Annotated in this window: 205 protein-coding genes, 1 tRNA gene, 1 pseudogene and 1 riboswitch (1 of these 208 only partly in view); of the genes and pseudogenes, 99 read left to right on the plus strand and 108 right to left on the minus strand. The window is 58.1% G+C overall.

Translation table 11 applies throughout. The annotated features are described in order from the left end of the window. Nucleotides 1-273: 273 nt before the first annotated feature. Both dusA and JM93_RS08315 read left to right on the plus strand, forming a co-directional pair. A complete protein-coding gene (gene dusA / locus JM93_RS08310; RefSeq protein WP_145342196.1) occupies nucleotides 274-1344 on the plus strand; it encodes a tRNA dihydrouridine(20/20a) synthase DusA in 1071 nt (356 codons plus the stop codon). 45 nt (nucleotides 1345-1389) lie between these two features. Continuing rightward, nucleotides 1390-2220 carry a sulfite exporter TauE/SafE family protein gene (locus JM93_RS08315; protein ID WP_145342198.1) on the plus strand — a complete coding sequence of 277 codons (831 nt, stop codon included), beginning with the start codon at nucleotides 1390-1392 and terminating at the stop codon, nucleotides 2218-2220. A 7-nt stretch (nucleotides 2221-2227) separates the two neighbouring features. On the opposite strand, the gene JM93_RS08320 is transcribed toward JM93_RS08315, so the two are convergent. From JM93_RS08320 to JM93_RS08335, 4 genes are all read right to left on the minus strand, one after another. Then, nucleotides 2228-2941, minus strand: coding sequence for a retropepsin-like aspartic protease family protein (locus JM93_RS08320; RefSeq protein ID WP_145342200.1), 714 nt, complete (start codon nucleotides 2939-2941; stop codon nucleotides 2228-2230). Nucleotides 2942-2943: 2 nt separating this feature from the next. Further along, entirely contained in the window at nucleotides 2944-3114 is a 171-nt protein-coding gene (locus JM93_RS08325; RefSeq protein WP_145342202.1) for a DUF1289 domain-containing protein, read from the minus strand. A 78-nt stretch (nucleotides 3115-3192) separates the two neighbouring features. Continuing rightward, a complete protein-coding gene (locus tag JM93_RS08330) occupies nucleotides 3193-4389 on the minus strand; it encodes an alpha/beta hydrolase (RefSeq protein ID WP_208995034.1) in 1197 nt (398 codons plus the stop codon). Between the two features lie 120 nt (nucleotides 4390-4509). Continuing rightward, on the minus strand, nucleotides 4510-5349 hold the full coding sequence (locus tag JM93_RS08335; RefSeq protein WP_145342204.1) for an adenosylcobinamide-GDP ribazoletransferase: 840 nt from the start codon (nucleotides 5347-5349) through the stop codon (nucleotides 4510-4512). 92 nt (nucleotides 5350-5441) lie between these two features. Between JM93_RS08335 and cobT the strand changes: the two genes are divergently transcribed. Beyond that, nucleotides 5442-6467, plus strand: coding sequence for a nicotinate-nucleotide--dimethylbenzimidazole phosphoribosyltransferase (gene cobT, locus JM93_RS08340; RefSeq protein ID WP_145342206.1), 1026 nt, complete (start codon nucleotides 5442-5444; stop codon nucleotides 6465-6467). 9 nt (nucleotides 6468-6476) lie between these two features. Here the strand turns inward: cobT and JM93_RS08345 are convergent, their stop codons facing one another. Then, complete coding sequence (locus JM93_RS08345; protein ID WP_145342209.1) at nucleotides 6477-8063, minus strand: sensor histidine kinase; 1587 nt, start codon at nucleotides 8061-8063, stop codon at nucleotides 6477-6479. 114 nt (nucleotides 8064-8177) lie between these two features. Here JM93_RS08345 and JM93_RS08350 point away from each other — a divergent pair, with 114 nt between their 5' ends. Then, complete coding sequence (locus tag JM93_RS08350) at nucleotides 8178-8834, plus strand: uracil-DNA glycosylase family protein (protein WP_145342211.1); 657 nt, start codon at nucleotides 8178-8180, stop codon at nucleotides 8832-8834. Nucleotides 8835-8859: 25 nt separating this feature from the next. Here JM93_RS08350 and JM93_RS08355 read toward each other — a convergent pair whose 3' ends face one another. Continuing rightward, entirely contained in the window at nucleotides 8860-9825 is a 966-nt protein-coding gene (locus JM93_RS08355) for a sulfurtransferase (RefSeq protein ID WP_145342213.1), read from the minus strand. 237 nt (nucleotides 9826-10062) lie between these two features. On the opposite strand from JM93_RS08355, the gene JM93_RS08360 reads away from it, so the two are divergent. Next, on the plus strand, nucleotides 10063-10554 hold the full coding sequence (locus tag JM93_RS08360; protein ID WP_145342215.1) for an Lrp/AsnC family transcriptional regulator: 492 nt from the start codon (nucleotides 10063-10065) through the stop codon (nucleotides 10552-10554). A gap of 442 nt (nucleotides 10555-10996) precedes the next feature. Further along, nucleotides 10997-11530 (plus strand): hypothetical protein, encoded by a 534-nt coding sequence (locus tag JM93_RS08365; protein WP_145342217.1) that lies wholly within the window; start codon nucleotides 10997-10999, stop codon nucleotides 11528-11530. Between the two features lie 285 nt (nucleotides 11531-11815). Here the strand turns inward: JM93_RS08365 and JM93_RS08370 are convergent, their stop codons facing one another. Both JM93_RS08370 and JM93_RS21705 read right to left on the minus strand, forming a co-directional pair. Next, nucleotides 11816-12697, minus strand: a complete 882-nt coding sequence (locus JM93_RS08370; protein ID WP_145342219.1) for an NAD(P)-dependent oxidoreductase — start codon at nucleotides 12695-12697, stop codon at nucleotides 11816-11818. Nucleotides 12698-13267: 570 nt separating this feature from the next. Further along, nucleotides 13268-13423: a hypothetical protein gene (locus tag JM93_RS21705; RefSeq protein WP_155197327.1), complete on the minus strand. Its 156-nt coding sequence runs from the start codon at nucleotides 13421-13423 to the stop codon at nucleotides 13268-13270. 120 nt (nucleotides 13424-13543) lie between these two features. On the opposite strand from JM93_RS21705, the gene JM93_RS08375 reads away from it, so the two are divergent. Further along, complete coding sequence (locus JM93_RS08375; RefSeq protein WP_208995036.1) at nucleotides 13544-14410, plus strand: LysR family transcriptional regulator; 867 nt, start codon at nucleotides 13544-13546, stop codon at nucleotides 14408-14410. Between the two features lie 123 nt (nucleotides 14411-14533). Next, a complete protein-coding gene (locus JM93_RS08380; protein WP_145342222.1) occupies nucleotides 14534-15790 on the plus strand; it encodes a M24 family metallopeptidase in 1257 nt (418 codons plus the stop codon). Between the two features lie 79 nt (nucleotides 15791-15869). Here the strand turns inward: JM93_RS08380 and JM93_RS08385 are convergent, their stop codons facing one another. The 5 genes from JM93_RS08385 to JM93_RS08405 form a co-directional block, all read right to left on the minus strand. Next, complete coding sequence (locus tag JM93_RS08385) at nucleotides 15870-17033, minus strand: trans-sulfuration enzyme family protein (RefSeq protein ID WP_145342224.1); 1164 nt, start codon at nucleotides 17031-17033, stop codon at nucleotides 15870-15872. 61 nt (nucleotides 17034-17094) lie between these two features. After that, nucleotides 17095-17922: an ABC transporter permease gene (locus JM93_RS08390; protein WP_145342226.1), complete on the minus strand. Its 828-nt coding sequence runs from the start codon at nucleotides 17920-17922 to the stop codon at nucleotides 17095-17097. Then, nucleotides 17919-18632 carry an ABC transporter permease gene (locus JM93_RS08395; protein WP_145342228.1) on the minus strand — a complete coding sequence of 238 codons (714 nt, stop codon included), beginning with the start codon at nucleotides 18630-18632 and terminating at the stop codon, nucleotides 17919-17921. Before JM93_RS08395 ends, JM93_RS08390 begins: the two co-directional genes overlap by 4 nt. A gap of 124 nt (nucleotides 18633-18756) precedes the next feature. Next, nucleotides 18757-19527 (minus strand): ABC transporter substrate-binding protein, encoded by a 771-nt coding sequence (locus tag JM93_RS08400; protein WP_145342230.1) that lies wholly within the window; start codon nucleotides 19525-19527, stop codon nucleotides 18757-18759. Between the two features lie 244 nt (nucleotides 19528-19771). Continuing rightward, on the minus strand, nucleotides 19772-20743 hold the full coding sequence (locus tag JM93_RS08405; RefSeq protein WP_145342232.1) for a LysR family transcriptional regulator: 972 nt from the start codon (nucleotides 20741-20743) through the stop codon (nucleotides 19772-19774). 186 nt (nucleotides 20744-20929) lie between these two features. Between JM93_RS08405 and JM93_RS08410 the strand changes: the two genes are divergently transcribed. After that, nucleotides 20930-21928, plus strand: coding sequence for an MBL fold metallo-hydrolase (locus JM93_RS08410; RefSeq protein ID WP_145342234.1), 999 nt, complete (start codon nucleotides 20930-20932; stop codon nucleotides 21926-21928). Between the two features lie 72 nt (nucleotides 21929-22000). Here the strand turns inward: JM93_RS08410 and JM93_RS08415 are convergent, their stop codons facing one another. The 7 genes from JM93_RS08415 to JM93_RS08445 all read right to left on the minus strand — a co-directional run bounded on the left by JM93_RS08415 (nucleotide 22001) and on the right by JM93_RS08445 (nucleotide 27393). Next, the gene (locus JM93_RS08415; protein ID WP_145342236.1) at nucleotides 22001-23278 is read right to left on the minus strand and encodes a molybdopterin molybdotransferase MoeA; all 1278 of its coding nucleotides are present in this window, start codon (nucleotides 23276-23278) and stop codon (nucleotides 22001-22003) included. After that, nucleotides 23275-23808 carry a molybdopterin-guanine dinucleotide biosynthesis protein B gene (mobB, locus tag JM93_RS08420; protein ID WP_145342238.1) on the minus strand — a complete coding sequence of 178 codons (534 nt, stop codon included), beginning with the start codon at nucleotides 23806-23808 and terminating at the stop codon, nucleotides 23275-23277. Before mobB ends, JM93_RS08415 begins: the two co-directional genes overlap by 4 nt. Continuing rightward, nucleotides 23805-24449 carry a molybdenum cofactor guanylyltransferase MobA gene (mobA, locus tag JM93_RS08425; RefSeq protein WP_145342240.1) on the minus strand — a complete coding sequence of 215 codons (645 nt, stop codon included), beginning with the start codon at nucleotides 24447-24449 and terminating at the stop codon, nucleotides 23805-23807. The genes mobB and mobA overlap by 4 nt, the downstream gene beginning before the upstream one ends. Then, entirely contained in the window at nucleotides 24446-25321 is an 876-nt protein-coding gene (locus JM93_RS08430; protein ID WP_170230589.1) for a formate dehydrogenase accessory sulfurtransferase FdhD, read from the minus strand. The genes mobA and JM93_RS08430 overlap by 4 nt, the downstream gene beginning before the upstream one ends. Nucleotides 25322-25407: 86 nt before the next feature. Continuing rightward, on the minus strand, nucleotides 25408-25869 hold the full coding sequence (locus JM93_RS08435; protein WP_145342242.1) for a BLUF domain-containing protein: 462 nt from the start codon (nucleotides 25867-25869) through the stop codon (nucleotides 25408-25410). Between the two features lie 141 nt (nucleotides 25870-26010). Then, entirely contained in the window at nucleotides 26011-26604 is a 594-nt protein-coding gene (locus JM93_RS08440; protein WP_145342244.1) for a GNAT family N-acetyltransferase, read from the minus strand. Between the two features lie 105 nt (nucleotides 26605-26709). Next, nucleotides 26710-27393, minus strand: a complete 684-nt coding sequence (locus tag JM93_RS08445) for an SDR family oxidoreductase (RefSeq protein WP_145342246.1) — start codon at nucleotides 27391-27393, stop codon at nucleotides 26710-26712. 290 nt (nucleotides 27394-27683) lie between these two features. Between JM93_RS08445 and JM93_RS08450 the strand changes: the two genes are divergently transcribed. Then, nucleotides 27684-29132 (plus strand): hypothetical protein, encoded by a 1449-nt coding sequence (locus JM93_RS08450; RefSeq protein ID WP_145342248.1) that lies wholly within the window; start codon nucleotides 27684-27686, stop codon nucleotides 29130-29132. Nucleotides 29133-29241: 109 nt separating this feature from the next. On the opposite strand, the gene JM93_RS08455 is transcribed toward JM93_RS08450, so the two are convergent. Continuing rightward, nucleotides 29242-29994: a substrate-binding periplasmic protein gene (locus tag JM93_RS08455; protein ID WP_145342250.1), complete on the minus strand. Its 753-nt coding sequence runs from the start codon at nucleotides 29992-29994 to the stop codon at nucleotides 29242-29244. Between the two features lie 301 nt (nucleotides 29995-30295). Here JM93_RS08455 and JM93_RS08460 point away from each other — a divergent pair, with 301 nt between their 5' ends. The 15 genes from JM93_RS08460 (at nucleotide 30296) to JM93_RS08525 (ending at nucleotide 44701) form a co-directional block, all read left to right on the plus strand. Continuing rightward, on the plus strand, nucleotides 30296-31477 hold the full coding sequence (locus tag JM93_RS08460; protein WP_145342251.1) for an Mrp/NBP35 family ATP-binding protein: 1182 nt from the start codon (nucleotides 30296-30298) through the stop codon (nucleotides 31475-31477). Between the two features lie 567 nt (nucleotides 31478-32044). Next, on the plus strand, nucleotides 32045-32659 hold the full coding sequence (locus JM93_RS08465) for a TorD/DmsD family molecular chaperone (RefSeq protein WP_145342253.1): 615 nt from the start codon (nucleotides 32045-32047) through the stop codon (nucleotides 32657-32659). A gap of 67 nt (nucleotides 32660-32726) precedes the next feature. After that, entirely contained in the window at nucleotides 32727-32918 is a 192-nt protein-coding gene (locus JM93_RS08470) for a twin-arginine translocation signal domain-containing protein (protein WP_145342255.1), read from the plus strand. 95 nt (nucleotides 32919-33013) lie between these two features. Next, entirely contained in the window at nucleotides 33014-35911 is a 2898-nt protein-coding gene (locus JM93_RS08475) for a formate dehydrogenase subunit alpha (RefSeq protein WP_145342257.1), read from the plus strand. A gap of 14 nt (nucleotides 35912-35925) precedes the next feature. Beyond that, nucleotides 35926-36525, plus strand: coding sequence for a formate dehydrogenase FDH3 subunit beta (fdh3B, locus tag JM93_RS08480; protein WP_145342259.1), 600 nt, complete (start codon nucleotides 35926-35928; stop codon nucleotides 36523-36525). Between the two features lie 161 nt (nucleotides 36526-36686). After that, nucleotides 36687-36884 (plus strand): hypothetical protein, encoded by a 198-nt coding sequence (locus JM93_RS08485; protein WP_145342262.1) that lies wholly within the window; start codon nucleotides 36687-36689, stop codon nucleotides 36882-36884. A gap of 94 nt (nucleotides 36885-36978) precedes the next feature. Next, the gene (locus JM93_RS08490) at nucleotides 36979-38133 is read left to right on the plus strand and encodes a formate dehydrogenase subunit gamma (protein WP_145342264.1); all 1155 of its coding nucleotides are present in this window, start codon (nucleotides 36979-36981) and stop codon (nucleotides 38131-38133) included. Nucleotides 38134-38142: 9 nt separating this feature from the next. Continuing rightward, a complete protein-coding gene (locus JM93_RS08495; protein WP_208995038.1) occupies nucleotides 38143-39546 on the plus strand; it encodes a c-type cytochrome in 1404 nt (467 codons plus the stop codon). A gap of 18 nt (nucleotides 39547-39564) precedes the next feature. Beyond that, on the plus strand, nucleotides 39565-39699 hold the full coding sequence (locus JM93_RS22255) for a hypothetical protein (RefSeq protein ID WP_280114413.1): 135 nt from the start codon (nucleotides 39565-39567) through the stop codon (nucleotides 39697-39699). A 207-nt stretch (nucleotides 39700-39906) separates the two neighbouring features. Next, a complete protein-coding gene (locus tag JM93_RS08500; protein WP_145342266.1) occupies nucleotides 39907-40098 on the plus strand; it encodes a DUF6494 family protein in 192 nt (63 codons plus the stop codon). An 8-nt stretch (nucleotides 40099-40106) separates the two neighbouring features. Further along, complete coding sequence (locus tag JM93_RS08505; protein ID WP_145342268.1) at nucleotides 40107-40886, plus strand: biotin/lipoate--protein ligase family protein; 780 nt, start codon at nucleotides 40107-40109, stop codon at nucleotides 40884-40886. A gap of 1 nt (nucleotide 40887) precedes the next feature. Beyond that, nucleotides 40888-41382, plus strand: a complete 495-nt coding sequence (locus JM93_RS08510; protein ID WP_145342270.1) for a DUF6505 family protein — start codon at nucleotides 40888-40890, stop codon at nucleotides 41380-41382. After that, on the plus strand, nucleotides 41382-42395 hold the full coding sequence (locus JM93_RS08515; RefSeq protein WP_145342272.1) for a DUF6352 family protein: 1014 nt from the start codon (nucleotides 41382-41384) through the stop codon (nucleotides 42393-42395). Before JM93_RS08510 ends, JM93_RS08515 begins: the two co-directional genes overlap by 1 nt. Nucleotides 42396-42471: 76 nt before the next feature. Next, nucleotides 42472-43371: a DMT family transporter gene (locus JM93_RS08520; RefSeq protein ID WP_145342274.1), complete on the plus strand. Its 900-nt coding sequence runs from the start codon at nucleotides 42472-42474 to the stop codon at nucleotides 43369-43371. A gap of 82 nt (nucleotides 43372-43453) precedes the next feature. Beyond that, nucleotides 43454-44701, plus strand: a complete 1248-nt coding sequence (locus JM93_RS08525) for a multidrug effflux MFS transporter (RefSeq protein ID WP_145342276.1) — start codon at nucleotides 43454-43456, stop codon at nucleotides 44699-44701. Nucleotides 44702-44720: 19 nt separating this feature from the next. On the opposite strand, the gene JM93_RS08530 is transcribed toward JM93_RS08525, so the two are convergent. Further along, entirely contained in the window at nucleotides 44721-46763 is a 2043-nt protein-coding gene (locus tag JM93_RS08530) for a 4Fe-4S dicluster domain-containing protein (protein ID WP_145342278.1), read from the minus strand. Nucleotides 46764-46935: 172 nt separating this feature from the next. On the opposite strand from JM93_RS08530, the gene JM93_RS08535 reads away from it, so the two are divergent. Then, nucleotides 46936-47475, plus strand: a complete 540-nt coding sequence (locus tag JM93_RS08535) for a DUF3305 domain-containing protein (RefSeq protein ID WP_170230591.1) — start codon at nucleotides 46936-46938, stop codon at nucleotides 47473-47475. Continuing rightward, complete coding sequence (locus JM93_RS08540) at nucleotides 47472-48185, plus strand: DUF3306 domain-containing protein (RefSeq protein WP_145342282.1); 714 nt, start codon at nucleotides 47472-47474, stop codon at nucleotides 48183-48185. The genes JM93_RS08535 and JM93_RS08540 overlap by 4 nt, the downstream gene beginning before the upstream one ends. A gap of 76 nt (nucleotides 48186-48261) precedes the next feature. Here JM93_RS08540 and JM93_RS08545 read toward each other — a convergent pair whose 3' ends face one another. The 5 genes from JM93_RS08545 to JM93_RS08565 all read right to left on the minus strand — a co-directional run bounded on the left by JM93_RS08545 (nucleotide 48262) and on the right by JM93_RS08565 (nucleotide 52096). Further along, nucleotides 48262-48846 (minus strand): hypothetical protein, encoded by a 585-nt coding sequence (locus JM93_RS08545; protein WP_208995040.1) that lies wholly within the window; start codon nucleotides 48844-48846, stop codon nucleotides 48262-48264. A 161-nt stretch (nucleotides 48847-49007) separates the two neighbouring features. Then, complete coding sequence (locus JM93_RS08550; protein WP_145342284.1) at nucleotides 49008-49304, minus strand: hypothetical protein; 297 nt, start codon at nucleotides 49302-49304, stop codon at nucleotides 49008-49010. 7 nt (nucleotides 49305-49311) lie between these two features. Beyond that, complete coding sequence (gene moaA / locus JM93_RS08555; protein WP_145342624.1) at nucleotides 49312-50322, minus strand: GTP 3',8-cyclase MoaA; 1011 nt, start codon at nucleotides 50320-50322, stop codon at nucleotides 49312-49314. A gap of 213 nt (nucleotides 50323-50535) precedes the next feature. Beyond that, nucleotides 50536-50997, minus strand: a complete 462-nt coding sequence (locus tag JM93_RS08560; protein ID WP_145342286.1) for a MarR family winged helix-turn-helix transcriptional regulator — start codon at nucleotides 50995-50997, stop codon at nucleotides 50536-50538. Beyond that, the gene (locus tag JM93_RS08565; RefSeq protein WP_145342287.1) at nucleotides 50990-52096 is read right to left on the minus strand and encodes an Acg family FMN-binding oxidoreductase; all 1107 of its coding nucleotides are present in this window, start codon (nucleotides 52094-52096) and stop codon (nucleotides 50990-50992) included. The genes JM93_RS08560 and JM93_RS08565 overlap by 8 nt, the downstream gene beginning before the upstream one ends. Before the next feature lie 159 nt (nucleotides 52097-52255). Between JM93_RS08565 and JM93_RS08570 the strand changes: the two genes are divergently transcribed. Next, on the plus strand, nucleotides 52256-53680 hold the full coding sequence (locus JM93_RS08570; protein ID WP_145342289.1) for a cryptochrome/photolyase family protein: 1425 nt from the start codon (nucleotides 52256-52258) through the stop codon (nucleotides 53678-53680). A gap of 110 nt (nucleotides 53681-53790) precedes the next feature. Next, nucleotides 53791-54159 (plus strand): gamma-butyrobetaine hydroxylase family protein, encoded by a 369-nt coding sequence (locus JM93_RS08575; RefSeq protein ID WP_145342291.1) that lies wholly within the window; start codon nucleotides 53791-53793, stop codon nucleotides 54157-54159. A gap of 40 nt (nucleotides 54160-54199) precedes the next feature. Here JM93_RS08575 and thiC read toward each other — a convergent pair whose 3' ends face one another. The 4 genes from thiC to JM93_RS08595 all read right to left on the minus strand — a co-directional run bounded on the left by thiC (nucleotide 54200) and on the right by JM93_RS08595 (nucleotide 58874). Then, on the minus strand, nucleotides 54200-56011 hold the full coding sequence (gene thiC, locus JM93_RS08580; RefSeq protein WP_145342293.1) for a phosphomethylpyrimidine synthase ThiC: 1812 nt from the start codon (nucleotides 56009-56011) through the stop codon (nucleotides 54200-54202). A 280-nt stretch (nucleotides 56012-56291) separates the two neighbouring features. Then, a complete protein-coding gene (locus JM93_RS08585; protein WP_145342295.1) occupies nucleotides 56292-57047 on the minus strand; it encodes a type 2 periplasmic-binding domain-containing protein in 756 nt (251 codons plus the stop codon). 158 nt (nucleotides 57048-57205) lie between these two features. Beyond that, nucleotides 57206-58189 carry an alpha/beta fold hydrolase gene (locus JM93_RS08590; RefSeq protein ID WP_145342297.1) on the minus strand — a complete coding sequence of 328 codons (984 nt, stop codon included), beginning with the start codon at nucleotides 58187-58189 and terminating at the stop codon, nucleotides 57206-57208. Between the two features lie 55 nt (nucleotides 58190-58244). Continuing rightward, the gene (locus JM93_RS08595) at nucleotides 58245-58874 is read right to left on the minus strand and encodes a pyridoxamine 5'-phosphate oxidase family protein (protein ID WP_145342300.1); all 630 of its coding nucleotides are present in this window, start codon (nucleotides 58872-58874) and stop codon (nucleotides 58245-58247) included. A gap of 251 nt (nucleotides 58875-59125) precedes the next feature. Here JM93_RS08595 and JM93_RS08600 point away from each other — a divergent pair, with 251 nt between their 5' ends. Continuing rightward, a complete protein-coding gene (locus JM93_RS08600; RefSeq protein WP_145342312.1) occupies nucleotides 59126-59683 on the plus strand; it encodes a TetR/AcrR family transcriptional regulator in 558 nt (185 codons plus the stop codon). A gap of 33 nt (nucleotides 59684-59716) precedes the next feature. Here the strand turns inward: JM93_RS08600 and JM93_RS08605 are convergent, their stop codons facing one another. The 3 genes from JM93_RS08605 to JM93_RS08615 form a co-directional block, all read right to left on the minus strand. Beyond that, a complete protein-coding gene (locus JM93_RS08605) occupies nucleotides 59717-60142 on the minus strand; it encodes a hypothetical protein (RefSeq protein ID WP_145342314.1) in 426 nt (141 codons plus the stop codon). A gap of 140 nt (nucleotides 60143-60282) precedes the next feature. Further along, a complete protein-coding gene (locus JM93_RS08610) occupies nucleotides 60283-60876 on the minus strand; it encodes a L,D-transpeptidase (RefSeq protein ID WP_145342316.1) in 594 nt (197 codons plus the stop codon). Between the two features lie 216 nt (nucleotides 60877-61092). Then, complete coding sequence (locus JM93_RS08615; RefSeq protein ID WP_145342318.1) at nucleotides 61093-62058, minus strand: class I SAM-dependent methyltransferase; 966 nt, start codon at nucleotides 62056-62058, stop codon at nucleotides 61093-61095. Between the two features lie 86 nt (nucleotides 62059-62144). Between JM93_RS08615 and JM93_RS08620 the strand changes: the two genes are divergently transcribed. Together JM93_RS08620 and JM93_RS08625 are read left to right on the plus strand one after the other, a co-directional pair. Continuing rightward, complete coding sequence (locus tag JM93_RS08620) at nucleotides 62145-64112, plus strand: hypothetical protein (RefSeq protein WP_145342320.1); 1968 nt, start codon at nucleotides 62145-62147, stop codon at nucleotides 64110-64112. 381 nt (nucleotides 64113-64493) lie between these two features. Then, nucleotides 64494-64937 carry a hypothetical protein gene (locus tag JM93_RS08625; RefSeq protein ID WP_145342322.1) on the plus strand — a complete coding sequence of 148 codons (444 nt, stop codon included), beginning with the start codon at nucleotides 64494-64496 and terminating at the stop codon, nucleotides 64935-64937. A 91-nt stretch (nucleotides 64938-65028) separates the two neighbouring features. On the opposite strand, the gene dctP is transcribed toward JM93_RS08625, so the two are convergent. Both dctP and JM93_RS08635 read right to left on the minus strand, forming a co-directional pair. Then, nucleotides 65029-66012: a TRAP transporter substrate-binding protein DctP gene (gene dctP / locus JM93_RS08630; protein WP_145342324.1), complete on the minus strand. Its 984-nt coding sequence runs from the start codon at nucleotides 66010-66012 to the stop codon at nucleotides 65029-65031. A gap of 58 nt (nucleotides 66013-66070) precedes the next feature. After that, entirely contained in the window at nucleotides 66071-66913 is an 843-nt protein-coding gene (locus JM93_RS08635; RefSeq protein ID WP_145342326.1) for an urea carboxylase-associated family protein, read from the minus strand. Nucleotides 66914-67182: 269 nt separating this feature from the next. Between JM93_RS08635 and JM93_RS08640 the strand changes: the two genes are divergently transcribed. Beyond that, a complete protein-coding gene (locus JM93_RS08640; RefSeq protein WP_145342328.1) occupies nucleotides 67183-67392 on the plus strand; it encodes a cold-shock protein in 210 nt (69 codons plus the stop codon). Nucleotides 67393-67490: 98 nt separating this feature from the next. Here the strand turns inward: JM93_RS08640 and JM93_RS08645 are convergent, their stop codons facing one another. Together JM93_RS08645 and JM93_RS08650 are read right to left on the minus strand one after the other, a co-directional pair. Continuing rightward, nucleotides 67491-68345, minus strand: coding sequence for a DMT family transporter (locus JM93_RS08645; protein WP_244300787.1), 855 nt, complete (start codon nucleotides 68343-68345; stop codon nucleotides 67491-67493). A gap of 62 nt (nucleotides 68346-68407) precedes the next feature. After that, complete coding sequence (locus tag JM93_RS08650; protein WP_145342332.1) at nucleotides 68408-69283, minus strand: alpha/beta fold hydrolase; 876 nt, start codon at nucleotides 69281-69283, stop codon at nucleotides 68408-68410. Between the two features lie 110 nt (nucleotides 69284-69393). On the opposite strand from JM93_RS08650, the gene JM93_RS08655 reads away from it, so the two are divergent. Continuing rightward, entirely contained in the window at nucleotides 69394-70272 is an 879-nt protein-coding gene (locus JM93_RS08655) for a LysR family transcriptional regulator (RefSeq protein ID WP_145342334.1), read from the plus strand. A gap of 533 nt (nucleotides 70273-70805) precedes the next feature. On the opposite strand, the gene JM93_RS08660 is transcribed toward JM93_RS08655, so the two are convergent. From JM93_RS08660 to JM93_RS08685, 6 genes are all read right to left on the minus strand, one after another. Then, nucleotides 70806-72341: a DUF1254 domain-containing protein gene (locus tag JM93_RS08660; RefSeq protein WP_145342336.1), complete on the minus strand. Its 1536-nt coding sequence runs from the start codon at nucleotides 72339-72341 to the stop codon at nucleotides 70806-70808. A 48-nt stretch (nucleotides 72342-72389) separates the two neighbouring features. Next, entirely contained in the window at nucleotides 72390-73808 is a 1419-nt protein-coding gene (locus JM93_RS08665) for a DUF1254 domain-containing protein (protein WP_170230594.1), read from the minus strand. A 380-nt stretch (nucleotides 73809-74188) separates the two neighbouring features. Further along, nucleotides 74189-75826 carry a fumarate hydratase gene (locus JM93_RS08670; RefSeq protein ID WP_145342339.1) on the minus strand — a complete coding sequence of 546 codons (1638 nt, stop codon included), beginning with the start codon at nucleotides 75824-75826 and terminating at the stop codon, nucleotides 74189-74191. 138 nt (nucleotides 75827-75964) lie between these two features. After that, nucleotides 75965-76522 carry a YceI family protein gene (locus JM93_RS08675; RefSeq protein ID WP_208995046.1) on the minus strand — a complete coding sequence of 186 codons (558 nt, stop codon included), beginning with the start codon at nucleotides 76520-76522 and terminating at the stop codon, nucleotides 75965-75967. A gap of 40 nt (nucleotides 76523-76562) precedes the next feature. Beyond that, on the minus strand, nucleotides 76563-77147 hold the full coding sequence (locus JM93_RS08680) for a cytochrome b (protein WP_145342341.1): 585 nt from the start codon (nucleotides 77145-77147) through the stop codon (nucleotides 76563-76565). 64 nt (nucleotides 77148-77211) lie between these two features. After that, on the minus strand, nucleotides 77212-77799 hold the full coding sequence (locus JM93_RS08685; RefSeq protein WP_145342343.1) for a YceI family protein: 588 nt from the start codon (nucleotides 77797-77799) through the stop codon (nucleotides 77212-77214). 374 nt (nucleotides 77800-78173) lie between these two features. Between JM93_RS08685 and JM93_RS08690 the strand changes: the two genes are divergently transcribed. Next, nucleotides 78174-78917 carry a glycerophosphodiester phosphodiesterase gene (locus JM93_RS08690; RefSeq protein ID WP_280114414.1) on the plus strand — a complete coding sequence of 248 codons (744 nt, stop codon included), beginning with the start codon at nucleotides 78174-78176 and terminating at the stop codon, nucleotides 78915-78917. Nucleotides 78918-78983: 66 nt separating this feature from the next. Here JM93_RS08690 and JM93_RS08695 read toward each other — a convergent pair whose 3' ends face one another. The 7 genes from JM93_RS08695 to JM93_RS08725 all read right to left on the minus strand — a co-directional run bounded on the left by JM93_RS08695 (nucleotide 78984) and on the right by JM93_RS08725 (nucleotide 92035). After that, complete coding sequence (locus tag JM93_RS08695; protein WP_145342347.1) at nucleotides 78984-80441, minus strand: NAD-dependent succinate-semialdehyde dehydrogenase; 1458 nt, start codon at nucleotides 80439-80441, stop codon at nucleotides 78984-78986. 193 nt (nucleotides 80442-80634) lie between these two features. Beyond that, nucleotides 80635-81027: a helix-turn-helix domain-containing protein gene (locus JM93_RS08700; protein ID WP_244300788.1), complete on the minus strand. Its 393-nt coding sequence runs from the start codon at nucleotides 81025-81027 to the stop codon at nucleotides 80635-80637. Between the two features lie 175 nt (nucleotides 81028-81202). Beyond that, nucleotides 81203-85567: a translocation/assembly module TamB domain-containing protein gene (locus tag JM93_RS08705; RefSeq protein WP_145342349.1), complete on the minus strand. Its 4365-nt coding sequence runs from the start codon at nucleotides 85565-85567 to the stop codon at nucleotides 81203-81205. A 5-nt stretch (nucleotides 85568-85572) separates the two neighbouring features. Next, nucleotides 85573-87579, minus strand: a complete 2007-nt coding sequence (locus tag JM93_RS08710; RefSeq protein ID WP_208995050.1) for an autotransporter assembly complex protein TamA — start codon at nucleotides 87577-87579, stop codon at nucleotides 85573-85575. 242 nt (nucleotides 87580-87821) lie between these two features. Continuing rightward, the gene (locus JM93_RS08715) at nucleotides 87822-89534 is read right to left on the minus strand and encodes a methyl-accepting chemotaxis protein (RefSeq protein ID WP_145342351.1); all 1713 of its coding nucleotides are present in this window, start codon (nucleotides 89532-89534) and stop codon (nucleotides 87822-87824) included. A 254-nt stretch (nucleotides 89535-89788) separates the two neighbouring features. Continuing rightward, the gene (gene folD, locus JM93_RS08720) at nucleotides 89789-90700 is read right to left on the minus strand and encodes a bifunctional methylenetetrahydrofolate dehydrogenase/methenyltetrahydrofolate cyclohydrolase FolD (protein WP_145342353.1); all 912 of its coding nucleotides are present in this window, start codon (nucleotides 90698-90700) and stop codon (nucleotides 89789-89791) included. A 132-nt stretch (nucleotides 90701-90832) separates the two neighbouring features. Beyond that, nucleotides 90833-92035 carry an AGE family epimerase/isomerase gene (locus JM93_RS08725; protein ID WP_145342355.1) on the minus strand — a complete coding sequence of 401 codons (1203 nt, stop codon included), beginning with the start codon at nucleotides 92033-92035 and terminating at the stop codon, nucleotides 90833-90835. Between the two features lie 255 nt (nucleotides 92036-92290). On the opposite strand from JM93_RS08725, the gene JM93_RS08730 reads away from it, so the two are divergent. The 5 genes from JM93_RS08730 to JM93_RS08750 all read left to right on the plus strand — a co-directional run bounded on the left by JM93_RS08730 (nucleotide 92291) and on the right by JM93_RS08750 (nucleotide 98749). Further along, nucleotides 92291-93421, plus strand: a complete 1131-nt coding sequence (locus tag JM93_RS08730; RefSeq protein WP_145342357.1) for a polysaccharide biosynthesis/export family protein — start codon at nucleotides 92291-92293, stop codon at nucleotides 93419-93421. A gap of 92 nt (nucleotides 93422-93513) precedes the next feature. Then, on the plus strand, nucleotides 93514-94869 hold the full coding sequence (locus JM93_RS08735; protein WP_208995052.1) for a capsule biosynthesis protein: 1356 nt from the start codon (nucleotides 93514-93516) through the stop codon (nucleotides 94867-94869). Next, nucleotides 94853-96160, plus strand: coding sequence for a capsule biosynthesis protein (locus JM93_RS08740; protein ID WP_145342361.1), 1308 nt, complete (start codon nucleotides 94853-94855; stop codon nucleotides 96158-96160). Before JM93_RS08735 ends, JM93_RS08740 begins: the two co-directional genes overlap by 17 nt. After that, nucleotides 96160-97902, plus strand: coding sequence for a capsular polysaccharide export protein, LipB/KpsS family (locus JM93_RS08745; protein WP_145342363.1), 1743 nt, complete (start codon nucleotides 96160-96162; stop codon nucleotides 97900-97902). The genes JM93_RS08740 and JM93_RS08745 overlap by 1 nt, the downstream gene beginning before the upstream one ends. A gap of 31 nt (nucleotides 97903-97933) precedes the next feature. Further along, nucleotides 97934-98749, plus strand: coding sequence for an SDR family NAD(P)-dependent oxidoreductase (locus JM93_RS08750; protein WP_145342365.1), 816 nt, complete (start codon nucleotides 97934-97936; stop codon nucleotides 98747-98749). A 29-nt stretch (nucleotides 98750-98778) separates the two neighbouring features. Here JM93_RS08750 and JM93_RS08755 read toward each other — a convergent pair whose 3' ends face one another. From JM93_RS08755 to JM93_RS08765, 3 genes are all read right to left on the minus strand, one after another. Next, nucleotides 98779-100110 (minus strand): aminotransferase class I/II-fold pyridoxal phosphate-dependent enzyme, encoded by a 1332-nt coding sequence (locus tag JM93_RS08755; RefSeq protein WP_145342367.1) that lies wholly within the window; start codon nucleotides 100108-100110, stop codon nucleotides 98779-98781. Between the two features lie 53 nt (nucleotides 100111-100163). Further along, nucleotides 100164-107762: a type I polyketide synthase gene (locus tag JM93_RS08760; protein ID WP_208995053.1), complete on the minus strand. Its 7599-nt coding sequence runs from the start codon at nucleotides 107760-107762 to the stop codon at nucleotides 100164-100166. A gap of 401 nt (nucleotides 107763-108163) precedes the next feature. Continuing rightward, nucleotides 108164-109705: a trimethylamine methyltransferase family protein gene (locus tag JM93_RS08765; RefSeq protein WP_145342369.1), complete on the minus strand. Its 1542-nt coding sequence runs from the start codon at nucleotides 109703-109705 to the stop codon at nucleotides 108164-108166. 390 nt (nucleotides 109706-110095) lie between these two features. Here JM93_RS08765 and JM93_RS08770 point away from each other — a divergent pair, with 390 nt between their 5' ends. From JM93_RS08770 to JM93_RS08785, 4 genes are all read left to right on the plus strand, one after another. Then, the gene (locus tag JM93_RS08770; RefSeq protein WP_145342371.1) at nucleotides 110096-112657 is read left to right on the plus strand and encodes a GcvT family protein; all 2562 of its coding nucleotides are present in this window, start codon (nucleotides 110096-110098) and stop codon (nucleotides 112655-112657) included. A gap of 303 nt (nucleotides 112658-112960) precedes the next feature. Continuing rightward, nucleotides 112961-113995, plus strand: a complete 1035-nt coding sequence (bmt, locus tag JM93_RS08775; protein WP_145342635.1) for a betaine--homocysteine S-methyltransferase — start codon at nucleotides 112961-112963, stop codon at nucleotides 113993-113995. A 163-nt stretch (nucleotides 113996-114158) separates the two neighbouring features. After that, nucleotides 114159-115502, plus strand: coding sequence for a ferredoxin reductase family protein (locus tag JM93_RS08780; protein WP_145342373.1), 1344 nt, complete (start codon nucleotides 114159-114161; stop codon nucleotides 115500-115502). A gap of 128 nt (nucleotides 115503-115630) precedes the next feature. After that, a complete protein-coding gene (locus JM93_RS08785) occupies nucleotides 115631-116434 on the plus strand; it encodes a DUF1194 domain-containing protein (RefSeq protein ID WP_244300789.1) in 804 nt (267 codons plus the stop codon). Between the two features lie 18 nt (nucleotides 116435-116452). Here JM93_RS08785 and JM93_RS08790 read toward each other — a convergent pair whose 3' ends face one another. From JM93_RS08790 to JM93_RS08800, 3 genes are all read right to left on the minus strand, one after another. Next, nucleotides 116453-116791, minus strand: coding sequence for a hypothetical protein (locus tag JM93_RS08790; RefSeq protein ID WP_145342377.1), 339 nt, complete (start codon nucleotides 116789-116791; stop codon nucleotides 116453-116455). Between the two features lie 223 nt (nucleotides 116792-117014). Next, a complete protein-coding gene (locus tag JM93_RS08795) occupies nucleotides 117015-117656 on the minus strand; it encodes a ferric reductase-like transmembrane domain-containing protein (RefSeq protein WP_244300790.1) in 642 nt (213 codons plus the stop codon). Nucleotides 117657-117662: 6 nt separating this feature from the next. Next, nucleotides 117663-118166, minus strand: a complete 504-nt coding sequence (locus tag JM93_RS08800) for a peptidase associated/transthyretin-like domain-containing protein (RefSeq protein ID WP_145342379.1) — start codon at nucleotides 118164-118166, stop codon at nucleotides 117663-117665. 274 nt (nucleotides 118167-118440) lie between these two features. Here JM93_RS08800 and JM93_RS08805 point away from each other — a divergent pair, with 274 nt between their 5' ends. The 3 genes from JM93_RS08805 (at nucleotide 118441) to JM93_RS08815 (ending at nucleotide 120530) form a co-directional block, all read left to right on the plus strand. Continuing rightward, nucleotides 118441-119331 (plus strand): NAD-dependent epimerase/dehydratase family protein, encoded by an 891-nt coding sequence (locus JM93_RS08805; protein ID WP_145342381.1) that lies wholly within the window; start codon nucleotides 118441-118443, stop codon nucleotides 119329-119331. Nucleotides 119332-119397: 66 nt separating this feature from the next. Continuing rightward, nucleotides 119398-119808, plus strand: coding sequence for a DUF1499 domain-containing protein (locus tag JM93_RS08810; protein WP_145342383.1), 411 nt, complete (start codon nucleotides 119398-119400; stop codon nucleotides 119806-119808). Between the two features lie 83 nt (nucleotides 119809-119891). Further along, entirely contained in the window at nucleotides 119892-120530 is a 639-nt protein-coding gene (locus tag JM93_RS08815; RefSeq protein WP_170230596.1) for a class I SAM-dependent DNA methyltransferase, read from the plus strand. Between the two features lie 43 nt (nucleotides 120531-120573). On the opposite strand, the gene JM93_RS08820 is transcribed toward JM93_RS08815, so the two are convergent. From JM93_RS08820 to JM93_RS08855, 8 genes are all read right to left on the minus strand, one after another. Then, the gene (locus JM93_RS08820) at nucleotides 120574-120978 is read right to left on the minus strand and encodes a hypothetical protein (protein WP_145342387.1); all 405 of its coding nucleotides are present in this window, start codon (nucleotides 120976-120978) and stop codon (nucleotides 120574-120576) included. A gap of 93 nt (nucleotides 120979-121071) precedes the next feature. Further along, a complete protein-coding gene (locus tag JM93_RS08825) occupies nucleotides 121072-122409 on the minus strand; it encodes an MFS transporter (RefSeq protein WP_145342389.1) in 1338 nt (445 codons plus the stop codon). Between the two features lie 112 nt (nucleotides 122410-122521). Beyond that, nucleotides 122522-124594, minus strand: coding sequence for an ASKHA domain-containing protein (locus JM93_RS08830; protein ID WP_425280815.1), 2073 nt, complete (start codon nucleotides 124592-124594; stop codon nucleotides 122522-122524). A gap of 93 nt (nucleotides 124595-124687) precedes the next feature. Further along, the gene (locus JM93_RS08835) at nucleotides 124688-125641 is read right to left on the minus strand and encodes a methyltetrahydrofolate cobalamin methyltransferase (RefSeq protein ID WP_145342391.1); all 954 of its coding nucleotides are present in this window, start codon (nucleotides 125639-125641) and stop codon (nucleotides 124688-124690) included. Continuing rightward, nucleotides 125638-126537, minus strand: a complete 900-nt coding sequence (locus JM93_RS08840) for a methylenetetrahydrofolate reductase (RefSeq protein WP_145342393.1) — start codon at nucleotides 126535-126537, stop codon at nucleotides 125638-125640. Before JM93_RS08840 ends, JM93_RS08835 begins: the two co-directional genes overlap by 4 nt. After that, entirely contained in the window at nucleotides 126530-126832 is a 303-nt protein-coding gene (locus tag JM93_RS08845) for a virulence factor (protein ID WP_145342395.1), read from the minus strand. Before JM93_RS08845 ends, JM93_RS08840 begins: the two co-directional genes overlap by 8 nt. 139 nt (nucleotides 126833-126971) lie before the next feature. Continuing rightward, nucleotides 126972-127619 carry a DUF1638 domain-containing protein gene (locus JM93_RS08850; protein ID WP_145342397.1) on the minus strand — a complete coding sequence of 216 codons (648 nt, stop codon included), beginning with the start codon at nucleotides 127617-127619 and terminating at the stop codon, nucleotides 126972-126974. Nucleotides 127620-127643: 24 nt separating this feature from the next. Continuing rightward, a complete protein-coding gene (locus JM93_RS08855) occupies nucleotides 127644-128348 on the minus strand; it encodes a corrinoid protein (protein ID WP_145342399.1) in 705 nt (234 codons plus the stop codon). Between the two features lie 278 nt (nucleotides 128349-128626). Next, nucleotides 128627-128818: riboswitch (cobalamin riboswitch) on the plus strand. A 136-nt stretch (nucleotides 128819-128954) separates the two neighbouring features. On the opposite strand from JM93_RS08855, the gene JM93_RS08860 reads away from it, so the two are divergent. Together JM93_RS08860 and JM93_RS08865 are read left to right on the plus strand one after the other, a co-directional pair. After that, the gene (locus JM93_RS08860) at nucleotides 128955-130187 is read left to right on the plus strand and encodes an aromatic ring-hydroxylating oxygenase subunit alpha (RefSeq protein ID WP_145342401.1); all 1233 of its coding nucleotides are present in this window, start codon (nucleotides 128955-128957) and stop codon (nucleotides 130185-130187) included. A 7-nt stretch (nucleotides 130188-130194) separates the two neighbouring features. Then, nucleotides 130195-131277 (plus strand): FAD-binding oxidoreductase, encoded by a 1083-nt coding sequence (locus JM93_RS08865; RefSeq protein WP_145342403.1) that lies wholly within the window; start codon nucleotides 130195-130197, stop codon nucleotides 131275-131277. Between the two features lie 10 nt (nucleotides 131278-131287). On the opposite strand, the gene JM93_RS08870 is transcribed toward JM93_RS08865, so the two are convergent. Both JM93_RS08870 and JM93_RS08875 read right to left on the minus strand, forming a co-directional pair. Then, a complete protein-coding gene (locus tag JM93_RS08870) occupies nucleotides 131288-132373 on the minus strand; it encodes an HD-GYP domain-containing protein (RefSeq protein ID WP_145342404.1) in 1086 nt (361 codons plus the stop codon). Between the two features lie 263 nt (nucleotides 132374-132636). Continuing rightward, nucleotides 132637-134307: a formate--tetrahydrofolate ligase gene (locus JM93_RS08875; protein ID WP_145342406.1), complete on the minus strand. Its 1671-nt coding sequence runs from the start codon at nucleotides 134305-134307 to the stop codon at nucleotides 132637-132639. Between the two features lie 226 nt (nucleotides 134308-134533). Here JM93_RS08875 and JM93_RS08880 point away from each other — a divergent pair, with 226 nt between their 5' ends. Further along, the gene (locus JM93_RS08880; protein WP_145342408.1) at nucleotides 134534-135094 is read left to right on the plus strand and encodes a helix-turn-helix domain-containing protein; all 561 of its coding nucleotides are present in this window, start codon (nucleotides 134534-134536) and stop codon (nucleotides 135092-135094) included. 120 nt (nucleotides 135095-135214) lie between these two features. On the opposite strand, the gene JM93_RS08885 is transcribed toward JM93_RS08880, so the two are convergent. Continuing rightward, complete coding sequence (locus JM93_RS08885) at nucleotides 135215-135586, minus strand: VOC family protein (RefSeq protein WP_145342410.1); 372 nt, start codon at nucleotides 135584-135586, stop codon at nucleotides 135215-135217. 40 nt (nucleotides 135587-135626) lie between these two features. On the opposite strand from JM93_RS08885, the gene JM93_RS08890 reads away from it, so the two are divergent. The 3 genes from JM93_RS08890 (at nucleotide 135627) to tdh (ending at nucleotide 138635) form a co-directional block, all read left to right on the plus strand. Further along, nucleotides 135627-136160 (plus strand): transcriptional regulator, encoded by a 534-nt coding sequence (locus JM93_RS08890; protein ID WP_145342412.1) that lies wholly within the window; start codon nucleotides 135627-135629, stop codon nucleotides 136158-136160. Between the two features lie 253 nt (nucleotides 136161-136413). Then, nucleotides 136414-137601, plus strand: a complete 1188-nt coding sequence (locus tag JM93_RS08895; RefSeq protein ID WP_145342414.1) for a glycine C-acetyltransferase — start codon at nucleotides 136414-136416, stop codon at nucleotides 137599-137601. After that, entirely contained in the window at nucleotides 137598-138635 is a 1038-nt protein-coding gene (gene tdh, locus JM93_RS08900) for an L-threonine 3-dehydrogenase (protein WP_145342416.1), read from the plus strand. The genes JM93_RS08895 and tdh overlap by 4 nt, the downstream gene beginning before the upstream one ends. Before the next feature lie 47 nt (nucleotides 138636-138682). Here the strand turns inward: tdh and JM93_RS08905 are convergent, their stop codons facing one another. Beyond that, nucleotides 138683-138886 (minus strand): YgaP family membrane protein, encoded by a 204-nt coding sequence (locus JM93_RS08905; RefSeq protein WP_145342418.1) that lies wholly within the window; start codon nucleotides 138884-138886, stop codon nucleotides 138683-138685. A 334-nt stretch (nucleotides 138887-139220) separates the two neighbouring features. Between JM93_RS08905 and JM93_RS08910 the strand changes: the two genes are divergently transcribed. Continuing rightward, complete coding sequence (locus JM93_RS08910; RefSeq protein WP_145342420.1) at nucleotides 139221-141773, plus strand: beta strand repeat-containing protein; 2553 nt, start codon at nucleotides 139221-139223, stop codon at nucleotides 141771-141773. A gap of 113 nt (nucleotides 141774-141886) precedes the next feature. Here JM93_RS08910 and JM93_RS08915 read toward each other — a convergent pair whose 3' ends face one another. After that, nucleotides 141887-143110 (minus strand): winged helix-turn-helix domain-containing protein, encoded by a 1224-nt coding sequence (locus JM93_RS08915; protein WP_145342422.1) that lies wholly within the window; start codon nucleotides 143108-143110, stop codon nucleotides 141887-141889. 94 nt (nucleotides 143111-143204) lie between these two features. On the opposite strand from JM93_RS08915, the gene JM93_RS08920 reads away from it, so the two are divergent. The 5 genes from JM93_RS08920 to JM93_RS08940 all read left to right on the plus strand — a co-directional run bounded on the left by JM93_RS08920 (nucleotide 143205) and on the right by JM93_RS08940 (nucleotide 146985). Beyond that, nucleotides 143205-143960 carry a sulfite exporter TauE/SafE family protein gene (locus tag JM93_RS08920; protein WP_145342424.1) on the plus strand — a complete coding sequence of 252 codons (756 nt, stop codon included), beginning with the start codon at nucleotides 143205-143207 and terminating at the stop codon, nucleotides 143958-143960. A 119-nt stretch (nucleotides 143961-144079) separates the two neighbouring features. Then, a complete protein-coding gene (locus tag JM93_RS08925; protein ID WP_145342426.1) occupies nucleotides 144080-144436 on the plus strand; it encodes a PepSY domain-containing protein in 357 nt (118 codons plus the stop codon). Nucleotides 144437-144606: 170 nt separating this feature from the next. Further along, nucleotides 144607-145287 carry a winged helix-turn-helix domain-containing protein gene (locus tag JM93_RS08930; RefSeq protein WP_145342428.1) on the plus strand — a complete coding sequence of 227 codons (681 nt, stop codon included), beginning with the start codon at nucleotides 144607-144609 and terminating at the stop codon, nucleotides 145285-145287. Further along, nucleotides 145271-146707 (plus strand): sensor histidine kinase, encoded by a 1437-nt coding sequence (locus JM93_RS08935; protein ID WP_145342430.1) that lies wholly within the window; start codon nucleotides 145271-145273, stop codon nucleotides 146705-146707. The genes JM93_RS08930 and JM93_RS08935 overlap by 17 nt, the downstream gene beginning before the upstream one ends. Nucleotides 146708-146778: 71 nt before the next feature. Continuing rightward, complete coding sequence (locus tag JM93_RS08940) at nucleotides 146779-146985, plus strand: hypothetical protein (RefSeq protein WP_145342432.1); 207 nt, start codon at nucleotides 146779-146781, stop codon at nucleotides 146983-146985. A gap of 106 nt (nucleotides 146986-147091) precedes the next feature. On the opposite strand, the gene JM93_RS08945 is transcribed toward JM93_RS08940, so the two are convergent. Further along, nucleotides 147092-148126, minus strand: coding sequence for a GlxA family transcriptional regulator (locus JM93_RS08945; protein WP_145342434.1), 1035 nt, complete (start codon nucleotides 148124-148126; stop codon nucleotides 147092-147094). Between the two features lie 447 nt (nucleotides 148127-148573). Between JM93_RS08945 and JM93_RS08950 the strand changes: the two genes are divergently transcribed. Next, on the plus strand, nucleotides 148574-149386 hold the full coding sequence (locus tag JM93_RS08950; protein ID WP_145342641.1) for a ferredoxin--NADP reductase: 813 nt from the start codon (nucleotides 148574-148576) through the stop codon (nucleotides 149384-149386). Between the two features lie 173 nt (nucleotides 149387-149559). On the opposite strand, the gene JM93_RS08955 is transcribed toward JM93_RS08950, so the two are convergent. The 3 genes from JM93_RS08955 to JM93_RS08965 all read right to left on the minus strand — a co-directional run bounded on the left by JM93_RS08955 (nucleotide 149560) and on the right by JM93_RS08965 (nucleotide 153214). Continuing rightward, on the minus strand, nucleotides 149560-150228 hold the full coding sequence (locus JM93_RS08955) for a TylF/MycF/NovP-related O-methyltransferase (protein ID WP_145342436.1): 669 nt from the start codon (nucleotides 150226-150228) through the stop codon (nucleotides 149560-149562). Nucleotides 150229-150239: 11 nt separating this feature from the next. Next, the gene (locus tag JM93_RS08960) at nucleotides 150240-150755 is read right to left on the minus strand and encodes a phytanoyl-CoA dioxygenase family protein (RefSeq protein ID WP_145342438.1); all 516 of its coding nucleotides are present in this window, start codon (nucleotides 150753-150755) and stop codon (nucleotides 150240-150242) included. A 161-nt stretch (nucleotides 150756-150916) separates the two neighbouring features. Further along, entirely contained in the window at nucleotides 150917-153214 is a 2298-nt protein-coding gene (locus JM93_RS08965) for an N-acetylneuraminate synthase family protein (RefSeq protein ID WP_145342440.1), read from the minus strand. Nucleotides 153215-153936: 722 nt separating this feature from the next. Here JM93_RS08965 and JM93_RS08970 point away from each other — a divergent pair. The 3 genes from JM93_RS08970 (at nucleotide 153937) to JM93_RS08980 (ending at nucleotide 157772) form a co-directional block, all read left to right on the plus strand. Then, the gene (locus JM93_RS08970; RefSeq protein ID WP_145342442.1) at nucleotides 153937-155688 is read left to right on the plus strand and encodes a B12-binding domain-containing radical SAM protein; all 1752 of its coding nucleotides are present in this window, start codon (nucleotides 153937-153939) and stop codon (nucleotides 155686-155688) included. Between the two features lie 572 nt (nucleotides 155689-156260). Then, nucleotides 156261-156788 carry a class I SAM-dependent methyltransferase gene (locus tag JM93_RS08975; RefSeq protein ID WP_170230598.1) on the plus strand — a complete coding sequence of 176 codons (528 nt, stop codon included), beginning with the start codon at nucleotides 156261-156263 and terminating at the stop codon, nucleotides 156786-156788. 279 nt (nucleotides 156789-157067) lie between these two features. Next, nucleotides 157068-157772 (plus strand): acylneuraminate cytidylyltransferase family protein, encoded by a 705-nt coding sequence (locus JM93_RS08980; RefSeq protein ID WP_145342446.1) that lies wholly within the window; start codon nucleotides 157068-157070, stop codon nucleotides 157770-157772. A 133-nt stretch (nucleotides 157773-157905) separates the two neighbouring features. Here JM93_RS08980 and JM93_RS08985 read toward each other — a convergent pair whose 3' ends face one another. The 5 genes from JM93_RS08985 to JM93_RS09005 all read right to left on the minus strand — a co-directional run bounded on the left by JM93_RS08985 (nucleotide 157906) and on the right by JM93_RS09005 (nucleotide 163236). Then, on the minus strand, nucleotides 157906-159771 hold the full coding sequence (locus JM93_RS08985) for a tetratricopeptide repeat protein (RefSeq protein ID WP_145342448.1): 1866 nt from the start codon (nucleotides 159769-159771) through the stop codon (nucleotides 157906-157908). 150 nt (nucleotides 159772-159921) lie between these two features. Continuing rightward, nucleotides 159922-159996 (minus strand) — tRNA-Val (locus JM93_RS08990). A gap of 105 nt (nucleotides 159997-160101) precedes the next feature. After that, the gene (locus JM93_RS08995) at nucleotides 160102-160485 is read right to left on the minus strand and encodes a VOC family protein (RefSeq protein WP_145342450.1); all 384 of its coding nucleotides are present in this window, start codon (nucleotides 160483-160485) and stop codon (nucleotides 160102-160104) included. A gap of 215 nt (nucleotides 160486-160700) precedes the next feature. Further along, nucleotides 160701-161390, minus strand: coding sequence for an HAD-IA family hydrolase (locus tag JM93_RS09000; protein ID WP_244300791.1), 690 nt, complete (start codon nucleotides 161388-161390; stop codon nucleotides 160701-160703). Nucleotides 161391-161481: 91 nt separating this feature from the next. After that, nucleotides 161482-163236, minus strand: a complete 1755-nt coding sequence (locus JM93_RS09005) for a methyl-accepting chemotaxis protein (RefSeq protein WP_170230600.1) — start codon at nucleotides 163234-163236, stop codon at nucleotides 161482-161484. A 208-nt stretch (nucleotides 163237-163444) separates the two neighbouring features. Between JM93_RS09005 and rpiA the strand changes: the two genes are divergently transcribed. The 3 genes from rpiA (at nucleotide 163445) to gor (ending at nucleotide 166297) form a co-directional block, all read left to right on the plus strand. Continuing rightward, the gene (gene rpiA, locus JM93_RS09010) at nucleotides 163445-164140 is read left to right on the plus strand and encodes a ribose-5-phosphate isomerase RpiA (RefSeq protein ID WP_145342456.1); all 696 of its coding nucleotides are present in this window, start codon (nucleotides 163445-163447) and stop codon (nucleotides 164138-164140) included. 58 nt (nucleotides 164141-164198) lie between these two features. Then, the gene (locus tag JM93_RS09015) at nucleotides 164199-164726 is read left to right on the plus strand and encodes a DUF2059 domain-containing protein (protein WP_145342457.1); all 528 of its coding nucleotides are present in this window, start codon (nucleotides 164199-164201) and stop codon (nucleotides 164724-164726) included. 194 nt (nucleotides 164727-164920) lie between these two features. Continuing rightward, on the plus strand, nucleotides 164921-166297 hold the full coding sequence (gene gor, locus JM93_RS09020; protein WP_145342459.1) for a glutathione-disulfide reductase: 1377 nt from the start codon (nucleotides 164921-164923) through the stop codon (nucleotides 166295-166297). A gap of 55 nt (nucleotides 166298-166352) precedes the next feature. Here gor and JM93_RS09025 read toward each other — a convergent pair whose 3' ends face one another. From JM93_RS09025 to JM93_RS09035, 3 genes are all read right to left on the minus strand, one after another. Then, on the minus strand, nucleotides 166353-167825 hold the full coding sequence (locus JM93_RS09025; protein WP_208995054.1) for a sensor domain-containing diguanylate cyclase: 1473 nt from the start codon (nucleotides 167823-167825) through the stop codon (nucleotides 166353-166355). Nucleotides 167826-168150: 325 nt separating this feature from the next. Continuing rightward, on the minus strand, nucleotides 168151-169632 hold the full coding sequence (locus tag JM93_RS09030; protein WP_145342461.1) for a diguanylate cyclase domain-containing protein: 1482 nt from the start codon (nucleotides 169630-169632) through the stop codon (nucleotides 168151-168153). A gap of 112 nt (nucleotides 169633-169744) precedes the next feature. After that, on the minus strand, nucleotides 169745-170965 hold the full coding sequence (locus JM93_RS09035; protein WP_145342463.1) for an aminotransferase class V-fold PLP-dependent enzyme: 1221 nt from the start codon (nucleotides 170963-170965) through the stop codon (nucleotides 169745-169747). 59 nt (nucleotides 170966-171024) lie between these two features. On the opposite strand from JM93_RS09035, the gene JM93_RS09040 reads away from it, so the two are divergent. Continuing rightward, the gene (locus JM93_RS09040; RefSeq protein WP_145342465.1) at nucleotides 171025-171633 is read left to right on the plus strand and encodes a gamma-glutamylcyclotransferase; all 609 of its coding nucleotides are present in this window, start codon (nucleotides 171025-171027) and stop codon (nucleotides 171631-171633) included. Here the strand turns inward: JM93_RS09040 and JM93_RS09045 are convergent. Next, nucleotides 171628-172368 (minus strand): VIT1/CCC1 transporter family protein, encoded by a 741-nt coding sequence (locus JM93_RS09045; protein ID WP_145342467.1) that lies wholly within the window; start codon nucleotides 172366-172368, stop codon nucleotides 171628-171630. The two genes, JM93_RS09040 and JM93_RS09045, sit on opposite strands and share 6 nt — an antisense overlap. Before the next feature lie 177 nt (nucleotides 172369-172545). Between JM93_RS09045 and JM93_RS09050 the strand changes: the two genes are divergently transcribed. The 6 genes from JM93_RS09050 (at nucleotide 172546) to gltX (ending at nucleotide 180789) form a co-directional block, all read left to right on the plus strand. Next, nucleotides 172546-174003, plus strand: coding sequence for a M10 family metallopeptidase C-terminal domain-containing protein (locus tag JM93_RS09050; RefSeq protein ID WP_145342469.1), 1458 nt, complete (start codon nucleotides 172546-172548; stop codon nucleotides 174001-174003). Nucleotides 174004-174249: 246 nt separating this feature from the next. After that, entirely contained in the window at nucleotides 174250-175629 is a 1380-nt protein-coding gene (locus JM93_RS09055; RefSeq protein WP_145342471.1) for a class II 3-deoxy-7-phosphoheptulonate synthase, read from the plus strand. A gap of 163 nt (nucleotides 175630-175792) precedes the next feature. Next, complete coding sequence (locus JM93_RS09060) at nucleotides 175793-176326, plus strand: response regulator (protein ID WP_145342473.1); 534 nt, start codon at nucleotides 175793-175795, stop codon at nucleotides 176324-176326. A 41-nt stretch (nucleotides 176327-176367) separates the two neighbouring features. Next, complete coding sequence (locus JM93_RS09065) at nucleotides 176368-178083, plus strand: NAD+ synthase (RefSeq protein WP_145342475.1); 1716 nt, start codon at nucleotides 176368-176370, stop codon at nucleotides 178081-178083. 67 nt (nucleotides 178084-178150) lie between these two features. Beyond that, nucleotides 178151-179380 carry an MFS transporter gene (locus tag JM93_RS09070; protein ID WP_155197540.1) on the plus strand — a complete coding sequence of 410 codons (1230 nt, stop codon included), beginning with the start codon at nucleotides 178151-178153 and terminating at the stop codon, nucleotides 179378-179380. A 47-nt stretch (nucleotides 179381-179427) separates the two neighbouring features. Then, the gene (gltX, locus tag JM93_RS09075) at nucleotides 179428-180789 is read left to right on the plus strand and encodes a glutamate--tRNA ligase (RefSeq protein WP_145342479.1); all 1362 of its coding nucleotides are present in this window, start codon (nucleotides 179428-179430) and stop codon (nucleotides 180787-180789) included. On the opposite strand, the gene JM93_RS09080 is transcribed toward gltX, so the two are convergent. Both JM93_RS09080 and JM93_RS09085 read right to left on the minus strand, forming a co-directional pair. Then, a complete protein-coding gene (locus JM93_RS09080) occupies nucleotides 180752-182122 on the minus strand; it encodes a DUF2865 domain-containing protein (protein ID WP_170230604.1) in 1371 nt (456 codons plus the stop codon). The two genes, gltX and JM93_RS09080, sit on opposite strands and share 38 nt — an antisense overlap. A gap of 171 nt (nucleotides 182123-182293) precedes the next feature. Continuing rightward, nucleotides 182294-182809 carry a MarR family winged helix-turn-helix transcriptional regulator gene (locus JM93_RS09085; RefSeq protein WP_208995055.1) on the minus strand — a complete coding sequence of 172 codons (516 nt, stop codon included), beginning with the start codon at nucleotides 182807-182809 and terminating at the stop codon, nucleotides 182294-182296. A 377-nt stretch (nucleotides 182810-183186) separates the two neighbouring features. Between JM93_RS09085 and JM93_RS09090 the strand changes: the two are divergent. After that, nucleotides 183187-184134, plus strand: a pseudogene (locus tag JM93_RS09090) (MBL fold metallo-hydrolase); the annotation flags it as partial. A gap of 551 nt (nucleotides 184135-184685) precedes the next feature. Then, nucleotides 184686-185189: a CreA family protein gene (locus JM93_RS09095; protein WP_244300796.1), complete on the plus strand. Its 504-nt coding sequence runs from the start codon at nucleotides 184686-184688 to the stop codon at nucleotides 185187-185189. A gap of 53 nt (nucleotides 185190-185242) precedes the next feature. On the opposite strand, the gene JM93_RS22395 is transcribed toward JM93_RS09095, so the two are convergent. The 4 genes from JM93_RS22395 to JM93_RS09115 form a co-directional block, all read right to left on the minus strand. Continuing rightward, a complete protein-coding gene (locus JM93_RS22395; RefSeq protein ID WP_145342489.1) occupies nucleotides 185243-185797 on the minus strand; it encodes an SH3 domain-containing protein in 555 nt (184 codons plus the stop codon). 337 nt (nucleotides 185798-186134) lie between these two features. Beyond that, nucleotides 186135-186482, minus strand: coding sequence for an ArsR/SmtB family transcription factor (locus JM93_RS09105; RefSeq protein ID WP_244300792.1), 348 nt, complete (start codon nucleotides 186480-186482; stop codon nucleotides 186135-186137). Nucleotides 186483-186628: 146 nt separating this feature from the next. After that, nucleotides 186629-186817, minus strand: a complete 189-nt coding sequence (locus tag JM93_RS09110; RefSeq protein WP_145342491.1) for a sugar transporter — start codon at nucleotides 186815-186817, stop codon at nucleotides 186629-186631. 147 nt (nucleotides 186818-186964) lie between these two features. Beyond that, entirely contained in the window at nucleotides 186965-188632 is a 1668-nt protein-coding gene (locus JM93_RS09115) for a L,D-transpeptidase family protein (RefSeq protein WP_208995056.1), read from the minus strand. A gap of 262 nt (nucleotides 188633-188894) precedes the next feature. Here JM93_RS09115 and cysS point away from each other — a divergent pair, with 262 nt between their 5' ends. From cysS to rarD, 4 genes are read left to right on the plus strand one after another with little or no spacing between them, the layout of a single operon-like run. Then, on the plus strand, nucleotides 188895-190367 hold the full coding sequence (cysS, locus tag JM93_RS09120) for a cysteine--tRNA ligase (protein ID WP_145342493.1): 1473 nt from the start codon (nucleotides 188895-188897) through the stop codon (nucleotides 190365-190367). Continuing rightward, entirely contained in the window at nucleotides 190364-190867 is a 504-nt protein-coding gene (locus tag JM93_RS09125) for a GFA family protein (protein WP_244300793.1), read from the plus strand. Before cysS ends, JM93_RS09125 begins: the two co-directional genes overlap by 4 nt. 3 nt (nucleotides 190868-190870) lie before the next feature. Further along, the gene (gene cimA, locus JM93_RS09130; RefSeq protein WP_145342495.1) at nucleotides 190871-192475 is read left to right on the plus strand and encodes a citramalate synthase; all 1605 of its coding nucleotides are present in this window, start codon (nucleotides 190871-190873) and stop codon (nucleotides 192473-192475) included. 26 nt (nucleotides 192476-192501) lie between these two features. Continuing rightward, on the plus strand, nucleotides 192502-193452 hold the full coding sequence (gene rarD / locus JM93_RS09135; protein ID WP_145342497.1) for an EamA family transporter RarD: 951 nt from the start codon (nucleotides 192502-192504) through the stop codon (nucleotides 193450-193452). A gap of 28 nt (nucleotides 193453-193480) precedes the next feature. Here the strand turns inward: rarD and JM93_RS09140 are convergent, their stop codons facing one another. Continuing rightward, nucleotides 193481-194728, minus strand: a complete 1248-nt coding sequence (locus tag JM93_RS09140; RefSeq protein ID WP_145342499.1) for a diguanylate cyclase — start codon at nucleotides 194726-194728, stop codon at nucleotides 193481-193483. Nucleotides 194729-194895: 167 nt separating this feature from the next. Beyond that, nucleotides 194896-195519: an LOG family protein gene (locus tag JM93_RS09145; RefSeq protein WP_145342501.1), complete on the minus strand. Its 624-nt coding sequence runs from the start codon at nucleotides 195517-195519 to the stop codon at nucleotides 194896-194898. A 215-nt stretch (nucleotides 195520-195734) separates the two neighbouring features. Here JM93_RS09145 and JM93_RS09150 point away from each other — a divergent pair, with 215 nt between their 5' ends. From JM93_RS09150 to JM93_RS09160, 3 genes are all read left to right on the plus strand, one after another. After that, nucleotides 195735-197603, plus strand: coding sequence for a LysM peptidoglycan-binding domain-containing protein (locus JM93_RS09150; protein WP_170230606.1), 1869 nt, complete (start codon nucleotides 195735-195737; stop codon nucleotides 197601-197603). Nucleotides 197604-197732: 129 nt separating this feature from the next. Beyond that, entirely contained in the window at nucleotides 197733-198125 is a 393-nt protein-coding gene (locus JM93_RS09155) for an ArsR/SmtB family transcription factor (RefSeq protein WP_145342506.1), read from the plus strand. 178 nt (nucleotides 198126-198303) lie between these two features. Next, a complete protein-coding gene (locus JM93_RS09160) occupies nucleotides 198304-200139 on the plus strand; it encodes an ABCB family ABC transporter ATP-binding protein/permease (RefSeq protein WP_244300797.1) in 1836 nt (611 codons plus the stop codon). A 53-nt stretch (nucleotides 200140-200192) separates the two neighbouring features. On the opposite strand, the gene JM93_RS09165 is transcribed toward JM93_RS09160, so the two are convergent. Further along, a complete protein-coding gene (locus JM93_RS09165) occupies nucleotides 200193-200381 on the minus strand; it encodes a hypothetical protein (RefSeq protein ID WP_145342510.1) in 189 nt (62 codons plus the stop codon). A 97-nt stretch (nucleotides 200382-200478) separates the two neighbouring features. On the opposite strand from JM93_RS09165, the gene JM93_RS09170 reads away from it, so the two are divergent. The 4 genes from JM93_RS09170 (at nucleotide 200479) to JM93_RS09185 (ending at nucleotide 203746) form a co-directional block, all read left to right on the plus strand. Beyond that, nucleotides 200479-201432: a LysR family transcriptional regulator gene (locus JM93_RS09170; protein WP_145342512.1), complete on the plus strand. Its 954-nt coding sequence runs from the start codon at nucleotides 200479-200481 to the stop codon at nucleotides 201430-201432. Nucleotides 201433-201563: 131 nt separating this feature from the next. Continuing rightward, on the plus strand, nucleotides 201564-202268 hold the full coding sequence (locus JM93_RS09175; protein ID WP_145342514.1) for a phosphatidylserine decarboxylase: 705 nt from the start codon (nucleotides 201564-201566) through the stop codon (nucleotides 202266-202268). 9 nt (nucleotides 202269-202277) lie between these two features. Further along, complete coding sequence (locus tag JM93_RS09180) at nucleotides 202278-203159, plus strand: CDP-alcohol phosphatidyltransferase family protein (protein WP_145342516.1); 882 nt, start codon at nucleotides 202278-202280, stop codon at nucleotides 203157-203159. A gap of 59 nt (nucleotides 203160-203218) precedes the next feature. Then, nucleotides 203219-203746 (plus strand): GNAT family N-acetyltransferase, encoded by a 528-nt coding sequence (locus JM93_RS09185; protein WP_145342518.1) that lies wholly within the window; start codon nucleotides 203219-203221, stop codon nucleotides 203744-203746. A 4-nt stretch (nucleotides 203747-203750) separates the two neighbouring features. Here the strand turns inward: JM93_RS09185 and JM93_RS09190 are convergent, their stop codons facing one another. The 4 genes from JM93_RS09190 to JM93_RS09205 all read right to left on the minus strand — a co-directional run bounded on the left by JM93_RS09190 (nucleotide 203751) and on the right by JM93_RS09205 (nucleotide 210071). Beyond that, complete coding sequence (locus JM93_RS09190; protein ID WP_145342520.1) at nucleotides 203751-204704, minus strand: helix-turn-helix domain-containing GNAT family N-acetyltransferase; 954 nt, start codon at nucleotides 204702-204704, stop codon at nucleotides 203751-203753. Nucleotides 204705-204817: 113 nt separating this feature from the next. After that, on the minus strand, nucleotides 204818-208396 hold the full coding sequence (locus tag JM93_RS22120; RefSeq protein ID WP_145342522.1) for an efflux RND transporter permease subunit: 3579 nt from the start codon (nucleotides 208394-208396) through the stop codon (nucleotides 204818-204820). Next, nucleotides 208396-209496: an efflux RND transporter periplasmic adaptor subunit gene (locus tag JM93_RS09200; RefSeq protein ID WP_145342524.1), complete on the minus strand. Its 1101-nt coding sequence runs from the start codon at nucleotides 209494-209496 to the stop codon at nucleotides 208396-208398. The genes JM93_RS22120 and JM93_RS09200 overlap by 1 nt, the downstream gene beginning before the upstream one ends. Nucleotides 209497-209516: 20 nt before the next feature. Next, nucleotides 209517-210071, minus strand: coding sequence for a PadR family transcriptional regulator (locus tag JM93_RS09205; protein ID WP_145342526.1), 555 nt, complete (start codon nucleotides 210069-210071; stop codon nucleotides 209517-209519). Between the two features lie 284 nt (nucleotides 210072-210355). Here JM93_RS09205 and JM93_RS09210 point away from each other — a divergent pair, with 284 nt between their 5' ends. Further along, nucleotides 210356-210730 (plus strand): hypothetical protein, encoded by a 375-nt coding sequence (locus JM93_RS09210; RefSeq protein WP_145342528.1) that lies wholly within the window; start codon nucleotides 210356-210358, stop codon nucleotides 210728-210730. Between the two features lie 8 nt (nucleotides 210731-210738). On the opposite strand, the gene JM93_RS21710 is transcribed toward JM93_RS09210, so the two are convergent. Further along, a complete protein-coding gene (locus JM93_RS21710) occupies nucleotides 210739-210879 on the minus strand; it encodes a hypothetical protein (RefSeq protein WP_155197539.1) in 141 nt (46 codons plus the stop codon). A gap of 196 nt (nucleotides 210880-211075) precedes the next feature. Here JM93_RS21710 and puuE point away from each other — a divergent pair, with 196 nt between their 5' ends. The 3 genes from puuE to JM93_RS09225 all read left to right on the plus strand — a co-directional run bounded on the left by puuE (nucleotide 211076) and on the right by JM93_RS09225 (nucleotide 213497). Continuing rightward, entirely contained in the window at nucleotides 211076-211993 is a 918-nt protein-coding gene (gene puuE, locus JM93_RS09215) for an allantoinase PuuE (RefSeq protein WP_145342529.1), read from the plus strand. Nucleotides 211994-212075: 82 nt separating this feature from the next. Continuing rightward, nucleotides 212076-212954 carry a helix-turn-helix domain-containing protein gene (locus JM93_RS09220; protein WP_145342531.1) on the plus strand — a complete coding sequence of 293 codons (879 nt, stop codon included), beginning with the start codon at nucleotides 212076-212078 and terminating at the stop codon, nucleotides 212952-212954. Nucleotides 212955-213092: 138 nt separating this feature from the next. After that, nucleotides 213093-213497: a hypothetical protein gene (locus tag JM93_RS09225; protein ID WP_145342533.1), complete on the plus strand. Its 405-nt coding sequence runs from the start codon at nucleotides 213093-213095 to the stop codon at nucleotides 213495-213497. Here the strand turns inward: JM93_RS09225 and pobA are convergent. The 9 genes from pobA to pcaD all read right to left on the minus strand — a co-directional run bounded on the left by pobA (nucleotide 213494) and on the right by pcaD (nucleotide 221683). Then, on the minus strand, nucleotides 213494-214666 hold the full coding sequence (pobA, locus tag JM93_RS09230) for a 4-hydroxybenzoate 3-monooxygenase (RefSeq protein ID WP_145342535.1): 1173 nt from the start codon (nucleotides 214664-214666) through the stop codon (nucleotides 213494-213496). The two genes, JM93_RS09225 and pobA, sit on opposite strands and share 4 nt — an antisense overlap. Before the next feature lie 154 nt (nucleotides 214667-214820). Next, entirely contained in the window at nucleotides 214821-216176 is a 1356-nt protein-coding gene (locus JM93_RS09235; RefSeq protein ID WP_145342537.1) for a class-II fumarase/aspartase family protein, read from the minus strand. Between the two features lie 3 nt (nucleotides 216177-216179). After that, nucleotides 216180-217385, minus strand: coding sequence for a 3-oxoadipyl-CoA thiolase (gene pcaF / locus JM93_RS09240; RefSeq protein WP_145342539.1), 1206 nt, complete (start codon nucleotides 217383-217385; stop codon nucleotides 216180-216182). Nucleotide 217386: 1 nt separating this feature from the next. Continuing rightward, entirely contained in the window at nucleotides 217387-218157 is a 771-nt protein-coding gene (locus JM93_RS09245; protein ID WP_145342541.1) for a CoA-transferase subunit beta, read from the minus strand. Beyond that, nucleotides 218154-219020, minus strand: coding sequence for a CoA transferase subunit A (locus JM93_RS09250; RefSeq protein ID WP_145342543.1), 867 nt, complete (start codon nucleotides 219018-219020; stop codon nucleotides 218154-218156). Before JM93_RS09250 ends, JM93_RS09245 begins: the two co-directional genes overlap by 4 nt. 40 nt (nucleotides 219021-219060) lie before the next feature. Continuing rightward, complete coding sequence (gene pcaG / locus JM93_RS09255) at nucleotides 219061-219687, minus strand: protocatechuate 3,4-dioxygenase subunit alpha (protein WP_145342545.1); 627 nt, start codon at nucleotides 219685-219687, stop codon at nucleotides 219061-219063. Between the two features lie 3 nt (nucleotides 219688-219690). Continuing rightward, nucleotides 219691-220437: a protocatechuate 3,4-dioxygenase subunit beta gene (gene pcaH / locus JM93_RS09260; RefSeq protein ID WP_145342547.1), complete on the minus strand. Its 747-nt coding sequence runs from the start codon at nucleotides 220435-220437 to the stop codon at nucleotides 219691-219693. Nucleotides 220438-220476: 39 nt separating this feature from the next. Beyond that, nucleotides 220477-220896, minus strand: coding sequence for a 4-carboxymuconolactone decarboxylase (gene pcaC, locus JM93_RS09265; RefSeq protein WP_280114415.1), 420 nt, complete (start codon nucleotides 220894-220896; stop codon nucleotides 220477-220479). Further along, nucleotides 220889-221683, minus strand: coding sequence for a 3-oxoadipate enol-lactonase (pcaD, locus tag JM93_RS09270; protein WP_145342549.1), 795 nt, complete (start codon nucleotides 221681-221683; stop codon nucleotides 220889-220891). Before pcaD ends, pcaC begins: the two co-directional genes overlap by 8 nt. Before the next feature lie 119 nt (nucleotides 221684-221802). Here pcaD and pcaQ point away from each other — a divergent pair, with 119 nt between their 5' ends. The 7 genes from pcaQ (at nucleotide 221803) to JM93_RS09305 (ending at nucleotide 228164) form a co-directional block, all read left to right on the plus strand. Continuing rightward, nucleotides 221803-222732 (plus strand): pca operon transcription factor PcaQ, encoded by a 930-nt coding sequence (gene pcaQ, locus JM93_RS09275; RefSeq protein ID WP_145342551.1) that lies wholly within the window; start codon nucleotides 221803-221805, stop codon nucleotides 222730-222732. A gap of 186 nt (nucleotides 222733-222918) precedes the next feature. Further along, nucleotides 222919-223947: a TRAP transporter substrate-binding protein gene (locus JM93_RS09280; protein ID WP_145342553.1), complete on the plus strand. Its 1029-nt coding sequence runs from the start codon at nucleotides 222919-222921 to the stop codon at nucleotides 223945-223947. Nucleotides 223948-224048: 101 nt separating this feature from the next. Next, nucleotides 224049-224546: a TRAP transporter small permease gene (locus JM93_RS09285; protein WP_145342555.1), complete on the plus strand. Its 498-nt coding sequence runs from the start codon at nucleotides 224049-224051 to the stop codon at nucleotides 224544-224546. Next, nucleotides 224539-225930, plus strand: a complete 1392-nt coding sequence (locus JM93_RS09290; protein ID WP_145342558.1) for a TRAP transporter large permease — start codon at nucleotides 224539-224541, stop codon at nucleotides 225928-225930. The genes JM93_RS09285 and JM93_RS09290 overlap by 8 nt, the downstream gene beginning before the upstream one ends. Nucleotides 225931-226076: 146 nt before the next feature. After that, nucleotides 226077-226937 carry an ATP-binding cassette domain-containing protein gene (locus tag JM93_RS09295; RefSeq protein ID WP_145342560.1) on the plus strand — a complete coding sequence of 287 codons (861 nt, stop codon included), beginning with the start codon at nucleotides 226077-226079 and terminating at the stop codon, nucleotides 226935-226937. Then, complete coding sequence (locus JM93_RS09300; RefSeq protein ID WP_145342562.1) at nucleotides 226927-227742, plus strand: metal ABC transporter permease; 816 nt, start codon at nucleotides 226927-226929, stop codon at nucleotides 227740-227742. Before JM93_RS09295 ends, JM93_RS09300 begins: the two co-directional genes overlap by 11 nt. Nucleotides 227743-227750: 8 nt before the next feature. Further along, nucleotides 227751-228164, plus strand: coding sequence for a Fur family transcriptional regulator (locus JM93_RS09305; RefSeq protein WP_145342564.1), 414 nt, complete (start codon nucleotides 227751-227753; stop codon nucleotides 228162-228164). 15 nt (nucleotides 228165-228179) lie between these two features. Here JM93_RS09305 and JM93_RS09310 read toward each other — a convergent pair whose 3' ends face one another. Beyond that, a complete protein-coding gene (locus JM93_RS09310; protein WP_170230608.1) occupies nucleotides 228180-228677 on the minus strand; it encodes a DUF3429 domain-containing protein in 498 nt (165 codons plus the stop codon). A 13-nt stretch (nucleotides 228678-228690) separates the two neighbouring features. After that, entirely contained in the window at nucleotides 228691-229299 is a 609-nt protein-coding gene (locus tag JM93_RS09315; protein ID WP_145342568.1) for a glutathione peroxidase, read from the minus strand. 109 nt (nucleotides 229300-229408) lie between these two features. Between JM93_RS09315 and JM93_RS09320 the strand changes: the two genes are divergently transcribed. Together JM93_RS09320 and JM93_RS09325 are read left to right on the plus strand one after the other, a co-directional pair. After that, nucleotides 229409-230389 carry an NAD(P)/FAD-dependent oxidoreductase gene (locus tag JM93_RS09320; protein WP_145342570.1) on the plus strand — a complete coding sequence of 327 codons (981 nt, stop codon included), beginning with the start codon at nucleotides 229409-229411 and terminating at the stop codon, nucleotides 230387-230389. A gap of 115 nt (nucleotides 230390-230504) precedes the next feature. After that, nucleotides 230505-230686, plus strand: partial view of a glycosyltransferase family 87 protein gene (locus JM93_RS09325; protein ID WP_170230610.1) — the 5' portion only. The gene runs 1042 nt beyond the window's last position; the window shows 182 of its 1224 coding nt (coding positions 1-182); it begins with the start codon at nucleotides 230505-230507; the stop codon falls past the right edge of the window.

Consider the following 230686-nt stretch of genomic DNA (forward strand, 5'->3'; position numbering starts at 1 on the left):
CTTAATAAAAGAGGTGTATTTATTAAGCGGCAAACGCTTGTCCCTGCGGCAGCTACGGCTTGTTCGGCCTAACATGCAGCGGAGCCGGGAATTGCGTGCACTGCCCTGGCGTCCTATAACCGCAACGCATTTGGACTGGGCGCGAAGGTGGCCCGGTGGCCCGGTGGCCCGGTTGCATGGGGCAATGGACGGGTTGCCGACATAGTCCCGACCGGCACGACAGTGTTTTCGGCTTGCAAGTGGGCAGCGGCCGGCGAAATTTGAATGAAAACTATGACCAGAACCAAAGTTGCTTTGAGCTACAGCGATCCGGCAAAACATCCCCGTTTTGCAGTTGCGCCGATGATGGATTGGACGGACCGGCACTGCCGGGCCTTTCATCGTCAGCTCAGCACACATGCCTTGCTGTACACCGAGATGGTGACCAGCGGGGCGGTCATCCATGGTGACCGGGACAAACTGCTCGGATTTGATGAAATCGAACATCCGGTTGCCTGCCAGCTCGGCGGGTCGGACCCAAGGGACATGGCCCAGTCTGCGCGCATTGTCGAGGCGTACGGATATGACGAGGTGAACATCAATGTCGGCTGTCCGTCGGACCGGGTCCAGTCCGGCAGCTTCGGAGCATGCTTGATGCAGCAGCCGGACGTCGTCGCGGCGTGCGTTGAGGAGATGAAGGCTTCAGTGTCGATCCCCGTGACGGTCAAATGCCGGATCGGCGTGGACGAACAGGATCCGGAGCCGGCGCTTGATGCGATGGCCGATGCCGTTTTCGCAGCCGGTGCCGATGCGCTGTGGGTGCATGCCCGCAAAGCCTGGCTGCAAGGGTTGAGCCCGAAGGAGAACCGCGACATCCCGCCGCTCGACTACGGCCGGGTGCTGCGGTTAAAGCAGCGGTACCCGGACCGATTCATCGGCTTGAATGGCGGGCTTGCCGATCTTGACCAGTCGGTCCCGTTTCTAGCCGACCTGAACGGCGTCATGCTCGGGCGCGCGGCCTACCACACGCCCCAAATCATGGGGCAGGTCGACCAGCGCCTTTACGGGCAGGATACCGGTGATGTCTCGCCCTGGCAGGCGGTTGAAGCCTACTTCCCCTATATCGAAGACAAGCTTCAAAAGGGCGTGCGTCTGGCGCATATGACCCGGCACATGCTCGGATTGTTCCACGGCCGGCCGGGCGCCCGTTCCTGGCGGCGGATCCTGACTGTCGAAGCCATCAAGCCCGGCGCAGGTTTGGAGGTGGTTGAAAAGGCGTTGTCGGCCGTGCGTCCGCACGATGTGCGTGAAAACCACATTGATGCCGATGCAGGCGCGGATATCGCCTCTGGCCATGCAGCCTAGAGCAGGTTAACAGACACTGCACTTCCTCGTTTCCGACAGGACCTCATGGACATATCCTTGCTTTCAAACGAGGCCATCGGCCTCGGACTCGCGCTCCTGGCGTCAGGGGCGGTGGCCGGGTTCATGGCGGGGCTGTTCGGGATTGGGGGCGGCGCGGTTCTGGTCCCGGTTCTCTACCAGTTTCTGACGGTGCTGGGTGTTGACGAAAGTGTGCGCATGCACGTCGCCGTTGCAACATCACTGGGCATCATTGTTCCCACATCCTATCGCTCGTTCATGTCCCACAAGAAACGCGGGGCGGTTGATCTTCAACTTCTGAAATCCTGGCTGATTCCGCTGCCGGTTGGCGTTGTGGCAGCGGCTTTTGTGGCCGCTTATGTGTCTGGAGATGCGCTGAAAGGGATCTTTGCCTTTTGTGCATTCGTCCTTGGCCTGCGCATGCTGGCGAACAAGTCGCATTGGCGGCTTGGAGCCGACATTCCGGGCGAGCCAATCCGGTCGGTCTGCGGCGCCATGATCGGGTTTTTCTCAACGCTCATGGGCATTGGCGGCGGCGTCATGAACAACACATTCATGACCCTTTACGGGCGGTCGATCCATCAGGCTGTCGCAACCTCTTCCGGAACGGGCTTGATGATCTCCGTTCCCGGCACGATCGGGCTCATTTGGGCCGGGTGGGGCGATCCCGCCTTGCCAGCGTTTTCGGCAGGCTATGTCAATTTGCTGGGCGTTGCGCTGATTATCCCGGTCACAACGTTTGCGGCGCCCTTTGGGGTAAAGGTTGCGCACGCCATGCCGCGCCGGCGCATGGAAGTGTTATTCGGCCTGTTTTTGTTGGTGGTCGCAGCCCGTTTCTGCCTCAGCCTGTATGAGTGATGGCGCTTTACGGCGTCATGATCAGGCGGTCACCTTCAATGCGCCAGCTGCGCAAGCGATCCAGCCCGGTCATGCCCAAAAGGCTTGTTTCAAGTGCGCCTTCACGGGCAACGAAACCGCGAATATCTGAGAACCGGGCATCGGCGATCTGAAGCGTATCCAGCCGGATCGGGGCAACCAGCGCCCGTCCATTTGCGGTCGAAACCGGAACCGTGAATGACAATTCCGAGGGATGAAATCCCGCCCGTTGTGCATCGGCACTCGTCAACACCACCGCACTTGCGCCGGTATCCAGCAGAAAGTCGATCGGTGCCCCGTCAACCAGGGCATTCACCCGGAAATGACCACTGGCGTCGCGCACGACCATGATTGATCCATCCGGTTGTTCGACGGCGAGCCCCGGGGCCAGGGCGCCAAGCACCCGGTATCCGCCGTTGACGAGATCGTGCCGATACGCATAGCCGGCAACGAGCAGCAGCATGATGCCGCCCCAAACAAATATCCCTTTGAAAATATCCTTCACGCTTGCCGGTCCAAATACGAGACTTGCCACAAATATGGCTGCAAGCGCAGTGAGCGCGACAAGACGCGGACCGGTTTCATCGAAGTCCAGGTTTTCCGGCTTCATCTCAAAGCCGGACAGGAACTGGATGACCGCCCAAACGCAGACCAGAATCAGCAGTCCGACGACAAGTCCGCGGAACGCATTTTTCCAACCCATGCTCAGCTCGCAACCAAGGTCTGCCGCCGCCGTTCGAGATCCGCCATAACCTGATCGCGTTGTGTGTCGTTCATCCGGCTCCACGCCGCGATCTCGTCCAGGGTCCGGAAACAGCCGAAGCAGGTCTGGCTTGCCTGATCGATTTTGCAAATTTTGATACAGGGCGACTTCATGAGCGGATGTAGGGTCTGTTCACTGTGGTTGCTAGGCTGGTCGAGGTTTGAATGTATTAAAGCTTGGTCAACTGATTCTCACCGCGCGCCAGCCCCAAGGGTAAACGGTGCGGTGATGATCGTCACGGGCAGAGTTACGGCAGTTTGTGCTGTCGATGCGACAAGGCTACCAAGGTCCTGGCTGGCCGTTGTCAGTGCGTCATCCTTGTTCGGGTTCAAGTCACCAAGTTGTCCTTGTGACAATAGCGAACGGATTTCGGGTGCAAATTCAGCAAGTTGGGCAAATTTCGAGTGATGCGCACTGTCTTCGGATTCAACCTCGGTCAAGTCCACGACGATCGCACCTAGTTCTGCCAGTTCCTGATCGTCGGAATAGGCTCCGACCCGTTCTTTTCCTCCGGCAATTGCTCGTGACAGCCGCAAGGCCCGGTCGTCTTTTGACACGATGACGATGTAGGGCTTGGGTGGTTTGCCCAAACGCCGCAATTGGGCCTTGAAGAGATCAATATCGATGTCCGGTGCAGCCAGGACGACCTGCTGGATCCTCTGGTTGATCACCCTGCGATCAGCGGCCGATACGCGCGCCGCAGTTTCAAGCAGCAGCCAGTTGCCCATCGAATGCGCCAGGATGACAATTTCGTCGGCATTGGATTGAGCGAGGTTTCTAATGGTCTTTTCCAGCGCATCCCGGGCGATAGCTGCGCTGTTCAGGTCATAGACGTAGTCCTGAAGGTTGCCGCGTGAGGCCCAGGTAAAGAATACCGGGACGCCGGGGAATTTTGAATCATCTACAAACTGGGCAAACCGGTAAAGCCCTTCGGCAAAGCGCGTATTGTAGCCGTGAATGAACAGAAAAACGGTTCTCTTGTCCTTCGGCAGCTGCGCCAAACGCCGGTTCAAACGCTGTTTGAAGGCTGCCTCGCCATCGATGTAGCCGGCCTTTCGGGTCACGAAATCTGTATTCGGGTCCCCGGGAAACTTGCTCGGCCACTCAATCTGGCCCGGGACGTGTGTTGGCGGGACTGAAATGGTCACCTCGGCAAAGTCAACGCCCTGTTCCCGGCGTTCGCCGTTGAAATACGTGTCGGGGCGGTCATCGCGCTGGCGCGTCGTCACAACCATGATGTCATGCGGCCGTGCGCCTGGCGCAGGATCTGCCGAGATAGCCAGCACACCCGCGTCTGGACGCGTGCTGCACGCCGCAAGCAACAGGCATGCAGCCAGCGCGAGAAGCCAGCTTGGTGTCTTTAGGGTGTCTCTTCGGATTAAGGTCACGCAGATCTCAACGGCCGGGGCTTGTTTCACTTGATGGTCGGGCGCCCCGTGTGCGGTGCGTCATGGATGTTTGCCAATCTTTGATCAGGCATGCAAACACAAATGTGGAACTTTTTTCCTCTACGGCAAAAGCAGGATCCCGAAAAGAAAGCCCAGGCCGGATATTTGCTGAATGCCGCCAAGAACATCGCCGGTCTGGCCTCCGATTTTCGCACGGGCCAAACCGGCCAGGGCCCAGGCCGCCAAACCTGCGCACAAGGTGCCTGTAGCCAGCGGAACAGCCGGCAGCATCGCACTGGCCAAAGCCACGCATGCAAATCCGGTCACCGCCGCCTGCACTGTGGCGCCTGCATTTGGCGTCCCGAACCGGGCGCCCAGACCTTCCGGACGCGCGGGCGGGAGGCGGTGCCATTGCCAGACAAGCAGGCTGCGGCTGAAAATTTCGCAAGTCATCAGGGCCGCAGCAGCGGCGGCAGGCCCATAGCGTTCCAAGAGACCGGCCAAAAGCACCGCACGCAGGCCGATTGCGATCACCAGCGCCAGCGCGCCAAACGCTCCGATGCGGCTGTCTTTCATGATGTCCAGCCGGCGTTCGCGCGCGGCGCCGCCAAAGAAGCCGTCCGCGATGTCGGACAGGCCGTCTTCATGCAGTGCGCCGGTCACCATGGCCAACGCGGCGCAGGTCATGATCCCGGTCGCAAGCGGGGGCAGGGCGCTCAATCCCAGAAGGAACAGCAAGAGGGCAGCTGGCAGGGCCACCACGAGCCCGGCAAGTGGTGCCGCGCGTGCCATTGTTGTGAAGTCGGGAAGTGCGGTTGGATCGTCAAAGCCGCCCAGACGCGGTACGGAAAGACGGGAGAAAAAACGGACGCACGCAGCAGTGTCAGCGACAATGCGCGTGACCGGATTGCCGCCCTGGGAAGACGAAATGCCGTTTTTTGACGTGGATTGCTCGCTCATGGTGACCAGTGTAACGGTTGTTTTTCTCTGAGTCGCCGTTATAGATCGGCGGCTTGAACGCGGCAATTCCAATCCCCAGGGGCCACGACCACATGTCCTTATCCGACACCGCTCTTCCTTTTGACGATATTCGCAATCTGATCCGATCCCTGCCTGGGCCGGACGAAGAGGCGATCAAGGCGGTGCAGGCGCGGGACGCGCAATTGACCAAACCGGCTGGTGCGCTTGGCAAACTGGAGGATCTGGCGGAATGGCTCGCGGCCTGGTCAGGCAAGCCCTCTCCCACAGTGACCCGTCCGCTTGTCGCAATTTTTGCAACGGCGCACGGCGTTGCGGACAAGGGTGTTTCTGCCTTTCCAAGCGAAGTGAACCGTCAGATGGTCGAAAACTTCGCCGCGGGCGGGGCTGCGATCAACCAGATCTGCCGGATCAACGATATCGGCCTGAAAGTCTTCGATCTTGCGGTGGATATCCCGACCCCGAGCATCACCGAGGAAGACGCGCTGGACGAAGCCAATTGCGCAGCAACCATGGCCTACGGCATGGAAGCCCTGGCAGGCGGCATCGATCTGATCTGCCTCGGCGAAATGGGCATCGGCAACACCACCGTCGCGGCGGCTGTGTTGAACGCCTTGTTCGGCGGATCCGCTGACGAGTGGATAGGCCGGGGCACAGGCGTCGACGATGAGGGCCTGGCGCGCAAGCGTGCGGCTGTCGAGGCAGCGGTTGCCCGTCTTGGGAGCGAAAAAGACCCGCTGGAAATCCTCCGCCGCACAGGCGGGCGGGAGATTGCGGCCATGGCCGGACTGATCATTGCCGCCAGGCTGCAGCGGGTGCCGGTGATTGTCGATGGTTTCGTCACAACGGCCGCGGCCGCGGTTGTTTATGCGCTTGATCCGGACGGGCTGGATCACTGCGTGTTCTCCCATGTTTCGGCCGAAGCAGGGCACAAGACAGCGCTTGCAAAAATGGGCAAGACGGCCTTGTTCGACTTCGGCATGCGGCTGGGAGAGGGAACAGGTGCCGCCCTGGCTGCGGGGATTGTCAAGGCGGCGGCCGAAACGCATACCGGTATGGCCACCTTCGCCGATGCCGGGGTGTCCGGCAAGGAGGCCTAGGGCTGCCCGTCAGCCGCCGGCAACGATCTTTGTGTCCTGCGACCCCGAAAGCGCCTCATCGGATGGCTCCGGCTTTGATTTCGGCCGCATCGCTTCTTCAAGCTGATCTTCGGAATAGTCCATCACCCGCGACTTGGGCAGGGTGAACAGGGCATCCGTACCTTCGCGCAATTTGGATTTCAGGGTGAACCGCCCGCCATGCATGGCAACGAGGGCCTGAACGATGGACAGGCCGAGACCGGTGCCTTGCTCTGCGCTCTTGATGGCGAGCGAGCCCTGACCGAAGGCCTCCATGACCACCGGGATCTCTTCCTCTGGAATCCCTGGGCCGCTGTCCTTGACCGATACATATTGGCCGCCGCCGGAAGTCCAGCCCACGGTGATTTTCACGTCACCGCCCTTCGGCGTGAATTTCACGGCGTTGGAAATCAGGTTGAGCACCACCTGCCGCAGGGCGCGTTCGTCCGCCCACACTTTCGGCAAGGTCCCCTCGTGTTTTTCAGAGATGGTGATTTCTTTGGCCTTGGCGCGGATCTGCATCATGCCGATGCATTCCTCGACAACATCGCCGAGGAGGAGCGCTTCTTCATGCAGTTCGTGACGTCCGGCCTCGATGCGCGACAGATCGAGGATCTCGTTAATAAGGTTCAAGAGATGCTGGCCTGATCCATGGATGTCCGCCGAATAGGACTTGTAATTCGCATTGGCGATAGGCCCCAGAACCTCGTCCTTCATGATTTCCGAAAAACCGAGAATGGCGTTGAGCGGCGTGCGCAGTTCATGGCTCATGGTTGCCAAAAAGCGGGATTTTGCCATGTTCGCCGCTTCCGCGCGGCGCCGGGATTCGTCTGACAACGCGTTTGCCGTCTCAAGCTCGGCGATCAGGTGGTCCTTTTCGGCGCGGTATTCCAGCATCGTGTTGGCGTTCTTGATAAGCTGGTTGCCGAGGATCAGGAAAAAGCCCTGTGCGCCGATGGCCATGGCCGCGAGCGTGTAGTGGATCGGGGAGGCTTGCTGAAGGAACGCGAAAGTCACGGTCAGCGTGATCGGCAAGGTGCTGGCCAGCAAGGCCCGGGGCAGGGTCGCCGACTGCATGGTGTTCATCGCAATCACGATCAGCATGGCCGCAAACTGAAACACCAGATGGCCTTCATTGGTCGGTTTCTGCGTTGGCAGGAGGAAAAACAGCGACCAGGCCGCGCCGTATAAAAAATCGCCGAGCGAGAACCAGTTCAACCAGTATTTTCGTGCCCGCACCTCCGACGAGCTGCGCTCATAGGCCGCGCACATCGCCACCATCATGAAGTGGGTGGCAAAAGCGAACAGCACCCACGCGCCGACCATCACGTAAGGAACCCACAAGATCGAGATCGCGGCAACGATCAGTGCCAGCATCGGCACCGCGTAGGCTGCGCTCAGCCGCGTGTCTGCAAAAAGATGCTGGCGTTCTTGTTCAAAATTGCTGCGTTTTGGATCGAGATTGGCAATCGAACCCCGCATATCCTTGATCGTCCGCGCCATTTCCCGCCGGCGTTCGGCTCGCTGGCGGTTGATGGTGCTTTTGCGATCACCGATGTTGTGCGCATTGGAGTCCATTCAGCAATTAAAACCGGTTTTCGAAGTGTTGATTGTCATCCCTGTTATTAGATGTTGTGACTCATCATTCCTTAAGATCACCCTCAAACACGTGGTAAACAGAAGGTAAGCAGGATCACTAAATTGCAGGATAAACCGCACTTAACGCCTGACGCTCTGGCCGACAGGATCCGCGCTTGCCGGATCTGCCGGGACACTCCGGAAAAGGATCCGCTGCCGCATGAGCCGCGCCCGGTCCTTCAGGTTTCGGCCACTGCGCGTGTGTGCATTTGCGGGCAGGCGCCAGGAACACGTGTACATGCCAGTGGGCGGCCGTTCACAGATCCCTCGGGGGATCGGTTGCGCGCCTGGATGGGTGTTGATGAGGCCGCATTCTACGACCGGGACAAGCTGGCCATCGTGCCGATGGGCTTTTGCTTTCCCGGTCTCGATGCCAAGGGCGGTGATCTGCCGCCGCGCCCCGAATGCCGCAAAGCCTGGCATGATGACTTGTTCGCCGCGATGCCGCAGCTCGAGCTCATTGTTCTGATCGGCCAATACGCGCAGGCCTATCACCTGGGTCCGCACCGCCGAAAATCGCTGACCGAGACGGTAGCGGCCTGGCAGACCTATCTGGAGGCTGATCGCGCCCCGGGAGCACCCGCTTTTGTGCCGCTGCCGCACCCGTCCTGGCGCAACAATGCGTGGTTGAAGAAGAACCCGTGGTTCGAGACGAACCTCTTACCGGTCCTGCGCAAAAAAATAGCCCGGCTGTTAGCGCCGGGCTTTTGAAGTTTGGGGAGTAGAGGAGGGCCCGTCAGTTGGCAACATCCGCAGGAGCAGCGGTTGCGTTGACTGGCAAGTCCTGGCGCTGGCTCCAGCCGACCATGCTGTCATCGTAGAGCGTCACGTTCTTCCGGCCGAGCACTTCGTTCAGGACGAACCAGTTGGTTGCCGCCCAATGGCCCGTGTTGCAGTAGGAAATGACCGGTTGTTCGTCACTGCCGAAGTTGGCGGGTATGAGCTTTTCAAGAGCGCTGCCGTTTTTCAGCCGGTTGGTCTCCGGGTCATACAAACCGGCTTGGTCGATGTTCACTGCTCCCGGCAGGTGACCGTAGCGCACGGCCTTTTTGTGCTTGGCCTTGCCCTTGAATTGGTCTTGCGGCCGGCCGTCCAGCAACACGATGTTGCTGTCCAGGGCCTCGGCGACCTGGTCGGTCGATACCAGAAGATCCTCATTCACCTCCGCAACAAACAGGTCGCCTGTTGGTGTGACGTCACCCGTCTGCAGCGGGCGGCCTTCCGAAGCCCAGGCTTGATGACCGCCATCCAGGATCGCAACGGCCTCATGGCCAAGATACTTGAATGTCCAGTAAATTCGGGTCGCGGCGCCGAATTCCAGGCTGGACGTGCCGGCCGGAACGATCACCACTGCCTTGTCCCCAGATACTCCGAGATCCGACAGGGCTGCCTCAAGTTTGTCGACCGACGGCACGACACCGGCGACGCCGTTGCGCTCGGTACGCCAATATCCTGGATATTCACTCCATAGGGCGCCGGGAATATGCGCCTTGAGGTAGTCATCACGGCCGGCCTCGGCGATTGGCGAGCGTATGTCGAGGACAATGAGATTGTCGTTTTCAAGATTGTTGGCAAGCCACTGGGTGGACACAAGCGGGGTGACGGCCGGCGCACTCGCCTGGGCGGTCGCGACTGAGCCTATTGCACTGGCCAAGACCACGGCAGCAAACCGGCTGACGGAGGTCGCTATCGCTGTCAGCATGAAAACGCTCCTTCTCTGCGGATGGGAAAAATTTTCTCTATCATGCCGGTAATTGACATTCGCCATGGAATTCGGCAAGGAAAACACCGCACTTCAGAAGAAGAAAAATCTAATATTCCGCCTAAAGTCCCGGCCTTTGGAAATGCGTTCTAGGAACTGCGCCGTTTTTGGAAACTATGACTGTCTGCCACCGGGGGCGTTTGGGCCGGGAACACCTTTTGAGCGAAAGGACGCTTGATGATTGACCGTATTGACCGCCGGATCCTGTCCATTTTGCAGGAAGACTGCACGGTGCCGGTCGCGGAAATCGGGCGCCGGGTCGGGTTGTCCACGACGCCATGCTGGCGGCGTATCCAGAAAATGGAAGAGGAAGGTGTCATCACCGGGCGGGTGGCGATCCTCGATCCGAAAAAGGTCAATGCCAAGGTGACCGCCTTCGTCTCGATCACCACCAACCAGCACTCTGAGGATTGGTTGAAGAAATTCGCCGATGTCATTCGGGAGTTCCCGGAAGTTGTCGAGTTCTACCGGATGGCGGGGCAGGTGGATTATCTCTTGCGGGTCGCTGTGCCGGACATCGAGGCTTACGACAGCTTCTACAAGCGCCTGATCGCGAAGATCGATATCGGCGATGTGTCGACCACCTTTGCCATGGAGCAGATCAAGAACACTTCAGCCTTGCCGCTGCAATATGTGGCCGCTGAAAAGCCGCGCGCTGAAGAGCGCTGACATCAGATTTGGGTGGAGGCGCGATTTATCCGTCGTTGGGGGATTTTCGAACCCGCCTCCGCAAGACGCAGGCGGGTTCGTATTTAGTGGCCCTGCCGCCTGTCTTTTCATGGTTTGATCATGGCATTTATACAGCCACAGTCGTCCACGAATAACGGTCAATCACCATATACTGTTGCGCCATGTTTGCGCCTTAGTATCGACTGTTTCGCGATTGCGGCTCAGGATGAAACAGAATTTCAACAGTATGCGTATGTCTTTATTGTCTATTCATGTTGTTGGTGTTTTCGTTGGTAAGTAAATTTTTGACTAATTGGAAAAAATTAGGACAACATGGCTGTGTTTCATATAATAAAAACGGTTTAGATGTTAATGTATTTAAATAATGCGATTTCGGGAGTGGGCTATGTGATTCATAGAATTAGTTCTATGGAGATTTTATATGGCTTATGCACTTTCACTTAACAATAAATACGCTTCCCTTGCCCTTTCAAAAAAGCCGTTGGACGAAAACGATGCTGCTTCCGACAAGGCGGTCTTGTCACCTGCGCCAAACAAACCGAAGTTGACTGTGTCGGCGCAGCAAAAGTCCAATTTTAAAAGGAAGATAAAGCCTGACATCGCAGATCCGCAAATACTTTTGAATATGGTGTCAGAAAAAATCACGAAAATCGGAAATTCGATAACGGCAAATCAAAGAATGGGGCTTGAGAGCCACAAGAAAATACTCAACGAATACATCAAGTCTGGAATCAAAATTACACCCAATGACTCACAGGCTATCATCCAAAATGTAAACGAACACATAGGCAGTCTCCTTAACAATGAAGCTCCGGTTGCAAGACTAACTGACTACAGTGGTCAAAGGGCGTTCATTAGAAATGAGGTGCGGCAGAACAAGTTTGCAGCCGAGGACCTCCCCATGATCCAGTTGGATGTAGTGCAGGAATTGTGGCCAAGTGGACCGCTATTTTGAGCTGACTGGCATCGTCGTCCCGGATCATCCTCACCGGTTTAGGCAAACCTTATTCGATGATTTGACCATGGGGTCGATCGTATAACTGTTTTGCCGGAGCGCTGGTATATGCTGCCAAGTCTGGATCCAGGATATCGAAAAACCGTGGACCACACTGTCCATCGGCAACAGGAGAAGAGCAGATGTGTCCGCAAAATAGCCCAATGCCGTGCCGTACCAGACATGGTAGTTGAGTGTTTGCGAACCCGGTGCCCGGCCGTGCCCGGACACCGGCTCAGCAAACCGTTACTTTTTCTCGGCGTTCTCCAGGCGAGCGATCAGGCTGGACGTGTCCCAACGGTTGCCGCCCATGGCCTGGACTTCCGCGTAGAACTGGTCGACCAGTGCCGTTACGGGCAGGCGCGCGCCAGTGTCATTGGCGGTCTTGAGGCAGATGCCCAAATCCTTGCGCATCCAGTCGACCGCGAAGCCGAAGTCAAACTTGCCGTCGGTCATTGTTTCCCAGCGGTTTTCCATCTGCCAGGATTGGGCGGCGCCGCCTTTGATCGCTGAGATGACCTTGGGCACATCCAGGTCCGCCTTCTTGGCAAAATGGATCGCCTCGGACAGGCCCTGAACGAGCCCAGCAATACAGATCTGGTTGACCATCTTGGTCAGTTGGCCGGCGCCGCTTTCGCCCATCAAGCCGGCAAATTTGGCAAAGCACTCAATCGCCGGTTTCGCCTGATCGAACACGTCCTGGTCGCCGCCGCACATTACCGTCAGAACACCGTTTTCCGCACCCGCCTGGCCCCCGGAGACTGGAGCGTCGATGAAGCCACAACCTTTTTCCTTGGCTGCCTGATAAAGTTCGCGCGCGACTTCGGCGGACGCCGTCGTGTGATCCACGAAGATCGCTCCGGATTTGAGGCCATGGAAGGCTCCGTCCGGGCCGGTTGTCACCGAGCGCAGGTCATCATCATTGCCGACGCAAGCAAATACGATGTCACAGCCTTCTGCAGCAGCTTTCGGTGTCGGTGCATGGGCGCCGCCATATTCGGTAACCCATTTTTCCGCCTTTGCAGCCGTGCGGTTATACACCGTGACGTCATGGCCACCCTTGGTTTTCAAAAAACCTGCCATTGGGTAGCCCATGACACCCAAACCGATGAATGCAACCTTTGCCATGAAAACCTCCCGCGCAAAGAAAGACCCGGATCACACCGGGCCAGAAAGTCAATAATACCAGCTGGCTTGTTCTAGGGCATCGGCGCGGTTCTGTCAGGCCCATTCGCGGCGCCGGACCTTTGCCAAAAAAGAAACGGTCCGGCGGGGTGACCGGACCGTTTTAAAGAATGCAACGCCGCGCTGTGGGGCTGGGGGGAGGGTGCGCGCGGGATCACATCCAGTAGTGGGGATGCCAGTAGAGTGAATTCTCTTGTGGCGTCTCCGGTATTTTTTCCTTCCCGCGTGCGGGGCGCATGTCCTGCGACCGGGCGGAGAAGCGGGAAAACAGGGAGGCGGCAAAGCTCAGAATGTGTTTGGAGGACATGACTTTATCTGTTTCTTTGCCGTTTTGCTTTCCTGATTAATATATAGATGACGGTTAGAATGGTTTAAACTTAAAAAATTTTCATTTTTTGCTTATTATTACTTCATGAATATTTTGTAATGTAGTGAAGTGAAACGTCCGCGCCGGACGGTGGACGGCGCGGGCGCTCAACACACCTTTGGCAAGCAAGCCGGCGGACGGGCCGCTTACAGCCAGTACGGGCTTCGGTGCCACAGCCGGGAATGGCGCAGGCGTTTCTCGCTGGCCGCATCCAGATGATGCTGTGTGCGGGGGTCCGGGCGTGTGAATGTGGTAAAGCGGTTTGCCAGTTGGTGTGCATATGTATTAGCCTGATAGTTCATCTTACAGTCTCCTGCGCTGTGTATGCTCTTAAAGTGGATTATTTATCGGATGAATGCGACTCAAGAAGATTTCTCAAATGTAAGGTCAAATTACATATGAAGTGGCGGGACCTGCCATCGTTGGCCAGCCTACGTGCCTTTGGTGCGGTGGCTCAAACCAAAAGCCTGTCTGCGGCGGGGCGGGAGCTGAACGTCACCCATGCGGCCATCAGCCAGCAGATCAAAAGCCTGGAGGCGCATCTGGGCTTGCTGCTGGTGCAAAGGGAGGGCCGGGGTGTCGCTCTGACACCGGAGGGTCTAAAGCTCAGCGAGGGGTTGAACGAGGGCTTTTCAAGGATCGCAGAAACAATTGAAGCGCTTTCAAAGGCCAATGCGAACCGGCCGCTGAGCATCACCATGACGCCGACCTTTGCCGTCAGCTGGCTGATGCCGCGCATTTCTGACTTTCGCGAAAAACACCCGGACATAGAGTTGATGCTCAACCCGACGGCCAGCCTGGTGACGCTGGAGCCCGGCGGGGTGGATCTCGCGATCCGCTACGGCGATGGCGACTGGCCGGGCCTGGAGGCCGAGCTGCTTCTGCCGAGCAACTACGTTGTTGTAGGAGCAACTTGTCTTGTTGGCGATGCGCCTGCGTTTAAGCCGCAGGATCTGTTGCAGTTTCCCTGGCTGCAGGAGCTGGGCATCAATGAGTTGTCTTTGTGGCTCCAGCAAAATGGTGTTGTGGCCGAAACCCGCCCGAATGTAACCGAGCTGCCCGGATACATGATCCTGGACGGGGTGCGGCGCGGACATGGCATCACGGTAATGCCGAAAGTCTTTGTTTTATCGGAAGTCGAGGCTGGAACCTTGCGGGTCTTGTTCGAGGACATCCGGAGCGAAGGATCGGGGTATTACATTGTCAGCCGGCCTGGTGTGATCCGTCCCCCCGCAAAGACATTCATCTCCTGGCTGCGGGCGCATTGCTGCGCCCCGGCTATGGGTTAAATCACCGCGAGATGTGAAAAAAAACGCCGGATACGGAACGGAAAACGTCCAATCCGGCCTCGTCACCAAATGGCGCGATCCTGTACAGTACCGGAAAGTACGGTTCTTGAGGAGACGACGCACATGGCCAATTTTGACTGGCACGCGGAGCGCAGCGATTTGTCGGGCATTGCCTTGCTCGACCGGGCGCCGGAAAGCGAAGGCATTGATCTGGCGGCCGTGCGGCTGTACCGGCGCCAACGGGTGCGGGACAAAATGGCGGAATATGGTGTGGACGCCGTGATCCTATCCGATCCGGTCAATATCCGCTACGCCACCGGCACACGCAACATGCAGGTCTTTTCCCAGCGCAACGCGCCGGCGCGCTACCTGCTTTTGACGCAGGACCGGTCGATCCTGTTCGAGTTTACCGGCGCCCTGCATCTTGCGAACGGCTACGAGACGGTGGACGAGGTACGCCCTGCTGCGACTGCGAGCTTTGTTGCCGCCGGGCCGGACATTGCCGCGCGTGAGCGGCGCTGGGCGATCGAGATGGCGGACACGGTCACCGGCCTTGTCGGCAAGGGCGCCACGCTGGGGCTGGAGCGGCTGAATGCCGGGGTCGCAATCGCGCTCAAGGACTGCGGGCTGACCATTGTCGATGCCCAGCAGCCCGTCGAGATGGCGCGGGCGATCAAGTCGCCGGAAGAAATGAAATGCGTGATCGCCTCGCTGCGCGCGACCGAGGTCGGCGTCGGCAAGCTGCGGGCCGCAATCCGGCCCGGCATGACAGAAAACGAGTTGTGGTCCGTGCTGCATCAGTCGGTGATTTCCCAAAATGCCGACTATTGCGAAACCCGGCTGTTGAATGCTGGCGCGCGCACCAATCCGTGGTTTCAGGAAACTTCGTCCAACATCATTGGCGAAAACGAGCTGATTGCGCTGGATACCGATGTGGTCGGCTGCCATGGATATTATTCGGACTTTTCGCGCACGTTCCATTCGGGCCCGGACAAGCCGAGCCCGGTGCAGCGCGAGCTTTACAAGACGGCCCATGAGCAGGTGCACCACAATATGGGCATCCTGAAGCCGGGCATGAGTTTTCGCGATTATGCGGACCGCGCCTGGAACATTCCCGAAAAATACTACGAGAACCGCTATTACCTGTCGGCCCATGGCTGCGGCATGACCGGTGAATATCCGTATCTCTATCACCACGGCGATTTTCCCGACGCGGGCTATGACGGCATTGTCGAACCGGGCATGACCTTGTGCGTTGAAAGCTTCATTGGCGAGGCGGACGGCAAGGAAGGCGTCAAGCTGGAGCAGCAGGTGCTGGTGACCGACACCGGAATCGAGCTCTTGTCGCAGTTTCCGTTTGAAGACGAGCTGCTGCGTTAGGACGCGGTGGCGCATGTGAGCCTCCCCGCCGTGGGGCGGTGAGGCTTTGAACCTGCTATGCGTGGTGCCCCAGCCGACGTCAGATTTCGGCGAGGGCCTGATCCAGGTCGGCTTTCAGATCACCCAAATGCTCAATGCCGACCGACAGGCGCAGCATGTTGCCGGGGATGCCGGACTCTTCGCCTTCAATCGTGTACCGGTGTTCGACCAGGCTTTCGACGCCGCCCAAAGACGTCGCGCGCTGAAACACGTTGAGGTCGCCGACCGCTTTCAGGGCCTCCTCCTTGCTGCCTTTCACCAATATGGACATCAACGAGCCGTATCCGCCGCTCATCTGGCCGGCGGCCAGGGTATGGGCCTTATGGCTGGCAAGGCCCGGATAAAGCACTTTTTCGATTTTTGGATGTGTTTCCAGAAACTCCGCCAGGGCGAGAGCATTCGCGTTCATGCGCTCTACCCGGAGGCCGAGCGTGCGCAGGCCGCGCAGAAGCAGCCAGGCCTCAAACGAGCCCATCACAGCCCCGGCCAGCTTGCGCTCCTCGCGAATGAACGTCCAGGCATCGCTGTCCTTGTCGCGGGTGGTGACAACACCGCCTAAAAGATCGGAATGGCCATTGAGGGCTTTGGTGGCCGAATGCATGACAAGATCTGCACCCAAATCGAGCGGCTTGAGGACCAGCGGAGTGGCGGCTGTTGCGTCTACCGCCAGAACCGCGCCCACTGGCTTGCAGTGCTCAGAGATGCCGCGGATGTCAGCAACTTTCAGATACGGGTTGCTCGGCACTTCGATCCACACCAGATCCGGTTGAGAGACGGTGATGTCGTCGGCGAAGCTTTGAAGGTCGGCGGCGTCACTTTCGACCAGCGCGATGCCGTTGCGCTCACAATGCTTGCGCAAGAACAACGTGGTGCCCCAATAAATCCCCGATTGCAGCAAAATGGTTCCGCCGGGTTTGACAATCCGGGCAACGGCAGCAACGGCAGCCATGCCCGACGCGAAAAGGCGGCTTTCCTGGCCGTTTTCCAATGTGGCGATCAGATCCTCGGTCTTGCGGAACAGGGTGTTGTCGTCGCGGCTGTAAAGATGCGACGGACTGATCAGCTCATAGGCTTCGTCTCGCACGAAAGTGGTGGCTGTTGGAACCGGTGGTGTGACTGCGCCGGTGGCCGGGTCGAAGCCGCCGCCGCCATGGGCAAGCAGTGTTTCGGGGTGAAGCCGCGAATTGCGGGTGTCCTGAGCCATGGTTGGCCTCCACTGAAAATGACAAATAAACGGATGAAAAACGGGCAGGTCCTGAAGCGCCTCAGCGCTTCAGGTGCCGGGTGAGGCGGGCCTCGAATTTGTCCCAGATACGGCGCAGCGTTTCAACGATAAGGAGATAGAGCACCGCTGCCCAGATATAGGCCTGGAAGTCGTAGGACCGGGAAAACGCCCGCCGGGTCTCGCCCATCAGGTCGTAAATTGTCACGATCGAGGCAATCGCAGATCCCTTGATCATCAGAATGATCTCATTGCCGTAAGGCCGCAAAGCCACCATCAGGGCTTGTGGCAGGATGACCTTCACAAAGATGACTGCCTTGGAAAGTCCAAGCGCCTGTCCGCCTTCCCATTGGCCTCTCGAGACATTTTGAATTGCCCCGCGCAGGATCTCGGCCTGATAGGCGGCCGTGTTCAGCGAAAACGCGAAGATCACGCAATTGAACGCATCGCGGAAAAAGCTCCAAAGCCCGATGGATTGCAGCTCTGGCCGGAAGGTCCCGGCACCGTAATAGATCAGGAAGGTCTGGGCGAGCAAAGGTGTGCCGCGGAAGAAGTAGACATAACCATAAGCCGGCCAGCGGAAGATCCCCAGTTTCGACGACCGGGCCAGGGCGATCGGGATCGACAGCGCGGCGCCGATGGCCAGTGAAATGGCGACGATCTGGACGGTGATGAAAAACCCATCGACATATTCGCCCCAGTATCTTTGGACGAAAGGGCTGCCGATGTTGAGGGCGAGGTAATAGACCAGATAGGCGCCGGAAACGATCCACAAGGCCATCAACACATGGCCGGTAATCCGTCCCCCCGTCCATTTGCGGGCCTTGGGGGGAGGGGCGCTCATGCCGGTCGCCGGATCAGCAGCTGTCATCGTGCCGTGTCTCCCCGTTTCGACCAGGCCTCAATGCGCGTCAACCCGGCGGAGGAAATCATGGCAAGGACCAGATAGATAAGGCAGGCAATGCCGAAAAACAGGAACGGCTCCTTGGTGACACGCGCCGCGATCCCCGCCTGGCGGACCAGATCGGACAGCCCGATCACGGAGACAAGCGCAGTTTCTTTCAAAAGGATCAGCCACAAGTTTCCGAGTGCGGGCAGAGCCAGGCGGATCAGTTGCGGCAAGACCACGAGCCGAAGTGTCTTGAACCGCGAAAGACCAAGCGCATAGCCGCCCTCATATTGGCCTTGCGGGATGCCGCGAAAAGCCGACAGGAAAGCCTCCGATGCATAGGACGAGAACACCAGCGCCAGGGCCACCATACCGGCAGCGAACGAGTTGACCTCGATATATACGTCCAAACCCATGAGCTTGGTCAGCTCTTGAATGCCGATCTGCACCCCGTAATAGACCAGAAACAGGGTCAGAAGTTCCGGCAATCCGCGGAAAATCGTGGTGTAGATATTAGCCGCCATGCGCACCGACGGTTCATCCGATTTCTTGGCAAGAGCGATGATGAACCCGAGCACAAGCCCGAAGGGAAGCGTTGCAATGGCGAGCGATATCGTCACCAAAACGCCTTCAGCGATCTCGTCGCCCCAGCCCTGATCCCCGAAGGAAATGAGCGTCAGAACCTCGTCCATGGGTTTGCGCTGCTTTCTTGTCGTTGTCCGATTGTTCTTTGCACCCGCTTGTTATTCTCAAGCGGCTATAAAAAGAGCGCGGCGGTGTTGCGCGCCGCGCTCCTGCTTGGAAGGTCTGAGATACTCAGCCGCCATACACGTCGAACGTGAAGTACTTGTCGTTGATTTCCTTGTACTTGCCGTTCTCAAGAATGGCAGCAATCGCTTCGTTGAACTTGTCGCGAAGAGCCGTGTCTTCCTTGCGGATCGCAATGCCTGCGCCTTCGCCGTTGATCACCGGATCCGGTGTCAGTGTGCCCAAGAGCTTGCAGCATGCGCCATCGTCGGTGTCCAGCCACTCGGACAGGACCACAACATCATCAATCACAGCGTCGATGCGGCCGTTTGCGATGTCGAGCTTGTACTCGTCCGGTGTCGGGTAGAGCTTAAGTTCGGCGCCGGAGATTTTTTCTTCCGCATAGTTCGAGTGCGTTGTGGAAGATTGCGCGCCAAGCAGAACGCCGTCCATCTCTTCAACGCTGGTGATGCTGCTGTCCTTCGGAACGGCGATCGCCGGCGGCGTGTTGTAGTATTTGTTGGTGAAGTCGACTTTCTGCTTACGCTCTTCGGTGATCGACATGGACGCAATGACCGCGTCGAATTTGCCTGCTTGCAGCGCCGGGATCATTCCATCCCAGTCCTGGGTGACGAATTCACACTCGGCATTCATCTGTTCGCAGAGCGCTTTGGCAACGTCGATATCAAAGCCGACCAGCTGGCCGTCAGCAGTGAGGGTGTTGAATGGAGGGTAGGCGCCTTCGGTCCCGATCCGGATCTTGTTCCAGTCATCAGCCTGAGCGGCGCCGACACCGGCTAGGACAACGGCAGCTGCTGCAGCCAAACGCAGAATACGCATGTTTTATTCCCCTGAGATTTGTCATTTGGGGCCTTGAGGACGGTGTTCGTCCAAAACGCCCAAGCGTCATATTCCCAACACTTTTTCCGAAATTTCAACCGTATTCAGCAAAAATTTAAAGTTGACACCGTCCTTGCCAGACATCCTGCGCTGATCATATGATGAGCTTGGCTAAGAAATAGGCGGTCACTTCAATTGAACGCAGCGTCACTCTGCGCGTTTTGCGGAAGCGGCAGAAGAGGGCTCAACCTGTCGATGCGTCCATCAATACCGGCCGTGCTTGTGAAAAAATCTTGTCTGATGAAACGGGAGGCGCGCAGAAAGCGCCTGCGGCGTTGAAAAACGCGGTCATATCCGACACGAACCGGCGGACTTTCAGCGGGATATAGCGGTTCGACGGATAAACGGCATGAATCGGGTGAGCCGGGTACATCCAGTCGGGCAGGATGACTTCGAGCGCGCCGCTGTCCAGATGCGGTTTGGCCAGCCAGGACACCGCCGGGCTGATGCCAAGGCCCGACAACGCCGCATGGCGCAGCGTTGCCGAATTGTTGATGACCATCACCGGGGAGACGGGAATGCTGGTGCGTTTGCCGCATGTGCCCTGCAGGGCCAGTTGCCCATCGGCAGCGGTGCGCGGATAAAGCAGAAAATCGTGGTGCTTGAGATCGGCGGGCGTTGCCGGACGCCCGCGCCGGTCCAGATAGTCGGGTGACGCCACAAAACAGCGGTGGGCTTCGCCCAGTTTCTTCACAATCAGCCGTTCATCGCGGATGTCACCCATGCGGATCGCCACATCCACCCGCTCTTTTTGCAGATCGACAAAATCGTCGGTGAGCTGGATGTCCAGAAAAATATCCGGGTGCGCCTTCTTGAACCCGACAACAAACTCGGCCAGGACGGTTTCGGCAAAACCGACCGGAAGACTGACGGCCAGCCGGCCGCTCATCTGCGCTTCTGCGCTTTGAACCGAACGGTCCGCCTCGGCAATTTGTTCAAGGATATCGCAAGCATAGGCAAAATACCGCTCGCCGGCCTCTGTCATAGACAACCGTCGGGTGGTCCGGGTGATCAGCCGGGTGCCAAGGGTTTCCTCCAGCGTACGAACCTGTTGGCTTACCGCTGGTTGGGAAATGCCCAGATGGGCGGCTGCTGCGGAAAAACTGCCCAGTTTGACCGCATGAACGAAACTTGTCAGGGCACTGATCTTGTCCATGGTGACCGCCGTTTTGCTCGAAATCGCACATTATTCATAAGTCTGTCTTTGAGTTCTTATAAAAATTTGACCGCTTTAAAATCCAGAAAAATAAATCAATTGACGGGCATCGCTTGCGTAGCCAAGCATATTCCATCCGGGCGAAGGCCAAAAAAGGGTGGAACGCAAAACGGCAAGGAGACTGTCATGAACGAAGGAACAATTTCACTTAACCGCCGCGGATTGCTCGCCGGCGCACTGACCGGCGGCGCGGCGGTTGCGGCGGCTGGCGGTCTTAGCCTGACTGCAGGCAGTGCCGAGGCTGCAGCCCCCCTTGCGGGCGCACCCATGGCAGGAGCCTTGCGCCGGAAGGTCGGCGCGTTTGAAGTCACAGCATTGCTGGACGGGTATCTGCAGCTCGGTCCTGAGTTGATCATCGGTCTGGACGATGCGGAAGCTGCTAAATTGCGCAAGGCAGCTTTTGTCGAAGGCACGGCCCTGACCGGGCCGGTCTCTGCATATCTGGTCAACACTGGCGACAAACTAGTGCTCATTGATGCGGGCACCTCCGACAAGATGGGGCCAACGCTGGGCCATCTTGGCAAGGCGCTTGAGGCGGCTGGCGTGACGCCGGACCAGATTGATGCGGTTTTGATCACTCACATGCACCCGGATCATCTGTTCGGGGTTTTGACGCCTGCGGGCGGCAAGGCGTTTCAAAATGCCGAATTGATCCTGCCGGAGACCGACAACACGTTTTGGTATGATGATGCCAATATGAATGCAGCGCCCGAACAGTTTAAACCGTTTTTCCTGGGTGCGCGCGCCGCGGCAGATGCCTACAAATCGGCCCAGTCCATGTTCACCGGTGCAAAAGAAATTGTTCCCGGCATCACCGCAAAGCCGATGCCCGGGCATACACCAGGCCACACAGGCTATGTCATTGAGAGCGGCGGGGAACGCCTCATCATCGCGGCCGATGTGGTGCACGCGTCGGTTTATCAATTCGCAAAACCGGACTGGGCGATTGGATTTGACATTGATCCCGCAATGGCCGTTTCAGCGCGGAAAGCCTTCTTCGACGAAGCCGCTGCCGACCGGGTGATGTTCGCCGGCATGCACATTCCGTTCCCGGGCTTTGGCCATGTGGTCAAGGACGGTGAGGGGTATAGGTTTGTCTCGGCCGATTGGCCCTACACATTCTGACACCACTTGGCTGACACCATTTGGAAAACCGGCATGCGCGGCAAAGACGCGCCGCGCGTGCCGAAAGCCGCTTCAGGCGATGCCCATGCCCGAAAAAGGCAGGAAGGTGACCATCTGGCCATCTTCTACCGACGTAGCTTCTTCGGGAATTTCGATCAGGCCATTCGCCTCGCGGAGACCGGTGATCAGGCCGGAGCCGTCACGGTCAAACTTGCGCACGACAGTGTTGCCCAATCCATCGGTTTCCAGAACGCCGCGGTAAAATTCGCGCCGGTCCGGTTTTTTCTTCGGCACCTCGAAATCTGCAGGGACCTGAAACTTCTGTGGCTCCAGAAAACCGCCGCCACCAAGCACCGATATGACAGGCCGGGCGTAAAGCAGGAAACACACCATCGCGGCTACAGGGTTTCCGGGCAGGCCGAGAAACACGCAACTGCCGATCTGGCCAAACATCATCGGGCGGCCCGGTTTGATCGCAAGCTGCCACATGTGACGTTGTCCAAGCCGGTCCAGCGCCCACAGGATGTGGTCTTCCTCACCCCGGCTCGCCCCCCCGGTGGTCAGCAGGATGTCCGCCCGGCTTGCAGCCGCTTTCAGCGTTTCTTCCACCCGGTCGGCCGTATCAGGTAAAACGCCGAGATCTGCGATGGACACATGCATGGTCTCGCAAAGAGCACGCAATAAAAAGTGGTTCGAATCGTAGACTTCGCCGGTCTTCAGATCGGCGCCGGGCCTCCGGATTTCGTCTCCGGTCGAAATCAGGGCAACCCGGATTTTTCGGTAAACGGACACGGACGGTTTTCCGGTCGAGGCAATTGCGGCAAGGTCCTGCGGGCGCAGGCGAATGCCGGGTTCCAGCAAAACCGTGCCTTGCTTGACGTCTTCCCCGGCACGGCGTCGGTTTGCTCCGCGCTTCAGGCCCTGCGGAATGATGACAAAATGCTGGCCGTCCTGATCGTGCCGCTCACAGTCCTCCTGCATGGCAACGGTATCGGTGCCCGTTGGCATGACCGCTCCGGTGAAAATGCGTGCAGCGGCCCACGGACCGATCTCCGCATCGCTTGGGCGGCCTGCGGCGATGCGCTGTTCAAGCCGCAAGAACCCGCCTGCCGGGTCGTGGTCCGAGTGGCGGAATGCGTACCCGTCGACTGCTGCATTGTCGGACAGCGGAATGTCGCGCGGTGCCACAATCTGTTCGGCCAGAATGCGCCCGTTCGCTTCTTCCAAGGGCACGCTCTCCGTTCCGGCGACTGGTCCGAGCCGTTCCTTGAGGATCGCCAGCGCCTCGTCGTGCCTCAGGCGGTCCTTGTCGTGCAGAAAACAATCGTCAATCAAGGCGTTTGCGGTCACGTGGCGGCTCCTTCAACCGGTGCCGGCAGGCCAACTGTGCCGGCGATGAAATCGGCCATGCCCGGAATATCGTTGAGGTCGAACACAGGCAGCGTTTCACCGGAAATAGCGTGATCGGCAGCGATTGCGAGGATGTGCGGATCGCCGGGCGCGAGCGGCTCCTGTTTGCGGGCCTCCAGCCTGCGGGCTTCAATCTTGGGGTGGCCTTCGCGCTTGTAGCCTTCGATGATCACAAGGTCGCACGGAGCGAGCCGGGCGAGTATGGCATCGAGCGGCGGCTCGTCTTCTTCGCGCAGTTCGTGCATCAAGGCCCAGCGGCGGCCGGACACGAGCGCAACTTCGCTGGCGCCCGCTTCCCTGTGCCGGTAGCTGTCGGCACCCGGACGGTCGATATCGAAATTGTGGTGCGCATGTTTGACCGTGGACACCTTGAAGCCGCGCCGTGTGAACTCGGCCACAAGTTCGGTGACAAGCTGGGTCTTGCCGGAATTCTTCCAGCCGGTGATTCCGAAAACCTTGTTGCTGGTCATGAAGAAAGAGCTTCCATCGCCGCGCGGGCCTTTTCGAGATCGTCCGGGCGGTTTGCATTGAAAAACGGATCAAGGCCGGTTTCGGTCGGTTCGTCAAAGGCGACTTCAACGCTGTCGTGCCGATCAACGAAGGCCAATACCTTGCCGCTTTGCCCGGTCGAGAGCCAGGTGTGAAGGTCATCGGCCAGCGCAACGGGCCAAAGTCCGAACACCGGGTGCAACTTGTCATGGGAACTGGCGAGCGCGATCACGGGTTTGTCCAGCGGCACCGATGCCGACAGGCGGCCGACCAGGTCCTTGGGAAAAAACGGTGTGTCACCCGCCACCGACACGACATGGGAAAACTGGCTGCCAAGGGTTTTTGCGTGCGACAGCCCGGCAAAGATCCCTGCGAGCGGGCCGGCAAATTCTCCTACCGGATCGGGAAGTACGGTCAGCCCATAGGCGGCAAACCGGCTGCTGTCGCCATTGGCATTCAACACGATGTGCCGGGCCTGCGGCTTCAGCCGCTCAAGGATCAGGTCCAGCATGGATTTCGCGCCGAGCGGCAACAACGTCTTGTCGCCGCCGCCCATGCGCCGGGACTGGCCGCCTGCCAGGACACAGGTCAAGATGTTGGATTGGCTGATACCGGCCTTCATTCCGCTGCGATGCTCCCCTTTCGCGACGCGCGTTTCGGCTCGTCTTCCACGGAAGCGGGATCCGTGTCAAACACGATCCGGTCCGCACCGGACAAGGCCACGAAGCGCTTGCCGCGGGCCCGGCCGATTAAGGTGAGGCCTGCCTGCCGGGCAAGATCAACACCCCAGGCGGTGAAGCCGGACCGGGACACCAGGATCGGGATCCCCATCATCACGGTCTTGATCACCATTTCCGACGTCAGCCGGCCGGTCGTATAGAAAATCTTGTCGTCTGGTGAAATGCTGTTGAGCGTCATCCAGCCTGCGATCTTGTCGACCGCGTTGTGCCGCCCGACGTCCTCCATGTAAACCAGTGGCCTGTGCCCTTGGCACAGCACACAGCCGTGGATGGCACCGGCTTCCAGATAAAGCGACGGCGTCGTGTTGATGGCTCTGGTCAGCTCGTAAAGCCAGGATGTGCGCAACTCGGCCCGCGGCAGCTGAATGTCTTCAAAACTGTCCATCACGTCACCGAAGACGGTGCCCTGCGCACAGCCGGAGGTCCGCACCTTTTTCTTCAGCTTTTCCTCGTAGTTGGTTTCGCGCTCCGTGCGCACGACCACCACTTCCAGATCGTCGTCATAGTCGATCCCGGTGATGACATCATCATCCTGCAGCATGTTCTGGTTTTTCAGGTACCCGACGGCCAGCAGGTCCGGGTGGTCGCCGATGGTCATCATGGTGACGACTTCCTGCGCGTTCAAAAACAGCGTCAGCGCCTTTTCGCTCACCACTTTGGTGTCGACCGGATGTCCGTTCTGGTCAATGCCTTCAACGGAACTCGACAGACGCGGATCATTTGGATCCGGTTTCAGGATATAGTCTTCAGTCACAAGCTGCTCCGCACCACAAGATCCCGAATTATGGGAGCTGGTGCAGCCGAGGCAAGCCCGGAATCAGGTCAAGAGGGCCGGCCGTGTCACGCCAGCATCAACATGCCGTTGGTCAGGCTGCTTTGTACCACGTCGCCTGCAAAGGTGTGCAGTGCTGAAAGGCCTTCATCCCGGGTCAGTTTTTCCGGCCGGTCGATCAGCGGCCTGAGCTGCGGATACCGGCTTGCGGCAACACTGCCGGTCAGATCGCGGAAGAACATTAAACTGTTTGGAAACAGGCGCTCGCGCGCCGGTTCGTGGAAGATCGCTTCCATATCGTAGAGCCGCTCATCGCTCATTGCACAATAAACGGTTTCCAGTACCGGGCCAGTGCTCCCCTCCAGGAACTGGATCATGTGTTCGTCGGCCAACAACAACGCGCCGGTCACACCCGCACGCCGGTTCATCTGCCGGATGCGGTTCAGTGAGTGATCGATTTCGTCAGGCAAAGCGTGTTTGAGGCGTGTCCAGTTGATCCTGGCCCGGTAACAAATGCGGTAGGTCTGCATTCTTGCACCTCATCGAGTTTGAGTCCCGATCAGATCAGCCTGCGCCTCAAATGCTCACAATTGATTAAAATTTTACCGTTTTCCACCTGAACACACGCCTGTGTTCCGGAACAAAAATGCGCCTGTCTGACACCTCGCGCGTCAGGGTGTGCGGCCCAGCTTAAACAGCAGGCCGGATTTCACCGCCGGCCATTCGCAGGCGATGATCGAATAGACTGCGGTGTCGCGAAGTGAGCCATTCGGCATGGTCTGATGGGACCGCAAGATACCGTCGAGCTTGGCGCCAAGCCGCTCAATCGCCGCGCGGCTTTGCCGGTTGAGGAAATGGGTTCTGAATTCAACGGCAATGCAGTCGAGCGTCTCGAACGCGTGGCCGAGCAGGAGCAGTTTGGCTTCCGTGTTCAGCTGTGTGCGCTGCACGGATGAGCGGTACCAGGTGGAGCCGATTTCAAGCCGTTTGTTGGCCGCATCGACGTTCATGTAGGTGGTCATGCCGACCGCCGAACCCGCGACCGGATCAATGACCGCAAAGGGCAGCATGGACCCTTTTGACTGCAGATCAAGCCGCCGGTCGATTTCCGCTGGAACGCCCTCCGGCGACGGGACGCTGGTGTACCAGAGAGCGGAAAGATTGCCATCCGCGCTGGCCTCGGAGAGGTCGGCGGCATGGGTTTGCGACAAGGGTTCAAGCTGCACATGCGTGCCGGAAAGCGTTATCGGGGCTGGCCAGGTCATGGAACGGTGTCTTTCTTCGTCGTGGCGCGGACTACATTTCTTATTCGGGCGGATGCGTCCAATTCAAACCTTGAAAGCCAGACATCACCAAAACGAATGCAAGGCTCAATAGGCCCGTTCTTCACCCGCCCAGTTGAAAAACTTTCCGCTGTCCTCAAGCGTCAACCGGTCGGCGAGCGCGAGAATGCCGCGTGCCACGTCCTGCGGGTGGTTGTCGGCTTCGGCGCCGCCCATATCCGTGCGCACCCAGCCCGGATCGACCGGTATGGCAACGATTCCCTCGTTTTTGAGATCGGTTGCCAGGCCTTGCATCACTTTGTTGACGGCAGCCTTGGACGCCCGGTAGGCGATGCGGTCGGATTTCTGGTAGCCCATCCAGGACATCTGGCTGGACATGGTCACGATCCGGCCACGCGGCGATTTTTTCAGGTGCGGCAGAAAAATCTGCGAGACAGCGAGCGGGGCAAGGGTGTTGATTTCCAGCGTCTGCGCAAAGCCGCCAAAGTCCATGTCGAGCGTCTTTTGTCGGTCCGGTCCGATAATCCCGGCATTGTTGATCAGAATGTCGATCGGAGCTTCGATCCCGGCGGCAGCGGCTTCAACAGCTTTGTGGTCGGTCACATCGAATACCAGTGGCCGATAACGATTGTTGTCTAAAAGCTCCTGCGTCTTTGCGGCATTTTCCGGGGTTCGGGCCGAGCCGTAGACTGTCCAGCCGCGGCTCAGGGCATCACGGGCAAGCTCAAGGCCAATGCCACGATTTGTGGCGGTGATCAGAACGCGGGTCATTGAAATATCCAGATTGGGAAATGGGGTGCGGGGTCCACAGCTACCGCGAGTTGCGGCTGCCTGTCCAATGCGAATTGCTGAGCATGGCGGCGAAGGCAAGTCTTCTGCTGTCATCTGAAAATACTTTGGCTTCAAAGTTAAAAAAATTTAATATTTCGATTTTAGCCGAGTGATTAAAACAAGTTCCGAATAGTACGCAGTTATGGCAAGATATATGAATGTTATTTAAATGGTTTTACTCGAAAGCATAACTTAGGTTGGAGCATGTTTAGCAGCCAACGGAGCCAACAATGTCGTCTACCCCGAGCCCAAAATTCACATCTGCCGCTGCCCCCAAGGCGCCAAATGACCAAACAGGTACAGGCCAGACGCCGCCGCCTATGAATTTGGATGATAATCTGCCGAAGAAAAACACGCTTAAAAAATTTGGTGCCATGAACAAGAAGCTCGCCCAAGGCTTGAGCGTCCAACAGGATAACGATGAAAGCACTGTAAGTACAAAAACGGGAAAAACAGCATCATCGTCTAACAACGATAACAATGATCCGGTCTCTCCGAAAATTGGCAAAATCAATCTCAAAATGAATCAGGCCAAGAAGTCGGAGTCAGCTAACAACAAAAACGATGTTTTACTTGAAACTAAGGAAGATCCAGTTGTATCGGAAATCGGCAAGAACAGTGGGCTGACACAGCCGCGATCCAAAGGCGAAACCAATCTTTCTGAACACGTTCCCAAAGCAAAAGATATTGGCGGAAAAAATCAAAAAGTTGAGGTGGATCAGAAAATCTTCAATGGCGATTTGGAGTATAAGGGAACCGGGGCCAATGTAGAATTTAAAAAAAATGCACTGAATATGTTGAATCGGCTAATGTATGATTGTGTGCTAATTCCCGACAACCACGATGTTTTTCCGCATGCTGCGATCCAAAATGCGATGCTGGAATGGTCGATCAAGAATGAACTCAAGAGGCCGCTCTTGCCTTGCATCGAGTCTGGAGTGGACCAAAGCACTGCGCGCGAAGCTGCGGCGAATGTCGGGGCGCAAGTAAAATCGAAGCAGGACTCCGTGGACAAGCAGCAAGATATTGCAAGCGTTTATCCCCAGAAGGGAAGCACAGCACGTACCAAAATCATGACCAGCGATTTCGATGACAAGCTTGACTACAAGAACTCAAAAAGCGTCGGTGGCGCTGGGTTTGAGCGACTCGACGGTCTTGCGCATCCCACGGATGAGTTGAGCCAAAAGGACATGCATGCGGCACGCCAGTCGAACACACAAGTATGTTATGACAGCGAATGCGATCTGGTGAAAACCTGCCTTGAAAACCAAAGGCCATTTATCCTGAACCCCTGTCACGATTCCAACTCTGCTTGGCAACTGGATAAACATGGTGGCCAGAAGTCGCACCGCGATGTGGACGGAACCATCAAGGCTGCAAAAGAAAAAGGCTATATGCCGGTCGTATCAATTGGCGGGGATCATATTTTCAAGGCGGATTTCGTGGCGAACAGCGTTGCCGACCCAGTCAGTACCGCAACTCAAATGGGCAAAAAGAACGCTCATGGGAACAAGCCTCTCGTAATTTCTGCTGAATACATGATGAATGGCAGATATGCGGACGAAAAGAAAAACTACATACCTTTCGAATTAGGAACGATGAAATATAATATTACCGGTGACAATGGAAAGAAAATCGACTGTAGTACCAAAATATTCGCCTACATTCCAAAAAACTAATTACATAAAAATCCGGCCAGCGGATAACTCATATGTTTGGTGTTTCGCTGGTCGTGAGGGCAAATATTTGTCTGGCTGAGCAAGATCGCCGCTGTGCCAGAGGCGGTTCCTAGCGATATTTCTCGTGGATGGCGTCATACGTGCCATCAGTCTTAACATCGCTGAGCGCTCGGTTGAATTTCTCCGCAATCTCGCGCCCGCCCGGATAGGCTTTTGAAAAGCAGAAGTGAAATGGGCGCTTGTCGACGGGAACGAAGTGAAAGGAACCGGTATGGCCCAGTTGCCTGATTTGAAAGTCGGTTGTTTCTTTTCCGGCGTAAAAATAGTCGAACCGGCCGGTCATCAGCATTTTGATGGCTTGGGTTGTGGTTTGGACCTCAGTGGGATTCGCGCCGAGTTTTTGCAGCTCCTTGAAGCTCTCGTAGCCGGACACGGATGCAACCCGGCGTCCGGTGATGTCGTCCACATCCCTGATGGGTGCACTGTCAAAGCCTTGCCTGTAATAAAAGCCGCTGGTGAATGAGCTGATCGGGTCGGAAAACAGAATGAAGCTCTCTCGTTCCGGACGGTGCGCGCACGTCAATATTCCGAGGGTTTCGCCGTTTTCTGTCTCCACAAGTGCCCGTTTCCACGGCAGAAACACAATCTCCACCGGTATGTCGAGACGCTGGAAAACCTCAATGGCAACCTCGTAGTCAAAGCCTTGAAGGCCGTCGACGGGCATCTTCATTTCGTAGGGCGGATAGTGTTCGGCCACAATGCGCAGCGGCCCGGCACTTCGGGTGGGAGTGTGACCGGCCACGGCGAGAAACACCGCAGCAGAGGCGTATATCATAAGGTGCTTGAAAAAAGCTCGGAACAATATGACTTCCCTTAGTGTCCGGTGTTCATGTTTAAGAAATGCATGAACAACTTGTGCATGACGTTTAAGGAAACAGACTGCATTATACTAGTATATATTACATTGTTTGCGCAAATTTGCAGCAGGCTTGCGTCGTTCAGTGTGAACGCCGCACAGTCGATGTGTTTTGGCGGTGATTGTTGCCGGGTGCTCGTGCAGCCTGCAGATGCCGGCCTGCACAGAAATGCGGGCCTCCGGTGATTGACGATCCGTTCGCTGTGATTAGGTTAGGCGCAGCAAAACAAGCATCGGAATGGGGCGCATGAGCGACACGATCAAACAGGCTGTGATGGAGCGGTTGTCAAAGGTCAAGGGACCTGATCTGGAAGGCGATATCGTGTCGCTTGGCCTTGTGTCGGACGTGTTCGTCTCCGATGGGCGCGTCGCGTTTTCCATAACCGTGCCAGCCGACCGGGCTAAGGAGTTGGAGCCGCTTCGCCAGGCTGCGGAGAAGGTTGTCAGGGAAGTCGAGGGGGTCGAGACCGCGATGGTCGCACTGACCGCCGAGCGCGCGGCCGGATCCAGCACCGGACAGGGGGCGCCCGCGCGCCCGGCCCCTAGCAAGGCCCAGATGGGCAATGTTCCGCCGCCAATGGCTGCGCGGGCAAAGGCCGCCGAAGAGCAGCCGGCCCAAAAGCCGGGAGTCCCCGGCGTGAAGCGGATTATCGCGGTTGCGTCTGGCAAAGGTGGTGTCGGCAAATCGACCACCACAGCCAATCTGGCACTTGGCTTTCAGGCCAACGGGCTGAAGGTTGGCGTTCTGGACGCGGATATTTATGGGCCGTCCATACCACGCCTGTTCAAGGTTTCGGGCCGTCCCGAGCCTGTGTCCGGCCGCATTTTGAAGCCCCTGGAAGGCTATGGCGTGAAGGTCATGTCCATGGGATTCATGGTGGAAGAAGAAACGCCGATGATCTGGCGCGGGCCGATGGTAATCTCCGCGTTGACCCAAATGTTGCGCGAAGTGGCCTGGGGTGAGCTTGATGTTCTGGTGGTCGACATGCCGCCAGGTACCGGGGATGCCCAGCTGACCATGGCGCAGCAGGTGCCTCTGGCGGGATCGGTGATTGTGTCGACCCCGCAGGACCTTGCGCTGATCGATGCGCGCAAGGGCCTCAACATGTTCCGGCGTGTCGATGTGCCGGTGCTCGGCATTGTCGAGAACATGAGCTATTTCCTGTGTCCCGACTGTGGCGGGCGGCATGACATCTTCGGTCACGGCGGCGCACGGGCAGAGGCGGAAAAGCTGGGTGTGCCGTTCCTCGGCGAAGTTCCACTGAATATGCAGATCCGCGAAACCTCGGACGCCGGAACGCCAGTGGTCGTTTCCGATCCGGAGGGGGCGCACGCCAAGGTTTATCGCGATATTGCCGCAAAAGCGATCGCTGAAGCGGACCGCTATGAAGCCAGCAGCCGTCAGGCGCCGGCGATTGTGTACGAATAATTCTGCCGGTGCGCACCGGTGTTGCAGAGCGTTTGAAAAGCCGGCATTTATTGCCGGCTTTTTTTATGAGTATTTGGGCCAGTTTTTTGCCAGGCGATATAATTCGGCGCGGTTTTCTCGTGCTGCGGTGCGGTATCGTCATGTTTGACATTGGCGGAAACGTGCTTTGGCCCAGGGCTGGCCAAGCGTGAATGCGCCTGAATTAAGTGCGGCCGGAAGTGTAAGCTCCGGCTTACGAGGCTGAAACAAATGGGTTTTCAGGCTCTTAAATGTAAATCCCCCGTTATGCAGCCGATATTGAAAGCGCAGGGACTGCGCAGGAGGGACACTCCAGTGACCGGATGGCCGGCCACCCATAAGACTTTCGCATAATCTGTCCAGCCGCTGCATTGACACAGAGAGTCGCAAATTTGTGACGCAAAAATATGCGCTATTATGTTTTTTCTTCGTTATTTCAGAGAAATAGGAACTAACAATTGAAATCATGGAGACGCGTGCGCTGCAGCGTTAATTTCATTTGCGACTAAATTTAAACAGCGCGATATTCTTCCCCTAGGAGAGGAAATTATGACAAATACAGCGCCGCGCGCGGAAAAACCTGCGCCGGAGGATGCCGACAGGGCGGCTCTTTATGGATTTTTGGGCGGTGTCTTGCAGTCCGCGCCGAATGCGATCGGGCTTGAGCAGATCAGCCGGATATCCGGTGACGACACCCCAATTGGTGCCTGCCTTTCCGAAATCGCGCGCGAGGCTGGTGAGGTGTCTGAAAAGCAGCTCGCACAGGAATATATGGACCTTTTCATCGGTGTTGGCCGCGGCGAACTCGTGCCTTTCGGGTCTTACTACCTGACCGGCTTTTTGAATGAGAAACCGCTTGCTGACCTGCGTGCATCCATGGCGCAGCTGGGAATTGAGCGCACCGCCGACACGAAAGAGCCTGAAGACCACATCGCGGCTTTGATGCAGATGATGGATGGCCTCATCCGCGGCGACTTGTGGGCCAAGGGGCCTTTGCCGCTTGAGGCCCAGCAGGCGTTCTTCGCCGGACATATCGGCAATTGGGCGCCGCATTTTTTCAAGGATTTGAAGAAGACCAAGACGAGCCGGTTTTACGCCGCTGTTGGAGAGCTGGGGGAAGCTTTCATCGGCGTGGAGGCGGATGCATTTGATATGGCCGCATAAGTGACCGGCCGGGGCGGCGGTCATGGTCCGTTTGGACGCGAGCGGACCCCTGATGGAGGAGAATGAAATGGCTGAAGACAAAACCAAAGACACTGCCGGACGGCGGGACTTTTTGAAGTTGGCCGGGCTCGGCACGTTGGCGAGCGGTGCGACACTGGTTGCAGGTTCGGCCCAGGCGGCGGACGTGGCTGATCCGTCTGGAAACGGATATCGCGAAACGGATCACGTGAAAAAAGTCTACGAGACCGCGCGTTTCTAATTGAAGGCTTGGCGTCTGGTGCCGCCACACGGCGAACCGGACCCCGGGAACTGGCTTGGGGGATCCTGCGCAGTTCCGAATGAGGGAGAGACAATATGCTCAGGAAAAAGACCAGCGGCGCCGCCCGGCGTGGCCGTCTTTCGGCAACATTCGCTGAAATTGGTGCGTCCACGATGGACCGCCGGACCTTTTTGCGCCGGTCCGGCGTCGTGGCAGGTGGGGTTGCTGCCTTCGCAGCTGCCAACGGTGCCATGGTCCAAAAAGCAAAGGCCGCTTCCCCGGCCGGTCCAGGTAAGGTCGACATCAAGAAAACGGTCTGCACGCACTGTTCGGTGGGCTGCACGGTGTTGGCTGAAGTCAAAGACGGCGTTTGGGTCGGGCAGGAACCCGGCTTCGACAGCCCGTTCAACCTTGGAGCCCACTGTGCGAAAGGCGCGGCAGTGCGCGAGCACGCCCACGGCGAGCGCCGTTTGAAGTATCCGACCAAGCTTGTCGACGGCAAATGGGAACGGATTTCCTGGGAACAGGCGATCGACGAACTCGGCGACAAGATGCTTGAGGTCCAGAAGACCGAAGGACCGGACAGCGTCTATTGGCTCGGCTCTGCCAAGCATAACAACGAGCAGGCGTATCTTTTGCGCAAGTTCGCGGCCTTCTTCGGCACGAACAACATCGATCACCAGGCCCGGATTTGTCACTCCACCACAGTTGCAGGTGTTGCCAACACCTGGGGCTACGGTGCGATGACGAACTCTTACAACGACATTCACAATTCCAAGGCCATCTTCATCATCGGCGGCAATCCGGCTGAAGCGCACCCTGTGTCTTTGCTTCATGTCCTGAAAGCCAAGGAAGAAAACAACGCACCGCTGATCGTATGCGATCCGCGCTTTACGCGAACAGCAGCCCATGCTTCCGAGTATGTCCGCTTCCGTCCGGGCTCGGATGTCGCTCTGGTGTGGGGCATTCTCTGGCATATTTTCGAAAACGGCTGGGAAGACAAAGAGTTCATCCGTCAGCGCGTGTGGGGCATGGACCAGATCAAGTCCGAAGTTGCCAAGTGGACGCCGGAAGAGGTCGAAAACGTTACCGGCGTGCCGGGCTCGCAGCTCAAGCGCGTGGCACGGACCCTGGCCAACAACCGCCCGGGCACCGTGATCTGGTGCATGGGCGGAACCCAGCACACCAACGGAAACAACAACACCCGGGCCTACTGCGTCCTGCAGCTGGCGCTCGGCAATATGGGCAAGGCCGGCGGCGGAACCAACATATTCCGCGGCCATGACAATGTGCAGGGTGCAACCGATCTTGGCGTTCTCGCCGACACGCTGCCTGGTTATTATGGTCTGTCCGACGGGTCGTGGGCACACTGGGCGCGGGTCTGGGACGTCGATGTCAACTATCTGCGCGACCGTTTCGCCACCATGAACAAGAATGGCGAAGAAGTGAAAATGATCAACGAGAAGGGTATTCCCGTTTCTCGCTGGATCGACGGTGTATTGGAAGATGAAGAGAACCTGCAGCAACCCAAGAACACCAAGGTCATGGTGTTTTGGGGGCATGCGCCGAACTCGCAAACCCGCCTGACCGACATGAAAACGGCTATGGAAAAACTCGATACCCTGGTGGTGATCGATCCTTTCCCGACCGTGTCTGCGGTTTTGTCGGACCGCAAGGACGGCGTCTACTTGCTTCCGGCGACCACCCAGTTCGAGACCCACGGCTCGGTCACCGCTTCAAACCGGTCGATCCAGTGGCGCGAGAAGGTCATCGAGCCGTTGTTCGAGAGCAAGACCGATCACGAGATCATGTATCTCCTGGCCAAAAAGCTCGGCTTTGCCGACGAGTTGTTCAAGAACATCGCCGTCAATGGCAACGAGCCCCAGATCGAGGACATCACCCGCGAATTCAACAGCGGCATGTGGACCATCGGCTATACCGGGCAATCTCCGGAGCGCATGAAGCTTCACATGGCCAATCAGCACACGTTTGACCGTACCACGCTGCGCGCGAATGGCGGCCCGTGCGACGGCGAGTTCTACGGAATGCCGTGGCCGTGCTGGGGCACTGCCGAGATGAAGCATCCCGGATCGGCGAACCTTTATGATACGTCGATCCCGGTCGCTGAAGGCGGCATGGGATTCCGTGCCCGGTTCGGCGTGGAGCGGGACGGCGACAATCTGCTTGCGGAAGGCGCTTTCCCGGAGGGATCGGAAATTCAGGACGGTTATCCTGAATTCACGATGGCGACGCTCAAGTCCCTGGGTTGGGACGCCGACCTGACCGACGAGGAGCGTGCTGCGATCGAGGCTGTGGCCGGTGACAAGACCAACTGGAAAACCGACCTGTCCGGCGGCATTCAACGGGTTGCCATCAAACACGGCTGCGCACCTTACGGAAACGCCAAGGCGCGCGCAGTGGTCTGGACATTCCCGGATCCTGTGCCCGTGCACCGCGAGCCGCTCTACACCAACCGTCGCGATCTGCTCGACAAATATGCGACCTATGAGGACAAGACCTTCTGGCGCGTCCCGACCGCCTATGCGTCGATCCAGCAGAACGACTTCTCCAAGGACTTCCCGATGATCCTGACCTCGGGCCGCCTTGTGGAATACGAAGGGGGCGGCGATGAGACCCGTTCGAACCCGTGGCTCGCGGAACTGCAACAGGACATGTTCGTGGAAGTGAACCCCGGCGATGCCAACGATCTGGGTATCCGGGACGGCGAAATGGTCTGGGTGCACGGTCCGGAGGGCGGCAAGGTCAAAGTGATGGCCATGCTGACCGAACGGGTCGGCCGTGGTGTGGCATTCATGCCGTTCCACTTCGGCGGGCACTTCCAGGGTGAGGATCTCAGGTCCAAATACCCGGCGGGCGCCGATCCATATGTGCTCGGGGAATCCTGTAACACTGCCCAGACCTATGGGTATGACAGTGTGACCCAGATGCAAGAAACAAAAGCAACACTGTGCCGCATTGAGCGTGCGGCGTAAGGGAGGGGCTGATTATGGCACGTATGAAATTCCTCTGTGACGCCGAACGCTGCATCGAATGCAACGCTTGCGTCACCGCGTGTAAGAACGAAAACGAGGTGCCGTGGGGCATTAACCGGCGGCGCGTGGTCACCATCAACGATGGCAAGCCTGGTGAGCGGTCGATTTCGGTCGCCTGCATGCATTGCTCGGATGCGCCGTGCACGGCTGTCTGCCCGGTTGATTGCTTTTATGAAAGCGAAGAGGGCGTTGTCTTGCACTCCAAGGATCTGTGCATCGGCTGCGGATATTGCTTCTACGCATGTCCGTTTGGCGCACCGCAGTATCCGCAAGTCGGCAATTTCGGCTCCCGGGGCAAGATGGACAAATGCACCTTCTGTGCCGGCGGTCCGGAAGAAGACATGTCCGCCGCCGAGTTCCAGAAATATGGACGCAACCGCCTGGCGGAAGGCAAGCTGCCGCTCTGTGCAGAAATGTGCTCGACCAAGGCGCTTCTGGCGGGTGACGGCGACGTTGTTTCGGCAATCTACCGTGAACGCGTTGTTGCCCGTGGTTTCGGGTCCGGAGCTTGGGGCTGGGGCACTGCCTACCAGCAAAAGGCCGGATCGCTGTAAGCCATCCTGCCAGATCACTTTCCTGTTCGGAGGCGGCACTATGCTGCCTCCGTTCGCGCCTGAGGAGCGGGATTTTTGAGTGGAGAACCACTTGAGAGCCCATGCAAGCTTTCCTTTCGCAAAGCGCCCAAAAACAAGAATCGTGACCAAGGATCGCGTCGATGCCCGAAGTGTTTAAAGTCTTTGCCAAAGCATTTTTTTTGATCGCGGCGCTGAGTGCCTTGAGCGCCTGCCGCGAGTCGGAAGAGAACAGGCCGATCAAGCTTGATAAGGGCAATTATGAAGGACCGGCAGATACGGAATTAACCGAAGAACAGCTCAGGGAACTGCGCGCACGGGGAGCCAAGCAGGGCTTTTAAAACCGGAAACGGGGACGGGCCGGGCAGGACCTGCATCACATGCAAGCGCTCCGGCCGCAAAAAGATGGTTTTGACTGGCAAGGAGGAGGCCGTCATGGTCAAGGGATTGGCAACGGACCTGAACAAGGTGGCAAGGGCAATCGCAGGCATCATGCTGGTGCTGGCCGTAGCAATCTGCATAAACGGCTTCGAACCGGGCCCGGCGTGGGCGCAACAGGGTGTTGACAGCGCTGAAGTGCCGCTCGGCAATCCGACCGGCGGAACGGTGCCCGGCGAAGTCATGGGGTCGAGCTCCGATTCGGACTTCTGGCGCGCAGTCCGGGGCGGGTCAGCCGGCAACATCTCGATTCCCGATCAAAACGCGGCAACACTCGTGCAGTCCGAAGGCGAGGCCTGGCGGTCGTTCCGCAATGGCCCGCTTACGCTTTATGCCAGCTGGGCATTGCTCGGCATGATCGTGCTGCTTGGCATTTTTTATGCCATCCGCGGCCGCATCAAGATTGCTCATGGACGGTCCGGCCAGACCATCACCCGCTTTGCCGCTGTGGAACGGTTCGGCCATTGGATGCTGGCTTCGTCCTTTGTCGTGCTCGCATTGACAGGTTTGAACATTCTTTATGGCCGTTACACGCTCAAGCACGTGATTGGAAATGAAGCCTTCGCCTTTGTCACCCAGGTCGGCAAGTACATGCACAATTACCTGGCTTTTGCCTTCATGGCCGGGCTTGTGATGATTTTTGTGATGTGGGTGCGCCACAACCTCCCGGACAAGACGGACATCAAATGGATCTTGCAGGGCGGCGGGATTTTCTCCTCCAAGCTCCATCCGCCCGCCAAGAAGTTCAATGCGGGTCAGAAGGTGATTTTCTGGCTGACCATTCTCGGCGGTATTTCCCTGTCGCTGTCCGGCTGGCAGCTCCTCTTCCCTTACACAACCCATTTCTTCGGGGAAACCTTTGCCAAGGTTAACCTGGTATTCGGAACCGACTTGCCGGTCGCCCTGAGCGTGTTGCAGGAACAGCAGCTTGCGACCTTGTGGCATTCGATCATGTCCGTCTTCATGATCTGCGTGATCATTGCGCATATCTACATCGGGTCTGTCGGCATGGAAGGCGCATTTGATGCCATGGGATCGGGTGAGGTTGATCTGAATTGGGCGAAGGAGCACCACTCTTTGTGGGTGGAAGAGCATATGCAGGACGTCCACGACCGCGCACCGGATAAAAACGCGCCTCAGCCCGCCGAATAGGATGAGGCCGTGACCACGCTGACTGAAGGCGCCATGGCGCATATCGTGCGGGCAGCCGGCGTGTGCGTTCTCGCGGCTGCAGCGGGATGCGCCTGGTTGCAGGCTGCCGAAGCCGAATGGCCCAAGCAGCTTGCCGGCCATGGCGGGCCGGTAAAGTCCGTCACGCTCGATCCGGACACCCGGCGCCTGTTGAGCACCTCTTTCGACTACGCCGCGATCGTTTGGCCGAAAGATGGTGGCACACCCTTGCGGCTGATTGGCCATGACGCCGCCGTCAACGATGCGGTTTTTCTTCCCGGCAACCGCGCCGCCACGGTCGGCGACGACGGCGCCGTGATCCTGTGGGATCTCCAATCCGGGCTTCTGCTGCACCATGTGCCGGGCAAGGGCGAAAAAGTGCTGGCCATTGACGCCTCGGCGGACGGCACGCTCGTCGCAGTGGCTTCATGGGAAAACGAGGCGCGGCTTTATGATGTAGCCGCTGACCCGCCAAGGCTGGTCGCAAATCTGGACCAGCACCGCGGCAACGTAAACGCCGTCGCGTTTTCCGGCGATGGCAAGCATCTTTACACCGCGTCTTACGATGGCGGGATCCGGCAGTTCGATGCCCGTTCGGGAGCGCTTCTGCGCGAGATCGTCAATCTTGGGTGGGGTGTCAATGTGCTGGCGGTTCTGCCTGGAGACAAGCAACTGGTTTATGGTGTGACCGATGGCAAGGTGGCCGTGCTTGACATTGAAACCGGGGAAGATGCCAAGCTGCTGCCGCCGCACACCCGGCCGGTTCTCTCGCTTGCGCTGTCCCCCGATGCGGACCGGCTCGCGACCGGCGGCGGCGATGGCGTGATCCGGGTGATGGACGCCGAAACATTCGAGCTCCTGGAAGAGTTTGAAAACCCGTATGGTCCGGTCTGGGGCCTCACCTTTACAGGCGACGGCGACCGCCTGTTCTACGCCGGGCTGGACGATGTCATTCACACCTGGCAGGTCGCGCCGCGCAAACCGTTCGAGCCGCTCGACGTTGCCTTCCCGCGGCGGTTCCAAGTGTCGGACACGGATGATCCCGGCGAGCTGCAATTCGCCCGCAAATGCTCCGTGTGTCATACTCTGACACCAGATGGTGCAAACCGCGCGGGGCCGACGCTCTACGGTATTTTCGGCCGCAAGGCGGGGACGTTGCCGGGTTATCCGTTTTCAAAAGCGCTGCGCGATTCGGACATCGTCTGGAGCGAGCAAACGATTTCAGACCTGTTTGACCATGGTCCGGATGTCGTAACGCCCGGCTCGAAAATGCCGATCCAGCGCTTGAAAACCGTCGAGGACCGGGATGCTCTTGTCGCCTATCTCAAACGGGCGACCGGCCCAACCCTGCCTGCGCCGGACGAAAGCGCACCCGGGCAGGCACCGAACCAGTAGATAAAAAGGATAACCGCCATGAAAGCGTTTGTTTCGGGAGTGCTTGCCTGCTGTGTGATCAGCGTCGGTGCGTGGATCGTGCTGACCCAGCAGCTTGACTATTCGGCTGAAACCCTCAAGACAAGCCCGAACGACACCGTCCGGCTCGATTGAGAAAAAATTCAATATTAACAAAAACTTGTCTGGAAAATCTGATTCAAACTACAAAGCACTTGAATCAGATTTTGAGCAAGGTGACCCGCACTGTTTTCCATGCTGGGAAAGCACTTGAAACCGTTTCAAAATCAAGGCTGGTAAAACAATTGGGCATAGGGTCCTATGCCCTCGTATCAGCAATTCAAACAGATCGGAGGCCCGCCCATGAATGACGAAAACTTCAATATGTCCATGCGCAAATTCCTGAAACAGGTCGGCGTGACCTCGCAACAGGCCATCGAAAACTACGTCCGTGAAAGCGGTGCCGAAAGCGGCCAGCTCGATGCGAAAGTGGTCCTGACAATCGAGGGAACCGACTTCGTGCATGAGGTCAAAGGCAAGATCGAACTGGACTGAGCGGCCGCATGTCTGAGACGCAGCTGATTGCCGGTTTTGACGTCGAGCTGCCTCCGCTGCTCAATGGCCGGGCGGTCGTCCCGCCGCAGGATCCGTTTGCCACCGCCGTTGACGCTGCAGGGGCGGGCGATGGGGAAGCGGGCGACGTGTTTTGGGCGGTTGCACCGGAACGGGTACATCTGGCCATCCTTTTGGAGCCTGAAGTCGAACAAGCCCGGGTCCAGGAGATGATTTTCACTTTGATGGTGGCCAGTGCCGATGCAATCGGTGCGCTCGGACCGCCCGAGCTGGCCTACACTTGGAACTGGCCGAGAGACGTATGCGCAAATGATGCCAAGCTTGGTTCGGTTCAGTTTCAGGTGCTCGAGGCTGCGGAGGGCGGGGTGCCAGACTTTGCTGTTGTCGGCTTGAACCTTCGCCTGCAGCCTTATCTCGGCGAAGAGCCGGGTAACGCACCGGACCGTACGAGCCTGTTCGATGAAGGGGCCGTGGAGTTGACGGCAGACGCGGCTATCGGCGCCATTTGCCGGCATTTCCTCTCCTGGCTGCACCGGTGGGAGACCGACGGGTTCAAACCGATCCATGACGCCTGGCTGTTCCGGTGCAACGGTTATCGCAAAGCGGTGGTGTCAAAGGGGCTTGGCAAGGCCGGCACTTTTTCCGGGATCGATGAGACCGGCAATTTGCTGCTGACTGATCCGGACACTGGATCCGTCGAGATGATCTCGGTCAGCGAGGGCTTGAAACCCGGCGGGGGTTTTGTGCCGGCCAGGTCAGGAGCGGAATGACATGGCGCGCCTGCTCAGGGCAATCCGGTTTGATGCCTCCGACGCCCACGTCTTTCCCAAAGTGGCCGGTGAAAACGAATGGGCGCTGCCGGGCAGCTTTGTCTTTACGGCCGCACCCGGTGCCGATCCCGCGGCCCTGACGGGAAAGGACCGGCAGGCCTTTGTCAGCGGGTTCCTGGCGCTTGGATCGTTCGGCTTCACCACGATCGTGTCTGTTGCGGACGCGGACGAGACCGACATACGGACCTGTGAAACCGTGCTTTCGGAGTTTCTTCTGTCCCGGTTCGGTGCGCCGTCCGAAGGGGCCGCGTTATCAGCAGCGCGGCAGGAACTGGCATTTGCCCGTGACCTTGCAGAAGGCGCGCCTGTGAATACCTTGCTTGCACTGAAGCGTGAGATCGACGAGGAAGGGCAGGTGCGGGAACAGTTTCACATCGTAACCCCGCCCGGCGACAAGCCGCACGCGCGCATCTGGGACGTGGTAGAGGACACTTAATGCCGGAATTTTGGAAATCCGCGGGCTATCACCTTGTAAACCGGGACAAGAATGGGTGGCTCAGCGTCACACCGGATTTGCTCAGAGCCTATCTGACCCGGCCGGAAATCCATCCCGTCGAAGAGTCCTGTGACGTTGAGCATGCCTTGTTCGAACGCCTCATGGAGGACCCCTTTTCGCAGATCCTAGATGACGAGCTGGCACGGATTGCCGACGCGGATACGGCCGACAACTATCGGGTTGTACTCGGTTTCAGAGACCATTTGCGCAAACACGGAACCGTCGAGGGTGCCTATGCCGCTATTTTTACAGGCGACCATATACTGATCCCGCCGGTGTTTTTGGACCAGATGGTGCATCTGATCCTGCGCAACATCTTGCGGTCATGCCAGGATCCGATCCGGCTCAGAGCTGCCGAGCTTTTCTTCCGCGAACAGATCGTCACCTTGAACGAAGGCACGGTAACCATCGCCGATGCAGAAATCGTCGAGATGATGTCGGAAACCGGCGGCCTGGGTGGACTGGGCGCTCTTTTAATGGAGTCCGGTACGCCGATGCGCGAGGTCGCGCTCGATGTGCTGGGCGAGGACAATGCCGAACTCTACTGGGACAGGTCGGACCGGTTCGACACCGCGCTGGATTTCCGCTTTACCCAGCCGGGGCCGGATGCTTTGGCGCGGGTGATCGAGGCCTGGATCCGGCATTTCTCGAAAGTCGATGTGCGGGTGCAGCCGGTGCAAAAAATCCGGGACGATCATTGGTCCTGGCATATTGGGCTTGATGCCGATTCTACAAAGATTCTCAACAGTCTTTACAATGGCGACGGCTTGTCGGAGGCCGACAACCTGAAGCTGCTTTGCCTTTTCCGGCTCGATTTCGAGAACCGGACCGACATGCAGGCGGACTTGCGCGGAAAACCGGTTTGGCTCGGACTTGCCATGAGTGCCGACAAGCGTATCCGGATGAAACCGCAAAATCTCCTGGTCAATTTGCCGGTGACAACCAACAGCTAGATCACGCCGTTGACGACACCATCTAAACGGGCCGGGCAGGTGCTTGCCTGTGCTTCTTGCCTTCGGAGTGCCACGCTTGGACCATCAGGATAACACCCGCGCCATCTTGGCCATGATGCTGTCCATGGCGGGGTTCATCTTGAACGATGCGCTGGTCAAGATCGTGTCCGAAGGCCTGCCGCTCGGCCAGATCATTTTTATCCGCGGGCTCTTCGCGATCCTTTTGATCGGTGTCGCCTGCCAGATCACCGGCGTTTTCAAGACCCTCAAGGTCTTGCATCACCCGCAAGTGTATTTGAGGGCGTTCGCGGAAGTCATGGCAACCGTCTGTTACCTGTCGGCCCTGTTCCGCATGCCGATCGCCAACGCCACGGCCATTTTGCAGGCCTTGCCTCTTGTGGTCACCGCTGGCGCGGCAATCTTTTTGAAAGTGCATGTCGGCTGGCGGCGCTGGACAGCGATTGGTGTCGGCTTTTCCGGTGTGTTGCTGATTGTCAGGCCCGGATTGGAAGGGTTCAACGCCTGGTCTTTACTGGCGTTGGCCGGGGTCGGATTCATGGCTCTTCGTGATATTGCAACCCGCCGGATCCCGCAGGAAACGCCCACATTCGGAGTAGCATTGATGACGCTGTTTGGGGTGACGCTTGTAGGGGGCGGCCTGATAGCGCTTGATGGCTGGCAGCCAATCGCGCCACGCCCTGTGGCCATGCTTGCGCTGGCGGCGGTGTTTCTGCTTGTCGGATATGTTTTCATAATTATCGCCATGCGCCGCGGTGAGATTGCCGTTGTTGCTCCGTTCCGCTACTCAATTGTGATCTGGGCGATTGTTTTGGGTGTATTGGTCTGGGGTGAATTTCCCGACAGTTTCACGCTGGTTGGGACATTTATAATTGTCGTCAGCGGGGTTTATACCTTCTTCCGGGAGCAACGGCTTGCCAAGGCCCGGGCCAGAGATGCGCCAGTTGGCTCGGAGTGACTCCGATTTTTGGTGATTGCGTCATTTATTTTTGCTGTCTATGGTTGTGTTTCGGGGTTTGGAACGTTTGAAAAGAAAACAAATGAGTGCTGATTTTACCGGTGAACTGGCGTATTCGGGCAAGGTTCCTGTCAAGCGGACACCGTCGCTCGGGGTCTTGATTGCCATTTCTACGGTCAGCCCGGTCGCGATAAACATCTATCTTCCGTCACTGGCCGGCATGGTCACTGCCTTTGACACGACCGCCGCGCAGATCCAGCTGACCATGTCGCTTTTTCTCGTGGCGGTCGCGGTTGCGCAGCTGATTGTCGGGCCGCTGTCGGACCGGTATGGCCGCCGACCTGTCGTGATTGCCGGCATGGCCTTGTTTGTTGCCGGGAGTGCCCTTTGCCTGATGGCCCCGGATGTCGAAACGCTTATTTTCGCCCGCATGGTGCAGGCCGTGGGAGGATGTACGGGACTTGTGCTTGGCCGCGCGATCGTCAGGGACCTTTACGAACGGGACCGGGCCGCGGGCATGATCGGTTACGTGACCATGGGCATGACTGTCGGGCCGATGGCAGCGCCTGCGCTTGGCGGGCTTTTGGATTCGGAGTTCGGCTGGCGCGGTGGCTTTTACATGATGCTGGTGATGGGGGGGGCCGTATTGATGGCCGCGATCGTCAATCTGCATGAAACCAACCACCAGCGCTCGGCAACCGGCGGGCTTGGCGGATTGCTGCGCAACTACCGAACGCTTGCCAAGGAAAAACTGTTCTGGGCCTATGCGCTGACGGCCATGTTCACATCGTCCGTCTATTTTTCCTATCTTGGCGGAGCACCATTCATCGCGGCCGATGTGCTGGGCATGGGCGCGGCCGAAATGGGCCTTTATTTCATGTTCGTTGCCGCCGGATACATCATCGGCAACGGCATTTCCGGGCGCATTACCGAACGTGTCGGAGTGGTCCGGATGATCCTTGCGGGCTCTCTGGCGCCTTCGCTCGCCGTGTTTTTCGTGGGGCTTGCCATCTATGTCGACTGGTTGCATCCGTTGACGCTGTTCCTGCCGATGTTCTTTGTTGGGCTCGGCAACGGAATTTGCCTGCCGAGTGCCATTTCCGGGGCGGTCAGCGCTCGGCCGGAGCTCGCTGGTGCGGCGGCGGGTCTGTCCGGCAGCATGCAGGTCGGGTTTGGCGCGTTGACCAGTGCGCTCGTGGCCTGGGCAGTCTCGGAAACCATGTGGCCCGGCAGTGTTTGGCCGATGGTGGCGGTGATGCTGTTTTGCGTGTTGGCCACAGCTGCATGTGTTGCAGCCGTTTTGCGCCTCGAAAATCAGGCCGTCGCCTAAGCGGCCTGAGGTGTCCCCGTCAGGTGTCTTTCAGAAAATCATCGACCGACAGGGCCTTGTCGGCAACGTAGTCTTCGGTCATCCGGATCTTGGGCCGCTCGCCGGCGGAAAACACGGACTTGTCCATGTTCCATTGAGCACTGATCCGGCAATCGTCACACATTTCGATCATCGAGATCTGCGTTTCCGAGCGGAACATGTGGTGTTTTCCGGCCAGCTGTCCTTTGATCCGGTCGATGGTCGAGCGCGTTCCAAACGCCTTGCCGCAGGAAATGCAGGTGGCCGGTTCTTCTTCATGCAGCACAGCCGGCCGCATGGCATCCGGTGCCGCGTTGAACCGGGGCTCGAGCGAGATCACTTTTTCCGGGCAGGTGGTCTGACACAGCCCGCATTGCACGCAGGCCGATTCGACAAAACTCACCTGCGGGCGGTCCGGATTGTCGGCAAGCGCGCCGGCCGGGCAGGCCGATACGCAGGCGAGGCACAAAGTGCAGCCGTCACTGTCGATTGAGATCCGCCCGTATTGCGCGCTGTCCGGCAGCGGGATCAGGGCAGGGGCCTCCGGCGATGCGGTGTGAAGCGCGGTAATGGCAAGGCGGGCAATGTCGCGCTTGCCGCCAACCGGGCTGTATTTTTGAGGGGCTTTCAAGACCGGCGTAGCGGGCGGTGCGGCAAGGGTTGCGGCAAGCATGTCCGGGTCGCCCGTGACCAGGATGTCGATGCGCCCTTCTGCGGCGTGGCCCATGCCGGACAGCAAGGCGCGGGCAAGACCAGCCTCTGTTTCGCTGGGCAGCAGCTCCTCCCGGTTTTCAGGGCTTGCGAGAACCACGACCTTGTGGGCCCCACTCAAAAACGCGGTGAGGAACGCCTCGTGCCCAAGCGTTGTTGAGGCATGAAGCCCAAGCGGCAGGACATTGGCTGGAAGCCCGCCGCCGTAGCGGGAAAGCGCGTTGATTAGGCTGGTTCCGTGGGTCTGTTCATGGATCAGAAGCACTGGCGCAGTGCCTCCGGAACCTGTGTAAACCTCCAGAAGCTTCTGAATGCGTTTCAACGCATCGTCGCGATGCGGGTACTGATAGCTTATCGCCCCGGTCGGGCAGGTGATGGCACAGCTGCCGCAGCCACCGCAAATACCGGCATCGATCGCGACTTTTTCGCCAGCAGACTGGATCGCCCCGGCCGGGCAAGCGTCCAGACACTTGCTGCAACCAGTCTTTCCGGCATGGCTGTGCGCGCAAATATCAGCGTCATAGAAAACGTAAACCGGCTTTTCGAAAGTGCCGACCATCTCCGCGGCCTCGGTCAGGGCGTTCATGACTCCAAGCCGGTCATTCGGGTCGGCACGGAAATAGCCGTCCCGGCGCTTGGGCGCCGTGATCGGCGCTGTTTCGCCCGATAGATCGACGATCACGCTGCAAGGCGCGCGGGCGCCGTCTTTCGCAAGCATGAATTCCGGTGTCTGGCGAGAAGAGGGCAGCATCGGCGCATAGCCGTTAAGCACCACCTCAAAACCGCCAAAGGAGCCGGACACCGTTTTCAAACGCCCGCAATAGACCGGAAACGGCAGGACAGCCGGCAACAGCACATCGTCCCATGCGGACATAACCAGTGTAACGGAGAGCGAGTCTTCCAGCTTCAGTGCAGCGTCCAGCGCGGCTTGTCCGGCGCCATACACAAGGCAAACACCATCCGAGTCGACGCTGAGCGCCGGGGCGGGGCGGGCGGTATCTGCCGCAAGCGCATCGGACAACAGCGCTGCGATTTTGGCCGATGCTCCAGTCTTGTCGCTAGTCCAGCCGGCCGTTTCACGAATATTGGTGAAGCGAACGCGGTCTTGCGCATCGTGATCCTCGGCGATTTCGCTAAACAGCGGCGCTTCCTGGGTACACGCGACAAGCAAGTCTCCGTCCTGCGCCAGTGCGGTTTCAAAGACACTTGTTTCGCCGCGGCATAGTTCGGTGCACACTGGCGCGGCCAGCTCGCTGTCCACCAGGCCTGCAGCGCCGGTCAGGTCCATGGTTTTGAAACAGTTGCACAGGAGGATGCGGCTTTGGGCTGACATCAACTCACTCCGGAAAAGGCGTTTCCATTCTTTTTATACGGGAAAACACTATAGCGACGCTGAGGCATTTGGAACTGTCCAAAAGGCAAAGGTGATGATCTAATTTACGCTTGCCCGGACTTTGCGGTTCGGCGCTGTTTCGCCTAGACTCGGCGAAAAGCGGGAGGAGCTTTTGGAAGCGGAAATCACTCGATCCCTCGGAATCGTTCTGGAAAAGCGCCCGAGCAGTCATCGATGGGCCGACCATGTCTGGAAGCTGGCGGGCGTGGTGCCGGATATGCCGGCAACGCAAGGCTGGCAGCTTGCGGAGATGCGACATGGCACCGAGGTCTATCATCTTGCGCCGGCAGACCTTACCTTGCACCGCCGGATGGGTGAGGCGTATGACGCCAATATCGAGACGGAAAACCCGGCTCTTTGGGTGTTGCTGGATGACGCACCGGACATGCCGGTTCCCTATGAGCTGCGCTCCGTAACGGTAGATCCCTACGAGGCACAGGGATTTATGGACAGCGCGGAAGGCCTGGTGGAGCGGCTTTCTATACCGGCCGAAATCCTCCATTGGATGGTTGCGTTCTTGAGGCAGATGCCCGAGCCGGAAGAGTTCAAGAAGCGCAAGCGGATCAAGGTCAAGGTCGAAGAAGTGAAATTCGGTAAGGACCCGATTTTCGCACCCGGCGGCAAGCGGTCTGCTGGAGACGCGCCGTCATGAGCGATCCGGAAGAAGGCTTCCTGCAACGGTGGTCCCGCCGCAAACGTGGCGAGGGAGCCGATCAGCCGTCCGACCCCGTTGCACAGACCGATGCCGATTTTGCAAGCGAGGAGAGGACTGAAAATCCGGATCAAACCGCAACGGCTTCCAGCACGGTAGACGAGGAAGCCGAAGCCAACAGGAAAGCTGCAGAGGCGGTCGATCTCGACAGCTTGACCGCAGACAGCGATTTCACGGTCTTCATGAAGCGGGGCGTGCCGGCAGCGCTGAAAACGGCGGCCCTGAGAAAATTATGGCGCTCGGACCCGGTCTTTGCCGTGCTGGATGGGTTGAACGACTACGACGAAAACTTCCGCACAGCTCAATTGTTCCCCGAAGGTGTCCGGTCAGCGTGGAAAGTCGGGGAAGGCTATAGAGAAAAGGCCGAACAAATGGCCGCCGAGAAGGCGGCGATGACAGACGATCCCCAACCCGGGCAGCCTGATGAGGAGGTGCCGTCTGCGGAGGGCCGGCCTGCTTTGTCTGAGGACGCGGTGCCCCTGGAGGCGGCGGGCTCCGATGAACAGTCGCGGCCTGACGGGCATGTTGAGGATCCGGTCAACGCACAAAACGGCCTCGGACAGGATGGCGAAGCGGAGCTGGAGCGTGGACCGAACGCGGCGGACCAAAGGGTCTCGATCCGCCGGCGGATGCGGTTTTCGGTCGACTGAAGAATCCTCGTCGCCCGATACGCACACAAAAATGCGGCGGACAGGCCGCCGCATTCAGAGCGCTGGAGCTCAAGGATCAGGTGTTGGTGATCTCGATGCCGATGGCGTCAAAGAAAGTGATGTCGAACAGGTCACCGCTTGATACGTTCAGATCCGTGAGCATGTCCGGGTTTTGAACCTTGTAGGTCCGCTCGTTGCCGTCCGGGCCCGTAAACCGGACGTTGCCGGTTTTCTTGTCGGCAGTTTCGATCTTCACCGTGACGGTCATCTGACGCGCGCTCAAACCGCTTGGCAGCCGGTCCTGGTCGGCAAGCACGACGGTTTTCGAGACATCCACCTGCGGCTTGGTCTTTTCGCTCTTCTCGATGTCGATCACGACACCCGCCAGATAGGTCACATTCAAAAACTGATTCTTGCGCACCGAGCCAATGTCAAAGCCGTCCTGCACCGGAACCGAAAACTCGTTTTTATTGTCAGCCTTGACGATGATTTCGTTGCGTGCCGGATTTGTGGTGACCACCTGGGCCTTGTAGGTGGTGGCCTCGGCGGCTGCGAAAACATCTTCGAATGTCAGATCGGACTGGGCGGAGGCTGTGCCGGTGAGGGCAAAAACGGACAGGGTGGCAGCTGTCAAAGCGCCAATGAGCGAACGGGAAACCATTTTTAAAAATCCTTATGCCGTTTGAGACAGGTCAACATCTAACCGCAAAGCGTGACAGGTTCAGGAATGCGGCCGACCTGCGATCAACGGAACCTTCCGTTGGGCTTGCGGCGCTTTCATGGATGACAAAACTGTTAGGAAAAAGCCCGGTGTTCGGCTCATCACTCCGGTGGAAACTGGGCTTCGCAGAAACCGACGGCGCGTGCCCGGAAAGTTTCATACTGGGCATCCGAGACCACGCCATCGGCGCGCATCTTGTCGACATCGCCGACCCGTTTGGCCAGACAAGCGTCCAGCTCTGGATTTCCGGTGCCCTCGGTTGATGGTCCGGACGAACCGGTGATCATCGCGACCGTATCCCGGAGGATCGGCACATCTTCTCGGCCTATCCAGATCATTAGGCCAAGACTGGCACCGGCGATTGCAAGCGCCGTCACACGTCCCGCAACGCCGTCCATGGCAGGCCTAGCCGCCTGTCACGCTCATGTGGCGGGACACGGCCGGCTGTTTTGTCCGCCGGTCAATCACGAAGTCGTGGCCTTTCGGTTTGCGGCCGATGGCCTCGTCAATAGCATCATTCAAAAGCTCGTTGGCTTCCGATGCGCGCAGTGGAGCGCGAAGATCCGCCATGTCGTCCTGACCGAGGCACATATAAAGCTGGCCGGTGCAAGTCACCCGTACCCGGTTGCAGCTTTCGCAGAAATTATGCGTCATCGGAGTGATGAAGCCCATCCGGCCCCCGGTTTCCTTCACCTCGACATAGCGCGCCGGACCGCCGGTCTTGTAGGGAATGTCTTCCAGGGTGAACTTGTCTGCCAGCGTTGCGCGCACAAGGGACAGCGGCAGATATTGGTCCGTCCGGTCGCCGTCGATTTCGCCGAGCGGCATGGTCTCGATCAAGGTGAGGTCGTGCCCGTTGGCGTGGCACCATTCCATCATTGGGATGATTTCATGCTCATTAACGCCTTTCAGAGCGACCATATTGATTTTGATCTGCAGTCCGGCGTCCTTTGCGGCCTCAATGCCGTCCATCACTTTTGCCAAATCTCCCCAGCGGGTGATGGCCTTGAATTTCTGTGCGTCCAGCGTGTCGACCGACACATTGATGCGCCGCACGCCGTATTCATAAAGCTCCGCTGCATATTTCGACAGTTGCGAGCCATTGGTGGTGAGGGTCAGTTCCTCGAGCAAGCCGCTCTCCAGATGGCGGCCAAGACTACGGATCAGGGACATAATGTTCTTGCGCACCAGCGGTTCGCCGCCGGTCAGGCGCAGCTTGCGTACACCCTTTTCAATGAACGCGGTGCACAGCCGGTCAAGTTCCTCCAAAGACAGCACTTCACGCTTTGGCAGAAAGGTCATGTCTTCGGCCATGCAATAGACACAGCGGAAGTCGCACCGGTCAGTCACGGACACACGCAGATAGCTCACGGCTCTGCCAAACGGGTCAATCATTTGCGGGGCAGGCGCTGGCATATCCTGATCGGCGCCAAGTTTGATGGAGGACGGCAATGCTACGCCTGATGTCGCGTCGGTGCGGCCACTCGCCATGAAGGTCTCCCTCGTGCCGGACCGTGTCCGGTGTTCTGCTTACTTCTTTATATTTGAGAGTATTACACTCACAAAACAAGGCAAGTGCTTCAAAAGACAAACTGCACGGGGACTGTGGAAGCCAGCGGGCTGCCGGTTTTATGGATCTTCAGGCTCGTTGCGATAGGCGTCGAGGAACACGCGGATCTCCTCCAGCGCGGGCACCAGCGCTGAAATCTTGTCGGCGGGGATGGCAGCGCGCAAAGCCTCCATGTCGTCATCCAGCAACTTGATGGCGTCGTCGCGAAACTCACGTCCGGCATTGGTAAGCCAGACTGTCTTGCTGCGGCCGTCTTTTGGATTGCTTTTCAGGGTCACGAATGCGCGCTGAACCAACCCCGAGACCGTGTGGGTCATCGTGGTCTTCGGCACCTGAAAGGCGCGCGCGAGTGCCAGGGGCGTTGCGCCATCGCCAACCCGCACAAGATGGTTGAGCACGCTGAAATGCGGCAGCAGCACACCTTTTGGCAGCCGGGCTTCAAACTGCGCCCGGCTCAGTTGGCCAATGATGTTCACTTCGTTGAAAAACGAAAAATATAGATGACGGTCTGCGTTATCCATTCATGATCCGGCTTCGAAGGGGCCATCTCGGCGTCGGGCCAGTGTCAGGACCGAATCCGATGCGACCAAGCATTTGAAGGGTCTCACCCGGTTCGGCAAGTCTTTCGTGGATGTCTTTGCGGATCTCCTGCATTTCCGCGTACTCCTGAAGCGCCTGACTGACCGGATGAAGCGCAAGGCCAAGACGGGTGGTCTCCAGGTTGAGCCTGAGCCATTGGCGGCCTGCGGCAATCTGGTGGTGCCGGGTGTTTCCCGGTGTCTTGATCAGGATATAGGCCGGAGTTGCGGCCAGCATGGTCTTGTACATGTCGACCCCCGACTTGAAACCGGTCGACTCAGGGTCAAGCTGGCTCTCGCGGGTCAGCACACCGGCCAGCATCAGGCTTTCCAGAAACGGTCCGCCCAGGTCTATGCCGTCCGGATTGGCGTTGATTTCCGCCTTGCCGAACCGCATGAGGTCGACGCTTTCCTTGTGGGTGCGCGCAGTGGTGGATTCGATCTGCCAGGCGCGCCAGGTCAGATCGCGAAGGTAGGCAACGTCCGCTTCTTCGGTGATGAGCGGCCCGAAGGCACTGAGTGTTCCGGAAACTGCCTTCCCGGGCAGCGGCCGCATGTCGAAAGGCTCCTTGCAGGTGCGCCGATCGAGGAGATGGCGGGCGAGCGGGTCCGGTTCGGCGCCCGTTTCCAGGGTGATCCGGGCAACAGGCCCGGTCTCACCGTCCGGATACAGATCGATTGTCGCGTGGTGGCCGGTCATTGTCGCTGCAATCGCCAATTGCTCCAGAAAGCACCCAAGACCAATAACCAACTGCCGCTGATAGGGGTCGGTGTGCGGCAGGGCCCGTGTTGTGTCCCGGTGTAAAATGAACCCGCTTCCGCCGGTCAACTCAACAAGCCAAGGCTGAAGGTTGTGTGGGCTGGGCGCCAGAATGGCATAGGACAGCGCGCGAAGGCGCGGGTCTTCATAGGCGCCTGCATCCTGCCAGGGAGCCAGCGCCCGCGACGGTGTGCGGGTTGCCAGAAATCCACTGGCGGCAACAGCGGCGAAGATCGTTCCGCCACCCAGGATCTTCAATGTCTGACGTTTGGAAAGGGACATGCCATCACTCCATTTAATGCGATATCGTATTATATAGTACGATATCGCATTAAATTAAAGGCCCGGCTTGACCTATTGTGAGATTGATCTTTCCAAGGCACTTGGGCGTAGCAGAGCGGTATCACCTTGTAATTTGCGGAAGAAAGAGACTGAGACCTCATGACAATTATCGTCTGGCTGCGTCAGGATTTACGGGTGGCGGACAATCCCGCCCTGCATGAAGCTGCAAAGCACGGTCCGGTGCTTCCCGTTTTCATTCTGGAGCCGGACGATCAGCCGGGCCTGAAACATCCGATCGGCGGGGCGAGCCGGTGGTGGCTGCACCAGAGCCTCACCGCCTTGTCGAAGGATCTGAACGGCCTTTCGGTGTTTCATGGCGATCCGCAGGAGATTCTGCTCGGCCTGGCCAAACGGCATGAGGCGGCCGCGGTCTATTGGAACCGGCTGTACGATCCGCATGCGGTCAAGCGAGACACGGCGATCAAAAAAGCACTGAAGGACGACGGCTTTGAAGCGGAAAGCTTCAAGGGATGCGTGTTGTTCGAGCCCTGGGAGATCGAGACCAAGACCGGCGGGCCCTACAAGGTCTACACCCCGTTCTGGCGCGCGGCGAAGGCTGCCGGGGTCGGCGCCCCGCTCAAGCGGCCCGAAGCGCTGGAAGTTGTGGCAGATGAAGACAGCCTCGCTATAGCCGATCTGAACCTGTTGCCGGCGAAACCGGATTGGGCAAAAGGCTGGTTGGATATCTGGTCGCCGGGAGAGGCAGGGGCGAGACAGCGCCTTGAGGCGTTTTTTGCAGACGGCCTGGACGGTTACGGCGACAAACGCAACCGGCCAGACCTCCCGAATGTGTCGCGGCTGTCACCGCATCTGCATCACGGCGAAATCTCGCCGCGGCAGGTTTGGGCCGCAACCCGGCACCTGTGCGATGACAAGCCATCCTTTGAAGATGATGCGGACAAGTTCCTGTCGGAACTGGTGTGGCGCGAGTTCTCCTATCACTTGCTGTTTCACTTCCCGACCTTGCCGGAGGAAAACTGGAAGGATGCGTTCAACGCCTATCCCTGGCGCTTCAGCGAAAACGATCTCAAGGCCTGGCAAAAAGGCAAGACCGGCTACCCGATTGTCGATGCCGGTATGCGCGAACTCTGGCAAACCGGCTACATGCATAACCGCGTGCGCATGATCGCCGCCAGCTTTCTGGTCAAGCACCTGCGCATGCACTGGCACCATGGCGAGGACTGGTTCTGGGACACGCTTGTCGATGCCGATCTCGCCAGCAACTCGGCCAGCTGGCAGTGGGTGGCGGGCAGCGGCGCGGATGCCTCGCCTTACTTCCGGATCTTCAACCCGATGACCCAGGGCGAGAAGTTCGATCCCGAAGGCGATTACATCCGCAAATGGGTGCCCGAGCTGAAGGACCTCGACACGGCCTATATCCACGCGCCCTTCGAGGCGCCGGACAAGGCGCTGATCAAGGCCGGGATCAAGCTGGGCGACACCTATCCGGAGCCGATTGTCGATCACAAGACGGCGCGGGAGGCGGCGCTTGCCGGATATGAGAAGGTCAAGTCTGCGAACTAGTGCGGCGGGGCGGATCTGTCCGCGGGCGGTCGGGCGCTGGTCCCCGCCGGTTCTGCTTGAACCCTATCCGAAAACCGCCTAGGTCAGGTTTAGCTAGGCGAGGGATTTTCATGAGCGACAAAAACGAAGCGTGGCCGACCGAAATCCGGCTCAAGAATGACAAGAAGACACTTGTGGTGTGCTTCGATACCGGTGAGAGCCATGATTACACCGCAGAATATCTGCGGGTCTGCTCCCCGTCTGCGGAAGTGCAGGGCCATTCGGCCAGCCAGAAAAAAACAGTTCCCGGCAAACGCGATGTCGGCATCATGAAAATCGAGCCGGTGGGCAACTACGCTGTGCGGATCCATTTCGACGACCTGCACAATTCCGGCATTTTCTCCTGGAGCTATTTTCTGGAACTGGCCCATGAACGCGACAAGCACTGGGGCGGATATCTCAAGGACCTTGAGGAAAAGGGCCTTAGCCGGGATCGTTAAGGCATGTGCCCCACACTCGCCGAGCGTGGGGCATGTGGTGTCAGCCTTGCTCAGCGGCTCCGTTGACCGGCATGTAGAGATCCCCGCCGGTGCGGTACTTCATCGCCATGGCTTCCGTACCCTCCTTTTGCGCCTCGGCCCGGATGTCGTGCGAGATCCGCATGGAGCAGAATTTCGGCCCGCACATGGAGCAAAAATGCGCCACTTTGTGCGCTTCCTTGGGCAATGTCTGGTCGTGAAAGTCCCGCGCGGTTTCCGGATCCAGCGCCAGGTTGAACTGGTCTTCCCAACGGAACTCGAAACGCGCCCGTGACAGCGCATCATCGCGCGCTTGCGCGCCCGGAAGCCCTTTGGCGAGGTCCGCCGCATGGGCTGCGATCTTGTAGGTGACCACGCCGGTTTTCACGTCTTCGCGGTCCGGCAGGCCGAGATGTTCCTTGGGCGTCACATAACACAGCATGGCGCAGCCATACCAGCCGATCATCGCGGCCCCGATGGAGCTGGTGATGTGATCGTAACCTGGTGCGATATCGGTGGTCAGCGGGCCCAGGGTATAGAACGGGGCCTCGTGGCAGCACTCCAGCTGCTTGTCCATGTTTTCCTTTATCTTGTGCATTGCGACATGGCCCGGCCCCTCGATCATCACCTGACAGTCCTTGGCCCAGGCAATCTTGGTGAGCTCGCCGAGGGTTTCCAGCTCGGCAAACTGGGCTTCGTCATTGGCATCGGCAATAGACCCCGGCCGCAGGCCGTCGCCTAGGGAAAAGCTCACGTCATAGGCCCGGCAAATGTCGCAGATCTCGTCGAACCGCTCGTAAAGAAAGCTTTCCTTGTGATGGTGCAGGCACCATTTGGCGATGATCGAACCACCACGCGACACGATCCCGGTCACCCGGCCAACCGTCATCGGCACCATGTGCAGGCGCACGCCCGCGTGAATGGTAAAGTAGTCGACGCCCTGTTCGGCTTGCTCGATCAATGTGTCGCGGAACACGTCCCAGGTCAGGTCCTCGGCAATGCCCTTCACCTTTTCCAGCGCCTGATAAAGAGGCACGGTTCCAATCGGAACCGGCGAATTGCGCAAGATCCATTCCCGTGTGTTGTGAATGTTGCGCCCGGTGGAAAGGTCCATCACGGTATCGGCCCCCCAGCGGGTTGCCCAGACCATCTTTTCAACCTCTTCTTCCATGGAGGAGGTCACGGCGGAGGTGCCGATATTGGCGTTGATCTTGACCCGGAAGTTCCGGCCGATGATCATCGGCTCCAGTTCCGGGTGGTTGATGTTGGCGGGCAGGATCGCGCGGCCTGCCGCGATTTCCTGGCGGACAAATTCAGGCGTGACGATATCGGGCAGAGTGGCGCCGAACGCGTCTCCGTCGCGTTGGCTTGCCACGGATTCGCGCTTCAGGTTCTCGCGGATGGCCACGAACTCCATTTCCGGCGTGATCATGCCAGCCCGGGCATAAGCGAGCTGGGTGACAGCCTTCCCCTTTACCGCTTTCAGGGGCGCGCGCTTTGCGGGAAATTCGGGGACCAGATGGTCGCCCCGGGCAAAGCCGTTGTCTTCAGGCCTGGTTTCGCGGCCCGCATAACTTTCGGTGTCGCCACGCCGGGCAATCCAGTCCGCGCGCAAGGCCGGCAAGCCCTCGTGAATGACCGGGACAAATTCCGGATCGGTGTAGGGGCCCGAGCTGTCATAGACCGGAAGGGGTGGTTCGCCAGCGGTCGGATGGGTGGAAATTTCGCGCATGGGCACACGAATGTCGTTATGCACGGCGCCGGGAACGTAGATCTTTGCTGAAGCGGGCAGGGGGCCGGTGGTGATGGCCGGTGTGGCAGTATGGGGCGTCAAATCGGTGCTCCTCAAGCGATGGGCTCAAAAAGACACAGGTGACAAGGGTGCGGGAAACGGCAGAGCCCAGGCGCGCTGGGCAAAGGCAAATCCGGACGGCGATGCACCGTGCGGGCAACCGGGCTTCCTACGCCAGTATCAACTGGGTCAGGTTCAAAGGGTCGCTTCGCCCGGCTTGCTGCCTTGTCCGCCTCTCAGTCCCCTTGGCGGGACCCCCCTGCAACTTTGAAAGGGTATTGGGTCTGGCGATTCAATTCAAGAGCGCGTTGGAGGGGCGTGCTCAATCCCTTAGTGCGACACCAAGGGCGGGCAGGCTGTCTTCGAATTCGTATTTCTTGAAAATACCGTCGATCAAACCGGTGCGGCGGCCTTCATCCCAAAGCTCGCTCAGCTGTGCGATCACCGAGGGGTCGGTTTTTTTGCTGCAAATCAGCTCGGCATAACTGCGGTAAAAGTCTTTGACCTTCACCAGATTTGCAATGCCCATATCGAGTGCCAACGGCTCGATTATGTTGGATTGCGCGATAATGAACTGCGATCGGCCCGAAGCGAGCATGCGCAGCATCTGCTGGCGGTCTGAGACTTCAAACACCCGCAATCCGAGGGCTTTTGCAACGGTGGTGCTGGCTCCGCCCGCAAGGGTGATCACGGGTCTGTTGTAGTCCTTCAAAGGATCCCGGTCCGGATCGGGCGGCAACAGCGAATAGGAATAGACCGCGTAGCGGATGTCGAATACGGGGCGCACAAGAACGAAATTTTCGTCATCAACTTCTGAGGCGATGACACACACACCGGGCCGGTGGTTCATGACTTCAACAACCCGCTTGATCGGTGCGTCCTTTATCTCAAAAGAGCCAGCATATTTGCTTGAGAAATAGTCATAGACTTCATTGCGCAAGGCGATGAGGTCGATGCTCTCGAGTTTGTAGGTATAAAGGGTGATTTTGGGAGCAGCTGCCACGCCGTGGCCCGACAAGACTGCAAGCCAGACAAGCGCAATTAGATGCGTCAGAAAATATGGCACTTTGCGCGGCATCTGGGATCTCCGATTAGAAAATTTCCGCTACATCAAAATACTACGAAATTCCAACTGTTCGGTGTCACCGGTTCGTCGTTTTTGGGTTTTGGATAATCATTCCTTGCAAGACGAAACACCTGCAGGACCAGCCGGCAGGTGTTGTCAGGCTGCCAGTGCTACAAGCGGCCCATGAAATCGTGGATTTCATCGGCAATCCGGGCGCCATCTTCCTCAAGGGCGAAGTGACCGGTGTCGAGCAGGTGGAACTCCACGTTGTTGAGATCCCGCTGATAGGGATAGGCGCCGTCTGCCGGGAATATGTGGTCGTTCTTGCCCCAGACGATCAACGCCGGCGGCTGATGTTCCCGAAACAAGGCTTGCCACTTCGGATATTCGGCAAGATTGCTGCCATAATCATAAAACAGCTCCAGCTGGATCTCCTGATTGCCCGGACGGTCGAGCAGATACTGTACGTGCCAGAAATTATCCGGGCTGATTGCTTCAGGATTGCGGGTGCCATGGGTGAATTGCCATTTGGTGCCTTCGATGCCGAGAAACGCGCGCAACGGGGCGGCAGTTTCTTCATTCGGGTCAGCCCAGTAGGCACGCAGAGGGTCCCAGAACTCTCTCAACCCTTCTTCGTAGGCATTGCCATTTTGAATGATGAAGCCGGTCACTTTTTCAGGCGCTTTGGCAAAGATCCGGTATCCGACCGGCGCGCCATAATCCATGAGGTAAAGGGCGTACCGATCGATGCCTTTGCGCTCCAGAAGCGTTTCGACAACGCCGGCAAGCGCGTCGAATGTATAGTCATACTGGTCTGCTTGCGGCATGTCGGAGGCTCCAAACCCTGGATAGTCAGGCGCAATCAGATGGTAGTCCCGGGCAAGGTCGGGGATAAGTGTCCGGAACATGTGCGAGGATGTGGGAAACCCGTGCAGCAGCAAGATGGTCGGCTTCGCCGGATCTCCGGCTTCCCGATAGGCGATCTTGAGACCGTCAATGATCTCATAGCCAAACCGGACGCTCTGGTCCTGGGTGTGATATGTGCCGTGTCCGTCACGCACTGTTTGGCCGGCCGCATTCGCCGTGCTTGCGATTGGCAGTGTTAGAGCGGTTGCCAACACGGCAGCCGAAAGGGTTCTGGTAATCAGCGACATGTTCCTATTCCTTCTGGTCTGGTCACAGGGGGAGGCCGGTGGTTCCGGCCGGTTCTCAAGCCGTCGGCTTCAGAAAGTCCTTGAGTTCCGCGTTTTCCGCCTCAAGCTCGGCAATGTGCGCGCGCATCGCCGTGAGCTGCGGTTCGAGTTCCTCAATCGTGAATCGGCGCGGGATGTGCTGCGGGCAATTCCAGTCGATTGCCTCAACCGTCAGTATCATCGCCCGTTCCGGCAGGGCCCGATAGCCGTCCATCTTGAGCCGGGACATCAGGGCCGGGTCGTCCTTGGCCTCTACCTGACTGGCCCGCGCCCAGATCTTCAGCCGGCGCCGGTTGGGATAGTCCATCAGGATCAGCGAAATCCGGTCATTGGTCCGCAGGTTGCCGGAGGTGATGTACTGCCGGTTGCCGCGGTAATCGGCATAGGCAATGGTTTTTTCGTCCAGCACCTTCAAGAAGCCTTTGGGGCCTCCGCGAAACTGCACGTAGGGCCAGCCGGTTTCGGAGACGGTTGCCTGATAGAAGCCGTCCCGGTCCATGATGAAGGCTGCCTCGATGCCTGTGAGACGATCGTCGGCAGGGGCATCGGGATGGTCGAAGGCTTCATAGCTTTCGCGCGATCCCTCTTCGATCTGCCGGGCCCGGACGGTCGGGGTGAATGCAATTTCGGTCACTGCGCGGGCCATGGGGTGCCTCCGTTTCAATATCGCGGCGTTGCGTGTGACTCTAATATGTACCGATCTGTACATATTGCAAGCCATAAATTACTGATCGGTACACTAAATTTCATTGGTGATGGTTTGAGCGATTGCGAAAACCCAACTGGAATAGCAAATCATTTTCGAGAGGCCGCTGATTTCACTCAAGGTTAGACGTGCGCACTTGAACCAAAGGGCGGCTGTTGATATCTAACAGAATAGTACAGAAAGGAAGTGCGATGCGCCCGAGTAAACGCGATGAACTGGTTCAGAAAGCCGAAAAGATCTTCTACCGCGACGGGTTTCATGCCACCGGAATGGACCGTCTGGTGGCAGAAACCGGCATCTCCAAGACCACCATGTTCAAGCATTTTCATTCCAAGGACGAATTGATCCTTGCCACTTTGCGCCGCAAGGACGAGACCTTCAGAAACCGGATGCACAAGCATCTGGCTGAGGCGGGCGGGGAGCCGCGCGAACAGCTGCTGGCCGTTTTCGACGTCTTGACCGACTGGTTCGCTCAGGCAGATTTTTGCGGCTGCATGTTCATCAAGGCCGCGTCCGAGTATCCTGTGCATGACGATCCGATTGCAGTTCAGGCGCGCGAGCACAAACGGCTTGTTCTCCTGGACCTGCAGCAGCTGGCCCGGGCAGCAGGGGCGGGGGATGCTGCCGGTCTGGCCCGCCAGCTCATGCTGTTGATCGAAGGGGCGATCGTGGCCAAGCACATGGGCTATTCTGAGGCGCCGGATGCGGATGCGAAGGCTGCTGCCGAAGTGCTGATAATGGCGGCATGAGAGCGCGTTTGTTTTTTGTTCCGCGGGTGCGGGTCAGCTTTTTCCGAGGTCGGCTGCAAGTTGATCCACATAGGCGCGAATGGCCTCGATCTCCGCGAGCGTCAGCACGACTTCGGCAATCGAGGAGGGCAGGTCTTCGGGGCGCTCATTGTCACCGGCGAACCGGATGTGCGCCGGGTGCGGGCGCCGCGCCATAAACGTGTCGAACCGTTGCTGCCAATCACTCAACGCTTCAATCATGATCATGAAAGATGGGGTTGAGGAGATCCCGGCAAACCGGTCAGCCTTGCTGACGATATGGCACCGTCCGCAATGCGTTTTGGACAGCTCCAGGCCTTTTTGGACAAGGGCCAGTGGTTCGCTGGCCTCTGCGCGCCCGCTGCCAAAGCCATGCGCTATCAGCAAGGCCGTGATTGCAAACACACAGCGGATTGAGTGAAGTGATTTCGGTTTGCGCATCCTGCCGGTCCCCCCGAGGGCCCAGCATAGGCTGGAGCTTCGTTTCATGACCAGTGGCAGTTTTAGCGAGGCATCTCTGGCCGCAGCGCACAAAAAAGCCGGCATGCAGCCGGCTTTTCACAAAAACGGTTCGAACGCTTTTAGCGGACAACAACCACGCGGGACCCGACGGTCACGTTGCTGTAAAGGTGCTTCACGTCTTCATTGGCCATGCGGATGCAGCCGGACGAAACGGCTGTTCCGATTGTCCATGGCTCAATGGTGCCGTGGATGCGGTAAAGCGTGGAGCCGATGTAGAGCGCGCGGGCGCCCATTGGGTTGTTCGGCCCGCCTTCCATGTAGGCTGGCAGGATGCGCCCCTTCTTGCGCTCACGAGCCCGCATCTGTGCCGGCGGGGTCCAGCTCGGCCATTCGGCCTTGCGGGTGATGCGATGGGTGCCGGCCCACTGGAAGCCTTCCTTGCCCACTCCAACACCGTATTTCATGGCCTTGCCACCCGGGCGCACATGATAGAGGCGGCGCTCAGATGTGTTGACGACAATGGTGCCCGGTGCATGCGGACCGGTGTATTTGACCATTTTGCGCCGGATCGGCGACTTGCCTCCGTAAGAAGGGCCGTAGGTAACCCACTTCTTGGTATTCGGATCGAAAAACTGGCCACCGGACTGTGCCAGCGCAGTGCCGCCTGTTACGGCGATCAGCAGCGACAGCGCTGCCACAAGCGTTTTGAACATGTGCATTCCCCCAACTGAAAACCGGACAAAACCGTTACGCGCGGCAATCGTACCTCGTGCAATCTTGCCGCTACGTTAATCGATGCTTGCTGCTTTGGCTTCAGGAAAGTTGCGCATACATGATCAAATCTTGGCAAAACTGCCGCCTCTGTTGCGCGATAACAACGAAAGTTTCCTCTCAGATGCACAGGGTTTGTTGCTGAAACGGACGCGCGACTACCCCCGGACCGCAATCACGGTGTTGTAGAAGATCGGTTGGTCCTGAAAGAAGTCTCGTGTCTCGAGAAGGCTCTTCACAGTCAACCCGCTCTCTGCAATCACGGACAGCAGAACTTCCTGAGGAAGCGGATGGCGATCGCTCGCCTTGCCCGGATCGTTGATCCAGGACAGCGTCTCATAGCTGTAGTCTTTGATGAAAACGGGCAGGGTCAGATACGCCGTTCCCCCGGATTTCAAGCGTCTCAATTGTCCGGAAAGGCAGTCGCGCATCAGAACCGGCGGCAGATGCCAGAAACCGTCGCCGGTACAAATCAGGTCGTATTCCTGTTTCAGTTGATTTGCTTGAGAGTCAATGTCCAGAAAACGCAAGGTTTCTGTCATGAATCGTTTTGATCTTTCGCGCGCGATGTTCAGATGCGGCTCCGACCAATCGGCTGCATCCAGATGACCGGCTTGGTTGGCAAGATAGAATGACAATCGCCCGACACCGCAGCCGATCTCCAGAATGTCGGGGTTTTCAGGCAAGTCCGCCTCGCTCATTTTGAGCTCTTTCAACAGTTTCTCGATGCGCGGTAGCCCGGTCGCCCAAAAGTCGTGTTCGGTAATGCGGAAAGGGCGAACGAAAAACCGTCCATCCGGCATTTCGTGATGGTAGGGCTCGCTCAGCCCTGCAGTTTCACGAAGGTTCCGAAAGGTATGTTTGAGGTTTTCAAGATCAGTGCTGTCCACCGCAAATTGAATGGACATGGGGCCGCGGTCCATCTGGTAGAGCTGCAGCGCTTTACGTTCGGTATCTCCGCGGCTCTGATTGGCTTGAAACTCTGGTGATGAAAGTAAAAAGTCTTGAGCTTCCTGAACTGTTTTGAAATTTTCCAGAAAATACTCGTAGGCCTGCTCGGCCTCTGGTGCGCGCAAAAGTATTTTTCTATATAGCGTATCAATATGGTCGCGGGTTAATTGCATTTGGCCTTATTCCAGACATTTTATGTGTTGAAGTGGCGGGTGTCGCCCAAGTATCTTGCCGCCGATACTAATCAGGATTCGTGTTCATGCAATTTGAGAATGGCAGTCTTCCTTTCGCGGAATTCATTATTCAAAACCTGCTCTGCGAAAATGCTGCCCTGCCGGCCGGCACCCGTGCGGTGTCGGAAACCGAGCATGACATTGAAGGCGATATGTGGTTTTGGGCGGATGACAACGCCAAGGTCCTTGATTTGCTTGGCCGTCCGGAGGTGTGGAGCGCATACCCTGTCGAAGTAAGCGAGCTCTTGAGCTTCATTGCGACCATGACGGAAGGGCCGTTGATCTGCCGGCGCGTTGCAGATTTCCGTCTTGATGAAAAGGCGAGCGATGCTGAGGGAACCCGTGTGTTCTGGCATGGCTTGATGAACGTCCAGGTTCAAGAGGCGGCCGGACGTGTTGCGCTTGGTGTGCGTTTTCACGATGGCCGCTCGGCGGTATATGCGAGCTTCGGTGACAATCAGGTGTCATTCAAGTATCGCGGCATGGCGCATCGCGTATCGATGAAAAAAGACCCATTTGAGGCGGCCGTATCCTTGGAGCAGGGGGTGCTTACGGTCGCCTTTACCCAAGCTCTGTCGGCGGGCCGGATTGCCTCCGCCATTGGCAGCGCTGAGCTTGGGACGATCACATACACCTACCGGCTGCGTGCGTCCTCAATGTTCGTGGAAACAAGCGCGCGTCTCGATCTGGCAGATGGCGTCGGCATCAAGGATGTCACCGTCAGTTTTGGGCATGACGAGCTAAAGCATCACAAAGAGCGTGTGTCATATCAGGCTGTTCATACCGCCTGTTTTGGCAAGGAAGGCACACGGTTGGGCATTGCGCGCAGTGAGAGCCGGTCGGTCTCCGGCGGCGACTATTGGGCCATGGTCCAAACCAATCAGATGAGCGGCTTCGCCCTTGCCGTGCACAGTCTGACTCACGGTCCGGAAGGATGCGGCTACCGGTTGTCCTACCAGTCCGACAAGAAGGCCGATTTGAAATCGCTGGTTTCAGAGCACATTCTGCCGGGAACGCAAACGGGAACTGTCGAAACGGGCGAGTACAAGCTGCTCACCTCCGGCGGACTTTATCAGGATACGGCGCTCTACCGGGATCTGATGAAACACCGGATCGGGCTGCGCACCCATGAAACCGGGCCGACCGACTATTCTGTTTCTTACGATTATGGCGCGGAAGTCAAAGCCTATTCGAGATGCTATCGCACCCTGAAATCAAATCCTGATCTGGCGATTGCCGGCAAGACAGCCGAAGATTTGAAGGGCATGGTCGACTACTTCCATAGGGCCTACGACACCTATTTCATTCAGCCATTCAAGCAAGGCAACCCGACGATTTTTTCCCGATCCATTGCCTTGATGGGGCTGGCCTATGTCGACATGGCGCTGGCCACGGGAGAGGAGAAGTATTTTGAGGCCTTGCGTGAAGTGTGTGTCATTTTGGAAGACTTCCGCATTAACACCAAGGGGATTGACGGCTCTGATCAGGCTGCTTTCGTGATGGGGGCCGACCGCACACCCTATGCGGATTGCCACGCCACGTCGATGCTCGTGCTGTGCTACGGAACCACGCTGTTGAATGAAACCCGTTGGCTGGACAGCATCCGGCTGGGGCTCGCAGTCTACCGGGTCGACACGATCCTTTTGGACTCGTTCGGGTTTGAAGGACGCAAGCAGGATGTGGTCGGGATCGATTTTCCCGAAGACAATGGAAAACGCCGCACACTCGATACGTTCTGGAGCTTCAACGGGGCGCTGACACTTCGCTTGCTGAAAGGGGTCCGGCAATCCCGCAACCCCAAACTGCATCATATCTGGATGCAGCAGGCGGATCGGCTTGTGTTGTTTGAACAAATGATTCAGCAAAGGCTGCAAGGAGCCACAAGATTCCGCGGCCACGGCAAGGAAGTCTTGTCGTCCATCCTCTCGACAGAAACCAACTCCGAAACGCAACCCTGGTCGGCGCTTGCGCTATCGACCCGCGAGGAGTTTTGAAGAGGCTATTTTTGGAACAGGTACTTTGATTTCAAAAAGATCAATGTACTCAGGCGATGATAGTCTGGCCGTATTTATATATAATTTTATGGAATTTGAGTGTTTTCTTCCTATTTCTTATGAATTCCGCAGTCTAAAGCAGCGGAGTGAAAATATGTCCTTCTTTAAAACTGGTTTTCTTTCTCGAGTTCAAAAAGCTCAAATAGCCAAAGTGATAATCTTATCAATGTAGATGATAAATTTTTGCCAGAATACTTGAAGTCTGAAAGTGTATTTCCAAAATTAAGCAAGGCAAAAACCAAAAAATTATCAAATTTCAATCGGAATAACGAAAATTCGAAGATCAGAAATCGGAACCCACAGTCGTTAGATCCCAAAAGTATGTACAGCCACAACTTTAATCAGCTCAAAGTCAAGATTAAAGATGTAAGTCTTCAAAACAAGACCTTGGATCGGCAGATCCAGACGATAAAAAAAGAAATCAAAACGCTGGCATGCGAGCTGGACAGCCAGCAGTGGGATGGATGCGCAAAGGCGGTCATGCAAGGCGCTGTGAGTAAGTTCACTGAAACCGGCGAATTACCTTCGACTGACATTGGCATGCTTGCAGTCAAGCTCCACAATATGGAGCAACAGAAGACTTATCAGGAAGATCAAAAGCAGTCTTTCGTAGACAAGAAACAGGATCTGAGCAGTAGAAAGCGCGAGATCATTGATGATAAAATTCAACATTTTGATCTTTCGCAAGAGTTCAATTCGACTGATGTGAACAATAACAGTTCGCGTAAGTTTAGCGACGAAACCGACGTGTATGGCGCTTTTTAGGCAGCCTGCTGACCCCGGATCGTCCTGATCCGGGGTTTTTCCTTATCAGAACACCGAGTCAAAGGTGGGTGCGGTGGCCTGCGAAGCGGCGTCAGAGGCTTTCAGCGGCGCCCAAGACGGCTTTGCCCGTGTCGCCCGATAAGTCTAGAAACCTTTTGCGGACACCGGCAGTCGCCGCGCGAAAGGCTGCGCGCTGGGGTTCCGTCAATGTGATCACCGACATTTTGCCACGCAAACGGTCAGCGGCAGCGGCCTCATCTGCGTGAACAAAACCGGCCAGCTGCGCTTCCACCTGTGCTGCCGCGTCAAGGATCGCTTGCTGTTTCTCATCCGACAAGCGTTCAAAAAAGTCATTGTTCATGACAGCCACAAATTCCACCGCGCTGTCATGGCTGAGGGTGAGGGTGTCCATCACCTTGTACAGCTCGCGGGTTTCAACGCCCGTTGTGGCGGTCATACCGACATCGACCGAGCCGCTTTCATAGGCCAAGTATTGCTGGGAACCGGACACGCGCATCGGGATGCCGCCGAGTGCTTCCACAGTCCAGTCTTGGACTTGGCCATAGGTTCGAACCCGCTTGCCGATGAAATCGTCCGGCTTTATCAAAGGTGCGCCCTTGCTGAGGTAGATGTTCCGCCCATAGGACTGCCACCACAGCACCCGGTTGTTGGTGGCCTTTAAGATTGCCTCATCGAGTATTTGGCGAAGCCGGGAGCCCGGGGCTGTGGCCTTTTTCAGTTTGATTTCGTTGTCGAGCAGGAAGGGGAGTGAGACGACGTTGACCGCCGGAACCGCTGCAGCGTACTGCACGAGGGATGCAGACCCCGCTTCCACGGCGCCGGTTCCAACAGCACTGGGCACCTGATTGTCCTTGAACAGCTCCGCTGAAGGGAACAGCTGGACCTTCAGGTCTCCGACGGTTTTTTGAGAAACGATATCACCGAAATCCCGCCAGTTTTGCGCCAGGTAGTGGTTTTCGGGAAGCTGAAGCGTGACCTTGATGGTCTCGCCAACGCTGGCGCAGGTGCTCATGACGAGGGCTGCCAGGGTCACGGCGAAGGTTCTCAAGAGCATGTTTTCTCCCTTATCGTTACTTTTTGAATTTGACGTGCCGGGCAGCGGCTTGCCGGGTCTACCTGCCATGCGTCCGGTCGTAGCCGTTTGCCGCGGGCGGGTACCATGTGTCCAGTGTTCCTTCCGCAGGCTTTAAGACCTCCATCAGCATCGGATGGCACGTTGCGGTGTCCGAGGAGTGGACCGCCCCGCAGTCTCCGCCCGGGCAGGCGCTCATGACCGCCAACAGATCGATCTCGGCAAACAGCTCCAGATAGTCACCGGGACGCACCGGGCTGGCTTTCATGAAATATTGCCGCGTATCGCGGGTAAAACCCGTGCACATGAAAACATTCAAAACATCATGCACCCGCGCCTCCGCCTCCTCAAGCGAAAGCGCCCGGGCGTCCGATAAAGCCCGTGTGAGGTTCGAGTGACAACAATGGTGGTAGTGGCCGCCACTCAATAGATTGCCGGTGTAAGGGTCGCAGCGTGTTCCGATCACGTCATGCACCGACCCGCCGAATTCATCGATCCCGTACCAGCTCAAGGTGTCCGCGACCACGGTGGCCATAGGCCTCAGGAACGGAAAGCAGGACCAGAGCCGGTGTCCGGTTGTCACATGGGTTCCGTGCAGCGCGCGGGTTTTCCCTGAATAGAACCGCTCGTCGAGATTCTTGGCATTGAACAGGTTCAAATCCCCCACCTGCGGACCTTCAATGCTGGATATTTTTAGAAAATGGCCAGCCGGGACCTCGATCGTTGCGGCCTCCCGGGACGGGACCACGATTTCACCGGTTTTCACAGCATCGTGATGCGCTCTCTGATAGAGGGCGAGATCGGGCACAGGCAACGTTTCGGTCGGGTAGCAAATGACCGGTTCGATTGCGCGTCGGGCGGCGGCATCCGTGGGTTCTGTCATTGTTTTGTCCGGTGATTTGATATCTTGAAGCCCTCATGCTTGGCCCGGACGGATCCGACAAGCAAGTCCGATTTCTTGCAAGTTGAACGTCAAACCACTTGTTTCTCTTGCGAAAAAGGAGCATATAACAGTGATCGATATTGCTTGACGAACTTTGTTACCGCATGGGCGACCGTGCACAGAACGATCTTCCCTCTCAACGTCGACGAACCCGCCAAGGCTCCGGCATTGGCAAACTTGAACTACCGACCGATTGAAAGGGCATCGTTATGACCATCGGTACAGTTAAATTCTTCAACACCACCAAAGGTTTTGGTTTCATTCAGCCTGAAGATGGCGGCAACGACGTGTTCGTTCACATCTCTGCTGTTGAGCGCTCCGGCATGGCCACTTTGAACGAAGGCCAGAAGGTCTCCTTCGAAGTTGTTCAGGACCGCCGTTCCGGCAAGTCTGCAGCGGACAACCTGTCCGCCGTTTAAGCTGCTTGAGGCCGGCCCCGGTCATCGGGGCTGACCGTGAGAACTTCAGAAAGGCCGGGCTCTTGCCCGGTCTTTTTGTTTGTCTTGTTGCCCGCGTTTCAACAGCGGCGCTGTCTTGCGCGCATCGCCACCAGGTTTGACATGAGCAGGGCGCCAATCACGATAACGCCGCCGGAAACAGCATAAGCGCCCGGGTCCTCACCAACCAGCGCCCAGACCAGCAAGGGCGCCAAAACCGATTCCAACAGGATCAGCAGCGCAACTTCGGCCGAGCTGATGTAGCGCGGGCCGATCGTCAAAAGGCATGTGGCGAGGCCGATAAACAGCCCATGGCCCAGAAACAGCGGCCATTTTTCCACAAAAGCGGGCAAGGGTGCCTGAAACAGACCTATCAGCACAGCGGTCCCGATAAATGCGATTGGGATCGCGGGGATCATCGGGGTTTCTTTCAGCTTGCGCACCAGGGTGAGGGCCGCTGCGTAGGACGCCGAGATGTACAGCGCCCAAACATCGCCCTTCCAGGAGGCCACTTCATTCGTGTGCGAGCCATAGGCCAGAACGGCGAGCCCGCAAAAGACCGCGGCCATGGTGAGGATCATCCGCCTGCTGATCGGTTCGCCCAAAAAGAGGCGGCTGTAGACGGACGCAAACACCGGCATGGATGCGAAGATGAACACCACATTGGCAACGCTGGTGTTGCTGACCGCCAGCACGAAGGCCGGAGCCGTCGATGCGATCAGCACCGTGTACCAAAACCCCGGCCACCCGGTCCGCAGGATCGAACGGAAACTGCCAAGCCCGGGAAACATCAGAACGGCCGCCAGAACCACGGAGCCGGAGATCAACGACCGCCAAAAGGTTGTGACCATGGGATCGCCGTCGATCAGGCGTACGAACAGCGAATCGGGCACGATGCACAGCACACCGAGCGTTGTTATCAGCAGCCCCTTCAATTGGTCTCCCATCTTGCAGAGGCTGCCGTGTGCCAATCGGGGCGTAAAGCCCAGTTTCGGGCCTAAGCGTTCGCCGCCCTGTTTTTCCGGGTGGTTTGCCGGTCAAGAAAGTCAATCAAGTGACGGGAAACCTCGTCCGGCTGGTCCTCCATCAAGAAATGCCCGCCGTCCTCAAGGATCGTGAGTTCGGACCCGGGAATGGCAGCATGCAGTTTGTGCGCCCATTCAGGATACTGCCAGGCATCATCTGCGCCCCACAAAATCCGGACTGGCAACGCACCCAGTTCGTCCAGGCGGTCTGCGACCTCCAACGTGTGTTTCGGGTCGTAGTGACTGATCTGATGCTGAAACAGGCTGGCCTGTCCGGTGGGGCCGGAAATGAATTCCAGATAGGTGTCGAGCGGACCATCCGTATAGGGTTGCTTGTGCTGGACCGCACTCAGCAGCCATTCGCGAAAATGCGCCTTGTGGTCAGCATCGGAGGCCGTGATCATTTTTTCAAGACCGGCCGCCATCAGCTCGCGGGTGCGCGGCGAGGGCCAGCTGTCGAAGCTGACGATATCAATCAGGGTCAGGCTGCGTGCAAGGGCAGGCCGGAAAATCGCAAGCCGCTTGGCAATCGCCCCGCCGAGATCGTGGCCAATCAAATGCGCGCTCTCCAGGCCCCAATGGTTCATGAGAGCTTCCAGCACCGGCCCCTGTGCGCTGACTGATGTGTCGACTGCGGGGTCCCGGGGCCGCTCCGACAGGCCAAAGCCGAGCAGGTCATAGACATGGACCTGGTAGCCCGCTTTGGTGAGACGCGGCACGACATCGCGCCAGATAAGCGAGGAGGACGGCGTGCCATGAAGAAGAATCACCGGTTCGCCGGTGCCATGAATGCCGTGCGCGATGCGCTGGCCGTTGATGAGGATGTGGTCATTGACGATATGCTGCATGGGGATTGCTCCGTTCCTGGATGATGCACACAAGATCGGCGGCGTGGAGGCATGACGCAAATTAATAGATATCATTGCACAATCGATATTTGTCATGCATGATTGCCGGCATGATGCAGAAAATGGATATCGATGAACTGCAGGCCTTGTGCATGATTGCCGAGTTGGGCGGGGTCACACGGGCCGCAGAGCGCCTCGGCCTGTCGCAATCGGCGGTGTCCCACAAAATCCGGAGGTTGGAAGACCGGCTTGGCCGAAGCCTGCTGCGTCGTCAGCCGGGGTCACCGCTCTTGACCGAGGACGGCACGAAGCTGCTGGGGTATGCGAAGCGGATCCTGGCCTTGCATGACGAGGCGGTGTCGACCTTGTCCAGTCGCCCGCTCGCAGGGCATATCCGGCTGGGCATGACCGAGGATACCACCACCGGCGGCTTGTCACGCATTCTTGGCCGGTTTTCAAGGCTTTACCCGGATGTGCATGTGCAGACCCATGTCCGCCAGAGCCTCGAACTGGAAGAAGAGCTGGCGCGTGGTGACATTGACCTCGGAGTCATGCAGGTATTTGCGCATCGGAAAGCGCCGGGTGATGCCGTCTTGTTCGAAGACAGTCTTCACTGGATCAAGGCGCGTGACTTTCAGCTGGATGTGTCGGCGCCCGTGCCGTTTATAGCATTTGACGAGAACTGTTTTTACCGCCGCTGGGCGATGGAGGACGAACGCGGTGGCGATACCGTTTTCAAGACGGTTCTGGAGTGTGCCAGCACTGCTGGAGTGTTGGCGGGTGTCAAGGCGGGCCTCGGCATAGCCTTGATGAACGCGCGGCACCTGAGCGATGATTTTGACGTCATCGACACAGCAATTGGCGAAGTTCCACCGCCCATCAGCTATGTGATCCGGCACGCGCCGAAATCAAAATCCGTGGCAGCCCGCGCGCTGAGTACGGAAATTGAACGGGAAGGCAATGGATCCGCAGCTCTAAGAGCGGCTTGATAGGCGGAGGCTAAACGTCAGGCGCACAAACCTGTGATCCTCGTCACGGCACCCCCGGGTCATCGGCGTTAGGCTTTCTCTATTGATCGAGACAAAAGCCTAGGAGGAAGCGATGCCTAAATATGGCGAAAAGCGCGCCGCACATATCCAAAAGATGTGTTTCCTCGCCAGCGCGCCGCGCAAACAGAAGTCCGCTGAAGCGGACGACGCAAAACAAGTACCGCCGAAGGCCGGCAAGTAAGGCCTTGCGGAATAGAAAACGATCGGTCTTCCCGAGGATGGTGAGAGCTTGTGCCATCTCCTGACCGTGTCCTGAGCAGCGCAATAATCGGGTGGCGCCGGGAGCGGGGTATGCATCGTTTTTGAAGCAGGCGATCGTGTGCCTCCTCGGTATCCGGGCGATTCACGGGGTCGTTCCGGAGGCTGAGGCTCCAGCACAAAGTCACGACGCAGTGCCGGATCACCGCAAAAAGCGAGGCCCGTGCACTGTCTCCTTGTAAAACCGGCAGTGTGCGGGCCCGGCCCGGCGCGACCTACTCCACCAACTCAATTTCGCCCGGACGCCAGGTCTGGTTGAACCACGGCTCCAGAGGGCCGTACAGGCGCATGATCGTGTTCCAGCCCTTGCCGGGCACCGTTTGCAGCCAGTTGCTCTCTTTGCCCTCCGGCGCTTCCGGGCCAAAGTAGATATCGGTCGAGCCGTCGGCGTTTTGCACCAGCCCGGTGTCATTGCTGCCAAGGGCCGGGAACTGCTTGTCGGTCTGCAGCATCGAGCGTGTCTGGTTGTCGTAGAGCGTGAACGACCAGAAATCCCTGGCAGGTACATTCGCCGGAACGTTCAGCTTGTAGGTCTTAGCGCCATCCAGGGCGTTCCCGTCCGAATCCCGGTAGGTGAAGGCGTATTGCGAGCCCTTGCCCGGTGATTTGAACGCCATCGCCGGGGTGATGCCGGTCGCATAGAAGTGGAAGGCCGAGCGGAAGTCATGCTTCATCGCACCGTCGATGGTGAACGTGTAAGCGCCGCCCGGGAACGCGTTTTGCCAGTTGCTTTCGCCCGGATACCAATAAGCTTCCTTTGCGCGCGGTTTGGAAATCAGCGTTTTGACGGTGACGGCTCCAGCCGCCGCAGCGCGCTCCAGGATCGATTGCATGCGTGCATCAGGCGCAAAGTCCTGGCCCTTGATGATGCCGACCGCCGCCAGATAGCCCAACAGCTCCGGGCTTTCCCCCATCAGCGGCTCGGCCTGCACGACGTTGTTGATCTCCTCGAACATGCGCGCATCCATCAGGTGGATTGTGTTGAACTCCTTGCCCGACACATCGACGAAGGTCATTTCCGGCGGATTGTCCGCCTGGGAAAGCGGATAGATCCGGAACTGCTCCTGCGTCTGTGTGACAGCGGTTTCCGGTGAACCGGTGTCATCCAGATAACCGCGCCACAGCACCCAGTGTGCATAGGTGTCGGTCTGCACGACATCGGTGTACCCGTCCGTGGCCACGTCACCTTCGAAGCCGGGCGGAAGGATCAGGAACTTGCCGCCCTTGCCCTCGTCCGGACCGAGGTTGCCGAAGTCCATGACATATTTGAACCAGGCATTGTTGATGAAGCCGAGCACATTGGGCGGGGTTTCGATCACCATCGGCTCGTCGCCCATGCGCAGCACAGCCGTCTGATAGACGCTGGTGGTGTTGGGGGTCAAAAACAGCGTCTTGGAATCCATCAGGTCCGCGAACTGGATCACGGTGGAGTTGGCTGGGCCCCAGTCCTCGATGCCGCGCAGCATGGCATCCATGGAGGCGATCTTCAGACCGTTCAAATAGGCCTGATAGGCCTGTGAGAAGTCATAAAGATCATAGACTTTCTGCGTTGTTTTCGCGTCTGGAACGCCGTCAAAGAAGGTCAAGTCTCCCAGTTGCGTCTCGATGTTGTCCGGCGTCGTAATCCCGTCGGGGATCGGCGTGGTCATCTGCATGGACGGGGGATCCTGCGCCAGGACCGGCGCAAGGCCCGCGCCCGTATAAAAAACAGCGGCGCTGGCGGCGATTGCCAGGTGGTGGGTCAGTTTCATGGCGTGTCTCTCTGCGGTTGCTGAGGTTGCTGTTTTTATGCGTTTGTGTCACTCGGCCTTTTGGATGTCCGGCAAGGTCCAGCCACTTTGCATCCAGCCCTCGGTGGGGCCGTACAGGCGGAAAAGAAGAAAGAAGTCCTCGCCGGTCGGGATCCAGTTGCTTTCAAGGCCAGCCGGAGCTTCAGGGGCAAAATAGACATCCACCGATCCGTCATCGTTCTTTTGCATATCCGGCAGATTGGGTGTTGCCAGCCCGACGCGCTCCGCGCCGGACACGAAGCCTTTGGTCTTCATGCTGTAGACAATCACCGACCAGAAATCCTCCGCAGGCGTATCGGCGAGTATGGTCAGCTTGTAGGTGTCCGTGCCGTTCAGCATTGTGCCGCTGCTATCCCGCAGTCCGGTCAGGTAAAATGTGCCGCCACCAAGGTTCTTCGGAAGGTAGGTGATCCAGAAGTAGGATCCACCCGCGCGGTCATCGACCAGAACCAGTTCGTCGTTGGCGTAGGGAAAGCCTGCGTCCGCTTGTCCGTCGGCGAAGTTCCATACCCCCCATTGCCGGTCGGGCCAGAGTGGAACCACGGATTTGGTGATGAAGTGCTCCTGCATGGTGTTATAGGCACATGCGAGACCTTCGAGCATGGCATCCCGGGTTTCGGCTTCGGGCTCGAAAGGTTCTCCCCGCACTATGCCGATGGAGGCCAGAAGCGCCATCGCCGCCTTGTCCTGCGCAAGTACAGGCTCGCGCTGTATGACCGTGTTGAGGTCGGTGTAGAAGGTCATGTCATAGACGGGCAGGGTGTTGACTGGCGTCTCCTTGACATCGAAGAACGCGGTCGGGGGCGGGGAGGCGGCTTGCGACAGGGGGTACCACTGCAATGTCTGGGCATAGGCGGCCTGATCGGCATGGGTGCCGCCATTCTTGGCCACTGGCCGGAAAACGAAATGCACGCCGTAGGTGTTTGAGTGATGAACGAGGTAATCGCCTTCTGGCACCCCGCCCTCATGGTCCGGCGGCAGGATCAGATATTTGCCGCCCGCACCGCCGTCTTCCCCGGTGGTCCCGACATCGGCGATCGGCACCTGCCAGGCGTTGACGATCGTCCCGAAAAACGCGGCCTTGTCGCCAGCGGGCGGCACCTCGATAATGATGGGACCGTCCTTGGTGCTCAGCGCGCCGAACGCATAGGGCGTAACATCATTGGCCGTCAGAAAACCGTGCCGGCTGTCCATTGGCGCGGACATGTAACCAAGTGTCCCGGCCTCCGCGCCGCCATCGCGCTGCATGGCGAGTTCGATGTCATAGACACCAACCGCTGGCATGCCCCATATCGCGGCCTCACACGCCCGGCGCACGATTGTGTCGCGCTGGATATCGGACAATTGCGACGATGCTGCTGCCATGCCCCCGCCTGAAATGAGCACAGCGGATGTCGCTGCGACCGCCAGTTGGCGCAGGTTTGTCATGGACGTTCTCCCTGAGTTTCGGCGCGTCATTGCCGTATCGTATGACTTAAATCGATCTTACATCGACGGTTGTTGCTTAACCAGCATCGGCACCGGATTTCTAGTGGTCCTGTTTGAATTCCCGCCAAGATTATTGCAAGGAAAAGCTGTGGATTCATCTTTACACGCGCACGGCCAGCGGCGGTACCCGATGCGCAAATGCCGTGGGTTTTGGACGGCGGTGCAAACCCGCAACGCTGAATCCAATCTGTGAACCATGGTGCAGCCGCCACCGCGCCGCCCCGGACATGATCCGGGGCCTTGGTGCATCGGGCATGTGCTGAGCGCAGGGCCGGGACAGCAGCGTCCGGGTGTTGGGGTAACCGGAGACCGGCGTCACGTCACCCTAAATTCAGTTCCTTGAAGAAGTCGTTGCCCTTGTCGTCGATGACGATGAAGGCGGGGAAATCCTCGACCTCGATCTTCCAGACTGCTTCCATGCCGAGTTCTTCGTATTCAACGACTTCGACGGACTTGATGCAGTCCTGCGCAAGGCGGGCCGCCGGGCCGCCGATGGAACCGAGATAAAAACCGCCATGGGCCTGGCAGGCGCGGCGGACCTGGGCAGACCGGTTGCCCTTGGCCAGCATGACCATGGAGCCGCCCGCGGCCTGGAACTGATCGACAAAGCTGTCCATCCGGCCGGCGGTGGTCGGGCCGAACGAACCGGAGGGCATGCCATCCGGGGTCTTGGCAGGACCGGCGTAATAGACCGGGTGGTTCTTGATGTAGTCGGGCAGGGTTTCGCCGGCCTCCAGCCGCTCGCGCAGTTTCGAGTGGGCCGCGTCCCGGGCGACGATCAGCGTGCCGGTCAGCGACAACCGGGTCTTGATAGGGTGCTTGGTGAGTTCGGCCAGGATTTCCGGCATGGGCTTGGTCAGGTCGATCTTGACGACGTCCCCGCCAAGATGATCGTCGGTGATTTCGGGCAGGTATTTTTCCGGCTGGGTTTCCAGCTGTTCCAGAAAAATGCCTTCCCTGGTGATCTTGCCCACCGCCTGGCGGTCGGCGGAGCAGGACACGGCCAGTCCGATCGGCAGGGACGCACCGTGCCGGGGCAGGCGGATCACACGCACATCGTGGCAGAAATACTTGCCGCCGAACTGCGCGCCGACGCCGGTTGCCTGGGTCAGCTTGTGGATCTCCTGCTCCATCTCCAGGTCGCGGAACGCGTGGCCGAGTTCCGAGCCCGCGGTCGGCAAACCGTCCAGATAGCGCGCGGAGGCGAGCTTGGCCGTCTTCATGGTCATTTCGGCCGACGTGCCACCGATGACGATCGCCAGGTGATAGGGCGGGCAGGCGGCGGTGCCGAGTGTCAGGATTTTCTCTTTGAGGAAGTCGATCATCCGGTCATGGGTCAGAAGTGACGGCGTGCCCTGGAACAGGAACGACTTGTTGGCCGATCCGCCGCCCTTGGCCATGAACAGGAATTTGTAGGCGTCCTCGCCCTCGGCATAGAGCTCGATCTGGGCGGGCATGTTCGACTTGGTGTTCTTTTCCTCGAACATCGACACCGGCGCGAGCTGCGAATAGCGCAGGTTCTTCTTGAAATAGGCATCGCGCGCGCCTTCGCCGAGGGCGGCTTCATCCGATCCGTCGGTCCAGATGCGGCGGCCCTTTTTGCCCATGATGATCGCGGTGCCGGTGTCCTGGCACATGGGCAGAACGCCGTGGGAGGCGATGTTGGCGTTCTTCAGGAGATCAAAGGCCACGAACTTGTCGTTTTCGGTTGCCTCCGGATCGTCGAGGATCTTGCGCAGCTGCTCCAGGTGGCCGGGCCGCAGATAGTGGTTGATGTCCTTGAAGGCTTCTTCGGCCAGGAGCCGCAGGCCCTCCGGCTCGACCATCAGGATTTCCTCGCCGTTGAACTGAGCCGTTTTCACATAATCCGATGTCAGCTTGCGGAACGGGGTCGTATCCTCGCCTTGCGGGAACAGGGCGCTGTGCTGATAGGCGGGCGGGGTGAGCGGAGCGTTCATCTTGGCAGCCTTCAATTTTAAGGTCGCGCGGAGTAAGCTCCGGCGGCATCTGACAGGTTTTGTGCCGCTTACATACGGCAAAAGGACCGGGAACGCCAAGCGGTCCGGTCCTTCACAATTCGTCGCGTTTGATATGCCTTATCGGATCGCGGTCAGATCGAGCGTGACCTTGACCGTGTCGGCCAGCGCATCTGTCTTCACGGTTTTACCGACATTGTATGCCTGGCGGCTGATTGAGGCCTCTCCATTGGCTTTCGCGGTATCGCCGTCAATATCGAGTGTGAAAGTCAGCTCCACCGGCTGCGAGATGCCCTTGATGATCAAGCTGCCATCCGCCTTGTATTGGTTGCCGCCGACCAGCGTCACGTTCTCTGCTGTAAATTCGGCCACCGGAAACTCGTTGATGTCAAAGAAATCGGCTGTTGGCAGCATGCCGTCCAGCTGCGTGTTTCCGGTCGAGGCCGTCGGCGTGCGGATCTGCGCGGTGATCACCGCGGTCTCCAGCTGCTCGGGGTCGAATTCTATGCTGGCAGTCCAGTCGCCAAAGGTTCCGGTAACGGTGCCTTCGCCCTGCTGAACCACAAAGCCGAGCGTGCTGTCTTCGTGATTCACATTCCATGTGTCTGCGATGGCAGACGCGCTTGTTAAAACCATCGGCGCAGCGACGGCTGCCGCGAGCAGGTTATTCATCAACATGATCGGTGTCCCTTTAAAATAGCGGAAGTGTTGACGTCGGTTATAGGCCGTCCCGCGCTGGAGCGGTTGAGACCATTCGGCGCAATGTGGCGTCGCGGGCAATGAAGTGGTGCTTGAGCGCTGCCCCGACATGGGCGATGACAAGCGCTATCATGAAATAGGCCATGTATTCATGAGCAAATTTGAACACGCCTTCGGCTTGCTCCTTGGTTCCCAGGAACCCGGGCACGGGCAGGTGCGGAATGTTCAGCACATTGAAGACGACTGTCGGGATGTTCCAGGGCGAGGCGGACACCATAAACCATCCGCTGATCGGGATCAGGAACATCAACGCGTAAAGCCCGGTGTGACCCAAATGTGCGGCGGCACGTTCCCAGGGCTTCATGCCGTTCGGCAGTTTCGGTGCCGGGTTTAAGAGCCGCCAGCCCAGCCGCAGCACGACCAGCGTGAGAATGACAAAACCGAATGACTTGTGCAGCTGGTAGAGCTGAAACGTCAGGGGATCTGTTTGGGGAAGACTGGTCATGTAAAGACCCATGCCCAGCATACCGATGATGATGAGCGCCATGATCCAGTGGAAGGCGATTGCGATGTGCCCGTATCCGCTCTTGGTGTTGCGTATCATGGCGGTGTCCTCGTGTCCGAAGGTGGCAGGGCTCCCGGGCGTTCCGGAAGCCCGGTTGTTGAAGTTAGTTGGTTTCAGATCCGGCTTCGAGTGTTTCGGAATGGAAGGTGACTGACACTTCGTCGCCGACATAGGGCACGAACATGTCCATGCCATAGTCGCTGCGCTTGACGACCGTGGTGATCGCAAAGCCGACCGCCGGCTTTTTCGCCATCGGGTGCTCACCCATTGCGGTAACATCAACGTTCAAGGTTGCCGGTTTGGTTTTGCCCTTGATTGTCAGGTCGCCGGTGACCTCAAGCTGGTTTTCGCCAACCTGCTCGACACTCGTGCTTTTGAAAGTGGCCTGCGGATGGTTGGCAGCGTCGAAGAAATCTGGGCTTTTCAGGTGTTTGTCGCGCTCGGCCCAAAACGTGTCCATGCTGTCGATTTCAATGGTGAACTCGATGGATGAATTTGCCGGCGTGTCTTTGTCGATCAAAAGGGTGCCTTCCCACTCGCCGAAGCGGCCGTCGGTGGTGGAGTAGCCGAGATGGTCATAGGTGAAAGAAAGGTTGGAGTGCGACTTGTCGAACTCGTAGGCAACCGGTTCGGCGAAGGCGGTGCCTGTGAGCAGGGACAGGGCGAAAGCAGAAGCAGCAAGACGAAGCATGATCGTTCCTTACAAAATCAAAGGGTGTGTTGTGCGCCCGGTCTCGAACGCCACGAAGCTATACATATGCAGGATTTCGGGTGTGACAATTTGACTGACTGTCCATGGTGGCTGAACAATCCCTCAGAAATGGCGCTATGTGATCATATGCGTGCACTTAATGCGCCTTTTCTGCTGGGTAGTTTCAACACTAGCGCGAAATCTGGTTTTTGAAACTGTCTTGTGTGCTTGAGGTCTCACAAAGCTGTGTGAAGTGCGTAATTCAGCAAAACCGACGAAACTGTCATCTTTTCATCAAGAAAATCAGGCACTCCGAAGAGACTTTCCGGAAATCCAGGATCGAAAAATCGACTTGAACTCCCTGCACGTCAGGCGTGCAGGACAGGGAGCCTGTTTTGCAAAGAGCCGCTATCGTCTGCCATCGGGGGGCATGCCTGATGGCCCCGGAGAACACCCTTGCCTCTCTTGAAGCGGCCATCGCGCTCGGCGCGGAAGCGGTTGAATTCGATATCCGAACGAGCCAGGACGGCGTGCTTTATGTCCACCATGATGCCACTGTTGACCGCACCACGAACGGCACTGGCCGGTTTGCGGACCTGATGTCCTTCGAGATTGATCAGCTGGATGCCGGCACCTGGTTCGACACGCGTTTTGCCGGCGAGCGCGTGCCCCGGCTCGATACCTTTTTGGACGCATGCGCTGGACGAATTGCGACCTATGCGGAAATCAAGGACGCGGACCCGGCGGTGGTGCGCGATATGCTGGCCCGCCGCGGATTGCTGTCGACTGCGTGGACGTTTTCTTTTGACCAGTCGATTCGCGCTCAAACACGGGCCAAGGTGCCGGACTTCCGGCGCATGGTTCTGTTCCAGCATGTCGGCACCATTGAACGGGCAGTGGCATTGTCTGCGCACATTCTGGAATTTCATGCGGACGACCTGACGCCGGAGCGGGCCGATGCAGCCCGTGAGGCAGGCCTTATCACGCAGATGTTTTACGGTGGTGAGGACCGTGCCGTGTTTGAGCATGCCGTGCGCTGCGGCATCCAACAAATGAACATCGACCATGTCGATATCTACCGCGAGGTCGAGGCCGAGCTGATCGCGACCGCTGACTAGCGCTGAATATGGAAAAGCCGTGGTGCTGCGCCCCGGCTTGATCCGTCGTCTGTGCGGGCGAGGCTGTTACATGCCGAGACCGCCGAAGCAGCTGTACTTGATGTTCAGGTAGTCATCGAGGCCGTATTTCGAGCCTTCGTTGCCAAGTCCGCTGTCCTTTACGCCGCCAAACGGGGCGACTTCGGTGGTGATCACCCCTTCATTGACACCGACAAGACCATATTCCAGTTTTTCCATCACACGGAAGGACCGGCCCAGATCCTGGGTGTAGAAGTAGCAGGCGAGGCCATACTCGGTGTCGTTTGCCCGGGCAATCGCCTCGTCTTCATCCTTGAACCGGAACAATGCGGCGAGCGGACCGAAAGTCTCTTCACGGGCGACCTTCATGTCGGACGTGGCGTTGGTCACGACAGTCGGAGCAAAGAATGTTCCCGGTACGTCAATTCGCTTGCCACCGGTCTTTAGCGAACCGCCTTTTTCCAAAGCGTCGGCGACATGCGCCTCGACCTTGCCGAGGGCCGCCTCGTTGATCAATGGGCCCTGGGTTGTTCCCTGATCAAAACCGCTGCCGGGTTTGAGCTGCGCTTCGACGGCTGCCTTCAACTTGTCGGCAAACGCGTCGTAGACGCCGTCCTGGACGTAAATCCGGTTTGCACAGACGCAAGTCTGTCCGGAATTGCGGAACTTGGAGGCGATCGCGCCTTCCACGGCCTTGTCCAGATCCGCGTCGTCGAACACGATGAACGGCGCGTTGCCGCCCAGCTCCATGGAAATCTTCTTCATGTGCTTGCCTGCGTTTTCCGCAAGAAGCTTGCCGACGCGGGTCGATCCGGTGAACGTGATCTTGCGAAGAACCGGGTTCTCACACATTTCCGCCCCGATTGCCGCGGCATCCCCTGTCAGGATGTTGACCACGCCCTTGGGCAGGCCGGCCTTTTCAGCCATAACGCCAAAGGCGAGCGCGGAGTAGGGGGTGAATTCCGACGGCTTGATAACCATCGGGCAGCCGGCGGCGAGCGCGGCGCCGAGCTTGCGGGCGATCATCGAATTTGGGAAATTCCAAGGGGTGATCGCGCCGACCACACCCACCGGCTCCTTTGTCACGAGAATGCGCCGGTCCGGCCACGGTGAAGGGATCACGTCGCCATATACCCGTTTTGCTTCCTCTGCGAAGAAGCGGATGTATTTCACGCCAAGGCTGATTTCGCCCTTTGCTTCGGCCAATGGCTTGCCCATCTCCAAAGTGAGGAGCTGTGCCAGACCGTCAAGATTGGCCATGATCTCGTCGCACAGCTTGTGCATCAGATCGCCGCGCTGTTCCGCTGTCTTTGCCTTCCAGGCCGGAAACGCAAGACTTGCCGCCTCAATGGCCCGGGCGGTTTCCCCGCGTCCGCAATTCGGAATGGTGCCGATGATGTCACCGGTTGCCGGATTGTTGACCTCAATGGTCTGGCCGCTATCGGATCCGGTCCAGGTCCCGTCTATGTAAACGGTTTCGCGGGTGAGATTGGTGTCGAGCGTCATGAGGTGCCTCCTTTGAGACGTCCGCTTGTTCATTTCACACGAAGTGATAGGGCGCCGGGCGCGGGTCACGCAAGAGGCGCTTCGGGTCAGAATTTTTCTATAAATTGGAAATTGGGAAAGAAAGTCCCCGGAAGGTCGGCTTGTTCGTTCCAATTCCGCGCAATTGCGCGGAATTGGTTGGCCCGAAAAGAAACTACGCTGTTTCCTCGATGCGTTGCTTCAGCCGCTCGATTTCGTCCGCAAGCGCCAAAGACTGCTTGTGGACGCGATCTAGCGCCAGCCGCATGCTGTCAAGGTCTGCTGGGGCGCTGTCGTCCTGGATCGGTGGTGTGCCACGTCCGATCAACAGCCAGGTCGGGCTGACATTCAAAAGGCCGGCCAGCAGAACAAGCTTGTTCGAACGAGGCTCAGACCGGTCGCTTTCCCAGCCTTGCAGCGTTGATGTCTTGATGCCCAGCCGTCTGGCAAGCTGTGCCGTGGACAGGCCCACAGCGTCTCGCGCCTTGCAAATTCGTTCTCCCAGTGTGTAGTCCGTGCTTTGGGACATATATGCGTCATCCCCTTCGGTTTGGATGCCGATGGTCACGTGATTTCCCCCCGGGGTTGGTCCTGGCTGCACCAACCGAAAGTGGTGCAGCTTCGCCGCAAGCCTTGCACAGGCGGGGGTACCACTTCAACCGCAGGGCACCTTTCGTGTCGGTCCGGCGCATGGCCACACCGCTTTTTCGCAAGGACCTCCGCCGTTTTTACAGGGTTGGATTTTAATACTCGCGCTCGAAAAAGATACCCGCTTTGGAGGACCCATCCGCGCCGACCTCGCCGCGAACCTTCAAGCCGCGATCCAATTCAATGTCGACCTGCACCCGGCTGGAGCCGCTTCCGGTTCCCTGTTCGACACCGAGATAAATGTTGTCATTGACGTATTTGCCTACCGCGAGCGAAGGCCCGCCGTCGCCGTCGACATTCACATCGACCACATCAAGTCCGAGGGACTTACGGATGTCCGCCAGGGGACCGCTGTCGCTGCCGCCAGTCAGAACGGCAATCGAACTTGCCAGCTGCGCAATCTGTGTCGGAGACAGGTTGCCGACCGATCGGCCGAACAAGAGCAATGACAAGACTTCATCCTGAGGCAGTTCAGGCGCCGAGGTAAAAGAGACGGCCGGGTCGTCCGCGTTTCCTGCAACACCGACATTGATCGTGGTGTCGCTGACGGTCGTGGTCGCCAGGAAGTCGATCACCGGTGTCAGCGATCCGGAGAAAGTCGCGGATCCGCGGGAGAACACCAGTCTCCGGGTCAGGACATCAAGCTGTCCGCGGCGCAATTCGAATGCACCGATGGCTTGCGGATCACTTGTTGTACCGACGATCCTAAGGTTGCCTCCAAGTTCGGCATCCAGTCCGCGCCCTCGAATGAAAATACGGCCGGGAGCGTTCAAGGTGATGTCCAACCTCGGAGGATTGCTGGTTCCTTCCGCCTGCTTGCCGTCGCCGCCTCCGCCGAGTTCGTCAATCTGCTGCTGAACCGCCTTGGGCGCGTTAACGTGGCGCACAGCTACCGGCGAAACAGCGCCAGGCAACGTTTCGGGGATCGAAATGTCGGCTTTCTGGATCGTGATCGAGCCGCCGATCACAGCGGCGTTTCCTGTCCCGGCGAGATTACCGGTGACCGAAATGTCTGCGTCGATTTCTGCGGTCACCAGTCCGGCATCAACATATTTGACCCGGTTGAGTTTGGTGTTGATGTTCGCCGGCATGCCCTGGCCGAGACCAATGGTCCCGTTTGCGCTCAGCGTTCCGCCGCTGGAAACAGCTCCGTTGATCTGGTTGATCGAGACACCGTCTTGATTGACAGCGACCGAGCCAGTGACGTTTTGCACGGTCAATCCAGTGTTGAGGCTGGTGATCCGCACCCCGTTCGGCGTCACGGTCAGACTATAAGCAGGTTTTGAAAAACTGCCTGTCACTTTGCCGGCCACACTCACGGCACCTTCGCCGCGGATGCCCGCCTGCGTGAACTGGCGGCGCAAGGCCGCCAGTGGCGCGTTGCCGTTCAGATCAATGTTCAGCCGTCCGGGTGCGGCAATGTCGATTGACCCCGACGCTGTCATGCCGAGCCCACCGCCGCCGTCCAAAACGGTTTTCTGCGTAATTTGAGTTCCGGACAACGTTCCGTTTGAATCGACCGACACGGCGGCAAGGCCGTTGTTGCGCATTTCGGTGGCGGTCAGTTCCCGGCCTTGTATGGACCAGACGACCTTGGGATCCGCGCTCGTTCCACTGGCAGTGACGCTGCCCGAGAGTGTTCCGCTCAGGCCAAGGCCCGGCTGCACGCTGTTGGCAAGGGCAAGCGGGATCGCCTTAAGCTCGGCTTTCATATCGAGCGTTTCACCCGCTGTTCCGGCAACAGACAATTGGCCACTGCCCAGTTTCAGGGTGAGGCCGTCAACTTTTGCCGTTCCGCCTTCGTAAGACAGGTTGGCCGGGGCGGCGAGCGCCGTTGTCAGCTCCTGATAGCGGCCGTTCAGCGTCTCCAGAGCCGCTTTGAAACCGCCACTGGTCTGTTCAAGCCGGGCCGACAGATCCAGCCCGTCCGGCGTTCCGCCTTCGGTCAGGGCGATCATCGCGTCGATCTTTATGCCCTGTCCGTCCGGCACGACATCCAGTTGAGCAGACTTTACGAGGGTCGATCCGGCCAGAATATCTCCGGCGCGCACATTGGCCCGGAAACTGTTGGTGTCCGTCAGAGAGGCTGCCGAGGCCGCCAACTGCAAGGTTTCGATGTCCGCGCCCGGTACGACGACTTTGGTGGCCGTCAGATCCATCTTCAAGGATTCGGACCCGGAGCTTTCCGGCAGGGCGATGATGTCGCCGGAAAGCGCGCCCGAAATGTCTGTCAGGACCAAAGGCGACAGGGCGCTGAGGTCGGGCGCATCCACTTTGATCTCGCCATCCAAGGTCTGGAGTGCCCGAGCAAGATCACCGACTGTCATTTGACCGCTGATCCGGTTGCTGGCCAGCCTTATGTCGATCGGGTTGGCAACCGCCCCGCCATCCTTGCTGACAAGGTCTGCGGTTACCTTAATCGGGGCGCCCTGCAGCTCGCCCGATACCTCGACAGAGCCGCTTGGTTCGGTCTTCGATACGGTCGCATCAATCACCGCTGCAAGGGTCTTGAGCGGAGTCCCGGCCAGCAGAATTTCATCCGAATTGACCTTCAAACCGACTTCCGGTGTCTCGACCGTTCCCGAGGCAGTGAGGTCGAAGGTCATGTCGCCGGCGACCCGCGGTTCCAGCCGGCTCAAGTCGGTGAACGCGCCGGACAAATCAGCCTGGATGGCCTCTTGTTGCTTGCGCGCACCACCGGTCAAACTCAGACCGTTGGCCGCCAACTGAAGACCGGACACCTGAATATCATCAAGCGTGTCGAGCAAAATGTCCGCTGACAAGGTTGTCTCGCCCAAGAGCAAGCCGTCTGCTTGCGCGATCCCTGTTTTGACATCGCGGGCCGAGACACTAAGCCCAGCCGTTCCGGTGAGGGCCGACGGGTCAAGGTCTGCAGAAAAGGTGCTGCGCAGCGCGCCTTCCAATGACTGGCCTGACACATCGGAGAACACTGACAGATCAGGGGCCGTCAGCGTGCCGCTGGTGACGATGCTGCCGGCAGAGGCGGTGGTTTCTTCAAGCTCCAGCCGCGCAACGTCCGTGACGAGCCGGGAACTGTCCAGGCTGACGGATTGAGCAGCTCCGTCGGCCCGGCCGGCGGCCCGCAAGGAGATCGATCCGTCGGCAAGTTTCAGCTGCGGATCGGCCATTGCGACGCCGTTGATGTCCAGGTTCACCTGGAATGGCACCCTGAGGGCATCCGCTTGAAGATCCGCGCCGGTGCCGCCGGCATTCAGGGTAAGGCCCGAAATTTGCCCTTCGGTTGTTTGCAATGTCTGGGTGGTCAGATCTAAGGACCATTGCGCGTTTTCCAGCGTGCCGCTAACCGAAGCCTTCAGCCCGACGGGCCCTGCGGCTATCCGGCGCTCATCGATATCCAGAGCGATCAGAGCACCTTGCCCGCCTGACACGGAAATATCGGCATTGGCGCTGACCGCCTGACTGTCCGGATTGAACGTGCCTTTCAAGTCCGCCTTGACCGTCTGGGTCGACAGCGTGGCTTCACCGCCAAGCGGCACGAAATCCGGCGTCATGTCGAGATTGCCCACGAGGTCGGTCGTTCCCAGAACGAAGGCGCTGGCCACCGGCGGGGCAAGCCGCTCGATTTGCCCATCGAGATCGAAGCTCAGGCGTCGGGTGTCCTCGGTCGAGGTGATCTTGGCCGATCCGGAGGCAGTCTCGGCACCATCCAGCGCGATGCGCAGATCTGTGGCCCAATCGTTCAACGGGCCATCGCCTTTCAATTCGATATCAAGCGCGGGCAGATCTTGAATGCCGGCGAGGCGCGCCACGAGACCGCCGCGCGGTTCCTGAACACGGATGTCGAACCGCAGGGTTTCGGCGTCCGGCACGAAGGCGATTGTCGTGGTGATTTCGCCGGCAACCCCATCGATCCGCGTCACATCCAGATCGGTGGTCAATGTCAGTGGGGAGGGATCAACCGATCCGGCTGCGTTGACTGCAAGCGCGATCTCGGTGCCGATCACTGGTGCGCCAAGGTCGATTTCGGGAACCGAGATCCTGTCGATCTGAACCGCGAGGCCAAACGGCATGGAAAAGCCGCCGGACCCGGTCGTCTCCGGCTCAACCGGTGCATCTGAGGGCACGGCATCTGGCGTGCGGTCCAGGCGGATGCTGTCGGCGACAAGTCGCTCAACATGCACCCTGCGCCCGAGGAGCTCCAGCGGGGCCCAGGCGAGCGCGGCATTGTCGACCTCAAGCCACGTTCCGCGGGCGTCGGCCAGTGTCAGACTTTCGAGCTCCACATCGAGCCCAAAGCTGAGCTTCAGCCCGGTCAGCTCGATTTTTTGCTGTTCCGAGCTGGCCAGCGAGCTAATGAGCGAAGACACAAAAGTCTGGCCGACCGGAAATTGCAAAAACGCAATGACAGCGGAGGGGAGCGCCAGTGCGATCAGCACCAGCCACATCAAGCTGCGAAAAAAACGTTTCAGATAGGTCATAACCCTCAAAAGGCCTGACTGAGGCCAACGTAAATGGCAAAGTCCGGATCGTCTTTCTCCGGATCAAGCGGCACTCCGGCGTCGATGCGCAAGGGGCCAATTGGGGTAAAGTACCGCACTCCGGCACCAACACCTATCTTTAATCCGTCGGCAAAGTCCGGGAAACTGTCTTCATAAGCATTGCCGGCATCTACAAAGCCCACAACACCGATCGTGTCTGTGATCTTGACCCGCACTTCGCCCGACAGTTCAAGAAGGGACCGGCCACCTGCGACTTCTCCATCCACACGCGGGCCGACATTTCGATAGGCGTAGCCGCGGATTGACCCCCCCCCGCCCGCAATGAACCGGCGGCTCGCGGGAATGTCCTGAATGTCCGGCCCAAGGATCGATCCGGCCGAAACCCGGCCAGCCAGAATGAAGCGCTTGGCCTCATCAAGCGCGACATAGGTCGAGAAGGTGCCCTTCAAAAACACCATGGCGTTCTGACCGAGCGTGTCATAGGCAGGTTCGCCAAACACAGCTGCATATATGCCTTTGGACGGGTTCAGCTTGTCGTCGCGGCTGTCATAGACGGCGTCCGCCGGGGTGCCGACCAAAAGATAATCGGAGTTCCCGAACACATCCTCTTCGTTGGCATAAAACAGCTCCGCTCCGACCCGGCCGGTAAGGCGGTCGCTGTATTTTTTCGAAAGATAGGCGTCGAGTGTGACGTTGCGGCTGGTGTAGGCGTCCGGCGCTTCCTGCTTTGCGCCAAGGCTTGTTGTAAAGGTCGTCAACGGTCCGAAGGCACCCGGTTTTTCGAACGCAATCCGCGTCGAATACTCCATCTCATCGACGCTGTTCGAGCCGATTTGGCCAACGGACCCTTCGATAGACAGCAATTCGCCGCGCCCGAACAGGTTGCGCCGCCGCCAATAAGCTTCAAGCCCAAAGCCTTCGGTGCTGGACCAGGAGGCTCCGGCGCCAATCACATGGCGTTTGCGTTCGGTCACCTCGATGGTGATCGGCATGACCCCGTCTGGGCCGATATCGCCTTCAACCAGTCGGATCGACGAAAAAATGCCCAGCTCGTCGAGCCGCTTGCGCGCGGCCTCCAGCTCCTCCGGCGAGTAGGTGGCGCCGACCGGAATGATGGCCTGGCGCGCCACAAAGTCCGGGTCGGTCACTTCTGTGCCTGATACGCTGACAGCCCCGAAGCGCGCCTTGGGCCCGGCAATCGCACTCAACCGCACGTCCAGAAGATCGGTTTTGTGGTCGGCGACGATGACCCGTTCCGAGATGCGGGCTTTGGGGAAACCGTGATCCCGGAGCTTGCGCAGGATCGCCCGCTCGGCCGACAGGATTTCACCCGACAGGGCCGGTTCGCCCGGGGTCAGGCCCCACTCCGCCGGGTTTTCAGATAGGCCTGTGTCAGAGGCGGCAGCATCGGCAGCGGAAATTTCTATGTTGCCGAAACGGAACAGCGGGCCGGGATCGACCAGGATCTGAACGGGAAGCGGGCGCGCCGAGGAGACGTTGCCCGTTTCAAGCGCCTGTTCGAGGGTCTCGTCTCCCAACCGGATTGTTAGCGTCCCACCGTAGTACCCGGCACCATACAAGCTTGCCACGATGCGCTCCCGGTCGGACAGGGCCCGCGCGATGAGGCCATCCGTTCCCGAGGGCTGCTTGCTCTCTTCAGAGACAAGAAGCGAGGCGCTTTCCAAACGGCTCTGAAGGTCTTCTTTTTCGGAGCTGAGTGACAGCTCGGCCTTGTAGGGCAGGGGATTAGGGACCGTCTGCGTTTCTTCCGCGTCGGATCCCCACAACCGGACCCCGAACAGTTCGAATGCCGATGCGGGAAGCGGCGTCAGGCACGTGGACACAAGAAGACCGAACGCCACGGCCTTCAGCAGCTTGCTGCAGGGTTTTTGGGCGTAAACCTCCCGTGCCGGCGAAGCGATGTGCTTCCCGGTGGCCAAGACAACTGTGGCGCCCTTTTCAGACAAGGGCGCACGAGACGGTCGACGCACCACTAACTGCCGCCTGTTCCAGGTTGGGACCCTGAGCCGGATTGGCTCTGATGTCACCGGTGAAGGACAGGCCGCACCCCACGCACGACCTGCCGGTTAACTGCCCAGCCCCTTGGAAAAGCTAGAACAAGTTGGTTAAGGCTTCCTAACACCGGGATGCCGGAGCCGTCCAGAGTGCGGGGCATCACCGCCCATTTTCCGGCCGTGGGTGACTTTTCTGCCGCAGCGTTACAACAAATTGATTATGCCGCTGCCTGATCTTGCGCGTTCATGGCCGATATGGCTGCTGCGAGCTCGTCGAGAAGCCGCAGCACGTCAACACTGGCCTCGTCCATCGCGTGGAGCGCTGCCGACATCTTGGCTGTGTTGTTCTCAGCTGCACCGTCCAGCGCTTCTTTCGCGGCTGCATGTACGATTTCGTGCGGTGAGACCAGCGCCTTGAAGGACGGGAGAGCCTGGATTCGGGGATCCTGGAGCCCGTCATACCACTTGCCGAGCCGGCAATTGTGGTGGTCGGGCACATCATGGCTGGACCAGTTCTCCGCGCCCATGCAGGTATCCACAACGCGCTTTTTAAAGACGACATGGTCGATCTTGGCCATGTAGCACAGCGCAACAGGCGATTCCGGGTCGAAGCTGTCGCGGGCATTTTCAAGGAAATTCGCCGAGCTGTCCTTCATGTTATAGGACACTTCTTCAACAAATTTGCTGCTCTCGGACGCCAGTTTTGCGACACCGTTGATGCTGCCTGCGATTTCATCACATGCATGCTTTTGCTGGGACAGGATCCCTGCGATTTCGCTCATCCGGTGCGAAACACCGGACACCTGGCTGGCAAACTGATCAATTTGCAAGGACGTTTGCTCGATTGCCTCTTCACTTTGCGAAACCGCGTTGGTGGACAGCTCCATGTTGCCCTGGATCGTCGACATGCCCTCCCGCAACGCCGTGATACGGGCGGCGATGTCCTCTGTCGATTTCGCTGTCTGGGTGGCCAGTTGTTTGACCTCTTGCGCAACGACTGCAAACCCTTTGCCCGCCTCACCGGCGCGGGCGGCTTCGATTGTCGCGTTCAGCGCCAGAAGATTGGTTTGCTGGGCAATGCCTTCAATGACGGACAGCATCTGGCCAATTTGATCGGACGCTTCGGAGAGTTCATCAACACTGTTCGATGTCTGGCTGACGGCGCTCGAAATGTTCGATATGACCTCGGACAATTTCCGCACTGTTGCCTGGGAATCCGCCGCAGAGTTGCTGCTGTCCTGGGCCTCCTGTGCGGCCATGTCGCTGGTGTTGGTGATCTCGGAAATGGACGATACGAGTTCGGTGGCTGCGGAGGATATTGTCTCGCCGCTGGAAGCAACTTCGGCGGAGTTTCGTTGCAGCAGGGCAAGCTGCAGGGCAACGCCGTTTAGATTTGCGACCGAGCGTGACAGATTGCCAAGCGCAGTGGTCTTGTCTTCCCTGAGCTCGGAAACGGCTTTGGCAATTGACGCCGTCTGATAGCCGTTTAACGAGGTTGCGATGTCGGCAAACATGCGGCAAATGAGGGTTTCGCAGGCTTTGTCGAAGCCGCCTCGGTCGAACCGGAATTTTTTGTTGAGCGCGGGAAGAATGCGGATCAGCACCCAACCGTAGGCAGCAATATACCACGTGGGTGACAAACCGTGTTCCAGATGAACCGCACCGATATGCTCAGAGTTTTTCAGGGTTTCCTCTGACAAGCCGCTTTCAAACAACCGTTTCCAGTGGGCTGTCTGTGCTTTCTTGGTTGGTTCCAGCCGGTCCGGAGAAGAAAACAAAGCGCTCGCGGGTGAACCTTGGAGTTGCTGGTAAAAGTCATCCATCATGGATGGCATGATCTCATCAAGCAGCCGGTTAATGTCTTTCAACTTGTCGTTTTTGCTAAAGGCGCAGCCTAGGAAATCCAATGCGGCCCTGTGGTCGTCGTGCATGCCTACCCCCAAGTCGGCCACACACCGTGAAGCTTAGCCGTGTGAGGCTTTATTGCTTACGGTTGTGTAGTATCGCTGAATTCTACTGGAAATTATTAGAGTTACTCTTGGGGAATTTTATAAAGCCTAAAGTGTTAATAAAATTTTCAATGTGGGTTACGTGTTTAACCTTAGGGCTGGTGTTTTGATGACTATCAGCCCCAAGGTTTTGTCGGCGCATGGTTGATATTGCGTTTCTGTCGGCGTCCTTCAATTTAAAACAGCGGGGTTTCTTCCGGCAGGCCGAGTTGACGCCGTGCGGCGGTCAGCGTGTTGGCCATCAGCATGGCGATCGTCATGGGGCCAACGCCGCCGGGCACCGGTGTGATGGCGCCAGCATGCTGAACCGCTTCGTCAAAGGCCACATCGCCAATAAGCCGGTTTTTGCCTTCGCCAAGGTCCGGAGCGGGAACCCGGTTGATGCCAACGTCGATTACGGTCGCGCCCGGTTTGATCCAGTCGCCCCTGATCATTTCCGGTCGGCCGACGGCCGCGACGACAATATCGGCTGCGCGCACAACGTCAGGCAGGTCGCGGGTTCGGCTGTGGGCCACGGTCACCGTGCAGCTCTCCTGCAGCAAAAGGCTCGCCATCGGTTTGCCGACGATGTTGGAGCGCCCGACCACAACCGCGTTCTGGCCTGACAGCGTATCTCCCAGGGTGCGCTTCAAAAGCACGAGACTGCCCGCAGGCGTGCATGGCACAAGCGCATGATCGCGTTCGCCGGTCGTCAAGAGGCCGACATTGACCGGGTGAAACCCATCGACATCCTTTTCCGGCTTGATGAGCCGGAGGACTTTGCTCTCATCAATGTGCTTCGGCAGCGGCAACTGGACGAGGATGCCATGAACGGCCGGATCATTGTTCAGCGTCTCGACCAATGCCAGGACGTCCGCTTCCGGGGTGGCCGCGTCAAGCGTGTGCTTGATGGAGTTGAAGCCGCAAGCCTCTGCCGTCCGGTCTTTGTTGCGGACATAAACCTGGCTCGCCGGGTCTTCGCCAACCAGCACCACCGCCAGACCCGGACGGATGCCCTGCGCGTCCAAAAGGCCGGCTGCACGGCTGGAGATTTCGTCGCGAACGGAAGCGGCAACTGCCTTGCCGTCTATGATACGAGCGTCTGTCATGAAAAACCTTGGGTCTTTTTGAAATACCGGCTGGGTGATGGCGCAACCTAGTCGCAAACACACCGGTTCGAAAACAGCATTTGCGGCGTTCTGTGCTTCACATTCGCCATGGGGCCCTTGAGATGGACCATCTCAACTGCGTTTAAGGTCTGCGGCAAAGGCGTGCAGTTCGCCAATCGCGCAAATGATATGGTAGAAAGAACTCGCCGGGGCTGGCTCGTCGATGAACCTGCCGTCTTCTTTGAGCTTGTCGCGCCACAAGCCCGCAGGCACATCCTTGAAGTACTGCATTAACGCATCGGATGCGCGCACGATGTCGTTCTGAAAGGCATCTTGCTCCGGGCCAACCGAGATCCGCGCCAGGATGACTGCGGCCTTGATCCACTCGGTTTGGCCCCACAGCCGGGCGAGCGGATCGTGCGTTTCGAGGTCGTCATTCAGTGCCATGATTGCCACTTGGCGTTCCGCATCGATCCCGAACTGCTCGCCGATCTGATAGAGCCGCCTCGCTGCACTGATTGCATCCGCGCGGTTGCGCAGGATGCCCCAGCGGATCAAAAGCCATGCCCACTCGAACTGATGCCCCGGCTCCATGATGCGTCCCGTTTCATCTGGCATCGGCGACCAATCCAGATCGAAAAACTCGCGCAGCCCGCCGGTTGCCGGGTCGATGAATTTCGTGAGGGCGAGGTCGGCGATCTCGTCGGCAAGTTCCCGCCAGCGCGTGTCTTCCGCTGTCTGCTCCAGCTCGAGCGAGGCCTCGAACAAATGCATGTGGGGATTTGAGCGCAGCGGCGCGCGAACAGGATTTGCCTCATGGAAACCGCCGTCCGTGTGTGCAAAACCCTTGCGCAGATGATCCAGCAACGCCGATGCCTTGGCGTGCATGTCCGGCGCGCTTTGCGGAATGGCTCGCGCCAACCGGCCCATGGCGAACAGGGCAAACGCCTGATTGTATAGGTCGAACGTCGGGTCCGCCTCGCTGGTGGCAATTGTGATTGCGCTGATTGCGGTGCCGTCCTCGTTGAAATAGGAAGACAGATACGACTCCATCCCGCTGCGGGCGATCTGGAGCGCCGGGCCGTCCCAGCCCAGATCTGCGGCTTCGAGAAAAGAAAAAACCTGGCGGGGTTGAACACGCGCGCGCCGGGCAGGGGCGGCTTCCTGGTGGGACACAAGGTCAAGGGTTTCGGCAAAAGCGCCTGTATCCGGGTCGATCCCATGTGTGTGCCAAAACGGAAATGCATCTTGCAGAGCCCACCGGTCAAGTGCGGCAGAGGCTTCGATGACCTTTTCTGTGAGCGTGCTGCCGTCTACGGTCTCGTTTTCCGTCATCTTGTGGGCCCTCATTCGGTGAAGATGGTGATTCACGCGGGTATTTCCCAAATCGCAGCTTGCTGCAATCCCGGCCATTCGCGTTTTTCTGGTGACAAACCGACAAAGCCACTCAGTTCATTAAGGATTTCAGTGTCAACTGTTGCGCGGGGACAACATGAATGGACCAAGCCGGGGATTTTTGAATCCATCCTTGGACATTAAACCAGAGGCCGTGCTAGGACCACCGCACTTGGTTGGGTGGATCGGATAAGAATGAGAGTTTTCACAGTACTTGCCGTTGCTGCAGCTTTAACAGGTTGCGCGGCTTTGCCGGGTGATGGCCCCGCGGCAATAAACATCACCAGCCAAGACATCGAGTCCGAGCAGAGTGTCGCTGACTACACCGTCATAAAAATCGACAGCTCGAACATCGAAACCATCAAGCGCTACCGGCCGCTGGCCTTTGCCAACCAGTTCAGGGGGGTCGGAAACGGCGGATCCAGTACGTTGCTCGGTGTCGGCGACACCTTGAGCGTCGGTATTTGGGAAGCTTCTCCCGATGGGCTCTTTTCGGACAAGGATGGTGGTGCCAGCACGATCCCGGCGGTCATCGATGAGTCCGGCAGCATCTTTATTCCCTACGCGGGCCGAATTCGCGCAGCTGGCCTCAGTGTCGAAGGCCTTCGGCAATCAATTCAGCAAAAGCTGGTCGGCAAGGCCGTCGAACCGCAGGTTCTCGTAACTCTCAATCAAAAACTGAGCTCGACCGCTGTTGTGGTGGGAGACGTGGGCAAGCCCGGCGTTTATCCGTTGCCGGTGCGCAACACGCGGCTTTTGGACCTGGTTGCAACTGCGGGCGGAGCGCGGCAGGCCACGTTTGAAACCGTGGTGACGCTGAAGCGGGGCAACCGCTCGGGCACGACGCGGTTGGAGCACCTGATCGACTACCCGGAAAACAACGTTGTCATTTCGCCGAACGACAATATCTTGCTGTCGCACCGTCCGCGCACCTTCTCCGCCTTTGGTGCTGTAAAAGCCAACCAGCTTGTGCCCTTCCGCACGAAAAGCGTGACGCTTGCTGAAGCCCTGGCAACGGTCGGAGGGCTGAATGACAACAAAGCCGATGCAACCGGCGTGTTCCTCTTCAGGTTCGAAGACTCCGACCTTGTGCGTTCGGTCAGGCCAGAGGTTGCCTCCAAAATTGCCGCTCATACACAGGTTCCTGCCGTCTACCGCTTGAATATGCGGGATCCGAGCGGATTTTTCCTGGCGCGGCATTTTGAAATGCGGGACAAGGACATTCTGTTCGTCTCGAACCATCCGACAGCCGAGTTTGGCAAGTTCTTGCAGATTATTGCACCGCTCATCAGCAACTATGCGGTCGTGAGCTCGGTCACGGACTAAGGTTCTGGCAGAACGCCCTCTATTTGTGTAAAGCGGGAACGGGCGGACTTCGGTCCGCCCGCTGCCGTATGTGTAAGCTGGTGATCCGTTCTTTGACCCATTCTTCGCCAAGCCCGAAGGTTTTTCTTTTTCTGCAGGGCCCGCCTTCCATTTTCGCGCGCACGGTCGCCGACGAACTGGAGCGGCTCGGCGCGAAAACACTGCGCGTCAATTTGTGTGCGGGCGATTGGCTCAGCTGGCACGACAAGCGCGCGACGTCCTATCGTGGCCGTTTGTCGGACTGGAAGGACTGGCTTCGTGCGTATTGCAAGTCAAATGGCGTCACGGATCTGGTCTACTACGCTGACCGCGTGCCCTATCATGTGGCGGCGGTGGAAGTTGCCGCCGAGCTGGGCATCACTCCGACGACTTATGAATTCGGCTACTTGCGGCCGGATTGGATCACCGTCGAGCGATGTGGCATGTCGGCCCATTCTCTGTTCCCGAATGATCCGGATATAATTCGCAAAGCATCCGCGAGCTTGCCCGACATTGACCGGAGGCCATTGTACAAATTCGGTTTCTGGACTGAGGCGGTTCGCGAAGTCACCTACAACATGTCGAATGTGCTGTTCAAACTGGCCTATCCGCATTTCGTCCGTGACAAGCTGTATCATCCTTTGATCGATTACCTCAGCAACATACCGCGTCTTTTGATGTCCCGCACGAGGGACAGGAACGCCAAACACCTTATCGATGACGTGATCGGTGTCGGTCTGCCTTATTTCGTTTTTCCGCTGCAGCTGCAGAGCGATTATCAACTGCGCTACAATTCTCCCTTCGATCACATCGCAGAAGCGGCAGAGCAGGTCATCCGGTCTTTCGCAGGGCATGCACCCCCGGAAGCCCGGCTTGTGTTCAAGGTGCATCCGCTCGACAATGGCATGGAGCCCTGGCGCAAGATCCTCCGTCAGCTTGCCCGGCATTACGGGGTCAAAAAGCGGGTCTATGTGATCGACGGCGGCAATCTGGACCATCTCTTGCATCACGCCGCTGGCTCGCTCACCATCAACAGCACGACCGGCATTCACGCATTGCGGGTCGGCTGTCCGACCAAGGTTCTCGGCATCGCGCTGTACGACATTCCTGAGCTGACCTGCCAGAAACCTCTGGATGCTTTCTGGCGCGAGGGAACCGCGCCGGATCCTGCGCTTGTTGCCGATCTTGAGAAGCTGCTGGCAGCGACGATCCAGGTGAAAGGCTGTTTTTACACGCCTGAGGGACGCCATGCGGGCGCTACGGTCATGGCACAGCGTCTCAACGAGGAGACGGTGAACCTGCCGGGTGCGCTGCTGGACGCACCGCCGCGGATCGCAAAGGCGCGCAGTCTCGGGATCGCAACGACTTTTGACGAGCAAATGAAAGCGCGCGGCAAGACAGAGCTTTGGACCCATGCCTGGCGCGGATGACACGTCATGCCGGTCCGGGGTGCGCAGGGTCCTGTTTTTGCAAGGCCCGCTCAGCCCGTTGTTCCGGCTGACAGGCGAGGAGATCCGCAAGGCGGGGCATAAGGTATTCCGTATCAACCTGTGCGCCGGGGACTGGCTGCATTGGCACGGGCCGGAGACCACATCATTCAAAGACCGTGTGTCAGACTGGCCGGACTTCATTCAACGGTTCCTGGATGATAAGAAAATCACCGATCTGGTGCTGCACGGGGACCAGCGCATATATCACCGGGCAGCCGTGTCCGCAGCACGCGAGCGCGGTGTTTATGTGGCGGTCAGCGAACTGGGCTATCTCAGACCGGGATGGATGACGTTGGAGCGGGACGGCCTGTCGACCCTTAGTCATTTCCCCAAGGATCCAGAGAGAATTCGCAAAATCGCCGAATCTGTTGCCCCGATCGACCTTGGGCCGCAGTTTCCCGCTTCGTTTTACCTTCAGACCGTGCCGGATGTAATCTACAACCTCACCAATGTGTTCCTGAAGTTTCTTTATCCACATTATGAGCGGCATACGATCTATCCGCCCGTCCTTGAGTACCTGCGCGGAGCGTGGCGCCTTCTTGATGAAAAACGCCGAAACAGAATTGCGCATGACAAGATCAGGGCTTTGAAAGCGTCAAAGCAGCCGTTTTTTGTCTTGCCCTTGCAGCTGGAGGGAGATTTTCAGCTGCGGCGCCATTCGCCCTATGAAAGCTTTTCGGACGTGCTTGAGGTGATCCTGTCCTCATTTGCAAAAGAAGCCCCGTCCGATGCCGTTCTTGCCATCAAGACCCACCCACTTGATGTGGGGTTTGAAAATTGGCCGGCGGAGATTGACCGTCTGGCACGCGACAGCGGCTTGCAGGGGCGGATCGTGTTTTTGGATGGCGGCGGCCTCGGTCCATTGTTTGAAGGTGCGGCCGGTTTGGTTACGTTGAATTCGACGGCAGGCCTTGAAGCGCTTCAGGCTGGGTGCCCGGTCAAAACGCTGGTGCCAGCACATTATGATGTTGAAGGATTGACGCATTCCGGCACATTGGCGTCATTCTGGAACGCACCGGCAAAACCGGACGGAGATCTGCTGGCTGCCTATGTGATGGCAATCGCCGGGACCATTCAGGTGCGTGGCTCGATCCATAATCAAGAGGGGGGGCCGGTTGCCGCGCGCAATATTGCGGAGCGATTGCTGGAGAGGCGGCTGAACGAACCTGGTGGCTTTGAGGCGGAACCGCCTCGTCTGGCCGCCGCTCGCGCCTTGGGGGTCCCTCTGTGATGGCCCAGGCGTTTCCAAGACTTCAACGGCTCTACACGGCGGATGTCACCTTGGACGCGGTCCGCGCAAAGATCGAAAGGATGACCGGAGCCAGGTTTGTAAGTAGTGCGCCGGGTAAAGCAGATGTGATAGCTTGCGGTCCGGCAGACGCCGCGCTTGAAAAAGCAATCAAGCTGTCAGGCGGGAAAAAGCCGGTTCTGGTGGTGTTGCCGGGCCTGTTTCCATGCGCTTCAAAAACGTATCCGTCTTCTATAACGGCAATTTTTCTGCCGCCGGTTGCGCGTCAAGGGGAACCTGGATCGGCCCTGGATGCACTGGTGAACGCATTTTTGGCCGAAACAGCGCCAGAACCGCCGGAAACCGCAACACCGTTTCTTGATCGTGTGCGGGACGGCCACCGGGTGCACCGGTTTTCCGCCGCGGAGGTTGCCGGCGATGAAGCGGACAAAGCCAGCCGAAGCTTCATGGAGGAGCCTTCGTCAGGTGCCATTTCAGATCCGTTTTGGCAGAAGATTTTGGCGGCGGAGCCGGACAAGGCGCGTCTGGCCATCCGCTGTGAGCGGTTGCTAACCGAACTGACCACTTGGTTCGAGCCCTATTCTGGTTCGGCAATCACAGCGGATGAAGCGCTGGATATCGCATCGTTGATCGAAACGCGCTGGCAGGAGAATGTGCGTGCGTCGCACTGCTATGGCGCACAATATTGGAACCATCCATCCATCAACGCGACTTTTGCCGGACCTGGCGGCCCGGTGGTGTTTCACGACGACTGGGAGCTGGCCGTTGAGGCTGCCAAACGCGATGGCGGACAGGTGCTCTCCTGGGCGGGCCGCACGGCGCCGGAGATCGAACAGGCGTGTGATGCGGCTGGAGTGCCACTGCTGCGGATTGAAGACGGTTTTCTGCGCTCTGTCGGCCTAGGCGCCGGTCTGGCGCGCGGCGCGATGCTCGCGGTCGACGACCTTGGCATTTACTACGACCCGGCGCGCAAGAGCCGGCTTGAAGTCCTGCTTGAGACATATGACTTGAGCGCCGGCGAGATGGCGCGCGGCCGCGCGCTGATTGACGTGATCGTTCAGGCGCGGGTTTCCAAGTACAATTTCGGCAAGGCTAAGCCGACACGGTTCGATACGGACCAGCGCATCATCCTTGTTCCGGGGCAGGTGGCAGACGATGCCGCCATTCGCAAGTCCCGGTCTGAAACAATCGATTGCGCCAATACGCCAAACGTCAATCTCGATCTCCTCCGGCTTGCCCGGGAGCGCAATCCTGACGCCTATATCGTTTTCAAGCCGCATCCGGACGTCGAAACCGGATTGCGCAAAGGCAAACTCTTGCCAGCTGAAACGGCTGGCCTTGCCAATCATGTCGCAGCTCATGCCAATATTGTTGATCTTGTTGACGCCTGCGACGCGGTCGAAACGTTTTCCTCCCTTGCGGGATATGAAGCACTGCTGCGCGGCAAGACGGTAACTGTGCACGGGCTTCCGTTTTACGCTGGCTGGGGTTTGACCGAAGACCTGACATCTGTGCCGGAACGGACACGGGCCAGAACCCTCGAAGAGCTTGTTTATCTGGCGTTGGTGGTCTACGCCCGAACGATTGATCCGGTCAGCCTGGTGCACTGTTCTCCAGAGTTTTTGGTCAAACGGCTCAGCGAGCAGCGCGCAGACCGCAGGCACCTTTTCATGACGGCAGTCCGGCGGCACATGAGCTGGCTTGGCCGTAAACTTGGCATTTGACCACCTGCGCAATGAAAAAAGGCAGCCTGCAATGGCACGATTTGATCCGCGAACCATTGTCTTGACCGGCGCAAGCGGGGGGATCGGAGAAGCGCTCGCCCTCCAGATGGCCCGTCCGGGCCGCAGATTTTTGTTGATCGCGCGAGACGGCGACAAACTCAAAAGACTCAGTGAAAAACTCGCCGAGGCCGGCAGCGAGGCTGCATATGAGACCGTTGACATACGCGATGGCGATGCCCTCGCAAAGGTGTTGTCCGCTTTTGACGAAACGACACCGGTCGATCTGGTGATCGCAAATGCCGGTGTCACGGCGGGGCTGGGCCCGGACCGGTCGCGCGAAGACGAACACGAGGTCGAGCGGCAAATCGACATCAATTACCGGGCCGCTGTTCATACCGTCTCCGGTCTGGCGGAGGCCATGCGCAAACGTGGCCGTGGCCAGGTGGTTCTGGTGTCATCACTGGCGGGCTTGCGGGCTCTGCCGGATATGCCGACCTACAGTGCCACCAAGGCCGCAATTATTGCCTACGGGAACGCCCTCAGAGGCTGGTTGAAACCTTTTGGCGTGTCGGTGACCGTTCTTTGCCCGGGCTTTGTCACAACGCCGATGTCCGCGCGCCACAAGGGCTCAAAACCCTTCGAGATATCAGCGGACAAGGCGGCAAAGCTCATGTATCGCGCGATCATGAAGCAAAAGGCGGTGTATGCATTCCCTTTTCCGCTCGCTGCCGGCATCTACCTGCAAAACCTTTTGCCGCCAAAACTGGCCGACTTGTTCATGGGCGGCTTTGAAGCGCATATCGAAAAAGACCCCCGCTACTTGGGCGAGGGTCAAAAGCGGGATTGAGGGCTTTCGCTGTTCAGTCGAGCCGGCCGCTATTTCGCAGCCTTGACCAGCCGGTCTACCGCAGAGCCGCCTGATTGCAGCGCCTCAAGTTCTTCAACGGTAATGGCCACAGCCCGTTCGATCTGTTCAGCCGTGTGCTCGCTGGTGATGAAGAACCGGATCCGTGCCGATTTTTCCGGAACAGCCGGGAAGATGATCGGCAAGGCGTTGACACCGCGCGCAAGCAGCCGGTTTGACAGGATTGCCGCGCTGGCAGAATCGCCAACAATCACCGGCACGACCGCATAGCCCATGCTCGGACCGGTATCGAGACCGGCCGCCCTGGCCAGCTTCAAAAACAGATGACCGTTTTCCTTTAGCTTGGCGACCCGCTCCGGTTCGCGCAGCAGCAAATCCGCAGACTTGATGGCAGCCGCTGTCAGAGCAGGAGAGAGGCCAACGGAAAAGACAAATCCCGGCGCCGAGACCTTGAGGTAGTCACACAGAACCTTGGAAGCTGCGATATAGCCACCGCAGGATGAAAACGTCTTGGACAGCGTTCCCATCCACAATTCGACTTCGCTTGGATCGATGTCAAAGTGTTCCGCGATCCCGCGGCCGGTTTTTCCAAGGACACCGATGGAATGGGCCTCGTCCACCATCAGCCAGGCATCATAGGATTGCTTGAGACGCACGACCCGCTTGAGATCCGGGAAGTCGCCGTCCATCGAGTATAGTCCTTCAACGATGACCAGCACATTGTCGAATTTGTGCCGGTTTTCGGCGAGCAGCTTTTCAAGCGCATCGAGATCGCCATGCGGGAAATTGATGCGCGTCGCGCCTGACAGCCGCACTCCCTCGGCAATCGAATTGTGCACCAGGGTATCGGTGAGAACCAGATCGCCTTTGCCCATGAGATGGCCGATCGTCGTCACGTTGGTTGCATGGCCCGAGACCATGACGATGGCCGACTCGGTTCCGTGAATGCGGGCGAGGGCCTGTTCCAGCTCGCCATGGAGTGGACGCTCGCCGGCAACAATGCGGCTGGCGGAAACACTGGTTCCGAATTTTTCAAGTGCTGCGGTAGCCGCTGCGTTCACGTCCGGATGGCCATTGAGGCCGAGGTAATTGTAGGATGCAAAATTGTCATGCGGCTTGCCGTCGATTTCGGTGGTACCGGCTGCAAGGCCATCATGCGGTCGAAAAAACGGGTTTTCGATACCCATCATGTCCGCGGCCGCGCGGTGCATCTGTAGCTGCTTGATTTGCGGCAACTCACGGAAATCATAGGCTTTCTTGTGCGGCTTTTCAGCCACGGACTTGAGCTGCGGTGCCGGTTTGCGGTCGCGCGCCGACCGGCGGCCTGCTTTCAGGCTCGTCATGAGTTTCTCGCGCTCTTGAGGCGCAAGTCGCTGATTTCCGTTTTTTGAATCCGTCAAAGGAATGACCCCATTTCGCGGCTTTTGCCCTCGACCTTGGCCGCAACATCGGAAAGATCGGTTGTCTCGTCCAATTCACTTGCCATGTGCTGGCTGGCCAGCTGCTGGCTTTCACTCGACAATCCGTCTGCCTCCTCACCAAGCACGCGGCCGGCAACGCGGGCGGACAGATCAATGAGTGTCGCTCCATTTGCCAGAGACATCAACGGGATATCGATGCCAAGTTGTCGCTCCGCACTCATCCGCAGCTCAAGCGCCATCAGTGAATCCATTCCAATATCGGAAAGCGGTTTGTGATGGTCGATCTCTTCAGGCGAGATCCGCAGGATTTTCCCGATTTCGCCGGCGAGCAGTTTGGCAACGGTTTGTGCAGCTGCCACCTTGTCGAGACCTTCCAGCAATGCGTGAAGATCGATCGCGCCTTCCGCACCGGCCCCGTCTTCTTCCGAACCGAGACCAAGAAGCGCAACAAGTGGGCTGCCCATGAGAGCCAGGTCCTTGCGCGCGGCCTGCCAATCGATACGGGCAAAGCCGACCGCCGCATTGGCCTGTGTGTCCTGCGGCAGGCTCATCAGCTGCATCAGTCCATCCAGCGCCTCACGGGCGGTGAGCGCATGACGGCCCAGCTTGCGGGACAGCAATTCATTGACGTCCTCATTGCGGGCCAAATAGCCGGCGTCGGAAATCGCGCCCCAAGCAACGGCCAGTCCCGGCTTGCCCTGTGCCCGGCGTCGCCGCGCCAAACCTTCGAGATATCCGTTGGCTGCAACATAATTTGCCTGGCCCGGATTGCCGACAAGCGTTGTTGCGGACGAATACAGGACGAAATGATCCAGCGGATCCTCAAAGGTGAGCTGATCAAGCAGTTCAGCGCCTTGGACCTTCGGTGCCAGAACGCGGGTGAGACCGTCGTGATCAAGGTTGGAGATCAAGACGTCATTCAGCACCATGGCCGTATGAAACACGCCCTTGAGAGGTTTGCCCGCAGCCCGGATTGTGTTGAGCGCTTCTGATATCTTCGCTCCATCCGTGATATCGCAGACGTATCCGGTGACGGTCGCGCCGCGGCTGAGCAGCTCGGAGATAACGGCTTGGGATTCTTCGCTATCTGCTCCACGGCGGCTGAGGACCGCTATGTTGCGGGCACCGAGATCAACGAGGCGGCGTTGGAGTTCAGCGCCAAATCCGCCAAACCCGCCGGCAATCAGGTATACCGCATCGGGATCGAAGGTGACTTCTGCAGAAGTCATGATATTCGACGGTGCCTGCGGCGGCCGGAGAACGATCTTTCCGATATGGCCAGCCTGCTGCATCAGCCGGAAGGCATCAACAACCTGATCGGCCCCGAACAATCGATAGGGCAGGGGCGACAGCGTGCCGTCCTCAAAGAGCTCCACAAGCTTGGCGAACAGGTCTTCCGCCAGTTTCGGCTGGCGGGTGAGAAGCTGGTCGGCATCGATCCCGAAATAAGTCAGGTTTTGCCGGAACGGCCGCAGGCCAATCCGCGTGTTGCCGTAATAATCGCGTTTGCCAAGCTCAAGGAACCGTCCGAACGGTTTGAGAACCTCGATGCTGCGCTCCATGGCCTCGCCAAACAGCGAATTGAGAACCACATCGACACCGTCTCCGTCGGTCTCGTCCATCACCGCGTCAACAAAGGCGAGGCTGCGCGAATCGAGCACGACATCGGCACCCAGAAGCTTGAGGGTGTTTCGTTTTTCCGGCGAGCCTGCGGTCGCAATGATCCGCGCGCCGCGCGATTTTGCGATTTGAAGTGCCGCAAGGCCGACACCGCCGGCACCGCCGTGGATCAGAACGGTTTCGCCTTCGCTCAGATGCGCCAAGTGAACCAGGGCATAATACGCGGTCAGGAATGTCACCGGAATGGTCGCTGCTTCTTCGGACGACACCGAACTTGGCATCGGCGCGCAGCCGCTTTGATCCACAGTCACATGGCTGGCAAAACAGGCCGGGGCAAAGGTAATCACCCGATCACCTTCCTTGAAGCGCGTCACGCCGTCACCGCACGCGACAACCGTGCCGCAGCATTCCATCCCAAGCGTCGGACCGGCAAACCCGTCCTCCAGCGCCTCTTCGGGCAAGAGGCCAAGCGCCCACATGACATCGCGGAAGTTTAGTCCGCTTGCCTCAACGGCGATTTCGACTTCCGTGTTTTCCGGCTTGGCACGGGCGACCGGCTGCCATGCCAGCTGATCGAGCGCGCCCTGTCGGACAATATCGAGCCGCATGCCGGGTTCGCTGCCTTCAGGCAACCGGCTTTGGGTCAATACACCGCCCTGCAGTATGCGCAGGCCATAGCGGCTGTGGCCGTCGAGGATGATCTCGCGCTCGCCGTTCTCGTGGGCGATTTCCTCGGCAAGGCGTGCGGCGGCGATGCCGGGCTCAAGCGTCGGAGACACATCGATCAGCTTGATGTTCGCGTCCGGGAATTCGTTTATGGCAACGCGGCCATATGCCCAGACACCGGCTTGATCGGGAGCGAGGGCCTGGCCCTTGCTCAATCCCTGACCACCGCCTGGTGCAATAACGTGGATCCGTGCCTTGTCCGGACCGATAGCGTTGAGGATGCGTGTCAGCGACCACGTACGCTCATCGACCGTGTCTTGAGCGGACCGTCCTGCAGCATACGCGCCTTGAAGGTGAATGAGATTGCCGCTTGCCGATGACAGAAGCATCTTGACCTCGGCCAGATCGCTGTCCGGGTTCAAGACCCATTCGTCATCGGTTTGCTTGGTTTCCTGGCCCGCAATTGCAATGACGGGCTCGAAGCCCTTCCGTTCCAGGCACACCTTAAGCCCGTCAGCCAGTTTGCGGGCGTCGCCTTCAGCATCGGTAAACAGCACAACCGGCCGTTTCAAGTTTGATGCTGCGTCTTCATCGCCGGCTTCGGCTGCACCGTCAGCCTCGGACGCTACGGGCACAGTGGCAAAGACGAAATCCATCTCACCGGCCGCCGTGTTGATTGGCTGTGCGGCGATATCGATTAATCCTGCCTCGGACAAGCGGTCCTCGGGTGTGTGCGCGGTGCTGATGGAAACAGGGAATACGAACGACGCGGTTTCCGACCACCAATCGGACCCCACACCGCGGATCATGTCCGTGACCGGGGACGGCAGCATTTCCGCGCCAGCAATCAGTGCCGAAGGCGCGCTTGCAGACAGGACAGCTTTCCAGTGATCCTCGGTCAAGGAAGACATCGCGGATGCAAACACGACCAGGTCGAATTCGCCGCCTGCTTCCGCAAGCCCTTCTTCGCCAAGTTCTGCAAATTGTGTGGCCTGCGACCCGGTCCACAGCCGCTCTGCGCGCGACACGACAGCGTCATTGGGATCGGTGACCACAATGGACCCGTGTTCAAGATCGATCGCCCGATCAACGGCCACGGGAAGATCCTGGGATCCCGCACCGATCAAAAGGATGCGCAGCGCCTTGTCCTTTGGCCACCGGCCGATCAGCGCGCTTGTAACGGATTTCAGGGCATCAACCCGCGCAATCGCCGAGGGAGACGCCGTGAGATAGGCATCGAACAGCCCGCCGGCATACACATCGGATGCGCTGGCCTTCAGACCTTCTTCCAAGATGACCGGCAGATCGGTGCTCAATCGGGCGAGCAGTGCCGCTTCGCTGATATGGGCCGCACCGTCCTGGACCACAGTTTGCATGATGATATCGGGTTGCGGGCCATCCGCGGGGTCGTTCAGGGTGTAAACCCCGTCTTCGGCTGCGTCTGCAAGTCCGTCTTCTTCCAGCCACGTCAGCAGGCAGGCTGCGAGAGGAACCGCACTCTCATGCAGTTTTTGAGACGCCAAAAGTTCCGAAATGCTGAGACGTCCGGAGCCACTGAGCTGCCAGAACACCTGGTGAGCGATCGTTCGCCCGAGCGCTTCGATCAACAGTGTCGGTTCGTCGGGTTCCGGGGCGGTTTCAGCTGTGATCCCGAGATCCGCGGCAAATTTTTCAATCCCCTCCGGAACAAGCTCCCGCACCGGCGAGGCGTGCCCGTACTCAGGCAGCAGTTTGGCGATCTGGCGGTAGGCGAGCTCGTCTGCGCGGCTTTCCCGGCCGAGTTTGACAGCCCGGAAGCGGGCTTGTGCCAAGCGGGCAACAACCTGCTGATTTTCATCGAGAAACTCAAACGTTGCCTCGATTGACCTTGGGGAGGCCTTGGTGACTTTGATGCGAACGGAAACCGGGTCCGCTTCTGGACGCAGCACACGCAATGCACCGACTCTGATCGGCAGAAAACTCGTCTGTTCCGGGATGCCGTCAACGCCCTCAAGCAAGGCAAACAGTCCGTGAAAGCCGCTGTCCACCAAGGTCGGGCAGAGCGCCAGTTTTTCCTTGGCCACATTGTCGGCGCGTGGCAGCAAGGTCACCGTTGCGGTCCGCTCATCATGCCGAACGACCTTTTCCGCGCGCCGGAAAGCAGGGCCGTAATTGAGCCCGAAGGTTTCCGTCAGTGCATAAAGCGCGTCTTGGTCCATCTCGTCTGCCGGAACGTCGCTCATTTGCAGGCGCGGCGCTGTGCCGAAGGTGGACGGAGTGCTGTAGTGGCCGCGCGCATTCAGTGACCAGTCGCCTTCTGACAGGCGTGGTTTTGAGAAGATCTCGATGACCCGGTCGTCGGGCGATACCCGGACCATGGTTTCCCAAATCTCGTCGTCTTCAAGGACAAGCGGCCGGATGATGTCGAAATCGCGCAGCTCAACGGCGTCGGACTTCGTCCACCTCAGAGCAGCCCGCAGGGCCATTTCAAAGAACCCGGCGGCCGGGAACACAACTGAACCTTCAACCTTGTGGTCGTCCAGCCATTTGATCACGCCTGTATTGACGTGGTTGAACCACTCGGCCGCATCCTGACGGAGACGGTAGCCCAGCAGTGGCCATGTCGTGCCGAACATGAAATCGACCCGCTCGCCGGTCGGGTCGGGTTTGAACTCCGAATTCTGCCATGGATATGTCGGCAGATCTGCAATCGTTGCCGGACGCGGAGCGACATACGTGTCCAGATCCACACGTCCACCATTGGCGACAATGGCGGCCGCTATCCGAGAAATCGGGTTTTCAACGTCCAGCGTGTTTTTGCCTGGCTGATCCAAACTGGCCAGGACCTGAGCCTTCTTGCCATCCTGACGCAGCACATCGTTCATGTAGGTGGCGAGCACGACCTTCGGGCCGATTTCTACAAAAAGCCCAACGCCGTCTTCGGCCATGTTCGAGACGGCATCGGCGAACCGCACTGGCTGGCGGACGTTTTGCCACCAATAGTCCGCAGACAAATCAACACTGTCTTTGCCCGGCAGCACCGTCGAATAAAACGGCACCGAGGCTTTGGCCGGGCGAATATCCTTAAGGGCGGTCAGTAGCGGTTCTTTTATCGGGTCGACCAATGCGCTGTGGAATGGATACGCCAGATTCAAACGGCGCAATGCCCACTTGTTCTTGCGTGCAAACTTCGCAAATGCGTCAAGGCTGTCCACATCACCGGATATTGTGACGCTGCGCGGGCTGTTCACAGCGGCAAGCTCGAGGCGGGGCAGCCCGCTTTTTTCAATCGCTTCCTCAGCCTTGTCGGCAGGCAGCAAAAGTGCCGCCATGGAGCCGAGGTCCCGAATGACTTCCTGTTCGCTTGACCGGGCATGGATGACCTTGACGGCCTGTTCCAGGGAAAGTGCACCGCAGCACCAGGCCGCGGCGACTTCACCGACCGAATGGCCCGCGACGGCATCCGGCTCAAGACCACGTGACCGAAGCGCTTCAACCGTGGCGACCTGAATGCCGAACAGCAGAGGCTGCGCGACTTCCGCGCGCTCGAGATCGCTTTCCAGATCCTCGGCGAACAGCATGGTCAACAGCGACCAGCCGCCAATGCCCATGAAAATCTTGTCGACCCGCTCCAGGGCTTGCTGGAAGGCCATGTCCTTCTGGTAGGCTTCCTGTCCCATCCCGGCCCATTGCGAGCCGTTGCCTGCAAAGGCAAAGCCTATTTTTTCAGAAGGTTTGAAGGCTGAGCCGCTGACAGCATCGGCCTGTGTCTCGTCGCTCAGGAAGGCATCAAGGGCTTCAAGACGCTTTTCGACCGTATCGCCGAGCACGATCAGGCGCTCCGAGGCAAGGTCACGGCCGTGCACCACAGACGCGGCCAAATGTGCTGCATCGCTGGCGGAGCCTGTTGCGATTTTTTCACGGTAGGATGACGCAAGCGACTTCAACGCATCGGTTGCGCGGGCCGAGAGGATCAACGGCGCATCCAACCGGCCGTCAGACTCAGGAACCGTTTCCTGCGCATCGCCATCCGCAATCACCGTGTGAGCGTTGGTTCCGCCAAAGCCGAAGGAGTTGATACCGGCAAGACGCGCAGAGCCGTTTCGTTTCAGGTCAACGGCCTCGGATGCGACCTTCAGGTTTAAGTCGTCGAACGGAATGTCAGGGTTCGGCGTGTTGAAGTGGAGCGAAGGCGGCAAGAGGTCGTTCTTAAGTGCCAGGGTCGCCTTCAGCAGGCCCACGAGACCGGAAACCGGTTCAAGGTGCCCGACATTGGTTTTAACCGACCCTATCGGCAGAACGTCATCCCGTTTTTGGCCGATAATCTTGCCAAGGGCATCCGCTTCAGCGGGATCACCAACGCGGGTGCCGGTGCCGTGCGCTTCGACAAAGGCAAGTGCCTTGGGATCAACACCGCGCTCGGTATACATTTCCCGCAGCAGGTCAGCCTGCGCATAAGGCGAGGGCAGCGACAGGCCCACGGTCCGGCCATCGGCGTTAATACCGGATGCAACAATCTTGGCGTGGACTTTGGAACCGCCAAGTTTCCCGGCGCGCTGCGCCCGCAGAACAATGGCGACACCGCCTTCGGAACGCACATAGCCATCGCCATTTTCGTCGAAAGCCTGGCACAAGCCTGTCGGCGAGAGCATGGTGGCCCTTGAAAAGCCGACAAAGGCAAATGGGCTCAGCAGGAGGCTGACGCCGCACACGATGGCCGTATCTATCTGACCGCTTTCCAGTGCGGCAACCGCTTCGTGGAGGGCCACAAGCGAGGATGAACACGCGGTATCGACTGTAAAGCTCGGTCCGCGAAGGTCATAGATGTAGGAAATCCGGTTAGACACGATCGACAGGGTGTTGCCGGTCATGAATTGCATGTCGGCGGTTGCCGGATCGGCAATAAAGCGGTGGTGGTAGTCCAGCGAAGATGCTCCGACATAAACACCGGTGTTCGAGCCCGCCAGATCCGACGGGCGCACATTGGCCTGTTCCAATGCCTCCCACACAAGTTGCAGCAACAGCCGCTGCTGCGGGTCCATCTGCAGTGCCTCGCGCGGAGAAATGCCGAAAAAGGATGGATCGAAGCTCCAGACATCGTCAAGTTGGCCTGCGGCCCATGTGTACGATTTGCCGGAGGCGGACTGGTCCGGATGACCGAAACGGGCCAAAGGCCAGCGGTCCTCGGACACGGACGTGACCGAGCAGGTGCCGGATTTCAGAAGGTTCCAGAACTCATCGGGGGAATTGGCGCCGGGAAGCCGATTTGCGTAACCGATAATATCAATGTTTGAAGTCAGAGAAGCCACAGAAAGACCTTCAACCGTAGTCGTCGCCTCAGGCGCCTAATACATTTCCGATGATCCGGCAATCCATGCCGGCCGAGCGCCACCTATTTATAGCCCTTGTCCTCCTTTGGCTAGAAGACTTGAACACATGACCCTAGCGTAAAATCCGCTGTGTCATTATTTCCACACCTTTGCCCGCAGCCTAGCCCATGGCTTGTAGGGTTTCCAGCCTAAGCAGCTGCACAGACCATTAGCCAGCCATCAACTTTAAGAACGAATCTTTACGGAAGATATTTCGGCTTTTCTTGAGAAGGCGCCTGACTTTAAGCGGCAACAGGTATTGAAATAAATGAAAAAATTATGCGCAAAAGAAAAACGGCGCCAATGGCGCCGTTTCGCTTTGAGATGAAGTTTGCCGGTGATCAGACGTTGCTGTCCGGAAAAGATGCTTTGCGTTCTGCGATAAAGGAAAGCAAAGCCTCATCAATCGCCGGATCAAGCTCCGGGCCGGTATAGGCGCGCAATTGTTGTTTCCAGATCGTATTTGCGCGTTTTGCGGCATCAAGCTCGCCGTCGGCAAGCCATTGCTCGTAAGAATTGTTGTCCGCAATGGACGATCTGTAAAACGCGCCCTCAAAGTTTCTTTGCGTATGGGCAGCGCCCAAAAAGTGGCCGCCTGGCCCAACTTCTTGAAGTGCGTCCATGGCCATCGCCTCGTCAGAAGTGTCAATTCCTCTGGCGAGGACATGCATCATGCCGAGTTGGTCGGCATCCATGACGAACTTCTCATAGGACGAGCAGAGCCCGCCTTCCAGCCAGCCCGCTGCGTGAAGGCAGAAGTTGACCCCGCTTTGGACCGTTGCGGCGATTGTTTGTGCGGATTCCTGCGCGGCTTGGGCATCCGGCACCTTGGAGGCGGTGAATGATCCGCCGGACCGGAACGGCAAGCCGGCACGGCGGGCCAGTTTCGAGGCGCCGTTCAGCAGGAGTGAGCCTTCCGGGCTGCCGAAGGTCGGCGCGCCGGACTGCATCGAGATCGAGCTGACAAATGCCCCGAACACGACCGGTGCGCCGGGACGGATTAGCTGGGTCAGCGCGCAGCCGGCCAGAGCTTCCGCCAGAACCTGGCTCAAAGTGCCGGCAACCGTCACAGGGCTCATCGCGCCCGCCAAAATGAACGGCGACACAATGCAGGCCTGGTTGTTTTTCGCGTAGACTTTCAAGGCACCGAGCATCGTCGCGTCAAAGACCAGCGGGGAGTTCGCATTGATCAGCTGGATCATGACGCAGTTTTGGTCCACGAAGTCTTCGCCGAACACCAATTGCGCCATCTTGACAGAATCTTCGGCCCGCTCAGGTGCGGTCACCGACCCCATGAACGGCTTGTCGGAATATTTGATATGGGAATAGACCATATCGAAGTGGCGCTTGTTGACCGGCAGATCGACAGGTTCGCACACCGTGCCACCTGAATGGTGCAGCCATGGCGACATGTAAGCCAGCTTCACGAAATTGCGGAAATCCTCAATGGTGCCGTAGCGCCGGCCCTGATCCAGGTCTGTCACGAAAGGTGGGCCATAGACCGGTGCGAACACCAGATTGTTGCCGCCGATCTCAACGTTTCTGGCCGGATTACGCGCATGCTGGGTGAATTGCGCGGGCGCTGTCTTGATCAGCTCCCGCAGCATCCCTTTCGGAAAGCGGACCCGCTCGCCGTCAACCTCGGCCCCGGCATCCTTCCAGATTTTCAACACTTCGGGGTCTTCGCGGAATTCCAGGCCGATCTCCCACAGAAGGCGGTCGGTCTGTTCTTCGATTTTCTCCGCGGCTTCATCGCTCAGCACGTCGTAAAACGGAATTCCGCGCGTGATGTACGGAGTGCTTATCCCTCCTGCGCTCGATTGCCGGCGTTCCCGGCGGGCGGATCTTCCACGGCGTCCAGCGGATGCGGCGGCGTCTGACATTTTCGTGCTCCAGCAATGAGAGTCTTGTATTGATCGGTTTGAGAGTTTTGATCAGTCGCGAATCCAATCTGCGTCCATAAGCGTCGCCCGATACTTCAAAAGCGTCACGGCGGCATTTGCAAGTTTGGATTGCCCCGGAGTGGCCTGATTTGCCGGGCTGCGGTTGAGTGGTGGCTGGCCGTGGGAAATACGCCCATGTCGTGGGCATAATGTCGCCATGACGTAATTAAGCTATTTAGCGGTCCCGTCCTTCGCAATACTGCCTCCCAAATCGCGGTGCGCGGGCGTCGTGGCAATGGCGCGCATCCACCGGTGATGTTGAGGACAAAACAGGGGCAGGGCAGGCGCAAGCGTGCCGTTTGTGATCCAGAAGACTAAAAGGAATGAGAGATGTCAGCATTTCCTGACAAGGCAGAAATCGTCATCGTCGGTCTGGGCGGCATCGTGGGCGCATCGATTGCCCATCACCTGATCGAGCGTGGCTGGACCGACATTGTCGGCATCGACAAGTCGGGCATTCCAACCGACATCGGCTCAACGGCGCACGCGTCCGACTTCTGCTACACGACCAGCCACGACTATCTGTCCACCTGGACATCGCTCTATTCGGTCGAGTTTTTCGAGAAAATGGGCGCGTATGAGAAAATCGGCGGCCTGGAAGTGGCCCGAACCGGCGACGATTTCTGGATGGAAGAGATCAAGCGCAAAGTGTCTTCCGGCAAAGCTTTCGGCACCCGCGCCCATCTCGTGACCCCTGCCGAGATCAAGGAAAAGTTCCCACTGATCGAGGAAGATCAGGTTCAGGGCGGCCTCTACGATCCGGATGCGGGACTTGTGGTGCCGCGGTCGCAGGCGCTCTCCGGCAAGCTGGTCGATATGGGCGTTGAGAGCGGCAAGCTGAAATCCTTCGCCAACACGCCGGCCCAATCGCTGATCGTGGAAGACGGCCGCATCAAGGGCGTGAAAACCCACCGCGGCACGATCATGGCCGATCATGTGATTGTTTGTGCCGGCTTGTGGGGCCGCCTCATTGCCGAGATGGTTGGCGAAGACCTGCCCGTGATGCCGGTGGACCACCCGCTGACATTCTTCGGTCCGTTTAACGAGTTCGAGGGCACCGGCAAGGACATCGGCTACCCGCTGCTGCGCGATCAGGGCAACTCGGCCTATATGCGCGACACGGGCGATCCCAAGACCACCGAGGGCGGTCAGATCGAGTGGGGGTATTATGAAACCACCCATCCGCGCATGTGCCACCCGCGCGACCTTCAGGAAAAGGAAGAAGCCCGCCTGTCACCCTCCCAGCGCGATCTGGAACTGGAGCAGGTGATTGAGCCGCTGGAAAAGGCGATGGAACTGACGCCGATCCTGAGCGAGCTGGGCTACAATGAAACCTGGTCGTTCAACGGTCTGCTGCAGGTGTCCGCCGCGGGCGGCCCGTCCGTCGGCGAAAGCCAGAAGGTGCGCGGGCTCTGGTACTGCGTTGCGATCTGGGTCAAGGACGGTCCGGGCTACGGCAAGCTGGTGGCCGACTGGATCACCGACGGCCGGACCGAGATTGACCATGCGTCGATCGACTATTCACGCTTTTATTCGCATCAGCTCACCGAAGAGTTCATCGAGGGCCGGTGCTATGAAGCAGCGCAAAAGATCTACTTCCCGGCGATCCATCCGCGTGAGCCCTATGCCAATGCCCGCAACATCAAGCGCTCGCCCTTCTACGAGCGCGAGGTCGAGCTCGGCGGTTACTTCATGGAGCTGGGCGGCTGGGAGCGCGCCCATGGCTATGCCGCCAACGAGCATCTTTTGGAAAAATACGGCAACCAGATCCCCGTGCGCGAAAACGAGTGGGACAGCCGCCACTTCTGGCGTGTGTCCAACGCCGAACACCTGGCGCTCAGCGAGGATTGCGGGATCATCAACCTGTCGCACTTCTACATGTTCGACGTTGAAGGCCCGGATCATCTGGCGCTGATGGAATGGCTATGCGCGGCCAAGATCGGCGGCGACAACAACATCGGCAAGGGCATCTACACCCATTTCCTCGATGACGAGGGTATGGTGCGCGCCGATCTGACCATCTTCCGCATGGCTGACCGCTGCCGCGTGGTCGACGGCGCTGATGCCGGACCGCGCGACCTGCACTACGTCCGCCGCGTCGCGGAAGACAAAGGCTTCGATGTCACCGTCACCGACGTCAGCGAGAAATACACCACCATCGGGATCTGGGGCCCCAATGCCCGCGAGAACCTGAAAAAGGCCGTGTCCGATCCGGCCGCGCTCGATCCGGAAAACTTCCCCTTCGCCGCGCTGCGCGAGATCGAAATTGCCGGCAAGAAGGTCATGGCGCTGCGGCTCTCCTATGTCGGCGAGCAGGGCTGGGAACTTCATATGAAGTATGAAGACGGCCTCGCGGTGTGGGACGCTCTGCGCGATCTCGGCATCATGGCCGTCGGCATCGAGACCTACGCAAACTCGCGCCGGATGGAAAAGTCGCTTCGCCTTCAAAACGCGGACCTTTTGACCCAGTACAACCTGTATGAAGCGGATCTGGCCCGCCCGAAGGTCAAGGAAGCCGATTTCCGCGGCAAGGCCAAGCATCTGGAATACCGGGCCCGCGAGCACCAGCCGGCAATGCTCTGCACGCTGGTGATGAGCGAGAACACCGACATTACCGGCCTCAAGCGGTTTCCGGTCGGCATTCTGCCTGTCATGGATCCGGAAACAGGCGAAACCCTGGTCGATGAACTCGGCCGCCGGTCCTACACGACGTCGATCGCCTATGGCCCGACCATCGGCAAGAACATCGCGCTCGCCTATCTGCCCCATGAGTATGCTCAGGTCGGCCGGAAGCTGAATGTCGAGTACTTCGCCGAAACCTATCCGGTTGAAGTGGTTGGTGTCGGCTATGCGCCGCTCTACGATCCGGAAAATGCCAAGCCGCGCAGCTAAGCGCTTTTCTCTCCGTCTTTGCCGCCCCGGCCTTGCGCCGGGGCCATGCGGCTCAGGTCCCGCGTCACGCCGGGGGGGGCAGATAGGCCTCATCTCCGGGCTTGATCCGGGCACCCACGCCGCTTCCGATTCGCACATGAAGTGGTCTTGGCACGGTCAAGGTACGGAATGCCGGGTGAAGTCTGGTCGTGACGTGTCAAAGTTTGAAACGACAAAACCCGCGTGGACATCCGCGCGGGTTCTGTTATGGCAGATACAACAAGAACCAACGCGGCGGCTGGCTGCGAAACAGGGCTGGAATGCATGTCGAAACTTGAAGATCTTTTGGCCGCCAAAGGCGCTCTGCTGGCCGATGGCGCAACCGGAACAACGCTCTTTGACATGGGGCTGACCTCGGGCGATGCGCCGGAACTGTGGAATGTCGATGAGCCGGACAAAATCCGCAAACTTCATCAAGGCTTTGTCGACGCCGGGTCCGACATCATCCTGACCAACACGTTTGGGGCCAACCGCCACCGGCTCAAGCTGCACAACGCCGAAGGCCGGGTAAAGGAACTCAATGCGGCCGGGGCATGGCTGGCTCGGGACGTTGCCGAGGCTTCGGGCCGCGAAGTTCTGATCGCGGGCTCCATCGGGCCGACGGGCGAGCTGTTCCAGCCGCTGGGTGCGCTGAGTTATGAGGAGGCGGTCGAGGCCTTTGCGGAACAGATCGACGGCCTGATCGAGGGCGGTGCGGACATTTTGTGGGTCGAGACGATGTCGGCTGTCGAGGAAATGAAGGCCGCGGCCGAAGCGGCGAAGGGCCGGGACATCCCCCTGGTCATCACGGCGAGCTTCGATACGGCCGGCAAGACCATGATGGGCTTGAGCCCCAAGGGCATGGCGCAGCTCAAGACCGAATTTGCCTGCACGCCTGCAGCGCTGGGCTCCAACTGCGGCGTCGGCGCCTCCGACCTTCTGGCGGCGATTATGGACATGACGGCAGCCGATCCGGACCTGATCGTCGTGGCCAAGGCCAATTGCGGCATTCCCGAGATCCGCGGTGACGAAGTCGTCTATACCGGCACGCCCGAACTCATGGCGAAATACGCCCACATGGCCCTCAATGCCGGGGCGCGGATCATTGGTGGATGCTGCGGCACGTCGTCTGGCCATCTGGCGGCCATGCGCGGTGCCTTGGACGCGCACGTCCAGGGAGACCGACCGAGCCTTGAGGACGTGCTGGCCAATATCGGCCCGCTGGTGTCTCCGCCCAACCTTGAAGCCGATGCTGCCCGCGAGGAATCGGCGGCCGAAGGTGCAGGCGGTGGCCGCCGCCGCGGCCGCCGCCGGGGCTGAGAGAAGTCTGCGTCTTAACTTGGTTTCATACCAGCGTCTCAAGAGACTCAGCGCTGCAAAAGCAGATTGGATGCCGCTTGCGCCCTGCTCATCTGTCCTCTACGGCGTGTGGGATAGACTTTTTTGGTCTGCTGCCATGCTGATCGAGTGAACGGATATTGCAATGCGCCTGCCCGGACTGATCCTGATTGTTTTTGCGACCCTTGTGCCGGTCATCTGGTTTGCGCCGTTGGCAGGGGAGCGGGATGCGGTTGCCCTGTTTAGCCAGTATCTGGGTTCGTCCGCCCTGATCCTGATGGGAATCAATCAGTTCCTTGCTACGCGTGTCGCCGGGCTAGAAACCATTTTCGGCAGTCTCGACCGCATTTATGTCCTGCACAAGTGGCTTGGCGTTACCGCGTTGGTGCTGATGGGGCTGCACGATATTATCGATGCGGAAATGAACGGGCTGCGTGGCGGACCGCTGGCTGGCATCGCCGAAGACATTGGCGAGGTTTCGCTCTACGGCCTGCTTATTCTCATACTGGCATCGGCAATCACGTTCATTCCCTATCATTTGTGGAAGTGGACCCACCGGTTTATCGGCATTTTCTTTGCAATGGGGGCGTTCCATTTCTTCTTCATTGAAAAGCCGTTCTCTAACTTCGAACCGCTCGGTCTTTACATTTCAGTATTTTGTATCCTCGGGTTGGCCAGTTATGTCTGGATTTCTGTGGTCCGGCCAATGGCGCCCCGCGGCCACGCCTACGTGGTTCAGTCGGTTAAGCGTCTTGGCAGCGTTACAGACGTCGTCCTGTCTCCAAAAAGCAGAGGCATGCGGCATAAGCCCGGTCAGTTCGCTTTTTTGTCCTTCAAAGGCAGCGGTTTGTCGGAGGAACATCCGTTCACATTGTCGGATGCGCCGACAGGGGATAGAACCTTGAGATTCTCGATCAAAGATTTGGGCAACTACACCCATCGTTTGGGAAAGCACCTGAAAGTCGGCGAGGAAGCTACTGTCAGCGGACCGCATGGGCACTTCACCTTGCCGTCCGGCACTGCGCCGCAGGTATGGGTTGGTGCCGGAATTGGCATCACGCCGTTTCTGGCTTTTGCGGAAAGCTTGAAGAACCGTAAATCGGGTCCGGTAAAGCTTTACTACTGCGTGCGGGACACCGGGGATATCCCCTACGCTGTGGAGTTGGAGAAACTGGCTGAGTCGCTGCCGGATCTTGAACTGATCATCGTCAACTCGGCGGAGGGCGTGCGGCTGACCCCGGAGCGGGTGATCGACGATCTTGGCGGCCGCCTGAGCGAGGCTCATGTGTTCTTTTGCGGTCCCGTGGCCATGCGCAAGGCGTTGAAATCAGGCTTGATTCTGAAAGGCTTGAAAGCCTCCAGGTTCCATTTTGAAGAATTCGAAATGCGGACGGGCATCGGCCTCGGCCATCTTTCCGCGTGGATCTGGGATACCGGGATGTACCAGTTTGAAAAGCGCCAGGCGCAAAAGGCACAGCCTGCAGAGTAGGTTACTCAATTTCCTTTGCGTCATCACAGATCGTTTATCAATGTTCTGCAGATCTGTGCATGCCGCTGGACGAGGAATAGACTACGCTCTTGTCCATGAGACAACGCTTTGCCCTTAGCAACTGCATTTTGACTACTCTGTTTTTGCTGCTTGCGCTCACCCCGGTTCGCGCGCAGGAGCCTCAGCGGGTGGATGTCGCACTCGTGATGGCTGTCGATGTGTCGCTGTCGATGTCCTATGAGGAAATGGGCATCCAGCGGCGCGGGTATGCGGCGGCGATTACCAGTGGTGAAGTCATGCAGGCGATCCGGCAGGGGGCTCACCAGCGGATCGCGGTGACGTTCTTCGAATGGGCCAACAACACCTATTCCCGCGAGATCATGGGCTGGACGGTTATTGAAAGCCCGGAAGATGCGGAGCTGATCGCTGCGAAATTGCGCACCGAACATGTGCGCGGCGAACGCCGGACGTCCATTTCCGGCGGCATCTACCATGCTGTCGAAGCACTGGAGAACATGCCCTTCATCGCTGAACGTAAAGTCATTGACGTATCAGGCGACGGGCCGAACAATCAGGGCTTGCCGGTAACGGCCGCGCGCGACGAAGCGCTTGCCAAAGGCATTACCATCAACGGCCTGCCTCTGATCACCACCGGCGGCTATGGCTCTCAGTTCAATATTCCGGACTTGGATGAATACTATCGGCGTTGCGTCATTGGCGGGCCACTCAGCTTCATGATCCCGGTGAATTCCTGGGACCAGTTTCCCGAAGCGGTGCGCCGCAAGCTCGTTCTGGAAATTGGTGCAGTGCCGGACGGAATTTTGCCGGAAGACCGGCGGGTTGTTCCTGCCCAAATCACATTCGGCAAACCCTATGATTGCCTTGTCGGCGAAAAACTCTGGCGCCAGCGGGGCTTTGGGCTCGACCGCTAGCGCCCGAGAACTTGCCGATCAAGCCGCCTTGGCAGTCTCCGTTTCCTCGGATTTGTCGAGGTACTTGTGAAACTGGTATGCGCCCACGGTTGCGAGCGAAACGGCGCACAGACCGATGAAAGCATCAATCAGTGGATGGAATGGCAGCAAAAGCGCTGCGCCGAATGTCCCGTAAAAGCTGGCCATGAAAATCAGGAACAACACGATGGTCACCATCATTGGCACGCGGTCGCCGGCGAGCCAGCCGGTGCGCCGTTCGGACTGAAACTGATCGGCCATCAGAAAATAGCCGATTTCCGTGGCCATGAAGACGAGACTTGATCCGATTATCGGAAGGATTTTGAGAAGCAACGGCATTGTTTCGCGCCTTTTGGAAATTGTTTCAGGTTGTTCTTGCGCACCAGGCCGGAAGGCGGGTCGAAAGTAAGGGAAAACGGCGCCCCCAGTGGCCGTATCATCCCAGATGGGATGGAATTGATCCATTTGCCAGTTAAATTTTGGCAAGATTGACTACTAAATTTTAGGGGTATGTCGCAACTTCGCCGTATTCGTCAAGGTTGCAAGAGCGTGTTTCGCACCATCAAGCGCGGTTTCGGGCTGGAGACCGCCAAATTTTCAGGTCGACAATGGTCTTGAGCGTAGCAGCGGCGACCGCAACACACAGCGAAACCTTGGACATCGTGCCCATTGCACCCTCAATCAGGAGTGCATGAGTGATCGTGCTGCCAACCGTGATGATGGCCAGCGAGGTGTGTATCCGGCGCCAGACACGGGGCGGTAGGCGAAGGCGTTTGCGAAATACGGCCAGGCCGGCTGCGGCAAACACAGCCCACATTGCCGTGACACCCCACACTGAAAACGGCGTTGGCGAGCGGAACAGCAATGCGTCGACAACATCTGGCGGGCTGGTGACCCAAAGACCGCCAACATGGATCAGGACGGTGATCACCAGGCCGGCTCCAAGCCACCGGTGCAGCGCGCGGGCCCGCGATGCCGGAAGCCAGCGCATGTAACCTCCAGCCAGAAGCGGCTGATACAGAAGGACCACGAGGCCGATTATCCCTGCGAAACCGGCTGCGATATAAACCGGTTGGCGCCATTGCAGCAAAGGGCTGAACGCGGCAACGGCCACCGGAACGGTGCTGGCAATCACCACCGCGGCCCAGAAGACCAAAGACCACGGATGGCCTTTGGCCCGTAATTTGGGGAGATTGAGTATCAAGCCGGGTCAGGCAGGTTCAAGCACGAAATGAGCGGCAAGTGTCTTGTGCCGCGCGCTTGGCATCACCGGACGCAGGAACACAGTTTTAAAATCGCCGCTGTCATAGGCAAGGTGTCCGTGCGGCTGCCCGAAGGCAGGCACGATTTGCGGCATGTCGAGGCTGAACTCGCCGTTTTCGTCGGTCAGGGTCGCACCGTGGCTTTGCGGATCGCGCTCGTGCCCTTCCGTGGTATGCGCCCAAATCTGGATGCGCTGGCCCGGCATCGGAGCGCCGTCACCGGCACGGCGGACGGTGCCGGTCATCAAGAAGCCACCGCTGCCAATGCGTTCCACAATTGGCGCGCCAGGGCGGTAGTTGTTCGAGCCGCCGCGCATGGACGGGGTCGGGGCGACCCCCTTGGCTTGGGCGGGGACGATGAGGCGGCCTGCGCCTGATGCCAGCGCGCCGGCAAGTGCGGCAGCACCGCCGGCGGCGATGAGGCTGCGCCGTGTGATGATCGCTTTCGTCATGCTGATCTCTCCTTAACGTCTGAAAGAGGCTCGGCCTGTCGACAATGAATGTTTGTCCCTCACAAATACAGCGCGCAAAACGGGATTTCTAAGGCAGGCAGCCTGTTCAGCTTGAAAACGTTCTCACGCTTTCGTGAGGTGGGCCGGCCGCCGATGGTCCCTTCTGCCGGCAAAACGCAGACGCTGGCTCTGTGCGCAAAACCCGTTGTGTTTCCGGTTGCCTTTTCGCTTCGTCCCGGAGCAGTCTGTGCGCTGGGAACCGGGAGGATGTTTTATGCGGATTTTGTTCACCGGCGGATCCGGGAAGGCCGGCCGTCATGCGATTGCCTACCTCGTTGAGAAGGGGCACAGGGTGCTCAACGTGGACAAAGTGCCGCTTGACCATCCCGGCGTGAGCGACCGGATTGCCGATATTACTGATGCCGGCCAGATGTATGATGTTATGTCCAGCTATGCGGGTTTTGAGGAGTTGGAACCTGGGACGGGTGTTCCGAGATTCGACGCTGTTGTGCATTTTGCGGCCGTCCCGCGCATCCTGATGACCACTGACAACGAATGCTATCGTGTAAACACGCTTGGCACCTACAACGTGATCGATGCGGCGGTGAAGTTCGGGGTCAGGAAAATCGTGTTCGCATCCTCTGAAACGACGTATGGCATCTGCTTTGCCGACGGCGAACGCAAGCCGGACTATCTGCCGATCGATGAGCAACATCCCGTGGTGCCCGAGGACAGCTATGCCATGTCGAAAGTGGTCAATGAGGTGACCGCCCGCAGCTTTCAGAAGCGTTCGGGCTTCGACATTTACGGCTTGCGGATCAACAACGTTGTCGAGCCTCATGAATACGCGCAAAATTTTCCCGATTATCTCGCGGATCCCTCGCTTCGGCTGCGGAATTTCTTTGCATATATCGATGCCCGCGATTTGGGGGAAATGGTCGACCGGTGCCTGGCGGTCGACGGTCTCGGGTTTGAAGTCTTCAATGTCTCGAACAATGACCACTCGGTCGGTCTGTCATCCGCCGAACTGATCGACGCCTACTATCAGGGCGTAAACGTGTCGGATATCGGTCCGAACGAGACGTTCTACTCAAACAAAAAAGCGAAGGATCTTCTCGGATTTCAACCCAAGCACAGCTGGCGGGATCACTTGAAGCAGGACTAAGGCGGGACGCATCCGGATCATCCGCTGGTCCTGTGGCATGCCGAAATGACGGAATTGGTATAGATCATGAAATTCATTTTTTTGGGCGCAGGGCTCGTGGTTCTGCTTGCCGTTCTAGGCGATCTCTATATCCGCTTGACGCCGGTCGGGCCGGAAGATGTGCCGCCGGTTGACCGGAGCCGGGCACCCGGCGCGTATCCGATGGAAGGCGGGTTTTATGTTGTCCGGCCTGCTGCGGACGTCGATTTGACGGGATTGGAAAAATCCATTGCGGACACCCCGCGCACCAAAAAACTGTCGGGATCGGCAGCAAATCCGCCGATGGTGTTTGTGCATCGCTCGCTCATCTGGGGGTTTCCTGATGTGACGCAAGTCTGGGTCGAGGGCGCAAATGTGCACATTTACTCCCATCTGGTTTATGGCGGCAGCGACCTCGGTGTGAACCGCAAACGGATGGATGGCTGGCTCGGCCAGTAGCCAGCCATCCTGTGTTGATCGCGGCAAGCCCGGTCCCTAGGCTGATTGCTAGAGACAGCAATTGAAAGGTGCGGATAATGGCCATGTCCGACAAGGCGCAGAGACTGCTTGAAAACGCCTATGCGCTCGAAACGCCAGATGACAGCCGCGCCTATTATCGCGGCTTTGCAGCCTCCTACGATGAAGATTTCGCGGACGTCCTCGGGTTTGTCTACCCGCAGAAGATTGCAGAAATTTACCGTCAGATATCCGGGCCGGACGATGGCCCGATCGCGGATATTGGTTGCGGCACGGGGCTTGTTGCGCAGGCGCTGGATCAGTCCGTTCAGCCAATTGACGGTATGGATATTTCGCCCGACATGCTTGCGCGGGCAAACGAAAAGGCGCTCTACCGCCGAACCTTTGAAATCGACCTGACCGGGGATCTGGGGCCGATCTGCAATGACTACGGCGCGCTCCTGTCCTCAGGCACGTTCACCCAAGGGCATCTGGGGCCGGAGGTTCTGGAAAAGCTCCTCGGGATTGCCCGGCCGGGCGCGCTGTTTGTGATCGGTGTGAACAAGGTGCATTTCACCAGCCTCGGATTTGAGGCGATGCTTCAAGCTTTGATGCATGCGGGGCGGATCTCTGGTCTGGAGGCCCGCGAAGTCCGGATCTATGCCAAGGACGGCCATGAACATTCTGAAGACATGGCGCTCGCCGTTTCGTTCCGGAAAGCGTGACATGGCAGCGGTCTGGGAGTGCGGATGCTGAATTTCGTGCGCTTTACGGCCCGATACAAGTGACACCAACAGGCGGTTCGTCCCCGACCTGCAGATACCCGATCTGCAAGGGCTCCTCGCCAGCCGAGCGGAGCAGGCGGATCGATACGAGCAGACGCTCTGCCTGATCGTCCATGAGGTCGATTTTGACGGTTTCGGCGTCTGTAAATGCCCGGGCGATCACCAGCGGAACCGCGTCCGGCAGGCCCTTTGTTGTGTAATAGTCGTTGCCGGTCCCAACTGTGACATCAATGATCGCCGGGACGGGTCCCGCGCCAAACAGAATATCAGCAACGGCGGCACCTTCGAACGCGTCACAGGTAATGTTGGAGGTCGCGAGCGCTGGTCCGGCGAGGGTCAGCATGCCGGCGGCGACGGAACTCATCATGAGAGACCTGAACCAATTCATGTGACGTTACCTCCCAACCCGGTCTGCCAGCCTTCCTGCATCCTCGCTAGCATAAGGCATTCCAATGTTCGGGGCGATGTCAAACCGGCCGGTTCACGGCTTGTCTGGAGCGGGGGAGCTGTTGTCTTCGGTTGGTTCCGTCGCTGTGCTTTCGGCCTGTTCGGTTTCGTCGTTCTGTTCCGCTTCGGCATTTTCATCTGCCTGTTCGGCAGCCCACACGCCCGCGGCTTCAACGGCAACGGGAGACGCGGTCGGCAAGACGCTGAGATAACTTTCGGTATCTTCGACCGGCGTCGGTGCGCGCTGGGTCATCCGGTAGAGCGCATAAAGCCCGATCAAGGCAAAGCTGCCTCCGAGCACCGCCCAAAACGCGATTGGTCCAGCGGTTTGCATGGCCCAGCCGGTCAAAAGGGGCCCGAGAATTGCACCAATCCCGAAAGTCAGCACCAGACCGCCCGACGCCGCCGGCATGTCTTCGACCGACAGGCTGTCATTGGTGTAGGCCAGAAACAGTGCATAGAGCGGCGTTGTTACCCCGCCAGCGAAGAAAGCAGAGGCCATCAGTGGCCAGAAACCGCCGCCGATTGCAATACCAACGATGCAGGACAAGGCCCCCAGGATAGACGCGCCGAAGATCAGCCAGCGCCGGTCGATCCGGTCAGACAGCCATCCGATGGGGTATTGCAGGACCAAAGCCCCCGCAAACAGCATGGCCACGAAAAACGCGATCTGATCTGCCGTCAGCCCGATTTCGGTGCCATAGACCGCGCCCATGCCCGATTGTGTGGCGTAGATGCTGCCCAGAATAAAAATGCCGACCGTGCCGAGCGGCGAGCCGACAAACAGGTCCTTGAGGGGCATGGGGCGGGTGACTTCCGCGGCTGGCACATGGCCAACTGACAGAAGGATCGGCGAAAAGGAAATCGATACCAGGATCGATGCGCCGATAAACAGCACCGAGGTCGCCGCGTCGCCAAGCGTGAGCAGCGCCTGTGCGCCGATGATGCCCAGGGTCTGAGCGATCATGTAGGCCGACAGCACCTTGCCACGTGTTTCATTGGTGGCCGCATCGTTGAGCCAGCTTTCCGCAGTCACATAAATGCCCGACATGCAGAAGCCGACCAAAATGCGCAGAACGGTCCAAGCCCAGGGCTCCGTGACTAAAGGAAAGGCGATCAAGGCCGCGGACATGAAACTGCCGAGCGCCGCGAACACGCGGACATGTCCAACCCTCCGGATCATTCCGGGTGTCATCCGGGCCCCGGACAAGAACCCCATGAAGTAGCCGGAGGTGACGATCGCCAATTCGGTGGCGGAAAACCCTTCGATGTCGCCGCGAAGACCGATCAAGGTGAACTGCATGCCGTTGCCCAGCATGATCAGCACGATGCCAACCAATAGGGCCCAGATGCTTGACAAGACAGAGATCATGCGTGGCCCCTTCGGTCTCCCGGCTGCCTGCAAGGGCAGCGGTCTTCCCCCATGCACCTAAGGCAGGATGATTGGAAATCGACCCCTTTTTCAGATTTCCGAGCGATTGAGCTCAGCCGCGCCGCCGGCGCCGTCGGCCCCCGGCTCCTTCTGCGCTCTGGGGCAGCTCTTTAGGCTCGGGCAGGGCAATCGCTTCACGCAGATTCGGGAACGGGTCCACCTTGTTGGGCAGCGCCATGGCGTTCACGAAATGCTCCTGGAACTTCGGCTCCAGCGCCGTTTCGATCTTCTCGATCTCGCGCACGGTTTGCTCGATCTCGCGCCGGTGGTCTGTGTTGAGCAGGGCCATCCGGGCTCCTGTTCCGGCCGCGTTGCCAACGCCGGACACGCCATCGACGGGGCAGTCCGGGATCAGCCCGAGAACCATGGCGTAAGTCGGGTCAATGTAGCTGCCAAAGGCACCGGCCAGTTTGATGCGGTCGAGTTTGGTCGTGCCCAGCTTGTCCTGAAGCAGTTTGACCCCAGCGTAAAGCGCCGCCTTGGCCAGCTGGATGGCGCGGATATCCGTCTGCAGGATCGAGATTTCGACGCCCTGGTCCGCGATCTGATAGGAAAAGGTCCGTCCCTTGGGCTGGATGCGGACGGTCCGCTCCGCCATAGACCCGTCAATAACGCCGTCCTCCGTGATCAGACCGGCCAGATACATCTCGGCAACGGCCTCAATAATGCCGGAGCCGCAAATGCCGGTCACACCGACACTGTCGACTTTCTCGTCGAAACCTTCTTCATCCGACCATTCGTCGACGCCGATCACCTTGAAACGCGGCTCAAGCGTGTCCTTGTCGATCCGAATGCGCTCGATGGCACCGGGCGCGGCCCGCTGGCCGGAGGATATCTCTGCCCCTTCAAAGGCCGGGCCGGTGGGCGAGGAGGCGGCCAGAAGCCGGTTCCTGTTACCCAGGACAATCTCCGCATTCGTGCCGACATCGACAAGCAGTGTAATGTCTTCGCCCTTGTGCGGGGCTTCGGAGAGGGTGGCGGCGGCGGCATCCGCGCCAACATGTCCGGCAATGCAGGGCAGCATATAGACCCGTGCGCCGGGGTTCAGCTCCAGATCGAGATCGCGGGCATTCAGGATCATGGCATCGGAAGCGGCGAGCGCGAAGGGTGCGCCGCCAAGCTCCACCGGATCGATTCCGAGAAACAGGTGATGCATTACCGGATTGCCGACAAAGGTGGCATCCAGAATGTCCGACCGCGCCGCGCCGACATCGCCGACCAGCTTGCCGACCAGCGCATTGATGGCATCGCGCACGGCCTTGGTGAGGTCCGGTAGTTTCGACGGGTTCATCTGCACATAGGACACCCGCGACATCAGATCTTCGCCGAAGCGGATCTGAGGGTTGGACGTGCCCTGCGAGGAAACCGTGCGGCCGGTCTGGAGATTGCACAAATGCGCCGCAATGGTGGTCGAGCCAATATCGACGGCCAGGCCATAAACGGCCGTTTTCTCGCCCGGCCACAGCGCAGTGACCGTGGCTGGTGCCTGCGCGTCGCTGTAAATCGCGGCCGTCACGGTCCACTTGCCCTGGCGCAGGATGGTCTGGACCTTGGGCAGCAAGGCAGGGTCCATGGCAAGATCAGTCAGCCCGGCCGCACCTTTCAAGGCTTCGCGGAGCCGGTCCGCATCGCCGCGCGGTACATGCATGTCCGGTTCGGCAAGGGTCACGGTGTGCAGCGAGACCGCGGATTTCGGCGCGATCGCCTTGGCCTCGGCGCGCTTGCGCACGACCTGGCGGTTGGTTTGCGCGTCGGTCGGCACGTCGATGACGAGATCGCCCAGGATCTTGGCCTGGCAGGACAGGCGCCGGTCGGCAGGCAGGCTGCGCAATTCCGCATAGCGGTTTTCAGCATCGGTCGCCCCGGCCAGATTGTCGGCCGTGCTTGTCACGTTTTCCTTGGCAAATGCGCCTTCGGACACCGAGATCTGGCAGCGCCCGCAGATGCCGCGCCCGCCGCAGACCGATTCGACATAGACCCCGAGGGATCGGGCGGCATCCAGAAGCGGCGTCCCCACCGGAAACGTTCCCCGGCGGCCACTGGGTTGAAACACGACTTTGGCTTGTTTTTCGACTGCGGTCATGACTGGCTGGTTCGAACGTGTTGCGGAGGGAGCAAGGGCCATGAAGCGCGACCCGGGATCGGTTTGCCGCCCGGGTCGTGCTGGTTTTTGATTGGCCGTCCGGACGTTTCGATGCCCGGCCGGAATAAAGCAGGCTTAGCCAGCGGCGCGACGGCCGGCCCGGCCCCCGCGCCGGCGGCCCCCGCCGGACGCATCTGCAGGGGCTGCTGCAGCCTGCCCGGCTGCGGCCGGTTGGTGGTCCCGGTAGGTCATGATCCATTCCTGACAGTTCGGATCGGTGCCGTTGAGCACGTTGGCAGCGCGAACCGCTTCCATCTCTTGAGGACGGCACGGGTTCATGATCGCCGAGGTCATGCCGGTGGCGATCACCATCGGGATGAAGGCGGCGTTGATGCCGTGACGATGCGGCAGACCGAAGGAGACATTGGACAAGCCACAGGTCGTGTTGACCTTCAATTCTTCGCGGAGGCGTCGCAGTAGCTGAAACACCTGCTGACCGGCGGTGCCCATCGCCCCGATCGGCATGACCAGAGGATCGACAACAATATCATTGGCGGGAATGCCAAAATCGGCGGCGCGCTCGACGATCTTTTTGGCAACGGCAAAGCGCACGTCCGGGTCTTCGGAAATACCGCTTTCGTCATTCGAGATCGCGACCACCGGCACATCGTATTTCTTGATGAGCGGCAGGATGGCTTCCAGCTTTTCTTCCTCACCCGTCACCGAGTTGACCAGCGGGCGGCCCTTGGCAACCTTCAGGCCGGCCTCGATCGCAGCTGTGACAGAGGAATCGATCGACAGCGGCACATCGACCAGTTCCTGGACCATTTCCAAGGTCTTGACGAGCAATGGCGGCTCGGTCTCGTTCGGGTTGACAGCCGTGACGCCTGCATTGACGTCCAGCATGGTGGCCCCGGCCGCGACTTGGGCCAGCGCGTCAGCCTTCACAGTTTCGAAATTGCCCTCGATCATTTCAGCCGCCAGCTTCTTGCGGCCGGTCGGGTTGATGCGCTCGCCAATGACGCAGAACGGCTGGTCAAAGCCAATGATGATTTCCTTGGTGGCAGAGGCGACGACAGTACGGGTCATTGAGCAATCTCTTGAACATCTAGGGAAGACGAAGTGTCTGAGCGAAAGGACCAGCTCCCACGCTGGGTGAGCCATTCAGCGGTCTTTTGGACGCCGCCAAACGGATAAACATGGATCTGGGCAAGCTGGCTGTGCGGACGGGCGGCAAGCCGCGTTTCGAGCGGCTCGACCATTGTGTCAGGATCGTAGCCAGACAGCATGGAGACAACGGATCCACCGCGTTTTTTAATGAACTTGAGCGAATTTTCGACACCTGCAAAAGCGGCGAATTTCAACAAAGTGGTCATTTTGGCCGGACCGGCAACACCTATGTGCACCGGGAACTTGTTGCCCCAGCCTGCAATTTCATCAAGCCAGATATTTACCCCGGCCGGATCAAAGCCGAACTGTGTCACCAGTAGGAACCGTGCATCGCTTTCGAGTGCCAGTTCATGCTTGCGCATCAGGAACGACTTGATGACGTCCGGCTTGATGTCAGGTGCGCCTTCCGGGTGGCCTGCCACGGCAATTGTCTTGATGCCCAGTTTATCGAACAGTCCGGTTTCAAGAAGCGCGACGGAAGAGGTGAGGGGCCCGGCCTTGTCGGCTTCGCCCGCAATGGCCAGCACGTCCGTGACACCGGCTTCCTGGGTCAGCCGTGTGATGCGCTGCTGAAACGCGTCAAGGCTCGGATACCGGCGGGCGGCCATATGCGGAACAGGCGTAAAGCTCCGGTCGGTCAGGGTTTTGGCGGCTGACACAATCATGTCTTCCGACGCATTGCCGAGATCCGTGACATAGACCCGCGTCTTTGGGGGAATGAAGTCCAGCAGTTCTGTCTTTTCGACCACCTGCTTCGGCGACATTTCTGTCGAAGCGGCAAGGCGGCCTTCCGGCGTCAGGCGTGTATCAGTCATGCTCCTTGCCTCCCTGGTCGAGCAAAGTTTTCAGTCTGTCTTTCGGGTAAGCCGCAGTCAGCTCTTCAAAGGCACTGTCCGCTTCGCTCTCCAAATCATCGGTCACTTCAATCGGGTCACTGCGGCGCCACTCGGCCATATAGGCTTCGCTGTCCTTGGCGCCGACGCGCATGGCACAGGCGTCTATCGCTTCCATGAAGACAGGCGGCATTTCCCTGCGGGCCGACTTGCGGCCTTTCTTGATCAGGATTTGCGCCGGGATGTCCCGCCAGAAAACGATTGTCTTTTGTGCCATGGGGCTGTGTCCTTTCGCCGCTGATGATTGCTTGACACGGCGCGGTTTCAGAGGCGCGAAAACGGCACTGGAAACATCAAATGCGACTTGTTTCAAACCTGTGAGAAATCGTGTTGGGTTTGCAGGTTTCCCAAGGGCTTCAGCCCGTGGCCGGCTGGCTCAAGAAACTGTCCAGCATGCCGTAGCCGGTGCGCCTTATTTCCAGCGGAAGGTCAAGCCGCTCGGCGGCCGCTCTTGCTGATTCTTCCAGTTCAGGATTGCTGGTTTGCGCTAGGTAAAGAACGCGCGTGTAGTGGGCGAAATACATGTCGCGCAAATGCGGGTGCCAATCGAGCCCGAGCGGTTCAATAACCATGGTCTGAAAATGACGGGCCAGGAAATCCGTCAGGTAAAACGTGCCCAGCTGGTCTTCCTCGAGCTGGTTGAATTCTTCAAGTCCGGTGAAGAATGCATAACAATGCGCGCCTTCGATGCGCCGGGCGCCAGTCTCATTCAAAACGTTGTCGAGCAGGCCGCCGGTTCCGCAGTCGCCGTATCCGATCAGTATCTCGTCGTAAACATCCCGGTTCAACAGGATGGCTTTCCGGACTTCCTCGGGGATCTTGTCGGGGGTGTTGTGGAGCTGAGCCGGCAGGCAGGTCAGGTCGATATGATCGAGCCCGTTGCGATCACGGATCGCTATGATCTCACGTGCCAGGGCGCCGCATGCAATGACAAGGACCCGGCCAATTTTCTTGGCCGGGCCCGATGTATCGTCAAATTCGAAAAGGGGAACGCCGGTGCTCATGCGCGTGGCATCCCATCCGTCCGGTCAAGCGCGGCTTGCCAATTGGTTGTGGCGGCGTGCAATCAGATCAGTGGCCATCTCGACGGCAACGGCTGCGTCGCGGCAGTATCCGTCTGCGCCGACAGCTTCGCCGAATTCCTCGTTCAGAGGTGCACCACCGACCAGAACGATGTACTGGTCACGAATGCCTTTGGCCTTCATCTCGTCGATCACGACCTTCATGTAAGGCATGGTCGTTGTAAGTAGGGCCGACATGCCGAGGATGTCCGGCTGGTGCTCTTCGAGAGCTGCGAGGTAATTTTCGACCGGGTTGTTGATCCCGATGTCGATCACTTCAAAACCGGCCCCCTCCATCATCATGGAGACAAGGTTTTTGCCAATGTCGTGGATGTCGCCTTTGACGGTGCCAATCACCATCTTGCCGACCTTCGGCGCGCCGGTTTCGGCGAGCAGCGGGCGCAGGATGCCCATACCGGCCTTCATCGCATTCGCTGACAAAAGCACCTCGGGCACGAAAAGGATGCCATCACGGAAGTCAACGCCGACGATCCGCATGCCTTCGACAAGTGCCTTTGTCAGGATGTCATAAGGCGCCCAGCCGCGTTCGAGCAGGATGTTCACGGCTTCCTGGATCTCTTCCTGCAGGCCGTCGTAAAGATCGTCATGCATTTGCTCGACGAGTTCGTCGTCGGACAGGGCGCTCAGGTCAATATCTTCTTCGTCAGACATTCACGTCTCCATGGGCATCACGGGCCCTCGAAACACTTTTGTTTATGTAAAAACCTTATGGCCACCGCGCGATTTGCCGGTATCTTCAAAACGACACCCCAAGTCGCACCTGCGACAGAGTGTTTCACTGCGAAAAACTTCAGTCACAGCAACAGCCGATCCGGCGGATCAAATCACAATTTTCCGTCAACATTTGAAGCAATTGCCGATCATTGCACGATGTCTGAAACCGGCTGTTGAATGTCGGTTTTGCATCGCGGGCACGCCGGGTCGTGGTGCTATGCACAATTTCGCAAGGTGCGGCCATGATGGCCGATAATTCGGGAAGACGGTGAAAGGCCGTCACTGCCCCCGCAACGGTGACAGGACGAAAGCAGCTGCCAAAACCAGCCGGTGACACCGAGCTGGTGCCTCAGGCGGCGATCGGACGGTCCTGAAGTCCGGAAACCAGCCTTGCGGAGAGAACGTTGAGCCGCGGTGGGCGGTAACAGGCGCGAGGGTGTTGCCGTCCGGTTGATCGGTTGAGGCAGCACCTCCTGTATCCCCCTATCTGCGCATGATTTTTATTGACGGGCCGCTTCGGTTGGCGGTGCTTGGAGAGGTGACATGCAGGCTGAGCAAAAGGCGCTTGAACTGCTGCAAAAACGGAAATCCGGCCACGCGTTGGAACAGGCGTTTTATACCGACGCCGAGATTTTTGCTCTGGATCTTGAGAAGATTTTCTACCGCGATTGGCTGTTTGCGATTCCCGCCTGCGAAATTCCAAAATCCGGCAACTATGTCACTCACAAAATCGGCGCCTACAGGATTGTCATCGTCAGGGGGGCGGACGGTGTCATCCGCGCATTTCATAATTCCTGCCGACATCGGGGCTCAATTCTGTGCAAGGCGCAAAAAGGGTCCGCCCCAAAGCTGGTTTGCCCGTATCACCAATGGACCTATGAACTGGACGGGTCGCTCCTGTGGGCCCGTGATATGGGGCCAGACTTCGACCCGAAAGCACATGGCCTGAAAATGGTGCATTGCCGCGAGGTCGGAGGGCTTGTCTATGTCTGTCTGGCCGAGCACGCTCCCGATTTCGAACCCTACGCCGACCTGATCGCGGGATATTTGGCGCCGCATGATCTTGGCAATGCCAAGGTGGCCTATGAAAGTTCGATCATTGAGGAGGGCAACTGGAAGCTGGTCTGGGAGAACAACCGTGAATGTTATCACTGCGGCGGCAACCATCCGGCGCTGTGCCGGAGTTTTCCGGATGATCCCGGGGTTACGGGTATTGTCGGCGATGACATGCCCGAGGCGCTTTCCAGCCATTTCTCCAGGCTGGAAGCTGTCAATCTGCCGTCAAAGTTTCATTTGGCCGATGACGGGCAATACCGGGTGGCGCGCATGCCGCTGAAAACCGGTGCGGTAAGCTACACCATGTCCGGCAAGGCAGCCGTTGCCAAACCCCTCGGGCGCATTCCTTTCGCCGATGCCGGCGCGCTTTTGAAGTTTCACTATCCGACAACATGGAATCACTTTTTGCCGGATCATTCGCTGGTGTTCCGCGTCACGCCCGTCGGCCCGACGCAGACGGAGGTCACGACGAAATGGCTGGTCCACAAGGACGCGGTCGAGGGTCGGGACTACGATCTGAAAACCCTGACCGAAGTCTGGATGGCGACCAACGATGAAGACCGCCGGGTCGTGGAAGACAATCAGCAGGGTATCCTGTCGCCTGCCTATGAGCCGGGGCCATATTCCCCGACCCAGGAAAGCGGCGTACTTCAGTTTGTCGAGTGGTACTGTGACACGCTGGGCGCGCGTATCGCACCCTTGATGCTGGCTGCGGAGTGATCCCCACATGAGCCTTTTGAAATCTGCCGGTGCTGCCGGTCCTGCCATTTGGGATGACAGCGAACTGCTGGAATGCGTTGCCATCGTGCCTGAAGTGCCCAATGTCGCAACGTTTTGCTTTCAAGCGCCATCAGGCGCGTTGTTCGACTATTTACCCGGACAGTTCCTGACGCTGGAACTCCCGGTCAATGGCGGGCCGCTTTACCGGACCTACACGATTTCGTCCTCCCCCTCGCGGCCGATGTCGATCACCGTCACCGTGAAGGCGCAGGACGACAGTATCGGCACGCGGTGGATGCTGGATCACCTCAAACCGGGCATGCGCATCAAGGCAATCGGGCCGGCAGGCGTGTTCAGCCACAAGCTGCATCCTGCTGACAAGTACCTGTTCATTTCGGCCGGCTCCGGGATCACCCCGATGATGTCGATGGCAAGCTACATGTTCGACCATGGCAGCGAACCGGATATCGTCATGATCAACTGTGCCAAACGGCCATCGGAAATCATCTTCCGGGAACGTCTCGAGCACATGGCAAGCCGGGTGCCCGGCATCGATCTCAAATTCGTTGTCGGCACCAATGACCGTTACAAGGTGTGGACCGGGTATCAGGGCCACTTGAACCAGCTGATGCTGGGTCTGATGGCACCGGACTATCTGGAACGCGAGGTGTTTTGCTGCGGACCGGAGGAATTCATGCAGGCTGTGCGCGATGCGCTGTCTGCACTCGGATACGATATGGACCGCTATCATCAGGAGAGCTTTCACGCCCCGGCTGCGACCGAGGCCGAAGTTCCAGAGCTCGACGATGTGGTGCCGGATGAGGCGGAAACTGCCGAGATCTACTTCCTGCAGTCGGACGTGCGCACAAAATGCACCGAGACCGATACCGTATTGAATGCGGCGCGCTCCGCCGGTTTGAATATTCCCTCTGGGTGTACCTTTGGGGTGTGCGGTACGTGCAAGATCAAGAAAACCTCAGGCGACGTTCACATGGTGCACAGCGGCGGGATTTCGGAAGAAGATATCGAGGACGGTTTCATCCTCGCGTGCTGTTCGCATCCGATCGGCAAGGTCGAGGTCGAGGTCTGACACAGGGGCGCTACTGAGCGGCTTGGCTCTTGACCTTCGCAAATCCGCCGGTTTCGCGGCCGGGTTTGCTTTTGAATTCCTTGAAGAGTTTCTGATCCAGCTTGCTGCCCATGCCCTGAAGGATACCGTGGGCTGTTTCCACGGGCATGGCCGCCTTGTAAGCGCGGTCTTCGACAAGGGCTGCGAAGATATCGCAGATCGTCATAACGCGGATCTCCTCGGGAATGTCCTGCGCCATTTTCCCGTTCGGATAGCCAGACCCGTCGAGCATTTCATGATGGTCCCGCGTGATCGCAAGGAGCCGCTCATCGAAATTCTCGGCCTTTTTCAACATAGCAACCCCGGCTTCGGGGTGGCGGCGGACAACATCCATCTCCTCAGCGGTCAGCTTCCCGGGCTTGTCTAGGATCTGAAGCGGGATGGCTGTTTTGCCGATGTCGTGAACAATGCCGCCTGATGTGATGACGTCCAGCGCGCGGTCGTCCAACGACAGCCGATAGCCGAAGTCTGCGCATACGGCCGCAACCAGCAGCGAATGCCGGGTTGTATGTGAGTGGTAGGCGTTGATGGTTTCCAGCACACCATCCAACCCGTGGCGCTTGATGGCAGCGTTGATGGCGCCGGCTGCCCAGGTAACTTTGGTAATCGGAGGCGGAGCACCGAGCATGGCGGCCAGATTGATGTCGTTAAAGGCCCGCCGCACCCGGTTCATCTCCGGTCCGGCCGGCGTTGCCATGGCGCGTTTGCCCTGCATGTCTGCAAACAGCTCATAAAGCGTGCTCAGCGTGTGGCGGGCATTTTCCGCACGGCTCAAAAGAACGGCGCCGGTCAGCGCCTCGGCCTGCTTTTGTTCGTGATGATCTCCGGGCGAATAATAGACCGCGACCTTCCGGTCGGCGTCGAGATATTCGCGGATCTGAAAAACCGTCTCGCGGGCCGAGAGAATTTGGTCGAAGACAATAATTGAGGCGTCATCGGCGACGGACTGGGTCAGGCCGCCCGAGGCGATGGCTTTGATTTTGAAGGCTCGCGCCAGGAGTTTCGCCCGCTCGATCGACCGGGAGATCGAATCCGAGACGAACAGGATATCGTACATCCCCGTGTGCCACCTCTGTTGCCGCCGGGCGGATCTTGTTCGGACCTTTATTTGGTTTGTGGAAGTGCTCGAAAAAATGAACTGCTTCCTATATCCGAAACACTGTCGCTGTTATTTGTTGAGGTGGAGTTAACTGGCGGAATTAATTGTCATTTTCGTAGACTAGAACAAATAACCGCAATAATTACATTGGTATATATTTCAATTTTCGATTGCGAGGCCCGGTTGTGGCCAGCACGTCCGGGCCCCGCATATTCCATCAATTAGAACAGGCCCTCAATCTGGCCCTTGCTGTCCAGCTTGATGTGGTTGGCCGAGGGCACGCGCGGCAGACCCGGCATGGTCATGATTTCCCCGCAGATGGCGACGATGAAGCCCGCACCGGCCGAGAGCCGCACTTCACGGACCGGCACGCTGTGGCCGACCGGCGCACCGCGCAGGTTCGGATCGGTCGAGAACGAGTACTGGGTCTTCGCCATGCACACCGGCAGGTTGCCGAAGCCGTCGGCTTCCCAGCGCTTCAGCTGATCGCGCACGGACTTGTCCGCCAGCACCTCGTCGGCGCGGTAGATCCGCTTCGCGATGGTTTCGATCTTTTCGAACAGCGACAGGCTGTCGTCGTAAAGCGGGGCGAATTGCGCAGCGCCGCTTTCTGCGAGTGCAACAACCTTTTCGGCGAGTTCGGCCGTGCCTTCAGAGCCCTTGGCCCAATGCGATGCCAGAATCGCATCAACGCCGAGTTCGGCGCAATAGGCTTTGACAGCTTCGACTTCTGCTTCGGTATCGGCGGTGAAATGGTTGATCGCGACCACCGCAGGCACGCCGAACTGCTTGACGTTTTCGATATGGCGGCCAAGGTTCGCGCAGCCCTTCTTGACCGCATCGACGTTTTCCGCGCCGAGGTCTTCCTTGGCCACGCCGCCATTCATTTTCAGGGCCCGCACGGTGGCCACAATCACGACCGCGTCGGGTGATAGCCCGGCCTTCCGGCACTTGATGTCGAAGAATTTTTCAGCGCCAAGGTCCGCACCGAATCCGGCCTCTGTCACCACATAATCGGCCAGTTTCAGCGCTGATTGGGTCGCCATGACCGAGTTACAGCCATGGGCTATGTTGGCGAACGGTCCGCCATGGATGAAGGCCGGGTTGTTTTCCAGCGTCTGAACAAGGTTCGGCTGGATGGCCTCTTTCAACAGCACGGTCATGGCGCCGTCTGCTTCCAGATCGCGGGCGCGGATGGCGGTCCGGTCGCGGCGGTAAGCAACGATGATGTCGCCAAGGCGCCGTTGAAGATCGTCAAGGTCGGTGGCGAGGCACAGGATCGCCATGATCTCGGAGGCGACGGTGATGTCGAACCCGCCTTCGCGCGGGAAGCCATTGGCAACACCGCCAAGCGAGCAGACGATTTCGCGCAGGGCCCGGTCGTTCATGTCGAGAACCCGGCGCCAGACGACGCGCCGCTGGTCGATGCCGAGCTCATTGCCCCAGTAGATGTGGTTCTCGATCAGCGCCGACAGAAGATTGTGCGCCGAGGTGATGGCATGAAAATCGCCGGTAAAGTGCAGGTTGATGTCTTCCATCGGAACGACCTGAGCATGCCCGCCGCCGGCCGCACCGCCCTTCATGCCGAAGCATGGGCCGAGCGAGGGCTCGCGCAAACAGATCATTGCGTTCTTGCCGATCCGGTTGAGGCCGTCCCCGAGACCGACCGTGGTCGTGGTTTTGCCTTCACCAGCCGGTGTCGGGTTAATCGCCGTGACCAGGATCAGCTTGCCGTTTTGCTTGCCATCCAGCGAGGACAAGAATTCGCCCGACACTTTTGCCTTGGTTTTCCCATACGGGATCAAGGCCTCGTCCGGAATGTTCAGCCGGACCGCAATGTCCTGGATAGGTTTCATATTGGCCGCGCGGGCTATTTCGATGTCGCTCGCCATGCGTGTTTCCTCAACGTCTTCGGGCGCATTTCAAGGCCCTTGTGATTGATGGTCCGAACCCTAGGCGAGACAGCTGATCGGGCACCGTCCCAAATCCGACGCCGCTGGCACGGGATGCGACGGGATGGCGCAGGTGTGCAATTCTGTGCAAGCAAGCTGCTGGCATGACCGGGCTGGGAGCGCTAAGAAGGAGGTCCGCGTAACTGGTTGATAAAGCAAACACCCCATGAGCGAACCGGACGTTCTCGCCCGTCTGCCTGAGCGGCTCAAAAAAGCCCGCCGTGCCCAAAACCTTTCTCTTGAGGCGGTCGAGAAGCTGTCGGGCGTCTCGAAGTCCATGATCAGCCAGATCGAGCGCGGGGAGGCCAACCCCACCATCGCCACGCTCTTGAACCTGACACGCGCGCTGAACGTGGATTTTGCCGGTCTGCTCGGCGAGGAAGCGCCTGAAGACCGGGTTGAAATCCTGCACCGGCATCAAACACCGTCCTTCGACCGCGCCAAGGACGGCTGCAAGGTTCGCATCCTGTCTTCGCCGCAGGACACTGGGCGCCTCGAAGTGTACGAGCTGGTGTTTGCCGACGGCGGCAAGCTGGTCAGCAAGGCGCATGAGCGGGGAACGCGGGAGCAGCTGGTGGTGCAAGAGGGGTGCTTGCGCGTGATATCCGGCGTTGCCAAGGGCGAGATCAAGCAAGGCGACACCGCGCGCTATGCGGCCGATGTGCCGCACGCGATTGAAGCGGTCGATGGTCCGGCGCGTGCGATCCTTCTTGTGGTCAATATTTGAAAATGACCTGGGGCAGCAGCGCCCCCGACGGTCAGTCCCAACGGCATTGGAAACACTGCCGGACGTGTCTTGGTGGATCGACCGCCGCCGCAGGCAGGCACCGGCAGGCGGTGGGTCGAGTTACTTCGTAAGATCCTGTGCCAGCATGAGCGCATTGCCGTCGGGATCATAGAACGTGGCGGTGCTGACCATGCCTTCGATGGTTTCCGTCTCACCGTCGAACCTGACGTCTTCTGCCTCAAGGGCGGCCCGCGCCACCGCTATGTCAGCCACGCCGAACACAGGGACGGTATTGCCCGGGTTTGGGTCTGCCTGTTCACCCAGACCCAGCGTGACGCCGTCAGTCTTGGTCGACATTTCACTCCACCCGGCTTCATCGATGTGCATGAGCAACTGAAATCCAAGGTGCTTTTCATACCACTCGGCGCTGACGTGCCTGTCGCGGACCGAGAGAGCCAGAGTGATCGTGTTGTCCAAAGAAATGGCAGGCATGACGCTTACCTATGTAGCAAAAGTATAGTAGCTATCATTCATGGATATAGCTACCCTTGTCAAGCTCACCTCCAAGGCCTGGTCGCTGAAAATCCTCGCCCTGCTGCACTCGGGCGTGCCCGGCCGGCAGGCGCCTCTGATCGCGGCGGCCAAAGCCAGCCGGAGCGCGTTTGCTGCAAGCCTTCTTCATTTGATCGATCTTGGCATGCTGGAGAAAAACCCGGGCCACGGTCATCCCCTGAGGCCGGAGTTCCGGCTGACGGACAAGGGCAAGGTGTTCGCTGGCCTAGCGTACCGGATCCTGGAAGCGGCGCCGGGTGACGCTGCATCTTCCGTCCTCAAACGAAGCTGGACAGTCCCGGTCCTGGCCGTCACCGGTGCGCCGCGGCGGTTCACCGCAATCAAAACCGGCCTGGGCGTCACCGATCGGGCCTTGTCCAAGACCCTGTGCGTTTTGGAAGACCAGGCCTGGCTTCGCCGGGACATTGATGTCGCGCAGCGCCCGCCTTTGCCAACGTACCAAGCCGTGAATGCAGGCCTGAAAATCAGTGAGGCCATTCGCCTGAGTTTCTAGTCACCTGAATCTGAAGTTCGTCTCATTTCGCGGCGCGCTCGGAACGAACTTCAGATTCAAAAAGGTGACGAGCAGATTTATGTTTCTAGTGTGGTTTTCGGAATTGAAATTCGTTTCTGAAGTCGCTGCGAATTTGACACGAATTTCAATTCCACCACACTAGCCCCGAGCCGCGAACGCGTTCGGAAGATACTTTCTGTCAAAGGATTTATCCGGTATAGTGGAGTTAAATTCCATTTTACCGGAGGAAGCCGTGAGCCAGGAGTTTCTGTCGCATATCGAAACCACCTTGAGCGAGATCGAGGCGGAGGGGCTCTACAAGCGCGAGCGCCTGATCACCTCGCCGCAGGGCGGAGAAATCAAGGTGGGCGAGCGAGAGGTGATAAACCTCTGTGCCAATAACTATCTCGGGCTTGCCGATCACCCGGCTCTGATCGAGGCGGCGAAAAAGGCCATGGAGCCGCGCGGGTTCGGCATGGCGTCGGTCCGGTTCATCTGCGGGACGCAGGACATCCACCGCGAACTGGAACAGCGCTTGGCCAAGTTTCTCGGCAAGGACGATTCCATTCTGTTTGCCGCATGTTTTGATGCCAATGGCGGCCTGTTCGAGCCACTTCTGGGGGCCGAGGACGCGATTATATCGGACGCGCTTAATCACGCCTCGATCATTGACGGGATCCGCCTGTGCAAGGCCAAGCGCTACCGCTATGCCAATTCCGATATGGCGGATCTTGAAGCCAAGCTGAAAGAAGCCCGGGACGCCGGCGCGCGCCACATCATGGTGGCGACCGACGGTGTCTTCTCCATGGACGGATATCTGGCTAACCTGCCGGATGTCACGGCGCTGGCCCGCAAATACGACGCCATCGTCATGGTCGACGACTGCCACGCGACCGGTTTCATGGGGCCGAAGGGCGAGGGGACGCCCGCCCATTTCGGGGTCGATGTCGACATCCTGACCGGAACGCTTGGCAAGGCGCTGGGAGGAGGCATCGGCGGCTATATTGCCGGACCTCAACCGGTGATCGATCTGCTGCGCCAGCGGGCAAGGCCCTATCTGTTCTCCAACTCCCTGCCGCCGGCAATTGTCATGAGTGGGCTGGAAGCCATCCGGCTGGTCGAGGAGGGCGATGATCTGCGCAAGCAGCTGTTTGACAACGCCCGCTACTGGCGCGATGGCCTGACCAATCTCGGCTTTGACCTGCTGCCCGGCGAGCATCCGATCATTCCGGTCATGCTGGGGGAGGCGAAGCTCGCCCAGGACATGGCGGCGAAGCTGTTTGAGGAGGGCGTTTATGTGTCGGGCTTCTTCTTCCCTGTCGTGCCGCGGGGCCAGGCGCGCATCCGCACCCAAATGAATGCGGCCCTGAGCCGGGAAGAACTGGACCGGGCGCTTGGCGCATTTGAGCGGGCAGGCAAGGCGACGGGAGTTTTGTTATGAGCAACCAGATGAAAGCGCTTCAAAAGTCGGAGCCGAGCGAGGGGCTCTGGATGACACGCGCGCCGGTGCCCGAAATCGGCCCGGACGACGTCCTGATCCGGATCAACAAGACCGGGATCTGCGGCACCGATATCCATATCTGGAACTGGGATGAATGGGCGGAGAAGACGGTTCCTGTGCCGCTGATTACTGGCCATGAATTCGCGGGCGAGATTGTCGAGGTCGGCAAGAACGTGCACGACCTAAAAATCGGCCAGCGTTGCAGCGGCGAGGGGCATCTGATCGGCAAGACCTCGCGCCAGTCGCGCGCCGGCAAATTTCACCTTGATCCGGAAACCCGTGGCATCGGCGTCAACGAGCAAGGCGCCTTCGCGGAATATTTGAAGCTGCCCGCGTTCAATGTCGTGCCGCTGCCCGATGAGATCGACGACGAGATCGGCGCCATCCTCGATCCGCTCGGCAACGCCGTCCATACCGCACTTAGTTTTGATCTGATCGGCGAGGATGTGCTGGTCACCGGGGCAGGCCCGATCGGCATCATGGCTGCGGCCGTTGCGCGCCACGTGGGCGCGCGCAATGTGGTGATCACAGACATCAATCAGGACCGGCTGGACCTGGTCGCCGAGGTCGCGGATGTCGTGCCCGTTAATGTCGCGCACGAGGATCTGAAGGCCGTGGTGTCGAAGCTCGGCATGCGCGAGGGGTTCGACGTTGGGCTGGAGATGTCCGGCAACCAGATTGCCCTTGATCAGATGGTCGAGCGCCTTGTCATGGGCGGGCATATCGCACTGCTTGGTATTCCGCCGGGCAAGTCCCCGGTCGACTGGTCGCGGATCGTGTTCAAGGCGATCACCATCAAGGGCGTCTATGGCCGCGAGATCTTCGAGACCTGGTACAAGATGATCGCCATGCTGCAAAACGGCCTTGATGTGCGCAAGGTGATCACGCATCGGTTCGATGTCGGCGACTTTAAGGACGGTTTTCTGGCCATGAAGTCCGGCAAGACCGGAAAGGTTGTGCTTAATTGGCGGTAAAGCTCAGAGCGGCGTGCGGGCGCCGCTCTCTCTCGCCAGTGGTCGCTTCAGGCGAAGCCGGATTTTTGCGGCAAGCCGAGTTTCTTCAAGATCATCACCACCGGGCACAGACCGGTAAATGACGCCTGCATCAAATGCACACCCAGGATGCCGGTGAGCCAGAGCCACATGGGGCTCACATAAACCGAGAGCAAAACCGAGGCGAGCACCAGCGCGCCTACGACAAAAAGAATTCCGCGTTCCACCGTCATGGCGGTCTCCATTCATTAATTCGAATAAATGAAACTATGCGCCTTAAAACCCTCAAGCGCCAGCAGGATCAGTGCGGCACTCCGTCCTTCGGAAAAACGCTTAATAGTTCAGTGTACTGTATTTTTTATACATACACCTATGAGGTGAAATTTTGCGACGCTTTAAATCTGAATTCATTTAATCGAAAATAATTCTTTTTATTTTTTGAAAATATGATAGTCCCTAACTAAGGGGAAGTAAAAAAATAAGCTTTGGAATACGGCTATTCCAAAAGTATTTACGTAAAAATATTCTCCAAAAATGTGACAAAATTGATATTGAAGGGAGCGTCAGATGACAACATCTGCGGCAATTACACGTTATTATGAACATATACTTCAGCGTGCGCCAACCGCAGATGAATTATCTGCGGCAGTGTCCAGCGTAGATGGCGGGACGCAGTCCTTAACGCAAATTCGGGACTCGCTTGCGACCAGCTCTGAAGCGGTCACGTTTATTGACCAGATCATCCGGATTTATCAGGCCGCTTTTAACCGGTTGCCCGACATAACCGGTATGCAAGGCGCGGGCGGTGATGGCGGATGGCCAGATCAGCTTCGGGCCGACCCGACCACGCTTTTCACCATTGCGGCAGGTTTCACGAATTCCCAGGAGTTCTTGAATATTTATGGCAGCAACACGGTGTCCACGAATTTTCTGAACGCGCTCTATTCCAACGTGCTCGGCCGAACGCCCTCAGCAGAAGAGATCGCTGCGTGGTTTGCAACGGGACAGTCGGCAAGTGAAATCCTGATCGGGTTTTCGAACTCCGCGGAATTCCAGAACAATACAGCATCGGAGGTACTGGCTCTTAAACAGGCGTCTGGAGATGCGGCAGATCAGTCTTCCGTATACAACGGCACCGACCCTTTGATCTCCAGTGGCAGCACATTTACGCTAACAACCGCAACAGATACGTTCACGGGAACATCGTCGGACGATACATTCTCGGGCGTTTTTGAAAACGGCGGAACCACAACGATCAATTCTGCCGATACGCTGGATGGTGCAGGTGGAACCGGAGACGCATTGAATATCCGGGCGATCGACAATGCGTCCGGAGGAAGCACCGTTGCTCCACAGGTTTCAAATACAGAGAACTTCTACATCACGAACCAGGACGCGACGAGCAACGATTTCTTCGCCCTGGATTTCACATCGACGACAGGCGAGGTGGCGGTTTGGTCAAAATCGTCTGTCGCAGGATCGGTGACCCGTGCATTGAATGTCGATGCGACGACAGCTGGCCTCGACAGCACACAGGGGACGCTCGCGGTGAATTTCAGCGGTGCGCGGACCGGCACATCCGATGCATTTTCACTGAACGTGATCGGATCGGGAACGTCCACAGCCGCAGCGGTTTTTCAGACGATCACAAGTTCGGCGAGCGATGACAGTACGTTCGAAGTTGCAAACATTACGACGAGCACGTCCGATTCATTTGTCCAGCTCGGCACCGGAAGCATGAGTTTGACCACGGTAAATGTGTCTGGAAGCAACAAGCTGACCATGACAGAAACCAGCTCGACCCTAAGTACGGTGAGTGCTTCGGGAATGACCGGCGGCGGCGTGGATATCACCGCGACGAGCAGTACTGCAACCGGTTTCAGCTTTACCGGCAGCGGTTCGGACGACCGTATCCTGCTGACCAACACAACCTTGAACAATGCCTCGTCGTTAAATGGTGGCAACGGGAGCGATACGCTGGCATCGACCAGCTTTTCAGTCACCGCTTCTGTTATCAACAGCGCGACCAACTTCACGACGCTGGAATCGACAAGTGGCGGAAACCTGACCGCAAGCGACTTTACTGGCATCAATCGCTTTTTGTTTTCCGGGGACGGTAGCACCGGGCGGTCAAGTATCTCAGGGGTTGAAACAAGTGATAGCTTTGTTTTTTCCGCAGATCAAAGCCAAACCGATGAAGCGCTTAGGTTTACTGGCCAAAATGCTGGCACCACGCTGACGTTCGAACTTCAGGCGCAGTCTGGAACGGATGGTCAAGTCGAGGTGTTTGCGAACACAAATAGTGGAAATGATAATGCGGCGGTTGGATTCGGTGGCAACATTTCATCCGTTGTTATCAACTCGACGGTGTCCGGTACCCAGACCAACGCCAACGCGATCTATGCGGTCGACAACAACTACAATCACTATGCGTTCGACAATCAGGGCGGTCCGAGCAATTTCACCATCACCGGTGACCATGCTTTGACGATCACTGCACTCGCCGGGGTGAGCATGTCGTCAAGCACGGATACGATCGGCTTCGAAAGCGCGGTCAATGTGAATGCCGCGGACTTGTCCGGCGTGCTTCGGATCGCTGGCTCAAACTCCGCTGACGTGATCGCAGGCGGGGGCGCTGCGGATATCATTTATGGTCTTGGCGGGGATGATACACTCACAGGTAACGGCGGAGCCGACCAGTTCCGATTTGTCGGTTTCAACGCCACGGACAGGATAACCGACTTCTCGAATGGGGAAGACAAAGTCGGGTCTAATGTTATCGATTTCGGCAACACGACGGCCACAACCGCAGGCGCGACCCTGAATGCTGCCGACTATGTCGATAACCGGGCTGCGATTACTGCGATCGGATCTGCTGATGGTAACAAGGTCATTGAGTTGCAAGGGGCATCTTCGACCACACAGGTTCAGACGGATACCGGGGCCGCGGTGGAAGCCTATGTCCTCGTGTTCAACAGCACGACAGGCAGGGGTGAGCTTTGGTACGATTCCGACTGGAGCAACACCGGGCGGACGCAGGTTGCAACCTTTGACACGATCACTGATCTTGCCGGTGTTACCGGGTTCAGCAACACCGACTTCGTTGAATTCGTCGCCTAACTGTCAGAAGATTGCGCCTTTTCGCGCCGATCTTGAGGGAGAGTGACGGCACACCAGCCTGGAGAGCGTTGCCCGGGCTGGTGTAAGCGTGTCGACGCGGTTAAACCCCAGGCTCAATGGCGCTGAGAGCGCATCCAGTCTGCCTCAAATGTAACGTTGGCGCATCCGGCGAACCGCGCGACACGGTTCAGTTCGGTTTCCAGCTTTTTGAGCCGGGCCTTGGATGAGCGGATGCCGGGCTCCGGCCAGAAAGCGCGGACATGCAGACAATCGTCTCCGCGAAACGCCTTCATGTCGATCCGGCCGATCAGTCGGTCACCTTGAAGAACGGGAAACACATAGTAGCCGTATTGCCGCTTTGGCTCCGGCACGAACACCTCGATCCGGTAGTGAAACCCGAACAGGCGTTCGGCGCGCTTGCGGTCGCGAAGCGCCGGATCGAACGGCGACAGGATTCGCACCCGCTCGGGCGGCGCAGGAAGACCGCGAAGTTCATCCAGTGTTTGCGGCTGGATGAAGACCCGGCGCGGTTTGTGGCTGGCCGCGCACAGGATCTCCGCTTCTTCGATCTCGCCGGTTGCCAGCGCCCGCTGGCACCAGTCCTTGGCTTCTTGGGGCGTGATCAGGTCAAAGAAGGCGGCGATCTCGCCGGATGTGGCAAAGCCGAGCCTTGAAAGGGCCGACCGTGCCGCCCAGTCCACCGTTTCCTCCGGCTCCGGCCGCAATGTTCTGTGCTTATCGGGAATGACCCTCTCGGTGAGGTCATAGACCTTTTGAAAGCCGTTGCGGCGGCATACGGAAAGCTCGCCGGCCCGCCAGAGATACTCCAGCGCCGTCTTGGACGGGTGCCAGTCCCACCAGCCGCCGCTTTTGCGGTCCTCGCCTTCGCCGACATCGCCGGAGGTGACAGGACCCTGGTCGGCAATGCGCTTCAACACCTCGTCGAACTTGTCGTGAAACCCTTCGCGCCGCCACTTCTGCCAGCGCTCGCCGAGCCGCGCTTTGTCCCGCGCGAATTTCAGCTGCCAGTGGCCGTAATACGCGGTCGGGATCACCGATGCGTCGTGGGTCCAGTGTTCGAACAGATGGCGATCCTGCTCCAAAAGCCGCTTGAGCGCCTTTTCCTTGTAGGCGGGGCGGCGGGCGTACAGGATCATGTGATGGGCCCGGGCGACCGTGTTGATGCTGTCGACCTGGACGAAACCGAGCTGATCGATGACAGCCATCAGGTCATCGCCCTTGCCCGGTCCAGCAGGCGGGCTCAAAAGCCCGTGCCTGTCCAGAAACAGCCATCGGGCCTGCGCGTTGGTGACTTGGGGCAGGGGGGAAGAGGTCATACGCAGATCTAGCCGTGAGTCCCATGCGCTGCGCAACCCGTTTTCATCTGTCACCGGGGTTTCTGCGATACCGGCAAGCCGCTAGGCTGATGGGATGAGCCTAATTGAAACAGCGGTTCTTGCCGCTTGCGTGTTTGTGTTTGCCGGGACGGTGAAAGGCGTTGTCGGGTTCGGCCTGCCGACCCTGGCCCTTGGCCTGCTCGTTGTGTTCATGGGCCACCAAACCGCTATGACGTTGATCCTCTTGCCCTCACTTGCGACCAACCTTGTTCAGGCTGTTTACGGAGGTCAACTCCGTCTGCTGCTGCGGCGTCTGTGGCTGTTTCTGCTGGCGGCTTTTTTCTGTGTTTGGGTTGGGGCCAGTGTGCTGACAGGTCTTGGCGCGGGTGTCTCCGAAATCCTGTTGGGAAGCTTGCTTGTTGTCTATGCGTTGCCCGGTTTGATGGGTTTCCAAGCGTCGATCCCACCCGCAAAAGAGCACTTAATAGGGGGGGCGGCGGGCGGTCTCAATGGGGTTTTGACCGGTCTGACGGGGTCGTTTACTGTTCCCGGCGTTTTTTATTTGCAGTCCATCGGACTGCCGCGGGATCAGCTTGTTCAGGCCATGGGGGTGCTGTTTTTGGTTTCGACCTGCGCCCTCGGCATCTCGCTGTCAGGTGTCGGCCGCTTGGAGGCGGGTCGGCTCGTTTTATCCGGGGCAATGGTGGTCCCGACCCTGGCAGGCCAGTGGCTGGGGATCAAGATCCGCAGCCGGTTGTCGGAAGTGGTCTTCCGCCGGCTGGTGCTCGCAGTTCTGCTTTGCCTCGGGCTTTATCTTGCGGCGCTGGGGCTTTCGTCTCTGACAGTCTGATCGGTGCGGCGCACAAAGCTTACAAACTTGTATGGTTCACGCCGGGTGGATGTGAACCGGCTCCTTTATCTCCTTGGTGCAACGGCGAATGAACGCCGGACACGCAAAGGAGAAATAAGATGATGAACTTCAAGAAACTGATGATTGCAACCACCGCCCTGGCCCTCGGTGCATCGACTTTTGCGGTGGCTCAGGCGCAGACCTCAGCCGAAGACAAGGCGCCTGCGCAGCCAGAAGCGGCTGCCGCGATCTTGACCATTGAAGAGGCAATGGACATCGCAAGCGCCAAGGTCCCAGGTGGCACGGTTGTCTCTGCCTACCTGGAAGACGATGACGATGAGGGGGACCGGGTGGTCTATGAGGTCGAGCTTGTCGACCAGGACGGGGAAAAGGAAGTCTACATTGATGCTGTGTCCGGCGACGTGATCGGCATGGACCTTGATACAGATGATGACGAAGATCCCGACAAAGACTAAGCGGTCCGTTTGACCCGGCGCAACACGATGGGAAAGTTGTAGCTTGAACCGGTCGCGTTGCGGGAACGCGAGGACAGAGCCAGCCCGGAGAACCGGGCTGGTTCTCCTGCAGTCACACGGTAAGAATGGCCTGGGACCGGAATGTGTCGCCAGCGGTAGGACAGGAAAAGATGCGGCTGCTTTTGTTGGAAGATGATGTGGAGATCGGCCAATGGGTCTTGGATGGCCTGAACCGCGAGGGCCATGTGACCGATTGGGTCAAGGATGGCCGGGACGCTTTGGCGGCGGCGATGGGACAGACTTATGATGTCGTGATCCTGGATCGGATGACCCCTGAACTGGATGGGCTCTCGGTCTTGAAAGCGCTCCGCGCTGCAAGGATCGCAACGCCGGTGCTGTTTCTCACCGCAATGGGCGACGTTGAAGACCGGGTCGAGGGGCTGGAGGCGGGCGGCGATGACTATCTCGCCAAGCCTTTTGCGTTCAGCGAACTGAAAGCCCGCCTGGGGGCGCTTGGCCGCCGCCACGCTGCACAAGCTGGAAAGGTGGAAGACACGCTTTTGACCGGGGCCGGCATTAGTCTTGACCTTCTCAAACGCAAGTGCAGCCGCAATGGTGAGGATATAGACCTGAATGCCAAGGAGTTTGCCCTTATGGAGGCGCTCTTGCGCTCCAAAGGGCGGATCCAGACGCGGACCATGTTGCTGGAGCGGGTGTGGGACATGAACTTCGATCCAACGACCAGCGTGGTCGAAACGCATATCAGCCGGCTTCGGGCAAAAATCGAAAAACCGTTCGGCGACACGGTGATCCGCACAGTGCGGGGCGCAGGCTATGTCATTGAGGGCTGAACTGCAGGCGTTGTGGCGCTCAAGCGCACTGCGCCAGGCGCTCGTGCTGTCCTTGCTGTTTGTGGGGATCCTTGTTGCAGCTGGATTTCTGGCTCAAAACCTTTTGCGAGAAGAGCTTCAGGATCGCGTTGAAGACGATCTTTATCTGCGTCTTGAATTCCTGGCCGGTCAAATTGATCAGCTCATGGAATATGACGTCGAAGACGAAAACGAGAAAGGCGGATTGGACTCGGATGCCCGGGCCGACATCCGGCAACTCGTTCGGGTCCCGGTGTCAGAAGTGGACGACAGGGTTTTCATCGACGCCTTCAGACCGGATGGAGGGGATGTCATTGGCGCCCTTCCGGCTTCTGCCTTTGATCAGCAAGGATTGCATTCTGAGCGGTTTCGCCTTGCCCCGAACGAAGACCGAGAAAGCTGGACGGTTTTGTCGGAAGACGTGACAGGCGGGCGGATAGCTGTTGCTCACCGGGGCGCTGCAACGGACGAGTTTCTCGAGCTGCTGCCTGGAGCGTTTCTCTACACCGGCGGTGCGGCTGTTTTGCTGACCCTTGTGGCCGGCACAGCCTTTGGTCTGGTGGCCCGGCGGCGGTTCCACCGCATCTCCCAGTCTCTCGACCGTTTGTCTGAAGGCGATCTGACGAGCCGGGTCGGACGGCTGTCTGGGCGGGACGATCTGTCCGATCTCGCGCGCCACATCGATGCGACCGCGGAACGGCTTGATATCCTCCTCCGGCAAACCCGGGATCTGGCGACCAGCATTGCGCATGATTTGAAAACCCCTGTGACACGGTTGCGCGCCCGGTTGGAAAACCTGTCTGTGGAATTGGAAGACGGGCGGCAGGCCGAAGAAGCGGATAAGGCCCTTGCCGAAATCGATCGCATAATCTTGACCTTTGAGTCTCTCTTGCAGATCGCTCGCATGGATGCGGGCGCCCATCGCGGGCGGTTCCAAGACATCAGGCTGGCGGACTTGGTGCGCGAGATTGCGGAGGCTTATCAACCCGTGATCGAAGACAGCGGCTACCGTTTCCAATTGGACGCTACCCCTGGCAGCGCAATGATCCGTGGGGAGGCGGGGCTTCTCAAGCGGGCGCTGGCCAACCTCATTGAAAACGCGCTGCGCCACGGCGGCGGCGGTGGAACAATCCGCCTGTTTTCCAGGGACAAGACCATCGGTCTTTCCGACGAAGGGCCGGGCATTGCCGAAGCCGAACGCCAGCATGTTCTGGAGCCCTTTGTACGGCTCGACACGTCCCGGACGGGCGAGGGCGTCGGGCTTGGGCTGGCCTTTGTGCAGTCGGTTGCCAAGCTGCATGACGCGAGCCTTTATCTGTCGGATACGCGGCAGGAAACACCTGTTGGCCTCACGGTGACGCTTGGTTTCAATGCTGCTTCGCAGAACCTGACAAACTTGTAAACTTGGCGCCAAGCGCCTGAAAATCCGGGTGCCCACATCAGGGTCATCGAGACGAACGAGAGGAAATGTCGATGTCCAAGATGGAAAGAACCGTTGTGCTTGTTGCCGGTGTTTTGGTGGGACTGATGTTGTTGCCGGTGTTTTTCACCATTGGATTGATGGTGATCGGCGTCAGCTTTTTCGCGGCTGTGGTTGCCACCCTTGCGCGAACGATCGACGGCTGGCGCAAGCGAAAGGTGCTTGCGGAAGACGAGCAGGCGGTCTCCACTCCAGCCTAACAAAGCGGGGCGCTGCCCGGGCCACAATGGACGCGCAGCGGCTAAGAAAAAACGGGAGCGTAAAAGCTCCCGTTTTGTGTTTAAAGGCGTGTTTCTGTCTGCCGCGCTATTTCACCACCAAACGCATAGGGCTGCCGGTGCCAACCCCGTTGCGGCCATTGTTGTTTGCCCACTGGTAGGATTGGCGCTCTTCGGTCGGCGTGCACAAGAAGCGCTCCCGGTAGCACTTGGTAAAATGCGATGTCGACGCGAAGCCGCAGGCGAGTGCAACGTCCAAAACCGGCCGGCTGGTCCGCCGCAAAAGATCCCGCGCGGTTTCAAGACGTAAGCGCAGGTAATACTGACCGGGCGTGCAATTGAAATGCCGGCGGAACAGGCGCTCCAGCTGGCGCGGCGACAGGTTGACGGTCATGGCCAGCTGCTGGCAGCTGAGCGGGTCTTCTATATGCAGATCCATGATGCGGATCGCGTCCAGGATCTTGGCATTGGAGATGCCGGTGCGGGCCTCGATGTCATGGCGCTGTGCTGATTCACCGGACCGCATATTCTGGTAAAGAGAGACTTCGGCGACTTCATGGGCAAGATATGCCCCATGCTGGATCGCGATCATCCGCAGCATCATGTCAAGCGAGGCCATGCCGCCAGCGCAGGTAATGCAATTGCGATCAATCGCGAAGATGTCTGAGGTCACTTCAACGTTCGGAAACTCCTCACGTAACGACCGGAGGTTTTCCCAGTGAATTGTGCACCGCCGTCCGTCAAGCAGATTATAACGTGCCAGCACATAGGCGCCGGTACACACCGCGCCGAAGGTCCGGCCCATGGCATTGAGCCGTCTGAGCTTAGTGCCGAGCTCGGGATCAAGCGGTAGGCGCTCGACATCGATTCCACTGCACAAAAGTGTAATATCGGCGTCATTCAGCTCTTTGAGAGAAAAATCGACCGCAACCTTGCATCCGTTTGAGGCCTCGACGGGATTCCCGTCGAGCGAGTAGGTATTCCAACGATAATAGTCTCGGCCAATCAGCCGATTTGCTAAACGTAACGGTTCTATGACAGACGCGAATGCGTTCATCGAAAACCGGTCAAGCATGACCAATGCTATCGTTTGGTCCGATTCTACTTTATTTTTTTCGGACATAATCTGTTGCCCTTTAAGTGGTATCTGGAGAGGTTTCTGTTGTTAATAGTAAGGTCATGCGAAACTATTATTCTGTCAAATAAAATCGTAGTTTTCCCATGTATTTGCGCAAGTGTTATGAATGTTGCAGCGCGGTTGCTTTTTTGGTGCGCAGCACAATGGCGTATGGTTGAGCAATCGCCTCTCATCTGTGCAAGGCAGCTGCGGGTGACGATAAAACGCACCGCTCAGTGCAATGATGCGAAAAGCCGAACCGGTCCCGTTTGAGCGTGGGAAGGCCATGGTGCGCGGTTAAACAGGCGGTGATCGCCATTGAAGAGCGCAAACACGGATCAATATTTCATTTTTCGTCATGTTCGGGGGCATGATTTGCTTCAGGTCAACGACCGTGAGGTGCTACATGATATGCCAAACACAGTGCGTACGAAGATGGAAAGCGTCTCCGACATGAATGTTCTTGCTAAGCCCGCTGATCTTGAAGCTGCCGCCCCCGCTGGCGCCTTCGTGGAGGAAGTGACCTCCGTTCAGCACTACACAGACCGCCTGTTCAAATTCCGAATGACCCGGCCGGCCAGTTTCCGGTTCCGCTCAGGCGAATTCGTGATGATCGGTCTTATGATCGACGGCAAGCCGCTCTATCGCGCTTATTCGATCGCCAGCCCGTCCTGGGATGAGGAGCTGGAGTTCTTTTCCATCAAGGTGCCGGATGGCCCGTTGACGTCGCACCTGCAGGGCATCAAGCCAGGCGACGCGGTTTTGATGAAGAAAAAGCCGACCGGCACGCTGGTCAATGACGCGCTGATTCCCGGAAAACGCGTTTACATGTTCTCGACCGGCACCGGGATTGCGCCTTTTGCAAGCCTGATCCGCGACCCCGACACCTACGAAAAGTTTGACCAAGTCATCTTAACCCATACCTGCCGGGAAGTTGCTGAACTGAAGTATGGTGAAGAGCTGGTCGAGCAGACCAAGAACGACCCGCTGATTGGCGAGCTGGCCGCCGAAAAGCTGGTTCATTTCACTTCGGTTACCCGCGAAGACTTCCCGCGCAAGGGCCGGATCACCGACCTTATCGAGAGCGGCGCCCTGTTCGAACACCTGGGCGTGCCGCCACTCGATCCCGCGATTGACCGGGGCATGATTTGCGGCTCCATGGACATGTTGCGCGACACCAAGGCGCTTCTGGAAAAGGCGGGGCTTAAGGAAGGTGCCAATAACAAACCGGCGGAGTTCGTCGTCGAGCGGGCCTTTGTGGGGTGATCATCAGACCGCGCACGACTGATTGGTAACCACGCAAACCAGCGCCGCTTTCAGAGATTGCGGCAGCTGGCCATTCATTTACCGCTAACGCTCTGGCTGCTTGTTTTGACAGTGTGAGCTCATGCACCCCGCCAACAACGGAGAGCGCGGTTCAGATTGCCTATGGTGCCTATTCAGACCGGTTTGCGGATGTAGGCCGGAACATTGTAGAACGGGAGCTTTTCGATCTTCAGCCGTTGTTTGCGGATGAAATCGTCAACCGAGATGGTTTCCCCGGCAACAGCGTTGTAGTCATCTAGCACGATCAGGCCGCCGGGTACGATCCGGTCGTAAAGCAGCTCCAGGGCAAAATCCGTTGGCTCCTTGACATCCATATCAAGGTGCAGAAATGCAAGCCGTGTTTCGGGGTGCTTTTCAAGATATGCCGGCAAGGTGTCAAATACATTGCCTCTGACGAGTTCGAAGTTTTCAAAGCTCTTATCTTCAAGCAGTGCCTTCAACTCTTCAATGGCAAGGCCGTGTCCGCCTTTTCCCTCGAATTCCTTGATAAACTTCAGGTCGTCCTCAACCTGAAGCCCGTCGGTCGGGAATTCGCCGAATGCGTCAAAGCCAACGATCTTCCGAGAGAAATCGTTTTCCAGTGCGTCTCTGAAAGTGGCAAGTCTTGTGATGGACGCGCCTTTGTAAACTCCCAATTCAAAAACATGTCCGGGAAGATCGACAATGCTTTTGTAGAGCTCGTAATGAGCGAGAATCTTGTTCAACCGGGATTTATGTGAAAACCAGTAAAAGCCGTTTTCGTAGTCCCATACATTTGATTTCTCAAGGCCCCTGACAGTCATCAACTTTTTCCTTAACTCGCTGCTTTCCTGGCGTAGTCTTCAACATCCGTTTGGCGGCTCGCTCGCAGCAAAAATGTAATCCGGACCGTGTCCTTGCTGTTTACGCCGCTGCGATGCCGTCTCAGAAAATCAAAGATGACGGTTTCTCCAAAGCGGGTCTCAGCAAATCTAGTCGCTTCGGGAGCTCCAACTTCCACCCTCATGAAACGCTTGGAAACCGGATCCATGTAGCGCTGATCATGGTCTAGGACATCCGGCTCTGTTTCTGTAGCCACCTCAAGAGCCCCGCCGCTTTGGTCACAATCGTGAAGATAGGTCGACAAGACCACGCTTTGCGGGCAGCAATTTCCTTTCGGAAGGTAATACCCCGCTTCCTGATGCCAGGGCGCGAACACCGGGAAAGTATCGACCAACCGGTGCGGCAGCATACGGTTCGCATCCAGGTAGTCCTGGCGCCGTTGGTAACAATCCAGCTGCTTCTCTGTGTTCCGGTTCTTTTCAATATTCTTTAAAGTGGTCTCGTTCATCTCAAAAAAACCTCTCGTGCGTGTGCGGAATTGTGGTTAGTCGTTCGGCAAGACGGTCCAGGGGTGTGTGGACGGCCGCCCCGTCGTTACGAGAGGCCGTTGTTCAAGTCCGGGCATGTCATTGCTCGTGTTTGTGGCAATGACAGAGAGGCGGGGCTGTTTTATTCTCCCACCGCGGCGTAAATGGTGTCTGCGATGCGGTTTTGGGCCTGTTTGAAGTGCTTTTCGAGGCGTTGCAGCGCTTTGAGGGCTCCTTCACCGTCATTCTTGTGTCCTTGCCAGATTTCTGGAATGAACGAGGCTCCCGGCATTTGCTGGAGGACCTGCTGAGCCAAGGCTCTCCAATCAATATCCCCCTCTTCAATTTGAAGGCCTTCACCATCTACGCCTGCGGCATCGGCCAGGTGAAGATGTGCAGTGTATGGGGCGACCTGATTTACGAACTCTGAAAACGACCAGCCGTGATGCGCACAAGCGAGTTTTGAGTGAGAAACATCCAGGCAGATGCGGGTGCCATTGCGCCTGCAGAAGTCAGAAATCTCAACCGGGTCCACAAACAAATTATGGAATTGCTGACCGCCAAAGTGCCAGGGGAAGGGCGGCATGGTCTGCGGGATGATCTCAACACCCTCTGTGTCCAATTTAGAGAGGCTGTCCTCCAATATCTCGTAGAGGGCAGCGGTTCCGCCCGGGCCCAAATGACTGTCGTGACTGAAGCCACCGACATTGGTGACCAGACGAATAGGCGCCGAGGTTGTAAAGTGCCCCGATAGTTCGCGTGCAATATCGACCACCCTCTGCATCTCCGACAGGGAACGCTGACGGTAATCGTGATTGGTGGAACATAGGTCCAGAGTGTGATCACCTGCGAACAATTCCGGCGTATGGACCACAAGGTCTAAACCCAGGGGATTGCCAAAATAATCGGACAGGTCGACTTCCATATCCTTGTAGCTCAAGTGGATTTCGACCAGATCCATGTTGGTGAGTGAAACCATTTTGTGAAGGTCGTGATATCGGACCGGCATGCCCCAGGCGAGCGGAAACGAGAAGTCTTGGGGTTTGACCCGGCCGGATCCAAGATCCGACGGGAAAAAGAAATCACCGGCTTTTTTTTCGCTTTGGATCCGCCGGCCGATCAACTCACCTTTCCGGTTGGGTTGCAGGCCCTGGCCGGGGCATTTGACTTCGATCATGTCGGCCGTGATTTCGGTGCCGGGCGGGATGTCTACTGCGGCGATCAGGCTTTTTGCCAGGTTTTCCCGGTTCATCATTTCGCCTTGGGAAACACTGCGTTCCTCGACATTGCCAAGGGCCGCTTCGGTTTCCCGTATGCCTGCCATCATTTGTGCGAATTCGTCCGGGAGCAGGCTAACCCTGTGGTCGTTGCCTTCCATCGTCCGGTCCAGGGTGAAGTGCTTTTCAATGACCTTTGCGCCGAGCGCGACAGCGCTGATGGCAATATTGATACCACGCTCATGGCCCGAGTAGCCGACAAGGCATTCTCCCTCCCGCTGAAGGTGGAGCATGTATTTGATGTTGATGTCTTTGAACGGAGCCGGGTAGGTTGAATTGCAGTGCAGAAGGACAAAGGGAGCCGCAAGATTACGTAAATGGGCAATGCCCTGCTTAATCTCTGCTTCGGTTGTCATTCCGGTCGAGCACAGCATCGGCTTGCGCGTTTTTGCGATTGCGGAAATAAGGTCGTAATTGGTGAAATCCGCCGATGCGACCTTGAAGGCTTCAAGCCCGTACCTGTCCAGCTTTTCGAGCGATTCCTCGTCCCATGGAGTGCAGAGCGGGATGATGCCTTGAGTGTGGCAATAGTCGAATGCCGCAAAGAGCTCTTCGTCCTTCAATTGGAAGCGCGACAGAAGATCAAGTGTATATTGTGTCCCAAGGTCTGCCGTGTCATCGACGGTATCCTGCGGATTTTTGTACAGTTTCGACAAGGAGCGCATTTGAAATTTCGCGCAATCCGCACCAGCCCGGACAGCTTCGTCTATCAGCTGCTTTGCAAGATCCAAAGACCCGTTATGATTGTTGCCGATCTCCGCGATGACGAATGCCGGATCTTCTTCACTGATAACGCGCCCGCCGATCTCGATCGCCTTGTGATGCCCGAAGGCAATGGCGATAATCCGATGCTGGCCGTCGACTAAGGGGACGGCCTTGCACCGGTTGTCTAGAAGGCGTGCGATTGATTGGGGCTGACTGTCAAAGCGTGCGTGAATGATGTTTTTGTTGATGATGCTGCTGACAGACTGGTTGATGTCGATCTGATCGGTGCCGATCAGCCAGCGTCTGAGATCGCCGTCGGTCAGGGCTCCTTCAAGTATCCCGCCTTCGGAAACCGTAAAAATTACTCCTTCCTTGTTCGCACTGATCTTGTTGAGCGCGTTTAGGATTGAGTCTTCGGAAAATACGACAAATCGCGATACGTTCCGGTCAATAATCATGGGATGTTTCCTGCTCAGCCAGCGGTACAGCAATGCCGCGGCGATTCCGGGTGCTTTTGCGGCTTCCTTTTGACTGGCCGCGATTTTGGTCGTGCAGACCTTTGGTTTGCAACGGTGCAGCGCAGTGTATGCGTCACCGGCACCGGATGGTTCCTTGCAACTTGATCGTCGGGCTCACCAAAACTCGTCAAACTTATTCTCACTGGTGCTTTGCGGCATGCACAAGCTCATTATTGAAGCTCACCATGCCCGCAACAGTATTTGTATCTCATTTTCATACTATGCAGCCAAACTGTTAAGGAGTTTACGCCCACAGATTTGTATGATCTGCCAGAAGATTGCCGGTTTGCCTTGCGCGGGGGTTGCGCGAATTTTACTAAGCGAAAAATATTACCATCAACAATAATAGCGATTATCAAATCCGGCTTCGCAAGCTTCAAGCAAGTCCAGCCCTGTTTGATGAGGCCAAGACATCTTTCGAACATTTGATGTCCCCCCGGTGTCACGAGGCCGCTGTTAATAAGCGGAAAAGTAGGATCTTGAGAGTTCAAAGCAAATATACGTTAAGGGATAACATCTAGTATACTTGGAGTCGTTTATCGGCGTGAGCGAACCGTATTCAATGGTCATGCTCGAAGACGGCAGACTGGAAACTCCCTTTTGACCGCGTTTTGTTTGGTGTTGGAATTGGACCGCAAGAAGACGAGGAATAGGCCTGTACCATGAACGTTTTCGTTCCTTCGACATATTCAGCAGACTTTCCGGCCACCCTCGATCGGAATGCGCTCAAGGGCGTAAAGGTAACCTTTATCAACATGCCTATTCGCGAGCAGGCGCGGCCGAACAACCCGCCGCTCGGCCCGGCGCTGCTTGCAGCACGACTGAGGGAATACGGCGCAGAGCCCTCCATCATCGACCTGAACATTTATCGGGTCCAAGATGAGAGTGCGGCAGCGCGTGGTCTGGAATTCGGCCGAACACTGAGTTTTTCTGAAGCGCGCGGACTGATAGAGCGGACGTTGGCGAAAACCGGCAGCCAGCATGTGATTGGTTTTTCCGGCCTCATAACAACACTGTCTTGGCAAATTGAAGTTGCTAAAATGGTTCGTGAGTTAGATCCCGACGCCATGCTTCTCAGCGGTGGCGGTCTTGCGACCCAATTCCGCAAGGATCTATTTGACTGGATCCCCGAACTGGATGCGATCGCACACAGTGAGGGTGACGATGTCATTCTCAAAATCGGGCATGACGCGAAGGTGTTGCGCGAATTTGGGTTCCCCCGCGCCTACACAAGCGGGCGTTTGGCGCCGTTTTTCCACGAAGAGCGTGATGGTCGTCCCCGCTTTTTCTACCATGGTGGCCGGTCTCCCGACCTGGATGCCTTGCCATATCCGGCCTACGATCTTCTAGAGGAAGATGTCGATGGCTTCCGCGTCCTGGATAGTTATTTGTCTGTTCCTGTGTGGGGAGGTTCTGCCAAGAACTCTTCTGCGACCGGCTTTGAGATGAAGCGGTCCATTTCGACAGTCTCCAGCCGCGGATGCCCTTTCGCGTGCAAGTTCTGCTTTCGAGGGGCACAGGGCGAGCGAAATTACGGCGTCCGGAGTGCTCACGACCTTGCCAGAGAGTTCATGGACTACAAGAGCCGCTATCAAGTCGATTTCATTGGCTTGATGGACGACAATTTCATGGTGTCGCCAAAACGGATCAGTGAGTTGGCAGATATCCTCGAACCTTTGGCGAAAGCTGGTGAGATCCGTTGGGGGGCTCATGGCCGGCTGGACGAAGCAGCCGATCTGCGGCCTGACCGGTCGACCGGCGGTTATCGCCAAGTTACCCCCCGCCGTGTCGATGACATGGCCCGCGCGGGCTGCGTTTACATCGGATTTGGTGCGGAGAGTGCCTCACCCAAAGTTCTCGATGACATGGGCAAGGGCGGTTTCATGCTGTCTTGCGGCACGGAAACCATACAAGGCTACGAGTTTCCCCGCGCCATGACGCAGGGCATGCGCAATACCCTAAATGCGGGCATCCATGGCAATTGCACATGGATCATGGGGTATCCTGACGAACGGCTTCAGGACCTTCAGACGAGTCTCGCATTTATCAAGTGGCAACAGGAACTTGCAACCGAAGGACTGATGCCGGGTACGCCGGAATATGATGTTGCCTTCGCGTCGATCAACACGTCGGTGTTCACAGCTACCGCATATCCGGGCACGGAAATGTTCCAGCACCAGAAAGTAAGGCACATCCTTTCTGAAGTATTTGATCTGAAGTTTGATCCCAATACGCATCAGCCGGTCATGGATGATAATTTCAAAAATTATGTCCTTGAATTGAACGACGCGACAAAGATGATCACCAACAAATCCGGCAGGCCGTTGAACTTCAGCGCCATGCCTGACGATCAGTTTGTGGAAGTAAGAGAGAAACTGGATGCGCGGAATTTCGATGCTGTCCTTGGATTTTAACGCAGAATCACGATGACCAGGAACACTGTCGCGGTTTCCTCTTGGTGTTTTGTGCAAGCAACTACCGTTTCTTCAGTGGGGAGGCCTAGTCTGGGCAGTGTGGAACCGGCTGAGGACATCCCGGGAGCTGAAGACACAATCCCCGCTCTTGGCGGCGTTCCGTGGCCGCAGGCGGTGGTCGCTTACCAAATACGAACCGCAGGTCTCTGCGGCATTGGACAACGAACGTGCAGCCACGAGCTCAATCCACCGACCTCTTTGTCAGACAATGCCGTTTTCTTCGAAGCTTGCTGAGCCGAAGACAGGTCGCATTCGGGCCAGTTGGACCTGACCGAGCGAAGAGTGGGGCTATCTTGGTGTGATCTGCCTCGCCCTGTCCTCAGATACGAAGTGCCGAAAGGTTGTTTTTGATGAATGCAAACATACTCAAGCGTGGTGGTGGAGACATCGAGCGTCTTTTCCTCAAGGACAAGACCTTTCGGTCCCAAACCGGGCAGGTTGTGGAGGTGAAGGCCACCGATATCCCCGGCATCGACATGCAAGACACAATCGCCCGTCACAAGGCGCGGTATATGCAAGTGGGTCTGTTTTGCAGACCGGGATTGAAAGTTTTGGATTTTCCCTGCGGAAGCGGCTACGGATCTGAGGTTTTGTGCGCCCTCGGCGTCACTTATCGTGGAATGGATATTGACGCCCTTTCAGTCGAATACGCACAAAAGGTCTATGGAACGGATCAAAAAACCTTTTTAAACGGAGATCTCAAACAGCCAAATCTGCAAAACGAAACATATGATGTTATCGGGTGCATAGAGGGTCTTGAGCATATTGAGCTTGAATTTCAAAATGCATTGATTGCTTCTTTTCGGGATGCGCTGAGGTCTGGCGGCGTCCTGGTTGTCAGCAGTCCGGTTGCGCAGACTGGGGTTTCAGGGCCCAATCCAGATAATCCCCATCATTTGGGAGAGCTTACCAAGCCAGATTTTATCGCTCTTTTGCATCGCCATTTCAAACCGGAGAGTGTTGAAGTCGTCACCCATAGAGCGCGGCTGACAATCGGTGTTGAAACAGAATGCCTGTATGGGATTTGTCACAACACCTGAGCGGTTTGATGCGTTTTAAATGCATTGCGCATTTTTGAGGTTTGCCGGTCGCTGATCAATGATCGGAAATCGGGCCGTAAAGATCATCTCATCAGGCATGCGAAACCTCCCGGACTTTGGAATCATTGTTGACAGTATATGCACTAAAGGCATGCAGTACTTTTTTAACAACAACGACTATTCAGATGCCGACCATGTTCGGAACCGCCATGAGTCAGCTTCCGGGAAGTATAAAATAGTATTCGGTTGTATGTGTTATGCCGAATTGTCGGAGTTAAAATGAAGAACATTGTTGCGATGATTCCTGCCCGTGCAGGCAGTGAGGGTTTGCGAAACAAGAACATCAAACCGCTAAACGGACTACCACTCCTCGTACACAGCCTAAAACCTGCACTGGCGTGCAGCCGCATCTCGGCTGTCTATGTCAATAGCGATAACGACGAATATCTCGATATTGGCACGCAATACGGCGCCATTTCATACAAGCGCCCTGAAAGCCTCGGGCAATCTGACACCACGATGAAAGCTGTGGTGCAGGATTTCGTTCGGGGTCTGCGCGACGGTGGGGAGGACATCGATGCTGTCATAGTTTTGTATCCGACCTATCCATTCCGCTCGCCCGAGATGCTGGATGATATGATCCGTTTTTTCTGCGAGAATGCAGGGGGGCATAGTCTGATCGGTTTGAAACAGCCCGATACCCACCCCTATCATTGTGTTGAAAAAACGCAGGAAGGCGGCGTGAAGTCCGCCATCCAATATGATGCGGACAAGTATTATCGACGCCAGGACTATCCCGAGTACTATCAAATGACTGCGCTTGCCATGGTCATTGGTGCAGACCACGTGGATGAGCTGAACGCAATGATGTTTTGTGACAAGACAGTCGGTTATGTTCTGCCTCATACGGTACGAACGGTCGACATCGACACAATTACCGAATTCCACTACGCCGAATTTTTGATCGAAAAAGGATACGTGTAGAAAAGGCGACGGCGGCGCCCTAACGTCAGAACCAGCCAGTTGGCTTTGAATTTACGCTTGGGTCGCGCTTGCGAAACTCTAGGTGAGTTCTTCTTCTGACTGGTTGCGTTAGGCCGTCGGCGCCCAGAGCGTTTTAGTCGGCGAAGCCCAGCCGCCGCATCCGCCGTTCGATCGAGGTGGTTTCCAATTCCCGCAACAGTTCTTGCCTCAGGCGGGGTGTCAGTGCCGAGGACGGTTTGTCCTCCTCAACGATCATGTAGCTCATCGAAGGATACCAAGGCGGACTTGGTTGGCCGCACAGAAGAGGCGCCTCGTGCCCACCAAATCTAATCGTGGGAACATCCAGACCACCGGAGATTTCTGCAGCGCTGGTGTTTGCGGACAAGACAATATCACAGATTGCGGTCACATTCGCTGCGCCCAGAATGTCGTCGAACAAATCGACCTCGTCTCCAAAGTCAAAGAACGCGCCCGGCAGTTTGTGTTTGAAGAAGTCGATTTCCTTTTGGACGGCAAGATATTGCAGGTTTACGAAAACAGCATCATCAATGCCTTCAATTACCCGGCAGATTTCGGGCGCTGACATGTAGTACCGGGCGCGATTGACACTCAGGTTTTTGGACCGCCAAGAGATGCCGACTATTTTTCGGTCTCCTATATCTCCAATCTTGCCGAGCAGTTGGCGAGCCTTCTCCTGGACGAAGCGATAGACCGGGTGAGGGGTGTCAGAGAAGTCTTTCAGGCTTCGGCGGAAAAAGCGCGCAAGATCAGTGATGTTTGCGTGAACTTCAAAATCGCTTCGGAGGGCTTTTTTGTTTTTGTCGAATTCCGCTGGCCTTACGAGCACATTCGGAAAGCTGTGTTGAAAGTACGCTTCGGACTTCTTTGAGACTTCGAATATTACCTTTTTTGCTCGGGCTTCCAGTTCAGGGATCATGGCGCCAGCCTTAAGGGCATCGCCCAGGCCTTGGTCTGTCCAAACAAGCACCGTTTTGTCCGAAATGTCCTCACCCTCCCACGCCGGGACGTCAAAGTAGCGGTGGTTGACCCCGGACTTTGGATCGTCGAAACGCTCGGGATGCAGGTCCCAGCCGTTTTCGAGATCACCAAGGGAAAGATAAGCCAGAGACATATTCCACTCGATGCCCTTGGCATCCGGCGGTGCAACGCGTTTGGCGTTCAAAAAGCTATCAAGTGCGCCCTGGGCATCGCCAAGCATAAGTTTGGTTACGCCGAGGGTGACGTGGCGGTGATAGTCTTTCGGATTTTCTTGAACTGCCCGTTCCGCGTACGGCAGTCCCGTATGGGACTTGGACTCGCTGAACATGAGCCGTGCGACTTCGTGCAATACATCGCCGTGGTCAGGAAAGCGCCGAAGGGCTTCGCTCAGTTCGTATTCGCTTTCTTCATACTCTTTCAATTCCAAGCGGCACCGTGCCCGTTGAACATACGCATTGGCATTGTTCGGGTTTAACAAAATGCACTTGGAAAAGAAGACGAACGCTTTTTTGTTGTCTTTTTTCTGCCGCATCAAATGGCCGTAGTTTTCGTAGGCCTCGGCGAAATCCGGATCCTCGACAATGAGCGATTGAAAGATCTCTTCTGCTTCGTCTTGCCGGTCGAGATTGCTGTAACACACGCCAAGCAGACTGCGGGCTTGTTTGTGTTTCGGATCGAGTGACAAAGCCTTTTGAGTCACAGCAAGGATGCTGTCTGGGGCCGTATCTGGCATATCAACCATTGTTCTGGCCAGATTTGCGTAAAAAGTGGCTTGGTTCGGACTGATTTTGATCGCTTTCAAGATCGTGTCGAAAGCGCGCCGTGCATCGCCGTTTTGGCGGTAGGTGACGCCAAGCAAATGGAGGGCATCGGCATTGTTCGGAGTTTTCTTGAGAACCGACTTGTAGAGCCGCTGGGCCTTTTCGATTTCACCAGTTTGGTGAAGCTGGAGTGCCTCTTGCATCTTCTGCCGAAGCCCATCGGTTTGCTTGGTTGCCATGCATGCCTCTCGTCCTGACCCACGCCCCGCCAATCCGGTTTTGGCGGCACGGAAGAATCAAATACAGGATAACAGGCCCAAGACGGGAATGTCAGTTGCGCGCAAGTGTTCCCAAGCTTTTCGGGGGTGTCCGTGACCGCTTTGAGGAAATGGTGGGCGATACTGGGATTGAACCAGTGACCCCTGCCGTGTGAAGGCAGTGCTCTCCCGCTGAGCTAATCGCCCGTGTGAATGCTGATGTACGGTGTGCAGGTCTGCCCGGCAAGGCTCTGCAGGCAACAGTTCACAGCCCATCCAGCGGTGTGACACTCAGGGTGTTCCGCCGTCGCGCTAGGCTGCAAGCTTAATTACGCCAATGTCGCCACGATGTGGATCCTCGATCCAGGCAATCCGGCCGATGGAAGGGACATCAAAAGGTTCTTTCAAGACCCGTCCACCAGAAGCCACGGCGTTGCTCACGCAACTGTCGACATCATCAACACTTACATATCCAATCCAGCGGGGAAACGTGTCGAGCTTGGGCCAGTCGAGCATGGTCTCCACACCCGTGACCCCTGCGACCGGAACACCATTCTTGGTGAACAGGCAATAAGGGCTGTGGCCGCTGTCTGCCTTTTCAGACTGCCAACCAAGAACCGACTGGTAAAATGATTTCGCCGCATCCACATCGTGCGTGACCAATTCAAACCAATGAAATGTTCCCGACGGTGTCATGACGTCCTCAAAAGCTGTTCGGCGGTTTCCGCGCGCGAGGGCAGGGCTCAATCACCGCAACAGTATAATTGATATTGTCAATAATTCGTGTACCCGGCCAACTTTGCGTTGTTGCGGTCTTGGTCCGGGTCTGACGCCCCTATGGTGACCTGCCATGTGCGCATTGCGCCCAATATCTTGCAGATCTGCGGCTGTGGAGGAACGCGGGAGCGTTGCTAGGAAACTGGTGCGACCGGTGCCCGAAGCCCCAAGCTTTCCAAAGCGCCTGCAAGCTCGTCAAAATGAGAAATTATGCGGTCCGGACCAAGCTCTGAAACCGGCACCGGTGTGTATCCGAAGTCGACCGCAATGACCGGAATGCCTGCGGCTTTCGCGCCATTGATGTCCGCAATCGAGTCACCGATCATGACGGAGCCGTCCTGCACCGCGCCCGCCATAGCGATTGCTCCCAGGATCGGCTCGGCCTCCGGCTTTTTGGTGTCGAACGTATCGCCGCCGACCACACTGTGAAAATGGTGGTGCATTTTCAGTTCTTCCAGCAAGCGGATAGCAAGGCGTTCCGTCTTGTTGGTGCAAACGGCCAACCGCCACCCGTCAGCCGCAAAGCGCTCCAGCGCGGCAATGACGCCTGGAAATGGCCGTGTGTGATCGGCAATATGAGCCGCGTAGGAGCTTAAAAATTCAGCATAGAGCGGAGCCAACATATTTTCGGTCCAGGCGACCCCGTTTGCTTCCAGACCGCGTTGCAGCAGCACCTTTGCGCCCTGGCCGACCATGGAGCGCATGTCCTCAACTGGAACCATGCCGTAGCCGGCGCGATCAAGGACAACATTCAAAGTGCGTGTCAGGTCTTCCATGGAAGAGACCAGCGTTCCGTCGAGATCGAATACGAGAGCAGGGGCCAAGGCAAATCGTCCAGTTTTTAGATGAAGTTGGCTTTGCGTAGCTGCTTCGCACGACACAAACAAGACAGTTCTCAGCCTTCCGGCCTGCCGATTAGCGCTGCTTGTAGGCTGTCCTGAATCCGCCCCAATGCCGCCCGCCGACCAGGATGGGCGCATCCACCTCTGTCATCCAGATGATGTTGCCATTGCCCATGTCGCGCGGATAGGTCTGAACCAGGAATGGCCTCGTGTTGCGCCCTGCGCTCAAACCGGCGCGATCGTCAAAGATGCGCTTGTTCCGGCAATTGGCCATATTCCACGCGGGATCGTCGGGACGCTGCGGTTTTGAGTAGATCGTGTTGTGAACCGGCAGGTAACCGCTCCGGTCGACGGCTGCGCAAAAAGCCATGTCGTTGTCCTGGTTTAGAAGCGCCTCTTGAATTGCGGGAAAAACCGCTTCGACCTGCTTCAGATAAAGTGTTTCAACCTGCTGCGGGTTCGTGCCGGGGATCTTGCGGTATTGGGTGTCAAACAGCACCTCGCTGCTGAGGCGCCGCTCGCTCACAAGCTTCTCTAGCGCATTGCTTATCTGCTGGGCGCCGGTCTGTGCACGGTTGATATAGGTTGCGAACCTTGCGGAAATCTCCGACAGCTTGCCGTTCAGCGCGGTCCTAAATTCGTCTGACATGTCCTCAAAAGCGCAGTGTAAGCCGTGCTCTGAAACGCCCCGGATGCCCACGTCTGTCGTTCCAAGGCCGGGTAGGCTGAGAGTGCCATGGCCTCCGGGTTGGCCGGTGAGCTTCTTGTCTGAAGTCACCAGCACACCGCCTTCGGACAAATCCCGTGTTTCTATGCTTTCGCGCTTGCCGCCAAGGGTCAGTTCACCCTTGATTTTAACCGGCAAACGGTCCGAGCAGCGCCGGTCTCCGATAGAGCTTTGACGCAGCATCATGGTGAACTTGCCACCAAGCTGGCCCGCATTTCCGGCCATGGCAACGCCGGCCGCGCGTGCAGCGGCGCCAGCTTCCTTGGCTTGTGCCGTTGACTGTTCAATTGCTGCAACCCGGCCGGAAACTTCCTGCACGAAGTCTGCCGTCTCCCGCGCTTGGTTGCTCAGCTGCGTGGTGGTCTCGACTTGATGGTCCACCGCGCCTTCCACGGCTGCGAAACTGGGACGGATGCGGCCGATGACGTCAATGATCTGGTTGATCGAGCCAATGCTTGTTTCGGCGGAGCCTTGCAGCCGGTGGATGTTTGAAATGATCTCGTCCGTGGCATTCTGGGTTTCAACCGACAGCGACTTCACCTCATTGGCGACGACGGCAAACCCTTTTCCTGCCTCGCCGGCCCGGGCCGCCTCAATGGTTGCGTTCAGGGCAAGCAGGTTGGTCTGTTTCGCGACATCTGAAATCAGCTGTACGACCTGCGTAATCGAGTCGATTGCGTCCCGAAGCTCCTGGACCCCTGCGTTGGCCTCATCTGCAATGTTTCGGGCTTCTTCTGCAAGGTCGTTGGATTCGCCGACTTGTCTGCCGATTTCCTGGCTAGATCCGGCCAGGTCGTCGATTGAGCCTGCCAGCTCTTGAAGCGTCTGGTCCGCATGCCCGGTCTGTGAGGCGAGGGCGGCGCCGTCGTCGTGGATTTTTTCCAACAGATCGAGCTGTTCTTGCATGCGCTGCTCGACATCCTCGGCGAGGCCTGAGATCGCATTGGCAGACACCTGTAAGTCGTCTTCCATGGCATCCAATGCGAAGGCAAGCGTGTCCGCTCCACTGGCATCAGGGCGGTCGTCCGTTGTTTCTCTCGTAATTTCAGATATTTGGTCTGTGGCTTCGACCGTTGAACGAGTGCGCCTGAAAAGGCCCATGTGTGATTTCCTCCCAGTGCAAGCGCTGCACATCCCCAAGTATGACTTAGCAAGTTAAAAACATGGTTAACTCTACGGGATGCATTGTTAGTTTCATCAGGAGCCGTGTGCGGCTGGCCAGGTCTGGACCAATGCCAGGCTTTAGTGCTAAGGACCGCGGGCAAACAAGGGCAGCGTACCCGGTTTGCTTCTAGCGGGATAAGAACGAATGAATGATGCGCTGAAACGCGCGGCGGCCGAAAAGGCTCTGGACGATGTCAAACCAGGCATGAAGCTTGGGATCGGTACCGGGTCGACGGCTGATCTTTTTACAAAGGCACTTGGAGCGAAGGTTCGCGGCGGGCTGGACATTATCGGGGTGCCGACGTCCGAGCGCACGCGCGCCCTGGCAGAAAAAGAGGGTATCCGGCTGTCGACGCTCGATGAGCTTGGTGAGCTTGATCTGACCATCGACGGCGCAGACGAGATTGGACCGGGGCTTGATCTGATCAAAGGCGGTGGCGGCGCGCTTTTGCGGGAGAAAATCGTTGCGTCTGCTTCCAGACGTATGATCGTGATTGCGGACGGAACCAAGGTTGTTCCGACACTCGGTGCGTTTCCCCTACCGATAGAGGTGGTCGCTTTCGGTCTGGCTGCGACCCGCGCGGCCATCAATACAGTCCTGCGCGCTTGCGGTCTCGATGGAGCCTTGGAGTTGCGCGGGGATGCTGACCATCCTTTTGTCACAGATGGCGGACATTACATCCTTGATGCCCATCTGGCGAAAATCCCGGAACCTGCACAGTTGGCACCGATGCTGGTCGGCATCCCGGGGGTCGTCGACCATGGTCTGTTTATTAATCTTGCGGAGAAAGCCTACGTTGCCGGTCAGGACGGTGTAGAGACCTTGACCGCTCGGGCTTGATGCGCTTTTCCTCAAGCCTTGCCATTTGCGCGAGGCAAGAGTGTCACGGAGTTCAATGATGAAACTTACAGGAATGATCTCGAAGGGTGCTGTTCTCGGCGCCGTCTTGGCTGGCGCGAGCTTTTCCGCCTTGTCCGTACAGGCTCAAGAATTTTCCGACGAGCATATGGCAGCCGCCCGCGAGGTGGTTCAGGCAACCAACGGTCTGAAAACCTTCGACGACATCCTGCCGTTGCTGGCCGAACAGACGCGCACTTTGTTCATCCAGTCCGATCCGTCGCGCACTCAGGAAGTTGTTGAGGTGACGACCGAGGTCGCACTTAGCCTCGCACCACGCCGGGCGGAACTCAACAAAACCGTTTATGAAGTGTGGGCACGCCGGTTTACCCAGGAAGAACTTGAACAGCTGGCCGAGTTCTACCAATCGCCGCTCGGAACGAAACTGGCAGAAAACGGCCCGACTCTCACCGCCTTGGCAATTGGCGCAGCCCGTCAGTGGCAAGATACCATCTCGACGGAAATGGTCAGCCTCGTTCGCGAAGAGTTGGACAAGCGGGCCCAGGAAAGCGCACCTGCGCCAGAATAAGAAAAAGCGTATTCCCTAGCGCCTCGGCGCTGATGCGCAGGGGCTACGTCACGTCCCCGTGATAAGGATTGAAACCGGGCCGCGCGAGCGGCCTTGTTTTTTTGTGCGGTGCTTGCGATATGCCGGGCCGGTATAGACAGTTGAGAGCCCGTCCGGACGAGCGGGACCTAATGATATTCCAGAAAGAGGCGACCATGGCCGAATATGATTATGATCTGTTTGTCATCGGGGGCGGATCAGGGGGCGTGCGCGCCGCCCGTATTGCAGCAACCCATGGTGCCAGAGTCGGCATTGCCGAAGAGTACCGCTATGGTGGCACCTGTGTAATCCGCGGCTGTGTTCCGAAAAAGCTGTTCGTTTATGCGTCGAAATTTTCGGAAGAGTTCGAAGATGCAGAAGGCTTCGGCTGGACTGTTGGCGAACGCACTTTTTCCTGGGAAAAGCTCATTACTGCCAAGGATCAGGAAATTGCGCGGCTTGAGGGCGTCTACCGGCGAAATCTCGACAGAACTGGCGTGGAAATGCATGACACGCGTGCGGTTGTTGTCGATGCCCACACCGTCCGTTTGTTGTCGACGGGGCAAACAGTCAGCGCAAAATATATCCTGATTGCTGTCGGGGCCTCGCCGAATGTCGATACAAGCCTGCCCGGCGTCGAACACGTGATCACGTCGAATGAGGCGTTTCACCTGGCCGATTTGCCGGAAAAAATCATCGTGGCCGGCGGCGGCTACATTGCCGTCGAATTTGCTGGCATCTTCAACGGATTGGGCGTTGAGACCACGCTTATTTACCGCGGTGAGGAAATCTTGCGCGGGTTCGATATGGATTTGCGCAAGGCCGTTCATGAAGAGATGGTCAAGAAGGGTATCAATATCATCACCGGTGATACCTTTTCCTCGATTGATAAGCGCCCGGACGGCAGCCTTGTTGGCCATACGAAGGGCGGCAAAGCGCTTGAGGCGGGCCAGATCATGTTCGCCATCGGCCGGAATCCACACACCACGGATCTGGGGCTTGAGGCGGCAGGTGTAGAACTCGACCATATTGGTGCGATCAAGGTCAACGGGCAATCGCAGTCCAGTGTGGACTCAATCTATGCCGTCGGCGACGTCACCAACCGGGCAAATCTGACCCCGGTCGCTATCCGTGAGGGGCATGCGTTCGCCGACACGGTCTTCGGAAACAAGCCCTGGGAAGTGGATCACAGTTTGATCGCGACGGCGGTTTTCTCTCAGCCGGAACTGGGTACGGTTGGCCTCACGCAGGAAGAAGCCCTGTCCAAGACCAAAAACCTCGACATTTACAAGTCCAGCTTCCGGCCGATGAAGCACACCCTGTCGGGCCGCGACGAGAAAATGCTGATGAAGCTCCTAGTCGATGCGGACACGGACAAGGTTCTGGGTGTGCATGTCCTCGGACCGGACGCAGGCGAGTTGGCGCAGGTACTTGGTATTACCCTTCAGATGGGCGCAACAAAGGCCGATTTCGACCGGACGGTCGCCGTGCATCCAACGGCAGCAGAAGAGTTGGTAACCATGCGTGAGCCGACTGCAAAGATCCGGCCATAGCATTTCGCGCCCCTGAGATGGGCTGGCGGGCTTTCGGGCCCGATGACCGGCCGCGTCAAGCAGCCTGTTCTTTTGGACGCGGCTTTTCTTCCATGAGTTCCGGTCCGTCAGCCCCATAAAAGGCGGCGCGGCCGCGGCCGTTCTCTTTGACCAGGTAAAGGGCGGCGTCGGACGCTGCCATCAACGCTTCCGGGTCGGTGCCGGCTTCGGGCGCGATCGCAATCCCGATACTCAACCCGATATCGGCGTGAACCCCATCGCCAACGTCGATGGGCATTTGTGCCAGCTCGATGAGGCGTGTGGCCAGGATCTCCAGGCGTCTGCGGTCTGCAAACGCCTTTAGGATTATGACAAACTCGTCGCCGCCAACACGGGCGACAAGACCGTTCTCGGCAATCGCCTTGGACAGCCGGTCTGCCATGGCTTTGATCACTGCGTCTCCAGCCGCGTGGCCATGTGTGTCATTGACCTGCTTGAACTTGTCGAGGTCGCAGTGCAGCACGGCAAATGGATTGGCCGGCAGATCATCGACTGCCCGTCCCAGCACGCGGTTGAATTGCAGACGGTTGGCGAGACCCGACAGGGTGTCGTGCAGAGCCAGATAGCGGTTTTGCCGCTCGCTGGCATGCAATGAACTGGTCAGCTTGCCAATGCGCCAGGCGATGAAGAACGCTAACAGGGCGAGGGTCATGCTGAGAACAAACACCACCGGGACAACCGTGGGCCAGATTGATGTGACCTGTGTCGTGCTTTGCCAGTGAAAGTGCCCAAGCGGCAGGCCGGAGAAATTCGTGACGGTGTGTTGGGGCTTGGCTTCTTCAGTCGATGCCGGCTCGGACGAAAACGACAAGTTCGTAAAGGACAGCTGAGAATTCAGGTCCTCCATCATCGGCCCTTCAATGTATTTCGCTGAAATAAGGATCGCGGGCGGGCCGTCCGGAAGCGTGACCGTATCCAGATGCGGCATGATTGGCATGGCACCAACCATCGCCGGCTTGCCATCGATCATCGCATAACCGAGCGCAGCATAGTATTGCGGAGGCAATCCTTGAAGCGATTGATGGCTGAAACCGCCCGGGACGCGCACCCGGTTCTGGAAATACAGTTTGCGGACCTGTTCGACGATTGGCACCAGGGCCGGGGTCTCGGACAAGGGGCGGTCGGTGATGTGCATGTATTCACGAAATGATTCGGCCTTGATGCGGTTGGCGCCAGCGACAATCATCACCTTGCTGTGGTGGTAGTTTGTCCAAAGGTCGCCGAGCTTGTCGCGGACGAAATCGACATCAAAATCACGAACGATGTTTTCGACCGCCAGGTCCCAGCGCGCGGTGGTTGTTTGTTCCCGTATGATCAGCCGCAGCCTGTCATGAAGAGCATTTGCAAACAGGGCTCTTTCGTTCTCGATCGCCTGCCGGTTTGAAGCTTCCGAGGCGACATAACCAACAAAAACCAGAGAAGCGGATGTAACTGCAATCAGCAGCCCGGCGAGCAAAAAGGCAAGCCGGGATATATCCTGGCGCGACATGCCGCTATGCTGGTCCGAATACCGCCTTTGGAGCTCAGCCAAATTCCCTACCGCCTGTAACCTGCCCAACGGCTTGTGCGAAGGTTGCCCGCAATACCGTTTTTATGGGCGGCAGATTACGTCAGGTGAGTTTAAATATTGGTTTGTATTTGTAATTAATGTTTGGAAAATGACGTTGAATAAAGTTGGTAAGTAATTGTCATTGTAAACAATGCGGCTACACGCCTAAGTAAATAAAGGCTCTCTTTGGCGCAAATTTCAATTTTAAGCTGTAGAAAAACATTTCCGGTTGTCTGTTCAAAAGCAGCACGCCGCGCAAAAAGAGTTAAGTCGCTGTGCGTTTCGCCCGGTCATTTTTCGGAAGCTGTTCGGCAAAAACAAACGTGTCGCGTCCGCTGGATTTGGCGGCATAAAGGGCCGCGTCAGCAGCTTTCATGAGCGAGGTCTCGGTATGCCCGCTGGCTGGTGCCCGCGCGATCCCGAGGCTCATCCCGACATCGACATGTTGTCCGCCTGCAATCTGGATCGGACCATGAATGCTCGCCAGGATTTGGCGGCACAGCGTCGATAGTCCGTCTGTTCCAAGGTCGGAGTTGATCAGAATGACGAATTCATCGCCTCCGATGCGTCCAACAAGGCCATGGCTCCCGACCACGGCTTTCAGACGGTCCGCAGTGGCACAAATCACAACATCTCCTGCGGCATGGCCATGGGTGTCGTTGATGGCTTTGAAGCGGTCGAGATCGCCAGCAATCAGGGTGACCGGCTGTTCCTGCAGGTTTTCGAGGCCAAAGTTCAGCCTGTCCGTGAATTGAACACGATTGGCGAGCCCGGTGAGCGCATCATGCAGGGCGGAGTGGCGGTTTCTCTTCTCGCTCTCCTCAAGGGATCGCGTCAGCCCGCCGATTTTTCGCGCGGTGAAAAAGGCCGCACCGGCCAGCAACACCCCGAACACACCAGCCATAGGCAGCAGCATGTGCCAGATCACGGCTCCGGGCTTGTCAACGTCCCAGGCAAACAGGCCCACAAAGTCACCCGATACATTGGACAGCTGATAGTCTGTGACCCGGATCCGGCGGGGTTCATCGGCCAAAAACCGGAAGTCCCGCAGGCTGAGCGTGCTGTTCAGCTCTTCGGCAAACTCCGGATCCAGATGGCGAAGGGCAATCAGCACATGAGGCACCTTTGAGGGCAGCAGCATTCCACCTTCATGTGGCGCAATCGGCATGGCGGCAAACAGCGCCGGCCGTTCATTTAACAAATCGAAGGCGAAGACCGCGTCCAGTTCGGCGCTGTTCCGGTCGCTTGGGACACGCGAAAAGCCGCCGTCATGCTCAAAAACGTCCGAGGCAAATCGGCTTTGCGCCGTATCTGCCAAGTCGAAGAGGCGTGTTCCGGCGTCAAGGTCATAGGGAATGAAACGTGTTGAGCCGTCCGAGGCATCGGCAACCACTTGGCCACTGGCATTGATCAGGAAAATCCGGTCGGCGCGTCCACCTGCCAGCAGCGGCTGCATGATTTGATCCCGGATGTAGGCCTTGTCAAAAGCGCGGCTGATCTTTTCGACCGAACGATCGTTGATGGAGAGCGGGTGCATCTGCACGGCAAGCAGAGTTTGCTGATCTGCCAGGGCGCGCGACAGAAGGTGTTTGTCGCTGACCAGGGCCAGCCGGTCTGCTTCTCGCGAGGCTGTCAGGCCGATGAAAACAAACGCTGCCAACGCAACGACAATCAGCAGACCTGCAAACAGGTAGATCTGGATTTCAAGCCGAAGCCCTTTGGCAGAAGGTGATGTCGGATCGGTCACGTCGTTGGCAGTCCCGGCAGTTTTTCTGGGTCGGGGGCGGGTCGGTAAGCTCCACAGACACAGAACGCTAGGTCAAATAGGTTAAGGGCCGATGGCGTTGGCAGGGATCATTTTAGAGTTCCTTCAGTGCCTGTTTTACTGCTCGATCCGCCGTCAGCGCGCGCAAGACAGTCTCGATTTCCTGCTCCGTGTTGAACGCGTGCACAGATGCGCGCACCAAAGCGGGCAGCCCGCGTAAAGGCATGTCGATGCGGGCAGATGCCGCTTTTGAAACAGACACATTGATCCCGTAGGCAGACAGCTGGGCCTTTGTTGCCTCCGGATCCTGACCGTCCACGAGGAAGGTCACAATACCGCCTTTCCGGGCCCCTTTGTCATGAACGGAGATGCCGGGACGGGCCGCCAATTCGGTTCGCAGTATGGAGCCAAGCTCAAGGATCCTGCTTGAAAGGCTTTCCATGCCATATCCTATGGCGTAACTGGCGGCGATCCCAAGCCCGATCTGACCGGCGACATACCGCTCCCAATTTTCGAACCGGCGCGCTCCTTCTTGAAGAACATAGGTGTTGGCATCGATCCAGCGCGTCGACTCCAGATCGACAAATGGTGGCTCGATCTGATCCAGCACCTCGTTGCTGACATACAAAAATCCGGTGCCACGGGGTCCGCGCAAGTACTTCCGGCCGGTTCCGGACAGGATATGACAGCCTATGGTCCGGACGTCGACCGGCACCTGACCCACTGACTGGCATGCGTCCAGAAGATAAAGCAGATTGTGTTTCTTCGCGATCTGACCGATTTCCTCGACCGGGTTGATCAAACCGCCAAATGTCGGAACATGCGTGACTGCAATCAGCCGCGTTCGCGGTCCGATGGCCTGTTCCAGGCTGGCCAGGTCGATTTGGCCATCATCATCATCGCCGATGATGTCGATTTCGGTGCCATATTGCTTCTTGACTTGCAGCATCGCAACGAAGTTGGACACATATTCCGAGCGTCCGGTAATGACCCGGTCACCCGCCTTGAACGGGATGCCGTAAAAGGCCATGTCCCAGGCGCGGGTCGCATTCTCAACGTAGGCAATTTCTTCTGGATGTGCGCCGATCAGTGCTGCTATGTTCGGGTAGAACGACTGGACCCCGGTTTTTGCGTCTTCGGCTGCCTCGTAGCCGCCGATTTTTGCCTCAAGATCAAGATGAGCTTTTACCCCGTCTAACACCGGGGCGAGCGCGAGGCCTGTACCCGCATTGTTAAAGTGGATCCTGTCGTTGACACCGGGGGTGTCGGAACGCAGGGCGCTGATGTCCTGTTGTGTCAGGCGGGGAGTGTGCATCGAAGGTCCATATTTAAGGGAGTTTGGGCGCAGACTACGGCGCTTCGGAAATTCAAAAAATGACGCATATCACATATTTTGGTTATGGCTCTCTCGTCAATGTTGATACGTTGGCTAAAAATGCAACCCATATACCAGGACGGTTGCAGGGCTGGGTTCGTGAATGGAAAATCAGCGGCCTTGCAGCAAACGGACAGGGCACATGCAGTCTCACCGTACGGCCTAAACAATGCGCTGAAATTCGCGGCTTGCTGATTAAGGAGCCGAAAGATGGCCTGGCAGCGCTGAACAGGCGTGAAGCGCGCTATGAGCCGCATCACCTAGAGGCAGAGTCATTTCTTGCAGATGTGCCGCATAGCCACCCGGGAAGCGGTCTGTTCGTTTACAAGGCGCTGCCTGAGCACAACACATGGGGAAACGAGCAAAGCCCGATCCTTCAGAGTTACCTGGACTGCGTTCTGCAGGGTTTTTACAGGCAATGGGGTGAACAGGGCGTTGTCGATTTTTTCGAGACAACAGACGGATGGCATGTGCCTGTGCTCGCAGACCGTGCCAGACCGCGGTATCCCCGGGCTATCAAGGCGGAACCTGCGCTTTTGGAGCTGGTCGACGAGATGATGCGTGCCCGGAACGTCGCGGTTATACTGGATCGTAGCCTCGCGTCATGACAGGAAGAGTCCCGCCAGGAGATGGCCCACGGCATATGCGATGCCGGCAGCGGTCATGCCGATGGCACAGGTTTCCAGCCCAGACAGGTACCAGCTTTGTGTTGACCAGCGGGATTTGGCCGAACCGATGGCAAAAAACGTCACCGCGGCCGCGCTCGTGGCGATCAACGGAGACGCACCCCAGCCTGCAGCATAAGGCACGATGGGCACGCTGCCGCACACAACAAAGGCGGCGAATGTCACCGTTCCCGCCTTTAAGGGCGAGCGCGGGACGGATGACAGCCCGTACTCTTCCTGCATCATTGTGTCGACCCAAGCGCTCCGTCGTGAGGTGATCAAAAGCACGATTTGTTCCAAATCCGTCCCTTCAAATCCCTTGGCTTTGAAGATCTGCCTGATTTCCTCGCGCTCGCCATCCGGTGCCAGGTTGATGTGCTTGTGCTCGATATCGAGCAGCCGATTGTAGTCCTCGACTTCCGACTTCGTGCCTGCGTAATTGGCAGCCGCCATCGAAAAGCCGTCTGCAAGCAGGTTCGCAAGGCCGAGAATAAGGATGATCGTCACAGACAGGTCTGCCCCGACAGCTCCGGCCACAATCGCAAAAGTCGTAACCACTCCGTCAATGCCGCCATAGACCCAGTCTCGTAGGTAGCTCAGTTTCGGTCCCCGGGCCAACCGGCCCGCTATGGCTTCCGGTTCATGGCTATGTTCAAGGGAAGGTTGTTGATTTTGCATTAGAAATCTTCGCGTGTCTTCGATCGGTTTCGCTCAAGACTAGCGTGTTTCCTTCAAGTTTTCAGCTATCCGAAGCTTCCGGGGTAAATGGTTAAAAAAATTCCCTTTACGTAAGCGTTAGAAATAAAATACCCTCTAAGCGTGCATTTATATTTCATGCACTTTGGGAGGAATTGAATGGCATTGTTTACCTACAAGGGGCAGGAGGCTTCCGCCCTGATTCAAAACGCTCGCGACCTGATGGTTTACAGCTATCACGGCATCGAGAACATCCTGCGGGATGGGGCGGCTGCGGAAGAAAAGGCGCGTCAGGCAATAGAGGCCAAGGGCTGGACCGTCCTTTCACCGGACGACCTGGGAATTCCGGGCGCGGAGGTGGACCGGAACGGGACTTTTCAAGGCGAAACCACGAAATTCAAGGACGCGCAGGCAGATGTGCTTGCAAAATTTGACGAAAGCGGTCAGCTCGTCCAGGTCGGCTTGGCAATCCGCGGCACCAGCGGCACCATCGACAACATCGTGTCCGATACGATCGGTGATGTGATCGATTATCTGGAGTTTTTGAAAAACGAACCGAACTACGCGCAAGAAGCGTTCGGGACACTTTTTTCGGCCATCAAGAGTTTCATGGAAGCGGGCGGTCTCACCGCGAGCGACTTGATCGTAACAGGTCACTCCCTGGGCGGCGGCGCCGTAACAAACATGGCGGAGCAGTCGGACACGCATGATGACGGCTATTTTGTCGACGCCAATTACATCGGATTTGCCTCGCACTACACACCCGAGGACGGCACGTCCGTATTGGACAACGGTGCGGAGATCTTCAGCTTCGATTTCGAAAACGATCCGGTGCCGTCCGTGCTTGCCGAGGACTGGATCCACCTGACAGGCAATGACAAGAACTACGAATACGAAACGAATAACATTGTCTATTTCAATGATGTCTATGCCACGCCGGCGTTTTGGGAGGGGGGCAACATCATCAATCCGCTTGCCTGGACCACCCACTTGCCATCGCGCTACGAAACAGCGATGGACGCGGTCTTCAAGTCAGAATTCTACGATGAGATGTCGCGCGACAGCCTTGTTGTTGTCTCCGGTTTGTCAGACATCACCCGCGATGTGGTCTGGGTACAGGACATCCAGCTGCCGCTGGATCCGACCGATCACTATGGCGATGGCGGTTTTATTCTGGGCTCGGACAAGCGGGACCTTCTGGGCGGACGCCAAGGCGATGATGCCTTGGAAGGCTTTGCCGGCAACGATCACCTGAAGGGACGCGGCGGCGATGACCGCCTTCTCGGCGGGACCGGGGATGACCGGCTTGAGGGAGGTTCTGGCAGTGATATTCTTGTCGACGGTGCCGGTAGCGATACTCTGGAAGGCGGTTCGGGCGCCGATATTTTCGTGTTCGTGCTCGACGGCATATCCGACTTTATTGAGGATTTTGAAGTGGGCATCGACAAGATCGACCTCAGCCTTGCGGGTGTGACCGGTTTTGATCAGCTTTCCATCACCTCCGATGGCTGGTGGCGTGACGTCGAAATCAGCTATGCCGGCGACAGCATAAGGCTTGATACCGGCATTTGGCCTTCGATGCCCGCGTTGGGCGCAGGCGATTTTCTATTCGCGTAAATCGTTCAAAGATCTGCCGGGCAGGCACAAGGGCCTGCTCGGCTTCAAACGGCAAAACGGAACGGGCCTTTAATAAATGCCTGATCGCGCCAAAACCGGGCGGATCGGAAGTGGCAATTGCGCGAAGGGGCGTGTATAACCCCGCACGTTTGGTCCAAATGCGGAGCAATCTGAGCACGAAAAGAACCCGGGCAGCAAGATAAACGAACAATTGGGAATGCCCGATCCCACTCAGGAGTACTGAAAATGGCGGAGAAGTGGACACCGGACAGCTGGAGATCCTTGCCGATCTTGCAGGTGCCGGATTATCCCGACCAAGAGGCAGTGGCAGCTGTAGAACAGCGCCTTTCGACCTATCCGCCGCTTGTTTTTGCAGGCGAGGCGCGCGCTCTTAAGCGCCAGCTTGCCAATGTTGCGGCCGGAAATGCATTCTTGCTCCAGGGCGGTGACTGCGCGGAGAGTTTCGCCGAGCATCACCCGGATCATATCCGCGACTTTTTCCGTGCCTTTTTGCAGATGGCTGTCGTTCTCACCTACGCCGCGAGTCAGCCGGTTGTGAAAGTTGGCCGGATTGCCGGACAGTTTGCCAAGCCGCGTTCCTCCTCGGTCGAGAAAAAAGACGACATCGAGCTTCCGAGCTATCGTGGTGATATCATCAATGACATCGCGTTTTCCGAAGAAGGCCGGATCCCGGATCCGAACCGCCAAGCGATGGCCTACCGCCAGTCCGCGGCCACGCTGAACCTGTTGCGTGCGTTTTCCCAGGGCGGCTTTGCCAATCTGGATCAGGTTCACCAGTGGATGCTTGGTTTCATCACCGACAGCCCGCAAGGCCACCGCTACAAGGAGCTGGCCGATCGGATCACGGAAGCGCTCGCCTTCATGCGCGCTTGCGGCGTCGACGCAACCAGCGTCCCTCAGTTGAACTCAACCGATTTCTTCACAAGCCATGAAGCGTTGCTTCTCGGCTATGAGGAAGCCTTAACCCGCGTCGACAGCACATCCGGCGACTGGTACGCGACCAGTGGGCATATGCTGTGGATCGGCGACCGGACCCGCCAGCCGGATCATGCCCATGTTGAGTTCTTCCGTGGCATCAAGAACCCGATCGGCCTCAAATGCGGTCCGAGCCTGACACCGGACGGGTTAATCGAGCTGATCGACAAGTTGAACCCGGAAAATGAAGCCGGTCGTTTGACACTCATCTGCCGGTTCGGTGCAGACAAGGTGTTCGATCATCTGCCTCAGCTTATTCGTGCAGTCGAGCGGGAAGGGCGTACCGTTGTGTGGTCGTGTGACCCGATGCATGGAAACACGATTACGGCCGGTGGCTACAAGACCCGTCCGTTCGAGCGGATCCTGAAAGAAGTCGAAGCGTTTTTTGCAGTCCACCGGGCCGAGGGCACGCATGCGGGCGGCATCCACATCGAGATGACCGGCCGTGATGTGACCGAATGCACGGGCGGGGCGCATGCCCTTACGGCCGAGCAGCTGGGCGACCGGTACCACACGCATTGCGACCCAAGGTTGAATGCCAATCAGGCGCTCGAGCTAGCGTTTCTGATTGCTGAAAATCTGAAAAAGGAACGCGATGGCCGGACAATGAAACAGGCCGTAAATGGCTGAACTGTAGGATTTTTCATCGGTAATTCCTGCATTTGGGGCGGCCTTGTGCCGCCCCTTCCTAATTGTGATCGAAAAACGCAGAAAACCTGCCCTTGGGTAAGTATCCTTTAACGCAGGACCCGCAATGGTCGTGGCCGGGTTGTGTGAGTGGGGATGAAACGGGATGCAGCGGGAGTGGGATCTTTCTCGCGTCTCCTTTCTGCTGATTGAGGACAACGGGCACATGCGCAGTATTTTGCGCTCTGTCCTCAGCGGCTATGGAGTGCGCGACATTTTCGAAGCGGGTGACGGGTTTGATGCGATCGAATGCGTCATTGATCGGCAACCTGATTTTATTCTTCTGGATTGGGTCATGTCGCCCATGTCCGGGGCCGAGTTTGTGTCCATGTTACGGGGCGAACCGAACCCGCTGCTGGCAACCACACCGGTGATCATCATCAGTGCGCATGCGCGCAAGACAACGATCATAGAGGCTGTGAACCTTGGTATTCACGGCTTTATCGCTAAACCGGTCTCGCCGGCGGTCTTGTACAGCCGTGTTGGCGAAGTCTTGAACCGCCAGGAAAGACACGGCCGCAGCAAGGGCATTTTCGGCCGGGCGCGGAAAGAACCGACCATCAAATACGATATCACCGACCTGTCGGGGCGCAGCGCGGGAGGTGCGCCAGAGGAGGTTCAGTCGCTGGCATTGCTCTAGACTGATTGTAAGTTTTGGTGCAGCGCGCTAAACCCAAGCGCATGGCAGACTCAGACACATCCTCGACCGCATCTTCAGCCGCGACACCTGCACTTGATGCGCATTTGCGCATTGCGGTTGCGCAGCTCAATCCGACTGTCGGCAACATCTCCGCAAACACCGATCAGGTGATTGAAGCACGCGCGAAAGCTGCGGCGGCCGGCGCGCATCTTATGCTGTGCCCAGAACTCAATATCGCCGGATACCCGCCTGAAGATCTCGTTTTGAAATCGGCTTTTGTCGAGCGGTGCAAGCAGGCTGCCGAGCGTCTTGCACGTGAGACAGCCGATGGTGGTCCAGGGCTTATCATCGGCGTGCCGTGGCGCACAGAGGACGGCGCGCTTTACAATGCGGCACTGCTGATGGACGGCGGCGAGATCAAGGCGATCCGCTACAAATACGATCTGCCAAACTATGGTGTTTTTGACGAAAAACGGGTTTTCGATGCCGGTCCTTTGCCGGGCCCGGTCGACTTCCGAGGTGTTCGCATCGGCATTCCAATCTGCGAGGATATCTGGAATGACGAAGTGTGCGAATGTTTGGCCGAAACCGGTGCGGAACTTCTTTTGGTGCCGAATGGCTCGCCCTATTGGGCCAACCGGGCCGAAGAACGCCTGCAGGTGGTTGTTGCACGGGTCGTGGAAAGCGATCTGCCGCTGATCTACTGCAATCAGGTCGCCGGACAGGATGAGCTGGTGTTTGATGGCGGATCTTTTGCGCTTCAAGCTGACCGGACACTGGCATTTCAAATGCCGCAGTTCGTTGCCGACCTCGGCATCACCGACTGGCGCCGGACCGATGACGGGCCCTGGATCTGCGAGAGCGGCCCAAAGGCTGTCTTACCCGAGATCGATGAAGCGAATTGGCGGGCGTGTGTGCTGGGGCTCGGCGATTACGTCACGAAGAACGGCTTTCCGGGCGTGGTGCTCGGCTTGTCCGGCGGCATTGATTCTGCAGTCTGCGCAGCCATGGCTGTCGATGCGCTGGGTGCCGACAAGGTACATGCGGTCATGCTGCCCTACCGCTACACGTCGGATGAAAGCAAAAGCGACGCGGCCGCTTGCGCCGATGCACTTGGTATCCGCTATGACACGGTGCCGATCGCCGATCCCGTTGAAGCGTTTTCCTCTGCCCTTGAGCCGTTGTTCGCTGAAACCCAGCCGGATACAACCGAGGAAAACATCCAGTCGCGCACGCGCGGTGTGATCTTGATGGCGATATCGAACAAGTTCGGCCATATGGTTGTCACCACCGGCAACAAATCGGAAATGTCGGTCGGATATGCGACGCTCTATGGCGACATGAATGGCGGCTACAATCCGATCAAGGACCTTTACAAGACACAGGTTTACCACTTGGCGGGTTGGCGCAATAAAAACCATCCGGACGGCATGCTGGGCCCCAAGGGCGAGGTGATCCCCTCCAACATCATCACCAAAGTGCCGACTGCCGAGCTGCGCGAGAACCAGACCGACCAGGATTCCCTGCCGCCTTATGATGTCCTGGATGACATTTTGGAGGCCCTGGTGGAAGACGAACTGTCCGTTGCCGAGATCGAAAAGCGCGGCCATGACAAGGTCCTGATCAACCGGATCGAACACCTTCTCTACATCGCCGAATACAAGCGCCGTCAAGCCCCGCCGGGGGTCAAAATCACCATGAAAAACTTTGGCAAGGACCGGCGCTACCCGATCACCAACCGGTTCCGCGACCGATAGCGCGGAAACTGGCGGTACTTCTTTAAAGCTTGAAGGGTCTCCGCTCTGAAGGCCAAGCCACAGGAACATGCCCGTGCCTTTTTTTGCATTCCTGCAGGCAAATGCCCGCTGGCTCGGCGCCGGGTACCTGTTGGCCCTTTTTTCCGGCTTCGGGCAAACCTTTTTCATCTCCTTGTTCGCTGGAGATCTGCGCGCCGAGTTTGACCTCAGCCACGGCGATTTTGGATTGATCTACATGGCGGCCACGCTGCTCAGTGCGCTATGCCTTTCCAGCGTTGGTCGGACGGTGGATGTCTTTCCGATCCAGCGTGTTGCGGCTGTTGTGATGCTGGCGCTGGCTGCGTTTTGCGTTTCCATGGCCACCGTCAATTCTGTCGTCATGCTGTTTGTTACCATTTTCGGGCTGCGACTATGTGGTCAGGGCATGATGACCCACACGTCCATGACGGCTATGGGACGTTGGTTTTCAGCCCAGCGGGGGCGGGCTGTTTCCATCGCGATTTTGGGGTTCCCAACCGCCGAAGCGCTGTTTCCGATCAGCTTTGTGGCGCTGTCCAACGCAATTGGCTGGCGCGGGGCATGGGGTTTTGCTGCCGCTATATTGGTCGCGCTGTCCATGCCGGTCATCCTGACCCTGCTGCGTGCCGACCGGCAACCGAAGTCGCTTGAAAGCGACGGCACGAATGTCATTGGCCGGCAATGGACGCGGGCGGAAGTTTTGCGCGATCCGGTGTTTTGGGCTGCGTGCCTCGGGGTGCTGGCTCCGCCTTTCATTGGGACGGCAATCCTGTTCCACCAGGTCTACCTGGTGGAACTGAGGGGCTGGCCCTTGGAGCTGTTTGCCAGCGCGTTTGTCGTTATGGCGGTTGTGTCCGTTGCGACATCGCTGGTGCTTGGCGGACTGATCGACCGGTACACGGCTGTGCGGCTGATGCCCGGCTTGCTGGTGCCGATGGCCGCAGCCTGTTTCGTTCTTGCCTATTTCACATCCCAGGCCGCGCCGTTCATCTTCATGGCGCTGTTTGGTATGAGCAGCGGGATCACCGCAACGCTGATCGGTGCATTGTGGCCGGAGATCTACGGCGTCCGGCATATTGGGGCGATTCGTGCCGTGGCTTTTGCACTGATGGTTTTTGCCTCCGCTGCCGGGCCCGGCCTTGTCGGCTGGCTGATCGATCTTGGGATCGACTATGACTTTCAGCTGGCGGGGATGGGGCTTTATTGCATCTTAATGAGCGTGGTTTTAACGCTGGCGTCCAAAACTGCACGGCTTCGCGACAAACAACCGGGAAATTAATCAATTCTCACTTGCCGTTGGGGCTGCGCCCGGCTACCCCGTCTTACATGATGACCACAGTACGTTTCGCGCCGTCTCCGACCGGCCACATTCACATTGGCAACAGCCGTACCGCCCTTTTCAATTGGCTGTTCGCCAAGAAGTCGGATGGAAAATTCATCCTCAGGTTCGACGACACGGACACCGAGCGGTCCAGGGCCGAATATGCCGATGCCATCGCTGCCGATTTGCAGTGGCTCGGGATTACGCCAGACCGGATCGAGCGGCAGTCTTCGCGCGTCGAAAGCTATGACACGGCTGCCCAGAAGCTCAAAGACGCCGGGCTGCTTTATGCCTGCTACGAAACACCGGACGAGCTGGAGCGGCGCCGCTCCCGCGCCCGGGCGCTTGGCCGTCCGCCGGTGTATGACCGGGCCGGGTTGAAACTCACCGACGACGAGCGCGCTGCGCTTGAAGCGGAAGGCCGGCGGCCCCATTGGCGGTTTGTTTTGCCGAACCATGACGGTGATCCGTTCACCACCCGACGCACGGAAGTCAGCTGGACAGACCTGTGCCGCGGTGACCAGTCTGTCGACCTTGCGTCGTTGTCCGATCCCGTTCTGATCCGCGAAGACGGCAGCTATCTCTACACCTTGCCGTCAATCGTCGATGACATCGACATGGGCGTGACCCATGTGATCCGGGGTGAAGATCATGTTGCCAATACGGGTGTACAGGTCGCAATCTTTGAGGCACTTGGCGCTCCTGCACCGGTTTTTGCCCACCACAATCTGTTGACCACCCGCGACGGGGAAGGGCTGTCGAAGCGCAAAGGCGCCTTGTCGATCGGCTCCCTGCGCGATGCCGGACTTGAACCCATGTCCGTTGCCTCGTTAGCTGTTCTGACCGGCACCAGCCATTCGGTCGAACCGATGGCAGAGATGGCAAAGCTTGCCGAAGCGTTTGACCTTGCCTCGGTGTCCCGGTCCTCTGCGAAATTTGACCCGGAAGAGCTAAACGGCCTCAATGCGCGCCTGGTCCATGAGATGCCGTTTGCAGATGTGGAGGGGCGGCTGGCAAATCTTGGTATTGCTGGCGGAGAAACCTTCTGGCTCGCTGTGCGTGGCAATTGCGTCAAAGTTTCAGACGCACAAATCTATTGGCAGGTCGTGGTCGGGCCGATCGAAAGCCTTGTGGAGGACGAGGACCGTGATTTTCTGGTGACTGCGTCCAAATTGTTGCCTGAAGGCGACATAACGCAGGACTCCTGGGGCGCCTGGACATCAGCGGTCAAGGCAGAGACCGGCCGCAAGGGCAAAGGTTTGTTCATGCCGTTGCGCAAGGCACTGACCGGTCTTGGTCATGGCCCGGACATGAAGGATATGCTGCCGCTTATTGGGCGACAAAATATTCGGGACCGACTACCCTGACATTCGCGTCGTCCCCGGCCGGGCGATAGTCGTCATCGTCCGCCGGAACGAGAAACACGGGGTTGGCGGGTGCTTGTGGAAGCTGCCCGTCATCGTCCAGGCCCGAGCGCATAACGGACCGCGTCCGGCCCCCCAAAATTGGAAGAGCGTTTGAGGCAGGGGCATCAGCCAAGGCACCGGTGTCTCGCGTATCGCCCGAATCGCGAAGGACTGGCGCCGTGACATCAAAGCCGAGCTCGAAATTTTTGCGCGTGTCAGGGTCTTCCAGAACCGGCACCTGATCACGGGTCATTGGGGTGCGTGCAAAAGCGCTGACCGGGCCGGCTGGAGTGGTGGCACCAGTAGCCGCAGAAATCTGGTTCCGCAATCCCTCAGCGGCGCTCGGGCCGCCGGCAATCGTGAGGCCAGCTCCGCCATTGCCTGAAAGCGGCATCAGACGGCCGCGGATCTGGTTGGCATTTGTGATCCGGCAGCTGCAGCCATGCACGAATTCCTCTTGAAACCGGTAGGCGTTGTCGTGGTCCAGATAACGAATGCCCGATAAAGAGATCATCTCTTCCTTCAGTCCACCTGGATTTTTGTAGACAAAGAGCTCTGTTTGGGCCGCCGGGCAAATTTCCCGGCATCTTGCGGCATCGTTTACGAACTGGTCCTGGCCCGTCGCAAAGCTGACCGGAAAAAAGAACCCGTCGCAGGTCCGGACACACATCGTTCGATACGTGCCTCCCGCCGGGATCCGGTAGCGCTTTTTCCGCTGTTTGGTATCGGTTGGAGAGGAGGACGCGGAAATGACACGGCCGCCGCTTTGGCCGCTTCCGTTCCCGTTGCCGGGAATTTCGACAATGACACCGTTCGGCAGCGTTCTGTAACGCGCCCCGCCGCTGTCCGGCTGGTTCGCCTGTTGCGGCGCAAACAGCCGGGCAAGCAATCCCTTGTTGTTTTGTGTGTCGCTCGACGCGTCCGCGGCGCGAGAGGGGCGGTCACAGCCCTGCCGTTTCAGCTGGGCCCTGATTTTTTTGATCTCGCCAGCCGATCTTCCGCCGGACCCGCCGGCGCGGCGTTCGATTTTCCTCAGATTGGCTCGCATCTGATCGATTTTTGGAAGCAGATTTTGACATTTGGCAGATCCGGGCTGACTGGAGCATTGGAAATACCGCGCATCACGTTCAGCAGCCGCCAGCGCAGCGCCCTGACGCTGTGCCATGTCCTGCCACTTTCCGCCGCCCGGTTGCGACGTCAGGCGGGTCAGTTCGGATTTGAGAGATGCACAGGTCGCCGCAAAACCCGGCGCGATGCCAAGCACGATCAATCCGGCGGCAAATACCAACCGCACGCCAAACCCCCGCTTGGCTATGTGACGATGCCGCTTGGCCATCCATCACCCTCAGGTTTTCAAAAAGCCGATCCCTATCCCGGACTGAGTATCCGGTCCTGGTGAAACTTTATCAACCAAACCTCTGAATTGAGGTTAATGCATTTATGGATGATAAAAAGAACGGCCGGGTCAGTTTTTGGCGCCCGGTTTGAAATCATCGGCAGCCTCAAGCAACCGGTCGTAAATATCCGACAAAACCTGTTTTTGGTCCGGGGTGAGGGCGTTCATCAATTCGTTTGAAAACGCCAGGGCTTGCGGAACCAGATCGGTGTAAGTCTGGCGTCCGGAAGCTGTCAATTCCAGGTAACTTTCGCGCATATCCAGCGGATTGGCGGCCCGGACCACATAGCCCTTAGCCTCGAGTGCAGACACCGCACGGCTCACCTTGGTTTTGTGCATGGTGCTGCGGATCCCGATCTCTTTCGAGGTCACCCGGCCGTATTGACCGATGATTGCCAGTACGCGCCATTCCGGAATCCCGATCCCTAACTGATTGGCATAGATCTGGGAGAAAGACCGGCTGACCCGTTCGGCCAACAAGTTCAGGCGGTAGGGCAAAAAACTGTCGAGTTCGAGAATGAGGGAGGCGTCCCGCCCGTCATCTTGTTCCAGTGGTGCGGTCGTGCGCGAAGGCCTGTCGGTCACGGCTGCGTCTCCTGAGTAAGAATTGCCCATTTTGCGACCGGGTTTGTGCAGCGCACAGATGTCGGCCGGTCGGGCTCTTTAATCAACTCTCCAGACCAAAATTACCGGAAAGTTTCCCATAAAGTTCGTTTGTAGAATTGCGGATGATCTGCCGGATTATTATTTGCCACTAAATTGTCCATATCTTGATATTAGTCCTAGCGCCCAAACTAACTGTTGAAAACCACAAGGTAGCGCCCCGCATTGAAACCGTAAATTTGCGAATCGCAAGGGAAAGCTGAGAACGTTTGCCTGTCCGCATCGATCAAAGGACTGCTTTGTTGCCAAACGCCTCGGGAGCTTTCGGATATCCTGATACAAGTCCAAAGAGTGTTGCCATGAGCAAGAGTTTCGCCTCCACGAATGATACCGCAGACAAGTCCATTACTTTTACGCAGATGGCTCGCGGGTGCTACGCATTTACGGCGGAGGGCGACCCCAATACCGGGGTGATTATCGGCGATGACGCAATCATGGTCGTCGACGCGCAGGCAACTCCGGCGATGGCGGAAAAAGTCATCGAAAAAATCCGGGAAGTCTCGGACAAACCGATCAAGCATGTGGTCCTCACACACTATCATGCCGTGCGCGCGCTCGGTGCCAGCGCATATGGGGCAAGCGAAATCATCGCTTCGGATCTCACCAAGCGCATGATTGAAGAACGCGGGGAAGCGGACTGGGCCTCCGAATACGCCCGGTTCCCGCGGTTGTTCCAGGACGCCTCCAGCATTCCCGGATTAACCCGTCCGACCATGAGTTTTGCATCCTCCATGTCCGTCAATCTCGGCAATCTCGAGGTCCGGATCATGCATCTTGGCCGCGGCCATACCATGGGCGATGTGGTTGTTTGGGTTCCGTCCCGCGGAGCAATCTACTCCGGTGATTTGGTCGAGTACAAATCGGCCTGTTATTGCGGCGATGGCCATCTTGGTGACTGGCCGCGCACACTCGACCGGATCGCCGCTTTCCGGCCGACATCTCTGATGCCCGGCCGGGGCGCGGCTCTGGTCGGCGCGGAAAAGGTCACCGAAGCGATTGAACTGACGCGCGACTTTGTCCTGACATTGCGGGACGCAACCGCCGCGTCCGTTGAAGCGGGACTTGGGCTCAAGGACACGTTTCTGTCGGTCCGCGATGTAATGGATCCGAAATTCGGAAGCTATGCAATCTACGAGCATTGTCTGCCGTTCAATATTGCCCGCGCGTATGATGAAGCGCTTGGTCTCGACATTCCGCAGATTTGGACCGCAGAGCGTGACAAGGATCTTTGGGATGCCTTGCAAGGCGCTGTGGAATCCGGCGATTCTCAGTCCGGCGAAGATACCCGCCAAGATGACGGTGAGGCGCCGGCTGGGCTCAGCGAAGAACAGGGCGAGGCGACCGACGCGCCGACCAGGCAATCTGATGAGAGTACCGAAGATCGGCATGCCGCAGACGCTGACTATGTCCAGGCAGAAGGCGCGGCTGACACCGAAGGCGCTCACGAGACAGCTGCAGAAACGCAACCCGAGCCGAAGACCGTTGGTGACGCCGCGCCGGACGATGCGCCGTCCGAAGAGCGCGATGAGGCAAACGCCGGACCAAGCTCTGAAGACCTGGAGGTTGCGGCCCAGCTGGAACAGGAGCTGGAAGAGGCCTTGATCGAGCAAATCGCGGACGGGGCGCCGGATGAAAAACACGCCGATGCGGAAACCACGCAAACCGGTAAACAAAAAACGGTTGAGCCTGCAGAGTGAGTCTCAAGGCAACTTCGCCTTCAACTGAAAACTGGACAAGACCCGGCCGCTCACCCACATGTGAGCGGCCTGTTTGTTTTTGGAGTGACCCTATGCGCCTCATGGCCAAGGCAGCTTGTGCTGCTGCTGCATTCTTTATTGCGACCACAGCGGCCTTTTCCGCGGATGAGCCCGATCTGATTTTCAAGAAATCAACGGTTTGGAAATTTTTGACGCCGGATCACAAACTGGCGACTTATGCCATCGACGACCCGATCATCGACGGCGTCGCCTGCCATTTCACTGTTCCGGAAAAGGGCGGTATCTCCGGCTGGATTGGCGTTGCGGAAGAGGTGTCCGATGTCTCGTTGGCGTGCCGTCAGGTCGGGCCGGTGACCATCACGGAGAATTTCGAGCAGGGCGAAGAAATGTTTCGTCAACGCCGGTCATTCCTTTTCAAGAAGATGCGGATCGTGCGCGGCTGCGATGAGACGCGGAACGTGCTTGTTTATTTGGTTTATTCCGACAAGCTGATTGAGGGCAGCCCGAAGAACTCCACTTCGACGGTCCCGATCATGCCCTGGGGAGAACAGCAGCCGCCACGATGCGCGGACTATCTGGACTAGCCATCCGGCCCACAAAGGAAGATGAGCCACCTTCGGCTGCCATGGTTTCCGTATTAGTGATGTGGGCCGTTGCCGCGGGGCGGTCCCTGGTTGGGACCTCGTGGCTGGTGTGCCCGAGGCTGGTGTGCCCTCGGGGCGTGAGCTGCAGGAGGCCTGCCGGCGTGAGGGCGGTGGGCACGCGGAGGTAAAGGATAAACGGCACGCGGTGGGAGAGGTGCGACCGCGCGCGGCGGCGGTGCAAAAACGCGGGGACCTGAACGATAAATCGGATAATTGCGGTAAATGCGCGGGACGCCGACATAAATGCCGACGGCCGTAACTGGCCGCCCGTAGTACTGGCCGCGTGCTGCGTAGGTAATATAGTTGCCTGAAACCCAGCCGCGCATTCCGGAAAAGGAGGCGTCGCACCATGCGTAGTTGGCGGTGCAGCTGTAGACTTGAAGGCCCGCGCCCTGGGGGATTGTGCTTATAACCTGGTAGCTTGTTCCGGGCCCGGTGCGGATATTGACGTTCGCAGTCGACACCGCTGGATAGCTGGCGGCTGACGCATTGGCTGGAATCGCAAACAACGCAAGCGCTGTGACGAATAGGGACAGTCTCCGATACATGAATGCTCCTGTGTTCGAGTGCCCCAGCCAGTTTTAAATTAATAAACCAGGGCAAGAAGCATAGTTAAAAATCATTCATGTCGTGTCGATTTGTATCGAAATAACGAAAACTATTTTTGAAATATTCTGTCTTTTATTTGAGTTGTTGGGCGGTAAGGCCAATTCTTGTTGTTATTTCAAATTGATTTTTGTGTCTTGCGATGCAGTACAAAACACAAACCCCGCCAACGGCGGGGCGAGCATTTCGGATTTTGTAACGTGTCACCGGCCCGGCCGCAACTTACGGGCCTCATGCGAGACCGGCCCGGGTGCGGTTGGCCGCATCGTGCTGGCAAGATCAGGCGTCAGTGGTTATGCCGGTCATGTCGTGACCGTTCGGTGCCCCTTCCGGCATGCAAAAGGTCTTGTACAGAACGGCCATGATCTCTTTGGCTGGGTCGCTGGTCATGCGGTAGTAGATCGTCGTGCCATCGCGTCTTGTGTCGACGAGGCCTTGGGAGCGCAGCAAAGACAATTGCTGGGAAACCGTTGGCATCCGCATCCCGGTTTTCTCGGCCAGATATCCCACGCTGCATTCCTTGTCCCACATCTGGCACATCAGCAGCAGGCGCGGACCAGAGGCGAGCATTTTCAAGAAGCGTGCCGCTTCTTCCGAATTCTGTTCGAGGGCTTCTTCATCCATCATAAAGCAGTGCCATTCTTCGTTGGGCCGCCCAGCCACCGGCTAGTTAATTCCACCCACCGCAATTTAGGAAGGAACCCTTACTGTTTTTCACGCTCTCTGTCGAGAATGGAAAACCACCAAAGGTCCGGAATTTCCTACCTTAAAACCTACATGCGGCCAAAAGCGGGCAACAAGACGTGCCCGGCGCCGCAGCCGACACCCGTTGTCAGGCACATGCTTTTTTGCTGCAAAACCGAAGGCGATGTGTCCGCAGAAGCGGCAAAGCTTGCCAGGCTTGCGACAGGCACCAAAAAAAGCGCGATCATGAAAGATGCGGCAAACAAACGGTTCAACATGGTTCCAGCTCCCAGAAAAGTGTCATCCACTCGATGTTGGAGACACTTTAGGGGCTGGCCCTTGAACGCAGTCTGAGGTGTGTATTCAGCTGCCGTTCAGCTTTATTTACATGGCGTAACGATCTGAAAACTCAGCGTGAAATTCAATCACAGGTTCTTCGTCATCGCCTTTGCCAGCGCGTCGAGCAGAACTTTGTCGCGTCCATAGATATCGTTTCTGAAATGAGTCGATCCGTCCTTGTTCATCCATGCCGTCAGGTAGGTGAGGTGAACCGGTATGGCTTCCTTCAAGCTGATGACATGGCGTTTGCGGCTGTCGCGGATCGCTTCAAGGCGCGCCTTGTCGTAGCCGTCGGCGGCCAGCAGGATATCCCCGAGAGCAAACGGGTCTTCAACACGGATACAGCCATGGCTGAAATCGCGCTGAGCCCGCGCGAAGAGGGCTTTTGACGGGGTGTCGTGGATGTAGATGTTGAATTTGTTCGGGAACATGAACTTGATTCGCCCAAGTGCATTGCCGTCACCGGGGTCCTGCCGCAAACGGAACGGGAAGTTTCCCTTCGAATAGCTGTTCCAGGCAACTTGGGTCGGCGCGACCTCCGCCTCGTTCTGGAAGACCCTGATTCCCTTCGACGACAGGGCGTTCGGGTTGCCCTGCAGCTGCGGCAGGTATTCGTTCGTCGAAATCGATCGCGGCACGTTCCAGTAAGGGTTCACCTCGACATAAGTCATCTCATCGGAGAAGACCGGTGTCGCATGATAGGGCTTGCCCACGATAACCGACGCGGTGTGCCAGGTTTTATCGTCCTTGACCACTTTGAGGCGCTGGTCGGCCAGATTGACAAACACATACGTGCTGCCAAAGTCGTCCGGCATCCAGCGGCGGCGCTCCATGTTCAGCTCCATCTGGATCAGCTTCGCTTCGACAGAGGTGTTGAGTGCCGCCAATGTGCCGGGCCCTACAACACCATCCACAGCCAGACCGTGGTAGGACTGAAACGTTTCGACCGCGTCGACAAGGGCCCCGTCATAGACATCGCCGCTGTGATCGGCAGCTGCAAAGTAGTCTTCCTGTTCGAGCCGGAGCCGTAGCGCGTCAAGCCTTGGATCGCTCATTCCCGGCTTCAAGACCTCGCCTTCAGGAACGGGAATGAAGCCGCCATTGGCCGCTTTTTCGCGGTATTGCTGCAGGCGGATCTGAAGTCTTGCGTAATTTGGGGTCTGCGGAGCCAAGCTGTCCAAAAAGGCGCTGAAGTCGATGGCTTTCTCGGCTGTGGCGAACAACTCGGTGGCGACCGGCTTGTCCGGAAACACATTCAGAGCTTTGTTGACTTCGTTTGGCTGAACCCGTCCCGAAGACAGGTGAGTCGCATACCGGAGGAACTGAATACTCAGATCGATATCAAGCGTTGCCCAGTCGCCGGCACTTTCCGCGTTGAGCGACCGTTCGGCCAGCCAGATCGGGTTGTAGTTCTGCGGATTGAGCGCGTGGGCATTTGCATCGGCAAATGCTCCCAGAACCATGTGCGCATTCGGTGTCAGGCCCTGTTCGTTGAGCCAGACCGGTTCAAAGACGCGCGCGGCGTAGACCTCTGTCAGGCCCGGGTCAATGCTTGCGGGCATGGCGGCGGCGATTGCCATGGCGATCGGGCTTTGAGGCGTGGCAGCGCCTTGACCGTCTGAAAGGGCGGGTGCGGCCGGTTCTGCGGGCCGGGCGGGATCTGCTTGCTGGGCAGCCCCCGGCGCGAGAGACACGAAGAAAACCAACACGCTGGCGACCAGCCTGGTGCTGATCATGTTAATTGCTGCGCGCATCCGGAAAGCCCTCCGCCTGATTCCCTTGCGTCAGAAGCCTAAACCACCGCTCAATTCTGTCCAGTTTCCTGTCACGCGGGGCAAATGCAGCCTTGACCCCGGAAAGAAAAGCAGGTCATAACATCGCCATGATGACGGCCATACGAAACATCATTTCGATCACCATTATTTGCAGCTAGCGACACCGCTGGCTGTGGCCGTTCCTTCTTGCGCACTTTCTTGAGACGGATCGCCCGGCCAGCCGGCCAGGAGACCGTTTGACATGGGCGCGCCTGAAGTTCTTTCAGAGACAGCCAAAACCGGCGAATTCAAGGGCTTGAAGCTCACCAACACATTGACGCGCCAGAAGGAAGACTTCCGGGCAATCGATGATGCAAATGTGCGAATGTATGTCTGTGGTCCGACAGTTTACGACTTTGCCCATATCGGCAATGCCCGGCCGGTCATCGTGTTCGACGTGCTCTACCGGCTGCTCCGCCATCTTTATGGGGCCGAGCATGTCACCTATGTCCGCAACATCACCGACGTCGACGACAAGATCAACGCGCGGGCCTTGCGGGACCATCCGGATCTGCCGTTGAATGAGGCGATTGCAAACGTGACGAAGCGCACGGCGGACCAGTTTCATGAGGACGTGCAGGCGCTCGGCTGCCTCAAGCCTGATCATGAGCCGCGCGCCACCGCGCATGTGCCCGGTATGGTGGAGATGATCGGGACGCTGATCGACCGGGGCCACGCCTATGAGGCCAATGGCGAGGTGCTGTTCGACACCGCCTCCATGCCCGGCTACGGCGGCCTGTCCAAACGCAAGCTGGATGAGCAGATGGCGGGCGCCCGCGTTGCCGTGGACGCGCACAAGAAAAATCCGGGCGATTTCGTGCTGTGGAAACTGTCCTCTGCCGAGGAACCCGGCTGGGACAGCCCTTGGGGCAGGGGGCGTCCGGGCTGGCATATCGAGTGCTCGGTCATGAGCGCCCATCATCTGGGCAAGGTGTTCGACATTCACGGCGGCGGGCTCGACCTGATCTTCCCGCACCATGAAAACGAAATCGCCCAGTCCTGCTGCGCCCATGGCACGCAAACAATGGCCAATTACTGGCTGCACAACGGGTTCGTGCAGGTGGAAGGCAAGAAGATGTCCAAGTCGGAGGGGAATTTCTTTACGATCCACGATTTGCTGTACACGGAGACTTTTGGCTCAAATCGATGGCATGGCTACGTTCTGCGGCTAGCTATGCTCATGACGAATTACCGGGAACCGATCAACTGGACTGTCGATAGACTTGTAGAAGTTCGAACCGTTCTCAAGGATTGGATTGACGTTTCTATTGGTTCGGACAAGTTTGTTCGTGAGGAAGGCCAGCTTAGAATTCTTGATGCGCTTTATGATGATTTGAATACGACTAAGGCGATTGCAGTTCTGCATCAGCTCGCAAATCAGGCTCGTTCTGGATGCGTAGAAACTGCGGCAGAGCTAAACGCTTCCATGAGATTTTTGGGGATTTGGAACGGCGAACCTTCGGCAGACATCTATTCATACGGTTATGTCGTGCAGGCATTCGACGAAAAGTTTGTGTCTTCGAAGATTGCCGAACGCCTCGAGTATCTCAAAGCCAAGAACTTTGCTGAGGCGGATCGAATCCGCGACGAACTGACAGCTGAAGGGATCCAGCTCAAGGATGGCAAGGATCCAGAGACCGGCGAACGCATCACCACTTGGGAGGTGAAGCGGTGACAGAAAAGGCAATCCATACCGGAGGGTGCCAGTGCGGCGCGGTGCGGTTCCGGGTAGGCGGCGACCTCAGCGAGGCAAGCATTTGCCATTGCCGCATGTGTCAAAAAGCGTTTGGTAATTTCTTTGCCCCGCTGGTCGACGCACGGCATGAGGACCTGACCTGGACGCGCGGTGAACCGAGCTATTTTGCATCGTCCGATGTGGTCGATCGCGGGTTTTGCAGCACCTGCGGCACGCCGCTGGTTTTCGCCTACCGCGACTACCCGCTGATCGGCCTTGCTATAGGTGCTTTTGATGATCCCGGCGCAATTCCGGTGACCAAGCAGCACTGGGTAAACCATCAAGTCGCGGGCTCAACGGGTTTGTTTGACTTGCCCGCCGACGGGGAAGACGCCCCAGACTTCGCGGATCTGATTGCCGAGATTGACGCAAGTAATCACCAACACCCAGATCACGACACCCAAACATGGCCAGCGGCCGGACAAGACGCGGAACGATAACCCATGAGCCAAGACCAAAAAGAACGGCTTTATCTCTTTGACACCACCTTGCGCGACGGGGCGCAAACCAGCGGCATCGATTTTTCAGTGGCTGAAAAGGTCGTCATTGCCGAGCTGCTGGAGCGCTTGGGCGTCGATTACGTAGAGGGCGGGTATCCGGGCGCAAATCCGACTGACACCGAATTTTTCTCCGAAAAGCGTACGCAAAGCGCGACTTTCACCGCCTTTGGCATGACCAAGCGGGCCGGCCGGTCTGCGTCCAATGATCCCGGTCTCCAGGGGCTTTTGTCAGCGGAGGCGGATGCGATCTGCTTTGTCGCCAAATCCTGGGATTACCATGTGAAGGTCGCGCTGGGCTGTAGTAATGAGGAAAACCTGGAATCGATCACCGACAGCGTAACGGCAGCTGTCAACGCCGGCCGCGAGGCGATGGTTGATTGCGAGCATTTTTTCGACGGGTTCAAAGCCAATCCCGGCTACGCGCTTGCCTGCGCAAAGGTCGCCTACGATGCCGGTGCGCGTTGGGTGGTTTTGTGCGACACAAATGGCGGCACCTTGCCTGATGAAATCAAGGCCATCGTTGCGGAGGTCAGGGAGGTCGTTCCCGGGGATCACCTTGGAATTCACACGCATGACGATACCGGTCAGGCTGTTGCGAATGCGCTTGCAGCTGTCGATGCCGGTGTGCGCCAGATCCAGGGAACTCTGAACGGCATTGGCGAGCGGTGCGGCAACGCTAACCTTGTCACACTGATCCCGACGCTGATGCTCAAGCCGCAATATACAGAGCGGTTCGAACTGGGACTTAGCGAGGCGCAGCTCAAGGACATCTCGGCCGTCTCCCGCACCTTTGATGAAATGCTGAACGTTTCGCCCAACCGGCACGCGCCTTATGTCGGGGAGACCGCGTTCGCGACCAAGGCAGGCATTCATGCTTCTGCGATCCTGAAAGACCCGCAGACCTATGAGCATGTGGCTCCTGAGGAAGTCGGCAACAAGCGCCGGGTCCTGGTGTCCGACCAGGCGGGCAAAAGCAACTTACTCGGCGAACTTGCACGGCTTGGTGTGGAGGCGGACAAATCCGATCCGCGGCTCGATGGCCTGCTGGCCGAGGTCAAACAGCGCGAGGCCGAGGGCTACGCCTACGAAGCGGCCGACGCATCGTTTGAGCTGCTTGCTCGAAGGGCGCTGGGCGATGTGCCCAGTTTTTACGAAGTGCAGTCGTTCCGGGTCATGGTTGAGCGGCGCCACAACGCGCTGGGGGAATTGGTCAGCGTTTCGGAGGCCGTGGTCAAGGTTGATATCGACGGCGAAACCCGCATGTCGGTTGCCGAAGGCAACGGCCCGGTCAATGCACTCGATGTCGCCTTGCGCAAGGATCTGGGCAAGTACCAATCGGCCATCGACGGATTGGAATTGATCGACTACAAAGTGCGCATCCTGAATGGTGGCACAGGCGCGGTTACCCGCGTGTTGATTGAAAGCCGCGACACCCGGACTCACAAGCGCTGGTTCACGATCGGCGTGTCCAGCAACATTGTTGATGCGTCTTTTCAGGCGCTGAACGACTCCATTACCTACGCGTTGCTGAAGGCTGAAGCGGCCTGAGGCCGTATTGCCGAAAGAACAAAGTCATGAGCGAGGCGTCCCGCATGTCGGTGCCTGAAGGTGCGTCCGAAAACGATGAAATGAGGACGGGCCTGCTTCTGGCCTTGGCCGCCTACGGCATGTGGGGCTTTCTGCCCGCCTATTACAAATTGACCGACACCATGGCGGCCGATCTCGTGGTGGCCCACCGGATTGTGTGGTCAGTGCTGTTTGTCGGGTTGTTTCTTCTGATTAAAAGCCGGGTTCACGAGATCACTGAGATCCTGCGCCAGCCGCGCATGGTCGCGCAGCTTGGTGTTTCAGCTTGTCTGATCGGCGTGAACTGGCTGGTGTTTGTCTGGGCGATTGAAAACGCCCGTGTTCTGGAAGTGTCTCTCGGCTATTTCGTCAACCCGCTTGTGAGCATTCTGGTTGGTCTGGTGGTTTTGCGTGAGCAATTGCGCCCATTGCAGTGGCTGGCGGTGTCCATGGCCGCATTTGCCGTTGCGCTGCAAGCCGTTTGGGCCGGAGGGCTGCCTTGGGTATCCTTGTTCTTGGCGTTTTCCTTTGCCGGATACGCCTTTGTCCGGAAGGTAACGCCGGTGCGCGCAACGCCCGGTTTGTTTGTCGAAGCTTCGTTGTTGTTGCCGCTCGCGTTCGGCTATCTAACCCTCAGTCTCGCATGGGGTAAGAACGCTTTGGCGCTTGATGATCCGGCGCTGTTGCTGGCTTTGATGGGAACCGGTGTCGTTACCGCGTTTCCGCTTATCTGTTTTTCCGCTGCGGCCCGGCGCCTCCCGATGGTGATGATTGGCCTGATGCAGTATCTGGCACCTTCGCTGCATTTCATCATGGCTGTGTTCATCTGGGGGGAGCCGCTGAAACCGGCAACGCTTGGCACCTTCATGATCATCTGGGGCGCGCTCGTGGTGTTCAGTTTTGACAGCTGGCGCCGCTATAAGGCGCATACCGCTGCACAGGCCGCCGCAACCCCCTGAGGTTCGATGGTCCGGGAAGGGCGCGGGACTAACCGGCAACCATACGGTTGCGGCCCTCCGATTTTGCTTTGTACAGCCGCGTATCGGCGATCTTGAGCGCGCTCTCCAGGTCCGCGTTGACCAGCGGTGCTGCGCCCATGCTGACGGTGAAATGGATTTTGGTGTCATCCACCAGCAATCCCTGGCGGGCGAGGCCGATGAGGAACGATTGCGCCCGTGCCATGACTTGCGCTTCCGTTTGCGCTGCCAGCGTCATGCAGAATTCATCGCCGCCCAGCCGCACGGCATACTCGCCCGGGCCTGTTACCTTCGAAATTTCATCAGCAACGGTCTTTAGGGCCCGGTCGCCGGCCAAATGGCCATGGGTGTCATTGATCGCCTTGAAATTGTCGAGATCGATCAGCGTGATCCAGAACGCATCTCCATCGGCGATTTGCTGGCGCATTGAGCGCAAACCTTCACTGAACAGAAACCGGCGATTGTAGAGGCCTGTCAGTGGATCGCGGAGCGCACGTTCGTTCAAATCTGAAAAACGGTCGATGACATATAGGTTCTGCGATACGCGCAAGAGCAGCTCTTCGGGTGAGCAGGTCTTTTGAACAAAATCATTCGCGCCGTATTTCAAGAACGCGATCCGGTTTTCGTCGTCCTCGTAACCGGACATGCCGATCACGGCCAGTTTGTCGCGGCTGTGCCGGCGCCGGACTGCTTTCAAAAAAGAGAATCCATCTTCGCCCGGCATGAAGTAATCGACCAGAACGAGCCTGATATCCTTGAACCGTTCGATCAGGGACAACCCGTCTGCCGCCGACTCCGCCTCGTAAACCCGGTAGCGGTGCCTGTCCAGGATGTCCGACAGCCGGGTCCGTTCTATGGTGGAATCGTCGATCACAAGGATGCCGATTTCCGGATTGCGCCACAGTTGATGGACGAGCTCGCCAATGTAGTCGAGGCTGGAGGGGCTGTCCTTGATCACATAATCTATAATGCCTTTCTGGCGCATTTCATTGCGCATGGCAGGCTCATAGCGGCTGGTGAACACAACGGTTGGGATGGCAAACAAGCCGGTCAGATCAACGATCTCGCCGTCCGGAGCGTCAGGCAGTGTCAGATCCACAAGCGCAAGGGAGGGCAGAATATCGCCGCTCTCCAAGAGCTCCTTGGCTTGCCTGTAGGTACGCGCCACGGTCACGTCGTAGTCGCCGACATCGGCAAGTTTACGTAAGGCGGCTTTTTCGAAAAAAGCAGCGTCTTCGACTAGAAGGATGCTGTGCATTGGCCAAAGCAGCTCTGAAAAATGTTGTTGCTTCAACCGTATCCAAGAGGTGCGAATGAAGTGTTAGCTTCATTCAAGAAAATGAACTTTGCGTCAGTTTCTGTGTTGATCGCCCTGGCATGCGAAAAAGCCCGCGCGAACACCGCAGCCCAATGACCTGCCGCTTTTCACAGCTTGTCCACCGGAGCAAATGCGCCGCTTTCTTGGGGCCCGTAGTCTCCCTCGGAGAGCGCTTTACGCAGCATCGGAATGGTGTCTTCCACCCGTTTTGCCACCAGGTAAGGGACTTCCGTTTCCGGCCGGATGAAACCTTGGGCGCGCATATGCTCAATGAGCTCCAGAAGCGGCGACCAGAAACCGTTGATGTTGGCAAGCACGATCGGTTTCTTGTGCTGGCCCAGCTGTGCCCAGGTCATCATTTCCACCGCTTCTTCAAGCGTGCCGATGCCGCCGGGCAGGGCGATGAATGCATCGGACCTTTCAAACATCATTTGCTTGCGTTTGTGCATGTCCGACGTGACGATCAGGTCCTCGAGTGAGGACAGCATGACTTCGCGTTTTTCCAGAAAATGCGGTATGATTCCGGTCACTTGGCCGCCAACTTCGAGCGCGGCCTTGGCAACTGTGCCCATCAAGCCGACGGATCCACCGCCATAAACCAGCCGGAGGCCATTGCCTGCGATCAGCTGGCCCAGATAAGTTGCGGTCGCTTCATAGACAGGGTCTGTCCCGAAGCTGGAGCCGCAATAAACGCAAATACTGTTCAAAGAGACGGAATCTGATGTGTTCATAGCGCATGTGTTGCATCGGCAAGGGGTTAGGTCAAGCAGAGCGATCGCGCGATGAAAGGGCGCGGCCGCATTTCTTGCCGGACTGTAAAAACCGGTCTATTCATGGGTATGAAAACAAAGCGTTTTGGCGACCCGGAGAGCCAATAAAACGGGCCCGAAACCTTGGCAGGGCCGCATCACCTGCGACAAGCGCTGCGATGCGGATGGGATGGAAGATGAATAGACAAGTACTCGCATGGACGCTTGGTGCCGGATTTGTGGTCGCGATCGCCGCTTTGATCACAGCCGGCGTATTCGAGCGCGGTGACGGATCTGCGCTGCGCGAGCAGCAGGCTGCCGCACCGTCCGGGCAGACGCAGGAGGCCGGCGGATCTCAGGCGGCTCCCGAGGCTTCGGGAAACGAAACAGCAGGATCTGCGCAGGAGCAGACGACGGAAACCGCTGAGCTGCCGGCCACGAAGGAGGATCCGGCAGATGAGGCGTCTGATGCGCTGAAATTTGATGTGGTCGGCGTTGAGCCGACCGGCGAAACCGTTGTCGCCGGTCAGTCGGATGCCGGGGCTATAGTTGCGTTGACCGCAAATGGTGAGGTGGTCGGCAAAACCATTGCCAATGCGCGCGGTGAGTGGACCATTGTCCTCGAACAGCCGCTCCAGCCCGGCGACTACGATGTTGGCCTTGCCGCCCAGGAGGAAGACGGTTCGGTCAAAGCGGAAAGCAAGCAACGGGTTGCGGTGTCGATCCCGGAAGGCGGTAAAGACCAGCCGCTCGTTGTTCTGAATACACCCGATGCGCCCTCCAGCATTTTGCAGATGCCTGCCTCCAGCCAGGCGGCAGACGCGGGAACGGCCACGCCGGCAGATAGAGACACGGCAGAAACACAGACTGCCGAAGCCCCGGCTGATGCTGGCGTTGCGCCCGAGGTTTCAGGAACCGCTCCAGCGTCAGAAGACCAAACAGTTGTTGCAGAGGCGGTGCCAACCGCCCCCACACCGGACACCGGCACGGCAGCACAGGGCGGGGCTGAACAAACCCAGACGGCCCGGGTGTCTGAAACAGACCGGGCTGGCGCAGGGACCGGTGCCGGACAAGACGACGCCGGGTTTGCCGCTGCGCAAGACACCAACACGCCAAACGCCAATATGTCTGACGCCAATGTGCAAGAGGCCGGCGGCGAAAACTCGGCAGCCGTTGAAGCTGCCTCTGCGCCGCAGGAACAGGAAGATCAGCAGGCCGCAGCAATCCGGCAAACCGAAGCGGCCGCACCAGCCGAGGATCAGACAGCGCAGGCAGCTGAAACTGCCGCTCAAGCCCCGGCGCCTGGCGCGCAGGAAACCACCGTTTCAGCCGCAGGCACGGGCACGGATGCATCGGCGACACAGGGCGCACAACAAGCATCGAGCACCGAAGCGGAACCTGCCGTATCTGAAACACAGTCTGCGGCGCTTGCTCCGCAGTCGGTTCCGGATCAAACCCTTTCTCAAGACGTTGCGCGGGACGCTGCACAGGTGGCGGAACCTGCACAGGATGCGGTGGCTCCAAAGGACACACCATCAGTCAGTGTCGAAGCGGTCGAAACCGAAAAAGGCAAGGTTTTTGTCGCAGGAACCGGCGAACCTGGCGCATCGGTCAATGTTTATGTCGGCGACGAGTTCGCTGGACAGGCGGAGGTCACCGACGGTGGCCGCTGGCTGGTCGAGGGGGAAAAGGACCTTGAGGCCGGCGATGTCGAGGTGCGCGCGGATCTGGTTGAGACCGGAACGGATGAGGTTGAAGCACGCGCTGCGGTGACCTTCGAGAAGGAAGACGAGCAGCAGATTGTCCTGACCAAGGTGGCTGCTTCCGGAGATCATGCGACGGGCGGTGGCCATACCGGTTCTGTCAACAAACCGCTCCCGGTTGTCATCATCCGTAAAGGCGACAATCTGTGGCGGATTTCCCGCCGCCTTTACGGTGAGGGCATCCGGTATACGACCATCTATCAAGCGAACCAGAACCAGATCCGCGATCCGGACTTGATTTATCCCGGACAGATTTTCCTGACGCCCGAAGGCGATCGGAACTGGGACGGCGCTGCCAACTGACGACGTCGCGTGAATCCAAACACACTTTCACAAGGCGGGCGAAGGTCCGCCTTTTTTCGGCATCAGCCTTGCCTTGGGTGGATTTCATCGCATATTTACGATGAAATTGACTTTTGATGCAGAGCCTTCATGACCACCGGCGCCGATGTCACGCAGACGCAACCCCTACAGACCGCTGATGACCCTGAAGCGGACATGCTTGCCCAAATCTTCCGGGCGCTCGGCCATCCAGTACGGCTGAAAATTCTGGAAACTTTGGCCAAAGACAACGGCGCTTGCTGCGGTCAGATCGTCAATTGCCTGCCGCTGGCCCAATCGACCGTGTCTCAGCACCTGCAGGTCCTGAAAGACGCCGGTCTTCTCACCTGTGAAGTGAAGGGCCGCAGTTGCCATTATGCCCTGAACACGGAAGCCCTGGCACGTGCTGCCGGGTTCTCGGCCGAATTTTTTGATCGCCTGACTGGCATGGGCTGTACGCCCTTCGGCGGATCACAAACCGCATGCGCTATTGATCCTGCTTGACCGTCCTGCGAACACCCGCAAGGAGCTTCGATTGACTGACAATACATATCCGTCCGGCGGCTCCCAATCCGCGGACGACACTTCTGAAGTTTCCGAACCCAAGCCAACAGCGTCCGGAAAATCCCCCAAATCCAAACAGACTGTTGTCAGCGCGGATGAAGGCTCGACGCTCAGCACGCTGATCAACTTGTGGCCCTACATCTGGCCCATAGGCCGGCCGGACCTGAAAAAACGCGTCCTTCTGGCGGTCGTCGCCCTTGTCATTGCGAAATTCATCACCGTTCTGTCGCCCTATTTTTTCGCTTGGGCATCGGATGCACTGACCGGCGAGACGGAGGGCCTTCCGGCTTTTCTCGTCGCTCCGATCATGCTGGTTCTTGCCTATAATGCGGCGAGGGTTATGGCGGTCGGCTTCAATCAGCTGCGCGATGCCCTGTTCGCCCGGGTGGGGCAGCATGCGGTGCGCCAGCTCGCACATATTACGTTCCGGCACCTGCACCGGCTCTCGCTGAGATTTCACCTTGCGCGCCGCACCGGCGGCCTGAGCCGGGTGATCGAGCGCGGGGTGAAAGGCATTGAATCGATTGTCCGTTTCACAATACTGAACGGCATCCCGACCATCCTGGAATTTGCCATCATGGCAGTGGTGATCACGTTCCAGTTCGGTGTCAGTTATCTGGGCATCGTTTCGTTCATGATCGTGGCCTATGTGTGGTTCACGATCAAAGCCTCAAACTGGCGGATCGGTATCCGCCGCGAGATGAACGAGAGCGACACCGATGCCAATTCGAAGGCGATCGATAGCCTGTTGAATTTCGAAACGGTCAAGTATTTCGGCAATGAGAACATGGAGTCCGACCGGTTCGATGTGTCGATGGCCAAGTATGAACGGGCGGCGACCCGAACCTGGACGTCCCTGGCCTGGCTGAACCTGGGGCAGTCGGTCATTCTCGGTCTGGGCATGGCCGCCTGTATGGTGCTTTCGGCCCGTGCGGTGATGGCAGGCGAGCAGACAATCGGTGATTTTGTTCTGATCAACGCCCTCCTGATGCAGATTTCCATTCCGCTGAACTTTATTGGATTCCTCTACCGGGAAGTGCGGCAGGGGCTGGCCGATATTGAATCCATGTTTGATCTTTTGGGGGTGCCTGCCGAAATTCAGGACAAGCCCGATGCCAAACCGCTCAAGGCAGTTGATGGAAACATCCGGTTTGAGAACGTGAAGTTCCACTATGACCCCGAACGGCCGATCCTGAAGGGTGTTGATTTCGAGGTGCCAGCCGGCAAGTCGGTGGCAATTGTCGGCCCGTCCGGCGCCGGAAAGTCGACGATCTCGCGCTTGCTGTTCCGTTTCTATGATGTAACCGGGGGGGCTGTGCGCATAGACGGCCAGGATGTGCGCGATGTCACCCAGGACAGCGTGCGGCACGCCATCGGCATGGTGCCGCAGGACACGGTGCTGTTTAACGATACGATCGAATACAATATCCGGTATGGCCGTCCCGATGCCTCAGCGGAAGAGGTGCGTGAAGCCGCGCAAATGGCTCAGATCCACGATTTCATCGAGCGGCTGCCGCAAGGCTACAAGACCGAAGTCGGTGAACGCGGTCTGAAGCTGTCGGGCGGAGAGAAACAGCGCGTTGCGATTGCCCGTACCATTTTGAAAGCGCCGCCAATTCTCATTTTGGACGAGGCAACGTCGGCACTCGATACTCACACCGAGCAGGAGATCCAGGCCGCGCTGGACCAGGTGTCGAAAAACCGCACGACCCTGGTCATCGCTCACCGGCTGTCGACCGTCGTCAACGCCAATCAGATTATCGTCCTGGAAGCGGGCGAGATTGCTGAGCGTGGCACGCACTCCGAGCTTTTGGAGGCAGACGGCCTTTATGCGTCCATGTGGGCCCGCCAGCGTGAAGCCGATGAAGCTGAAGAGCGTCTGCGGGCTGCGGTGGAACACGATGACAAAGGCTTTGTTGTGCGGGGCGCACGGGCGGACGAAGGCTACTCATGAAAAAGCGCCGGACTGGACGGTCCGGCACTTTCTTGAACCCGGGAAACGCGGGATTAGGCGGCTGCGCGGTGACCGGTTGCAACGCCGGGCGCGTTTGCTGCGGCGCCATGCTCGCCGGTGACTGTTTTGCCGTTCCGGGAAAACAGGGCACGGATGAGGCCGATGAAAGCTTCAGAGCGCAGGCTGCGGGCGCGGTTGTCATAAGCGGTCATCAGGTCCGGGGTCAGGATTGTGCGTGTCATTGGCTTGGTCTCCGTTTGCGCTGACAGGACTATGGCCAATTTCACGAAATCGAAGAATTGGGCTTGTTTCAAATATACCTTTCGATATTTTTTAAGAATGAGACTGGACGATCTACGCTTCTTCACCAGGGTTGCCGCCTTGGGCAGTTTGTCGGCGGCGGGCAAGGAAATCGGTTTGTCGCCATCGGCCTCAAGCTCCCGGTTGACAGCTCTGGAAAAAGCCGTCGGTGCGCAGTTGTTCGCGCGCACGACTCGCAGCACAGTGCTGACCGAGGCCGGACAGGTCCTTTTGGAAAGTGCCACAGCTGCGCTGGAGCGCATGGATGCCGGACTCTCTCTCTTGGAAGCGGGCACTGAGAAACCCCGCGGGCTCTTGAAGATATCGTGCAACATGTTTTTCGGCAGGGCTCATATTCTGCCCTACCTGCGCGAATTCATGGCGCTTTATCCGGATATCCGGTACGAACTCAGTTTTACTGACCGGATGGTGGACATTGTCGAGGAAGGCTACGACTTGGCCTTTCGGGCAGCGCCCTTGCCAGATTCTACACTCAAGGCGCGCAAACTCGGCGCCAATCAACGGGTCCTGTGTGCGTCGCCAGACTACTTGAGCCGTAAAGGCGTACCCCGGACACCAGCGGATTTGGTCAATCACGATTGCATCGGACTGACACGCATCCCGGTTTGGTATTTCGACGGTCCAAAGGGGGAAATCGCCCATCAGGTCACCCCGTTGATTTCCGGCGACAGCGGTGATTATTCCTATGATGCGGCTATTCACGGGCTGGGCATCGCGGTGAAGTCGGGGGCGCATGTCTGGCAGGACCTCCGAGAAGGGCGCCTGATCGCGGTCATGCCGGATTTCCCGGTCGCCCGCACCGGGGCCATCTGGGCTGTCTCGCCGCCAGGTAGTTTTACCCCGCCGAAAACGTCCGCCCTTGGTGATTTTCTGATCAAGAAATACGGCCGCCCGGCCTATTGGGAACTTAACCTGCCGCAGCTCTATGCCGACCATGCCAAGATTCTGGATAGGATGGGTATCGGCGCATAAGGCGCACCGTTTGCGGCTTCATTTTGGATCAAAAACCGACTACAACGCGCGGTTCATGACGTTTTTCGCTGACTGCTTGCGCCATACCTGATGCAAGGCACGTATATGTCAGCCCGACAAAGGACTGCTGAATGTCTCTCGTTGATTCCGTGACCAAGGCGTTGGTGCCGATCCATCGTGAAGGCTGGCCGTTTGTGGCAATCGCCGTCGTCGCAACGCTGGTCACGGGCTACTTCGTCGATGCGCTGTTTTGGATCGGCCTGATTTTCACCGGCTGGGTCTGCTACTTCTTCCGTGATCCCCCGCGTGTGACGCCGGTCACCGAAGGCTTGGTGATTTCTCCAGCAGACGGTGTCGTCAGCCATGTTGGTCCGGCGCGTCCGCCGCAGGAACTGGAACTGGGCAGCGAGCCCGTGCTGCGGATCTCGATTTTCATGAATGTGTTCAACTGTCACGTGAACCGGGCACCGATGGGCGGCAAGATCACCCGCGTTGCCTATCGCGCCGGCAAGTTTCTCAATGCCGAGCTGGACAAGGCGAGTGAACATAACGAGCGCAACGGGCTTGTGATCGAGCAGGGCGGAACCAAGATCGGTGTCGTTCAGATTGCAGGTCTTGTGGCACGGCGGATTGTGTGTTTCGTGCGCGAAGGGGAAGACCTTTCGGTAGGGGAACGGTTTGGCCTGATCCGCTTCGGCTCCCGGTTGGATGTGTATTTCCCGGGCGGCGCAGAGCCGAAGGTCGCGCTCGGCCAGACAATGATTGCGGGCGAAACCGTTCTGGCGGACCTGAAAAACACCGGCGAGGGCGCAGGTCCCTTGACCCGGGTCAGCTGAGGAGGCCCTGTGACCGAAAGCGTCAACAGCACAAGTCCGAACCAGACTGGCAAGCGCGAGCCCAGGTTCCGGCGGGTACCGATCCGGCTGATCCTGCCCAATCTTGTAACGCTTCTTGCGCTGTGCTCAGGCTTGACGGCAATCCGCATGGCGTTCGAGGGCCGGTGGGAATTTGCCATCGGAGCGGTTCTTGTGGCGGCGGTGCTGGACGCGCTCGACGGGCGTGTTGCGCGGTTGTTGAAGGGAACGTCGAAATTCGGTGCGGAGCTGGATTCGCTGGCCGATTTCGTCAATTTCGGCGTTACCCCGGCCTTGATGCTGTATATCTGGATTTTGAAGGAAGCCGGATCGCTCGGCTGGATCGCAGCCTTGATTTTTGCCATTTCCGCTGCGCTTCGGCTCGCCAGGTTCAATGTGGCACTGGAAGACCCGGACAAACCGGCATGGACCGCAAAGTTTTTTACCGGTGTCCCTGCGCCAGCCGGGGCGCTGACTGTCTTGATGCCGCTCTATCTAGAATTTCTTGGCCTGCTGCCGCATTGGCCGGAGTTTGCAGGGCCGATTGCGGCCTACACGATTGCCATCGCCTTCCTGATGATCAGCCGGTTGCCGACGTTTTCCGGCAAGACGCTTCGCAGCCGGGTGCGCCGGGACTTCGTGCTTCCGCTCATTCTCGTCGTCGTGCTGATCATCGCGCTGACCGTCAGCTATCCGTTCCGCATGCTCGCGGCCGGGAGTGCGCTATATCTGATCACGATCCCGTTCGCGTGGCGATCCCATCGCAAGCATCTCAAAGCTGACAGTGTTTTGCGCGGTTCGGATGACGACGGTGACTGCGGCGACACGGATCTGGATCACCTTGGGGACCGGGACAAGCATGACATGGGCTAACGCCCGCACCGAGCATTTCACTGCGCTATTCGTTCCAACCCTTATTCGGAAAAAGCATCATGTTGTTGCCATTGCTCAGACAGACCACCCCGTCGGACTGGCCCGGCTTGGACACCCTCTACGGTGACGCATTTCCTGACGAAGAGTTGCGGCCGCTGGTAAAGGACCTGCTGGAGTTCGACCGCGGGATCCTGTCAATCCTTGCGGAACAGGAGGGGGCAATCTGCGGGCATGTGATTTTCACAATGTGCCCGGTAGGCGATGAAAAAGCCGCCGTTGCAGCCCTGTTGGGGCCGCTTGCCGTGTCTCCCTCACAGCAATGCACGGGGATAGGAACGGCCCTGGTGCGGGAGGGGTTTGAGCAAGGTAAGGCAGCTAGCGCCAGCATTGCGCTGGTGCTTGGCGACCCTGCCTATTACGGCCGGTTCGGGTTTACGGCCGAGCGGAGGATCGATCCGCCTTTTCCGCTGCCGGAGGAATGGACCGGAGCCTGGCAATCGGTGCGGCTTTCTGGCGATGGAAACGCACCGATTGGTCCCTTGCAGGTGCCCGCACCGTGGGACAAGAAGACATACTGGCAGCCGTGACGCTTCAGGCCGGCCGTGTGCGAACGAATTTCTGTTCCCAGACTTCCTGTCCCCATTGGTCGCCAAGATATTCGTCTGTCAGAACAAAGCCGTTGCGCTCGTAAAGCCTGCGCGCCGGATCAAGGCCTTTCAGGGTCCAAAGCCAAGTCTCGTCAAAACCCAGCTCATCGACATGTGCCAACGCCCTTGAAAGGAGCTCTCTGCCCAAGCCCTTGCCGCGCAGCCGGTCCTGGAGAATGAACCAGCGCAAATGTGCAACGTTTCCTTCCAGATCTTCGCCGTCAATCGAGATCGATGCGACGACCCGTCCGTCCTCGACAACGCTCCAGCTGTTGTTGAAGGGCCTGTCCATTCGGCTCGCAAATTCACTGAGGCCCGCGGCGACAACCGTTTCGAAGGCCGGTCCCGTTCCGACGATGGCGCCATGTGTACGTCCATGCATGGCGGCAATATCCCCGATCATTCCGGTTTGGTAGCCTTCGGTGATCTGCCAAGAGACCGGCTCGCGGCGTGGCCGCTCATCCGTCCGGCTCAGGGCCGCGGCGTAATCCGCCAGGCTTTTGGCAACAGTCAAACCGCTGGATCCTGCGAGACGGGAGAGGGCGCCACGGACTTGTGCGTCCCCAAAAGCGTTGATCGCCTCATAGGTCCGAGTTCCTTGGTCCGTCAGGTGCAGCCCTGAGGCGCGCTTGTCGGTATCCAGCGTGCGAACGCTGATCTCGCCGCGCTTTTCAAGGGACTTCAGCATCCGGCTGACGGAGGACTTTTCAAGCCGGAGCCGTTCGCTCAGTGCTTTGGCCGTCACACCCGGAGTGTTGCCAATCTCGATCAGCATATGGACCGCCGACGCCGACATGTCGGTTCCGGCGATGGTCTTGCCGAGAAAACCCAATTCGCGGACCATTTCGCGGGAGGCGGCCCGAATGCTTGAAACGAGATCTGAGGCTACGTCCAGCATATGCAATCCGATATAGTTGTATCTTACAACAATATCTTTTGATCACATCTGGTCAATACAAAAAAACCGCCAGAGGGGATCCGGCGGTTTTGGGATTACTACTGAAAACCGGCTCATTCGGCTGCGTGCGGCAGCTCCTGCGGCGGTATGTTTGGCCGCTCCGGTTTCGGCATGGACACAACCTTTGCCGCCGGACGCTCCTTTTCCAGGTCAGGGTTGGTCCATTCCACGTCTTGGCTGCCGGCACCGGCGGTGGAAACGGCGACCTGAGCTGGGCTGGGTCTAAACCGCGCAACCAGCGACAGCCAAGTCTGAACCCAAACACTCGGTGCCGCGATCATGACGGGGATCATGATCAGGGTCAGCAAGGTCGAGAACGCCAGACCGGAAATCACCGCAGTCGACAATTGCACCCACCAGACGGCGGTGATGCCGCCATAGGCGATCACCTGGTTGAAGAAGTCAAAATTGATCTTCGTCGCCATTGGGATAAGACCTGCAATCGTGGTCACGGTGGTGAGCAGGATCGGCCGGATACGCTGTGCCGAGGTTTTCAGGATCGCATCAAGCGGTTCCAGTCCGTCGTGGCGGAAGCGGTTGTAGGTGTCGATCAGGACGATCGCATTGTTCACCACAATCCCCGCCAGAGCCACCACGCCGGTCCCGGTCATGATGATCGAGAACTTCTGGCCGGTGACCATCATGCCCAAGAGCACCCCGAAAACGGAAAGCACCACGGTCGAGAGCGTGAGGAAGGTCTGGTAGAACGAGTTGAACTGGGTCAGCAGGATCAGGAACATCAGGAACAGCGATGCAAACATGGCCCGCATCAAAAACTCGCCCGATTCCTTCTGGTCCTCATCGGCCCCCCGGAACTGCAGGTACACGTTGTCAGGCCATATCTGTGCATCCAGCCAGGTCTGCAGCTCGTTCACCTTGTCATCCGGCGTTGCGCCGGAGGCCGGGTCCACACTGGCCTTGACCATCATGGAATACAGACCGTCCCGGCGGGTGATTTCGGAGACTTTCTGCGCAGGGGCCCGGTCCACGAAGTTCGCCATTGGCACGAGTCCAAGCGGCGTTTGCAGACGCAGCTGGTCAAACCGGTCAACGGTCCGTTCGCCTTCCGGCAGGCGCACGCGAATATCCACTTCGTCCTCAGAGTCCGTCGGCCGGTATTTCCCGATCAGAACCCCATTCGTCACCAACTGAACCATGTTGCCAACCGAAGCAATGTCCGCCTGATAACGGCCGGCCTGCTCGCGGTCGATCGAAATCCGCCATTCAATGCCAGGCAGCGGACGATCGTCCTCCTGGTCCATCAGGCCGTCCATCTGGTCAAGATGTGCGCGTACCTTGGCAACGTTTTCGACCAGTGTTTCATAGTCGGTCGATTTCAGTTCCAGCTGAACGTCCTTGCCGGTGGGCGGGCCGCCTTCGATCTTGCGCGTCTCCACCTTGATACCGGGAAGCGGTGCGGTCTTCTCGCGGATTTCAGCAAAGATTTCCTTGGCTTCGCGGCGGCAGCAATAGTCGGCGAGTTCCAGCTGCAATTCACCGATCACATCCGCGGGTTTGTCCTGAACGCCGCCGATGGCCGGTCCGCCACCGCCGCCACCTCCGGGTGCCTTGGCAAGGGTGACAACGTTTTCGATGCCCTTGACGCGCAGCACAATGTCCTCAACGTCCTTGACGATGGCAAGCGACTCGGCGGCTGAAATGTTGCCCCGGCCGGACACCAGCACAACGGCCTGCTTGGGCTCCTCGTCGACGAAGAACTCAACGCCGGTCGGGTTTGAGGCAAAGCTTGTTACGATCGCAAAACATCCGCCGAACAGGAGCAACACCGTGACGATGTTTCCGATCGGATTGCCGGCCAGAAGCTTGAGCAGGCGGACATAGAGCCCAGTCGCGCCTTTTACCTTCTTGACGTCGAATGCTGCGGATCCGGAAAGCGCCGCGGCGTCGGCTTGCTCGATCGCGGCCCGCTTTTTCGCGCGCGCCTGCGACCAGCGGACAAACGGCTTCAGGATCCGGTACGAGATGGAGCCAACGAGCGCAAAGGCGATCACAGCCAGGCCGATGACCACCACACCGAGGCTTTCGTTCGGAACCAGACCGGAAAGAAGCGCTGGCATGAATGGACCATTTGCAACGATTAAGCTCGCCAAGGTACCGAACACGAGGCCAAGGATAGGTGAGGCATGGCGGCCGATCCAATGCGAAACCTGCGCAAAGATTCCGCCTGTTACCGGCAGGAACACCATCGCGGTCACAAGTGAGGCGGTCAGAACGATGATCACCATGATCGGCAGGTAGCTCATGAACTCACCGGCAACGCCGGGCCACAGGAGCATCGGCAGGAAGGCGACCAGCGTCGTGGCGGTGGACGACACGATCGGCCAGAACATCAGTTTGGCCGCCCGGATATAAGCCTCGCGGTCTTCCATGCCTTCGGCGACTTTCCGGTCGGCATATTCGGTCATGACAATCGCACCGTCGACCAGAAGACCAACGGTCAGCACAAGACCGAACATCACCATGGTGTTGACCGTGAAACCGATGCCGCCAAGGATCAGGAAGCCGACCATGAACGAGGTCGGAATGGCAAGGCCCACCAGCAGCGCCGAGCGCAGGCCAAGAGCCGCCAGGACCAGGACCATCACAAGGAAAATGGCGGTCAGGATCGAGGATTGCAGTGACCCAAGGACCTCGTAGATGTTTGACGACAGGTCCAGCATGACGTTGACCTGTATGGTCTCCGGCCAATCCGCAGATGCCTGTTCGACAATGGTTCGCACGGCCTCATTGTTTTCAATGATGTTGGTGCCGATCCGTTTTGTGACTTCCAGGGCGATGGCCGGTTGGCCATTGACGCGCGTGAAGGAATTGGGATCCTTGAAGGTCCGGCGGATCTCCGAGATGTCGGATAGGGTGACAACACCTTCGCCGCTCTGCTTGATCGGCAGGGAATAAATGTCTTCAGCTGTTTCGACCAGGCCGGGCACTTTCACGTTGAAACGGCCCTGGCCACCATCGATAAAGCCGGCTGGCACCAGCTGGTTGTTGGCCGTCAGTGTGTTGAACAGCTCCGCCTGTGTGATCGCGTAAGCTTCGAGCTTCTGCGTGTCGATCAGGACTTCCAGAAGCTCTTCGCGATGTCCGGACAGGTCGGCGGACCGCACAGTGTCGACCGCCTCGATTTGGTCTTTCAGCCGCCGGGCGTGGCGGTAAAGCGTACGTTCAGGCACATTTCCGGACAGGGTGACCCACATAACCGGAGCCAGCGCGAAGTTGGTCTCCGTTATCGTCGGTTCCTCGGCATCGGCCGGCAACTCGCTCTTGGCGATATCCACCTTGTCCCGGACATCGGCCAGGGCCTCATCCTTGTTGAACGAGATGTCGAATTCCAGAATGATCCCGGCATGGCCCTCGGAGGCGATCGCGGTAATTTCCTTCAGCCCGTCGAGCCCGCGCAGCTCCGTCTCCATCGGGCGGACGAGAAGACGTTCGGCGTCTTCTGGGGAAATGCCCTGCTGGGCGATCGAGACATAGAAGATCGGGACGTCAATGTCCGGACTGTCTTCTTTCGGGATCGCAATATAGGTCATTGTGCCGGCGGCAATCAGCGCCAGCATCAAGACGAAAACGGTTTTCGGACGCCGCAGAACGCCTTCGAGCATCGATAACATTATTGAACCTCGGCGGTATCAAAAATCGGGGCGACCTTCTGGCCGTCCGACACGTAGTCTTGACCAACAACGATGGCGGTAATTTCATCTGGCAGGCCACCAACCCAAACGCCATCTTGCTCGCCGCCCAGAACCGTGACCGGGTAAAATACCGTCATGTCGTTCTCATCGACTGCACGGATGCCGACTTCCCCCGTATCATTGAGCGTCAGGATGGCTGGTGTAATCTTGTGTGCCATCTGTTTGGGCAGCGGCAAACGGGTTGCGGCCGTAACACCGTCGCGTGCCTTGCCATCCTTGTTCGGCAACTCGATTTCGACACGGAAGGTCCGTGTGTCCGGATCGGCTGCGGGCGCGATGTAGCGGACCTTGCCCTTGATCTTGCCACCGGTGACAAGCTCGACCTCCGCCGGCATGCCCAGGGATATCTGGCCGACATTGATCTCGGACACCTGGCCGAGCGCGATCATCGGATCGAGATCAACCACGGTGGCGCAGATGTCACCGTCCTGAAGCCGGTCACCGACATTGGCCATCGGGCTCTCGATAATGCCGTCCAGCGGGGAACGGATCACGGTCCGGTTGAGCTCAAGCTCTTCTTCCTTGAGACGGGCGCGGGCGGCATCGAGTTGCGCTTGAACGGCGGCAACCCGGGTCTGTGCGGTGAAACCTTTTGTGACCAGCTGCGAGGCGGCGGAATGGTCAAGCTCGGCCTGCGACAGATTGGCTTTGGCCTCCAGAACCTTGGCTTCGCGCGGTCCGGTATCCAGCACGCACAAAATGTCGCCGACCTTGACCCTGGAGCCTTCGGTGGCCGGGCGCTCGATGACCGTGTCTGTGGTCTCGGCCCGCACGGCAACCTTAGCTTCGGCCTCGGTCCGCCCCCGGATTTCAAGCACTGGCTGGCGCTCTTCGGCCTTGAGTGTCTGCACACGAACCTTGAAAATATCACCCTGGGTCTCGGCGGCCCGCTCAGCTGGCGGTGGAGTGGCGTTCTCGCCGTCACCGACACCGCCGATCACGACGGTTCCGCTCGACATCCAAAGGGCAACACCTCCTGCGAGCCCGGCAGCGAGAAGGTAGGAAAGCTTGAAACGCATATGTGCGGCTCCGGTCGGTCTTATTCGGCAGCGTCTGCGGCGGGCGAAGGCACGCTTTTGGACGCAATCTCAATGAGGTCTTCGCCAGTCTCATCGAGATAGGCGAGGGTGAAATTCATGCAGGCGATGCCGTAGTTCCGAATCCAGCGCGACCCGGAATGCGGCGAATCTTCATTGCAGTCCTGCATCTGCTTCAGTTCGCTCAACACCTGTTCCTTGCGGCGGTTCAGCGCCCGCCGGATGACTGCCGGCCCCAGTTCTTCGGCATACATGGCGATCAGCAGGAAGGGAGACTTGAACGTGTCAGGCGCCTGGGGTTCGCACAGCGATGCCAAAAACTCATCACGGCCGGCCTCGGTGATCGAATACACCTTGCGGCCCGGCTTGCCGGGCTGCTGTTCCTCGCGGACCGTGACCATCCCGTCTGCTTCAAGCCGGGCGAGCGCCGGATAGATTGAGCCGAAGCTCGCATCGTCGAAGTAACTGAAGCGGCCTTCTGTCGATTCCTTGCGGATCTCATATCCGGTTGCATCACCGAATGTCAGAATGGCCAGGCAGAGACTGCGAACGCTCATGCGCTTGTCTTTCGTTCAAGGACACGTGCCTGGGGCTTACCGTGCGATCTGTGGGTGTAGATGCAGAAAACTACGCAGCGGCTGAATGCCCGGATCGGCAACAGCTGCCCTATTTTGCCTAGTTATATATCGGTTCTATATATTGGCCTGATATATATCAAGCGTAAATATGGGCTTCGGGCAAGATCGTTGACCCATGGTTAAACCCGGTGCATTTGACAGGTTGCCGCAGCGATCTTGCGCCCCACGTTTGGTATGATGCACCTACTGGAGGGGGATGGATCATGCGCAAGACACACGGCAAACCGCTTTCGAGACCGTTTTTACCCAAAGAGCCTTTGCTGAGGCTGCTCGTTATCAACGGGTTCATCGGTGTTGCGATCTCGCTGACCTTCGTGGCGTGTGTTCTCTATTTCAATATCGGAAACCTGCAGGTTCTGATCGCCAATTCGGATGAGCCCCTGCTGCCGGTCCTCATGCTGATTGCAAGTCTTGTCATTACACTGGGATCGGTTGTGATGGGATCCGCAGTCATGATGCTGGGTGACACAGACGACAAAAAAAGCGGACCAGGCGGTGGGCTGAAAGAGAAAATCGGTTTTTTCGAAAACAGCGGCGACATGCAATTGCGCCCAGTGCCGGTAAAACGGCACAGATAGGCTCCCGGTCAGTTTGCGAGCGGGGCGTGATAATGCGGCGCGGCGTTGCCGGACAAATCGGAGCGCTGTGTAAGGTGCTCTGTGTCTATGAATAGGGTCATGACCACTGCGCACGCGATGCACAGCAGTCCGGCAGATGTCAGGTGCATCTGAGGTCTCCACACGTATTTGTTGTTTTCAAGCCTTATACAGTCCAATTTCTAAGGGGGTGAAAAAGACACCCCTAAAATTTGAGGCATATTGTTGTATTTGACGGTAGGCTGACCGCCGATATCGTAGCGTGCACCGGTATGAACCGGGGTTTATCGCGGCTTGGAAGCCGCTGATTTTAAGAGAGAATTGTTTATGGGTACATTTTATCCACGCGACATGAAGGGCTACGGGCGCACGCCGCCGGATCCAAAATGGCCAGGTGGTGCGAAGCTGGCAGTACAATTCGTGGTTAATTACGAGGAAGGCGGCGAAAACAACATCCTGCATGGCGATCCGGCTTCCGAAGCGTTTCTGTCCGAAATCGTTGGCGCTCAGCCGTGGGAAGGGCGTCGGCACTGGAACATGGAATCTATCTATGAGTACGGCTCCCGAGCCGGGTTCTGGCGCCTCTGGAGAATGTTCACCAGCAGGTCGCTGCCGGTCACGGTTTATGGTGTTGCGACCGCGCTCGCACGCAATCCCGAAGCAGTTGCGGCGATGAAAGAGGCGGATTGGGAAATCGCGTCCCATGGCCTCAAGTGGATCGAATACGGCAATATGGACGAGGATACGGAACGGCAACATCTGGAAGAAGCAATCCGCATTCATGAGGAAGTAACCGGCGCGCGTCCGCTGGGCTGGTACACCGGGCGGTGCTCCATGCAAACCCAGAAATTGGTCATGGAAGAGGGCGGTTTCCTCTACGATTCCGACAGTTACGCCGACGACTTGCCATATTGGGTAGATGGTCCGGGCGGCGATCATCTTGTTATCCCCTACACGTTGGACAGCAACGACATGCGCTTTGCCGCCTTTCAGGGCTTCAATTCCGGCGACCAGTTCTATGCCTATCTGAAAGACGCCTTTGACGTCCTTTATTCGGAAGGGGTCGAAGGCAGTCCGAAAATGTTGAACATCGGTCTGCATTGCCGTCTTGCGGGCCGGCCGGGCCGGGCAGCGGCACTAGCCCGTTTCTTGGACTATGTCGCCTCCCATGATGACGTCTGGGTCCCGCGGCGGATCGACATTGCCTGGCACTGGCATGCCCATCATGCCAGATCCGGGGCGTAATCCGACATTGGTCTGACGGCAATCGGCACCGCAAACTTGAGCGCCGGCTTGCCGCTCTGCGCGGCTTCGTTCAAGATAAAGCATGGCGGTTTCAAACGTGGTCCCAAAGTATCACCTTTATGGCGAAGGTGACGGGGTCGAGGATTTTGATTTCTTTCATATCGAGACCATTCCGGCCCGGTCCGCACCGCTGGGCTGGATGCTCGAGCCCCATCGGCATGACCATCTCATTCAAATTCTGATGCCAACGGCCGGGCATGGCTGGTTGAAGGATGATAATGGGGAACACGAAACAACCGCCGGCATGGCCATCTTGACCCCGCCGGGGGTCATGCACGGCTGGCGCTTTTCGCCCGACACACAAGGTTATGTCGTCTCGGTCACCCGGGACTACTTGTCAGAGCAGGGCGCAGAACCCGCAGCACTCTGCGCATCCGATCTGCACGGGACGGCAAACCGGCTGGTCACGCCGGATCCGGCGGACCGGGCGCATGCCGAACGCTATCTGGCAGAGATGGCGGCCGAGTTCGATCACGGCCCGCAGCGCCGCAGTATTTTCAGGCCGCTGCTGACCCTGTTTCTCGTTCGTCTGTTTGCCGACAAGCCTGGACATGCCATGCCCGATGGCGCGCGCGGGTTTTCGCTGTTTCAGTTCCGCTCCCTTGTGGAGCAGCATTTTAAGGCCGAAAGGCAGCCGGAGTTTTACGCAAATGCCATGGGGCTTTCGCTGTCCCGGCTCAATCGCTACTGTAGGTTGTTTATCGGCAAGACGGCGGCGCAAGCCCTGCGGGAACGCATGATCCTTGAGGCAAAACGTCAGCTGGCCTTCTCGGACTTTTCGGTATCGCAGATCGCTTATGATCTCGGTTTTGATGATCCGGCCTATTTTTCGAGAGTTTTCCGGAAAGAAACCGGGGTGAGCCCGCTCGATTTTCGTTTACAGCAACACCCTCAAAGATAGGGTACAATCCTTTTTTACACTCATACTCTAAGTGATCATTAAAAATCTGTTAAAATTTGCCGCATCGCTGTTGCAATGAGGACTTGGGGTTTTTACAACTGCCGCTAAGTTAACTTTTTGTTAACTTTTGAGGTGGGCATGAGTTATCTCGTCAAGTACTTTTACATTTGGATTTACGTCGTTTTCGGTATCGGCTTCACACTTGGGGTGGGCATCAACCCCGACGGCTTCACCTCTGCAATGAAACCCTATGTCGCCGGGACGGTGGACAGGTACGAGCGGGCGGAGCGTTACGTGCGCACCTCCGAAACAGTTGCAACAGCCAAAGCCATGGCAACCGTCTTTCTGGACACGATCGGTGTCTCGCGGGTTCTGCTCGAACTCACGAACTCCGAGCTCGAAGATGTTTTGAGAAAAATCACCCTTGAGCCTATGCAGGATGACATCGACGGCATACCCCAACCCGTTTTCGAGCCCCGCGACGAGAACGGTTATCTGGACGCGCGGCTGCAGACTGCCCCGTTTGCTGCGGCGAGGGCCTAGTAGGGCAGGCCGACATAATTCTCAGCAAGTGACACTTGGGCTGCACGGGAGCTTGCAAGATAGTCCATGTCCGCCTGCTGGATCCGCGCGTTAAACGCACCAAGCTCTGGAAACTGGTGCAGCAGCGTCGTCATCCACCATGAAAACCGCTCCGCTTTCCAGATTCGGGCCAGCGCGCGCTGGGAATAGTGATCGATGCCGGCATCGGATTTTTCTGCGTAGTGTTCGATCAGCGCGCCGGATAGATAATGAATGTCCGAGGCGGCCAGGTTCAGGCCTTTTGCACCTGTTGGCGGCACAATATGCCCGGCATCCCCGGCCAGCATCAACCGGCCGAAACGCAAGGGCTCGGCGACATAACTCCGAAGCGGCGCAATACTTTTTTCGATCGACGGCCCGGTCTCCATGCGCTCGGCGGCCTCCGCGCCGAGACGGATCTTCAGTTCATCCCAGATCATCTCGTCAGACCAGGCGTTTACATCGGTGCCGGTCGGAACTTGGATGTAGTACCGGCTCAGCGTGTGGGATCGCATGGACGCCAGCGCAAATCCGGTGTCGTGATTGGCGTAAATCAGTTCGTGATCCACCGGTTTGGCGTAGGACAAGATACCCAGCCAGCCGAAAGGGTAAACCTTTTCATATTCGGTCAGTGCGCCCTCGGGCACGGACTTGCGGGAGATGCCGTGATAACCGTCGCAGCCGCAAATGAAGTCACATAGGATTTCGTGCCTCTGGCCGTCTTTCAGGTAGGTGACCTTCGGACTGTTGCCGTCGAAATCATGCGGTATCACGTCGTCCGCCTGATATATGATTTTGGCATCGCGCGATGCATGCGCATCCATAAGGTCCTTGGTGACTTCTGTCTGGCCGTAGACCATCACTGTCTTTCCGCCGGTCAGGTCTTTCAAGTCGATGCGCAGGCGTGTCTCGCCGACTGCAATCGTAAAGCCGTCATGCGGTAGGCCCTCGCGATGCATGCGGTCCGCGACGCCTGCTTCCTCCAGCATGCCGGTCAAACCCTGTTCAAGAACACCCGCCCTGATCCGGCTCAGAACATAGTCCGGAGACCTGTGTTCAAGCACGACACAGTCAATGCCAGCGCGGTAAAGCAGCTGAGACAGCAAAAGCCCGGAGGGCCCAGCTCCGATGATGGCCACTTGTGTACGCAATCCCTATCGTCCTTCCCGCATATGTCCGGCATGGTGCCGCGCTTTGGGTTACCCTAGGATATGTGCTTATGGCCCGAACTGAATGGACAATGGGAACAAAGGCTTGGACTTTTCAGACGCTGCTTGAATCAGTTTGTGAACAGCTGGAATCGCGCTAACAAGTTTTGCATGCAACAGCTTGAAAAGACTCGACGATCCGGTTGATCAGAGCGTTGCTTTGCCCCAGATGGCGTGCCGGATTGCGCAGATCTTGCCACGCAATTTTGCGCGACAGTGCCGGGTTGAGAATGCGTGGCAGGACCTCAAACAGGTCGGTGTTCTCTTCGGCGGCGATCCCGCAAGCCTTTTTGGTAAGGGTGATCGCATCGGCGCGCGGCATGTGTTCCGACAAAGCAAAGCTCACTGCCTCGGCAAGGAGCAGTCCCTTTGAGGCATGGATGGTGCCCAGCATCCGGGCCTCGTCGACCTGCATTTGGTTCAAAAGGGTGTCAAAATGCTGGAGCGCGGCTCCGGCGGCGACAGCCATTTGCGGCAAAACCATCCATTCCAGTGTCCAGCCAGCCCCACCGCGTTCGTGGCTTTGAAGCACGGATTGGTGAAACCCGCCAAGGGCGGCCGCATTGTGGCGGGCGAGCGCGACAAGTGTTTCTGCCAAGACCGGATTGGCCTTGTTGGGCATCGTGGACGAGCCGCCGCCCGCAGCGAGGCGGATTTCGGCAACTTCGTTTTGCGCAAGCAGAACCAGATCCTCGCCAATCTTGCCGAGCGTGCCCGTGACCAGAGCGAACCATCCCGCGGTTTCACCCAGGTTATCGCGCAAGCTGTGCCAAGGCGCTGGCGACACTGCCAGATTGAGGTCCTGGGCCACAGTCCGCTCAATCGTGGCCGCATCGGGTCCGAACGCGGCCATGTTGCCCGCTGCACCTGACAGGGACAGAACTAGTGTTCTTTTGCGGAGCTCCGCCAGACGCTGAAGATGCCGGGTGAGGGCCGCAAGCCAACCTGCTGTCTTGAGGCCGAAACTGGTCGGGGACGCCTGTTGCATGCGCGTGCGGGCGGCCATGGGAGTGGTGGCATGGGCGCGCGACACAGTGACCAGCCGGTGTCCCAGAGCGATCAGTCTGCGTTCATGCAGATCGAACACATCCCGCAGTCTCAGAACCAGGCCGGTGTCCATGATGTCCTGACTGGTCGCACCCAGATGGACGTAACTTGCGACATCCGGACCGACGGCAGACCGGAGGGCTGCAACAAAGGTGGGGATCGGAATCCCGTCCTGCGCGGTTCCCTCCCGGAGCGTTTCCGGAGGCAATTCGAAGTCTGCACTGATCTGGGTGATCCGGGTACCCGCTTGCGCAGGGATGGCACCAATTGCAGCCTGCGCTCTGGCCAGGGCCGCCTCGACCCGCAAAAACGCCCGCACAACCCGTGCGTCATCAAATTGCGCTGCGGTTTCTGCATCGGACAACAGGGCGCCGGTGATGGCGCTGTCGAAAGCTGTGAAAGCCATGTGCTAGACCGCCTCGAGTGCGATGGCGATGCCTTGGCCAACGCCAATGCACATGGTCGCCAGGGCCAGTTTCTGCCCGCGTTCTTTCAGTTCCAGCGCGGCTGTTCCTGTGATGCGCGCGCCGGAAGCACCTAGCGGATGGCCAAGAGCGATGGCACCGCCGTTGGGATTGATGTGCGGGGCGTCATCAGGCAGGCCGAGATCCCGCAGCACTGCAAGGCCCTGCGCGGCAAAGGCTTCGTTCAGCTCGATGACATCGAAGTCACCAGGCGCAAGCGACAGGCGCTCGCAGAGCTTGCGGGTGGCCGGCGCCGGGCCGATGCCCATGATCCGCGGCGGAACGCCGGCCGTTGCCCCGCCAAGGATACGGGCAATCGGTGTTAGGCCGTATTTCTCAACGGCATTGTCCGAGGCGATCAGAAGTCCTGCCGCGCCATCGTTGACCCCAGACGCGTTGCCGGCCGTAACGGTGCCATGCTCCCGAAACGGTGTTTTCAGCTTTGAAAGGGCGTCGACCGTGGTCCCGGCGCGCGGATGTTCGTCCGTACCGACGATGATCGGGTCTGCCTTGCGCTGAGAGATCGTCACCGGCACGATTTCCTGTGCCAGACGGCCGCTCTCTTGCGCGCGCACCGCCCGTTCTTGGCTGCGAACGGCAAAAGCGTCCTGGTCCGCCCGTGAAATCCGAAACTGCTCCGCGACGTTTTCAGCTGTTTCCGGCATGGAATCGATGCCGTATTGCTCTTTCATCAGCGGATTGACGAAGCGCCAGCCTATGGTTGTGTCGTAGACGGTGGTGCTCCTCGAAAACGCGGTTTCCGCCTTGGGCATGACAAACGGTGCCCGCGACATGGATTCCACACCGCCGGCGATAGCCATTTCAATTTCACCGGCAACGATGCCGCGTGCCGCAGAGATCACCGCATCCATACCTGAGCCGCACAGCCGGTTGATTGTGGTGCCGGGAACGGTGTCCGGCAGCCCGGCCAGAAGGGCCGACATGCGGGCGACATTCCGGTTGTCTTCGCCGGCCTGATTGGCGCAACCGAAAAACACTTCGTCGAGATGTGTCCAGTCCACATCCGGGTTGCGCGCCATTAACGCCTCGATTGGGATCGCGCCCAGATCATCAGCCCGAACCGCCGACAAGCTGCCGCCGTAACGGCCGAAGGGAGTGCGCACATAATCGCAAATAAAAGCACGCTGCATGTCAGGCTCCTTCGTGCGCGGCTTTGGTACGGGCATGAAGATCCCGCAAAACCAGCAGCTCTTCGGTGGTCGGGGCCGGTGTCTCGGCCATGGTCTCGGCAAATTTCGGCGCCCAGCCGACCGTGTCCATGATTTGAGCCTTGGTCACCCCTGGATGCAAGGAGGTGACGGTAAACTCCTTGGTTTCCGGATCGGGCTGCCAGATGGCAAGGTCGGTGATCAGCCGCGTCGGTCCTTTGGTGTGGACACCATGCTCTGCGCGATCCCGGCCGCCCGTGCCGTGGCCCAGCGATGTTATGAAGTCGAGCTTCTCGACGAAACCGCGGCGCGACTGTTTCATGGTGATGAAGATTTCACCGCAACTGATCGCGATTTCCGGCGCGCCGCCGCCGCCCGGCAACCGGACCTTCGGCGTTTCGTAGCCGCCGACCACGGTCGTGTTGATATTGCCGAACCGGTCGAGCTGGGCGCCTCCCAAAAAACCCACCGTGATCCGGCCGCCTTGAAGCCAGTATCGGAACATTTCCGGCACCGAAACCGTGGTCAGCGCCGTATCGCACAATTCGCCGTCGCCAATGGACAGCGGCAGCACATCCGGGGCCGTGCCGATGGTTCCGCTTTCGTAGATCAGGGTGATTCCCGGCGCATGGGTTAGCCGGGCGAGGTTGCAGGCCGCGGAAGGGGCGCCGATCCCGACGAAACACACGTCCTTGCTCGACAGCGCGCGTGCCGCGGCGACGGTCATCATCTCGGTTGGCGTGAAGTCGCTCATCGTGTGCCGCCTTTCTGCATCAGCCCCGCCACGCGGCTGGCAAATACCTCAGGCCCCGCTTCCATGACATGCTCGTCCATCCAGGCCCGGAACCTTTCCCGGTCGGACGCAATGTCATCCCAGGCGATATAAAACGCATTGTCGCGGCCATAGTATCCTTGTGTGTAGGATGGATGGGCACCGCCCTTGACCTCGGCGACGGACGTGATTGTCCACGATGGGAGAATGATGGCGTTTGGCGAAACACCTTCGAAGTCGTCGACAATTTCCTCAACCGTGACAATCGAGCGTTTGGCTGCCAGCACCGCTTCCTTTTGAACGCCGGTAATGCCTTCCATGAATACGTCGCCGTTGCGGTTGGCCTTCAGGGCATGGATCACTGCCACGTCGGGCCTCAAAGCGGGAACAGCGGCCAGCTCCTCGCCGGTAAATGGGCAGGTGATGAACTTGATGTTGGGATTGACGCGCGTGAGTTCCGCACCGCGGTAGCCGCGGAAGACCGCGCAGGGAAGACCGGCAGCGCCTGCCTCATAGGCGTTTGCCATGGCGGCATGGCTGTGTTCCTCGAGCTCGATCTTGTGCGGCCAGCCGTTTTCGACCGAGTCTCTCAATCGCCTCAGCAGCCCAACGCCCGGATTGCCAGCAAATGAAAAAATCATTTTCTTGACGCAGCCCATCCCAATCAGCTGGTCGTAGATCAAATCGGGCGTCATGCGCATCACTGTCAGGTTCTTGCGGCCCTGACGAATGACCTCATGCGCGGCCGCATGAGGGATCAGATGCGTGAACCCTTCGAAGGCAATGCTGTTGCCGTCGCGAATGTTGTCGGCGACGGCTTCCTGAAGTGTCTGAAATTTGGCCATGAGATCGCGGCGTTGCTCCCGTTTTCGTTCTTATCCGGCGTCAAATATCAAAAAAGACTGTTTCCTCAGCGCCTTGGAGGTGGATGTTGAAACGGTACACTGCAACGTCACCCGTGCTGATGCGTTCGGCAATCAGGGTTTGCCGGCGGGCTTCCTGCTCAATCGTGTTCAACACAGGATCAGCCGCATTGGCCGCCGTCTCTTCGGAAAAGTAGAGCCGGGTCTGCAAACCGACATTGAGGCCGCGGGCGACGATCCACAGGCTGATATGCGGGGCTTGCTGTACACCATTCCTGCCGGGAACCACGCCGGGCTTGATGGTTTCGAAGCTGAAAAGTCCGGTCTCGAAGTCCGATCCGCACCGTCCGAAGCCCGCAAACCCGTCATGGTCCGCACCGCCCGGCAAGTCTTCGTGACAGTTGTACCGCCCGTTTGCATCCGCCTGCCAGCACTCGATCAGCGCATCGCGGATCGGCGTTCCCGTGCCGTCGAAAACGCGTCCCTCGATGGTGATCCGTTCTCCGGGTGTGTCCGGCCCTGCAAGCTTGTTGGAGATCGTCTTGCCTGCAAACGCCTGTCCGGCCTGCGCGGGGGCAAGGCCAATATGCACATAGGGTCCGGCCGTCTGGCTCGGGGTTTCCTTCAGATAGCCAAGTGTCGGCACCATGGCTCAGTTTCCTTCCAGACGGTTTTCGAAAAGGGTCGACCGGCGGCCGCGCAGCACGATATCGAACCGGTAGGCGAGACAGTCGAATGGAATTGCGCTGTTCATGTCGAGCCGGGCAACCAGCCGGTCGATGGCTTGCGGGTCCGGAATGGTCTGCACGATCGGACACTGATCGACAAGCGGATCACCCTCGAAATAAAGCTGAGTGATCAGGCGCTGCGCAAATGCGCTGCCGAATATCGAAAAATGGATGTGCGCCGGCCGCCAGTTGTTGCCGTGATTGCGCCACGGATAGGCGCCGGGCTTGATGGTTCTGAAATAATAATAGCCATTGTCGTCGCTCATGCAGCGGCCGCATCCACCAAAATTTGGATCCAACGGAGCGAGATACCTGTCGTTCACATGCCGGTAGCGGCCACCGGCATTCGCTTGCCAGACCTCGACCAGCGTGTTCGGGACGCCGCGGCCGTTCTCATCGAGAACATGGCCGTGAACGATGATCCGTTCGCCGATCGGATCGCCATCATGAGCGTGGTTCTTGATCAGGTCGTGGTCCAGTGGGCCAAGGTCGCTTTGGCGGAAAACCGGGCCGGTGACTTCGCTTAAGGTCTGCTCGAGAGACAGGAGCGGCTTTTGCGGCGATCTGCTGACGGACGTTTTGTAGCCCTCGGTCAAAGCCGGCGGATGTTGTGTCCGGTCACGGGCATAAAGCTCGGCAGGTTGCCGTCTTGTCTGGTCTTTGGCGCCCATCGTCTCCTCCTGGTGCCCTGTGTTGCCGGGCCTTGTTTTTCAGGTGTTGCTCGGTGAGTCGGGATCTGAATCTTCAAACACGGTTTTTGCGATCTTGAATGCCGTATTGGCGGCAGGAACCCCGGCATAGATCGCGACATGCAACAAAGCTTCCCGGATGTCCTCCAGGCTGGTTCCGGTATTGCGGCTTGCCCGCAAATGCATGGCCAGTTCCTCCTGATGACCAAGCGCGGCCAAGAGGGCGATGGTCAACATGGAGCGTTCACGCCGCGTGATCGTGTTGTCCGACCAAACGGTGCCCCAGGCGCCCTCCACGATCAGCGTTTGAAAATCCTGGTCAATCCCGGTGGCCGAACGGCTTGCCTTGTCGACATGGGCATCCCCCAGAACGGCACGGCGTGTTGCCATGCCCTGATCAATTCGTGATCCCGGCTTCCGGTTGTGTGAGCGGTCAGACAAGGCCGTGCTCCTCAAAAAAGCTCTTCATGGCCCGGATCACTGCGTCTGGCTGATCGATACATGGCACGTGCCCTGCCTCCGGAATCTCGACAAAGCGCGCGTTTGGCATCATGTCGGCCGTCGCTTTCACCAGTGCGGGCGGGGTTGCCCCATCGGCACTGCCACACAGGCACAGCGCCGGCATCTTGAGCGCCTTCGTCTCGGCAGTATGGTCTGTATCCTTCAAAATCGCACAGGTTGCCAAATAGCCTTCGGTGGGGGTGCGTGTCAGCATAGCATGCCAACCGGAATAGGCTGCCGGATGCGCTGCCTTGAAGCTCGGCGGAAACCAGCGTTCGAGAACGGCATCGGCAATCGCGCCGAGACCGTCTTGTTCGATCATGCTCATGCGGCTTGTCCAGGTCGCCGCATCGCCGATGCGCGAAGCCGTGTCGCACAGGATCAGCGCCGGGACGCGGTCCGGGCTGCGCGCTGCAAAGCCCTGGGCTATCAGCCCGCCGACCGACAGCCCGACCGCGATCACCTGATCGACGCCCAACGCGTCGCATAGCGCTTCGACATCTCCGACCAAATCGGACAGCCCATACCCGCCAGGCACACATTGGCTCAAGCCGTGGCCGCGTTTGTCTGCCCGTACGATCCGGAACCGGTCCTCAAAGGCCGGGACAACATGATCCCAAATCCGGAAATCTGTGCCCAGGGAGTTGAGGAACACCAAAGCGGTCCCGGTTGCCACGCCGGTATCGGCATAGTGCAAGTTGACGCCGTTGACGGAAATCATCTGCATGGGAAGTCGTGTCTCGTTGGCACAATATTGCGCAAAATCATGAAACTCTATCTTTGATCATTGCAATGGTTATGTAAAATGAGAATATCGCAAAAAAGTATAACCATCTGGAATGCCTAATGATCGATGCGCGTGTGAAGTACCGGCATGTCCAGTGTTTCCTTGAGGTCTCGCGGCGCAGGAGCGTCGTCAAAGCCGCAACAGCTTTGTCGATCACTCAGCCCGCTGTGTCCAAAACGCTTAAGGAGCTGGAGGACATTCTCGAAGTGCGGCTGTTGGAGCGCAGCCGGCGCGGGGTTGTTCTGACGCAATTCGGGGAAGTCTTCCAGCACTATGCGGCGGCCAGTCTTGCCGCACTGAAACAGGGGCTCGACAGCGTCGCCCAGGCCCGGGTCTCCGGCGAATCGTACCTCGATGTCGGAGTGCTGCCGAGTGTTGCTGCCAGTATCGTTCCCGAGGCGGTCCGCCAGTTTCAATCGGAGAAAATCGGCACCACCTTGTCTTTGGTGACCGGACCCAACACGCTTTTGCTGTCCCGCCTGCGGATGGGCGAACTCGATCTGGTGGTCGGACGCCTTGCCGATCCGAAACAGATGGCGGGACTGTCCTTCCAGCATCTTTATTCCGAACGGGTGTCGTTTGCAGTCCGGGCGGGTCACCCGCTTCTGGGGCTGCCAGCTGCCGAACAGATGGCGCGTTTGCCGGACTATCCGGTACTGTTTCCGACGAAAGAGGCGATCATTCGGCCCTATGTCGAGCGGTTGATGATCGCGCATTCGATCACTGTGCTGCCGAACAGGATCGAAACGATCTCAAACGCCTTCGGACGCACTTTCACGCTTGAAACAGATGCCGTCTGGATCATTTCCAGCGGCGTTGTTTCGCGCGATGTCGAGGCCGGTGTCTTGCAGGAACTGCCCTTGGAGACGACGGAAACCACGGGGCCAGTTGGTTTGACGACGCGGGCCGACATCGCACCAACTCCGGCTCTGTTGCTGTTTTTGAGCGCGATCAAGTCGGCCGCAGAGGCGGGAGCTGTGAAATTATAGGGAAAACGTCCGAAACGGACATTTGATTTGGTTATATAAACAGGCGAAATGCTCATTTTACATAACGAAACAGGCAAATTAGCGTTGATGACAATTCGTGGAGGTTTGCTAGGCTGCTGGGAATGAGGGGTAGCCACAGTCTGAAACGAGCAAGAGCTGAAAGGCTCGCCATCGGGAGGAGATCACATGAAACGTATCGTATCCTTGTTGACCGGAGCCGCCGCTCTGGCGGTCGCCGCATTTCCGGCCAGCGCGCAAGACGTCACGCTGACCTTGCACCACTTCCTCGGGCCGAAAGCACCGGCACATTCCAAGATGCTCGAGCCTTGGGCCAGAAGCGTCGAAGAGGCCTCTGACGGACGCATCAAGGTGGAAATTTTCCCAGCCATGTCGCTCGGCGGAAAACCGCCGGAGCTTTACAGCCAGGTGCGTGACGGGGTGGTCGATATTGTCTGGACGGTTCTCGGCTATACACCGGGCGTTTTCCCGCGCACCGAGGTTTTCGAACTGCCCGGGGTTCATGGCGGTTCTGCCGAAGACACGACGGTGGCCATTGCCGAGTCGTTCGACATGATTGCAGACGACTTTAAGGACGTACACCCGATCCTGGTGCATGTGCATGGCGGACAGGCCTTCCACATGGTCGACAAACCGGTGCGCTCGCCTGCCGATCTGGAAGGCTTGAAACTGCGCACACCGTCGCGCATTGGCGGCTGGACCATTGAAGCTTATGGCGCTGAGCCGGTCGGCATGCCGGTGCCGGATCTGCCGCAAGCGCTCTCAAAAGGCGTTGTTGCAGGGGCCATGGTTCCGTTTGAAATCATGCGTCCATTAAAACTGCAGGAGCTGACCCAGTATTCGACAGAGGGCCCCGGCGGTGAACGCTTCGGCACGGCGACCTTCATGATCGCAATGAACAAGGACCGTTACGACAGCCTGCCCGATGATCTGAAAAAGGTGATCGACGATCACTCCATGTCCAATATTGCAAGCACATATGGCGCAGTATGGGATGGCTCCGAAGGCGACGGAAAGAGCTTGCGCGCCGAAAGCGGAGAGCTGATCACATTGACCGAAGACGAAATGGCGGCATTCGACGCGAAAGCACAGGAAGTCATCGACCGATGGATCGCCGAAGCAGACAGCAACGGCATGGACGGTGCTGGAATGGTGAAAGCCGCGCAAGAATCTATCGGCGCGCAATCTGGAAACTGATCGGCGGGAGCCTCGTCAGCGAGGCACTGACCGGCGTAAGCTGACAACAGGCGGGCGGCACGGTGTTCTGGCGCCCGCCTGAATTGTGAATGGGGAGCAAAATGGTCGCTGCACTGCATAGGGCGGTCACATTCTGGGCGTTGTTGGGGGGTGTCCTCGCCATCGCCATTGTGCTGGTCACAGCGGTCAATGTCGGCGCTTTTATGCTGGATTCCGCCTTGAAGCCCTTCGGCATCTATGTGTCTGCCCTCCCGGGATATGAAGATTTTGTCCGGTTGGCGGTCAGTGCCGCTGCACTGAGCTTTTTCCCGTATTGTCAGATGAAACGCGGCCATGTCGCGGTCGAGCTTTTTGTTCAGTCCTTTCCCGAATGGCTTCGCGGGGCCTTGGACCGGTTCTGGACGTTTTTGAGCGCGGCACTGGCTGTATTTCTCGCCTATTGGATGTGGATCGGCATGCTGGAAAGCCGGTCGGACGGCACTGTGACCGCCATATTGGGCTGGAGCGAGTGGCCGTGGTATTTCCCGGGCATCGTGTCCATGGGGCTCTGGGCGCTGGTCTCGCTCTATCAGGCGGCGGGAGGCAAGTCCTATGGGTGAGTTGGAACTGGTCGGTATTGGCGGCCTGGCTGTTTTGTTCGTCTTGTTGGCGCTGCGCATGCCGGTCGGTCTGGCCATGCTGGTGGTCGGCATCGGCGGCACATTCGTTCTGTCGCAGATGGTCTCCTACATCCGGTTTGAGCCCTATCTCAGGCAGTTCAAGTCGCTGCTGTGGAACAACATGGCCAATTACGATCTATCGGTCGTGCCGCTGTTCGTGCTGATGGGCTATCTGGCCAGCCAAGCCAATTTGAGCCGGGATTTGTTTCGGGGCATGAATGCGCTGATGGGGCGGTTCCGCGGCGGGGTGGCGATGTCCGCCATTGGCGCATGCGCCGGATTTGGCGCCGTGTGCGGATCGTCCTTGGCCACGGCCTCCACTATGGGGCGGGTCGCCTTGCCGGAATTGCGCAAACTGAACTATGCACCGCGTCTGGCAACCGGTGCTTTGGCAGCCGGTGGAACGCTCGGAATTCTTATTCCGCCCTCTGTTGCCTTGGTGATTTATGCGGTCATTGTCGAAGCCTCGATCATCGAGATGTTCCGGGCCGCGATTGTTCCCGGCGTTATTGCGGTGGTGTTCTTCATTACGGTGATCGCTGTTTTGGTGCGGCTCAAGCCGGATCTGGCACCGACACAATCGGTTATGGAACCTGAGGAGCGGCGGCGTGCGTTGTGGCGGTTATTGCCGGTCTTGCTGATTTTCGGCGCGATCATCCTGGGCCTTGGGATCGGTCTGTTTACCCCGACACCTGCGGCAGGTGTCGGCGTGTTTGCCATTCTTGTCTACGGCTTTGCCCAGCGGCTTTGGGGCGAACCGGGATTGACACTGCCGGGCATGCGCAGCGCTTTGCTCGACACGGCAGTGACCAGCGGCATGATTTACTTCATTCTGTTCGGGGCCGAGGTGCTGAAAGGGTTTTTCACCCGCGCGGGCCTGCCGTCGGCGATGGCGACCTGGGCCGGGTCCAGCGGACTTGATCCCTGGGTTATCCTGATCGCGATGCTGATCATTCTGGTCATTCTTGGATGCTTCATGGAATCGCTCGCCATGATCCTCGTCGTGGTGCCGTTTTTCTGGCCGGTCCTTGTTGATCTCAACGGCGGGGACTATGCAACGGCCGCCACCGCCACGTTCGGCATGGGGCCGGAGGAGCTGAAAATCTGGTTCGGGATCCTGGCGCTGATTGTCGTCGAGCTAGGGCTTATCACGCCGCCCGTCGGCCTGAATGTGTTTATCATCAATGCGCTGGCCAAAGATGTTCCCATGACCGAGACATTCCGGGGTGTCATGCCGTTTTTCGGCGTCGAACTGATCCGGGTCGGGCTCATCCTCGGTTTTCCGGTTCTGGCCTTGATGTTGCCAAGGCTGCTGAGCGGGTAGGGCGTTCCGGGCCGCAATGTCCAAAGCAGAGTTGGCCGCATGCCAAGGGTGCCATTGCGCAGTATGTATTCACAGCCTATAACGTAACACTATAACATTTCGGAGCGCTTGGTTCCGGCGAATTTTGAAACAGGTAGTCAATGTCCATGAAAACGGACACCGCGCCGCTTGTCAGCTTGACGCAGGCGGGCGTGCAAAAAGGCCGAGACTGGCTGGTCCGCGGGGTCGATCTGACCGTCGAGCCGGGTGAAATCGTTACCCTTATCGGTCCAAACGGCTCTGGAAAGTCAACCAGCGCCAAGATGGCGCTTGGCATCTTGAAACCAACCGAGGGCACGGCGCGCCAGCGCACCGGGCTTCGCGTCGGGTATGTCCCGCAAAAACTGATGATCGACTGGACCCTGCCGCTCAGTGTTGAGCGGTTCATGAGCCTGACGGTCAAGGTGAACCGGGACGAAGCGTTCGCAGCGCTTGGCGAGACCGGCGTGACGCATCTGGCGAAATCCGAGGTCCGCAACCTGTCCGGTGGCGAAATGCAGCGCGTCCTCTTGGCCCGCGCAATTGCCCGCAAACCGGATCTGCTGGTCCTGGACGAGCCGGTGCAGGGGGTGGACTATTCGGGTGAGATTGCGATTTACAATCTCATCCAGGAACTGCGCAACCGGTTGAAATGCGGTGTCTTGATGATCTCGCATGATCTGCATGTCGTCATGGCGGCCACCGACCAGGTTGTGTGCCTGAACGGCCACGTGTGCTGCCGCGGAACGCCGACGGATGTTTCGCAGGATCCCGGTTTTCAGGCGCTATACGGTGCAAGGGCCGGCGGCGCGATCGCGTTCTATCAGCATCATCACGACCATGTTCATTTGCCCGACGGCCGCGTTCGCCATGCAGACGGTACGGTGAGTGATCATTGCCATCCGGATCACGATCACGGCGATCACGGCACACAGAGCGCGGGTGGCGGGAGCAGCGCAGACGAAAAGCGGGCGGCCAATGCTGGATGATTTTTTTACCCGCGCCTTGATTGCCGGAATTGGCGTGGCTCTGGTCGCGGGGCCGCTTGGCTGCTTCATCGTCTGGCGCCGGATGGCCTATTTCGGCGATACGTTGTCGCACGCGGCTTTGCTGGGCGTGGCGCTGTCGCTGCTGCTTCAGGTCAATACCATGCTGGCGGTGTTTGCGGTCAGCGTCGGCCTGTCGCTGCTGCTACTTGTCTTGCGGCGCAATGATACGCTGCCCGCTGATGCCCTGCTTGGATTGCTGTCGCATTCGGCTCTGGCGATCGGCTTGGTATGCTTGGCGTTTCTGACCTTTGTCCGCATCGATCTGATTGGATTGCTGTTTGGCGATATTCTGGCCGTCTCCAAATCGGATCTGGCGATTATCTATGCAGGCGGAACATTCGTTTTGGCGGTGCTGGCCTTTGTCTGGCGGCCGCTTTTTGCCGGCACGGTCAGTCCCGAACTCGCCGCGGCTGAGGGCATGCATCCCGAGCGTGCCAATCTCATCTTCATGATGCTTATGGCTGTTGTCATCGCGATCGCCATGAAGATTGTCGGTGTTCTTCTGATCACAGCCTTGCTGATCATACCAGCGGCGGCCGCACGCCGTCTTGCACCCGGACCCGAAGCGATGGCAGCTCTTGCTGCCGGCATCGGGGGGGCGGCGGTCGTTGGCGGATTGTTCGGGTCGCTCAAGTTTGACACGCCGTCCGGACCGTCAATTGTCGTTGCGGCCCTCGGGCTGTTCATCGTCAGCTTGCTGCCTTTGCCTTTCCTGAGCCGTTCTGAAGACACGCGCGTGAGATAGAGATTGCCATGACCGCTCATTCACATGCCAAACCCGATCTGACCAAAAACCAGGGCCTCGTGTTTGGAGCGCTGACAGGCGCAGAAGGGCCGCTCACAGCCTATGCGATCCTTGATCTTTTGCGTGACGATGGCTTCCGTGCACCCTTGCAGGTTTACCGGGCATTGGACAAACTGGTGGAAATCGGGCTTGTGCACCGGCTGGAAAGCCTGAATGCGTTTGTGGCCTGCAGCCATCCGGTTGATTGCGGTGAACACAAAACCGCAGCCTTTGCCATTTGCGAAGACTGCGGCAAGGTGGACGAGTTTGCACCCGATGCCGCGCTTCAATCTCTGCAGGCATGGTCCCGGCAGGAGAAATTCGCTCTCGCTAAAACGACCATCGAGCTGCGCGGAACCTGCGCCAACTGCACGACCAGTTGACGTCAGGAAACCGTGTCAGACCGCACTTGGCAGCAGCACGGCTAGACAGACCGCGATGGTCAGGGGAATGCGCAACTTTGGGTACCAGGCCGGAGCAAGGCCGGCCTTCGCGCAATAAAGATCATAGGCCAGCAGCAGGGCGAAACAGACGGCGAGCGCGACCGCGCCGTAGTGGACGGGCATGGCAAGCGCCGCGAAGGCAGCCAGCGATGGGAGGACCGAAATGCCGAGCGCCTTGAAGGTGGGCGCATTGGCGTCGTGTTGCTGCCGCGCCATTTCCAGTCCCCAATGCACACCGCCCATGAATGACAGGATTACCGCACCATAAAAATTCAAAGCGAAATGCGCCTGCAGAACGTAGCGCGGCGGTGCCATGATGGCGGCTACGCAAAAAAGTGCGAACGGGATGAAGCCGGCAGCGCCAAGAATAAGCGCCGCCCGCGGGATGGTTGTCGCGTCCGCGCCGCCCGGCATGGAATTTCTCGTGCCGGTCGAGGAAGGGAAAGAGGTCATACGAGGATCCGGATCAGTTTTGGGGGGCTGCCTCATCTGCCGCAGGCAGGGCCGCAATAACCTGTTCGACCTTGCTTGTCACCTCGGTTGAGGTTGGCCGCGTCGGTGTGGGGAAGAAAGTGACCAATTTGCCGTCCGGACCAATCAGGTACTTGTGAAAGTTCCAATACGGACGCGATGCATCGCCGAGTTCGGCGACCGCCCATTGATAAAACGGGTGCGCGTCCTCGCCCTTGACACGGGTTTTGTTGGTCATGGGAAATTTCGCGCCATAGCGCGCTTCACAAAAGCCGGCGATCTCGTCATTGGCCCGTGGTTCCTGCCCGCCGAAGTCGTTTGACGGCACGCCCACGACAACCAGGCCTTTGTCCGAATAGCGCTCGTGGAGATCCTGGAGATCGCCGATCTGGTTCTTGAACCCGCACTCGGTGGCGGTATTCACCACCAAGACCGCTTTTCCAGCAAAAGATGACAACGGCAGCTGTTCACCGTTCGGCAAATCAAAAGCGAATGCATGCGCGGATGCCGGGGATTGCGCGACCGCGCCGCCGGGCACCGCAAGAGACAGGAAAGCGGCAGCAACGAACGTCACCGATTGGAATTGGGTCCAAACCGAGTGCATAACAGGACTCCCAAACATTGATTGCAACTTGCTTCGTCCTACGTGGACCGGGCAGTCGCGGTTCACCTCTATCGACCGTTCCAGCGCTTAAAGAGGCATCCTTAGACCCATGCTGCAAAAAGTTTCATCGTCCCGGATAGCGGTTGTTGGCGCCGGTCTTGCCGGGCTTGCTGCCGCCAGGAAGTTGCACCGCGCAGGCTATGCGGTGACGGTGTTTGACAAGGGACGGGGCCTGGGTGGACGCATGGCCACCCGGCGTACCGAGGGACCGTTTGTCTTTGATCATGGGGCGCAGTTTTTCACCGCGCGATCTCAAACGTTCCAGGCTGAGCTGGAGCAAATGGCCGCGGCCAGTCGTTGGCAGCCAGAAATCGCTGATGGAGTGACGCTTGAAAGCGAGGGCTGGTGGGTCGGCCAGCCGGCCATGAATGCACTGCCGAAAGCGTTTGCTGACGGGCTGAGTGTCACAACTGGGACACGCATCGTGTCGATTGATTATGCGTCGGAGGGCTGGCGTCTCCAGACGGAAGACGGCGAACAAGCGGGACCGTTTGACGGCCTCGTGCTGGCAATTCCGTCTGTGCAGGCGCAGGACTTGCTCGAAGGTAAGGATGACGGCCTTGCCGCCGAATTATCGCGGGTCGAAGTAGACCCGTGCTGGGCCGTCATGGCCGGGTTCAACATCGCGTTGGAGCTCGAATACGATCTTTATGCCGATGCGCTGGCCGACGTTGCATGGATTGCCGTCAACGGCTCGAAACCCGGCCGGCCCGTACAGGGCACATCCTTGGTCTTGCATGCAAGCCCGGAGTGGAGCAGGACCCATCTTGAGCTTGAACCGGACCAGATCGCGCCACTCGTGCTGGCACAGGCTGAAAAGCAGATTGGCCTCCGCCTGCCTCCGCCAGACTATTTGACGGCGCATAGATGGCGGTATGCCAAGACCCGCGTACCGGCCGGAAAGCCGTTTTTGGCCTCCGGTGACCTGCCGCTTCTCCTGTGTGGAGACTGGTGCCTCGGGGCCCGGGTGGAATATGCCTTTGAAAGCGGGATTGCGGCAGCTGATGCCGTTATTGCCCAAGCCGGGTAAGAACCCGTTCCGCTCGGCTGGCTGAGCGGAAATACAAGGCCGCCCTTATCGTCTTTTTTACGAAATGCGCGCAGCTTCGGCGAAACCACGGATCGGGAGCGGGCTGAAGAACCGAATGGCTGCCTTCATTGACCATTGTGGCGGACGCCTTTTCGCAGTGGCAGTTCTCGTGTCATGCGCGGCAACCGCGATTTTTCTGGCAGCCTTGTCCGGGCCGATTTTCCTGCTGCCTGCATCCTTGTTCGACGCTGCTTCCGAGGACCTTGCAGCGTTCTACCGCGCTGGACAAATGGCCCT

It is taken from the genome of Roseibium hamelinense, assembly GCF_007830545.1.
Classification (GTDB): Bacteria; Pseudomonadota; Alphaproteobacteria; order Rhizobiales; family Stappiaceae; genus Roseibium; species Roseibium hamelinense.

Coding starts and splice junctions, on each gene's coding strand:
- JM93_RS08450 (WP_145342248.1), top strand. CDS start 27,684: ATGTCGTCTACCCCGAGCCCAAAATTCACATCTGCCGCTGCCCCCAAG.
- JM93_RS09185 (WP_145342518.1), top strand. CDS start 203,219: ATGTTGTTGCCATTGCTCAGACAGACCACCCCGTCGGACTGGCCCGGC.
- JM93_RS08805 (WP_145342381.1), top strand. CDS start 118,441: ATGCGGATTTTGTTCACCGGCGGATCCGGGAAGGCCGGCCGTCATGCG.
- JM93_RS08335 (WP_145342204.1), bottom strand. CDS start 5,349: ATGAGCGAGCAATCCACGTCAAAAAACGGCATTTCGTCTTCCCAGGGC.
- JM93_RS22255 (WP_280114413.1), top strand. CDS start 39,565: ATGAAAGCGTTTGTTTCGGGAGTGCTTGCCTGCTGTGTGATCAGCGTC.
- JM93_RS09015 (WP_145342457.1), top strand. CDS start 164,199: ATGAAACTTACAGGAATGATCTCGAAGGGTGCTGTTCTCGGCGCCGTC.
- JM93_RS08485 (WP_145342262.1), top strand. CDS start 36,687: ATGCCCGAAGTGTTTAAAGTCTTTGCCAAAGCATTTTTTTTGATCGCG.
- JM93_RS09235 (WP_145342537.1), bottom strand. CDS start 216,176: ATGGCTTTCACAGCTTTCGACAGCGCCATCACCGGCGCCCTGTTGTCC.
- JM93_RS08675 (WP_208995046.1), bottom strand. CDS start 76,522: ATGTTGATGAATAACCTGCTCGCGGCAGCCGTCGCTGCGCCGATGGTT.
- JM93_RS09170 (WP_145342512.1), top strand. CDS start 200,479: ATGAGACTGGACGATCTACGCTTCTTCACCAGGGTTGCCGCCTTGGGC.
- JM93_RS08960 (WP_145342438.1), bottom strand. CDS start 150,755: ATGAACGAGACCACTTTAAAGAATATTGAAAAGAACCGGAACACAGAG.
- mobA (WP_145342240.1), bottom strand. CDS start 24,449: ATGAAGGCCGGTATCAGCCAATCCAACATCTTGACCTGTGTCCTGGCA.
- rpiA (WP_145342456.1), top strand. CDS start 163,445: ATGAATGATGCGCTGAAACGCGCGGCGGCCGAAAAGGCTCTGGACGAT.
- JM93_RS08315 (WP_145342198.1), top strand. CDS start 1,390: ATGGACATATCCTTGCTTTCAAACGAGGCCATCGGCCTCGGACTCGCG.
- JM93_RS08370 (WP_145342219.1), bottom strand. CDS start 12,697: ATGGCAAAGGTTGCATTCATCGGTTTGGGTGTCATGGGCTACCCAATG.
- JM93_RS08550 (WP_145342284.1), bottom strand. CDS start 49,304: ATGGACGGCGTTGCGGGACGTGTGACGGCGCTTGCAATCGCCGGTGCC.
- JM93_RS09310 (WP_170230608.1), bottom strand. CDS start 228,677: ATGACCTCTTTCCCTTCCTCGACCGGCACGAGAAATTCCATGCCGGGC.
- pcaF (WP_145342539.1), bottom strand. CDS start 217,385: ATGCAGCGTGCTTTTATTTGCGATTATGTGCGCACTCCCTTCGGCCGT.
- JM93_RS08660 (WP_145342336.1), bottom strand. CDS start 72,341: ATGAAACTGACCCACCACCTGGCAATCGCCGCCAGCGCCGCTGTTTTT.
- JM93_RS09285 (WP_145342555.1), top strand. CDS start 224,049: ATGGTCGCTGCACTGCATAGGGCGGTCACATTCTGGGCGTTGTTGGGG.
- JM93_RS09140 (WP_145342499.1), bottom strand. CDS start 194,728: ATGCACAGCATCCTTCTAGTCGAAGACGCTGCTTTTTTCGAAAAAGCC.
- JM93_RS09250 (WP_145342543.1), bottom strand. CDS start 219,020: ATGGCCAAATTTCAGACACTTCAGGAAGCCGTCGCCGACAACATTCGC.
- JM93_RS09040 (WP_145342465.1), top strand. CDS start 171,025: ATGACGCATATCACATATTTTGGTTATGGCTCTCTCGTCAATGTTGAT.
- JM93_RS08605 (WP_145342314.1), bottom strand. CDS start 60,142: ATGCGCAAACCGAAATCACTTCACTCAATCCGCTGTGTGTTTGCAATC.
- gor (WP_145342459.1), top strand. CDS start 164,921: ATGGCCGAATATGATTATGATCTGTTTGTCATCGGGGGCGGATCAGGG.
- JM93_RS08740 (WP_145342361.1), top strand. CDS start 94,853: ATGCCTGGCGCGGATGACACGTCATGCCGGTCCGGGGTGCGCAGGGTC.
- JM93_RS08695 (WP_145342347.1), bottom strand. CDS start 80,441: ATGACGCTCGACACCAATCTCACCCGCGAAACCGTTTACATAGACGGG.
- JM93_RS08830 (WP_425280815.1), bottom strand. CDS start 124,594: ATGGCCCTTGCTCCCTCCGCAACACGTTCGAACCAGCCAGTCATGACC.
- JM93_RS08930 (WP_145342428.1), top strand. CDS start 144,607: ATGCGGCTGCTTTTGTTGGAAGATGATGTGGAGATCGGCCAATGGGTC.
- moaA (WP_145342624.1), bottom strand. CDS start 50,322: ATGCCAGCGCCTGCCCCGCAAATGATTGACCCGTTTGGCAGAGCCGTG.
- JM93_RS08870 (WP_145342404.1), bottom strand. CDS start 132,373: ATGTACGATATCCTGTTCGTCTCGGATTCGATCTCCCGGTCGATCGAG.
- JM93_RS09205 (WP_145342526.1), bottom strand. CDS start 210,071: ATGAGCGTTCGCAGTCTCTGCCTGGCCATTCTGACATTCGGTGATGCA.
- JM93_RS09110 (WP_145342491.1), bottom strand. CDS start 186,817: ATGTTGAACCGTTTGTTTGCCGCATCTTTCATGATCGCGCTTTTTTTG.
- JM93_RS08440 (WP_145342244.1), bottom strand. CDS start 26,604: ATGACCTGGCCAGCCCCGATAACGCTTTCCGGCACGCATGTGCAGCTT.
- JM93_RS08655 (WP_145342334.1), top strand. CDS start 69,394: ATGATGCAGAAAATGGATATCGATGAACTGCAGGCCTTGTGCATGATT.
- JM93_RS09320 (WP_145342570.1), top strand. CDS start 229,409: ATGCTGCAAAAAGTTTCATCGTCCCGGATAGCGGTTGTTGGCGCCGGT.
- JM93_RS08800 (WP_145342379.1), bottom strand. CDS start 118,166: ATGACGAAAGCGATCATCACACGGCGCAGCCTCATCGCCGCCGGCGGT.
- bmt (WP_145342635.1), top strand. CDS start 112,961: ATGTCGAAACTTGAAGATCTTTTGGCCGCCAAAGGCGCTCTGCTGGCC.
- JM93_RS08885 (WP_145342410.1), bottom strand. CDS start 135,586: ATGCCTGCCATTTCTTTGGACAACACGATCACTCTGGCTCTCTCGGTC.
- JM93_RS09025 (WP_208995054.1), bottom strand. CDS start 167,825: ATGTCGCGCCAGGATATATCCCGGCTTGCCTTTTTGCTCGCCGGGCTG.
- JM93_RS09290 (WP_145342558.1), top strand. CDS start 224,539: ATGGGTGAGTTGGAACTGGTCGGTATTGGCGGCCTGGCTGTTTTGTTC.
- JM93_RS08915 (WP_145342422.1), bottom strand. CDS start 143,110: ATGACCTCTTCCCCCCTGCCCCAAGTCACCAACGCGCAGGCCCGATGG.
- fdh3B (WP_145342259.1), top strand. CDS start 35,926: ATGGCACGTATGAAATTCCTCTGTGACGCCGAACGCTGCATCGAATGC.
- JM93_RS08985 (WP_145342448.1), bottom strand. CDS start 159,771: ATGGCAACCAAGCAAACCGATGGGCTTCGGCAGAAGATGCAAGAGGCA.
- JM93_RS09050 (WP_145342469.1), top strand. CDS start 172,546: ATGGCATTGTTTACCTACAAGGGGCAGGAGGCTTCCGCCCTGATTCAA.
- JM93_RS09105 (WP_244300792.1), bottom strand. CDS start 186,482: ATGATGGATGAAGAAGCCCTCGAACAGAATTCGGAAGAAGCGGCACGC.
- pcaD (WP_145342549.1), bottom strand. CDS start 221,683: ATGCAGATGATTTCCGTCAACGGCGTCAACTTGCACTATGCCGATACC.
- JM93_RS08860 (WP_145342401.1), top strand. CDS start 128,955: ATGCAGGCTGAGCAAAAGGCGCTTGAACTGCTGCAAAAACGGAAATCC.
- puuE (WP_145342529.1), top strand. CDS start 211,076: ATGGGTACATTTTATCCACGCGACATGAAGGGCTACGGGCGCACGCCG.
- JM93_RS08500 (WP_145342266.1), top strand. CDS start 39,907: ATGAATGACGAAAACTTCAATATGTCCATGCGCAAATTCCTGAAACAG.
- JM93_RS08345 (WP_145342209.1), bottom strand. CDS start 8,063: ATGGACTCCAATGCGCACAACATCGGTGATCGCAAAAGCACCATCAAC.
- cimA (WP_145342495.1), top strand. CDS start 190,871: ATGAGCCAAGACCAAAAAGAACGGCTTTATCTCTTTGACACCACCTTG.
- JM93_RS09045 (WP_145342467.1), bottom strand. CDS start 172,368: ATGCAAAATCAACAACCTTCCCTTGAACATAGCCATGAACCGGAAGCC.
- JM93_RS08715 (WP_145342351.1), bottom strand. CDS start 89,534: ATGCACGACGACCACAGGGCCGCATTGGATTTCCTAGGCTGCGCCTTT.
- JM93_RS09035 (WP_145342463.1), bottom strand. CDS start 170,965: ATGCACACTCCCCGCCTGACACAACAGGACATCAGCGCCCTGCGTTCC.
- dusA (WP_145342196.1), top strand. CDS start 274: ATGACCAGAACCAAAGTTGCTTTGAGCTACAGCGATCCGGCAAAACAT.
- JM93_RS08385 (WP_145342224.1), bottom strand. CDS start 17,033: ATGGCTCAGGACACCCGCAATTCGCGGCTTCACCCCGAAACACTGCTT.
- JM93_RS08890 (WP_145342412.1), top strand. CDS start 135,627: ATGGATATAGCTACCCTTGTCAAGCTCACCTCCAAGGCCTGGTCGCTG.
- JM93_RS08380 (WP_145342222.1), top strand. CDS start 14,534: ATGGCCAATTTTGACTGGCACGCGGAGCGCAGCGATTTGTCGGGCATT.
- JM93_RS08750 (WP_145342365.1), top strand. CDS start 97,934: ATGGCACGATTTGATCCGCGAACCATTGTCTTGACCGGCGCAAGCGGG.
- tdh (WP_145342416.1), top strand. CDS start 137,598: ATGAGCAACCAGATGAAAGCGCTTCAAAAGTCGGAGCCGAGCGAGGGG.
- JM93_RS08745 (WP_145342363.1), top strand. CDS start 96,160: ATGGCCCAGGCGTTTCCAAGACTTCAACGGCTCTACACGGCGGATGTC.
- JM93_RS08570 (WP_145342289.1), top strand. CDS start 52,256: ATGACAATTATCGTCTGGCTGCGTCAGGATTTACGGGTGGCGGACAAT.
- JM93_RS08475 (WP_145342257.1), top strand. CDS start 33,014: ATGCTCAGGAAAAAGACCAGCGGCGCCGCCCGGCGTGGCCGTCTTTCG.
- JM93_RS08945 (WP_145342434.1), bottom strand. CDS start 148,126: ATGTCCGAAAAAAATAAAGTAGAATCGGACCAAACGATAGCATTGGTC.
- JM93_RS09095 (WP_244300796.1), top strand. CDS start 184,686: ATGGCCAAGGCAGCTTGTGCTGCTGCTGCATTCTTTATTGCGACCACA.
- JM93_RS08765 (WP_145342369.1), bottom strand. CDS start 109,705: ATGTCAGACGCCGCCGCATCCGCTGGACGCCGTGGAAGATCCGCCCGC.
- JM93_RS08970 (WP_145342442.1), top strand. CDS start 153,937: ATGAACGTTTTCGTTCCTTCGACATATTCAGCAGACTTTCCGGCCACC.
- JM93_RS08600 (WP_145342312.1), top strand. CDS start 59,126: ATGCGCCCGAGTAAACGCGATGAACTGGTTCAGAAAGCCGAAAAGATC.
- JM93_RS08625 (WP_145342322.1), top strand. CDS start 64,494: ATGTACAGCCACAACTTTAATCAGCTCAAAGTCAAGATTAAAGATGTA.
- JM93_RS08835 (WP_145342391.1), bottom strand. CDS start 125,641: ATGACCCGTACTGTCGTCGCCTCTGCCACCAAGGAAATCATCATTGGC.
- JM93_RS09175 (WP_145342514.1), top strand. CDS start 201,564: ATGTCTCTCGTTGATTCCGTGACCAAGGCGTTGGTGCCGATCCATCGT.
- JM93_RS08545 (WP_208995040.1), bottom strand. CDS start 48,846: ATGGTTTCCCGTTCGCTCATTGGCGCTTTGACAGCTGCCACCCTGTCC.
- JM93_RS08755 (WP_145342367.1), bottom strand. CDS start 100,110: ATGACGAGCCTGAAAGCAGGCCGCCGGTCGGCGCGCGACCGCAAACCG.
- JM93_RS08490 (WP_145342264.1), top strand. CDS start 36,979: ATGGTCAAGGGATTGGCAACGGACCTGAACAAGGTGGCAAGGGCAATC.
- JM93_RS08665 (WP_170230594.1), bottom strand. CDS start 73,808: ATGACAAACCTGCGCCAACTGGCGGTCGCAGCGACATCCGCTGTGCTC.
- JM93_RS08810 (WP_145342383.1), top strand. CDS start 119,398: ATGAAATTCATTTTTTTGGGCGCAGGGCTCGTGGTTCTGCTTGCCGTT.
- JM93_RS08685 (WP_145342343.1), bottom strand. CDS start 77,799: ATGCTTCGTCTTGCTGCTTCTGCTTTCGCCCTGTCCCTGCTCACAGGC.
- JM93_RS08365 (WP_145342217.1), top strand. CDS start 10,997: ATGGCTTATGCACTTTCACTTAACAATAAATACGCTTCCCTTGCCCTT.
- JM93_RS08705 (WP_145342349.1), bottom strand. CDS start 85,567: ATGACCTATCTGAAACGTTTTTTTCGCAGCTTGATGTGGCTGGTGCTG.
- JM93_RS08865 (WP_145342403.1), top strand. CDS start 130,195: ATGAGCCTTTTGAAATCTGCCGGTGCTGCCGGTCCTGCCATTTGGGAT.
- JM93_RS08565 (WP_145342287.1), bottom strand. CDS start 52,096: ATGTCCCTTTCCAAACGTCAGACATTGAAGATCCTGGGTGGCGGAACG.
- JM93_RS08650 (WP_145342332.1), bottom strand. CDS start 69,283: ATGCAGCATATCGTCAATGACCACATCCTCATCAACGGCCAGCGCATC.
- JM93_RS08525 (WP_145342276.1), top strand. CDS start 43,454: ATGAGTGCTGATTTTACCGGTGAACTGGCGTATTCGGGCAAGGTTCCT.
- JM93_RS08585 (WP_145342295.1), bottom strand. CDS start 57,047: ATGCCGCGCAAAGTGCCATATTTTCTGACGCATCTAATTGCGCTTGTC.
- JM93_RS08845 (WP_145342395.1), bottom strand. CDS start 126,832: ATGGCACAAAAGACAATCGTTTTCTGGCGGGACATCCCGGCGCAAATC.
- JM93_RS08815 (WP_170230596.1), top strand. CDS start 119,892: ATGTCCGACAAGGCGCAGAGACTGCTTGAAAACGCCTATGCGCTCGAA.
- JM93_RS08575 (WP_145342291.1), top strand. CDS start 53,791: ATGAGCGACAAAAACGAAGCGTGGCCGACCGAAATCCGGCTCAAGAAT.
- JM93_RS08950 (WP_145342641.1), top strand. CDS start 148,574: ATGAATGTTCTTGCTAAGCCCGCTGATCTTGAAGCTGCCGCCCCCGCT.
- JM93_RS09300 (WP_145342562.1), top strand. CDS start 226,927: ATGCTGGATGATTTTTTTACCCGCGCCTTGATTGCCGGAATTGGCGTG.
- JM93_RS08770 (WP_145342371.1), top strand. CDS start 110,096: ATGTCAGCATTTCCTGACAAGGCAGAAATCGTCATCGTCGGTCTGGGC.
- JM93_RS08940 (WP_145342432.1), top strand. CDS start 146,779: ATGTCCAAGATGGAAAGAACCGTTGTGCTTGTTGCCGGTGTTTTGGTG.
- JM93_RS09060 (WP_145342473.1), top strand. CDS start 175,793: ATGCAGCGGGAGTGGGATCTTTCTCGCGTCTCCTTTCTGCTGATTGAG.
- JM93_RS08780 (WP_145342373.1), top strand. CDS start 114,159: ATGCGCCTGCCCGGACTGATCCTGATTGTTTTTGCGACCCTTGTGCCG.
- JM93_RS08680 (WP_145342341.1), bottom strand. CDS start 77,147: ATGATACGCAACACCAAGAGCGGATACGGGCACATCGCAATCGCCTTC.
- JM93_RS09280 (WP_145342553.1), top strand. CDS start 222,919: ATGAAACGTATCGTATCCTTGTTGACCGGAGCCGCCGCTCTGGCGGTC.
- JM93_RS09315 (WP_145342568.1), bottom strand. CDS start 229,299: ATGCACTCGGTTTGGACCCAATTCCAATCGGTGACGTTCGTTGCTGCC.
- JM93_RS08640 (WP_145342328.1), top strand. CDS start 67,183: ATGACCATCGGTACAGTTAAATTCTTCAACACCACCAAAGGTTTTGGT.
- JM93_RS09115 (WP_208995056.1), bottom strand. CDS start 188,632: ATGCGCGCAGCAATTAACATGATCAGCACCAGGCTGGTCGCCAGCGTG.
- JM93_RS08320 (WP_145342200.1), bottom strand. CDS start 2,941: ATGGGTTGGAAAAATGCGTTCCGCGGACTTGTCGTCGGACTGCTGATT.
- JM93_RS22395 (WP_145342489.1), bottom strand. CDS start 185,797: ATGTATCGGAGACTGTCCCTATTCGTCACAGCGCTTGCGTTGTTTGCG.
- JM93_RS09155 (WP_145342506.1), top strand. CDS start 197,733: ATGACCACCGGCGCCGATGTCACGCAGACGCAACCCCTACAGACCGCT.
- folD (WP_145342353.1), bottom strand. CDS start 90,700: ATGACAGACGCTCGTATCATAGACGGCAAGGCAGTTGCCGCTTCCGTT.
- JM93_RS08325 (WP_145342202.1), bottom strand. CDS start 3,114: ATGAAGTCGCCCTGTATCAAAATTTGCAAAATCGATCAGGCAAGCCAG.
- JM93_RS09065 (WP_145342475.1), top strand. CDS start 176,368: ATGGCAGACTCAGACACATCCTCGACCGCATCTTCAGCCGCGACACCT.
- JM93_RS09225 (WP_145342533.1), top strand. CDS start 213,093: ATGAGTTATCTCGTCAAGTACTTTTACATTTGGATTTACGTCGTTTTC.
- JM93_RS09005 (WP_170230600.1), bottom strand. CDS start 163,236: ATGGGCCTTTTCAGGCGCACTCGTTCAACGGTCGAAGCCACAGACCAA.
- JM93_RS21710 (WP_155197539.1), bottom strand. CDS start 210,879: ATGCACCTGACATCTGCCGGACTGCTGTGCATCGCGTGCGCAGTGGTC.
- cobT (WP_145342206.1), top strand. CDS start 5,442: ATGTCCTTATCCGACACCGCTCTTCCTTTTGACGATATTCGCAATCTG.
- JM93_RS09070 (WP_155197540.1), top strand. CDS start 178,151: ATGCCCGTGCCTTTTTTTGCATTCCTGCAGGCAAATGCCCGCTGGCTC.
- JM93_RS08395 (WP_145342228.1), bottom strand. CDS start 18,632: ATGGACGAGGTTCTGACGCTCATTTCCTTCGGGGATCAGGGCTGGGGC.
- JM93_RS08445 (WP_145342246.1), bottom strand. CDS start 27,393: ATGACCCGCGTTCTGATCACCGCCACAAATCGTGGCATTGGCCTTGAG.
- JM93_RS08465 (WP_145342253.1), top strand. CDS start 32,045: ATGACAAATACAGCGCCGCGCGCGGAAAAACCTGCGCCGGAGGATGCC.
- JM93_RS08850 (WP_145342397.1), bottom strand. CDS start 127,619: ATGAGCACCGGCGTTCCCCTTTTCGAATTTGACGATACATCGGGCCCG.
- JM93_RS08910 (WP_145342420.1), top strand. CDS start 139,221: ATGACAACATCTGCGGCAATTACACGTTATTATGAACATATACTTCAG.
- cysS (WP_145342493.1), top strand. CDS start 188,895: ATGGGCGCGCCTGAAGTTCTTTCAGAGACAGCCAAAACCGGCGAATTC.
- JM93_RS08610 (WP_145342316.1), bottom strand. CDS start 60,876: ATGTTCAAAACGCTTGTGGCAGCGCTGTCGCTGCTGATCGCCGTAACA.
- JM93_RS09150 (WP_170230606.1), top strand. CDS start 195,735: ATGAATAGACAAGTACTCGCATGGACGCTTGGTGCCGGATTTGTGGTC.
- JM93_RS08855 (WP_145342399.1), bottom strand. CDS start 128,348: ATGTCTGACGAAGAAGATATTGACCTGAGCGCCCTGTCCGACGACGAA.
- JM93_RS08620 (WP_145342320.1), top strand. CDS start 62,145: ATGCAATTTGAGAATGGCAGTCTTCCTTTCGCGGAATTCATTATTCAA.
- JM93_RS08670 (WP_145342339.1), bottom strand. CDS start 75,826: ATGAACGCTCCGCTCACCCCGCCCGCCTATCAGCACAGCGCCCTGTTC.
- gltX (WP_145342479.1), top strand. CDS start 179,428: ATGATGACCACAGTACGTTTCGCGCCGTCTCCGACCGGCCACATTCAC.
- JM93_RS08925 (WP_145342426.1), top strand. CDS start 144,080: ATGATGAACTTCAAGAAACTGATGATTGCAACCACCGCCCTGGCCCTC.
- JM93_RS09245 (WP_145342541.1), bottom strand. CDS start 218,157: ATGAGCGACTTCACGCCAACCGAGATGATGACCGTCGCCGCGGCACGC.
- JM93_RS08875 (WP_145342406.1), bottom strand. CDS start 134,307: ATGGCGAGCGACATCGAAATAGCCCGCGCGGCCAATATGAAACCTATC.
- JM93_RS08935 (WP_145342430.1), top strand. CDS start 145,271: ATGTCATTGAGGGCTGAACTGCAGGCGTTGTGGCGCTCAAGCGCACTG.
- JM93_RS08905 (WP_145342418.1), bottom strand. CDS start 138,886: ATGACGGTGGAACGCGGAATTCTTTTTGTCGTAGGCGCGCTGGTGCTC.
- JM93_RS08355 (WP_145342213.1), bottom strand. CDS start 9,825: ATGCTGACAGCGATAGCGACCTCCGTCAGCCGGTTTGCTGCCGTGGTC.
- JM93_RS08955 (WP_145342436.1), bottom strand. CDS start 150,228: ATGACTGTCAGGGGCCTTGAGAAATCAAATGTATGGGACTACGAAAAC.
- JM93_RS09220 (WP_145342531.1), top strand. CDS start 212,076: ATGGCGGTTTCAAACGTGGTCCCAAAGTATCACCTTTATGGCGAAGGT.
- JM93_RS08615 (WP_145342318.1), bottom strand. CDS start 62,058: ATGCAATTAACCCGCGACCATATTGATACGCTATATAGAAAAATACTT.
- JM93_RS08540 (WP_145342282.1), top strand. CDS start 47,472: ATGAGCGATCCGGAAGAAGGCTTCCTGCAACGGTGGTCCCGCCGCAAA.
- JM93_RS09295 (WP_145342560.1), top strand. CDS start 226,077: ATGAAAACGGACACCGCGCCGCTTGTCAGCTTGACGCAGGCGGGCGTG.
- JM93_RS08510 (WP_145342270.1), top strand. CDS start 40,888: ATGGCGCGCCTGCTCAGGGCAATCCGGTTTGATGCCTCCGACGCCCAC.
- JM93_RS08470 (WP_145342255.1), top strand. CDS start 32,727: ATGGCTGAAGACAAAACCAAAGACACTGCCGGACGGCGGGACTTTTTG.
- pcaG (WP_145342545.1), bottom strand. CDS start 219,687: ATGGTGCCGACACTTGGCTATCTGAAGGAAACCCCGAGCCAGACGGCC.
- JM93_RS09055 (WP_145342471.1), top strand. CDS start 174,250: ATGGCGGAGAAGTGGACACCGGACAGCTGGAGATCCTTGCCGATCTTG.
- JM93_RS08460 (WP_145342251.1), top strand. CDS start 30,296: ATGAGCGACACGATCAAACAGGCTGTGATGGAGCGGTTGTCAAAGGTC.
- JM93_RS08995 (WP_145342450.1), bottom strand. CDS start 160,485: ATGACACCGTCGGGAACATTTCATTGGTTTGAATTGGTCACGCACGAT.
- JM93_RS09145 (WP_145342501.1), bottom strand. CDS start 195,519: ATGAACACATCAGATTCCGTCTCTTTGAACAGTATTTGCGTTTATTGC.
- JM93_RS08635 (WP_145342326.1), bottom strand. CDS start 66,913: ATGACAGAACCCACGGATGCCGCCGCCCGACGCGCAATCGAACCGGTC.
- dctP (WP_145342324.1), bottom strand. CDS start 66,012: ATGCTCTTGAGAACCTTCGCCGTGACCCTGGCAGCCCTCGTCATGAGC.
- JM93_RS09200 (WP_145342524.1), bottom strand. CDS start 209,496: ATGCGTTTCAAGCTTTCCTACCTTCTCGCTGCCGGGCTCGCAGGAGGT.
- JM93_RS08515 (WP_145342272.1), top strand. CDS start 41,382: ATGCCGGAATTTTGGAAATCCGCGGGCTATCACCTTGTAAACCGGGAC.
- JM93_RS08505 (WP_145342268.1), top strand. CDS start 40,107: ATGTCTGAGACGCAGCTGATTGCCGGTTTTGACGTCGAGCTGCCTCCG.
- pcaH (WP_145342547.1), bottom strand. CDS start 220,437: ATGGGCGCCAAAGACCAGACAAGACGGCAACCTGCCGAGCTTTATGCC.
- JM93_RS08965 (WP_145342440.1), bottom strand. CDS start 153,214: ATGATTATTGACCGGAACGTATCGCGATTTGTCGTATTTTCCGAAGAC.
- rarD (WP_145342497.1), top strand. CDS start 192,502: ATGAGCGAGGCGTCCCGCATGTCGGTGCCTGAAGGTGCGTCCGAAAAC.
- JM93_RS08920 (WP_145342424.1), top strand. CDS start 143,205: ATGAGCCTAATTGAAACAGCGGTTCTTGCCGCTTGCGTGTTTGTGTTT.
- JM93_RS08360 (WP_145342215.1), top strand. CDS start 10,063: ATGATTGACCGTATTGACCGCCGGATCCTGTCCATTTTGCAGGAAGAC.
- JM93_RS08840 (WP_145342393.1), bottom strand. CDS start 126,537: ATGACTGATACACGCCTGACGCCGGAAGGCCGCCTTGCCGCTTCGACA.
- JM93_RS08790 (WP_145342377.1), bottom strand. CDS start 116,791: ATGCCGTTGCTTCTCAAAATCCTTCCGATAATCGGATCAAGTCTCGTC.
- JM93_RS08560 (WP_145342286.1), bottom strand. CDS start 50,997: ATGGATAACGCAGACCGTCATCTATATTTTTCGTTTTTCAACGAAGTG.
- JM93_RS21705 (WP_155197327.1), bottom strand. CDS start 13,423: ATGAACTATCAGGCTAATACATATGCACACCAACTGGCAAACCGCTTT.
- JM93_RS08730 (WP_145342357.1), top strand. CDS start 92,291: ATGAGAGTTTTCACAGTACTTGCCGTTGCTGCAGCTTTAACAGGTTGC.
- JM93_RS08530 (WP_145342278.1), bottom strand. CDS start 46,763: ATGTCAGCCCAAAGCCGCATCCTCCTGTGCAACTGTTTCAAAACCATG.
- JM93_RS09190 (WP_145342520.1), bottom strand. CDS start 204,704: ATGCTGGACGTAGCCTCAGATCTCGTTTCAAGCATTCGGGCCGCCTCC.
- JM93_RS08390 (WP_145342226.1), bottom strand. CDS start 17,922: ATGACAGCTGCTGATCCGGCGACCGGCATGAGCGCCCCTCCCCCCAAG.
- JM93_RS08435 (WP_145342242.1), bottom strand. CDS start 25,869: ATGCAGACCTACCGCATTTGTTACCGGGCCAGGATCAACTGGACACGC.
- JM93_RS09210 (WP_145342528.1), top strand. CDS start 210,356: ATGCGCAAGACACACGGCAAACCGCTTTCGAGACCGTTTTTACCCAAA.
- JM93_RS08595 (WP_145342300.1), bottom strand. CDS start 58,874: ATGGCCCGCGCAGTGACCGAAATTGCATTCACCCCGACCGTCCGGGCC.
- JM93_RS08980 (WP_145342446.1), top strand. CDS start 157,068: ATGAAGAACATTGTTGCGATGATTCCTGCCCGTGCAGGCAGTGAGGGT.
- JM93_RS22120 (WP_145342522.1), bottom strand. CDS start 208,396: ATGTTATCGATGCTCGAAGGCGTTCTGCGGCGTCCGAAAACCGTTTTC.
- JM93_RS08880 (WP_145342408.1), top strand. CDS start 134,534: ATGAGCGAACCGGACGTTCTCGCCCGTCTGCCTGAGCGGCTCAAAAAA.
- JM93_RS08975 (WP_170230598.1), top strand. CDS start 156,261: ATGCAAGTGGGTCTGTTTTGCAGACCGGGATTGAAAGTTTTGGATTTT.
- JM93_RS09165 (WP_145342510.1), bottom strand. CDS start 200,381: ATGACACGCACAATCCTGACCCCGGACCTGATGACCGCTTATGACAAC.
- JM93_RS08405 (WP_145342232.1), bottom strand. CDS start 20,743: ATGGACAAGATCAGTGCCCTGACAAGTTTCGTTCATGCGGTCAAACTG.
- pcaQ (WP_145342551.1), top strand. CDS start 221,803: ATGATCGATGCGCGTGTGAAGTACCGGCATGTCCAGTGTTTCCTTGAG.
- JM93_RS08725 (WP_145342355.1), bottom strand. CDS start 92,035: ATGACGGAAAACGAGACCGTAGACGGCAGCACGCTCACAGAAAAGGTC.
- JM93_RS08820 (WP_145342387.1), bottom strand. CDS start 120,978: ATGAATTGGTTCAGGTCTCTCATGATGAGTTCCGTCGCCGCCGGCATG.
- JM93_RS08825 (WP_145342389.1), bottom strand. CDS start 122,409: ATGATCTCTGTCTTGTCAAGCATCTGGGCCCTATTGGTTGGCATCGTG.
- JM93_RS08590 (WP_145342297.1), bottom strand. CDS start 58,189: ATGTCGCTGATTACCAGAACCCTTTCGGCTGCCGTGTTGGCAACCGCT.
- mobB (WP_145342238.1), bottom strand. CDS start 23,808: ATGACCAGCAACAAGGTTTTCGGAATCACCGGCTGGAAGAATTCCGGC.
- JM93_RS08400 (WP_145342230.1), bottom strand. CDS start 19,527: ATGCGTATTCTGCGTTTGGCTGCAGCAGCTGCCGTTGTCCTAGCCGGT.
- JM93_RS09305 (WP_145342564.1), top strand. CDS start 227,751: ATGACCGCTCATTCACATGCCAAACCCGATCTGACCAAAAACCAGGGC.
- JM93_RS08410 (WP_145342234.1), top strand. CDS start 20,930: ATGAACGAAGGAACAATTTCACTTAACCGCCGCGGATTGCTCGCCGGC.